Below are 225,786 nucleotides of genomic sequence, written 5' to 3' on the forward strand. Positions count from 1 at the left end.
AGGCCCATAAAGGGCCTCGCCGGCATCTTTCAGAAGTTTTGCGGTCATGCGGCTTCACCTTCGAATTCACGGGCCAGCTCGTCACGGAAGCCGACCAGATACCAGCCGGTCACATTGCTATTCGGCATAACGCCGTAGGCATGGACTTCGCCGTTACGCTTGATGACGACCTTGTCAGCAGTTTCGAGGATGCGAGCGCGGATTTGATTGTTGGTCATGATTTTCGGGCCTCCTTGCCCAGATCGGCGGGACAATTCCCTTCCGTTCATGTCCTAAATCTAGGACATTTATTTCCGGATTGCAAGAGGAATTTTCGATGAGCGATCAAAATCAGGGCCGCGCGCCCCAGGACAATTTGCGAGTGAAGCCTCTAAAGTGGCGCGAGGATCGGACAGCAATTGCGCTTGGCGCGAAGTGGATGGTCTGGCCCTACCCCGACCCACTGAATGACGGCCTTGGCAATTGGCTGTGGCAAGTCGTTGATGCGGCCCCACATGCGTCGGGACGGTTTCATAAATGGGACGCCTGCGCGCCTACGGCAATGCCATCGTCCCGCAAGTCGCGGCCGAAGTGATCGGCGCCTACATGGAGATCGCAGCATGACGAACCCTGAAACCCCCTCCCCCAAGAACAATTTGCGAGTGAAGCCTCTAAAGTGGCGCGAGGATCGGACAGCAATTGCGCTTGGCGCGAAGTGGATGGTCTGGCCCTACCCCGACCCACTGAATGACGGCCTTGGCAATTGGCTGTGGCAAGTCGTTGATGCGGCCCCACATGCGTCGGGACGGTTTCATCGCGAAGCCGAAGCCAAGGCAGCCGCGCAGGCTGACTTTGAGGCCCGCATCTTGTCCTGCCTCGCCACCACGGAGGGCTCCGATGCGTAGCTTGGATCATTGCCCGAATTGCAAACGCGAGTTTTATGCCCACGCGCAGGATGCCTACTGCGAAGAGTGCTGGCGCGCATGGTGCAAAAATGACGGGACGTTCGAAGAGCGCACCAAGCCCTGGGTCTCGTTGATCGAAACGCCGGCCCCCAAGAACATTCTGGTGGCGCCCAACCTTCACACACCGGAAGTCTCTGACCGAACGTGCGAAGTCCAACGGCGAAACCATCTGGTGGGTGCGGTGGGCTTGGTTCCAAATCACTTATTCGAGGTGGGTATGATGACCGACACACCCAAGACCAAAATGACGGACGTCGAGTGGAAAGCACAGCTCGATCAGGCCCGTGTATCCGGGTTCGCCGAAGGCATCGAGCGCGCGGCGAAGATTGCCGACGAGCACGCCGCTCATTTTGAAAAACAGGCAGCCACCACCTTATCGGATCGCTCGCATGATGCTTTTCTATTGGCGGCCGATGCCTGCGAGTTAACGGCGGACGCCATCCGCGCGATCATGGGAGGCTCCGAACCGTGAGCTTCCTACGTCAAGCAGCATCCAATGATGACACCAAAAGGCGAATTGGCGTCAAGATTTGCCAGTTCGCCAATGGTGAGTGCGATTGCGCTGGTCGTGAGAGGCTATGCGAAAGGGTCGAGGCCCTTGCCGCACTCGTCATTACGCTGGCGAAATCGGAGGGTTCGCGATGAGCATCGTTGTCTACCAGCGATCAGCTTCATACGAAGATATCGCGGCCGAGATGGATAGGCGCGGCCGGGTGATCGAGGATCTTGAGCAGCAGAATGCGGCGCTCAAGGACGCGCTCAAACTGTCCGACCCCGACCGCCGGCAGTGGTTCATATCGTTCTGCCTCAAGAAATTCGGGCACTTCAATCGCTTCGAAATTTGCCAGACGTTTGGGGTTTCGGCTCCGCAGGCGAGCCTCGACGTTCGCCGCTGGCTGGAGATCAACCCCGGCGGGGCGACCTACAACGCCAGCCGCAAGCGGTACGAGGCCAATCATGTCTAATGACTATACGCAAACACCAGCGCCCTTAAATAGGGCGGTGGTGCCATGAAGCACGATAATGACAACGGCCCTCGCCTTCTCGGCAGACGCGAGGCGGCGGCTTACTGCGGCATCGCGGAATCCACATTTTCTATGTGGGTGGCAACTATGAAGATGCCGCGGCCCATCGCTGGCACGCGGAAGTGGGACAAGCGGGCGATTGACTCTCGGCTTGACGAACTTAGCGGCCTGGGCACGAATGACAACGAAGATCCGTATGAGAAGTGGATGAGGGAAAATGCGGGTTCGGCTTAAGGGCTTGATGAAGGTCAAAAAGACCTTGGCCAGTGGAAAAACCATTTATTACTGCTACGCTTGGCGCGGCGGGCCAATGCTTAAGACAAAAAGCGGCGAGCCTATGCAGCCTGGCGACCCTATGCTGCCTCGCGCATATGCTGATGCGACAAAAGACAGGCAAGTCGACAAGTCAGAGACTATGAATGCTCTGATTACCGAGTATCGCGCATCAACTGACTTCTTGAACAAGGCTGAGAAGACCCGCCGAGAATACGATCGCTATCTCGATATGATCCGGGAAAAATTCGGAAAAGTTCCGATATTTGCAATCCAGGACAAAAGGCACCGTGGCGAGTTTAAGAAGTGGCGTGACAGCATGGCTGACCGGCCGCGCACCGCAGACTATGCGTGGACCACCCTCGCCCGCGTCTTGTCGCATGCAAAAGATAGCGGGCGAATATCAGTGAATGTTGCCGAGCGCGGCGGGCGGCTCTATTCAGCTGATCGCGCTGATAAAATCTGGACCGACGAGCTGATTGGGCGTCTTATCGCGGCCGCCAGCGTCGAAGTTCGCGCGGCGCTGATGATGGCGTTATGGACGGGTCAGCGAAAGGGCGATCTGCTTCGAACTCCATGGAGCGCCTACGACGGGCGCACACTGCGTTTCAAGCAATCCAAGACCGGCGCCAAGGTGGTCATCCCTGTCGGGCAACCGCTGAAGGAGATGCTTGATACGATGAAGAGGCGTTCACCTGTTATCTTGACGAATACGCGCGGGACGCCATGGACGCTGGACGGCTTCAGTTCATCGTGGAGTAAAGCGGTCGGCAAGGCAGAAATCGAAGGGCTAACCTTCCACGACCTACGCGGAACGGCCGTCACGCGCCTGGCCCTCGCCGGTTGCTCGAATGCACAGATCGCAGCAATCACGGGCCACAGCCTGCGTGACGTCGATGCGATTCTCGATGCTCACTATCTCGGCGGAAAGACTGAACTGGCTGAGCAAGCAATGGCAAAATTGGTGGACTTTCAAGATCGATTGAAATCAGATTGACTCAACCCACAATGGAGACGTACTGTATTGCGAGTTTGGCGGTAAGAGGAATTTCTTGGTTTGCAAACATATCATAACATATTGAAAATTTATGTTCGATTTAAGAGGCGGTTTGCACTTACATATTTTGAATAATTACATAAAATCCTGACTTTTAATCAGTAGGTCCAGGGTTCGAATCCCTGCGCTCTCACCAAAAAAATCAAAGACTTACAATCAAAATTGTATTATGAGTTAGCTTGAATATTTCGAGTCGCGGGATAAAAGCCGCGCGGGCCAGTTGAAGCAGTTTAACAGGGTGCTGGCGGACTGCGAATTGAAGTTTGACCGCGAAGGAAATCGCCGCTCCGCTTACAGCCTCCGGCTACCTATATCTGCCCGCGCCTGCTGGAAGACGCCGACATCTACCAGATTGCCAAAAACTGCCGGACGAGTGTGGAGATGATCGAAAAGCACTATGCCGTGCACCTTAAGAACACCATTGATGCCAGGGCCATCAATCTCCGGCGACGAAGGAGCCTACCCTTCATGAGTGAACAGAACCGCGCTGTAGCGGTTATTCCAATCTGCTTTCTTTAGCATGCAGCGCTGCAAGGTCTTCCTTGAGGCGTACCGCCATATCCATGCGTTCATGCAGGATGCTCGTGACACCGAGATCACCGTTTCCCAGTTCGCGGAAGAATACATAGTGGTGCTCGTACCGGCTGAAATAAGCTTCTCGCTTGATGTCGGCCGGGACCGCCATTTTTTGCGGGAGTCTCCGCCAAATCAGGCGACTCTCGCAAAGGCACTGCAAATGCGCATGCAGTCCCCGAATATAGGCGTCGGCCTGCGCCTCCCCCCAAGTCTCCGCGGTGTCATGCCAAATCCTGTCCTGCGCGGCGTCCGCGCGGGGATAAAAGCGATATCCCGCCATGGTCAGCGGCGCTTGTTACGACGGATGACGTCCTCAGCCGAGACGGTGACGAATTCACTGTCATCGGCGCGCATGGCGGGGGCTAGCTCCTTTTGCAAAGCCTCCCATGCCTCGTCGCGGCTTTGCAGGTCCCGGCGTATAAGCGCGCGGATGTATTCGCTGGCGTTCTCATATAGGCCATCGTCGCCAATCTGCTGCTGGATGTGATCTTGCAGCGCACCGCTGACCTTGACGTGAATGCTACCTGACGGCATCGGCGTACCCTTTCGTTCTACCCAGACTATGGGAAGCGTGACAAATATTGTCAATATTCATCACCTGATAGGGTTTCCGTGAACTATAGAATTGCGATCTAGCTCAGGGGCGATTGCGACCGCATCCTGCTTCATCAGTTCCTACCTTGAACCGGCACGGCAGGCATGTATCAATGCGTACAGCGCACCTAAGCATCGCCCCAATATGGTACGCATTGGGTGTCGGGCGATGCGTTGCACGGTTTTCCAACCAGCCACAAGACGGACTGGAAGAAAACCGGCAAGTGCGCCAGGGGCAAGCCCCTTGGAACCCCTTATGACATGCAGCCACAGAATGAACGGTTGTGCCGCCCGCGCAAGCGCTGGACCACCAGAATTTCGAATATTTATGGTTAATCGAGTATTAACGAATGTCCTCCACAACTCGATATAGGAAACGCTTAGGCGATTCCTTTCGAAACGGGAGGCACGCATGTTCAAGTTTCTTTCACGCCAGCGGGAAATGGAAATCGGATCGCTCGTCGTGCTTCCGCCGACCTTCGTCGATCTTGGCCGCATCGATCTTTCGCAACGCCGTGACGATGAAAAGCGTGTCGCCTTTACTCGCGACTACACGTCGGGCCGCGTCGTCAGCGAACCGGAGCCCTGGGTCTGCTGACGCGAGGGTTTATAACAGGCGCCTAATCGCCGATCACCGTCTTGCCCGGTTTCGTCAGGATGCTGGCCGAAGGCACCGTGGGGTCGTTTTCGCTGCGGTCGCGGTGGAGTGCCGCCCTGGCGAGCAGCATCAGCGTAACCGGCGTCGTGACGGTGACGAAGATACCGATAAGGATTTCGTGAAAGACCGGTCGCCCTTCCGTCACCGTGAAGAAGATCATCGAGGCCGTCAGGATACCGCCGGTGCCCCAGCTGGTGCCGAGCGTCGGCGCATGCAGGCGTTCATAGAACGACTTGAAGCGCAGGAAGCCGACGGTGCCGAGCAGCGACAGGCCGGCACCGAGCAGCAGGAAAAACGAGACGAGAAGGGCCGCCCACATCGGCAGTTCGTCTGGATAGCTCACTCGATCACCTCCCCGCGCATCAGGAATTTGGCCAGCGCCACCGTGGCCACGAAACCGAGAAGACCGATGATCAGCGCGGCTTCGAAGTAGATGGGGCTTCCAACGCGGATGCCGTAGGTGATGAGCAGCAGCATGGAATTGACGTAAAGCGTATCCAGCCCGAGAACGCGATCCTGTGCCCGCGGGCCGCGGAACATCCGCAGGCAGGCGAACGCCATGGCGACGGCGAGCAGCACCTGCGCGATGGCGATCGACCAGTAGAGAATGTCGGCGCTCATTCGAAAACCTCCATCAGCATGCGTTCGTAGCGATTCTTGATCAGTTCCAGCCATTCCTCCTCGTTCTTGAGGTCGAGGATATGGATGAGGAGCGTGCTCTCCGTCGAATTATATTCGAGCCAGGCGGTGCCCGGCGTGCTGGTCAGCAACACCGCCAGGATGGCAAGGCCCGTCGGGTTCGTCATCTCCAGGGGAATGGTCATGAAGCCGGGTTTGCGCCGGCCTTTGCGGTCGTTGAGGATCTGCGACGCCACCGACAGGTTCGAGAGAATGATGTCATAGAAGACCAGGGCCAGCAGCCGGGCAAACGAGCCGATCTTCTTCAGCTGCGGCTTGTCCGGCCGCAGCGATGCCATCGCCGCCGATGCCAGCAGCGCGATCACCGAACCGAGCACCAGATGCCCCAGGGAGAACCGGTTGAGCGATAGCCACATCAGCACCAGGGAGACGAACAGCAGCGGATAGGGAAGGATTGTCCTCATGGCTGCCCCCCTTCCTGTGGCTTGATCGGCTGTGCGCTCATGACGTCGTTCATATAGCTTTGCGGGACATGCAGGTTGCGGGCGGTCTCCTCGAGATAGGCCATCACCGAGCCGCCTTCGAGGGTCAGCATCACCGTGAGGAACAGCAGAAGGATCACCGGCGCCATTTCCATCACCAGCACCCGCGGCACGGTTCCCTCGATCGAGGCCCAGAAGGTGCGGATGCCGGCGCGCGTCATGGCGATCAGCGCCGACAATCCCGACAGAATGATGAGGGCGACCAGCCACCAGGCGGACGGGCGGATGGCAAGGTCGCTGCCGAGCCCGGCGGGATTGAACATCGACGACATCATGGCGAACTTGGCGATGAAGCCAGACAGCGGCGGCAGGCCCGCCAGCAGAATGCCGCACATGCCGAAGCAGATGCCGAGCGCCGCCAGCGTTCCGGGCATCGCCACGCCCACCTCGTCATCCTCCTCTTCCTCGTCGGCGTCGCCATAGGCTTCCATGGTGACGGCAAGAACGTTGGCGCCGGCATCCTGTCCTCTTTCGACCAGTTCGATGAGCAGGAAGAAAGCGGCAATCGTCAATGTCGAGCTGACCATATAAAACAGCGCGCCCGCGGTGACGCCGGTCGAGCCCCAGCCGACGGCGGCGAGCATCGTACCGGAGGAGACAAGAACGGAATAACCGGCAAGCCGGCCGAGCGCCTGGGACGCCACGACCCCGACGGCGCCGAACGCCATGGTGATCATGCCGCCATACAGCAGAACGTCGAAGCCGAAGCCTGCCGATTCCTGGGCCTGGTCACCGAACAGCAGCAGCGAAAGCCGCATTATGACGTAGACGCCGAGCTTGCTCATGACCGCGAAGATGGCCGCAACGGGAGCGGCAGCGGCGGTATAGGCCGGCGGCAGCCAGAAATTCAGCGGCCACATGCCGGCCTTGACCAGGAAAGCGACCCCCAGCACGGCGCAGCCGGCCTCCAGCAGGATGCGGTTTTCATGCGGCAGCTCGGGAATGCGTGCCGCGAGATCGGCCATGTTCAGCGTTCCGGTGATGCCGTAGATCAGGCTGACGCCGATCAGGAACAGCAATGCCGCCGCCAGGTTGACGGCGATGTAGTGCAGGCCCGCCTTGACGCGCGCCGGGCCGGAGCCGTGCAGCAGGAGCCCGTAGGAAGCCGCCAGCATCACTTCGAAGAAGACGAAGAGATTGAAGAGATCCCCCGTCAGGAAGGCGCCGTTCAGCCCCATCAGCAGCAGTTGGAACAACGTGTGGAAATGCGGCCCCGCCTTGTGCCAGCGCGCCAGAGAAAAGATCAGCGAGGCCAGCGCCAGAAGCGCGGTCAGCACCAGCATCATCGCCGACAGCCGGTCGGCGACGAGAACGATGCCGAAGGGCGCCGGCCAGTTGCCGAGCATGTAGACGGCGGTCACGGACGCGCCCGGCGCATGTACCGCGCTGACATAACGCATGATCTGCACGGCGACGACGAGCAGCGCCAGCGTCGACAGCACGCTGATCATCGACTTGGCGACACGGCGCTTTTCGTCGAGCAGCACCAGGATGGCGCCGACGACGAGCGGGATTAGAATAGGCGCGATGACCAGGTGTTCGGACCAAAAACTCATTTCGACTGCTCCCGCCCGTCGACATGGTCGGTGCCGGTCAGGCCGCGGGAGGCCAGCAGTACCACCAGGAACAGCGCCGTGGTGGCGAAACCGATGACGATCGCCGTCAGCACCAGGGCCTGCGGCACCGGATCGGTGAATCTTGCCGGATCGGCGATACCGCCCTCCGGCAGGATCGGCGGCGCGTGCCGCTTGATGCCACCAACGCCGAAAATGAACAGGTTGACGGCATAAGACAGCAGCGAAAGCCCGACGATCACCTGATAGGTGCGCGGGCGCAGGAGAAGCCAGACACCGGAGCCGGTCATCACGCCGATACCGATTGCGAGAACGAGTTCCATCACGCCTCCTCCGACTTGAGCGGTTCCGGCGAACGGACGCGGTAAACGCGGATCGACTGGTGGGCAAGTGCGATCAACATCAGAACGGTGGCGCCGACCACGAGTGCGAAGACGCCGAGATCAAAGAGCATCGCCGTCGCCAGCGGAACCTTGCCGATCAGCGGAATGTCGACATATTGCGCATACGTCGTCAGGAACGGCCGGCCGAACAGCCACGACCCCATGCCCGTAGCGGCGGCGGTCAGCAGGCCGGCGCCGATCCAGCGGACCGGCAGGATGCGCAGGCGGTCTTCCGCCCAGCGCGCGCCGCCGGCGAGATATTGCAGCAGGAAGGCGATCGCCATGGCGATGCCGGCGGCAAAACCGCCGCCCGGCAGATCATGGCCGCGGACGAACAGGAAGGCTGCGAAGGTGATGATGACCGGGAACAGCCACTGCATGATCACCGACGGCACCAGCAGGTAATCGCGCACGGTATCGCCCGGCGCGCGCTCGGGACGGGCATCGTCATAGGCATTCTGGATGCGCTGCTGCTCCGGCACCGCGACACTGTCGGCGGCCGGACGGAACCGGCGCAGCAGGGCAAAGACGGTCAGGGCGACGATGGCGAGCACGGTGATCTCGCCCATCGTGTCGAAGGCGCGGAAATCGACCAGGATGACATTGACGACATTGCGCCCGCCGCCTTCGGTATAGGCTTTTTCCAGGAAATAATTGGCAATGGCATCCGGCACCGGCAGCGTCATCACCGCATAGGAGAGCAGCGACATGCCGATACCGCAGGCGACCGCGATGGTGAGGTCGCGCAGGCGGCGGAGCCGGCCGGAGAAGTTGACGGTGTTGTCGATCTTCTCGTTGCGTTTCGGCAGCCAGCGCAGGCCGAGCAGGATGAGCACGGTGGTCACAACCTCGACCAGCAGCTGGGTGAGCGCCAGATCTGGGGCGGAAAGCCAGACAAAGGTCAGGCAGGTCATCAGCCCTGCCCCGCCGAGCATCGTCAGCGCCGCCACCCGATGATATTTCGCCTGATAGGCAGCGCCGAGGGCGGAGAAGATGCCGATCAGCCATATCATCGAGAAGACCAGGTCCGGCCGGGCGAAGGACAGCGGCCGCGGATGGAAGCCGCCGAAATACAGAGGCACGAAGGCGGCGACGAAACCCAGCGCCGTCAGAAGCCGCAATTGCGGCTGCAGCCGGCGGGTGCCGCTATAGGCTTCCAGCCAGCGAGCCCATTTCCACGAAACGGTAACGAGGATGCGCTCGAAGATGCGCTGTCCCTGCAGGTGACGAAAGAGCGGCGGTCCGTTTTCGCAGGTGGCAAGATAGCGGCGCAGCAAGAGGTATAGTAAAGTACCTGCGGCTAACGCCACGATACTCATGACCAGCGGCAGGTTGAAGCCGTGCCAGACCGCAAGGCTGTATTCCGGCGTTTCGGTGCCGAGCACGGCGGTGACGGCGGTGTGCAGGAACGGGCCGATGGACATGGCCGGAACCATGCCGACGATCAGGCACAGCAGCACCAGAAGCTCGATCGGCAGGCGCATCCAGTGCGGCGGCTCGTGCGGCTCGGCCTTCGGCAGATCGGTCGGCGGCGGGCCGAAGAAGACGGTGTGGATGAAGCGCAGCGAATAGGTGACGGCAAAGGCGCCGGCGATGGTCGCGATATAGGGCAAGGCCTTGTCGAGCATCGAATCCGCATGGGTTTCGACGGTTTCGGCAAAGAACATCTCTTTCGACAGGAAGCCGTTGAGCAGCGGCACGCCCGCCATGGCGGCGCTTGCGACCATGGCGAGCGTCGCGGTGATCGGCAGGAACCGGAAGAGCCCGCTCAGTCGCCGCATGTCACGCGTGCCGGTCTCATGGTCGATGATGCCGGCTGCCATGAACAGCGATGCCTTGAATGTCGCATGGTTCATCATGTGGAAGATCGCAGCCACCGCCGCCAGCGGACTGCCGAGGCTGAGCAGCGTGGTGATCAGCCCCAGATGGCTGATGGTCGAATAGGCAAGCAGGCCCTTCAGGTCCTGCTGGAAAATGGCGAAATAGGCGCCCAGCAGCAATGTCGCCGTGCCGGCGAGCCCGACCAGCCAGAACCATTCATAGGTGCCGGACAGCGCCGGCCAGAGCCGCACCAGCAGGAAGACGCCGGCCTTCACCATGGTCGCCGAATGCAGGTAGGCCGAAACCGGCGTCGGGGCCGCCATGGCGTTCGGCAGCCAGAAATGAAAGGGAAACTGCGCGCTCTTGGTCAGAGCCCCCATCAGCACCAGGATGAGCGCCGGCAGATAGAGCGGGTGGGCGCGGATCGCATCGCCCGCCGCCAGAACCTTGTCGAGATCGTAACCGCCGGCGATATGGCCGAGCAGCAGCAGGCCGACAAGGAGACAGAGGCCGCCCATGCCGGTGACCGTCAATGCCATGCGGGAACCGTCGCGAGCTGCGGCGTTCTGGTGCCAATAGCCGATCAGCAGGAAGGATACGATGCTCGTCAATTCCCAGAAGATCGCCAGCAGGATCAGGTTTCCCGACAGCGCGATCCCCAGCATCGCCCCCATGAAGGCGAGCAGGAAAGAGAAGAACCGCGGAACCGGGTCCTCCTTCGACATGTAGTAGTGGGCATAGACTGCCACCAGGAGACCGATGCCGGTGATCAGCATCGCAAACATCCAGGCAAACCCGTCCATCCGCAGGGTGAAGTTCAGATCGAGCGTCGGCAACCACTCGAACGATATGCGCACGACATTGCCGCCGGCAACCGACGGATAGAGGGCCGCGGTGATCACCAGGGCGGCCAGGGCGACCAGTCCCGCCAGGGACGCCGCGGCGGTGCGCGCTGCCGTCTTCAGCAACGCGGCGGCGAAGCTTCCAAGGAAGGGAAGCGTCAGGAGAAGAAGGAGAAGGTCCTCGTCGTTCATGTCGTTTTCGGCTTGCAGCTAAGGCTTCAGGAAAACACTGGAAGGGTCACAATTCCGTCCGGATCGGCAAAGGACGGCTTGCGGAACCCGACAGTTCCTTCCTGCAAGAAGACCGACGCATCACCGCCCCGGCCAGCGGACAGGCATGTCAGAAACGAGAAGCCGGCGGGCCGCGCGACAGCGACGACAATGGGAAATCAGCGACCCGAACGGCCGAAAGCCTGGCATTCGTTGCACCCGGTCCCAGATCGGCGGCGCCGGTCGTTGGCGGCACGAGCACGAAAAGCCGTTCCATCGCGACGGGAGCAATTACAAAAAGACGCTCGAAAGATGCAGCCGCGTCTCCCGACCCCACCTCGTCGGGCGCGGCAGCGCGCTCCAGCGCCATGCGCTCCGCACCGGCGGAAGCAGCGCCGTTCATGGACAATGTCACCAAAAGCACGGCAACGATAGCGGAAAGACAGGGTGAGCAGCGACGTTTTCCGAAAAAGGATGAAAACGCTCCGATCAATCGTGCCTCCGGCCTGCTTTGAATATCCTCGGGAATCGCGGCTTTTCCACCACTTTGAGCACTTTAAGGCATCCCATCCTCCGATGTCCACACGAAAAAGATGGAAATTGGTATTTTATTCTGGCGCCACAGCAGAAGCATGAGGAAGACGGCACAACGGAACACGGAAATGGTGATGGAGCGGTATTTTTTTCTATTTTGAAGGCTTTTTTGCTTCGGTCCCGAGGGTAAATCCCGGCATGCGGCCACACCAATTTGCCATGATCGGCGAGGATGATCCTTCCGGCTCTTGCGATCGAATGCAAGGCACAGGGAACAATCCTTGTCCAGGGACGTTTAGATGATCGCGAGGAAGAACCGGATATCCTGTCGGAGGGCACCATGAAAGCCATTATCGCAAGTTCGGCCTTATTGCTGGCAACCACACCTGCCTTGGCCGCTGATCTCGTCTACCAGGAGCCCATCGCTCCGGAAGTGATCGCAACGCCCGAGACCTTCAGTTGGAGCGGACCTTATATCGGTCTGCAGGGCGGCGGCAGTTGGCTTAGAGGCGATCTTGACGGTCCTGGATTCAATGACCGGGAACATTTCAATGGCGGCATCCTCGGCGGTTTCGTCGGCTATAACTATCTCCTCGACAACAATGTGGTTCTGGGTGCCGAAGGCGACCTGAACTACAACTGGAACGAAAAAGGTATCGGAGGTGGCGTCGATGCCGGAACGGATCTGAGTGGATCGGTGCGCGCCCGCGTCGGTTATGCGCTTGACAATGCATTGATCTATGCGACGGCCGGCTGGGCAGTCACTCGCGGCTACGCCGACGTGCCCGGCGCTGGCACGGATCGCGCCACGTTCAACGGCTATACGGTCGGCGCCGGCGTCGATTACGCCTTCACGCAAAAAGTCTTCGGACGCGCCGAATACCGCTTTAGCGACTATGGCGAAAAGAGCATTTCCGGCATCGACGTCGATCCGAAGCAGCATACGCTGATGATCGGTATCGGCGTGAAGTTCTAAAAATCGTTGCCTTCAGCCGTAGCACCACCCATTTATTCGCCATCCTCGGGCTTGTCCCGAGGATTCAGGCATGTTTGATTTATTCTTTATCGTCAATTGCTTGGCAGGCGACGGCAGATCCTCGGGACAAGCCCGAGGACGACGTTGGAGAGGGATCAGCCCATCCCCGAAAAACTCACTGCATCTCGAACGTCCCCGTCAGGGACGCCTGGCTGATGATATGCCGACGCGCTTCCCGCCACATCGCTTCCACTCCGGCAGCCGCCGTGACCGGCAGGCTCGGAACGTCCAGCGCCGCCAGCTTGAAGTGATAATGGTGGAGGCCGTGGCCGCGCGGCGGCTGCGGACCGTCATAACGGGCGTAACCGAAATCATTTTCGGAAAAATGCAGGCCGCCATGTTTCGCATCCATGCCAACCGGCAGGTCGCGCCAGTCGGCAGGAATGTCGAAGATGCCGCAGTGGCGGAACGTTCCGCTCGGCGCATCGGGGTCTTCGACGATCAGGGCAAAACTCTGCACATTGGGGGGCGCGCCTTGCCAGCGCAGGGGCGGAAGCAGGTTTTCTCCGGATCGCGCATATTTCTGGGGAATCTGGTCGCCCTCGGCAAAAGCCGTGCATACGAGGGTCAAGGTCATTCCATGCTCCTTTCTCCTGTCGTAAGTTCGATGAGCCCTCAAAAGCAACAGACTGTTGATCCTATGCGGGCCATCGATGGAAAACGCCCATGACGGCGGGAAGTTCCGCCGGAGGTCAGCTTTCCACCAGCAGATAGGGTTCCTTCGCCGGCTGCGTGACCGAGAAGACCGAAGGCCCGATCGCGTGGAAGAAGCGCCGGAAGATTTCGATGAAGATGCGCACGAAAAGCGGCTTGGCCGCGCCGTACATGTCGGCGACGATCAGGGTCGGCGGCGGCAGATCGTCGAGGATCGGCCGCCGCACGATGGCGGCGCCGTCCGACGTCGCCCGGCCGATCGGGCGCATGTTGAGCACCGACATGCCGAAGCCGGAGGCGACGGCGGAACGGACGGTCTCGTAGGAGCGGGTGTGAAAGCGCACCTCGGGGCGTTTGGCCAGCACGTCGAACAGGGTCAGCAGGTAGGTCGCCGTCTGCGGCATGTCGAGCAACACCAGCGGCCGGGTGGCGAGATCCGACAGCCAGACGGCATCGCGTCCGGCCAGCGGATCGTCGGCATGCAGCACGGCATGCGCCGGCACGCGGCAGATGCGGGTGACGCTGTCGGTGTGGATCGGGCCGATATCGTAGAGAATGGCCAGATCGATCAGGCCTTCCGCAAGCCAGGCCTGCAACTGCACCTGGTCGCCTTCGAGAAGATCGATTTCGACGTCGCCGACATTGTCGACGTAGCTGCGCAGCATCTCCGGCATGAACAGCGCGCCGAACGGCTCGAAGCAGCCGATCCGCAGCACCTTGGGAACCCGGTCGCTCAGATCGCCGATCGCCCGGTTGAATTCGTTGGCCGCCGACAGCATGACGCGCGCGGCACTGACGAAGCGTTCGCCCGCCGGGGTGATCTGCACGCCCCGCGCCGGACGGCGGTCGAAGATACGGGCGCCCATCTCGCCTTCCGCCAAAGCAATGGCCGCCAGGATCGAGGATTGCGAAATGTAGAGCGCCTTCGAGGCGGCCTGGACGCTGCCCAGCCGGGCGACCTCGCTGACATACCGGAGCTGACGAATGGTGAGGTTCATGGCACGCCAAAATTGTTACATAAAATAGAAAAAGTTCTTCTGAATAATACATTTTGTGAAACGAAAAGAAAGCGGCAGACTGCCCTCGTCAAATCAAATCCGCCGATAGAGCGGATGGTGAAGACAAGGGGTTCAAAAGCAGAATGTCGAAAACCAACCCACTTTCCGGGATCAATTCCCTGTGCCTTCTGGATGCCGCGGCGCTCGCCAAGGCGTTTGGCGCAGGCGACGTTTCGCCCGTCGAGGTCGCGACCGCGGTCATGGACCGGGCGGAAGACATCAATGCGTCGCTGAATGCCTTTACCTTCGTCGATCGCAAGGGCGCTCTCGAAGCTGCCGCCGCATCGGAGAAGCGCTGGCGGGCCGGCGAACCGCTTTCCGACGCCGACGGCGTTCCCACCACGCTCAAGGACATCGTCTGGGTCGACGGCTGGAGCGTTCGCTACGGCAGCAAAACGACGCCTGCCGAGCCTTATCGCGCCGATGCGCCCGCCGTCGAGCGGATGCGCGCTGCCGGCGCCGTGTTCATCGGCCAGACGACGACGCCGGAATTCGGTTGGAAAGCCGTTACCGACAGCACGCTGTGCGGCATCACCCGCAATCCTGTCGATCCCAGCAAGGGTTCCGGCGGCTCCTCCGGCGGTGCGGCGGTGGCGGCGGCGACCGGTGCAGGCGTCTTCCATCTCGGCACCGACGGCGGCGGCTCGATCCGCGTCCCGGCCTCCTTCTGCGGCATCGTCGGCCTGAAACCGACCTTCGGACGCGTACCCGCCTACCCGGCCAGTGCTTTCGGCACGGTTGCCCATCTCGGGCCGATGACGCGTAGCGCTGCGGATGCGAAAGCGATGCTGAAGATCATGTCCGGCCGCGACCTGCAGGACTGGGCACAGGGCGCCGGCCAGTTGGCACCGCTCGATGACGAGGCAGTGGATCTGTCCGGCCTGAAGATCGGTTACTGGTCAGAGCCGCCTGTCGGCGCGGTCGATGCCGACGTCAAGCGTATCGTCGATGCCCGCGTGGCGGAACTGCGGGCGGCGGGCGCCAGCGTCGAGCCGATCGTGCTGCCGGGCGAAAACCATCTCGATCTCTTCCACCATCACTGGTTCACCGGTGCTGCTGCGAGACTGGCGCTTGTTCCCGAAAGCGAGCGTGCCGGCATCGACCCGGGCTTCCTCGATATTGCCGCGCAAGGCGGCCGGATCGATGCCAAGGGCCTGATTGCCGCGCAGGTGCGCCGCTCCGAATTCGGCAGCGCCATGGACCGGCTGCTGGAGACGTACGACTTTGTCGTCTCGCCCGGCACGGCCATCCCGGCCTTCGAAGCCGGTCTCGAATTTCCCGCCGACGGCCGCTACCGACGCTGGACGGAATGGGCCGCCTTCAATTTTCCGATCAATCTCAGCCAGCAGCCGGCCTGTGTGATACCGTGCGGTGCGACGCCGGAAGGCCTGCCGGTGAGTTTCCAGATCATCGGAGCGCGTGGCGCCGATGCCCGCGTCCTTTCCGCCGCGGCGAGCCTGGAGGTGCTCTTCTCCAGGTAAGCACATGACTGACGCATGACGACTGACAACCAAGGATAAAAGGGGTACCGTTATGATGAAGAGACGTGCAATGCTACAGGGAGTGATCGGCGCGGGAGCCGCCGGTACACTTCTCGCCAACATCAACAGCACTGCCCGCGCGCAGGACACGACGCCGATCCCGGTCGGTTCGGCCTTGCCGATGTCGGGTTTTGCCGCGGCTGACGGCATCGAGTTCAAGAACGGCCTCGATCTCGCCGCCGAAGAAATCAACGCTGCCGGCGGCATTTTGGGTCGGCCGATCGAAATCCACGTCGAAGACACCAAGGAAATGGGCGCCGACATCGTCAGCCAGGCGATGCAGCGTCTCATCGACCGCTTTAGCACGCCGGTGCTGATGAACGGCTACAATGTCGGCACCAACATGATCGAGATGGACATTGCCGCCGACAATGACGTCATCATGATGCACTACAACACGCTGATTTCGCACAACGAAAAGTTCAAGACCGATCCCGATCGCTACTACGGCTGCTTCCAGGGCGACCCGCCGGAATATTGGTACGGCCCCGGCTGCCTCAACTTCCTGAAGACATTGTCGGAAGGCGACAAGTGGAAGGCGCCGAACAAGAAGATCGCCATCATTCCCTCGGCGAACGAATATTCGATCGTCATCGCCAACGCCATTCGCGACAAGGCGACGGAATACGGCTTCGAAATCAGCCTGTTCGAGACCGTACCCTTTCCGACCAACCAATGGGGACCGACGCTCGCCAAGCTGCGCCAGGATCCGCCGGCGGCAATCATCGTCACCCACTTCCTGCCGCAGGACCTTGCCCAGTTCATGGTGCAGTTCCTGGCGCAACCGATCAACAGCCTGGTCTACATGCAGTACGGCCCGTCGCTGCCGGCCTTCCGCGAAATCGGCGGCGAAGCCGTCAACGGCGTCATCTATTCGACGGTCGTCGGCTGCCTGCCGGACGATTTTTCCAAGCCGTTCCGCGAAGCCTACCGTGCCAAGTTCGGCCCGAATTCGGCCTATATCACCGGTTCGCAGACCTATGACGGCTTGTGGATGTGGGCGATTGCGGCAGCCATCGCCGGCGGCCCCAGCGAGCCGTTCAACAAGGAACAGACGCAGAAGGTGGCCGCCGCGCTGCGCCGCAACGTCTACCGCGGCGTCAACGGCACCTACCGCGCCGATCCGGCCGGCCAGTCGACCTATTGCTACCCGACGCAGGTCGCCGACCCGTCGCTCGGCATGCCGCACCAGTTCCTGCAGCACCAGGATTACAAGACCGACCCGAAGCTCATCGCCCCGGCGCTCTACGCCACCGACAGCTTCGTCCTGCCGCCGTGGTTCAAATAACCACGACGGATAACCATCATCGGTGAATGCGGGTGATGCGGGCCGGAGCTTTCGGCCCGCAGGCTCTCCGCATGAAGGAGCAGGTCATGAGCGACGATATGGGTCCCATGCTCGTATGCGAAAATGTCGTGAAGCGTTTCGGTTCGCTTGCGGCGGTGGATGGCGTATCGCTGTCGGTGAACCGGGGCGAGATCGTCGGGATCGGCGGCCCGAACGGCGCCGGCAAGACGACGTTCTTCGATGTCATCACCGGCATCATCCCGGCGACGGAGGGGCGCATGCGTTTCGGCGATACGGATATCGGCGGGCTTGGCGCCGACCGGATCTGCCAGCTCGGCATGGCGCGGACATTCCAGCTCAACGCCGCCTTCGACAGCCTGACGGTGCGCGAAAATGTCGACATCGCCGCCTATTTCGGCCGCGGCAAGCGGCGGATACCGGGTTTTCGCCTCGGCAACGAGGTGCGCGACCAGACGGAAGAGGCGCTCGCCTTCGTCGGCCTCTCCGCCAAGGCGGACGAGACGGTGGCACAATTGCCCGTCCTCGACCGCAAGCTGCTGATGATCGCCGGCGCGATCGCTACCAAGCCGCAGATTCTCTTTCTCGACGAGCCCGTCGGCGGCCTCAACGGCGACGAGATCGACCACATCATGGCGCTGGTGCTGAAGCTGCGCGACCAGGGCATGACGGTGGTGCTGATCGAGCACGTCATGCGTTTCCTGCTTGCGCTTTCGAGCCGGGTCATCATCATGCATCACGGCAAGGTGATCTTCGAGGGGCCGCCGAGCGCCGTTGCCGAGGACCAGACCGTTGTCGAGACCTATCTCGGCGAAGGCACGCAGAAACGACTGAAGAAGTATTTCGCGGAAGGGGAGACGCAACCATGACGGCTGCGACGTTACCGCCTGTCCTGAGCCTGAAGAATATCGTCTCCGGTTATGGCGGGCTCGATATCCTGAAAGGCATTTCGCTCGATGTCGGCGCCGGCGAATTCGTCACCGTCGTCGGTCCCAACGGGCATGGCAAATCGACCCTGCTGAAGACGATTTCCGGACTGGTGCCGCTGCGCGCCGGTTCGATCAGCATCGACGGCACCGAGGTCACCGGCAAGCCGCATACCGTCGCCGGCCTCGGCGTTGCGCATGTGCCGCAGGGCGACATGCTGTTTCCGGAAATGAGCGTGCTCGAAAATCTGCTGATGGGCGCCTATCTGGCACCGGGCAAGGCGGAAATCGACCGCCGGCTCGATGAGGTCTATACCCTGCTGCCGAAACTCTCCGACCGCCGCCACCAGATTGCCTCGACGCTGTCGGGCGGCGAGCGGCGCATGGCCGGCATCGGCCGCGGGCTGATGATGGGCGGGCGTATCCTGCTGATCGACGAGCCGTCGCTGGGGCTCGCGCCATTGATCATCGAACAGATCTACGGCGTCATCGCCGAACTGAGCAAGGCGGGCCGCACCATCCTGCTGGTGGAGGAAAACCCCGCCCGCGTCGAAGATCTCGCCGACAAGCTGCATCTTCTCGACGACGGCGCGATCGTCTGGTCCGGCCCGCCGGCCGACCTTCTCGCCCGCGAGGAACTGCTCGCAACCTATCTCGGAGGCTGACGGATGACGCTCGACATTCTCATGTCCATTCTCGTCGCCGGCATCACCACCGGCGCCCTCTACGCGCTTGCAACCGTCGGCCTCTCCCTCGTCTGGGGCTCGATGGGCATGCTCAACATGGCGCACGCGGCGATGCTGACCATGGGTGGATACGCCGCCTTCACGGTGTCGTCGGCGCTCGGCCTGCCCGTCATCGCCGGTTTTGCTGGAGCAATCGTCATCGGCATGATCGGCGGCAGCCTGCTTTACATGCTGATCGTCCGCAACCTGCTGAAGAATGACAAGTCGACCTTCGAATCCAACGTCATGATCGCCACCGTCGGCATCGGCATCGCGCTGGAGAACGCCATCCTGATGATCTATGGCGGACAGCCATTGAAGCAGCCGCTGTCGATCCCCGGCACGCTGATGCTCGGGCCGCTCGCCCTGCCCTACCAGAACATCGTCATCATCCTGACCGTCGTGGTGCTGATGGCCTTCATCGCGCTGCTGCTCAACCGCACCCGCATGGGCCGGGCGATCCGCGCCACGGCGCAGAACCGCGATGCGGCGCAGCTGATGGGTGTTGCCGTCAACCGCGTCTATTTCCAGGTCCTGGTACTGTCCGGCGGCCTTGCCGGCATCTGCGGCGTCATGGTGAGCTCGATCACCCAGCTGTCGCCTCCGCTCGGCAACGATCCCATGCTCAAGGCCTTCATCATGTGTGTCGTCGCCGGCCTCGGCAACCTGCCGGGCGCAGTCGCCGCCGCCTTCGGCCTCGCTTTGCTCGAAGCCTTCATCCAGTATGCTGCCGGTGCCCGCTGGGGTTTTCCGTCACTGCTCTTCGTCGTCATCGCCGTGCTGATCTGGCGCCCGTCCGGTCTGTTCGGCCGCGCCCAGATCCGCCGCCTGTGAGGGGAAACCATGTCGAACCAACCCGTTTCCCGCCCCAACAGCCCGACCGGCTCGGCAAAGACCGACCTGGCGATTACCGTCGTGCTGATCGCCATCGCCATCGCCCTGCCCTTCTTCGTCGATAGCCGCTACGTCATGGGCCAGATCGTGCTGGCACTGTTTTATGCGACCATCGCTTCGCAATGGAACCTGCTGTTCGGCTTCTCCGGCATCTTCTCGCTGGCGCAGATGGCGATTTTTGCCTTTGGCGGTTACGCCACGGCGATGATCTGCTTCTATTTCGGCTGGAACGTCTGGGCCGCCGTCGTTCCGGGCGCCGTCGGCGCGATGATCTTCTCGCTTGCCGTCGGGCTTGCCTGCCTGCGACTGACGGGCGTCTATGTGGCGCTGCTGACGCTTGCCATCGCCCAGACCATGTACCAGCTGATCGTCACCGACACCGAGTGTTTTACCATGGTCGGCTCGATCTGCCGGCAGTTCACCGGCGGCGCCGTGGGATTTGCCCGCTTCGGCGAACTCGGCACCCGCGCCCTGCTGAAAGGCCAGTGGCTGGTGGGCAACTACGCCATCGTCGCCACGCTGTTCGCGATCACGATGCTTTTTACCTATGCGATCATCAAGAGTCCCATCGGCCTCGCCTTCCGGGCGCTCAAGGATAATCCGGGTTATGCCGTCGCCCGCGGCGTCAACCGTTTTCAGGCGCAGCTGCTGGTCTTCGGCATCTCCGCCTTCTTTACCGGCCTTGCCGGCGGTTTTTACGCCGCGCATTTCCAAGCGATCGGTCCCGGCATCCTGTCGATGTCGCAGCTGATGTTCATCATCGCCGTGGTCGTCGTCGGTGGCGTCGGCACCTTCTGGGGTCCGCTGGTCGGCACCGTCATCCTCGTCGCAGCCGACGAACTGATGCGCGAAGCAGGTGAATTCCGCACCTTCGGCCTCGGCATCATCATCGCACTTTCCATCATCCTCATGCCGAAGGGGCTCGTCGGCCGCTTGGGCGACCTCGTCCGCTGGAGCCGCAAGCGCGGCCAGGCGGCCCACCGGGAAAAGCTTGCAGAAAGCCCGGCGCCAGCCGGAGAATAAACGTAGAGGGGTTCCATGTACGACACCATCATCATTGGCGCCGGCTCGGCCGGCTGCGTGCTCGCCAACCGCCTGAGCGCTGATCCCGACCGCAAGGTGCTGGTCCTCGAAGCCGGCCGCGCCGCGCCGATCGCCTCCGACATTCCGTCCGACTGGGTGACGATGTTCAACACCGGCGCCGACTGGGGATATTACACCGAACCGCAGGCCGGCTGCCGCGGCCGCCGTATCTTTTGGCCGCGCGGAAAAATGATCGGCGGATCGGGTGCGCTGAACGCGATGATCTATATCCGCGGACTGCCCTCCGACTACGACGCCTGGGAAGCGATGGGCAATCCGGGCTGGGGCTGGAAGGATGTCTTCCCGGTCTTCCTGCAGTCGGAAAACAATGCCGACATCAAGGACAGCCCCTATCACGGCAATGACGGGCTGCTGCACATCGGCAACGTGCCCTACATCGACAAATACGAGCAAATGTGGATCGAGGCGGCTAAGGCGGCCGGCTACGCGTACAATCCGGATTACAACGGCGAAAAGCAGGAAGGCGTCGGCCTCTTCCAGTTCACCATCAAGAACGGCGAACGCTGGGGCACCGGCAAGGCCTATCTGCGCCCGGCGCTGGAACGCCCCAACCTGACGCTGAAATCCGGCGTGCTGGTGACAGGCCTGATCATCGAGAATGGCCGCGCCAAGGGCGTCAAATACTTGGTCGATGGCGTGCCGGAAGTGGCTTATGCCGAGAGCGAGGTAGTGTTGTCTTCCGGCGCCGTTGGTTCGGCGCAGCTTTTGATGCTTTCCGGCGTCGGCCCGGCCGACGAGTTGAAGGAAGCCGGCGTCAAGCCGGTGCACGACCTGCCGGGTGTCGGCAAGGACCTGCAGGACCACCTCAACATCCCGATCAGCTTCTACACCAAGCAACCGATCGGCATCGGCGCCTGGACCGACGAGCTGATCTCCGAAAGTTTTGCCGAATGGCGCGACAAGCGCACCGGCATCCGCACCTCGCCCTGGGTTGCCTCCGGCGGTCATGTCTGCTCGCGTCCCGGCATCGAGCCCGACCTGCAGCTTTACGGCGCGATCAGCCCCCACCGCGACTATGCCCGCTTCCTCGGCGGCCAGGCCGGCGTCACCGGCCACTCGACGCTTCAGCGGCCGAACAGCCGCGGCGAGATCAAGCTACGCTCCGCCAACCCGATCGAATATCCGTCGATCGATCCGAAATATTTCGTCAGCGACCCTGACGGCACCGACCTTGCGACCATGGTCGCCGGCGTGCGCATCAACCGCGCCATCCTGCAGCAGTCGCCGATGAAGGAACTGATCGCCTACGAACTGTCGCCCAGCGCCGAATGCCAGACGGACGAGGAGATCGCCAACTACGTCCGCGGCCACATGACCACCCTCTACCATCCGTCGAGCACCTGCCGCATGGGCACCGACGCCAGGGCGGTGACCGATCCCGCGACATTGCAGGTGCACGGACTGGAAGGCCTGCGCATTGCCGACGCGTCCGTGATCCCGAAGATGGTATCCGGCAATCTCAACGCGCCGACGATCATGGTTGCCGAACGGGCCGCCCAGATGATCCTCGCCGGCTAGAACAATTCCAGGAAAACTGCGAAGCGGTTTTCCGCCCGGAATGCGCAAAACACAGAAAACCAGGCTCGGTAACTGTAATAATTAGGGAGGAAACGCCGTGAAGAAGACAGGCTGGAATTTCCACGAACTCTACCTCTGGCACGAGACCGGGCCGGCATCGATGTTTTTTGCCGCCGGCCTGACGGTCGAGCCGGGCGAGCACGCCGAAAACGCTTCCACCAAGCGGCGTTTCCGCAACCTGATGGAGGTCTCGGGTCTCGTCGACCAGCTGGTCAAGGTCAATTCCGTCGAGATCAGCGAAGACGATATCGCCCTCTTCCACAACCGCGATTATATTCGGCGGATCAAGGCGGAGAGTGACCATCGCGGCGGCGAGGCAAGCTTCCTGACGCCCTTCGGCCGCGGCAGCTACGAGATCGCCGTCCTGGCGGTCGGCGGCACGACGGCGCTGATGGACGGCGTCCTGAGCGGTACGATCGACAATGGTTACGCGCTGGTTCGCCCGCCGGGCCACCATGCCGAGGCCGAACAGGGCATGGGTTTCTGCCTGTTCGGCAACATTCCGATCGCCATCATGAAGAACCGGCAGAAACACAGGTTCGACCGCGTCGCCACGGTGGATTGGGACGTACACCACGGCAACGGCACGCAGGCGGCCTTCTATTCCGACCCGAGCGTGCTGACCATCTCGCTGCACCAGGAACGGCTCTATCCGCCGGATAGCGGCGACCGCGAGGAACGCGGCACGGGTGCCGGCGAAGGGTTCAACATCAACATCCCGCTGCCTGCCGGCAGCGGCCACGGCGCCTATATCGCCGCCTTCGAGCAGGTGGTGCTGCCGGCGCTTGTCCGCTACAAGCCGGATCTCATCGTCGTGCCCTCCGGTTTCGACGCCTCGGGCGCCGATCCGCTCGGCCGCATGATGCTGCACAGCGAAACCTACCGCGAGATGACGCGGATGCTGATGCAGGCAGCCGATACGCTTTGCGGCGGGCGGCTGGTGATGTCGCATGAAGGCGGTTATTCCGCAGCCTACGTTCCCTATTGCGGACTTGCCGTCATGGAAGAACTGTCGGGGATCAAGACCCCCATCGACGATCCTTTCCTGCCGATCTTCCAGGGCTATTACGGACAGCTCATTCAACCGCACCAGCAGGATGCGATCGCCAAGGCGGCGGCGCTGGTCGGGGCCATTCCCGCCTGACTTTGTTGGCACTCATAACGAAACGACAAAGACCGGGGCGGCTGATGCCGCCCCGGTCTTTTTTCAAGCAGACGCAATATCCGCGTTTCAGAAGCGGTAGGTGACGCCGGTTCCGATCAGCCAGGGGTTGAGCTTCGCCTTGCCGGACAGCGACGTGCCGTTGAGATCGACCTTCCACTTGGGCTCGAGGAAGAGCTTCTTCACGTCGAAGTTCACGCCCCAATGATCGTCGATCATGTAGTCGAAGCCGACCTGCAGGGCGCCGCCCAGCTTGTTCTCGACATCGAGATTGGAAAAGGCACCGGAACCGGACTGATTGTAGAAAAGCGTATAGTTCACGCCCGCACCGACATAGGGTTTGAAGGCGCCGAAATCGGTGAAATGATATTGCAGCGTCAATGTCGGCGGCAAAAGCCACGTCTTGCCCACCTTGCCGAGTCCGGCAATCGCCCCATCGGCCTTGACGTTTGCATAGGTCGTGCCGAGAATCAGTTCGGCGGCGATGTTGTCGGTGAAGAAGTAGGAAATATCGAGTTCCGGAACGACCGTGTTCGAATAGGAGAGATCCGACCCGGCTATGCCGTTCACAAACCCGGAATCTTCGGTGATGACGCCGAGGCCGCGCACGCGGATCTGCCAGGGGCTTTGGGCCGCCAGATCGGTTGCCGCTTCCGGCGGCGCCATGCGCTCTTCGAGGTCGGCGGCCAGGGCCTGGTTGCCAAGCAGCATCAGGCCGGCGGCAAGCATCGCTATCCTTGCCCGTTCCATCCTGTTTTTCGTCATTTCGTCTCTCCGTCAGTCAGACTCGTCTTTGCGGAGCGACTATGGGGCCGGCGGGAGACGTGCTTCTTTGCGCTAGATCAAACGATCCCGCCCAGGGAACGGCATTGAGGCGAGATTCGCGCAGATATTGACAATTGCTCAGTGAAAACAAGGAAAAACGGTAGCGGACGTCACGGCGAATCCGACTGTCGCCTTGCCGGGGACGGCGCGTTGGCGTCATCCGAAGCCTTGTCCGTGCCTTCCGGAGTCCAGGTTTCTTCTCCCAGCCTCTGGTCGCCGTTGAACGCCCAGCGGCCTTTCCAGCTCTTGTCCGGCTGCAGCACATATTCGACGATGCCCATCGAATCGCCGGTTCCGAAACCGACCACGAAGCGGCTATCCGCAGAGCCGGACGATTGCCCTTCTATGCCGACGCCGACAACCTGCGCGCCGGCGATATCCCATTTAACGGAATAGGCGGCACCGCTTTTGTTCACCTCGACCTGCCCCGTGTAATGGCTGCCGTCGGAGGGGTTCGTGCCGTTCACCGCATAAACGCCAGTGGGATCTGCGAGGGCCAAACCGGGCACGACGACAAACGCCAGGGAAAAAAGCGAGAGGGGACGAAAAAACACCGCTGTTGCACCTTTCGAACGATTTCCGGGAACATAGTTCAGCCGAGAAAGCCCATCCGATTGAAAATCGGAGGAAAATTACCAAGATTTCACTTTATCAGCGGCCATCGCCTATGTCACATCCGAATGAAACAAAAGGATGAACGAATGACGGCTGACAGCAACAACGAGGGCAAGAGCGTGGCGAAAGCGGAAACGCCGGATCTTGCCGCGATCCTCGGCAAGACACGCAAGAAGCGCGGCGGGGCTCGCTGGCTGGTGCGGTTTCTCGTCGTGTTGATCCTGATCGGCTGCGGTGCCGGGGCCTATTTCTATTTCGGGCAAAGCGGCGAGACCTATGCCTACACCACCCAGCCGGCGAAGAAGGGCGAGTTGACCGTCATCGTTACCGCCACCGGATCGGTGGAGCCGACGGAAAAGGTCGATATTTCCAGCGAGCAGTCCGGGACGGTCAGAAGCGTCTCGGTCGACTACAACAGCATCGTCAAGGCCGGCGATGTCCTGGCGGTTCTCGACACCAACAAGCTCGAAGCGGATGTGCAGAGCGCCCAGGCGAAACTCAACTCGTCGAAGGCGAACGTCCTCAAGGCGCAGGCCGACCTCGGATCGGCGCTGAACGGCCTGGAGCGCCTGAAATCGCTGGTGCAGAACAAGGTATCGACGCAACAGGACCTCGATGCCGCGCAGTTCAAATACGATGCCGCCGTTGCCACCACACAGATCAACGAGGCCGACGTGCTGGCGGCGGAAGCATCGCTGAAACTTGCAGAGGTCAACCTGTCGAAGGCGCGCATCGTCTCGCCCATCGACGGCATGGTGCTGACGCGCGCCGTCGATCCCGGCGCGACGGTGGCCGCATCGCTGCAGGCACCGGTGCTCTTCACCCTCGCCGGCGACCTGCGGCGGATGGAGTTGCAGGTGGATGTCGACGAGGCCGATGTCGGTCAGGTTGCCGTCGGCCAGAAGGCGACCTTCAGTGTCGACGCCTTTCCCAACAAGAAATTTCCGGCCGAGATCCAGAAGATCCGTTATGCTTCCGAGACGATTTCCAACGTCGTGACCTACATGGCGGTGCTGACCGTGCAGAACGACGAACTGCTGTTGCGGCCGGGCATGACGGCGACGGCGGATATCGTCGTCCAGTCCATCGCGGATACGGTGCTGATCCCGAATGCGGCGCTGCGATATTCGCCGCCGTCGGAAGGACGCTCGCGCGGCCTGCTGAGCCTGTTCCGCCCGCCGCGCATGCGGAATTTCTCGGCCCCGCCGCAGACGGGCGCAAAACGCAATGTCTGGGTGCTGCGCAACGGCCGCGCCCAATCGGTAGCCGTGGAAATCGGCGCCACGGACGGCCAGTTCACGCAGCTTGTTTCCGGCAGCCTTTCGGACGGCGACGAACTGATCACCGACGCGACGGCACTCGGCCGGTGAGCGGGAGGCTGGGATGACAACGCCGCCGCTGATCGAATTCCGCAAGGTTTCCAAGCTCTACGGCTCCGGGGAAGCGACGATCCGCGCCCTCGACCGGATCGACCTGTCCATCCGGCCCCAGGAATTCGTCGCCATCATGGGGCCGTCCGGATCAGGCAAGTCCACGGCTATGAACATCATCGGCTGTCTCGACGTGCCGACCGATGGCGACTACCTGTTCCAGGGCATCTCCACCAGCGGCTTCGACCGCACGCAGCTGACGCTGCTGCGGCGTCACATGCTCGGTTTCGTCTTTCAGGGTTTCAACCTGCTGCCGCGCACTTCCGCCATCGAGAATGTCGAACTGCCGCTGGTCTATCGCGGCATCGACACCAAGGAGCGGCGTAGCCGGGCTGCGGATGCGCTCGCCCGCGTCGGCCTCGCCGGGCGCGAACATCACACGGCCCAGCAGCTTTCCGGCGGCCAGCAGCAGCGCGTCGCCATCGCCCGCGCCATCGTCACCGATCCGGCCGTGCTTCTGGCCGACGAGCCGACCGGCAACCTCGACACCCGCACCAGCATCGAGATCATGGAGCTGATCACCGGCCTCAACCGCGACCGCGACATAACGGTCATCATGGTCACCCATGAAAACGATATAGCCGCCTATGCCAGGCGCGTGCTGCGCTTCGTCGACGGCCGTCTGGAATCCGATCGCATGAATAGCGAGGTCGCCGATGTTTCTTGAGACCGTAAAACTCGCGCTGCGCGCCATCAGCCGCAACCTGCTGCGCTCGTTCCTTACCGTGCTCGGCGTGGTGATCGGCGTTGCCGCCGTCATCGCCATGGTCACCATCGGCAACGGCACGACGGCGCAGGTGACGGCCGATATCTCCAAGCTCGGCACCAACATGCTGTTCGTCCGTCCCGGCCAGTTCGGCCCGCGGCGTGCCGCGACGGAACCGAAACGTTTTACCGAACGGGATGTCGATGCGATCCGCAGCCAGATCAACGGCCTCCGGGCGGTTTCGCCGGTCAGCCAGTCGACGGCGGTGATCATCTATGGCGGGCAGAACCATTCGAGCACGGTGGCGGGCGTCACCAACGACTATCTCATCGCCCAGAACTGGGAGCTTGCCAGCGGCCGCAGCTTCCTGGCCTCGGAGGAGCGCGGCGGCCAGACCGCCTGTATCCTCGGCGAAACCGTGCGGCAGGAGCTGTTCGGCGCGGCGCGCCCGGAAGGACAGCTCATCCGCGTCGGCAAACTGTCCTGCTCGGTCATCGGCGTGCTGGAGAAAAAGGGCCAGTCCGGCATGGGCAACGACCAGGACGACACGGTGCTCGTGCCCTTGCGCGTCTACCAGCGCCGGATCGGCGGCACGACGGATATCTCGACGATCATGCTGTCTGCCCGCGACGGCATCTCGACCGCCAAGGTGCAATCCGACGTCACGGCGCTGCTGCGCGAGCGCCGCAAGATCGGGCTCGGCCGCGAGGACGATTTCAACGTCAACGACATGACGCAGATGGCGGCGACGCTGACGGGCACCACCACGCTGCTGACCGGACTTCTGGGCGCCGTCGCTGCTGTCAGCCTGCTCGTCGGCGGAATCGGCATCATGAACATCATGCTGGTGTCGGTGACCGAGCGGACCCGTGAAATCGGCACGCGCCTGGCGATCGGCGCACTGGAGGGCCAGGTGCTGATGCAGTTCCTGGTCGAGGCTGTCACCCTGTCGATCTTCGGCGGTGTCGTCGGCATCCTGCTCGGCCTTGGCCTTGCCTATACCGTCGTTTCCTTCCTCGGCGTGCCGTTCGTCACCAGCCCGACGATCATCGCCGTCGCCTTTTTCTTCTCGGCCGCGATCGGCATGATCTTCGGTTATTTCCCGGCGCGCCGGGCAGCGCAGCTCAATCCGATCGAGGCGCTACGCCACGAATGACGGATCTCACTTGATCGAGTAGTCGTATTTGCCGGCGGTCCAGCGGACCGCCCGGAAACCGTCGGCAGTGGCGACCGGCTTGCTGAGGCGGGAGACGATCTCGCTCAGCGCCGCCCGGGCGTTCAAGGTCGCTTCGAGGCCCTGGTCGGCCGGCACCAGTTGCGAAAGATCGATGTCGTCGTTGATGACCAAAGCCACGAGGACGCTGTCGCCGCTTTCGCCGGCCTCGAAATCGAAGCCGTAATATTCGTCCGGAATGGTCAATGTCTGGTTCGGCGACAGCGGCGTGATTTTTTGCGCGACGGTGTTGGGGAAAATCTGCGTCGCCTCGCCCTTGGCGTTGACGTCGAGAAGCACGAGTTGCCCGCCGGACACGCTTTTTATCGCGATCTTGAAGACGTCGCCGGCATGCAGCGTCGTCCCCCGGTCTATGGAAACCGCCACCGAGCCGTTGTCATAGCCGCCCAGGATATCGCCGACCGACTGGACGGGATCGGCGGCGACATAGAACGGCTGCGGCGTCTGCAGCGTTTCGACCTTCTGGAGTTCCGGTTTTTGCTCCACGGCCGGCTTGGTATAACCGGCAAGCTCCGCCCCCAGCAATTGCGGCGAGGCTTCGATCTGCGGGTCGAGCGACTGGCAGTCCTTCTTCAGCTTGCAATATTCGCCGGATTTCAGTTTCAGGTACTGGAAGAGTTCCGAAACACTGGTGACGCCGTTGCCGTTGGCATCGGCCTCCCCCTTCACCAGCCCCGCGACGAAGGCGGCGGTGAAGACGCCGTGCCTCTCGTCCGGCGGCAGCCGGTCGTCGTCCCAGGCAACCTGATAGGGCGCGGCAGCACTCCAGGTGGTGAGCGATCCCTCGATCACCGCCTCCGGCTTGGTATCGACGGCAAGCTCGATCTTCAGGCCGCGCGTGGTCGGTTGGCTGTTGTCCTTCGAAGGCCGCGGCAGGTATCGCATGCCGGCAACATAATCATCGAGCGAGCCCTCCAGCGAGCGCGACAGGGTGCCGGAGTGGCAAGCATCGATGATCAGCGTCACCATGCGATCCTTCATCTTCTCGGTGAGCGCCTGGATGTCGTCGTCGCGAATGATGTTGGTCCAGTCGCTTTCACCGGGGGTGATGTCGTAAGTGGCAATCGCCTCGTCGAGCCCGTCCTCCTCGTCGCCATTGTCGTCCTTCACCTGCAAGCCGTGGCCGGAATAATAGAAGTAGACGCGGTCGCCCGGCTTTGTCCCGGCGACGAGCCATTCTTCGGCTGTGGCCAGCATCGCGCTGCGGGTCGCTTCCTTGTCCAGCAGGACCTTGATGGCTTCCGGCTTGAAGCCGAGCGTGCCGGTAAGAAGCGTCTTCATCGACACCACGTCGTTGACCGGACCATGCAGGAACATGCGTTCCGGCAGCTTTTCATATTCGCCGATGCCGATCAGCAAGGCCCTGTCTTCCGCGCGTGCGGCGAAAGAAGCCATCAGCACCGCGGTGAGGACGAACACGAAGCGGAATGGAAATCTGGGCATCACAGCTTTTCCCGGCTATAGAGCGGCTGGATGGAAATCTGTACGTCCTTGCCGTCGAAACGTTCCGGCAGTGCCTTCAAAAGATCGGAGGCGGAAACATTCGGCTTGTTCAACAGGGCGCTCAGTGCATCAATCGGCTCGTTGGTGGCGAGGACGATGAGGTGATCGGCACCGAAAGGCTTGACCACCTCAAGATCCGGCAGGCTGAACGGCTTGGTGTCCTCGCCGCCCGATTGCGCGTCGAGAAGCTGGGCTTCGCCGGTATTGGCAAGGTTGAAGACCAGAAGGTTCTTGTAGCTGGAACGGGGAGCATCGAACTTCATGCGATCGCCGGCCGCATAAATGTCCTTTGCCGGTGTCAGCGTTACTGTTCCGGGATTTTGCGCCGCCATCGCCTTCAGGAATTCCAGCAGGATGAATTTGTCGACCACCTGCTGCAGGCGGTCTTCACCGATCTTTTCGCCGGCGACATCGCCGTTCGGCGTGAAGAAAGTGCCGCTTGCCGCATCCCAGCGATAGGGTGCGGCACCGCCGTCCACGACGCGTTCGGGCCGAAAGCCGCTGCCTTCGACGGCAAGTGCGATCTGCGGTTTCCAGCCCTCTTCTTCGACGGGCACGGGTGTGGTCTCGGTGCTGGCGCCTGCCAGCCGAACCACCACTTCCTTCTCCGAGCGCGCCACGCCGGGCACGAAGTTCGGCACCTGCAGTGCTTCCGCCTGGCTCTTGATGGTGCTGAAGACGTAGTCCTCCAGTTCGACGCGGGTCAGGACGCCGTCATGGTTGCGGTCGGCCTTGCCTTCCAGCGAGCGGGCGAAACTCCAGCTCAGGGCGCCACGCGGCACGCCGTCGATGATGACTTCCGGCGTCGGCTGGCTCTCGAGCGAGGCGGCAAGCACCGTAACGCGCTTGAAACTGTCGTCGGAAATACCGGCGCCGGCGACCGATTCCTGGCTGGGATTGTCGATCTTGGCGGTAACGGCCGGCGCCAGCCGCGTCTTGCCAGACACCGCACGGCTCATGCCGCCGGAATGGCAGCTATCGAGGATGAAGAGGACCTGGATACCCTTCGCATCGGCCTCCATGAACCAGCTGTTCAATTCGTTGTCGATGATGCTTTCGCTGAAGGTTTCCTGCAGCCGCTCGACATTGAAGCCGGGCAGCACCAGAAATTCGTCCTTGCCGTCCGGTTCCGATCCTTCCACCAGTTCCGGCATCTGCGCGCCATGGCCGGCATAGGTAAAGATGATGGTATCGCCGGCCACGGAATTGGCAACGGCCCGCTCCCATGAAGCACGGATCGCATCCTTGCGCGCTTCGGCATCATAGAAAGTCGTGATGTTGGAGATACCGGCCTTTTTCAGCGCGTTGTCGATATCCTTGGCATCGTTGACGGCACCATTCAGCGATGTCGTGAATGGATAATTGTCGACTCCGATGACGATCGCCGTGGTTTCGGCCCAGGCACCGACCGGAAGAAACCAAGCCATTGCCGCCGCCGCAAGTACTTTGCGCATGCTATTTCTCCAGGTCGGCTTCCACGCGGCGTTGAAGCTGGTTCATCGTCTCTTCGTCGTATGCCGTGGGATCGTCGGGTTGGAACGGATCACTTTCCCCCCGGCCCTCGACCTTCAGCGTTCCGCTATAACCGGCCGCGGCGAGGTAACGGCTGAGAGTTTCGGCGCGTTGCACCGAAAGCCTGAGATTGCTCTGCTCCGAGCCGACCGGATCGGTATGTCCGATCAGCGTCACGGCTTTCGGCTTGGCCGATTTCAGGCACTCGGACAGGTCCTGCGCCGCCTTCTCGCCTTCCGGCGTGAAATCGGCCGTTCCGAAAACAAACCGTATCGGCGTCGTCTTCTTTTTCAGCGCTACGCCTCGATAGGCGATCTGGCAGCCGTTGCGCAGCAGGCTCACCATTTCCCGCACGGGAGCGGCCAGCTGCATTTCGGTCGCCAGCTTGTCCATGCGCCGGATGTAATCCTCATTCGGCGCCATCCAATCAGGCGTGAGCCGCGGGTTGTCGGCATCCACCAGCGCGGACTGATACCAGCGCGCCGCCTTGGCATACTCCTTGCGCTCGCGATAGACGTCGCCGAGCGCGTCCAGCACCTGCCAGGGGCCACCGAACCTATCGCGCAGCGCTTCGAGTTCGATAGTATGTTTTTCCAGACTGTCGCCGGTCGATACCGATGAGGAGATCCGGTTGAAGGCAAGCAGGGATACGAACCTGCCTGCCATCACCTTGTCTTCCGGCGCGCAGTTGACCGTCTGAAACGCGCCATAGGCTGCGCTTGCCGCCTGTTCGTCGTTGGCATTAAAGGCGTTGATGGCCGCCACCAGAGGCTCGCAGGCCACCGCCTCCACCAGCCCCGCGGCCATGAATGCCGTTACCCAAACAAGCTGTTTGCACGCTTTCATCCCGTGTCCCTCAGTTTGCCTTGATTTCGAACGTCACCATCTGCAGGCCGCTCGCACCGTTATCGGCCTTGGCCTGCTCGGCCAAATTGATCGCGATGCCGCGCGTGGTGGGCTGATGCGAGTCGGCCACCAGTTTCTTGGCCTTCTCCGCCGTCAGTTTCTGGTCGCCAAGGCCACCGACACGGCAGAAGGCAACCATGGTCTCGGCCGCCGCCGGCGTATCGAAGGTCAGGTTACCGGTGCCGGGCTGCGGTATCTGCCGCTTTTCGTCCGGATTGAGCGTCGTGTTGCCGATCATCACATCAGGAATGATTTCGACGTTTCCGCCTTCCTCGACATACAGCACCTGCAACTCGCACGCCTGGTTGGTCGAAAGCTCGAAGGAAAGCTTTTCGCCGACCTTGGCGGTGGTGGAAGGAACATGCAGGGCAAGCTTTACCTTGCTTTCCTGCTCTTTCTCTTCCTTGCGATACTCCGGTATCGCCGCTTCAACCGCCGCAGATGTGGCAGTCGCCGTTGTTGCCGCCGTGTCAGTTGTGGCTGTAGTCGTTGTCGTCGCCACGGTTTGCGTGGCCTCCGCCTTCGGAAGCGATTTCAGTCCCATCATCGGATCGAGGAGGAAGGCATACTGGTCTTCCAGTTCGACACGCGGAATGGTGCCGCCGGATTCGAGTGTCGCCATCCAGTCGATCACGACGCGCAGCAGCGCCGGATCGGAAATCCGCTTGGCGGCATCCTCGAAGTCCGTCGGGGTCAGGTCGAATTCCGCCGCCATCGCCTCGTAGTCGAGTTCGTCCTCGTAGAGGTCGGCGAAATAGGTCACCAGTTCGGCATTGCCCGGCGCCTGCATGCTCTGGGCCAGACCGTCCGGGGTCGGCTCGGTGACCTGGAGCGTCTTCAGCGCTGCGACGAAGCGTTCGCGGTCCTTGTTGTAGGCGTTATCCAGTTCTTCCTGCGGCACGTACATTTTCAGGAGCAGGTCACGCTGGTCGCGGTTGAACAGTGTCGAAACCTGGATGTGTTCGCGCAGCTGGTCGCGCTTCGACAGGATGCCGTTGGCATGGCAATCGAAGCAGGACCGGGCATTGATGATATCGACACCCTTGCCGATCGGTCGCTTGCGGAACGACACGATGCTGGTCGGGCCTACGTCGAGCTGCTTGCCCTCGGAGGTCGAGAGGTAATAACCCTGCAGGCCGTTCGGGAGCGAGAAGATCATTTCGCCGCCGTCGTGATGGAAGGATTCCAGACCGGTTTCGAGCGGTTCAAGTTCCTTCGGTCCATGCGGGAAGCGCTTCAGCACCTGTTTGCCGATATCGCCGCCGAAGTCATAGGACTTCCAGTAATAGCCGCCGAAGGGCATGTCATGCCGTTCCAGCATGCGGTTGTGGTCGGAAACGCCGGACGAACCATCGGCAAAGCCGGCACGGATGATGCGCAGATCGCGGATATTCTGGTCGACATCGATGTTGAAGCGTTTTTCCAGTTCACGGATGTCCGTCGGCAGCCGCATCAGGTGGTTGTAGATCTTCGGCCGTGCGGCGTTGCTCATGAACCAGTCGATGCGCATGATTGGCAGTGGCGTCGTCGTGCTCTTCGAAAGGGCCGCGAGCGACGGATCGCTGGCGGGATCGACGCCATAGAAATACTGCTTGATCAGGAAATCGTAGTCGTCCGCCTTCCAGTCGAGGTCGCGCAGGTCGACACGGACGAGCATGCCGTTGGTGCCGTCGACTTCCTTCGGGATGACGAGATTGGGGGCGTAGGACAGCGAATTGAGGAGCTTCTTGAAGCCGCCGGCCAGGATCGGCATGCGCTTCATGAAGGTGTTTTCCTCCTCGCAGCCCATCATGCCGTTATACTGGCTGCGATAGCTGAAATACCGCTGGAAAGGCCTGTCGCGCTCATCGAGCTTGGACACGTCCTTGAGGGCGGCCTCGACGAAACCGAGATAATTGAGCATCGGTCGCGAACGCGCCGGCTTGCTGGCAACGCTTTGTGCCGCAACCTGCTCGGTCAGCGAATTGATCCAGTCGCCGAGCGACTTGACCTCTTCGTCGCTGGGACGCTTGCCGAGCGGCATGCGGCCGCTGGTGACGCTGGTGAAGAGACGCGATTTCGACGCATCGCCGGGTGTGACGAAGGCGGCGTTCGTGGCAATCGACGACAGGTCGCCGGCGGGATAGCTGCCCTGCGAGCTTTCCCCGGGGCCATGGCAGTTGCGGCAATATTTGCCGATGAAGGCATCGGCGGCGGTCGCCAGGGCGGCATTGTCGCCGCTCAGCGCTGTGTCCGGCGTGCTTTCCTTGCACACGGCCTGGCTCGACGTCGCCACCGGCGCGGATTTGATTTCCCGGTCGGCGAGATAGGCATACATGGCGTTGCGGTCGTCTTCGCTCAGCGCCTTCATGCCTTCGGCCAGGCGATGCATGACCGGATCGGCGATCGGCGAACCGCCGAGCTTCTTGCCATCGTCGATGAATTGTTTGGTAAAGACCTCCGGCGAGGCAAGCCCGGCCATGCGCGCCTTGGTGATGTCGGGCGCCACCGCCCCCGTCAGCCCCTTCTCGCCCTCGAAGACGCGGTCCTTGTCGAGGCCGTAGGTGGTCGTGCGCGGCGTATGGCAATCGCCGCAGGCGCCGACGTTTTCGATCAGGTAGCGGCCGCGCTCCATCTGCGATTCGCCCGTCGGTTGGTAGGCCGCAACGGTGAAATGGCTGCGCTTCCAGAGCGTGATCGTCGTCTGGCGGCTGAACGGGAAGGCGATTTCATGTTCCTTGGACGCCGCGTCCGACTGCTGAAGCGTCTCGATATAGGCCTTGATGTCGAGGACGTCTTCCGGCTTCATGCCGCCATACGAGGTATAGGGCATTACCGGGTAGAGATTGTTGCCGTCCTTGTCGATGCCGTTCATGACGGCATTGAGAAAGGTCGCATTCGACCAGCCGCCGATGCCGTTCGGATGGGCGGAAATGTTCGGCGCGAAAAATTTGCCGATCGCGGTTTCCATTTCCAGGCCACCGGACAACAGCTTGGTGTTGTCGCCGGCACCGTGACAGGCGCCGCAGCCGGCAGCGTCGAACATGTATTTGCCGTTATCGACATTCGCCTTGTAGCCGCTGAAGGCGCTTTCTTCGAAAAGGTCGCGCGCTTCCGCCTGAGGAAGACAGAGCGTCATCGCCATCGCGATGACCAGCGGGCCAAGCGTGCATTTCGCGTATGCCATCCGTTCTACAGCGGATCTTGCTCCGAAAACCATGATCTGTCCCTCTCCATCCACATCCAGACACGCATTCACAATGCTTAACGGAACTCAAAGCGCTCGTATTCGACCCGCCTTGGTTTTTGTCCCATTTCTTTCAGGCCGGCCTCGATCGCCCGGCGCAGTTGCGGTGGCCCGCAGAACCACAGGTCGGCTTCACCCGGCTTGAAGGCGACGACGCCGGCGGCGAGTTTTGCGGCATCCATACGGCCACCGGTAGCCGAATCGTGCAACACGAAGGTGAAATTCGGCAATGTCTTCGCCTGGGCCTCGAAGGTTTCCACGCCGATCGCCTCGGAGCGGTCGCGCACGCAATAAACCATGTGGATATCCTGCCCCTCGTCGCCTTTCAGCTTCGAGGCCATGGCGAGAAACGGCGTGACGCCGATGCCGCCGGCAAGCCAGATCTGCTTCTTGCCGCCGCGCCGATGGTTAAAATGGCCGTAGCCGCCCTCAAGCCGCAAAATATCGCCGACGGCGATGTTTTCGCGCACCTTGTGGGTGAAATCGCCGAGCGCCTTGATGGCGAAACGCACCGTGCCATCCTCTTCCATGCCGGCGATGGTGAAGGGATGCGGCTCTCGCAGGCCCGCCTTGCTGGCCCGGAAGAATCCGAACTGGCCGGGCTTCGCCCTGAGCTTGCCGCCGGTGGGACAGGCCGTGATGATGGTGGCGCCGTCGTGACGCTCCACGTTCGTCACCTGGTAGCGCCTGGTTTTCACGAAGGCGAGAAACTGCGTGTAGACATAGCTGGCGATGCCGATCAGGGCGAAGATGTTGAGATATGTGGCGATCAGGGCCGTGCCGTCATAGGGACGCTTGATGAACATCTGATGGAACGCAACCATCAGGAACAGGATGCCGATCAGCCGATGCGTCCAGCGCCAGAAATGATAGGGCAGGCCGATCTTCGTCTTCGGAATGACCTTCACCAGACTCAACACCAGAAGAACGACAAAGCCGTAGAAGGCATATTCGCCGGCATTGAGGGCGATGGAATTGAGGCCGCTGGTCAGCGCCAGCCCCTTGAAATTCGGCGCAATGAAATAATGCACCAGAATCAGTCCCAGGACGGTCATGCCGATGGCGCGATGTACCCGATAGATCCGGTCGAGCCCGCCGAAAAGCTTTTCGATGAAAGGCGGACGGGCGGCAAGAAACTGGGCGATGGCCATCAATACGAAGGCCATCGACGATGCCAGAAGCGAGATCGTCGTTTCGGCATTGGTCTGGCTGACGGCCGGCACGGCAAGAATTGCCGCGACCAATGTCAGAATAATAACAAGAAAAACTCCCAGGCTCAAAGTCTCTCTCCGCATGAAACCATTGAAAGCGACATTGAGACTACAAGCCGGAAAGTTGGCGTCAATACCTTGGGAGACATCTTGCCCGGCTAAAATATGCGTCGCGGCCGGAGTTTAGACGAAACGGCGCGAATAGAGCCCGGAAAATCGGCCTGACGATCCGCAAGAGTTGCACGGCAACACATTTGCCGTCCCGACAAGGCTGGGCAGGCATGCCTTGGCCTCCCTGTCAAATGCGCAATTTTCAATTTTTCGGCTCGCGACAAGGCATCAACCACACTTCTGACGCAGCTCGACGTCTCTATGAGGAATACATTCCTATTTCACCCTGATATATCAGCAGATTTGCAATCAAAATCGAGCTGTGGCATTTTCTGATATATCACAACGGAGAATGAGATGCCCGACGCCGCCGGCTCGCTGAGCCACCTCGCCTATCTCAGCCTCGAAAACCTCATCGTGACGCTTCGGCTGAAGCCGGGAGCCCTGGTGACGGAAAAACAGTTGATCGACATGGCCGGCCAGGGCCGCACGCCGGTGCGGGAAGCGATCCAGAAGCTTGCCTGGCAGGGCCTGATCCTCGTGCGTCCCCGCGTCGGGCTGCAGATCGCCGAGATCCGGCCGGGCGACCATGCGCATATCGTCGCCATCCGGCGAAAGCTGGAGCCGATTGCTGCAGCACTCGTCGCCACGGGCGCCAACGACGATCAACGGACGGCGTTGCTGGCCTGCGCCCAGGAAATGACCGGGTGCGCCGTCACCGGCGACATCGGCAGCTTTCTCGCGGCCGACAAGGCCTTCGACGAAATCATGGAGGAATCCTGCTCCAATACCTTCCTGACCGCCGCACTGGCGCCGGTGCAGACGCATTTCCGCCGGATCTGGTATTCAAAGGCTTCGGTGGAACGGATGGACCAGTCGATTTCATTGCATGTCGGCGTCATCCGCGCCATCCAGCAGGGCAATGCCGAGGCAGCGGAGACGGCGATGCAGACGCTGATCAACCATGTCAGCCAGACATGAAAAAGGCGGCCCGCAGCCGCCTTTTCAAATTCTGCATCCAGCTTAGGAAAACCGTTAGCCGACGAAAGCACGCTCAATGACGAATTCGCTCGGTTTGTTGTTGGCGCCCTCTTGCATTCCGGCCTTCTCGAGCAATTCCTTGGTATCCTTGAGCATGGCCGCGGAACCGCAGATCATGCCGCGATCGATCTCGGGATTGAGCGGCGGAACGCCGAGATCGGAAAACAGCTTGCCGTTCTCGATCAGGTCGGTGATGCGGCCCTTGAACGGATAGTCCTCGCGGGTCACGGTCGAATAAAGGCGCAGCTTGTTGCCGACGATTTCGCTCAGCATGTCGTCGTTGCGGATTTCCTCGACGAGATCCTGGCCGTATTTCAGCTCGGCGACATCGCGGCAGGTGTGAGTGAGGATGACGTCCTCGAATTTTTCATAGGTTTCCGGATCGCGGATCAGGCTGGCGAAGGGTGCGATGCCGGTGCCGGTCGAAAACATGTAGAGCCGCTTGCCGGGCGTCAGCGCGTCGAGCACCAGCGTGCCCGTCGGCTTCTTGCGCATCAAAACGGTATCGCCCGGCTTGATCGCCTGCAGATGGGAGGTCAGCGGACCGTCCGGCACCTTGATCGAGAAAAATTCGAGTTCCTCGTCCCAGGCGGGGCTGGCGATCGAATAGGCGCGGTAGATCGGCTTGTCGCCGACCATCAGGCCGATCATCGCGAACTCGCCCGAACGGAAACGGAAACCAGCCGGCCGTGTCATGCGGAAGCGGAACAGCCGGTCGGTGTAATGCTGCACGCTGAGAACCGTCTCGGCAAAAACGCCGGCGGGGATGGAAGCTGCGAAATCTTCGGTCTTGGCGGGTGCGTTCATGTCGATCGGAAATCCTGAAAATCGTCTGCGGACGGCTTATTTCACGTGTAGGCTGATACTCTAACTTCGCCACCGAATAAAGGCAAAGCATGCCTTTGCCAGGCCCTGCGACGAAATATGCTTTTCATCCTCAAGTTTTCGGCGGCATCGGCGCCGCAAAGCGCCCTGCCCTGTTCAGGAGATGGTGCGCGACACCCGGCGCCAGCTGTAGGAGCCCGGATCGTCGGCCTTACGCACAGTCGGCTGGTAATGGTGCGGAATGCCCGGCAGCCGGTTTTCAGCAAGCCGCTTCAACGCCGTTGCGTTGGTCACTGCAAAACTGTCGATGCCGACACGCAGCATCAGCGGAACCTGGTCGATCAGAACGTCGCCGACCGCCCGCAACTCGTTGGCGTAGCCGAGCTGCTGGCGCAGCAGCGATGCATGGCTGAAGGCCCGTCCGTCGTTGAAGGCCGGGAAGGCGACCGCAACGATTTCCAGCCGATCGAGATAGGGCTCCAGCTTGCGAACATCGTCTGCCGGCTTGATCAGCACGCCGAGTCCGACATCGTTGCTTTCCTCGGCCCGGGCGATCAGCGCGTCCAGCGGCAGCAGCGGCTTCTGGTTCTCGGTGGCCTTGGTTTCTTCGGTTTCGATCACCCACGGATCGTTTTCGACAAAACCGGTTTCCTTCCAGATCTTCGTCATCGCCGTCCCCTTACGCCGCTTCCGCGGTCGAGCCGCCATAGAGCGCATCCTTGAACGGCTGCGGGCCGACGCGGCGATAGGCGGCGAGGAAGGTCTCGGCCTTGTCGAGACGCAGGCCGAGATAGGTATCGACAATGGTCTCGATCGCGTCCGTCACCTTGTTCGGCTCGAAACCGCGACCGATGATCTCGCCGATCGAGGTGTGTTCGTCGCCGGAACCGCCGAGCGTGATCTGATAGAGTTCCGCGCCCTTCTTCTCGACGCCGAGCAGGCCGATATGGCCGACATGGTGGTGGCCGCAGGCATTGATGCAGCCGGAAATCTTGATCTTCAACTCACCGATCTCCTCCTGACGCTCCGGCGAACCGAAGCGGCTGGAGATTTCCTGCGCCACCGGAATGGAGCGGGCATTGGCGAGCGCGCAATAGTCCAGCCCGGGACAGGCAATGATGTCGGTAATCAGGCCGGCATTGGCGGTTGCAAGACCATGGGCGACGAGCGCGCGGTAGACCGGCTCCAGATCGGCCAGCGCCACATGCGGCAGGATGAGGTTCTGCTCATGGCTGACGCGGATCTCGTCGAGAGCGTATTCTTCGGCGATATCGGCGACGGCATCCATCTGGCTGTCGGTCGCATCCCCCGGAATGCCGCCGATCGGCTTGAGCGAAATCGTCACCATGCCGTAGTCGGGGTTCTTGTGCGGCTGGACGTTCTGCTGCACCCAGCGGGCGAAATCCGGATCCGCCTTCTTCCAGCGGGCCAGGCTTTCCCAGCCTTCGGCGCGCTCGGCCAGGGCCGGCGGTGCGAAATAGGCGCTGATCGCCGCGACATCCGCCTCCGGCAGCTTCAGTTCCGTGTCGCGCAACTGGGCGAACTCGACTTCCACCTGGCGGGCAAGCTCTTCGGCGCCGGTTTCGTGCACGAGGATCTTGATGCGGGCCTTGTACTTGTTGTCGCGGCGGCCATGCAGGTTGTACACGCGCATGACGGCGGTCGTGTAGGACAACAGGTCCTCTTCCGGCAGGAACTCGCGGATCAGCTTGGCGACCATCGGCGTGCGGCCCTGACCGCCGCCGACATAGACGGCGAAACCGATCTCGCCCTTGTCGTTCTTCTTCAAGTGCAGGCCGATATCGTGGACCTGGATGGCGGCGCGGTCGCGCTCGGCGCCGGTGACGGCGATCTTGAACTTGCGCGGCAGGAACGAAAACTCCGGATGAACCGACGACCACTGCCGCAGGATTTCGGCATAGGGCCGCGGATCGGCGACTTCGTCGGCAGCGGCACCGGCGAAATGATCGGCGGTGACATTGCGAATGCAGTTGCCCGACGTCTGGATCGCATGCATCTCGACGCTGGCAAGCTCGGCCAGAACGTCCGACATGTCGGAGAGCTTCGGCCAGTTGAACTGCAGGTTCTGGCGGGTGGTGAAGTGGCCGTAACCGCGGTCGTAGGTGCGCGCGACATGGGCGAGCATGCGCATCTGCTTCGAATTCAGCGTGCCGTAGGGAATGGCGATGCGCAGCATGTAGGCGTGAAGCTGCAGGTAGACGCCGTTCATCAGGCGCAGCGGCTTGAACGCATCCTCGGAAAGCTCGCCGGACAGGCGCCGCTCCACCTGGTCACGGAACTGCGCGACGCGTTCGGCGACAAAAGCGTGGTCAAATTCGTCGTAACGATACATAACTTCCTCAGACTGCGATGAATTCGGGATCGGCGGGCGCATAACCCTTTGCATAGACCATCGTCGGCCCCTGGGCGCGGATGCGTTCGCGCAGGCGCAACGGCCAAAGGATACCCTCGGTTTCCTGGACCTCGACGACGTTCACGTCAACGACCTTGTTGTCGGCATAGGCTTTCTTGCCGATGTCCTCAAGCGCGGAAACGGCCTCTGCATGGCGGGCGACGAGGGCGTCCTGCAGCGATGTCGTCCATTCGCCGCCGGCATCCAGCCATACGGCAATGCCATCCGCCAGCCGGTTCGCCGTCAGAACCTTGTCCACCATGTCATTCCGCTCCTTGCATCTGTTTTTCGAACCGGATTCTGGCACGGACCAGTGGCTCCGACAATTCAAAATTGGCGCCGGCGACCGCATCGCCGATGATGACCATGACTGGCCCGCCGAGATCCTCGCGATGCTGCAGGTCTGGAAGATCGCGCAGGATGCCGTGCAGCAGCCTGCGGTCGGTCCGGCTGGCGTTTTCCACCACCGCCACGGTCGTTTCGGCCGGCAACCCGGCCAGCATCAGCCGTTCGGCGACCGAAGCCGCGACGGTGCGGCCCATGTAGACCGCAATCGTTGCGCCGGAGACCGCCAGGCTCGCCCAGTCCGGCAGGACGTCGCCGGTGAGATCATGACCGGTGGTGAAGACCAGCGACGAGGCGACGCCCCGCAATGTCAGCGGCAGTTCGAAATCGGCCGCGGCGGCGAAGGCGGAGGTGATGCCGGGCACCACCTCGTAACCGATGCCGGCGGCCCGCAATGCCGCCATCTCCTCGCCCGCCCGGCCGTAGACCAGCGGATCGCCTGATTTCAACCGCACGACACGCTTGCCGGCGCGGCCGAGTTCGACGAGCAGGTCGTTGATCTCGTCCTGCGACTTGCTGTGGCAGCCCTTGCGCTTGCCGACGGAAATGCGTTCGGCGTCGCGGCGGCCCATGTCGACGATCGCCTGCGGCACCAAGGCGTCGTAGACCAGGACATCGGCCTCCATCATCACGCGCTGGGCGCGCAGCGTCAGCAGATCCTCCGCCCCCGGCCCGGCGCCGACCAGCCAGACGCGGCCGGCAACACGCTCCGTCGACGACAGCAGGCGGTCCGCATGGGCAACGGCGCCTTCGTCGTCGCCCGAGGCAACCGCCGACGCGACGGCGCCGGAAAAGAAATGCCGCCAGAAGACCCGGCGCGTCACGCCGCGCGGCAACAGCCGGTCGACGGCGGCCCTGTAGTCGGTGGCAAGACGGGCAAGGCGCCCGAGCGAAGGAGACAACAGTTGATCGACCTGGGCGCGAATCATCTGCGCCAGAACCGGTCCGGCGCCCTCCGTGCCGATGGCGACCACCACCGGGGCGCGGTTGACGATCGCCGGCGTGAAGAAGTCGCAATGGTCCGGCTGGTCCACGGCATTCGCCGGAATTTTGAGTGCACGGGCGGTGGCGGCGATGCGGGCGTCGAGCGCCTGATCGCCGGTGGCGGCAAAAACGAGCGTCGCACCCGCGACCTGCCGGGCGTCGAATGGTGCTGCGATATACTCGATACCGTTCGTTTCGATGTAGGCGCGGAAGTCATGTTCCGGAGCATCGGCGAAGACGACGATGCGCGCCTGCGTATTGGCGAGCAGGCGCACCTTGGCAAAGGCCTCGTCGCCATTGCCGAAAACCGCGGCAACCTTTCCCGCAATGCGGAAAAAGGCCGGAAAAGCGGTAAGCCGTTCACTGCCCTCAGTCATCATGCCGTTCCGTTTCAGATTGCCCTGTTATCGTCGATCCGGGTAAAATATTGAAGAAACAGAAATTTACAGGGTCGCGTCCGAGCGTATTGTTTTGCTCGACAAAGGCGGATTTTGAGCAAAACTCCGCGTGCGGATGCGAAAGGAGTGCGGAGCGTTGCGTCTTGGTTGACACGGCGGATGATTTGCCCTTCTTGATCCGGGGAAGACCATCTTGCAGAGGAATGTGCCTTGCCCCCTCCCGTTCCCGCCGCCCGCCTGCTCAATGTCATGGAAACGGATATCCTGCCGCTCACCGAAAAAGGCGTGGCAGCCGGTAACAAGGTTTTCGGCGCCGCCATCCTGCGCAAGTCGGACCTGTCGCTCGTGGTTGCCGAAACCAACAACGAGCTGGAAAACCCGCTGTGGCATGGCGAGGTCCACACGCTGAAGCGCTTCTACGAGCGGCGCGAGCGGCCCGACACCCGGGATCTTGTGTTCTTTTCCACCCATGAGCCCTGCCCGATGTGCATGGCGGCGATCACCTGGGCGGGTTTCGACAATTTCTACTATTTCTTCAGCTATGAGGATTCCCGCGACAGCTTCGCCATTCCCCACGACCTGAAGATCCTCAAGGAGGTTTTCGGGCTGGAGCCCGGCGGCTATCGCAAGCGGAACGCCTTCTGGACTTGTTTTTCCGTCGGCGATCTGGTGGAGGCGGAAGAGGAAGCGGAGCGAAAATCGCTGAGGGTGCAGATGGCGCGCATCCGCACCGCCTACGATACGCTTTCGGCCACCTACCAGGCCTCGAAGGGCGACAACGACATCCCGCTCAACTGAACATCCAGACACGACGACAAACGGAGGCGCCCCCATGGAGGCATCGAAGGATATTTCGCGGCTGATCGACATCATGGCCGCCCTGCGCAATCCGCAAGGCGGCTGCCCCTGGGATATCGTTCAGACGTTCGAGACCATCAAGCCCTATACGATCGAGGAAGCCTATGAGGTTGCCGACGCCATCGAGCGCAACGACCTCGACGATCTCTGCGACGAACTCGGCGACCTGCTGCTTCAGGTGGTGTTCCATGCCCGCATGGCCGAAGAGGCCGGCGCCTTTGCCTTCGGGGACGTCGTCGAGGCGATAACCGCAAAAATGATCCGCCGCCATCCGCATGTCTTCGCCGTCTCCGGCGCCGAAACCGCCGACGACGTCAAGCTGCAATGGGACGACATCAAGCGCCAGGAAAAGGCGTTGCGCGCGGCGCGGCGCGCCAAAAGCGGTATCGTCGAGGATTTCAAGGCCGGTCATCTTGGTTCGGTGCAGCGCAGCTTTCCGGCGCTGACCGAGGCGCTGAAAATCCAGGAACGGGCTGCCAAGGTCGGCTTCGACTGGTCGGAGCCCGAACCGATCCTCGACAAGATCGAGGAAGAAATCGCCGAATTGCGGGAAGCCCTGAAGGAGGGGCGCAAGGACAAGGTGGCCGACGAACTCGGCGACCTCATCTTCGCCGTGGTCAATATCGGCCGCCACGTCAAGGCAGATCCGGAACAGGCGCTGCGCGGCACCAACACCAAATTCCGCCGCCGTTTCCACCATATCGAGACGGAACTCGCGGCCAACGGCGAAAACCTGGACGACGCGACACTCGAGCGGATGGAAGCGCTCTGGCAGGCGGCAAAACAGATAGAGCGGGCGCTGGGGTAAACCGCGATCGACCGGGCCTCGCCCGTCTCGCGGCAATACCGCCCGGCGAACTGAGTCTTGGCCGATGATGCCGCAGCGTGCTGGACCCGCCGGACTGCTCTGATAGTATGCAGCCTTTCCATCAAGGAAAGTTGCATGATCGTTCAAGCCTGCATCAACGGCGCCCGCCCGGTGGATTTCCACCCGCACCTTCCCCTGACGGCTGAAGCGATGGCGACGGACAGCGCGGCCTGCATCGCCGCCGGTGCCGCCGAATTGCACATCCATCCTCGCGGGCCGGATGGCCGGGAAAGTCTCAACGCTATCGACGAGACCATGGCGGCCGTGCGGCGCGCCTGCCCCGGCACGTTCATCGGCGTCTCCACCGGCGCCTGGATCGAAAACGATGTGCAACGGACGCGGCGCGCCATCGACGCCTGGAGGCAATTGCCGGACTACGCCTCCGTCAACCTCTCCGAACCGGACGCGCCGGCGGTGATGGACCTGCTGCGGAAGAAGGGCGTGGGCATCGAGGTCGGCCTGGCGACGGTCGGCGACGCACACCGTTTCGTCGGACTGCCCGATACGGACAAGGTTCTGCGCATCCTGATCGAGATCGATATCCAGAAACTGCATGCGGCCTATGACGTCGCCAAGGAGATAGCGGCGGTGCTGGACACGGCCGGTATCGGAAAATCCATCCTGCTTCACGGGGCAGACGAAACCGTCTGGCCGTTCGTCGAACGCGCCCGCAAGCGCGCCTGGTCGACGCGGGTTGGGCTCGAAGACGGCAAGCATCTTCCTGACGGCACCGTTGCCGCCGACAATGCCGCAATCGTCGCCGCAGCGGTGGCGATCTTTCGAGGGGGAATCATCAAAAAGCAGCAAGCAGCCATGGCGACCTGAATAGCGGGCGACCTGAAACATGGACCACCTGAACAGGGTGGCGGCAAGAAGCCGGGATGACGGGCGTCGAGCCCGCTACCGTTCCCAGCCTTCGCGCTCCGGCTTCGGGCCGTTGCCCAGCCGGCGGTCCAGTTCCAGCGCCTGCTGTTCCGAAAGACGGACGTCGAGGCTGACGGAGCCGTCCTCCAGGTCCTCGCGGCCGTCGACGATGGCGCTGTTGTAGAGCCATGGCAGGATGCTCAGCTTGTCGGCCGGCAGGACGATCGTCGTTTCGGTCATCACGCCGGATAGGCGGTGGGCGATATCGTCGAGCAGCGCATCGACGCCCTGCCCGCTCACTGCCGACAGCGCCACCGCATTCGGCTGCGTCTCTGCCCTGTGGGTCAACGCTTCGGCCGCCTCCGGCTCCAGCCGGTCGATCTTGTTCCAGACTTCGATCATGCGGTTTTCGCGATCTTTCTCGTCGATGCCGAGGTCGCTCAGGATTCGCAGGACATCGGCCGCCTGGGCGCCGTTGTCGGGATCGGACATGTCGCGAACATGCAGGACGATATCCGCTTCCAGCACCTCCTCCAGCGTGGCGCGGAAAGCGGCGACCAGATGCGTCGGCAGGTCTGAAATGAAACCGACGGTATCGGACAGGATGACGGTGCGGCCGTGCGGCAGCTTCATCCGCCGCAGCGTCGGGTCGAGCGTCGCAAACAGCATGTCCTCGGCCAGAACGCCGGCGCCGGTGATGCGGTTGAACAGCGTCGACTTGCCGGCATTGGTGTAGCCGACCAGCGCCACGATCGGATGCGGCACCTTGCGGCGCTTGGCGCGATGCAGCTGGCGGGTGCGCACCACCTGCTCCAGCTCACGCTCCAGCCGGACGATCCGCTCCTGCAACAGGCGTCGGTCGGCCTCGATCTGGGTCTCGCCCGGACCACCCATGAAACCGGCGCCACCGCGCTGGCGTTCAAGGTGGGTCCAGCTGCGGACCAGGCGGCCCTTCTGGTAATTGAGATGCGCCAGCTCGACCTGCAACGTGCCTTCCTTGGTGGAGGCGCGACGGCCGAAGATTTCCAGGATGAGGCCTGTGCGGTCGATGACCTTGGCGTTCCATTCCTTTTCGAGATTGCGCTGCTGCACCGGGGTCAGCGGATGATCGACGATCACCAGGCCGGCATCATGCTCGTCGAGCGCCGCCTTGATCTCTTCGATCTTGCCGGTGCCGAGCAAGGTCGCCGGGCGCGGCTGCGCCACGGAAACCACAAGTCCGAGCACCACGTCGAGATCGATCGCCTGCGCCAGACCTTTGGCTTCCTCCAGCCGGCTTTCGCTGGATCGAACGGGCGGTTGCGGCGCCGCTTCGCCGGCTCCGCCCCTTCCGCCGCGTCGCTCGGCTTTCAGGACGGGGACGATGACGACGGCGCGCATGTCATCCCGAAGTTTCTTGTCTTCCGGGATGATCGATTCGCTGGATGTATCGCGGTTTGTAATGTGGTTCTGTCCTGTCAGGATGCGGCTTCTTCGCTCTCGAACATCTGCATCGGCTGGCCGGGCATGATGGTCGAGATCGCGTGCTTGTAGACGAGCTGCGAGTGGCCGTCACGACGCAACAGAACGCAGAAGTTGTCGAAGGAGGTAACGACGCCTGTCAGTTTAACGCCGTTGATGAGAAATATCGTCAGTGAAATCTTTTGCTTGCGTACAGTATTGAGAAACAAGTCCTGCAAATTCTGAGAACGTTCCGCCATCGCGCCGCTTCTTTCTTTCGTTTTTTGCCGGTCCCGCTCGACCGGTTGGATATACCGAAATTGTCCCAAAGGGCGCGAAGCTGTTGCCGCACCCTGTCCCTCAAAGCCTAGGTATCAAATCGCAGTCTTTTCCGCAATGTCGAAAAAGGCCTCACGAATTTTCTGTGACATGCCGCCGGGATGGCCGTTGGCGATCGTCCGGCCGTCGATTTCGACGATCGGGAAGCAGATCGATGTCGCGGCGGTGATGAACACCTCGCGGGCGGCCAGCATCTCTTCGACGGAGAACGCCTCCTCGCGAATCGCGATACCCTTGGCGGCGGCGACATCCATCAGCGTGGTGCGGGTGATACCGCGCAGGATGCCGTGCTCGGCCGGTCGGGTTCGCAAGACACCGTCCCGATCGACGATCCAGACATTCGTCGCGGCCCCTTCCGTGACCATGCCGTTTTTATCGACGTAGATGGCTTCCTGGGCACCCGCTTCCTTGGCCTGCTGGCGTGCCAGCGCATTCGGCAGGAGACCGACGGTCTTGATATCGACGCGGTCCCAGCGGTTGTCGGGCAGCGTGATCGCCTTGATGCCGTTGGCATTCTTCTTGGCGACGATCGAGGGATCGGTGCTCTTGGCCGTCACCACCACCGTTGCCGGCGTGGCCTCGGGCGGGAAGACATGATCGCGCCGGGCAGCGCCCCGCGTGACCTGCAGGTAAAAAAGCCCGTTCCTGACCCGGTTGCGGCGCAACACTTCGCGGATCACCTGCGACAGAGCCATCCGGCTCATCGTCAGGGTGATTCTGATCTCGCCAAGCGAACGCTCCAGCCGGTCGAGATGCCGTGTCAGGTCGACGATGACACCGTGGCGCACCTCGCAGACTTCATAGACGCCATCGGCAAACTGGAAGCCGCGATCCTCGATATGGACCGCTGCATCCGAATGCGGCAGGTAGCGTCCGTTGACATAGGCAATTCTGGGCATGACGCCTCGACCTCGTTTCGTTCAAAAATACTGGATGGAGACCCGGAACAGCTGTTCGACATGGCGCACGGCGGCAAGCGTGGCGAACAGCACGACGCGGTCCCGCGCCTTGATCTTCATATCGCCGCTCGGCTGCAGCACCACGCCGTCGCGGTAGAGAGCGCCGATGCGTACGCCCTCGGGCAGGTCGAGTTCGCGAAACGTCTTGCCGACGAGTGGCGAGGTTTCCAGTGCCTCCGCCTCGATGACCTCCGCCCCGCCCTTCTGCACGCTGTAGACCGAACGGATGCGGCCCTTGCGGACATGCTGCAGCACGCGCGACACGGTCACGGCGCGTGGGTCGACATAGGCCTCGACGCCGATCGAGGTCGCCAGCGTCTGGAAGGACAGGTCGTTGAGCAGCACCAGGTTCGACTTGCAGCCAAGCTGCTTGGCCATCACGGCGCTCAGCATGTTCGACTGGTCGTCATTGGTGAGAGCGACGAGCAGGTCGGCATCCTGCACGCCCGCCTCCAGCAGGATCTTCTGGTCGAGAACGGAACCGTGGAGCACGATGGCGTTGCGCAGCTGGTCGGAGATCGCTTCGGCGCGGGCACGGCCGCGCTCGATGATCTTGATGCGGGTCCGCGGCTGTTTTTCCTCGATGGCATTGGCGACGTAATATCCGATGTTGCCGCCGCCGGCGATGACGATACGCTGCGCTTCCTTTTCCTCGTGACCGAAGAGATCCAGCGTCCGCTGGATATGGTCCTTCTTGCAGATGACATAAGCGAGGTCGCCGACGGCGAGCTGGTCCTGCGAACGCACGGCCTCGGCCTTGCCGTCGCGGAAGACGCCGACCACCGTCGCGACGAGGTCGGGAAAAAGCTGGCTCAGCTGCGCCAGCGGCGTGTTGACGACCGGGCAATCCTCCATGCACTCGATCGCCATCATGACGATATGGTCGTCGGCGAAGCGCACGATATCGTCGGCGCCCGGAAAAGCGATGCGGCGCAGCACCATCTTGCCGACCTCGATTTCCGGCGAGATGATGACGTCGATGGAGATGTGCTCGCGGCTGAAGAGATCGGCATATTCCGGCTTCAGGTAGTTCTGGGCGCGGATGCGGGCGATCTTGGTCGGCACGGAAAACAAGGCATGCGCCACCTCGCAGGCGACGATGTTGACCTCGTCGTGCAGCGTCACGGCGATGATCATGTCCGCCTGGTCGGCGCCCGCCTTGGCCAGCACATCGGGATGGGCGCCGTGGCCGACATAACCGCGCACGTCGAGCGTCTCGGTGACCGTGCCGATCAGCGCCTCGGACGTATCGATCATCGAGACGTCGTTGTCTTCCTGGGCAAGCCGCTCGGCGATGCCGAACCCCACCTGCCCTGCACCGCAAATGATGACCTTCATGCTGGCTGTTCCGATCGAGATGTCAGGCGGTGCCGGGGCTTATACCCCCAGGGACTTGAGCTTGCGGTGCAGCGCCGAGCGTTCCATGCCGACGAATTCCGCCGTGCGCGAAATATTGCCGCCGAAACGGTTGATCTGGGCGATCAGATAGTCGCGCTCGAACATTTCGCGGGCCTCGCGCAGCGGCAGCGTCATGATGTGGTAGTCGCCCTTGGTCGAGACCTTCGGCAGCATGTCGCCGAGATCGGTCGGCAGCATGTCGGCGGTGATGGCCGAATCCGGGCCGTCGGTGCGGGCGAGGATCATCAGCCGCTCGATATTGTTGCGCAGCTGGCGGATGTTGCCCGGCCAGTCATGGGCCTGCAGCACCGCCATGGCGTCGTCGCCGATCTTGCGGGCGCGGATGCCCGCCTGCTCGGAAATCTGCCGCATGAACATATCGACGAGGAACGGAATGTCCTCGCGCCGCTCGGCCAGCGCCGGCACGCGAACGGGCACGACGGCCAGGCGATGGTAGAGGTCTTCGCGGAAGGAACCTTCGGCGATCAGGCTTTCGAGGTTGTAGGCGGTGGAGGAAATCACCCGGACATCCACCTTCACACGTTTGGAGCCGCCGACGCGCTCAAACTGCTGATCGACCAGCACGCGCAAGATCTTGTTCTGGGTTTCGCGCGGCATTTCGCCGATTTCATCCAGATAGAGCATGCCGCGATGGGCCTCTTCCAAGGCACCGATCTTGCGCGCCTGACCGGGGCTGCCCTCGGTGCCGAACAGGGCGATCTCCATGCGGTCGGGCGTGATCGTCGCGGCGTTCAGGGCCACGAAGGGACCGCTGGCGCGGGCCGATTTCTTGTGCAGCATACGCGCCACCAGCTCCTTGCCGGAACCGGAGGGGCCGAGGATCATGATGCGGCTGTTGGTCGGCGCTGCCTTGTCGATCGTCTGGCGCAGCTGCGAGACGGCGACCGAGGTGCCGATCAGTTCGACGGCATCGCCCGTGCGTTTCTTCAGCTCGGTGACCTCACGCTTCAGCTTCGAGGTTTCGAGCGCCCGTTCGGCGATCAGGATCAGCCGGTCCGACTTGAAGGGTTTTTCGATGAAGTCGAAAGCGCCGCGGCGGATGGCCGAGACGGCGGTCTCGATGTTGCCGTGGCCGGAGATCATCACCACCGGCAGGTCCGGATGGCGGCTTTTGATCTCGTCCAGCAGCGACAGGCCGTCGAGCTTCGAACCCTGCATCCAGATGTCGAGGAAAACAAGCCGCGGCACGCGGTCGGAAATCGCCGCCAGCGCGCTGTCGCTGTCATAGGCGGTACGCGTTTCATGGCCCTCGTCGGAGAGGATGCCCGAAACGATCTCGCGAATATCTTCCTCGTCGTCGACGACCAGAATATCAGACGCCATATGCACTTTCCTTGCTATCTTCTGTCGCCAGGGCCGGCGGAATGTCGAGGCGCGGCAAAAGCACCCGGATCATCGCTCCCCTGCCATGGTCGAAATCGGCGGGCGCATCGTGCAGTTCGAGCTGCCCGCCATGTTCCTCGATAATCTTCTTGACGATGGCGAGGCCAAGGCCCGTGCCCTTGTCGCGCATCGTCATGTAGGGTTCAAGAATGCGATGCCGGTTTTCGACCGGCAGGCCCTTGCCGTTGTCGATGACATCGGCGGTGAAGCGATCCAGGGCCGGATCGAAATGGCAGCGCACCAGGATCTTGCGTTCGTCGCGCACCTCGTCGCTCGGAACCGCCTCGATCGCCTCCACGGCGTTCTTGATCAGGTTGCCGAAAGCCTGGCCCAGCATGCGTGCATCGAACATGCCTTCGAGCGGCTGGTCCCCGAGCTCGCGGATGAAACGGACGTGGGTGTTGCCCATCTCGCGCAGGAACACCGCGTCGCGCAGGATGTTGCGCAGGTCCGTCGGTTCCTTGGTTGGCTTCGGCATGCGGGCGAAGGCGGAGAACTCATCGACCATGCGGCCGATATCCTCCACCTGGCGGACGATGGTGTCGGTGCACTGGTCGAAGACACCACGGTCGACATCGGCGATCTGCTTGCCGAAACGGCGCTTGATGCGTTCGGCCGACAGCTGGATCGGCGTCAGCGGGTTCTTGATTTCGTGGGCGATGCGCCGGGCGACATCCGCCCAGGCGGTGGAGCGCTGCGCAATGACGAGATCGGTGATGTCGTCGAGGGTGATGACATAGGAATCCTTGGAATCGCGGGCTTCCTCGCGCGTCACCTGGACGCTCAGCGTCCGCTCCTTGCCGCTGCGCATCAGGTTGATCTGCTTGCGGAAATCGGTGCGGTAGCGCGAGGCTGCCTCGCTGAGCACATGGTCGATCTCCGGCGCCACCTCGGCGAGGTTCTTGCCGATAAGGTCATCCGCCGGCAGCGCCAGGAAAAGCTCGGCGGACGGATTGACGATGCTGATACGCCGGTCGTCCTCGACGCCGATGACGGCGGCGGTGACGCCCGACAGCACCGCCTCGATGAAACGGCGGCGATCGTCCACCTCGTCCTTGGCTTCGAGGATCTCGTCGCGCTGGCCGCGGATTTCCGAAATCATCTTGTTGAAGGTGCGCGACAGGCTGCCGACGTCGCCATCGGCGGCCCGCACCGGCACGATGACGTTGAGATTGCCGGTGGCGACGCTGTCGGCGGCGCCGATCAGCAGGCGGATCGGCCGGACGATACGGTCGGCGACAGCAATGGCGGTCCAGATGGCGGCCAGCAGGACGATGAGCGCGAAACCGAGATAAAGCACCGCGAAGGCGATCTGCAGCGAGGTGCGCGACGCCTCCATCGCCTTGTATTCGGCGGTGTTCTCTTCCATCATCCGCATGGCGGACATGACGCGCGGATCGACGGCGCGGATCGTGTAGAGGAAGGCGCCGGGAATGTCGTCCAGCTTCATGATGGCGCCGACGAGATTGGTGACACCCGGCGGAATGAGCGTCGGCTGGCCGGCGGCGGACGATTCCAGCGCGTCCTTGGGGATCGCCGGCAGCGGCTTCTCTGTCTCCACATCCGCCTGGACGATCGGAGAGCCGTCGGCGCGCACCAGGAAGGCGCCGAGCATGCCGCGGCCTTTGGCCTGGCGGGTCATGAGTTCGATGAAACCGTTTCGATCCAGGTTGAAGAGGGCGCGGTTGCGCTCCAGGTCGTTGGACATGGAGACCGTCTGGCCCTGCAGGTAGCTGGCGTTTTCCAGCATGTAGGCCTGCGCCACGTTCATCGAGGAACTGACGATCGATTGAGTGCGCAGCGAGAACCAGCGGTCGAGGCCGACATTCAGGGTGATGCTGGCGAAAATCGCCACCAGGATCGCCGGCGTGATCGCCACGATGGAGAAAAGCACGACGATGCGCACATGCAGGCGCGCTGCGGCGCGGCCACGTCGCCTCGCCTTCAGAAGCCTGCCGATCTCGCGGCCGATCAGCACCGCAAGACCCGCAACGAACAGCGAGTTCAGCACGGCGGAAGCGATGACGACATTGGTGGTCGGCGCAATCGGCGTCAGCCCGAGCAGCACGAACAGCGTCAGGACGGCGCAGACCAGCGCACCGCCGGCAAGACCGATGCCCGGCAGAGCGAAGGACGCGCGACGATCCTGCGCATTCGCGCCGGTCTCGTCATCCACCAAAGGCGTCATCATCCCCTCCGCCATTGCCTGCCACCGCTTGCGCCGCAGGCTCTTCAACCAGCGCACCAATATAACTGCAGCGCCCGACGCCACCATGGGAGGCTAAGGACGCCAGAACAACTTTCAGTCATCGACATGGCGCCGGGAACCGGCACCATGCGTGCCAACCGGAAATTGCAAACGATTGCAAGGCGGTAACGGCAAAAACTCCGGCCGCCATCCGAAAGTCGCGTCGCGACTTGTCCCCAATCGTTCGGAAAATCCCCGAGCCACATTCCGAAATACCCGGCCGGCGCCCCAAGGAAAACCGAACGCTCCGGCGAATGCGGAGCGGGACCCGGTCGATACCTGGAACAACCTGCTGCGTGACCTTTAAGCAACGCAATGTGGCGAAAATGCAACGCGGCTTCCGGCGATGTCAAGCCGTCCGCGAGCTGCGATAGACCGATACGCCCAGTTCGCGGATCTTTTTCCGCAAGGTATTGCGGTTGAGGCCAAGCAGGTCGGCGGCCTTGATCTGGTTGCCGCGGGTTGCGGTCAAGGCCGCGAGAATTAAGGGATATTCCATTTCGCTCAAAACCCGGTCGTACAATCCGGGCGGCGGCAGCTTGTCGCCGAAGGAGGAGAAGTAGACGCGCATGTTCTCCTCCACCGCCTGGGCGATGGTGACCGAGCCGGAACGGACGCCGGCCTTCTCGATCGGACTGTCCGGCACGTCGGAGCGCAGCTCCTGCTCGATGATCTCGCGGGTGATGACATCCTGCGGATAAAGCGCCATCAGCCGGCGGATGAGGTTTTCCAGCTCGCGCACGTTGCCTGGCCAGGCATAGGCCTTCATCAGTTCCAGTGCTTCGGTGTCGAAACGCTTGGTTCCGAGACCTTCTTTCTCCGCCTGCTGGATGAAATGGCGGACGAGATCGGGAATGTCCTCGGCACGGTCGCGCAGCGGTGGCAGGCGCAGCGGCACGACGTTGAGGCGGTAATAGAGATCCTCGCGGAACAGGCCCTGGTTGATCGACTGCTTCAGGTCCTTGTTGGTGGCGGCGACGATGCGCACGTCGGTGCGGATCGGCGTGCGGCCGCCGACGGTGGTGTATTCGCCCTGCTGCAGCACGCGCAGGAGCCGCGTCTGCGCGTCCATCGGCATGTCGCCGATTTCGTCGAGGAACAGCGTGCCGCCCTCGGCCTGTTCGAAGCGTCCGGTGGAGCGGGTCTGGGCGCCGGTGAAGGCGCCCTTCTCATGGCCGAACAGCTCCGATTCGATCAGGTCGCGCGGGATCGCCGCCATGTTGATGGCGACGAACGGGCCGTTGCGGCGCTTGCCGTAGTCGTGCAGCGCCCGGGCCACCAGTTCCTTGCCGGTGCCCGATTCGCCGGTGATCATCAGCGTCAGGTCCGTCTGCATCAAGCGCGCCAGCACGCGATAAATTTCCTGCATGGCGGCGGAGCGGCCGACCAACGGCATGCCGTCCTGCATGTCGTCGTCGAGCTTGGCCGGCTTGCGTTTCGGCTCGGACAGCGCCCGGCCGATGATGGCGATCAGTTCCGTCAGGTCGAAGGGTTTCGGCAGGTAGTCATAGGCGCCCTTTTCCGACGCCTTGATGGCGGTCATGAAGGTGTTCTGGGCGCTCATCACCAGCACCGGCAGTTCGGGCCTTGCCTTCTTGATGCGCGGCAGCAGGTCGAAGGCATTTTCGTCCGGCATCACCACGTCGGTGACCACCAGGTCGCCCTCGCCGGCGGAAATCCAGCGCCACAGCGTCGCAGCGTTGGATGTGATGCGCACATCGTATCCGGCGCGGCTAAGGGCCTGGTTCAGCACCGTCCGGATGGCTGCGTCGTCATCTGCGACAAGGATGGTGGCGGTCATCGGTTGTTTCCTGTGGCAATGGGAGGAGTATCGTCGAGCGTGGCGTCCTTGGAGACGGGCATCAGCACGCGGAATGTCGTTCGGTGATTCTGGCTGTCGCATTCGACGATGCCACCATGGCCGCCGATGATCTTGGCGACCAGCGCCAGGCCGAGACCGGAACCATTGGTCTTGGTGGTGATGAAGGGATCGAAGAGATGCGGCAGCAAGTCGCCGGGCACGCCGGGGCCGTTGTCATGGACGCAGAATTCCAGCGGCAGCGAAATCTTTTCCCGCGTTCCGGCGACCGAAAGCCGAATGCCGGGGCGATAAGCGGTCGTCAGCGTGATCTCGCCCTCGGGCCGGTCCCTGACGGCTTCGGCGGCGTTCTTGATCAGGTTGAGGAACACCTGCACCAGCTGGTCGCGATTGGCGAAGACCGGCGGCAATGACGGGTCGTAGTTCTCGCTGATCTTGATGTTGCGGGCGAAACCGGCCTTGGCCACCGCCTTCACATGGTCGAGCACCGAATGGATGTTGATCGGCTGGCGGTCGACGGGCCTCTCGTCGGAAAACACCTCCATGCGGTCGACCAGCGAGACAATCCGGTCGGTCTCGTCGCAGATCAGCCGCGTCAGCGTCCTGTCCTCGTCGCCGACGGAGGTTTCCAGAAGCTGGGCGGCGCCGCGGATGCCGGAAAGCGGGTTCTTGATCTCGTGCGCCAGCATCGAGGCAAGGCCGGTCACCGAGCGGGCGGCGGCGCGATGCGTCAGTTGCCGGTCGATCTTGTCGGCCATGGAGCGCTCCTGGAACACCACCACCACCGATCCCGGCTCGTTGGAGACCGGCGCGACATAGATATCCACCAGCTTGTCCTGCCCCAGGCGCGGCGAACTGAGATCGACACGATATTCGTTGACCGGCGCCCGGCGCTCGCGCACCTGGTCGATCAGCGCCAGCAGCGGGCTGCCGAAGGGAATGAAGGTCGAGATCCGGTATCGGGCGAGATGAGCGGCGCTGGCGCCGAAAAACGCCTCCGCCTCCCAGTTCGCGAAAGCGATCAGGCCGCTCTCGTTGACGAGGATCACCGGATGCTGGATGGAGTTGAGCACGGCCATCGCCAGCGCGTTGCCGCCGGCTTGGGCCGGGGTGTGGTTCGAATCGGAACTCATGCTGCCTCCCGTTCCGGTGCGCTGGCAAAGGACGTGTCGTTCAGCGCCTGTTGCAGCAGCCTCGCGACGGTCTCCGCCTCCTTGCCGGTCATGATCGCCACCTTGGCGTCGGCGGGCAGGCCGGGCGCAAAACGCTCCAGATACCAGCCGAGATGTTTTCTCGCATGCCTGATGGCAACGTGCTCGCCGTAGAACTCCAGCATGGCACGGTAATGCTCGACGGCGATGGCGGCGATCTCACCGCGGGCCGGAGCCGCATGGCCGGCGAGCCAGCCCGCATGCCATGGACGTCCCTGGCAGGCCCGGCCGACCATCACCGCATCGGCGCCGGAGCGGCGCAGGATTTCCAGCGCGTCTTCCGGCGTATCCACGTCGCCATTGGCGATCAGCGGAATGCGCACCGCGTCGCGCACGGCGCGGATGGCGTCCCAATCCGCCCTGCCCTCGTAAAACTGCATGCGGGTCCGGCCGTGTATGGTCACCAACTGGATGCCGGCCTCTTCGGCACGGCGAGCGATTTCGGGGGCGTTAAGGGAGTTTTCGTCCCAGCCGAGCCGCATCTTCAGCGTCACCGGCACGGAAACCGCCTTCACCGTCGCCTCGATCAGCGACAGGGCAAGATCCGGTTCGCGCATCAGCGCCGAGCCGGAATAACCGCCGGTCACCTTCTTGGCCGGGCAACCCATGTTGATGTCGACGATATCGGCACCGTTGTCGGCGGCGATACGCGCCGCTTCGCCCATCCAGTAGGCCTCGCGGCCTGCAAGCTGCACCACGTGCGGTTTCAGCCCCGCGCCTTTCAGCCGCGCCCAGGATTCCTGGGTGTTGCCGACCAGCTCGCGGCTCGCCACCATTTCCGTGACGACCAGGCCGGCGCCGTAGCGCCAGGCCAGTTGCCGGAACGGCAAGTCGGTGACGCCGGACATCGGAGCGAGGATGACGCGATTGCGCACCGGGACGGACCCGACTTCGAAAGGCGCAGCAAGAAAAGCGGATGTCAAATGGTCATCTTTCGGGCACATTTCATCGTTGCCCTATTTTTAGCCAGTAATAACGCACTTGCCAAGGGGGCACCGAGGCAACCGGTATTTTTTAGGCAAATGCTGGAAAAGACCAGGCGGAGCCTGTAGAGCTTGGGCGATAGCGTCCGTGTAAAGGAATTTGCCGAACAAATGCAATCCACCAGTGTGATGTCCATCGGAGTGGTGGTTGTTGCTGCCGGACGCGGCGAACGGGCCGGCTCTCCGCAAGAGGGGCCGAAACAATACCGGCCGATCGGCGGCAAGCCGGTGATCGCTCATACTTTGGACCAATTCGCCCGCTGGCCGGTCCCTGTGCGGATGTGCGTGGTCATCCATCCCGACGACGAAGCGCTTTTCCAGGACGCATTGCGATTCGTGGACGGACTGGACAATCTGCTTGTGGTGCATGGCGGCCCGTTGCGGCAGGAATCTGTGCTCAACGGGCTACGCGCGCTTCAAGGCACGGATGTGACACATGTAATGATCCATGATGCGGTGCGCCCGTTCATCGATCACGCCGTGCTCGACCGTGTCGTCTCAGCCTTCGAAAACGGCGCCGAGAGCGTGTTGCCCGCCGTTGCGGTGGCCGACACCCTGAAGCGCGGCTCGCCGGAAGGCTTTGTGGCCGAGACCGTGCCCCGCGCCGGCCTTTTTGGCGCCCAGACGCCGCAATCCTTCTCCTTTCCGCTCATCCTCGACGCGCACGAAAAGGCCGCCGCCGCCGGCCTGACGGCCTTCACCGACGATGCCGCGATCGCCGAATGGAACGGACACCGCGTGACCCTCGTCGAAGGGTCGCCCGACAACGTCAAGCTTACCGTGAAACGGGATATCGCCATGGCCGATGAAAAACTCTCCGCCAGCCAGCTTCCGGACGTCCGCACCGGCAACGGCTACGACGTGCACCAGCTGGAAGCGGGCGACGGTGTGACGCTCTGCGGCATCTTCATTCCGCACGACCAGAGACTCAAGGGGCATTCGGATGCGGATGTGGCCCTGCATGCCTTGACCGACGCGCTTCTCGCCACCTGCGGCGCCGGCGATATCGGCGACCATTTCCCGCCGTCGGATCCGCAATGGAAGGGTGCGGCATCGCGCATCTTCCTTGAACACGCTGCAAAGATCGTGCGCGAAAACGGCGGGACGATCATGAACGCCGACGTTTCGCTGATCGCAGAAGCGCCGAAGGTCGGGCCGCATCGCCTGGCGATGCGGGAGAAGCTTTCGGAGATTCTGGGCATCGACCTCGACCGCTGTTCGGTCAAGGCGACGACCAACGAAAAGATCGGTTTCATCGGCCGCCGCGAAGGCATCGCCGCCATCGCCACGGCGACCGTGGTCTATCGGAGGAGCGGGACATGAGCCTTTTCCCGGCTGATATCGAGGCACAAGCGGCTGAAATCGTCAAATGCTTCACGCAACGTCAGTTGATGGTCGCAACGGCAGAATCATGCACGGGAGGACTGATCGCCGGGGCGCTGACGGATATTGCCGGATCGTCGGCCGTCGTCGACCGGGGATTTGTGACCTACACCAACGAAGCCAAGCAGCAGATGCTCGGCGTCCGGCAGGACACGCTGGTGCAATTCGGCGCGGTATCGAAGGAAACGGCGCTGCAGATGGTTCACGGCGCGCTCTTCCGCTCGCGGGCAAGCGTTGCCGTTGCGGTCACCGGCATCGCCGGGCCGGGTGGCGGTTCGAAGGCAAAGCCGGTCGGCCTCGTCCATCTCGCTGCCAAATCGAGGAGCGGAGCATTGCTGCACCGGGAGATGCGTTATGGCGACATCGGCCGCAACGCCGTCCGGCTTGCAACAGTCAGAACGGCGCTCGACATGATCCTGTCGCTGTCGGGGGAGTAAAAGCGGGCGGTTTACGCCCTTCCCTTCAGTTCCTGTGTGTCAGTAGCCGCCGCCATCATCCGGCACACGAATGACATTGGGGCCGCGGACCGGTTCCTCGCCGTAGATCGCGTCTTCGCGGCGATCGCGGCGCGCACGCTCGCGACGGCGCTCCTCGAACGCATGCCGTTCGGCACGCTCACGGCGGCGCTCATAATATCGGTCGCGCTCGAAGGAGCGATCGACATAATAACCGCTATAACCGTCATAACTGCTGTAACTATATCCACGTTCGCCATCGACGCAGCCTGCCAGGGGCAGGCTGGCGAGCAGGATGATCGCCGGTATACTGAATGATCTCACGGGACTCTCTCACCAAAAGGCATTGTCTTCGACGAAGACGTGCAACGACATGACATTATTCGCCGCCGCCGCGATGTCCAAATGAAATCAGGCCGACGCCGCCGTTCCATAGATCGCATCCGCCCGCTTCTCGAAGGCTTCCGCGAACATGCGGAAGGCGCGGTCGAACATCGAACCCATCAACGCGCCCAGGATACGGCTCTTGAATTCGTAATCGATGAAGAAACGCACGTCGCAGCCGTTTGCGGCAGCCTCGAAGCGCCAGCGGTTGTCGAGATATTTGAACGGGCCGTCGATATATTTGACATCGATGATGCGCTCGTCCCTGTTGAGCAGCACCTGGGTGGTGAACGTCTCGCGGATCGCCTTGTAGCCGACCGTCATGTCCGCGACCAGCAACACCTTGCCATCGCGCTCCTTGCGGGAGCGAACGGACAGCGCCTCGCAGAGCGGCAGGAATTCGGGATAACGTTCGACATCGGCGACAAGATCGAACATCTTCTCGGGGGAATGCAGGACGGGACGCGTGGTTTCGAATTGAGGCATGGCCGAGAGCTAATGATCCTATACCATTCTTGCAAGTAGCCACGTGGTCGCTGCCCGGGATTTCAACACCAGAACCGGGACATCCGGTCCGTGACTCGCCAGGTTTTCCTCGATTTCCGGACTTTCCGTCTTCTCGAAATTCCAGATGTAGCGCAGGAATTCGAGGTCGATCTTTTCCGGACAGCCGTCCGCCATGTCCGGACGCGACCGTCCGTAAAAGCGCAGCCAGCGGGAGATGACGCCATAAAGCGACACCCGGCGCGGCGGGCGGAGCCAGAGGACAAGATCCGTGCGCGGCAGCCGCAACGCCAAGGTGCCGGGGCTGGTGCCGTCGATGATCCAACGTTGCCGTGCGACGACAGCCTCCAGCCGCGCCCGCGCTTCCGGTCGCGACCGCATCTGCCAGCCGGGCAACCAGAAGATTTCCCGGTCCATGGAGACATAAGGCAAATCAAGACGCGAAGAGAGTTTTTGCGATAGCGTGCTCTTGCCGCTGCCGGAGCAGCCGATCACCAGCACCCGTTCGGCGGTCTTCAGCCTGCCGGCCGCGTCGTCGATCGTGATCGAAGCAATCATCGCCATTCCCTTCCCGAAACGAAAAACCCCGCCATCGGGCGGACGGCGGGGCTTATAGGAAGATGGGAAAGATGTCTATTCCGCTGCGGCGAGAAGCTTCTTTTCGCGCGCTGCCCGCAGCCGGGCGAAGTCGTCGCCGGCGTGGTGCGAGGAACGGGTCAGCGGGCTCGACGCCACCATCAGGAAGCCCTTGGTATAGGCGACCGTCTCGTAGGACTTGAACTCGTCAGGCGTGACGAACCGTTCGACCTTGTGGTGCTTGCGGGTCGGCTGCAGATATTGGCCGATCGTCAGGAAATCGACGTCGGCGGTGCGCAGGTCGTCCATCAGCTGCAGCACTTCGTTGCGCTCCTCGCCGAGACCGACCATGATGCCGGACTTGGTGAACATCGTCGGGTCGAGTTCCTTCACCCGCTGCAACAGGCGGACGGAGTGGAAATAGCGCGCGCCCGGACGGACGGTCAGATAGTTGCCCGGAACGGTCTCCATGTTGTGGTTGAAGACGTCGGGCTTGGCGGCGACGACGCGCTCCAGCGCACCGGGCTTCTTCAGGAAGTCGGGCGTCAGGATTTCGATAGTCGTCAGTGGCGAAGCGGCACGGATCGCCCAGATCACCTTCTCGAAATGTTCGGCGCCGCCATCGGCGAGGTCGTCACGGTCGACGGAGGTGATGACGACGTGGGAAAGCCCCATCTCCCTCACCGCCTTGGCGACGTTTTCCGGTTCGGCCATATCCAGCGCATTCGGCTTGCCGGTGGCGACATTACAGAAGGCGCAGGCGCGGGTACAGATCTCGCCCATGATCATGAAGGTGGCGTGCTTCTTGTCCCAGCACTCGCCGATATTCGGGCAGCCCGCCTCCTCGCAGACGGTGACGAGCTTGTGCTCCTTCACGATCGAGCGGGTTTCGGCATAGCCTTTTGATGTCGGCGCCTTGACGCGGATCCACTCCGGCTTGCGCATCACTTCCGTATCGGGCCGATGGGCCTTTTCGGGGTGACGGACGCGCTTTTCCTCGGGATTGATCCTGTCGAGAATGGTGACCATGATCTTCCAACTTTCCGCCGCCCCATGCGGCACTGAGCCGGTCGTGAACCGCCCTGCTTTACCGGCGAACGAGCTTCACCAGGACTATCAGCAGGCACGCCCCGATAAATCCGGTGATGAAGTAGCCGAGCCTGCCGCCGGCGACCTCGATATGAAACTGCGCCAGGATCGCCGTCGCCACGACGGAGCCGACGATGCCGAGCAGGATATTGAGAAGCACGCCGTATCGCACGTCCAAGAGCTTGCCGGCAAGCCAGCCTGCCAGCCCGCCGATGATGATTGCCGCTATCCAGCCGACGCCTTCCATTTCCGCTCCCTCACGCAATCACTCTTGCGATCAACACCACGACGATGGCCCCGACAGTGGCATGAATGATCTGCACCACCAAGGCATTTTCTATTCCGAGCGAAATCCCCAGCGCCTGAAACAGAAAGCCGCCGACAAAGGCGCCGATGACACCACTCAACAGGCAGCGGATCAATCCGCCGCCGCCGACCACCAGACTGGCGAGAAACCCCGCCACCAGACCGATCAGCAGGAAGACGATCCAGGCTTGCGCTCCGACAGACATTGACATGACGATTTCCTTTCCGTTTTTCCACCCTCAGATAGAGAGCGGAGTGGAATAAAATCAAGCATTCAGCGCCCGGCCGTAGGCGTCGAGCACGCTTTCCTTCATCGTCTCGGAAATCGTCGGATGCGGGAAGATGGTGTGCATCAGTTCCTCTTCCGTCGTTTCCAGGTTCATGGCGACGACAAAACCCTGGATGAGTTCGGTCACCTCGGCGCCGACCATATGGGCGCCGAGCAATTCGCCGGTCTTCTTGTCGAAGATCGTCTTGACCAGGCCCTGGTCCTCGCCGAGCGCGATCGCCTTGCCGTTGGCGACGAAGGGGAAGCGGCCGACGCGAATGTCGCGGCCCTCGGCCTTCGCCTTGGCCTCGGTCAGGCCAACGGAGGCGACCTGCGGGTTGCAGTAGGTGCAGCCCGGGATCTTCGCCTTGTCCATCGGATGGACGTTCGGCAGGCCGGCGATCTTCTCGATGCAGATCACCGCCTCGTGCTCGGCCTTGTGGGCGAGCATCGGCGGGCCGGCGACGTCGCCGATCGCGTAGATGCCCGGCACGTTGGTCTTGCCGTAACCGTCGCTGGCGATGAAGCCGCGGTCGGTCTTGACGCCGACGGCCTCGAGGCCGATGTTTTCGACATTGGCCTGCACGCCGACGGCGGAGATCATCCGGTCGGCGGTGATGGTTTCCTTCGCGCCGTCCTTCTTCTCCACGGTGGCGGTGACGGAATTCGGCCCCTTCTCCACCTTGACGACCTTGGCGTCGAGCAAGATCTTCATGCCTTGCTTATCGAACTGCTTCTTGGCGAGCGCCGAAATCTCGGCATCTTCCACCGGCATCACCTGGCTCATCACCTCGACGACGGTCACGTCGACGCCCATGGTGCGGTAGAAGGAGGCGAATTCGATACCGATGGCGCCGGAGCCGACGACCAGCAACGACTTCGGCATCTCTTCCGGCTTCATCGCCTCGAAATAGGTCCAGATCAGCTTACCGTCCGGCTCCATGCCCGGCAGCGCCCGCGGGCGGGCGCCGGTGGCGATGACGATGTGCTTGGCAGTGTAGGTGCCCTCGCCCTTGGCGTTCTTCGGCAGCGGCGCCTGCGGTTGCTGGATGGGCTTGGTCGTCTTGCCGACGACGATTTCGCCCGGCTTGGTGATCTTCGCCTCGCCCCAGATGATATCGACCTTGTTCTTCTTGAACAGGAAGCCGACGCCGCCGTTCATGCGCTCGGCGATGCCGCGCGAACGGGCGACGATGGCCTTCAGGTCCGGCTTGATCGTGCCTTCCAGCGTCAGGCCGTAATTCTTGGCGTGCTGGGCGCTGTGCAGCACGTCCGCGGAGCGCAAGAGCGCCTTAGTCGGGATGCAGCCCCAGTTGGAGCAGATGCCGGCCAGATGCTCGCGTTCGACCACGGCCACCTTCATGCCGAGCTGCGCGGCCCGGATCGCCGCGATGTATCCGCCCGGGCCGGAGCCGATGATGATGACGTCGTAGTTCTCAGCCATGGTGTTTCTGCCTCCGTCTCAAGCCGCGTTGCGGGTCATCAGGACCCAGTCGTGCTTCTTGCTGTTGTCGTATAGCGGCATCGCCTCGCAGCGCGCCGCCTCTGCAAATCCCAGGCTCCCGTACAGCGCCTGGGCGGCGTCATTGTAACTCTCGGTGATCAGGCTGACCGGGCCGCCGCCGGAGCGGGCGATCTGATCGGCCATCAACTGCCGCCCGATGCCGTATCGCCGATGGCGGCGGTAGACGGCCAGGCTGTCCACGAACCAGTGCCCGGCAAGCGGCCGCTGCAGGACCAGCAGCGGCTCCAGCGCCGGATGGTCGGACGGCGCCGTCGCAACCGTCTCGTCCAGCCGGTAGCCGACCGCCAGGCCGGCGACGTCGCCGCCGATTTCGGCGATCACCGCATCCCGCCAGCCGCCCTGCTGCCGGTCGTCGCGCATGCGGGCGCGGCCGTGCTCCATCGCCGTCTCGCTTTCACCGCGCAACACGCCGCCATACCAGAGCCAGGTGGCGAAACTGTGCGAGGCGATGTCGATCAGCACCGCCAGTTCCGCCGCATCCCGCCGCTCCGCCGGACGGAGCACGACGGGCATGATCACAATCCCAGCATGACGCGCACGATCGGCTCCAGCCCCCGGCCGATGGCGCGGGTGTTTTCCGCATCGAGGTGCACGCCGTCGAGCGGCGTCGTTGCGGCTACCGATCCGGCATCGAAGAAACCGCAGCCGAGCTCGTCGGCAAGATCGCGGTAGAGCGTCGCGAGATGCGCGGACTCCTCGACACCGCCGGCAAACATCGCCGCAAAGGCGGCATTCGCCGTTTCGCAGATCGGCGGCGGCGAGACGATGAGGATTTCCGGCTGTTCGCTGCCGTCGAAGGACCAGGCGTGATGGCGCACCAGTTCCACCAGCCGCTGCACGCCCTGGGCCGCGCCGAAGGCCGTGCCGCAGAGCACCGGCTTCATGTCGTTGGCGCCGAGCAGGATGATCACCAGATCGATGGGATCGTGGCTGTGCAGGATCGTCGGCAGGATGCGCGCGCCATTGCGGTCGCAATCGGCGAGATGGTCGTCATAGGCGGTGGTGCGGCCGTTCAAGCCTTCCGCAATCACCGTGACGGAAGGGCCGAGCGCCTTGGCAAGCACGCTCGGCCAGCGATCCTCGTAGGCATGGCGGCCAAGCGTGGCCGCATCATACCCCCAGGTCAAGGAGTCGCCGTAGCACAGAACGGTTTTCATCCCGCACGCCTCCGTTCAAATGCTCAGACGAGCATACCCATCGGGTTCTCGATGTAGCCCTTGAACGCCTGCAGCAGTTCCGCGCCGAGCGCACCATCGACGCAGCGATGGTCGGTCGAGAGCGTCACGCTCATGACGGTGGCAATCGCCAGCGCGCCGTCCTTGACCACGGCCCGCTGTTCGCCGGCGCCGACGGCCAGGATGGTCGCGTGCGGCGGGTTGATAACGGCCGAGAAATGCTTGACGCCCATCATGCCCATGTTCGAGACCGACGAGGTGCCGCCCTGATATTCCTCGGGCTTCAACTTGCGTTCCTTGGCACGCTTGCCGAGGTCGCGCATCTCGTTGGAGATGGCCGACAGCGTCTTCAGCTCCGCCTTGCGGATGATCGGCGTGATCAGGCCGCCCGGGATCGACACGGCAACGCCGACATCGACATGCTTGTGCTTGACCATGGCGCTCTCCGTCCAGGAGACGTTGGCATCCGGCACGTCGCGCAGCGCCAGCGCCATGGCCTTGATGACCATGTCGTTGACCGACAGCTTGTAGGCCGGCGCGCTGTCCTTGCGGGGCGCGGCGTCGTTCAGCTGGGCACGCAGCGCCAGAAGCTTGTCGAGCTCGCAATCCACGGTGACGTAGAAATGCGGAATCGTCTGCTTCGATTCGACCAGGCGTTTGGCGATGGTCTTGCGCATGCCGTCATGCGGCACGAGCTCGTAGGAGCCCTGCTCGAACAGTTTCAGCACGGCATCGTCGGAGGCACCCTTCGGTGCAACTGCCGGGGCCGATGCCGCAACCTGCGTTGCCGAGGCCATGGTCGGCGTCGATTGCGCCGGAGCGGCTGCCTTGGCGCCATCGCCGGAAACCGCCTTTTCGATATCGCTCTTGACGACGCGGCCATGCGGGCCGGAACCGGCAACCGCCGACAGGTCGATGCCGGCTTCCTTAGCCAGACGGCGAGCAAGTGGCGAAGAGAACGTCCGCGACGCACCGGAAGAAGCCGATGCGGCAGGGGCCGCAACGGGTGCAGGCGCGGCGGCCGGTGCCGCCTGGACAACCGGTTCGCTCTTGGCAACGGCCGGTTCTTCAGCCTTGGCAGCAGCAGCCGGAGCAGACGATGCCGCACCGCTTGCGGCGGCCTTCACATCCTCGCCGTCAGCGGCGAGGATGGCGATCAGTGCGTTGACCTTGACGTTTTCCGTGCCGGCCGGGACGACGAGCTTGGCAACCACGCCTTCATCGACCGCTTCCACTTCCATCGTCGCCTTGTCGGTCTCGATCTCGGCGATGACATCGCCTGACTTGACCGTGTCGCCTTCCTTCACCAGCCACTTGGACAGGTTGCCCTCTTCCATCGTCGGCGAGAGGGCCGGCATCGTGATGTTGATCGGCATCGAAAAACCCTCCCTTATTTGTAGCAGACGGTCTTCACCGCCTCGACGACTTCACCGACATTCGGCAGCGCCAGCTTTTCGAGGTTGGCGGCGTAAGGCATCGGCACGTCCTTGCCGGCGATCGTCAGGATCGGCGCATCGAGGTAGTCGAAGGCCTGCTGCATGACGCGCGTGGCGATTTCCGTGCCGACCGACGACTGCGGATAACCTTCCTCGACGGTGACGAGGCGGCCGGTCTTCTTCACCGATTCGATCACCGTCGGCAGGTCCATCGGACGGATGGTGCGCAGGTCGATGATTTCGACGTCGATGCCGAGCTTGGCCAGCTCGTCGGCAGCCTTGACCGCATAGGTCATGCCGATGCCGAAGGAGACGATGGTGGCGTCCTTGCCAATCTTGTGGATGCGTGCCTTGCCGATCGGCAGGACGAAATCGTCAAGCTTCGGCACTTCGAAGCTGTGACCGTAGAGGATTTCGTTTTCGAGGAAGATGACCGGGTTCGGATCGCGGATAGCCGCCTTCAAGAGGCCCTTGGCGTCGGCTGCCGTGTAGGGCATGACGACCTTGAGGCCCGGAATGTGGCTGTACCAGGCAGCATAATCCTGGCTGTGTTGGGCGGCGACGCGGGCAGCCGCACCGTTCGGTCCGCGGAAGACGATCGGGGCGCCCATCTGGCCACCCGACATATAAAGCGTCTTGGCGGCGGAGTTGATGATCTGGTCGATCGCCTGCATGGCGAAGTTGAAGGTCATGAACTCGACGATCGGGCGCAGCCCGGCCATGGCCGCACCGACGCCGACGCCGGCAAAACCATGCTCGGTGATCGGCGTGTCGACGACGCGGCGCGCACCGAATTCCTGCAGCAACCCTTGGGTGATCTTGTAGGCACCCTGGTATTCGGCGACTTCTTCGCCCATGACGAAGACGTCGTCGTTGGCGCGCATTTCTTCTGCCATGGCGTCGCGCAGCGCTTCACGCACCGTCATCGTCACCATTTCCGTACCGGCCGGGATGGCCGGATCGGCAGGCGTTTCGCTCTTCGGCGCGGCCGGAACCGGAGCAGCCGCCTGCTTGGCAGGCTCTTCGGCGTTGGCCGCGGCAGGTGCAGCCTCTTCCGCCTTCGGCGCCGGCTTGGCGGAGCCGATATCGTCGGCGCTTTCGCCGTCCTGCAAAAGCACGGCAATCGCAGTATTGACCTTGACGGCCTCGGTGCCGGCAGCGATCAGCAGCTTGCCGATCACGCCTTCGTCGACGGCTTCCACTTCCATGGTCGCCTTGTCGGTCTCGATCTCGGCGATCACGTCACCGGAAGACACCTTGTCGCCTTCCTTCTTGAGCCATTTGGACAGCGTGCCCTCTTCCATCGTCGGGGAGAGCGCGGGCATCAGAATTTCGATGGGCATGGTCTTGCCTCCCGATCAGATGAGAATGTCGGTGTAGAGCTCGGATACATCCGGCTCCGGATCGGACTGGGCAAAATCGGCACTGTCGGCAACGATGTCGCGGACATCCTTGTCGATCGCCTTCAGATCGTCCTCGCTGGCCCAGCCCTTCTCGATCAGACGGGCACGCACCTGCTCGATCGGATCGTGCTCGGAGCGCATCTTCTGGACTTCGTCCTTGGAGCGATATTTCGCCGGGTCGGACATCGAGTGGCCGCGGTAGCGGTAGGTTTGCATTTCGAGGATGATCGGACCCTTGCCGGAACGGCAATGCTCCACCGCCTCGTCACCCGCTGCCTTCACGGCGCGGACATCCATGCCATCGACCTGGAAACCGGGGATGCCGATTGCCGAGCCGCGCTGCGAGAAATCGACGCCTGCCGAAGCGCGGGCGACCGAAGTGCCCATGGCGTAGCGGTTGTTCTCGATGATGTAGATGCAGGGCAGCTTCCACAGCGCCGCCATGTTGAAGCTCTCGTAAACCTGGCCCTGGTTGGCCGCGCCGTCGCCGAAATAGGCGAGCGAGACGTTGTCATTGCCACGATACCTGTTGGCAAAGGCAAGACCGGTGCCGAGCGACACCTGGGCGCCGACGATGCCGTGGCCGCCGTAAAAATTCTTCTCCTTGGAGAACATGTGCATGGAGCCACCCTTGCCCCGGGAATAACCGCCCCGGCGCCCGGTGAGCTCGGCCATGACACCGCGCGCAGTCATGCCGGTGGCCAGCATGTGGCCGTGGTCGCGGTAACCGGTGATGACCTGGTCGCCTTCCTTCAGCGCCATCTGCATGCCGACGACGACAGCTTCCTGACCGATGTAGAGGTGACAGAAGCCGCCGATGAAGCCCATGCCATAGAGCTGGCCGGCCTTTTCCTCGAAACGGCGGATGAGCAACATCTCACGATAGGCACCAAGTTCCTGATCGCGGTCGAATTCCGCAATCGTGCCACCCGTGAAATCTTTCTTGGCAGGCTTTGCCGTCGTCTTGCGGCCGGATACGGACGCGGATTTTCGCGGCGCCATTCATCCCTCCCTGATGTTTCGATTGCGTTTCAAGCGTGCACACACCATAGGCAAGTTTGCACGTCACAGCAATGCCAGAAATGCATGGCTAGCATTCTTGGTAAATACATGAATCTAAATAATTATTTCACATTAACCTAAGTTCGGTTAATTAGTATTCCGTGTTGAAAATGACGATTTCGTCGCTGCGCGACACATTCAGCGCATAGCGGGCTTTCTCGTCGAGAATGTCCTTCTCGAGAGAGCCGTCACTCATCAGGGAAACCTGCCGCTCGAGCGACTCACGCGCGGCTGTCAGCTTCTTCAGTTCGCCATCAAGCTCGACACGCTTGCGCTCGAACGCCTCCGTGGCGATCAGGCCGAAATCACCATGAACGGAATGATAGCTGAAGTAGGACACGAAAGCGACGGCGATCGCAGGCAGGATCAGGCGGCCGAACTTCCGTTTCTTATGATGTTTTGTCCACATTTATGCGAAGCTCTGGATACGCAGTACACTATGCGGAAAATTACCGCAGAGAGATTAACCGTCCGTTGACCGTGTTTGCGACCAGGAAAAGAAAAACCCGCAGCGGCGACGCTGCGGGTCCAGTGCAGGCGAAAATTGAGCTGATGGCTATCAGCCGCGCAGGATCGAGCGGCCGGCGTAGACGGCCTGCGGGCCAAGACCTTCCTCGATGCGGATCAGCTGGTTGTACTTGGCCAGGCGGTCGGAGCGCGACAGAGAGCCGGTCTTGATCTGGCCGCAGTTGGTGGCGACCGAAAGATCGGCGATGGTCGAATCCTCGGTCTCGCCGGAGCGGTGCGACATGACGGCGGTGTAGCCCGCCTTGTGGGCGGTTTCGACGGCGTCGAGCGTTTCCGACAGCGAGCCGATCTGGTTGACCTTCACGAGGATCGAGTTGGCGACGCCCATCTTGATGCCGTCGCGCAGGCGCGCCGAGTTGGTGACGAACAGGTCGTCGCCGACGAGCTGGCAGGACTTGCCGATCAGGTCGGTCAGCGTCTTCCAGCCTTCCCAATCGTCCTCGGCCATGCCGTCCTCTATGGAGATGATCGGGTACTTGCCGGCGAGTTCGGCGAGGTATTCCGCCATCGCGCCCGATTCGAGCGTACGGCCTTCGCCTTCCAGCACGTACTTGCCGTCCTTGAAAAATTCCGTCGAGGCGCAGTCGAGCGCCAGCATCATGTCGTCGCCCGGCGTGTAGCCGGCCTTCTCGATCGACTTCATGATGAAGTCGAGGGCATCGGGGGCGCTCTTCAGGCCCGGAGCGAAACCGCCTTCGTCGCCGACATTGGTGTTGTGGCCCTGTGCCGACAGTTCCTTCTTGAGGACGTGGAAGACTTCCGAACCCATGCGCACGGCATCGGCCAGCGTCTCGGCGCCGACCGGCATGATCATGAATTCCTGAAAATCGATCGGGTTGTCGGCATGCGCGCCGCCATTGATGATGTTCATCATCGGCACCGGCAGGACATGGGCATTCGGGCCGCCGACATACCGATAGAGCGGCAGGCCGGACGACTGGGCGGCGGCCTTGGCGATGGCAAGCGACACGCCGAGGATGGCGTTGGCGCCGAGGCGCGACTTGTTCGGCGTGCCGTCGAGCTCGATCATCAGCTTGTCGATCTGGATCTGGTTTTCGGCATCGAGGCCGCCGATGGCATCGAAGACCTCGGTGTTGACCGCATCGACCGCCTTTTCGACACCCTTGCCATGGTAGCGCTTGCCGCCGTCGCGCAGCTCGACCGCTTCATGCGCACCCGTGGACGCGCCCGACGGCACGGCCGCACGGCCCATGCTGCCATCTTCGAGATGAACGTCGACTTCGACCGTGGGGTTGCCACGGCTGTCGAGGATTTCGCGAGCGACGATATCGGTAATTGCCGTCATGGTTTTTTCCTGCCTGGTGGGTGATAAAATCGTTTGAAATGCTGTCTTAGACGATGTGACGCAAATTACAATGCTGCGGTTGCGCCACCGGGTAGCCTGTCGAAAATGCCTACTGCACCTTCATGTCAGTCCTTTGAACGCGAGGTACGGCGCGGCCTCTTCCTTTGGCGGATGGCGCCGTCAGGCCGATTTCGATACCGCATCGAAGGCCAGCAGCGTTTCGAGAAGCCGCGGCAGGTCGTCGAGCTTGATCATGTTCGGCCCGTCCGAGGGCGCGTTGTCGGGATCTTCATGCGTCTCGATGAATACGCCGGCGACACCGACGGCGACCGCCGCCCGCGCCAGCGTCTCGACGAACTCGCGCTGCCCGCCCGACGAGCCGCCCTGCCCGCCCGGCTGCTGCACCGAATGTGTTGCGTCGAACACCACCGGCGCGCCCATCGCTGCCATGATCGGCAGCGAGCGCATATCGGACACCAGGGTGTTGTAGCCGAAGGACGCGCCACGCTCGCACAGCAGGATATTGGCGTTGCCGCTGGCGTTCAGCTTGTTGAGGACGTTCTTCATGTCCCAGGGCGCCAGGAACTGGCCCTTCTTGACGTTGACGGCGCGGCCGGTCTTCGCCGCCGCCACCAGGAGATCCGTCTGCCGCGACAGGAAGGCCGGGATCTGCAGCACGTCGACCACCGGGGCCACCAGGGCGCAATGCTCTTCGGTGTGGACGTCGGTGATGACCGGAAAGCCGTATTCGCGTTTCAGGTCGGCAAACACGTCCAGCGCCTTTTCCAGGCCGATACCGCGCTCGGCGGAAAGAGAGGTGCGGTTCGCCTTGTCGAAGGAGGATTTGTAGACGAGGCCGAGGCCGAGCGTCCTGCAGATTTCCGTCAGCCGTCCGGCCACCATGAAGGCGTGGTCGCGGCTTTCCATCTGGCAGGGACCGGCGATCAGCGACAGCCGTGCGCTGTTGGAGAAGGTGACCTTGCCGTTGCCTTCACCGACGACGACGCTGGAATTGGTGGTTACTGCAGTCATGACATGTCCTCAAATACGAAAACGGCGCCCTGGCCCGGAGCCGGCGGTACGATCAACCTGTTGTGCCTGGCGGTGAATGCAACAGCACTGGCGCTCAGAACCCGATGCGCCGCATCGAGGTCACGAGTCCGGAAAACGACGGCCTGCCCGCGCAGCCCACGCGAATGGGTCGATGTCCGCAAGCCGAGGCACTCCTCCATGGCCTCGGGGTCGAGGACGGTCAGACGCACATTGGCGGCTTCGACGGAGAGCGCACCCTCCCCGCCATCGACCGGTTTTCCGGAGACGATAGAGGTCAGGAAGTCTCGGAAATCAGCCGGACCCGGCTCGGAAAACAGCAGTTCCGAAAGGCCTGACGCCCCGTTTCGATGCGCCTCCAGCGCCGAGCGGTCGGCAGGCAGCGGGTTCTTGCGCTCGCAGGTGAAAAAGGTGAAATCCGGCGAACGCAAATCGGCGGCAAAGGCCAGCAGGAAAGAAGCGGTCAGGCTCGCGCCGTCCGGCATCTTCACCGGCCGCGAAAAGGTCAGCATCGGCCCGCCGGACAGGCCGGCCTCGCGAAAAGCCCGGTCGTCTTCCTCGGCATCATTGCTCGCGAGCGCAATGCCGGAAAACCCTTCCGCGCCGCGCCGGAAGCGAAAGGCCTGATCGCGCGCCACGAACATATTGCCAGCCTTCGCCGCGGCCGCGCACTCGCCGGCATCGGCAACGGCAAGCGGCTCCAGATAGGTCTTGTCGGCGAGATAGACGCAGGCGTTTTCGGTGCCGAACGGATGGCGGGCGTCACTTGCGACGGTAAAGCCAAGTTCAGTGAGGCGCTGTCGGGCGAGGTCGAGGCCGGCGGTCGGCAAGACAAGATGATCCACCGCCCGCGGGCCGGATGCCGAAGCTGACATCAAGACGATCCTCCATTAAATGCGTGGATGCTGCTTTGCTCTTTTTGAACCCGGATTGCAAGCGCTCGCGAACAGCCGCCCGACATTGCCCGCACGGGCTTTTTCCTTGCGCAAGGGGGTGAAAATGCGAACTTATCCATCAAAATTGGGGTCTTGCGGAACACATCCCGAACAGATAGTGTCTGTTCTGGATTTGTTTCGCGATTCTGGGGATGAAAACGATGCTGACACGCAAGCAACAGGAACTTCTGCTTTTCATCCATGAACGCATGAAGGAATCGGGCGTGCCGCCGTCCTTCGACGAGATGAAGGATGCGCTTGAACTGGCATCGAAATCGGGCATCCACCGCCTGATCACCGCCCTGGAAGAACGCGGTTTCATCCGCCGCCTGCCGAACCGGGCGCGGGCGCTCGAAGTCATCAAGCTGCCGGAGGCCTATTCCCCTGCCCCGCAGCCGCGGCGCGGCTTTTCCCCGAGCGTCATCGAAGGCAGCCTCGGCAAGCCGCAGCCGGTTGCGGCAGCCCCTTCCAAGCCGGCCAAAACGACGGCCGACAGCAATCCTCACTCCGTTTCCGTGCCGGTGATGGGCCGCATCGCCGCCGGCGTGCCGATCTCGGCGATCCAGAACAACACGCATGAAATCGTCGTTCCGGCGGAAATGATCAGTTCCGGCCAGCATTATGCGCTTGAGGTCAAGGGCGACTCGATGATCGAGGCCGGCATTCTCGACGGCGACACGGTGATCATCCGCAACGTCAACAGCGCCACGCCCGGCGATATCGTCGTCGCGCTGGTGGACGACGAGGAGGCGACGCTGAAGCGCTTTCGCCGCAAGGGCGCCTCGATTGCGCTCGAAGCGGCCAACCCGGCTTACGAAACTCGCATCTTTTCCTCCGACCGTGTCAAGGTGCAGGGAAAGCTGGTCGGCCTCATCCGCCGCTATCACTGAGCGATCAATGCGGCGACCGGCGTCGGCAATGCCGTGTCGAATTCGCCGCTGCGCCAATCGTAGCTGCGATGGCGCATCCAGGGGCGTTCGGCATTTTTGAAGGCCGGTGCAAGGATGGGGTTTTCGGCCGGATTTTCCGGCAGGTTGATTTCCAGCGCGCCGGTGCGCCGTAGCGTCGTGGAGGTGATCAGCAGGGCACCGGAGCGGCAGGCATCGAAACGCAGCCGCGCCGGGACGATGACAAGCGTTGCCGCATCGCATGCGGCGCCGGCATAGGCAGGATCTTCGATCAGGGCAATCCTGCGCGCGCCGAGCCGCAGGACGCACCAAAGCTTGGCCGCGCAGGCAAAACGTCCCTCCTCGCTTTCCGCCAGCGCCTTGCCCATGGCCGCGTTCGCCTGTTTCACCTCCTCGGTCGTCAGACGTTTTCTTTTTTCATGCTTTTCCGCCGGTTTTGCGGTGGTTTCGAGCTGTTGCGGTCGCCTCGGCTCGCCGAGAGCAAGGGCACGTTGCCACTGGGCGAAAATAAAGTCGGGCGGCCGCTCGCGATTGACGCTCCATTGGCCGTCGAGGCGGACAGCCGCAAGGCGTCCATCCTCGGCGACAAGCAGATTTGCCGTGCCCTGGCGATCGCCGAGAACAGCAAAAAGAATGCCGGCCACGATCAGGATGCCGCCGAGATGGCGAAGGCGGGTCTGCAGCAGGGTCATCACCAGGAAGCCGGCGACCGACACGGGAAAGAAGGCTGGATGCAGGCGACCGAAGGCCAACTCCCCGCCCCAGCCCGCAACCATCCGGGCGATGGCGATCACCAGTTCCAGGCCCGCCCCCATGATCCGGAGCGGTACGGCGTCGAGTCCGAAAGGCATCAGCAACATGCCGATCAGGCCGGCCGGCATCACGATGAAGGAGATGACCGGCATGGCGGCAAGATTGGCAGCCAGGCCATAGGTCGCAAGCTTGTGAAAATGCTCGATCGAAAAGATCGCTGTCGCGAGGCCACCGATCAGCGAGGTGAAGAAAATGCCGCCGAAGAAACGAAACACCCAGACGGCCGCGCGCAGGCCGGGGATTGCCAGGGTCTGCTCGCTCGCCGGCCGCTCCTTCCACAGCGCATATCCCGCCACCAGCGCCAGCGTCGCCGCAAAGGACATCTGGAAACTCGCTCCCATCACTTCCGAGGGCGAAATGGCGATGATGACGATGGCCGATAGCGCGACATTGCGCAGGCTGATCGAGGGGCGGTCGAAAAACACCGCAATCAGCATGATGGCCATCATCAGGAAGGCCCGCTCGGCCGAAACGGCAAAACCGGATATGAGGTAATAGGCGAACGCCGTCACCAACGCCCCGAAGGCGGCAATCTTCTTCACCGGATAGGCCTGCGCAAAACCGGTGAAGACGCTGAGCGCGGCCCGCACGCCGACAAAAAAGATGCCGGCGGCAAGCGCCATGTTCAAACCCGAGATGGCGATGATATGCGCCAGTCCCGACAGGCGCAGCGCCTCCGTCGTTTCTCCGGATATCGCCCGCCGCTCGTCGGTGACGATGGCGGCGGCGAAGGCGCCGGCATCTCCCGGAACGATGCTGCGGATGCGATCGCCAATAGCACTTCTGGCGGCGTAGAGCGCCCGCTCCAGGCGTTGCAGGAGACCGCCCTCGCCGCCTTCGGCAACATGTGCGGGTTGCGGTGCCCCATAAAAATAGCCGACGGCGCCGATGCCGTCGTAATAGGCGGAAAAGGTGAAATCGTTGAGGCCGGGAAGCGCCGGCCCCGACGGCGGCGAAATCCGCACCCGTCCGCCGATGCCGGCACCGATGGCGATCGGCTCATGCCGGCTGCGGGCCAGCAGCGACACCCGATCCGGCGGGCGCTTGAGCGTCGGCTCCGCGGTCGTCGTCAGCCGGACGATGTAGCGCCAATGCCCCGCGCCGCTCGCTTCGCGCCGTTCGATGACGCCGCTGATCATGGTCGTCACAGGGCTGTCGAGCACGATCGTCGAGCGCCGCCACGTCTCCCATTGCGCCAGCAACATGCCGGCAAGCAGCAATGCGGCGGCCGCTGTGCCATAACGCGCCAGACCCTCTGAAAAACGACAGCGCCACGCCGCAACGAGAAAAACGGCAAAACCGGCGCCGACCGCCTGAACGGGCGGATCCACGGGCAGCGAAAACCAGATGACGGCCCCCGTCCCCAGGCACACGGCAGCGAAGAAGAACGCCCGCCCATGCCGCTCTTCCTCCGCCACCATGGCGCTGCATCGGCCCCGCCAGCACGACATGCCGAAAGAGGCAGGCGATGCCCGAGTCCGTTTTAGCGGAAGCGATACCTCCTGGTTACTCCTGAAAACCAACGGAAAATCCGCAGATTCCGCCATCGGCTCGTAAAGCCGTTCCTTCCTCAGGGAATCACCGTCTTCGTCATCGGTGCGTGGCATGGAACAGTCAGAACTGGTGTTTCGGTGGCAATCATCATGCAACCGAAGATAGGGTTTTGCAACCCATGTGATAGGCCTTCCATCTGGATTTATCGCTTCGCGAGCGGGGTTTTCCGGCCCCTGAACCGCGTTGAAAAAAAGCCGATATTGCAGCGCCCAAAAGTTGATCATGCGGCGCACAAAATGCCTATCGGATAGCTTGGCATTAACTTCCGTATCATATAGCTACAGTGATGGACGTTAAAACATGTGACGCTTTTGAGGCGCCACACCGCCAGTTCGGAGGACCAGCATGACGGATAAAAACGCTGCATTGACGCTCGGGGAAAAGTCGGTGGAACTACCGGTCAAGACCGGAACCATCGGGCCGAGCGTTCTCGACATCGGTGCGCTGTACAAGAACACCGGCTCGTTCACCTACGACCCAGGCTTCACCTCGACCGCGTCCTGTGAATCGAAGATCACCTATATCGACGGCGACGAAGGCATCCTGCTTCACCGCGGCTATCCCATCGAACAGCTTGCGGAACATGGCGACTTCCTGGAAGCCTGCTACCTGTTGCTTTACGGTGACCTGCCGACCGCGGCCCAGAAGAAGGACTTCGATCATCGCGTCACGCACCACACCATGGTGCACGAGCAGATGTCGCGCTTCTTCACCGGTTTCCGCCGCGATGCGCATCCGATGGCCGTCATGTGCGGCTGCGTCGGCGCTCTCTCCGCCTTCTATCACGATTCCACCGACATCACCGATCCGCATCAGCGCATGGTCGCCTCGCTGCGCATGATCGCCAAGATGCCGACGCTTGCCGCCATGGCCTACAAGTACCATATCGGCCAGCCCTTCGTTTACCCGAAGAACGACCTCGACTACGCATCGAACTTCCTGCGCATGTGCTTTGCCGTGCCGTGCGAAGACTATGTGGTGAACCCGGTTCTGGCGCGCGCCATGGACCGCATCTTCATCCTGCACGCCGATCACGAGCAGAACGCCTCGACCTCGACCGTTCGCCTTGCCGGCTCCTCCGGCGCCAACCCCTTCGCCTGCATCGCGGCCGGCATCGCCTGCCTCTGGGGCCCGGCACATGGCGGCGCCAACGAAGCGGCGCTGAACATGCTCACCGAAATCGGCACCGTCGACCGCATTCCGGAGTACATCGCCCGCGCCAAGGACAAGAACGACCCGTTCCGCCTGATGGGCTTTGGTCACCGCGTCTACAAGAACTACGACCCGCGCGCCAAGATCATGCAGAAGACGACGCATGAAGTGCTCGGCGAACTCGGCATCAAGGACGACCCGCTGCTCGAAGTCGCCATGGAACTGGAACGGATTGCCCTGACGGACAGCTACTTCGTCGAGAAGAAGCTTTACCCGAACATCGACTTCTACTCCGGCATCACGCTGAAGGCGCTGGGCTTCCCCACTACCATGTTCACCGTACTGTTCGCGCTTGCGCGCACCGTCGGCTGGATCGCCCAGTGGAACGAAATGATCGAGGATCCGCAGCAGCGCATCGGCCGTCCACGCCAGCTCTACATCGGCGAGCCGAAGCGCGACTACATCCCGGTTTCCAAGCGCTGATCTCTGCTTAAAGCCGATCCCAGACAGACAAAACCCTCGAAAGCAATTTCGAGGGTTTTTTCATGGGATGACGTCGTTCTGGAAGCACGACGAGAGCGCTCAAGCCCGCCCTTTTTCCTCCAGGAGCCGCAACACGATGCGTGCGCTCTCTTCGCCCGGCGAGCGGGCGGTGTGCAGGCGGTTCCAGACGCGCTCGAAACCCTGGCTCATCGCCTGCCGTTCCGGGGTCTGCGTCGAGAGACGTTCGATCCAGCGCGCCAGCCGGCCATGGCGGATGGTGTGGTCGACATATTCCGGCACGACCGGATAATCGGCGACAAGATTGGGCAGCGCCGCACTCCAGGTCGTAATCCGCCGCGTCATCAACCGCATCAGCCAGTCCAGCTTGTAGACGGACACGACCGGGACGCCGGCAAGGGCGAGTTCGAGCACCACCGTGCCGGAGGCCGCCAGGGCAGCATCGGCGACGGCAAAGGCCCGCCATTTATCCGCCGCCCCGACGAGGATCTCCGGCTGCACCGCCCATTCCACCGTCAATTCGCGAACGAGCCGTTCCTGGTGCGGCACGGTGGGTAACAGGAAATGCAGGTCGCTGTTGCGCTCCGCCAGAAGTTCGATGGTCTGCTTGAACACCGGCAAAAGGCTGCGGATCTCGCCGCCGCGCGATCCCGGCAGCAGCAGGACGGTGCGGCCATCGCCGGCAGACGGAACCGCACGCGCCGCCCTTGCCTGGCGCACACGCAGGAGATCCGGATCGGCGGTCAGGCGGTGCCCGACAAAACTCGTCGCCGGGCCGCCCAGCCGTTCCATCACCGCCGGCTCGAACGGCAGCAGGGCCAGCACATGGTCGACATAAGCGAGCATCTTGGTTGCCCGGTATTCCTTCCACGCCCAGACGCTCGGGCAGACATAGTTGACCACAGGAAGGTCGGGCAAGGCCCGTCGAACCTTCCTGGCGACGCGATGGGTAAAATCGGGGCTGTCGATGATGATCAGCACGTCGGGTTTTGCTTCGACGATGGCCTCCGCCGTCTCGCCGATGCGACGGATCAGGCTCGGCAAACGTGCCAGCACCTGGGTCAGCCCCATGATCGACAATTCGGAAAAATCAAAGAGCGACTCAAGCCCCTGCGCTTCCATCGCCTCGCCGCCGACGCCGACGATCTCGATCTCTTCCGGTGTCAGCTTTTTCAGCGCGGCCAGCAGATCGCCGCCGAGGAGATCGCCGGACACTTCCCCTGCAATTACGGCCACCTTCAAGACCATCTCACATCATCCGTCGGTTAGAGCATTTCCAACCGAAGCTCAATCGCTTCGGCGTCGGACAATGCGGCGAAAACAAAAGGATAGAGCATTTCCTGTAAACCCCTTTTCACAGGAAATGCTCTATCCCGCGGTCAATGCCGCAGACGAAAAGACCGGAGGCATCGGCTGCCGCGATCATTGCCTGGCGATCGAGCACCAACGCCCGCCCCGCCTCCACCGCGATACCGGCGAGACCGGCCTTGCGGGCATTGTCCACTGTGGACACACCGATCGACGGCAGGTCGGCGCGGACATCCTGTTGCGGTTTGCAAAGCTTGACCAGCACGCCCCTGCGCCGGGCGGAAATCCGCCCCTCTGCCCGCAAGGCAGCCACTCTTTCCAGCATGCGATCCGTGCCCTCGACACCTTCGAGCGCCACGACCCGGCCACCGACGCAGACGGCGCCCTGGCCGACATCCAGCGCTCCGAGCGCCATGGCGGCGCTGGCGGCCTTCTCGATATCCTTCATGTCGTCTTCGCCGGGCGCATGCTGGCCGAAGGGGCCTGTCTGCGCCAGGAGGTCGGGGGCGATTTCATGCGCGCCGATCACATGGCGCCCATCGGTCTCGATCAGCCCGATGACCATCTGCAGCACCGTATCGTCTCCCCCGGACAGCAGCGTCCGGATGACCCTGGGCACCTTGAGCAGATGTTTCCAGGTCGGCGTGATTTCCCGCCATTCCGGCCGGCGTGAAATGGCGCCGGAGAGCACGACACGATCGACGCCGCGGCTGCGCATCGCCGCGTCGAGGCCCTTCATGTCGCCGACGCCGATCAGGGCGCGCTCGAAACCTTCGAAATCGATGTCGGATTCATTCCTGATGGAAATGATCAGCGGATCTTCGCCGGCAAGGCGGGCCGCACCGGCCACATGCAGCGGCAGCATGCCGCTGCCGGCGATGATGGCCAGGCGCCCCTTCGGCTTTTGGCTGTCGCTTGCCACCGATCAGCCCTTGCTTCCCCTGTTGGGCGAAGACAGGGCACGGTCGCTTTCGACCGCGATGAAATCGAGAATTTCCATCGCTTCGGCGCAATCGACATATTCGTCGCGGATGGCCGCCGCATTCGCCCGGACCGAACCCTCGCCCTCGAAGATCTGCTTGTAGGCGCGCCGCACGACGTGGATGACCGACCGTTCGATACCGGCCCGCGACATGCCCACGACGTTCAGGCCGCCCAGAATGCCGGGATTGCCGTTCAGCATGCCGTAGGGAATGACATCGTAGCTGACGGCGGAGAGGCCACCGATGAAGGCCTGGCGGCCGATACGGGTGAACTGGTGGACGGCGCAGCCGCCGCCGAGAATGGCGCGGTCAGCAACATGCACATGGCCGGCCAGCATGACATTGTTGGACAGGATGATGTGATTGCCAAGCTGGCAATCATGCGCCACGTGCGAATTGGCCAGGAACAGGTTGTCGTTGCCGACCACCGTCTTGCCGCCGCCGCCGGAGGTGCCGGTGTTCATCGTCACGCCTTCGCGGATGGTGCAGCGTTCGCCGACCGACAGCGTCGTCTCTTCGCCGCCGTGGTGCACGCTCTGCGGATCGCCGCCGATGGCGGCGAACGGAAAGATGCGCGTTGCCTTGCCGATCGTGGTGCGGCCGGCGACGACGACATTGTTGAGCAGTTCGACGCCGTCACCCAGCGTGACATGCGGGCCGACATGGCAGAAGGGGCCGATGACGGCGTTCTCGCCGACGATGGCACCGTCTTCCACCACGGCAAGCGGATGAACGCGTGCGCTTGCGGCAATCTTGCTCATTCGGCGTCCCTACGCATCATCGCGCCGATATCCGCTTCGGCGACGAGGGCTCCATCCACCTTGGCATCGCAATGGAACTTCCAGATGTTGCCGCGCTGCTTCTGCTTGGTCACATGGAACTCGACGCGGTCGCCGGGCACGACCGGCTTGCGAAAACGGGCATTGTCGATGGTCATGAAATAGACGAGGTTGCCGGCCTGGCCCTGCTTGCGGGCACAGATGGCGCCGGCCGTCTGGGCCATGCCCTCGATCAGCAGTACGCCGGGCATGATCGGCTGGCCGGGAAAATGGCCGGTGAAGTGCGGCTCGTTGACCGTTACGTTCTTGATGCCGATCGCCGAATTGTCGCCGTCGATCTCGACGATCCTGTCCACCAGCAAGAATGGATAGCGGTGCGGCAAAAGGGTCATGATTTCAAGAATATCGGCGCTGGAAAGGGACGCCTTGCTCTCCTCGGTCACTGTGTGTCTCCAGTCTTTTTCGAACGGCTGTTGGCGCGTGCGGTCATTTCGGCGATATCGCGCAGGAAGTCTTTCATCGGCCGCGCCGGAACGCCGCCATAACGCTCGCCGGCCGGAACGTCGCCGACGACGCCGCTCATCGCCGCGATCTGCGCGCCGCTACCGATGGTGATGTGACCGTTGATGCCCGAGGCACCACCGATCATGACACCGTCGCCGATGCGGGTGCTGCCGGCAATGCCGACCTGGCTGACGATGCCGCAATGACGGCCGATGCGGACGTTGTGTCCGATCTGGACAAGGTTGTCGATCTTCGTGCCCTCGCCGATGACCGTATCGTCCATGGTGCCGCGATCGACCGTGGTGTTGGCGCCGATCTCGACGTGATCCTGGATGATGACGCGACCGATCTGCACGATCTTCAGCATGCCGCGTGGTCCCGGCGCATATCCGAAACCGTCCTGGCCGATGCGCGCACCGTTGTGAATGATCACCTCGTTGCCGAGATAGGCGCAGAGAATGCTGGCGCCGGCGGCAATCGAACAGTTCCGACCGATCTTGACCCCGGCACCGATGATCGCACCGGCACCGATGCGTGTGCCCGTGCCGATCGCGACATCGGCGCCGATGACCGCCATCGGCTCGACGATCACGCCGGGCTCGAGGTGGGCGGAGGGATCGACAAAAGCGGCCGGAGAAACATCGGGCTGCGAGGCCACGGTCGCCAGCGGCCGCATCGCGGACGGATACAGCAAGGCGCCCGCCATCGCGAATGCCGTGTGCGGCCGAGAGGACAACAGAACGGGAATGTGTGCGGGAATGATCGATTGCAACGCTTTGTCGCACAGGATGGCCGAGGCGTAACACGTCTCCAGCTCAATGCGGTTCTTGCGGGACAATATGTAACACAGCTCGCCTTCGCGCGCACGAGAAACCGGGGCCACGGCATGGATCAACCGTTTCCCCGTGCTTTCGTCAGCAAGCTCCGCCCCAAGATATTCGGCCAACGCAGCAAGCGTAACGCCTTCCCGGGGCGGGAAAAATTCATTCGATTCCATCAGCCGAGGCTCCAGAACGTTTCTGTTCGCAGTTCTGGACTGCTGATATCAGAACTGGTTGGAGATGCCAAACCGGAAGCGCTGTTCCTCGTCGTAGTCTTCCTTGAGCACGGGAACGGCGTAATCGAAGCGCAGCGGACCGAAGGGCGAAGCCCAGACGATGCTGGCACCGACCGACGCACGCAGCGAAGAGTCCGTACCGGCGACACCTTCGCCGAGCGTGTTGACCTTGTTGCCGTAGAGCGTGCCGGCGTCTGCGAAGAAGGCGCCGCGAACGCCGATATCCTGCGGGATACCCGGCATCGGGAAGCTTGCTTCGGCCGAAGCGGTGAAATAGGTCGTGCCGCCGAGCGGGTCGCCATTGGCCATGCGCGGGCCTATACCGCTGCTGTCGAAGCCGCGAACATCGCGACCGCCCAGCATGAACTGGTCGAAGATGTTCAGGTTGTCGCCAGTCGCCACAACGTGACCACCACCGACCGACAACGAACCGATGACATCGGCTTCGTCGGAGAGCGTCGTGTAATAACGGACCTTACCGTAGATCTTGTAGAACTCGGAATCGCCGCCAAGACCTGCGAATTCATGCGTCAACGTCGCATAGAAACCTTCGCGCGGAAGGGTCATGTCGTCGAGCGTGTTGTAGGTCAGCGTCTGCGAGATCGACGAGCGGGTCCACGGGCTGCCGTTGATCAGCGCTTCATACGGAGCGGACAGGTTGTCGCCGACGTTCCAGTCACCTTCGCCATCATATTCGAAGCGCTTGTAGTTATAGCGCAGCGTCGTCGACAGGTCTTCGGTGATCGGTGCGGTCACGCGCAGCGTGAAACCCGTTTCGGCGTAGTCGTAATACTTTTCGCTCGACGAGGAGTTGCGGAAGATATCGAAACCGGCAGCGAGGCGGTAACCGAGGAAATAGGGCTCGGTGAAGGCAACGCTGTAGTTGCGCGCATCGTCCTGACCGCCACCGGCAGCCACGCGGATGTACTGGCCACGGCCGAGGAAGTTCTTTTCTTCCACCGACGCTTCAAGAACGAAACCACCGTCGTTACCCGTCGCGTAACCGGCACCGATGCCGAATGCGCCCGTCGGCTGATCCTGTACATCAACGATGATCACGACGCGGTCAGAAGAACTTCCCGGCGCCGTCGAGATGTTGACGGCGGAGAAATAACCCAGCGCATCCAGGCGACGCTTGGCGCGGGTCACCATTTCCTGGTTGAAGGCGTCGCCTTCGCTCATATCGAACTCACGACGGATGACGTAGTCACGCGTGCGGGTGTTGCCGCGGATCTCGATACGCTCGACATAGGCGCGCTCGCCCTGGTCGACGAGATAATCGACGCCGATCGTGTTGTTTTCGAAGTTGCGGTTGCCGCGCGGCGTGACGCGGGCAAACGGATAACCGGCATTGGCAACACGCTTGGAAATTGCCTCCATCGTCTTCTGGACGTCGCGTGCATTGTAGGTATCGCCGCTGCGGGATTCGATCAGGCCCTGCAGGTCTTCGCTGTTGACGCCGTCAACGGTCGATTCGACATTGACCGAACCGAAATCGTAGCGGGCGCCCTCTTCGACCGTGAAGGTCAGCACATATTCATTGGTCTGCTCATCCAGCGTCGCATCGGAAGAAATGACGCGGAAATCGGCATAACCATGATTGAAGTAGAACTGGCGCAGCGCCTCTTCGTCGGCGCGCAGCTTGTCTTCGTTGTAAACGTCCTTGCGCGTCAAGAACGACAGGAAGTTCGAGCGCTTGGTGTTGATGACAGCCGACAGGCGACCGTTGCTGTAGGCCTGGTTGCCGACGAAATTGATGGCAGAAATCTTCGTCCGCTCACCTTCGTTGATCACGAAAGCGAGGTTGACGCGACCTTCGCCGACCGGAACCACCTGCGTGGTGACGTCGATATCGCTGCGGCCGATCCCGGCATAGGCGCTCTTGATCTGCTGGATGTCAGCCTCGATCAGGCCTTCGCTGTAAGGGCCCTGCGAACGGGTCTGGACGATCGTCGCGAGCTTGTCGTCCTTGATCTTGCGGTTGCCGTTGAAAACCACCTGGTTGATGAGCTGGTTTTCGGAAACGTTGACAACCAGGGTGCCTCCGGAAACGCTGATGCGGACGTCGGAGAAATAACCCGTGCCGTAAAGCTGTTTCACCGAAGCGTCGATATCCGCATTCGAGAAACTTTGGCCCGGCTGGATCGTCAGGTTGGAACGAACGGCGTCGGCACCGACACGGCTCGCACCCCGAACATCGATACGCTGAACGACAGCGGCGCGGGCAGACGTTGCAGAAGCCAGCGTGAGAACGCCCGTACCCGTCGCAACCATACCAGCAGACAGCGCAACCGCCGATACTGCGTTCAAAAATCTTGAACCAGCCTTCATTTCACTTATTACCCTTTTTCCGTTGTCCCTCACCGGTTTAACCCGACTCCAGCCACGTGTGTCGTTTTACCCGCTTTTCCCATACAAGCAAGGGAGGGCGTTAATTTCTGTTTACTTCATTTGGAAGCGTGGCCCAATCGCCACTGTTGCCTGCAAACAGCGTAAACAGTCAGTAAATTCCCATAGTTGTCCAGAACGACATTAACCAATCAAATTGCTAATATCATTCCAGGTGGCGAAGACCATCAGCGTCAGAACCATGGCCAGGCCGATACGGAAGGCAATCTCCTGCGCCATCGCACCGACCGGTTTTCCCCTCACGGCTTCTACCGCATAAAACATCAGATGGCCGCCATCAAGTACCGGAACCGGCATCAAATTCAACAGTCCAATAGAAACCGACAGCACAGCCGCCAGCTGAAGGACCGCGGAAAAACCTATCGTCGCCATCTGGCCGGAAGCTTGCGCCACGCGGATCGGCCCGCCAAGCTGGTCGGCATTCATGCGCCCGGTCAGGAGATTGCCGAGATAATCGAACGTGCCGGTGACGATATGCCAGCTCTGAACCGCACCCTCCCCCACCGCCTGCAGCGGCGTGAAGGTCTGGGTGCGAAAATTACCCGTCTCCTGGTTGGTGACGATGCCGATGATTCCAAGCTCGATCTTGTTGCCGAACTGATCGGTGATCTCGGTGCGCTTCGGCGTCATCGGCAGGTCGAGCTGCGTGCCGGCACGCTCCACGGTGACGACGATCGGGGTTTCCGGCCGAACGCCGACATAACGGCGCACGTCGTCGAAGGTGGTGACATGCGAACCGTCGATGGCCACGAGGAGATCGCCGGGCTGTACGCCGGCTTCCGCCGCGGCGCTGTTTTCCTTGACCTCGGCGACGACCGGATCGGCGACCTGCTTACCGTAAACACTGAAGAGAACGGCAAAGATTGCGATGGCGAGCAGGAAATTGGCGATCGGGCCGGCAGCCACCGTCGCCGCCCGCTTCCAGAGTTTTGCGGCCGGGAATGCGCGCGCACGATCCACGTCGCTCATCATCGCCAGCCGTTGCAGGTCCGGCTTGCTCGATGCGTCCTCGTCTCCGAAAAACTTGACGTAACCACCGAGAGGAATCGCCGAAATCTTCCAGCGGGTGCCGTGGGAATCGGTAAAGCCGACGAGTTCCGGGCCGAAACCGACGGAAAAGGCAACCACGCCGATGCCGGACCAGCGTCCGACGAGGTAGTGCCCCATCTCATGCACGAAGACGAGAAGCGACAGAACGAGGATGAACGGCACGATGTAGCCGATCAGGAACGCAAAAAATCCCGTCATCAATTTTCCTTCCGATCCGGCCGGCGCATCATAGTCCCAATCCCAGGAGAAAGGCGCCCACCGAGGTCAGGATGCCATTGTTGAGCATCGAATGCCATACGGCCAGCAGAAACGCTGCAAAACAAGCGAAAACAAGTCCGTCCACCCGATCCATCACGCCGCCATGGCCGGGAATGATCTTGCCTGAGTCCTTCACGCCGAAACGCCGCTTGATGAAGGATTCGAACAGATCGCCGATCTGGCTCGACACCGAAAGCAGGAAGGCCACGAACACGATCCAGAGGCCGGTGCCCGGAAAATGCGCGAAGGCGACCGCGGTGCCCGCGGCGACGCCCGACACCGTGCCGCCGATGGCGCCGGACCAGGTCTTGCCGGGCGAGATTCGCGGCGCCAGCTTCGGCCCCTTGAGCGCACGTCCGACAAAATAGGCGAGGATATCCGTCGCCCAGACGACGGCGAAGACGAACAGCATCGCCACCAGGCCGACGGCATCGTCAGCGCGGATGGCGGCAAGGGAAATGCCGGACAGCCCGGCATAAAACACGCCACCCGGCAGCCACCAGGTGCCGGACTTGCGCAGTCCGGCAAACAGCATGGCAGTGATGGTGAAGCCGCCAAGCAGCGGAATGGCGTAGTCTTCGGAACCGAACAGGATGTTGGCGGCAATCGAGGCGATAGCAAGCCAGCCCAGCGCGTTGCCGCGGAAATCCTGCGACGGCAGGCGGGTGATCGTCGACCACTCCGAATAGATCAGCAGCGCGATCAGCGCCGAAAGCGCCCGAAACGCCACGCCGCCGTACCAGGTGGCGGCCAGGACGACGATGGCAAGCACGATGCCCGAAACGATTCGCAGTCGCAGTTCCCGGCTCATCAGGAACCTGCCACGAGCGTCTTCGACAGTCCGCCAAATCGCCGGTCCCGTGCGGCGTATTTTTCCAGCGCCTTGAAAAACAGGTCGCGGTTGAAGTCCGGCCAGTATTCCGGAACGAACATCAGCTCCGAATAAGCTGCCTGCCAGAGAAGGAAATTCGACAGCCGCTCCTCGCCGCTGGTGCGGATGATCAGGTCGGGATCGGGAATGCCGGCGGTATCCAGGCGCGCATTGATCGCCTCCGCGTCGATATCTTCCGGCCGCATCCGGCCCGCCGCGACGTCAGCAGCCAGCCTGGCGGCAACGCGGGCGATCTCGTCGCGTGAGCCGTAGTTGAAGGCGATGACCAGCGTCAGCGCCGTGTTGGCGCGCGTCGTCTCTTCAGCCTCGAGCAGCAGCGGCAAAAGGTCGCCGCGCAGGTTCTCACGGTCGCCGATGATGCGGATTCGGACGTTCTCGCGATGAAGGTCGGCAAGATCGCGACGGATGAAGGTGCGCAAAAGCCCCATCAGGTCGGTGATCTCACTTTCCGGACGGCGCCAGTTCTCGGAAGAAAACGCAAACAAAGTCAGATATTTGATATGCGCGTCACCGGCGGCGCGCACGATGTCGCGAACCGATTCGACACCCTTGCGGTGCCCCATGGTGCGCGGCAGGCCGCGCTGTTTCGCCCAGCGGCCGTTCCCGTCCATAATGATAGCAACATGTTCGGGCACGGCCGAAAGGTGATGATCTGACATCGATGGTCCGGTTTCTCGCAACGGTAGGTGCAGGCAGGCAGACTTAGACCTGCATGATTTCCTTTTCCTTGTCGGCGAGCAAGCGGTCGACTTCGGAAATCGTCTCGTCGGTCATTTTCTGCACCTTTTCCGAAAGCGACCTGCTTTCGTCCTGGCCGATCACGCCGTCCTTTTCCGACTTTTTCAAGGTGTCCATGCCGTCGCGGCGCACGTTGCGAATCGCCACCTTGCCCTTTTCGGCATAGTCATGCGCAACCTTCACCAGCGAGCGGCGACGCTCCTCGTTGAGTTCCGGCAGGGGAATGCGCAGGTTCTGGCCGTCGATGATCGGGTTGAGGCCGAGGTTGGCTTCGCGAATCGCCCGATCGACAGCGCCGACCATCGACTTGTCCCAGATGGAAACGCCGAGCATGCGCGGCTCCGGAACGGTGATGTTGGCGACCTGGTTCAGCGGCACCCGCGAACCGTAGGCTTCCACCGTGACCGGATCGAGAACGTTGGCCGACGCCCGGCCGGTGCGGAGCGAGGCGATATCGCTCTTGAACGCGGTGATTGCGCCATCCATGCGGCGCTTCAATTCCTTGAGATCAACACCCTGGCTCATAATTTAACTCCCGTCTTCAGTGCGGCCGCCGGCAGGAAATGCCGGCTCCGCCTCTCTCAATTGTCCTTGACGATGGTCTTGCGGCCGCCGCCCGTCAAGATTTCCGCGAATCCACCCTTCTCATGGATGGAGAACACGATGATCGGAATGGAATTTTCGCGCGCCAGTGCCACCGCGGCCACGTCCATGACCGCAAGGCCGCGCGAAAGCACTTCGCTGTGGGTCAGGTGGTCGAATCGGGTCGCAGTCGGGTCCTTCTTCGGGTCGGCGGAATAGATGCCGTCCACCTGCGTTCCCTTGAAGATGGCCTCGGCGCCCATTTCGGCGGCGCGCAGCGCTGCGGCGGAATCGGTGGTGAAGAACGGATTGCCGGTGCCGCCGGCAAAGATCACCACACGACCGAGGCCGAGGTGATACAGCGTCGCACGCTGCGAGAAACTTTCGCAGATTTCCGGCATGGCGATGGCCGACAGCACCACGGTGTCGATGTTCAGCTTGCGCAGCGAGGTTGCGAGCGCCAGGGCGTTGATGACGGTCGCCAGCATGCCCATGTGGTCGCCGGTGACACGGTCGCCGCCCTTGGACGCCACCGCAACGCCGCGGAAGATATTGCCGCCACCGACGACGACGCCGACCTCGACGCCCATCTCGCGGGCTGCGGCGATATCGCCGGCGATGCGATCGGCCACGGCAACGTCGATGCCAAAACCCTGGCTTCCCATGAGGGCCTCACCCGACGCTTTGAGAAGAACGCGCTTGTACAACGGCTGGGGGGTCATTCGGGGCTCCTCGAAAGGCATGTCGTCTATTTCTGATGCCGGATACACGAAGGGCACCGCGTTGTCACGCGATGCCCAAAGCTTTTCATCGAATAAGCAAGCGATATCAGCCCTTGGCTGCAGCAGCCACTTCGGCGGCGAAGTCGGTCTCTTCCTTCTCGACGCCTTCGCCTAGCAGCAGGCGAGCCATGCCGGTCACTTCGATCGGCGCGCCGACAGCCTTTTCGGCTTCCTTCACGGCAGCGGCAACCGTCAGGTCCGGGTTGATGACGAAGGACTGCGACAGAAGGGCGACTTCTTCGAAGAACTTGCGCATGCGGCCGTCGACCATCTTCTCGATGATGTTGTCCGGCTTGCCCGAAGCGCGGGACTGCTCGATGAACACGTTGCGTTCGCGCTCGGCAACAGCCGGATCGACGTCTTCCGGACGCAGTGCCAGCGGGTTGGTCGCAGCGATGTGCATAGCGACCTGGCGGCCGATGGCGTTCAAGGCTTCCTTGTCGCCGGTCGACTTCAGCGCGACGAGAACGCCGAGCTTGCCGAGGCCGTCGGCAACCGAGTTATGGATGTAGGTGGCGACGACGCCGTCTTCGACCGACAGCGCGATCGAGCGGCGGAGAGCCATGTTTTCACCGATGGTGGCAACGGCATCCTTGATCGTGTCGGAAACCGACTTGCCGCTGGCCGGATAGGTAGCGGCGGAAACGGCGTCAACAGTACCATCGGTGGTCAGCGCAACCTGCGCGACGCCACGAACGAGGTCCTGGAACGCATCGTTGCGGGCAACGAAGTCGGTTTCGGAGTTGACTTCGACGACGACGGCCTTGGTGCCGTTGCCGGCAATGCTGATCAGGCCTTCGGCGGCGGTGCGGCCGGACTTCTTGTCGGCCTTGGCGATGCCCTTGGCGCGCAGCCAGTCGATGGCGGCTTCGATGTCACCATTGGTTTCAGCCAGCGCCTTTTTGCAGTCCATCATGCCTGCGCCGGTCTTTTCGCGCAGGTCCTTCACCATTGCTGCAGTTACGTTGCTCATTCTTAGCCTCTTGTCGGTTCGTTCGGGCGCCGCGTTCATTCAGGATCGAGCGAAGCTGCACCCGGTTTGGGAAACGAAATGTACCCGGAACTATGACAGCGTGATGAACAGGCATCACGGGCAGTCCCGGGGGTCGGATCGCCATGCGAAGGCGAAAATTCCATGCCCGGAAAACGGGCAAGGCCGCTCGTACCATCGGTCACAAACGGCCTTGTCCTGATATGTTCCCGGAAGGGGCGGAGTTTTGAGACCCCGCCTTCCCGCCTGATCAGGCGCCGGCTTCTGCTTCCAGCGCCGGCTCGATCGGAGCTTCGGCGGATGCGCCGATGTCGCGGCCGGATGCGCCCTGCTGACGGGCAATGCCGTCGATCGCAGCGCGGGAGATCAGGTCGCAGTAGAGAGCGATGGCGCGCGAAGCGTCGTCGTTGCCCGGGATTGCGTAGTCGATCAGGTCCGGATCGCAGTTCGAGTCGATGATCGCGACGACCGGGATGCCAAGACGCTTGGCTTCGTCGATGGCGATCTTTTCCTTGTTGGTGTCGATGATGAACATCAGGTCCGGAACGCCGCCCATGTCGCGGATACCGCCGAGGGCCTTATCAAGCTTCTCGCGTTCGCGCTCGAGGGTCAGGCGCTCCTTCTTGGAATAGCCGGAGCCTTCCGTGTTCAGAATCTCGTCGAGCTTGCGCAGACGGGCGATCGAGTTCGAGATGGTCTTCCAGTTGGTCATCATGCCGCCGAGCCAGCGGGAATTGACGTAGTACTGGGCCGAACGCTTGGCGGCATCGGCGATGATCTCGGATGCCTGGCGCTTGGTGCCGACGAACAGGACGCGGCCGCCGCGGGCAACGGTATCGCTGACGATCTGCAGGGCGCGCGACAGCATCGGGACGGTCTGAGCCAGGTCGATGATGTGGATGTTGTTACGATCGCCGAAGATGTACGGCTTCATCTTCGGGTTCCAGCGATGGGTCTGGTGGCCGAAGTGAACACCAGCTTCCAGAAGCTGGCGCATGCTGAAATCAGGCAATGCCATGCCTTTTTCTCCTTTTCCGGTTGAACCTCCGCGGGGCGAACAGCCTCCTCTTCGAGGAAGCCACCGGCGGAACAGCCCGGATTTCTCCCGGACGATCCCATGCCCCACGTGTGGAATGCCGGTGCCCATACAGGCGATTTGGCGGAATTGCAAGGCTTTTGGGTAAAAAACCATGAACGAGGCGAGGCTTCCGACGCCTACGTCGGGAGCGTCTCAGGCACCGCGCCTAGTGGCATTCCCCCGGACCGAGCAGTTCCAGCTTCGACAGCCGGCCCGTCAGCACGAAATCGCCGTAATCCATGGTGAGATCGCGGGTGATGCCGTTCTCGTAGAGCTTGAAGGACATGCGATAGATCGGCAGCGAATCGCCGGTGCTGGTGTCGTTGAAATAGGCGATCGTCACCGGCCAGAAAGGCGACTTGGCGAATTCGCCGGCCTTGGCTGCATCGGCATCGTCCGCCTTCGGCGTGTCCTGCTTGCCGACCACGGTCGTGGTCAACAGCGTCTTGTCGCCATTGTCGCTGCCGTCGAAGACACGGGCCTCGAAGAAGGTCGGGCCCTTGCGGGCGTTTTCGATCACGTCCAGCATGTGGGCGGTCGGGAATCGCCCGTCGGCCAGTTCGACCTCGCGCTTGTCGGGCTGGTTCAGTTCGACCTTCAGCTTGTCCTCTTCGTCTTCGGCCGCACCGCTGACCTGCTTGTCGAGCTGTTCGTCGGTAAAAGTCTTTGTTTCGAACCGGAACTTGCCGCCCTTCAGGTCCTCGAAGGTCGTGGTCTGCTGGTCGGTGAGCCGGGTGTCCTCGCCGGTGTCGATCGAGGTGACGAAGCGGAAATTCGTGGTGTAGCCGGCACATTCCGAGCCGAGGAATTCATAGACCATGCGGCCGTACATGCCGGAAATACCCGACCGCTCCGAGGCGTCCTTGAGCTGCAGGTCATAGACGGCCCGATGCGGGATAAGGCTGCCGGCGGCGGCCTGTGCGCTGGCAGCCGTTGCGCCCAAGGTGCCGAAAGCGGCGATGGCCACAGTGGCGAAGCTCGTCCGGAACATGCATTATCTCCTGTTGGACTCGGCAGCGATGATATAAGAACGCTTTCGACCGAAACGAGGCATTCCCGCCTTGCATGCAGGATTTTTAGCCATTTTACAACAAAACGGGAGACGAAATTGTCGGACGCCATCGAAAGCCGCCTGAAGGAACTCGGCATCACCCTGCCGCAAGCCGCCGCGCCCGCCGCAAACTACGTGCCCTACACGATCAGCGGCAACCTGCTGTATCTCTCCGGCCAGTTGCCGATCGAGGGCGGCAAGATCGCCGTCAGCGGTCTCCTGGGGCAGGACGTCGACGTCGCGGCCGGCAGCCGGGCCGCCGAACTGTGCGCCATCAACATCCTGGCGCAGGCGAAAGCGGCGCTCGGCGGCGATCTCGGCCGGATCGTGCGCATTCTCAAGCTCAACGGCTTCGTCGCCTCCGTGCCGACGTTCACGGAACAGCACCTCGTCATCAACGGCGCATCGAACCTGCTTGCCAACGTGCTCGGCGATGCCGGCAAGCATGCCCGCGCCGCCGTCGGCATGGCGGCCCTGCCCCTGAACGCCGCCGTCGAGATCGATGCCGTCATCGAGATCGCGCCATGAGCGATGCCTCCTGGATCATCGAGCGGCCGGTGGCGCATCGCGGCTACCACGACATGAACCACCAGGTCTGGGAAAACACCCTCTCGGCCTTTTCCCGCGCCATCGAGGCGGGTTTTGCCATCGAATGCGACCTGCAATATGTCTCCGACGGCGTTCCGGTGGTCTTTCATGACGACGACATGGAACGCCTCTGCAACATCAAGGGAGACGTGCGCGCCCGCACCAGCGGCGAACTCGGCCTGATGACCATCGGCGGCACCAGGGACCGGATCCCGACGCTGCAGAAACTGCTCGACCTGTGCCAGGGCAAGGTTCCGCTGATCATCGAGCTCAAGGGCCGCGAAGGCGACGACGAAGGTTTCGTCGAAAGCGTGCTGGAGATTCTCGAAGGCTACAAGGGCAAAGTGGCCTTGATGAGCTTCGACCACTGGTTCCTGAAGGAGCTGAAGGCGCTGAATTGTCCCTACCCGATCGGTCTGACCGCCTGGGGCAACGACCCGGAACAGTTCTTCGTTCACGAAGAAGCGATGCATCTCGGGCTTGATTTCATCTCCTATGCGCACGACCATCTGCCGAATGCCTTCATTACGGCGCAAAGGCAGCGTGGTATTCCCGTCATCACCTGGACGGTGCGCGACGAGGAGGCCGTCAAGCGCACCTTCCGCTACGCCGACCAGATGACCTTCGAAGGCTTCGACCCACGCGAAAGCCCTGCCCTGACCGCATGAAGACCGCCTATACGATCCGTATCGAAAACTCGTTCAAATCCATCCTGCCGGAGCGCTGGTCCAGGCTCTCCGGCACGCTTTCGGCGAACGGATCGTACAATCCGTTCCTGTCGCATGCCTTCCTGTCCTCGCTGGAAGAATCCGGCTCGGCGAGTGCCAAGAGCGGCTGGATGGGGCACCATCTTTTGCTGGAAAGCGACGACGGTACGCTGATCGGCGCGGTCCCCTGTTATCTCAAGAACCACAGCCAGGGCGAATATGTCTTCGACCAGGGCTGGGCCGACGCCTTCGAACGGGCCGGCGGCCATTATTATCCGAAGCTGCAGGCGTCCATACCTTTCACCCCCGCCACCGGGCCGCGCCTGCTGGTCGCCGGCGGCGAGGATGAGGCGATGATCAGGGCGGGCCTTGCCGGCGGACTGAAAGAAGTGACGCGCCAGCTCGGCGTGTCCTCCGCCCATGTCACCTTCGTGCCCGAGGGCGAGGTGCCGTTCTTCGAAGACGAAGGCTACCTGCACCGCACCGACCAGCAATTCCACTTCATCAATGACGGGTACGCCAATCACGAGGCCTTCCTGGAAACGCTGTCGTCGCGCAAGCGCAAGGAGCTGCGCAAGGAGCGGCGGGCGGCGCTGGAGGGCGGCATCTCCATCGACTGGCTGACCGGCAAGGATCTGACGGAAGACATCTGGGACCAGTTCTTCGCCTTCTACATGGATACGGGCAGCCGCAAATGGGGCCGGCCCTATCTCAACCGGCTGTTCTATTCGCTGATCGGCGAACGGATGGCCGACGACATCCTGCTGGTGATGGCCAAGCGCAACGGCAAATACATTGCCGGCGCCATCAACTTCATCGGCGCCGATACGCTGTACGGCCGCCACTGGGGCTGCATCGAGGACCACCCGTTCCTGCATTTCGAAGTCTGTTATCACCAGGCAATCGATTTTGCGCTGGAGAAGAAGCTGGCCCGCGTCGAGGCCGGGGCGCAGGGCGAACACAAGCTCGCACGCGGCTATCTGCCGGTGACCACGCATTCCATGCATCACATTGCCCATCCGGGCTTGCGCCGGGCGATCGACGACTATCTGCAGCGGGAACGTCGCGAGGTCGAGGCAATCGGCGACATGCTCACGGAGCATGCTCCCTTCCGCAAGGGCGAACGCCAGCAGGACTGACCGCACAGACAAGACATTCAAGGAGAGGATTTCATGAGCGCTTACGACACCAACAACATCTTCGCCAAAATCCTGCGCGGAGAAATTCCGTCGACGCGGGTCTACGAGGACGCCGATACGGTCGCCTTCATGGACGTCATGCCGCAGGCGCCGGGCCATGTGCTGGTCATTCCGAAAGCGGGCTCCCGCAACATCCTCGATGCCGATCCGGCGGTTCTCGCCAAGACCATCCCGGTGGTGCAGAAAATTGCCGTGGCGGTAAAGGAGGCCTTCGAGGCCGATGGTGTCTATGTCGCGCAGTTCAACGAGCCGGCGGCCGGCCAGACGGTTTTCCATTTGCATTTCCATGTCATTCCCCGGCACGAAAGCAGCCCGCTGAAGCCGCATTCCGGCAAAATGGAAGACCCGGCCGTGCTGGCCGCCAATGCCGAGAAGATCCGCCAGGCCTTGTGATCGCAACACGACCGAGAGAGGTGATCGGCCGTCACAGGCCGATCGCGTAAAGCCCTGCTGCAAGAAGAACCAGCGAAACCCCAACGCCGACGGCCACCCTCTGCCCCGAGACGAGAAACGCCGCAAAGCCGAGGCCGGCAGCGCCGAGCCGCATCCACAGCGGCGATGCCTCCAGCGCGCCGGTAGGGAAGACGACGAGCTTGGCGGTCACCGCCATGACCAGCGCCGTCGCCACCGAGCGCACCCAATAAAACGCCTCGGAATCCTCCCGCAGCCGGTTTCCGGCCAGCACGCCGAGCCAGCGCCAGAAATCGGTCGCAAGCCAGCCGGCAACCGCGATGAAGACATAGGGCCACAGGTCCTGCATCACGCTTCGCCCTCCCCGGCCGCGGCCAGACGCTTGCGCCTGACGACATAGCGGTCGAACAGATAGGCCAGCGTGCCGCCGCCGATTCCGACATAGAGGATATCGAATTCAGGCTCGATCAGCGCAAACAACGGCCCGCCGACGATACCGACGACAAAGGCGATGCGCACCACCGAATGCCGCGCCGTCGCCCAGATCGAGGCGATGAAATAGACCGGCGTCAGGAAAAACAGGACGCCTGCCATCAGCGGCGGAAAGGCGGAAACGGCGCCGTAGGACAGGAAGACGATCAGCGTGTTGACCAACGCCAGCGTCATGCCGAAACCGGCGAAATAGGCGACACGCGCCGGGCGCGGCACCTGATGGATATTCTGGCTGGTAAAGACCCAGGCGGTGATGGCGATGAAATGCGATAACAGCAGCAGCAGCCAGACCGGCGTGCCCTTGCTGCGCATTTCCGGGACGATCGAGGCAACCATCGGCATCATCCGTACCGAAGACAGCGTCACCGCCAGAAAACAGGCGGCCAGGCTGGCGCCGCCGGTCATCATGCCGATCAGGATCATCTTTGCCGGCAAGGCCCAGACAATGAAGGTCATGAACACCGCCTCGCTGCGCGGAATGCCCGATTCCAGCGCAAAAGCGCTGAACCCGACGAAAGAAGTCATGAGGATGAGCGACGGAAGGGAAAAAAGCCCGCGCATGCCGGCCAAAAACCAGTAGAGGCGCGTCTTCGATTTATCTGAAACCATTGGGCGGAACCGACAAAACAATTCCAGCATGAGTGCGCAACGGTTTTGCTGGAATTGCATAAGAATGAAATGTTTTGGAAACAAAAAAAACCGGGCGCGTTTTCGGCCCGGCATCGCGGCTGCCAGAACGGCAGCTTATTTCTTCTTCGGCACCTTCGGAACCGTGCTGCCTTTGCGGCGGCCTTCCTCTTTGGGCTCACGCTCCAGTTCGGCAACCGCATCCGACGTCACGTCGGCCGACTTGGCAATTGCCGTAGCGGCAGGTCCGCCGCCCTTTGCCCGGGCCTTGGAAACCTTGGCCTTCGGCGCCTCGGCCTCGTCGCCATCGGTCTCGAGCACCTCAGCTTCCGGCTTCGGCTTGACCGGCGCGCTGTCGGGAATGGAGTCGAGCACCAGGCCCGTCTTGCCATCCTCCAGCGGTCCGATCGTCACCTTGACGACGCCGCCCTTGCGCAGCTTGCCGAAGAGAATCTCGTTGGCAAGCGGCTTCTTGATGTGCTCCTGGATGACGCGGGACAGCGGCCGCGCGCCCATCTTCTCGTCATATCCCCGTTCGGCGAGCCAGGAAATCGCATCTTCGTGCACGTCGAAGGTGACGTTGCGTTCGGAGAGCTGCGATTCCAGCTGCATGATGAACTTCTGCACGACCTGGTGGATAACCTTGGTCGGCAGCGGCGCAAACGCGATGGTGGCATCGAGACGGTTGCGGAATTCCGGCGTGAACAGCCTGTTCAGCGCCTCGGTATCCTCACCCGTCCGCTTCGACGAACCGAAGCCGATGGCGGCCTTGGCCATTTCGGATGCGCCGGCATTGGTCGTCATGATCAGGATGACGTTACGGAAGTCGATCTTCTTGCCGTTGTGGTCGGTCAGCGAACCATGGTCCATGACCTGCAGCAGGATGTTGAAGATATCCGGATGCGCCTTCTCGATCTCGTCAAGCAGCACGACGCTGTGCGGATGCTGGTCGACGCCGTCGGTCAACAGGCCGCCCTGGTCGAAGCCGACATAGCCGGGAGGTGCGCCGAGCAGCCGCGAGACCGTGTGGCGTTCCATATATTCCGACATGTCGAAGCGCAGCAGTTCCACACCCAGCGACGAGGCAAGCTGCTTGGCGACTTCCGTCTTGCCGACGCCGGTGGGGCCGGAGAAGACGTAGCAGCCTATCGGCTTGTTCGGCTCGCGCAGGCCGGCACGGGCGAGCTTGATCGAGGTCGCCAGCGCCTCGATGGCGGCATCCTGGCCGTAGACCACCGAGCGCAAATCCTTCTCCAGGTTGGCGAGAACCATCTCGTCATCCTTGGACACGGTTTTGGGCGGAATGCGCGCCATCGTCGCGATGGTCGCCTCGATTTCCTTTTCGGTGATCAGCTTGCGGCGCTTGGAGACCGGCAGCAGCATCTGCGCGGCGCCGGTCTCGTCGATCACGTCGATCGCCTTGTCCGGCAGCTTGCGGTCAGAGATGTAGCGGGCCGAGAGCTCGACGGCGGACTTGATCGCCTCGTTCGAGTACCGCAGCTTGTGGTATTCCTCGAAATAGGGTTTCAGGCCCTTCATGATCTCGATGGCATCCTCGACCGTCGGCTCGTTGACGTCGATCTTCTGGAAGCGGCGGACGAGAGCCCGGTCCTTTTCGAAGAACTGCCGGTATTCCTTGTAGGTGGTCGAGCCGATGCAACGGATCGCACCGGAGGAAAGCGCCGGCTTCAGCAGGTTCGAGGCATCCATGGCGCCGCCCGACGTCGCACCCGCACCGATGACGGTGTGGATTTCGTCGATGAACAGCACGGCGCCGGGATATTCCTCCAGCTCCTTGACCACCTGCTTCAGGCGCTCTTCGAAATCACCGCGATAGCGGGTGCCGGCGAGCAGCGTGCCCATGTCGAGCGAGAAGATCGTCGCGTCCTGCAACGCCTCCGGCACCTTCTTCTCGACGATGCGCTTGGCGAGGCCCTCGGCGATGGCCGTCTTGCCGACGCCGGGATCGCCGACATAGAGCGGATTGTTCTTCGAGCGGCGGCACAGCACCTGGATGGTGCGGTTGACCTCGGCGTGACGGCCGATCAGCGGATCGATCTTGCCGTTCTTGGCCTTCTCGTTGAGGTTGACGCAGTAGGCCTTCAAGGCGTCCTGCTGTTTCTTGGAGCCGCCGTCCTCCTGCTCGCCGCGGGTCTGCTTGCTTTCGGCCTCGCCTTCCTCGACTCCGCGCGGCGCGCGCGCCTGGCTGGCGCCGGGACGCTTGCCGATTCCATGGGAAATGAAATTGACGGCGTCGTAGCGCGTCATCTCCTGCTCCTGCAGGAAATAGGCGGCATGGCTTTCCCGTTCGGCGAAGATGGCGACCAGCACGTTGGCGCCGGTCACTTCCTCGCGTCCGGAAGACTGGACATGGATCACCGCACGCTGGATGACGCGCTGGAACCCGGAGGTCGGTTTGGAATCTTCGTCGTAACCGGTCACCAGGTTCGACAATTCGTTGTCGACGTAGTCGGTGACGGTCTTGCGAAGCATATCGAGATTGACATTGCACGCACCCATGACCGCGGCGGCATCGCCGTCGTCGATCAGCGCCAGGAGCAGGTGCTCGAGCGTCGCATATTCGTGATGCCGCTCGTTGGCATAAGTCAGTGCCTGGTGCAGCGCCTTCTCAAGATTCGGCGAAAATGTTGGCACGATCAGATCCTCACTTCTTTTCCATAACACATTGCAGCGGATGCTGATGCTGTCGGGCAAAGTCCATAACCTGACTCACCTTCGTTTCAGCCACTTCGTAGGTAAACACACCACATTCGCCCACGCCGTGATTATGAACATGAAGCATGATGCGGGTCGCGGCTTCCAGGTCCTTCTGAAAAAAACGCTCAAGGATATGAATGACAAATTCCATGGGCGTGTAATCGTCGTTCAGAAGCAATACACGATACAAATTCGGTTTCTTGGTTTTCGGTTTGGTACGCGTAATAACGGAGGTGCCGCGATTGGCGTTATCCCCGTCCTTGTCTGAATCCTGTTGCATCCGGATCGGCTTAGCGATCATCTTTCTTCATTCCCAAAACGTGGCGGCTCATGCTTCAGGGGCATCGCAAGCCAAACATCCGTGACCATAATTTAGGTCTTTGTTTGGGGATTTTAAGCCCCCTGTCCAACACTGCAACGGGAATTCGCCTTTACCGCTGCAGTAATCTTCACATTTCTGACATGCCAAACGGGTGCCGGGCTTTCGTCACGAAAAAGGCCGGCCGCCCCGCGGGGGGCGACCGGCCTCTATCCGTTCAAGAATTCCTGGCGGGTGCTCAGGCAGCCGGCGTCAGGGCCGTCGAAGCGCGCGAAAGCGGTGCCTCGTAGGGCTTGTAGGCGGCCTTGGCCAGATCGACGTACATTTCGTTGAGCTTGGTCGCCTCGGCAACGAACCCTTCGTAGGCAGCCTTGACGAAATTGGTCTGCAACTCGAAAGCGGTTTCGACGCTCTTCACGCCGGCAAGGGCCTCGACGTGAGCGACGGTATCCTGGAAGGACTTCTTGGTGTATTCGGCGGATTCAGCGGCAATAGCCTGAAAACCCTTGGCAACTTCCGAATAGCCCTTCAACATGGTGTCTGCGGCTTCCTTGCTCTTCTTGCTGGCTTCATCAAAGTTGAACATAGCCCGTCCCTTTTGGTTGGTTGATCCTCAAGATATACGTGCAATGCACAAGATAAGTCAAGGAATTTGTGCGCCGCATGAAAATCATAGATTGCATTAACGTCACGATTGACGTCTGCGGCCTCTCCATCGCCCGAAAGGAGGATTTCCTCCTTTATTTTAAAAAAAACAGCCCTCTTTTTTACCAATTGAACAAACTAACATCAAAAATCGTCTGCCCATGTGCATTCGCTCAGAGAATTTGTCATTTGGCAAAAATGGATCGTCGGCCGCAACCGGTGTTTCCACCCTCGGGAAAGATAACGATATACAACCATAAATAAATGTTTTCCGCCTGTTCCACCGACTGCATTTCGCACATGCAGCAACACGGGAAGCAAGGCATCGCCATGGTTTTCAAGGTTTTACGGAGAGCTTTTGAGGGGCTTTCGCATACTTGCCCGGGGCAAGCGAACAACGACGGGCAGAGGCCTCGCCGATGGCGGTCCAGTCCTGAACATGTGGCCGGACAAGACGGCAAAGCCGGCGAGGCAAGGCCCGCCGGCTTGGATATCGTTACTCAAAGATCGTCTTCGAGAATAGCCATCGAGAAGCTGTAGGAGAGATCGCCGTCCTCGTCGTCGCGGAAGATCACGCCGAGAAACTCGTCGCCGATATAGACTTCGGCAGAATCGTTCTTGCGCGGCCGCGCCTTGACGACGATGGCGGGATTGAGCGTGCGCTTGAAATACGCGTCGAGTTTCTTGATTTCGTCCGGCTTCACAATTGTCTCCGTCAGCAGTTATCGGGTTGCGCCGCTTGTTGCATGGGAAAAGACGCAGTGTAAAGGCCCGGCAACAATGCTCAATCGATCATAAACGGGATTATGGCCACGCCCGTTCCCTGGCACGATGGGAGCATTTCCGCTTTTCCCCCAAACGCGAAACGCTTCCATTGTCTTGATTTTACGCAATTGCGGGCGCCAAAACGCAAAGCTACCCGAAAGCCGTCGCCGAGCGGAGGCCGGCGACGGGATAGGATCAGTCGATCGCGTTGATCAGCTGGTCCATGGCGCGGGACGGCTCGGAACAGCCCGCCTCGCCGACGACGCGCGCCGGCACGCCGGCCACCGTGGTCTTCGGCGGCACCGCTTTCAGAACCACCGAACCGGCCGCGACACGCGAGCAATGGCCGATCTCGATGTTGCCGAGGATCTTGGCACCGGCACCGATCAGCACGCCGTTGGCGATTTTCGGATGGCGGTCGCTGCCTTCCTTGCCGGTGCCGCCGAGCGTGACGCCGTGCAGGATCGACACGTTGTCGCCGATCACCGCCGTCTCGCCGACCACAAGACCCGTCGCATGATCGAGGAAGATGCCCTTGCCGATCCGCGCGGCCGGGTTGATGTCCGTCTGGAAGACGCTGGAGGCACGGCTCTGCAGATAGAGCGCGAAATCGCGCCGTCCGTGGTTGAGGAGCCAATGTGCCAGCCGATGCGTCTGGATGGCATGGAAACCCTTGAAATAAAGCACCGGCTCGAGGAAGCGCAGGCATGCGGGGTCACGGTCGTACACCGCCTGGATATCGACGCGCAGGATATTGCCCCATTCCGGCCAGTCGGCCAGCATCTCTTCGAAAGCCTGGCGAAGAAGGCTCGCCTGGACCTCCGAATTGCCGAGGCGTTCGCAGATCCGGTAGATGACGCAATCTTCGAGCGAGCGATGGTTCAATACGGTCGAGTAAAAGAACGCCGCGAGGATGGGATCCTGTTCGGCGGCGCTGCGCGCTTCCTGGCGCATGCTGTCCCAGATGGGATCCATCGTCTTGACATGTTCGCTCAGGCGAACTTCAGTTTTCGCGACCATATTCGGTCTCCTCATTACCCGTCGGTCGCCATTATATACGACAAATGGCAAACAAAACCAGATGGGGGTCCACGGAAGAAATCCACTGCCTCAGGCGGCAGCGATTTCAGCATAAAAATCCAGCGCCGCCTTCTTGAACACCCGGTCGCCCACCGCCAGCATGTGATCGCGATTGGGGATATCCAGCGCCCGCGCATCGCGCATCAGCGCCGCCAGCGCCTGAGGCGAGCCGGCGATATCATCCTTGGTGCCGACGGCGATCAGAGCCGGGACGTCGACGCGGCCGATCTCCTCGGCGCTGATCGGATCACGCGAGGTGCGGATGCAGGCGGCCAGCGCCAGCCGGTCGCTTTTGGTCTGGTCGGCAAAGGCGCGGAACATCTTTCCACGCTCATGGGTAACGTCCTCTATGGAGGAGGCCAGCAACGCGTCGGCGATCGGGTCCCAGTCACCGACGCCGTCGATCAAACCGATGCCCAGACCGCCGAAGATGAGCGAACGCACGCGGTGCGGATGCCCCAGCGCCAGGAAAGCGGAAATGCGCGCACCCATCGAATATCCCATGACATGGGCGTCCGGCAGGCCGAGATGATCGAGCAAGGCGGCGGCATCCGACGCCATCAGCGGCACGTGATAAGCTTCCGGGTCATGCGGCTTGTCGCTTTTTCCATGACCGCGGTTGTCGATGGCGATCACCCGATATCCGGCATCGCCCAGCGTCTTGAGCCAGCCCGGATAAACCCAGTTGACGCTGGCGCTGGAGGCGAAACCATGGATCAGCAGCACCGGTTCGCCGGCGGCATCGCCCTCGTCGAAATAGGCCAGCCGCAGCCCGTCATGCATGAAGTAGGAAAAATCGGGGGGATCGAGATTCATCGACAGGTCCTTTTTTTTGCAGCGACCATAAGAGATCGGCACGCCGCGGTGAACCCTGCCTGGCCGAAACTTCTGTGTTTTCCGCGACACTTCGCATCTACACATTTGAAACGAAGGCATATAATGTCCGCCGCAAACAGACGCATTGGAGAATGACATGGCAGCCGGACACGCAATCCCGCATTTTCAGAACGACGGCGGACATCGGATGATCGAGATCGGCGTCAAGGAATTCATGTGCACCGGCGCTTCCATTCCCTACGATCACCCGCATATCTTCATCGACATGGGCGACGAGACCGAAAAGGTCTGTTCCTATTGCTCGACGCTTTTTCGCTACAATCCGTCGCTGAAGGCATCCGAGACCAACCCGCCGGGCTGCATCTTCCACGTCAAGGCCGCGTGACGGCCGGCAATCATGCCCGTCGGTAACGTCGCAATCGTCGGGGCCGGCATCGCCGGCTTGACGGCGGCCCTGTCTTTTGCCCGCAAAGGCATTTCCTCGACCGTCATCGAGCAGGCGCCGGAACTGACGGAAGTCGGCGCCGGCCTGCAGGTGTCGCCGAATGCCTCGCGAATCCTCGCGGAGCTTGGCGTTCTCGCCTCCCTCGAAGCGATCTGGATGGAACCGGACATCATCGAGTTGCGATCCGGCACCAGTCTGCGCCGGCTTGCGGCCGTTCCCAGCGGCCGGAGCGCCCGGCAGCGCTGGGGCGCGCCTTATGGCCTTCTGCACCGGTCGAGCCTGCAACAGGCCCTGCTCTCTGCGGCGCAGGACCAGCCGCTCTGCCGCCTCGTGCTCGGGAAACGGCTGGATGTTGCCGACAGGCGAGCGATTGCGGACATCGCCGGCACGGAGCCGGATCTTGTCGTCGGCGCCGACGGCGTGCGCTCCGTCATCCGCAGCCTCGTGCCCGGCGCGCCGCAGGCACGGTTTTCCGGCAACGTCGCATGGCGCATCACCGTACCGGACGCGCAGACACCGGATTTCATCGGCCGGAAAAACGTCACCGCCTTCCTCGGCTCCTCCTCGCACCTCGTCTGTTATCCCCTGAGGGAGGCAGGCTGCATCAACCTCGTCGCCATCGTTTCCAAAGCCGATCCGGAGGCCGATGGCCGCGGCAGGACATTGAAGCATGCCTTCAGCCGCTGGCATCCGGCCATCCAACGCCTGCTTTCCGACGTCACGGCACCGACATTCTGGCCACTCTACGAAGCCGGGCCCGGCAATTGGCAGGATGGGGCGAAAACCGTGCTGATCGGCGATGCCGCCCATGCAATGATGCCGTTTGCGGCCCAGGGCGCGGCGATGGCGATCGAGGATGCCTTCGAACTGGCCGGACGGGTTGCCCGCATACCACTGGGCGCAGCACTGGCGGATTTCGAAACCCGTCGCCGCCAGCGCGCCGAGCAGGTGCGCAGGCGCGGCGCCTTCAACAAGTTCGCCTACCATGCACGCGGTCCGGTGCGGCTTGCACGCGACCTCGTGCTCGGCCTGCGTCCGCCGCAAGCGCTTGCGGCGGATCTGGACTGGCTCTACGGCTACCGCGCCGAAGACTGATCAGACGGCTGCGGCGGCCGCAAAACCGGCATCGAGATCCTTCTTGAGATCGGCGACGTCTTCGAGGCCGATCTGCAGCCGCAGGACCGGCCCTTCGGCCGGCGCCTTGCAGATGCGGCGATCGCCGAGGCCGACATGCACGGCAAGGCTTTCATACCCGCCCCAGGAATAACCAAGGCCGAAGTAGCGAAGGGCGTCGAGGAAGGCATGCGCCTTCGGCTTGAACTTTTCGGGGCTATCCGCCGCCAGCACGAAGGAGAAGATGCCGCTGGACCCCTTGAAATCGCGCTTCCAGAGATCGTGCCCCGGGAAACTCGGCAAGGCCGGATGCAGCACGCGGGCGACATCCTCCCTGCCCTCCAGCCACGATGCCACGGCAAGCGCGCTTTCCTGGTGCCGGGCAAGACGGACGCCCATCGTCCGCAAGCCGCGCATGACCTGGTAGGAATCGTCGGGCGATCCGCAGATGCCGAGCGTGCCGTGCGTTTCCAGCAGTTGCGGCCAGGTCGCGGCATTGGCCGAAACGGTTCCGAGCAGAACGTCGGAATGCCCCGCCGGATATTTCGTCGCTGCATGGATCGAGACATCGACGCCGAAATCCAGCGGCTTGAAATAGACCGGGGTCGCCCAGGTGTTGTCCATCGTCACGACCGCGCCGTGCCGGTGCGCCACCGCCGAGATCGCCGCAATATCCTGCATCTCGAAGGTGTTGGAGCCGGGTGCTTCGGTATGCACCAGCCTGGTGTTCGGCTTGATCAGCGTCTCGATGCCCGCGCCGATCGCCGGATCGTAATAATCGACGGAAATACCTAAGCGTTTCAGCATGGTATCGCAGAAATGCCGGGTCGGAAAATAGACCGAATCGACGATCAGCGCATGGTCGCCGGCAGACAGGAAGGCCAGGAACGGCACGGTGACGGCAGTCAGTCCGGATGGAACGAGAACCGTTCCCGCCGAGCCTTCCAGCTCGTTGATCGCATCGCAGAGTGCGTCGGTGGTCGGCGTGCCGCGGGTGCCGTAGGTATATTTCTGGTCCCTCGTTTCCATCGTCCGGGCATTGGGGAACAGCACGGTGGAGGCGTGGACGACCGGAGGATTGACGAAACCGTGAAAATCGTGCGGCGACGGACCGAGATGGGCAAGCCGCGTGTTCACGCCGGCTTCGTCTTTGGAATTGTCGTGTGATGTCATGGATGGATCTGCTTATGATACGGACGGAAACCGCCAGTCTTCGCCAAGCCGGAGACAATGGTCAACCCCTCAATCTCCATCGTTTCATCCGCAGCGCTTCGGGTGTTGCGCCTGCCGCAACGGCAGAATTTTATGCAGCCGGCTGCCCGGATCGGGCGGTTCTGCCTGTTTTTCCGGCCCTTATCGGTAAAAATGAGCTTTCAAAATTGAATTTCGAACGCGACACTTGACCCTAGGCCTATTTGCGACTGTGATAGCAACACTCGCACCGGGAGGTCAGCGAGAAATGTGAGGCATCGAAAGCCGGCTTGTCCGCGCATGCGTTCACGATGACAAAAACAACAGAAAAAAGGTTGGGAAAAATGAATTACAAGCTTCTGTCGGCGGCAATTGGCGCAGCGGTGGTGGCTCTAAGCGCTTCGGGCGCGTCCGCAGCCAAACTCGACGACGTCAAGGCGAAGGGATTCGTTCAGTGCGGCGTCAACGGCGCCGGTCTTCTCGGTTTTGCGTCGCAGGATAGCAGCGGCAACTGGTCGGGCCTCGACATCGACTACTGCAAGGCCGTGGCGGCCGCCGTTTTCGGTGATGTGACCAAGGTAAAATACACGCCGCTTTCCGCCAAGGACCGCTTTCCGGCGCTGCAGTCCGGTGAAATCGACCTTCTGGCGCGCAACACCACCTGGACGATCAGCCGCGATACGCAACTCGGCTTCAACTTCCGCACCGTCAACTATTACGACGGCCAGGGCTTCATGGCCCGCAAGGAACTCGGCGTGAAATCGGCGCTCGAGCTGTCCGGCGCTTCGGTCTGCGTCCAAAGCGGTACGACCACGGAGCTCAACCTTGCCGACTACTTCAAAGCCAACAAGATGGAATACAAGTTGACCGTCTTCGAAAAGCAGGAAGAAGTCGACCAGGCCTATGACGCCGGCAAGTGCGACGTCTACACCACCGACCAGTCCGGCCTCTATGCCATCCGCCTGACGCTGTCGAAGCCGGACGATCACATGATCCTGCCGGAAATCATCTCGAAGGAGCCGCTCGGGCCGGCCGTTCGCCAGGGCGACGACCAGTGGTTCGACATCGTCAGCTGGGCGCACTATGCCATGGTTTCAGCTGAAGAATTCGGCATCACCCAGGCAAACGTCGATGAGATGAAGACCTCGGAAAACCCGGATATCAAGCGCTTCCTCGGCACGGAAGAAGGCTCGACGATCGGCAAGGACCTCGGCCTCGACAACAACTGGGCCTACAACATCGTCAAGCAGGTGGGCAACTACGGCGAATCCTTCGAGCGCAATGTCGGTACCGGCAGCCCGCTGAAGATCGAGCGTGGCCTCAATGCGCTTTGGACCAAGGACGGCCTGCAGTATTCGCCGCCGATCCGCTAATTCCTCGACTTTCGGGGAGGCGGTTCGCCGCCTCCCCTCGGCTGACAATAAAAAAACGCCCGCAAAACAAGGGCGAAAACAGCACCAGGGGAAAACATGGCAATGATGCAGGACAAGCTCGCGCATTCGCGGGCGCCGGCGGCTTCACCTCTCTACGACCCGAAAGTGCGTGGTGTCTTTTACCAGGTACTGACGATCATCGGGCTCGTGGCCTTTTTCTACGTCATCTACTCGAACACCGTCGACAATCTCAGGCGCGCCAACATCTCGTCGGGCTTCGGCTTCCTTCAGGGACGCGCCGGCTTCGACCTCGGGCAGTCTCTGATCGAATATTCCAGCGACCACAGCTATTTGCGGGCGCTGGAAGTCGGCTTCATCAACACGCTGCTGGTTGCGTTCGTCGGCATCGTGCTCGCCACCGTCATCGGGCTGATCATCGGCATCGGGCGCCTTTCCAGCAACTGGCTGATCGCCAAGCTGTGCACCGTCTATGTCGAGATTTTCCGCAACATCCCGCCGCTGCTGGTGATCTTTTTCTGGTATGTCGGCGTCATCAACGTCCTGCCGCAGGTTCGCGCCTCGATCGAATTGCCTTTGGACGTGTTCCTCAACAATCGCGGCGTCTTCTTTCCCAAGCCGATCTTCGGCGAAGGTTTTCTGTTCGTCGTCTTGGCGTTCGTGGTGGCGGTCGTGCTGTCCGTCATGCACATGCGCTGGGTGTCTGCACGGCAGATGGCGACCGGCAAGCGTTTTCCGGTTTTGCCGGTGGTTCTGGCCCTGGTGATCATCCTGCCGCTCATCGCCTTCGTGCTGGAAGGACGACCGCTCAGCTTCGACGTGCCGACCGCCGGCAAATTCAACCTGACCGGCGGAGGCACCATCGGCCCGGAATTCATGTCGCTGCTTTTGGCGCTGTCCTTCTACACCGCCTCCTTCATCGCCGAAATCGTCCGCGCCGGCATCAGGGGTGTCGCCCACGGCCAGAGCGAGGCCGCACATGCCCTCGGCGTGCGCCCTGGCCTGACGACGCGGCTGATCGTCCTGCCGCAAGCGCTTCGAATCATCATTCCGCCGCTGACCAGCCAGTATCTCAATCTCATCAAGAACTCGTCGCTGGCCGTCGCCATCGGTTATGCGGACCTCGTCGCCGTCGGCGGCACGATCCTCAACCAGACTGGCCATTCGATCGAGATCGTCGCCATCTGGATGGTCGTCTACGTCACGATCAGCCTGCTGACCTCGCTGTTCATGAACTGGTTCAACGCCAAGATGGCACTTGTGGAGCGCTGAGCCGATGGCAGACACATTCAACACTCCTTCCCTCTTCGTCCGGGGAAAAATGCTCGGCCCCGAACGGGCGCCGCTGCAGACCACCGGCGTCGTCGGCTGGCTCCGCCGCAATCTCTTCGGTTCGGTAACGGACGCGATCCTGACGGCTTTCGGGATCATCATCCTGGCGCTGCTGGTTCCGCCGATCGTCGAATGGCTGTTCGTCAACGCCGTCTGGCTGGGCAACGACCGCTCCGTCTGCGCCACGCTGGGACAGGGCGGCATCCAGCCCGACGAATGGAGCGGCGCCTGCTGGGCCTATGTCGGCGCCTATTTCAAGCAGTTCATGTTCGGCACCTACCCGATCGACCTGCGCTGGCGACCGACGCTGGTGGGCATCCTTTTCGTCGCCCTGCTGACACCGCTGCTGATCCCCAGGGTCCCCCACAAGGGATGGAACGCGCTGGCGCTGTTCGCGGTCTTTCCGATCGTCGCAGCCGTGCTTCTGCTCGGCGGCGTCTTCGGGCTGGAGCATGTCGAGACCGCCAGCTGGGGCGGCCTGATGGTGACGCTGATCATCTCCTTCGTCGGCATCGGCGTTTCGCTGCCGCTCGGTATCCTGCTGGCGCTTGGCCGCCGTTCGCAGATGCCGGTGATCAAGATGCTCTGTATCGCCTTCATCGAGCTGATCCGCGGCGTGCCGCTGATCACGGTGCTGTTCATGGCAAGCGTCATGCTGCCGCTGTTCCTGCCAGCCGGCTGGACGGTGGACAAGCTTCTGCGCGCGCTGGTCGGCGTGTCGATCTTCGCCTCCGCCTACATGGCGGAAGTCATCCGCGGCGGCCTGCAGGCCGTTCCCAAAGGGCAATATGAAGGCGCCGATTCGCTCGGCCTCAGCTATTGGCAGAAGATGCGGCTGGTGGTGATGCCACAGGCGATCAAGCTGGTCATCCCGGGCATTGTCAACACCTTCATCGGCATGTTCAAGGATACGTCCCTTGTGTCGATCATCAGCATGTACGATCTTCTCGGCAACGTCCGCAAAAGCTTCTCGGATCCCACCTGGGCCTCGCCCGTGACGCCGATGACCGGACTTGTTTTTGCGGGATTCGTTTTCTGGCTTTTCTGCTTCGGAATGTCCCGCTATTCAAGTTTCGTGGAACGACGTCTCGATACCGGTCACAAACGATAAAAATTCTCAAGGGGTATAGACTTTATGGCTGAGGCACTCACCAAGAAACTGACGGTTTCCGCGACCGATGTCGCTGTCCAGATCAGCAACATGAACAAGTGGTACGGCGACTTCCATGTGCTGCGCGACATCGACCTGAAGGTCATGAAGGGCGAACGCATCGTCATCGCCGGCCCGTCGGGCTCCGGCAAGTCGACGATGATCCGCTGCATCAACCGGCTGGAGGAACATCAGTCCGGAAATATCGTCGTCGATGGCATCGAGTTGACCAACGACCTGAAGAAGATCGACGAAGTGCGCCGCGAAGTCGGCATGGTGTTCCAGCACTTCAACCTCTTCCCGCACCTGACCATCCTGGAAAACTGCACGCTGGCGCCGATCTGGGTTCGCAAGATGCCGAAGAAGGAAGCCGAAGAAGTGGCGATGCACTATCTGAAGCGCGTCAAGATCCCGGAACAGGCCAACAAGTACCCCGGCCAACTCTCCGGCGGCCAGCAGCAGCGCGTGGCGATCGCCCGCTCGCTGTGCATGAAGCCGAAGATCATGCTCTTCGACGAACCGACCTCGGCGCTCGATCCGGAAATGGTCAAGGAAGTGCTCGACACCATGGTGAGCCTGGCCGAAGAAGGCATGACCATGCTCTGCGTCACCCACGAAATGGGCTTCGCCCGCCAGGTCGCCAACCGCGTCATCTTCATGGACCAGGGCCAGATCGTCGAACAGAATTCGCCGGCCGAATTCTTCGACAACCCGCAGCACGAGCGCACCAAGCTCTTCCTCAGCCAGATCCTGCACTAGGCAGGCACGGCCTGCGAACGGCAACGGTCGTCCGCAGGCCTCTTCGGCGATATCCCGAAGGGATGCGACAAAGGGGTGTACAAACACGATTTTAGCAGTTGCGATGCCGGGGGGAACCGTGTATCTCCCCGTCATTGCCGGCACGGAGTGTAGCGCAGTCTGGTAGCGCATCTGGTTTGGGACCAGAGGGTCGGGAGTTCGAATCTCTCCACTCCGACCACTTCAGGTGGTTGATGCCGTCATATAATCACCGTTTGTAAATCTTCCGAATTTCCGCTTTGCGACAGCAATGGGGGACAAATCGCTTGACCTGCCACCGGCACGGGAATCGCCGAGGACTGGGAGAAAGCCGGCATTGGAAACAGGGCGGGAAAACTTGAGGCGTTCTTAACGTCTTCCCGTCATTGTGGATTGATAAACTCCGCCGACACCGTTATTTGTCCCATAGGATTCGACTTGGGGCTGTACAGGCCAAGGGGAGAATCGTTCCGCTTCGGCAAGCTGCGGCTCGTCCGCCACGCCTGCCGGCGGGAATATGGTGACACGACTTTGGAGCATGGTGCCAATGCCTGCGAAGATTTATCGTCCTGCAAAAACCGCAATGCAGTCCGGCAAGGCGAAGACGCATCTCTGGGTGCTGGAATTCGATCAGGACCAGCCGCGCACGATCGATCCGATCATGGGCTATACCTCCTCCGGCGATATGCGCCAGCAAGTGAAGCTGACCTTCGAATCGCAGGAACAGGCGGAAGCCTATGCCCAGCGCAACGGGATCGAATACCGCGTGATCCTGCCGAAGGAAGCAACACGCAAGGCCGTTTCCTACTCGGACAACTTCAAGTTCAACCGCACGCAGCCCTGGACCCACTGAGGCTGCCCGACAATACCGCGGAAGGTGGCGTCTTCGTCACCCTCCGCAGCTACAATCAGATCGCAAAGGCGATTCGGTCCCTTAGCTCAGCTGGATAGAGCACCTGCCTTCTAAGCAGGTTGTCGCAGGTTCGAATCCTGCAGGGATCGCCACTCCCCCGAAAAATCCAATCAGTTGACGTTTCCGATCTGGCGGCTGGAGACCCTGTCTCCTTCGTGGATGCCGAGTGCCGCGGCGGTGCCGCCGTTCAACTCCAGCACATACATCACCGAACCGTTGGAGGAGATGATGTCCTCGGAATACGGCACGGCATTATGATGGATGCGGTGGATCGAACCGTTCTTGCCGATGAACAGCATGTCGAGCGGCAGGTCGGTGTTTTTCATCCACATCATCACCGGCCGGCTTTCGCCGAAATCGAAGAGCATGCCGGCATCCCGCCCCATGCTCTTGCGAAACATCAGGCCCCGCTCACGCTGGGCCGGCGTAACCGCAAGATCCACGGTGAATTGATGCTTGCGCCCCCCGGTCGAGGTGATCGTCAATAGCTCCGAAGAAAACTTGACCTCATCGGCAAAAGACGAGGTGGCAGCGAGCAACGACAAAAAAAGCGCCAGCACGGCGCTTTTCAAATATCCGGCAAAAGAAGCCATCGGCATCAGTGCGAACGCGTCGACGGATTGGGCATGTCCGGATGGATTTCCGCCGCCATCAGACCCTTGTCGCCGTCGCCGAAACGCACCAGCACAGTCTGTCCCGGACGAAGCTCCGTCAGGCCGAAACGACGCAGGGTTTCCATGTGGACGAAAATGTCCTCGGTGCCTTCGCCGCGCGTCAGGAAACCAAATCCCTTGGTGCGATTGAACCATTTTACCAGCGCCCGCTCGAGGCCGCTCGTCGGCGTAACCTGCACATGCGTGCGCACCGGCGGCATCTGCGAAGGATGCACGGCCGTCGATTGATCCATCGACAGGATCCGGAACGCCTGATAACCCCGGTCGCGCTTCTGAACCAGAGCAACGATGCGGGTTCCCTCCAAAATCGTCTGATAGCCGTCGCGGCGCAGGCAGGTCACATGCAGAAGAACATCCTGCATGCCGTTATCTGGAATGATGAAGCCAAATCCCTTGGCAACGTCAAACCACTTCACGACTCCCGTCACTTCGATCAGCTCAACAGGTTCGCTCGAAAGCTCTTCGAAAAATGCGACGCCCTTCGACGAAATCTTGTCCACCATATTCTGCCAGCCCCTCGAACACGCGTCACTTCGTTACGGTTAACTGATTCTTGACGAACAGATTAACATCGTGGCGATGCATCAGCGCAAGTCCTAGTTTTCATTTTACCCAAATCGATTTTTAGCTGCGAAGGCTTGCTTGAAGCTGATTTCAAGCCAAATATCTGGCCGCAATGACAAAAGGAGAATAGTCGGATGCGCTACCTTCACACGATGGTGCGAGTGAAAGATCTCGAAGCCTCGCTGCATTTCTATACCAAGCTCTTCGGCCTCACGGAAATCCGCCGCATCGAGAACGAAAAGGGCCGCTTCACCCTGGTTTTCCTCGCCGCCAGTGACGATCTGGACGCTGCCCGCGCCAACCTCGCCCCCTGCGTCGAACTCACCTACAACTGGGATACGGAAGACTATACCGGCGGCCGCAATTTTGGCCATCTGGCCTATGAGGTCGACGATATCTACGGTTTCTGCCAGCACCTCATGGATAATGGCGTGACGATCAACCGGCCGCCGCGCGACGGCCATATGGCCTTTGTCCGCTCGCCGGACGGCATTTCCATCGAGATCCTGCAGAAGGGCGCGAACCTGGCGCCGGCGGAGCCCTGGGCTTCGATGCAGAACACCGGCAGCTGGTAAAAATCGCAGCCACGCGGCAGGCGCCCGCTTGCCGCGTGAAAGCTTAGCGCAAGTCACGCATGTTTTAAGTCCTTCGATTTTGGCAATACCGGGTGCCGGCAAGTCTCATGCGCCATTCCGGTACGGTCGCATCCACATGATTGTGGAGCGGCCGCGCGAACGAAGGAAATATGTCTTGTTTTTGTGCACGAAGCAGGAATTGCCGCGGAAACGCCATGGCTTCGGCCCGGCGCTCATGGTCTCCGTCTTCGCCCTGTCGCTGGCGGGCTGTGTATCGTCCCCCTCGGGATCGCTGACGGCCGATGGCGGCGATCTGATTACCAACAGCACCAAGACAACCGGGCAGAAAAAGCAGAAGCTGCACGCCACGCAACAGGTCGAATCCACGACCGATGAGGCGGCGCTGCCGCCGATCGACGGCGAGACCGACCTCAATTCGCCCTCCCCCGAAATGCAAGCCGATGCGGCAACACAGACACCTGCCGACATCGGCGGTCTGACGATGCAGTCGACGGGAATCAATGCGAGCCGCTCCAGCATTTTTTCGACACGCACGGCGCAACCCGTCGATACCGGCGAAACGATGTCGGACGTGCCGGCCTATGCGCCGACATCGGGGGTAAACCCCGCCTTCAACAGTGTCTACAGCCGCTCCCCGGCAACGGACGCGCAGCCGGTAGCAGAAGCCTCGGACAAGGTTTCCGATGCCCGTAACAAGGGCAAGAAGGAGAAGATGGCCGCCGGTGACAAGCCGATCAACGCGCTGGCCTTCCGCAACAACGACTATATCGGCGCCGACGACCTGCCGCTGTCCATGGCCGCCAGCTTCTACGCCTCCAAAGATCTTTATACGCCCGGCGACGAGAATGACGACAAGCCAGCGGGCCTGATGAAGCTCGCTTCGCTGTCCGGCCTGGCGCGTGCGGCGGCCCACGGGCTGAAGATCCAGAATGGCGGCGTCAAGGTCGGCTGCTTCAAACCGGAACTGGTGGGCCTGATCAAGGCGGCGGAACGGCATTTCGGCCGCACCGCCGTGGTGACCTCGGGCTACCGCGACGTGGCGCACAATCGCCGCGTCGGCGGCGTCGAAGGCTCCATGCATCTGAGCTGCAATGCCGCCGACATGCAGATCGATGGCGTGTCGAAGTGGGATCTCGCCGCCTTCCTGCGCTCGCAGCCCGGCCGCGGCGGCGTCGGCACCTATTGCCACACAGCATCCGTGCATATCGACACCGGCAGGACCCGCGACTGGAACTGGCGCTGCGGCCGCCGGGAAGCCTGAATCCATCTGGCAGCCGCAATCTCCCCCTCCTCGCAAACGGCCTGCGCATAACGGGTCGTTTTGTCATGAAGGTCGCCCGGGCCAATTTCCGGGTGCCGGCAAAGCCGTGCGGCGTGATCGGCATCACCCCTGCAAATCGATCCCGCCGTCATTTTTCCGTGGATAAGCCCTTGTTTTTAAGCGTTTATCAACAGATTTTTCAGATGCGCCAGCGACTGTCATTTTTTTGAAAAAAATCGAATTTCCGGCTTGCGCGATTTTTATGTCCTGACTATAAGGGCGCCACAGCACGCGCCCTTCGTCTATCGGTTAGGACGTCAGATTTTCATTCTGAAAAGAGGGGTTCGACTCCCCTAGGGCGTGCCACTTTCCCTTACGAAAACAAGATCTACGACAGAACGCCTCAGGTGTTTTGACAGGTTGCCTGCACCATCCTCAGATGGCGAGGGCGGCATCGAGAACGCGGATCTGCACGCGCCTCGTTCCCTGCCAGAAATCGGCGCTGAGCGTGCCGGCGACATGGATCTGCCGGCCGCGGGAATTCAGGAGCATGTCGCCCAGGGCGGTTCCCCCCGCTCTGAACGCGATGCCTTCCAGCCGGGCACGATCCGCCGCCTCCAGCGTCACCTTGATATGCGAGGCGCCGACCAGGCGCGAATCCGCCAAGCGGTGCATGGGGACGGCGAAAATCGGCTGCGGGTGGCCGGATCCGTAGGGACCGGCCGTTTCCAGCTGGTCGATCAGCTCGAGAGTGGCACCGGAAGCGCCGAGCGCGCCGTCGATCTTCAATGACTGGTTGGAGACGAGCGAGGCGACCCCCTTCTGGGCACGTTCTTCGAAGAAGGTCCGCAGCCGGCCAAGATTGCCGCGCTCCACCGTCAGCCCCGCCGCCATGGCGTGACCGCCACCCTTCACCAGCAATCCCTCGTCCAGTGCCCCACGCACCATCCTGCCGAGATCGAAGCCGCTGATCGAGCGGCCGGAGCCGGTGCCCTTGCCCGACGGGTCGAAGGCGATGGCGAAGGCGGGACGGCGGAATTTTTCCTTGAGCCGCGCCGCCAGCAGGCCGACGATGCCGGGATGCCAGCCTTCGCGCGCGGTGACGATCACCGAGGCGCTCGAACCGTCGCCATATTCGGCAGCGGCCTCGGCTTCCGCCTCTGCCAGCATCGCCGCTTCCATCGCCTGGCGTTCGCGGTTGAGGTCATCCAGCTGCGCGGCAATGGTTTCCGCCTGGGAATTGTCGTCGAGCGTCAGCAGCCGGCTTCCCAGCGCCGCATTGCCGATTCGTCCGCCGGCATTGATGCGCGGGCCGATCAGAAAACCGAGATGATAGGGTGTCACCGGCCCGCCCAGCCCCGCCTTGCGGAACAGTGCGGCCAGGCCGGCATTGCCCATATGCCGCGCCGCCAGCAGTCCCTTGACCACATAAGCGCGGTTCAGCTCCTTCAGCGGCACGACGTCGCAGACCGTCGCCAGCGCCACCAGGTCGAGCCAGGCGAGAAGATCAAGGGTGCGGGCGCGCGGATCGCCGCCTTCGCGCAGGACTTTTGCCGTGGCGACCAGAACGAGGAAGACGACGCCGGCGGCGCAGAGATGCCCCTGCCCCGACAGATCGTCCTCGCGATTCGGATTGACCAGCGCATGGCAGGCCGGCATGTCGTGCGACATCTGGTGATGATCGATGACGACGACGTCGATGCCGCGCCTGGCCGCGGCGGCGAGCGCGTCGTTGCTGGTCGAGCCGCAATCAACGGTGACGATCAGTTCGGCGCCCTCGTCGATCAGGTGATCGATGGCGGCGGGATTGGGGCCATACCCTTCGAAAATGCGGTCCGGAATATAGATCGTCGCCTCTATACCGAAATGACCGAGGAAACGCGACATCAGGGCTGAGGATGCCGCCCCGTCGACGTCGTAGTCGCCAAAAATCGCCACCTTTTCGGCGGACCGGACCGCCCGCGCCAGGCGTTCCGCCGCCTTGCCGCAATCCGCCAGCGTCATCGGGTCGGGCATCAGGGTGCGGATGGTCGGATCGAGGAAAGCCATGGCCTCGTCGACGCCGACGCCGCGGCCGGCAAGCACCCGCGCCGTCAGGTCCGGCAGCCCGTGGACCTGGGCGATCGCCAGCGCCCGGTTCTGCCCCGCCTGGTCAAGGCGGGACACCCAGCGCTGGCCGGAGACCGAGTTTTCGACGCCAAGAAAGGCGCGCGGGACGGGATCGGGCGAAAGATCGGCCATTATGGCTCCTCGTTTGATGTCGTCGCGCCGTCGTTCGGCATGGCCCGAACGAACCGTCCTTGCCGGCGGATGGTCAGGCCGTCTTCGGCCGCTCGATGCGGATGACCTGCGGTTCGCCGATCAGATACCCTTCTCCCTTGATGGCGGCAACGGCCTTGCGGACCGCATCCTCCATCGTCGCATGGGTGACGAGGATGATCGTCTTCGGCTCGGCGGCCTCGACATGGTGTTTCGGCCGTTGGACGATCGATTCCAGCGAGATACGGTTTTCGGCCATGCGGGCGGCGATGCTGGCGAACACGCCGGCGCGGTCCTCTACCGTCATGCGGATGAAATAACCGCCTTCGTGGCTCTGGATCTGCGCCCGCTGGTAAGGTGCGAGTTTTGCGGCAGGACGGCCGAGCGCCGGTACCTGCTGGGCACCCGGGCGGCTCTTGGCGATGTCGGCGATATCGCCGAGCACGGCGGAGGCCGTGGCATTGCCGCCGGCGCCAGGGCCGACCATCAGGAGTTCGCCGAGGATATCGGCCTCGATCGCCACCGCATTGGTGACACCATCGACCTGGGCGATGACCGAATCGAGCGGCACCATCGTCGGATGGACGCGCTGTTCGATGCCACTTTCGGTGCGCTGGGCGACGCCGAGCAGCTTGATGCGGTAGCCGAGATCGGCGGCCGCATGGATGTCCTCGATGGAGATGTTGGTGATGCCTTCGAGATAGATGTCATCGGCGGCGATCTCGCTGCCGAAGGCGAGCGTCGTCAGGATGGCGAGCTTGTGGGCGGTGTCGTTACCTTCGATGTCGAAGGCCGGATCGGCTTCGGCATACCCCAGCCGCTGCGCTTCCTTGAGGCAATCGGCGAAGGACAGGCCTTCCTTCTCCATCTTGGTGAGGATGTAATTGCAGGTGCCGTTCATGATGCCATAGATGCGCGAGACGGTGTTGCCCGTCAGCGATTCACGCAGCGCCTTGATGACCGGAATGCCGCCTGCGACGGCCGCTTCGAAGTTCAGCAGCGCGCCCTTTTCTTCCGCCAGCGCAGCCAGCGCCACGCCGTGGCGGGCAAGCAGCGCCTTGTTGGCGGTGACGACATGCAGACCGCGCGACAGGGCCGCCCTCACTGCGTTGTCGGCCGGATCTCCGGCGCCACCCATCAGTTCGACGAAAACGTCGATATCGGCCTTGGCAGCCAGCTCGATCGGATCGTCGTACCAGGTGATATCAGTAAGGTCGATGCCCCGGTCCCGCGTGCGGTCACGGGCGCTGACGGCCGTGATCGTAATCGGCCGGCCGCAGGTAACAGCCAGCTTTTCGCTGCGATCCTGAAGGATGCGCGCCAGGGAAGCACCGACGGTGCCCAGGCCCGCAATGCCGATTTTAAGGGCATCTGACATAAATTTTTTCCTGATTTGCTTTGGATGGAAGAAGCGGCCGCGGGCGCGGCCGCCTTGGTCAACGATGCGCGTTCAGCGAAATGACGTTGTGCATCGTATTTTCGGCCGTCGACAGGAAGCGCTTGAGATTGCGCGCCGCCTGCCGGATGCGGTGTTCGTTCTCGACCAGCGCGATGCGGACATATTCGTCGCCCTGCTCGCCGAAGCCGATGCCCGGCGCCACCGCGATGTCGGCCTTCTCGACCAGGAGCTTGGAGAACTCCAGCGAGCCGAGGTGGCGGAATTTTTCGGGGATTTTTGCCCAGGCGAACATGGTCGCGGCCGGCGGCGGCACGTCGAAACCGGCCTTGCCGAAGGCATCGACCAGCACGTCGCGGCGGCGGCGGTAAACGTTGCGGACCTCGGCGATATCGGAACCGTCGCCGTTCAGCGCGTGGGTCGCCGCCACCTGGATCGGCGTGAAGGCGCCGTAATCGAGATAGGACTTCACCCGCGTCAGCGCCGCGATCAACCGTTCGTTGCCGACGGCGAAACCCATGCGCCAGCCGGGCATAGAAAAGGTCTTCGACATCGAGGTGAACTCGACGGCGACGTCCATCGCGCCAGGCACTTCCAGCACCGATGGCGGCGGCGCGTCGTCATCGAAATAGATCTCGGAATAGGCAAGGTCGGAGAGCACGATGATGTCGTGCTTTTTCGCAAAGGCGATGACGTCTTTGTAAAAATCCAGCGAGGCGACGAAGGCGGTCGGATTGGACGGATAGTTAAGGATCAGCGCCAGCGGCTTCGGGATCGAGTGTTTTACGGCACGCTCGAGCGGCGGGAAGAAGCTGTCGTCCGGCTCGACCGACATGGAACGGATCACGCCGCCGGCCATCAGGAAGCCGAAGGCATGGATCGGATAGGTGGGGTTCGGGCACAGGATGACGTCGCCCGGCGCGGTGATCGCCTGCGCCATGTTGGCGAAGCCCTCCTTCGAGCCGAGCGTGGCGACAACCTGGGTTTCCGGATTGAGCTTCACGCCGAAGCGGCGGGCATAATAGGCAGCTTGCGCGCGGCGCAGGCCGGGAATGCCCTTGGAAGAGGAATAACGGTGGGTGCGCGGGTCCTGCACGACTTCGCAGAGCTTGTCGACGATCGCCTTGGGGGTCGGAAGATCCGGGTTTCCCATGCCGAGATCGATGATGTCGGCCCCGCCCGCTCGCGCGCTCGCCTTCAAACGGTTGACCTGTTCGAAGACATATGGCGGCAGACGCCGGACTTTGTGGAATTCTTCCATCTTTCACCCCATGGAAAGCGCAGTTTTTGCCTGCGTGCGAGTTCATCCTGTTCGAAGGTCCCGGCCACGAACTCCAGTGCGCCGGAAAGACATGCATGCTATGAAGTTGCGGTATTTCTTAGGCGTCTGGCGGCGGCTTTCTGCCGCCAATCGACCGGTGAAACCGACCCGCCCCTTGCGAAAAGGCTTTGCGGCCAAAACGGCGGAAAGGCAAGCCTTAATTGGCGATCTCGGCCTGCGCCTGCGCACCATGTTCCGCAGCCAGCTTGCGCATTTCGGCGACACGCCGCTGATATTCGGCTTCGCTGATGGCGCCCGAGCGGCGCGCATGTCCGAGAGAGGCCAGCCGTTGCTGCATCGTCGTCGCCTCGTCGTCGCTCATCTGCGCATTCGCGGCGGTGAGCGGATCGGAAAAACTCGGATAGGCGCCGGTGTTGCGCGGAGCGGTCTCGCGTTGCAGCGAGGCGCCATCGGCCGTCACGGTCACGACGGGCTGGGCCTGGGTCGGCGGCAACGGCTGAGTCGAGCAACCGGCCGCAGTGGCGGCAGCCGCGATCGCCGCGCCGAGAATCGCCGTTCGTGCCGTTTGCCGGATAATGACCATGTGCCCGCCTCGAAAATCACCAAATGCTGCCGCATCGACGCGGACAGTTAATTTTACTGCCGCCCCAATGCAAGCCACATGAATTCGCTTCGCTGGCTCTTGTATTGAATTTCGTGCAGAATGTACAAAAGAAAACAATAAAGAGTGCGCCGGAGGGAAATGCGTGACCGACGACACCCAGCAGTCCAGAGACAACGGCGCCTTCGCGGGCTTCGATCCGGAAACCGTAAAACCCTACGTCGTCAAGGATCCCGAGGCGATGGCGCTGAATTTCGCCCGGACGCTGGAAAACCTCGGCAAGGCGGCCTCGGCCTGGCTCGAGCCGCGCGAACGCGGCGAGATCCAGGACCCGGCAACAGATCCGATGGCCGACATGGTCAAGACCATGTCGAAGGTGACGGAATACTGGCTTTCCGACCCGCGCCGGACATTCGAGGCACAGACCCAGCTTCTCTCCAGCTATTTCGGCATCTGGTCGCGCACGCTGAGCAAGATGAACGGCGAGGCCGTGCCGCCGGAGGATGAGGCGATCAAGAAGGAAAAGCGTTTCGCCGACCAGGACTGGCAGCGCAATCCCTTCTTCGATTTCCTGCGGCAAGCCTATTTCGTCACCGCCGGCTGGGCCGAAAAGATGGTGGCGGAGGCCGAAGGCCTCGATCCGCATACGCGCCACAAAGCGGCCTTCTATACCAAACAGATCACGGCCGCCCTGTCGCCGGCCAATTTCGTCGCCACCAATCCGGAACTCTACCGCGAGACGGTGGCGACCAGCGGCGCCAATCTCGTCAAGGGCATGGCGATGCTGGCCGAAGACATCAAGGCCGGTGGCGGCGACCTGAAAATGCGCCAGACCGACGCGACGAAATTTGCCGTCGGCACCAACATGGCGCTGACGCCGGGCAAGGTGGTCGCCCAGGACGACGTCTGCCAGATCATCCAGTACGATGCCGCCACCGACACGGTGCTGAAACGGCCGTTGCTGATCTGCCCGCCGTGGATCAACAAGTTCTACATCCTCGACCTCAACCCGCAAAAATCCTTCATCAAGTGGTGCGTCGAACAGGGCCATACGGTGTTCGTGATTTCCTGGGTCAATCCCGACGAGCGCCACCGCGACAAGGACTGGTCGTCCTATGCCCGCGAAGGCATCGACTTCGCACTCGACACGATCGAGAAGGCGACCGGCGAGAAGGAAGTCAATGCCATCGGCTATTGCGTCGGCGGTACGCTGCTTGCGGCGACGCTGGCCCTGCACGCCAAGGAGAAGAACAAGCGCATCAAGACGGCGACGCTGTTCACCACGCAGGTGGACTTCACCCATGCCGGCGACCTGAAAGTCTTCGTCGACGAGGAGCAACTGGCGGCGCTGGAAGAGCAGATGCAGGCGACCGGCTATCTCAAGGGCTCGAAGATGGCCACCGCCTTCAACATGTTGCGCGCCTCGGAGCTGATCTGGCCCTACATGGTCAACAACTACCTCAAGGGCCAGGCGCCGATGCCCTTCGACCTGCTCTACTGGAATTCCGATTCCACCCGCATGGCGGCGGCGAACCATTCCTTCTACCTGCGCAACTGCTACCTCACCAATGCGCTCGCCAAGGGCGAGATGGTGCTGGACGACCAGGCCCTGTCCTTGAAGGACGTCAAGATCCCGATCTACAACCTCGCCACCCGCGAGGACCACATCGCCCCGCCGAAATCGGTGTTTCTGGGCAGCCAGCTGTTCGGCGGGCCGGTGGACTTCGTCCTTTCCGGCTCCGGCCATATCGCCGGCGTCGTCAATCCGCCCGACAAGCACAAATACCAGTTCTGGACCGGCGCTAAGCCGAAAGGCGAATACGAGGACTGGACGAAGGACGCACAGGAAACCGCCGGCTCCTGGTGGCCACACTGGCACGGCTGGATCGAGGCGCACAACGACAAGCGGGTGCCGGCCCGTAAACCGGGGGGCACGGCACTCAACGCCATCGAAAACGCCCCCGGCTCCTACGTGCTGGAACGGTCCTGATTGCTCGCCGCCCCATGATCTTCGATCCGCCCCTCGTTCCCGCCACGCTGGTGCAGCGCTACAAGCGTTTCCTTTTCGACGCGATCCTCGACAGCGGCGAAGCGATCACCGGCTCCTGCCCGAACACCGGCTCGATGCGCGGCCTGACGAGGCCCGGCTCCCGCATCTGGATGTCGGAGCATGAGAGCAAGACGCGCAAATACCGCCACATGTTCGAGATGATCGAGGTGGGGGACTTGCCGGTCGGGATCAATACCGGACTGCCGAACCGGCTGGCGGAAGAAGCGATCCGCGCCGGCCTCGTCGGCGATCTCGGCAGCTACGACGAGATTGCGCGCGAAAAGAAATATGGCCGCGGCTCGCGCATCGACATCCTCCTGTCTTCGCCAGGTCGCGCCGCCGCTTACGTCGAGGTGAAGAACGTCCATTTTTCCCGCGTGCCGAAACTTGCCGAATTCCCTGATACGGCCACCAAACGTGGCACCAAGCATCTGGAGGAACTCGGCGACATGGTCGAGGCCGGCCATCGGGCGGTGATGCTCTACCTGGTGCAGCGGCAGGATTGCGAGATGTTGCGCATCTGCGCCGATCTCGACCCGGTCTATGCGCTGGCCTTCCGCCGCGCCGTCCAGCGTGGCGTCGAGGCCTATGCGGTCAAATGCCGGGTGACACCCTTCGAAATTCGCCCTTGCGGATTGATCCCGATAGACGAACCCGGCATAGCTGCATTATGAACGACGGGTAACAGCATTTCCGAAAGCAGTATGATGGTAACCTATATCGAGGCGCTCTCCGCGCCGATGAAGAACACCGGCGCGATCCGCCTCTACGGGCAGGACGGCTTCGACGGCATGCGCAAGGCGAGCCAGCTGACGGCGCGCTGCCTCGATGCGCTGGTGGACATCGTCAAGCCGGGCGTGACGACCGATGCGATCGACCGATTCGTGCTGCAATACGGCCTCGACCATGGCGCCCTGCCCGCGACGCTGAATTACCGCGGTTACACAAAATCCTCCTGCACCTCGATCAACCATGTGGTCTGTCACGGCATTCCCGACAACAAGCCGCTGAAGGAAGGCGACATCGTCAATATCGACGTCACCTTCGTGCTCGACGGCTGGCATGGTGATTCCAGTCGCATGTATCCGGTCGGCGAAATCAAGCGCTCGGCCGAGCGCCTGCTGGAAGTGACCTACGAATGCCTGATGCGCGGCATTGCCGCCGTCAGGCCCGGCGCCCGCACCGGTTCCATCGGCGAGGCGATCCAGGCCTATGCCGAGGCCGAGCGTTGTTCGGTTGTGCGCGACTTCTGCGGCCACGGTATCGGCCGGCTGTTTCACGATTCGCCGAACATCCTGCATTACGGCCGCGCCAACGAAGGCCCGGAACTGCGCGAAGGCATGATCTTCACCATCGAGCCGATGATCAATCTCGGCCGCCCGCACGTTAAGGTGCTTTCGGACGGCTGGACGGCGGTTACCCGCGACCGGTCGCTCTCGGCGCAATACGAGCATGCCGTCGGTGTCACCGCGACGGGCTGCGAGATCTTCACCCTGTCGCCCGCCGGTCTCGACCGGCCCGGCCTGCCATCACGGTAAAACCCATGACAAAGCTCCCGGCCGGTTCGACAGAAGACAATTCCGCTTTTGCCGCCGACCTTTTCAAGGGCGCAAACGACGATGACGTCGGCATGGACGAGCGTGCCTTTTTCGCCGAGCAGGCGGCAAAGCCGCCGATGCTGAACAAGGCGTCGAAACTGCCGGATACCGACAAGGACGCGCACTACCACGGCCACCGGGAGAGGCTGCGCACGCGTTTCCGCGAACAGGGCGACACCGCGCTTGCCGATTACGAAATCCTCGAACTCCTGCTCTTCCGGCTGATCCCCCGGCGTGACACCAAACCGGTGGCAAAGGCGCTGCTCGACCGGTTCGGCACGCTTGCCGGTGTTTTCGGCGCACCGGCGGCCCTGCTCCAGGAAGTCAAGGGCGTCGGGGAAGCCGTGGCACTCGACCTGAAGCTCATCTCCGCCGTCGCCCATCGCTCTTTGAAGAGCGACCTGCGCGGCCGGCAGGTTCTGTCCTCCTGGTCGTCGGTCATCGATTATTGCCACGCGGCCATGGCGCACGAACCGCGTGAACAATTCCGCATTCTCTTCCTCGACAAGCGCAACACGCTGATCGCCGACGAGATCCAGGGCAAGGGCACCGTCGACCATACGCCGGTCTATCCGCGCGAAGTGGTGAAACGCGCCCTGGAACTGTCGGCTACAGCCTTGATTTTAGTGCATAATCACCCTTCCGGGGACCCAACCCCGTCGCGTGCCGATATCGACATGACGCAGTTGATCATCTCGACGGCCAAGCCGCTCGGCATCACCGTGCACGACCACATCATCATCGGCAAGGACGGTCATGCCAGCCTCAAGGGGCTGAGACTGATCTGATTGAAAACGGGTTAGCTGCCAATTTTCACCCGTAAACGCCGCAAACAGCCGCTAACGAAACGGTTATATTGATCTGTTAATCATGTTCGGCGCACGCTTGATGCAGTGCAATATGATTCTTTTCTCCGGGGCTTTTCATGATTAAATACGATCTCATCGTCGTCGGCAGCGGACCGGCAGGGCGCCGGGCTGCGATCCAGGCGGCCAAACTGGGCAAGAAGGTGCTCGTGATTGAACAGGGCAAGCGGGTCGGCGGCGTTTCCGTCCACACCGGCACGATCCCGTCGAAGACGCTGCGCGAAACCGCCCTCAATCTTTCCGGCTGGCGTGAGCGCGGCTTTTACGGCCGCGCCTACCGCGTCAAGCAGGAAATCAGCGCCGAAGACCTGCGCCGCCGCCTGCTGATCACCCTGGACCATGAAGTCGAGGTGCTTGAACACCAGTTTGCCCGCAACCGGGTGCAAAGCATTCGCGGCAAGGCCAAGTTCGTTACGCCGGACACGCTGTCGATCGAGAAGGATGACGGTGAAATCGTTCACGTTGTCGGCACCAGCATCCTGCTCGCCGTCGGCACGAAGCCGTTCCGGCCGGACTACATGCCGTTCGACGGCAAGACGGTGCTCGACAGCGACGATTTGCTGGAAATCGAAGAACTGCCACGCTCGATGGTGGTCATCGGCGCCGGCGTCATCGGTATCGAATATGCGACGATTTTCAGCGCTCTCGACACGCAGGTGACGCTGATCGATCCGAAATCGACGATGCTCGACTTCATCGACAAGGAAATCGTCGAGGATTTCGCCTATCAGTTGCGCGATCGCAACATGAAGCTGCATCTCGGCCAGAAGGCCGACAAGGTCGAGAAGCTGCCCGATGGCAAGGTATCGGTGCTGCTCGACAGCGGCCGGAGAATCGTCAGCGACATGCTACTTTTCGCCGCCGGACGCATGGGCGCAACCGATACGCTGAACCTCGCCGCCGCCGGCTTGGAAGCCGACAACCGCGGACGTCTTTCCGTCAATCCGGAAACTTTCCAGACCTCGGTGCCGCACATCTTCGCCGCCGGCGACGTCGTCGGTTTCCCGAGCCTCGCCTCGACGTCGATGGAACAGGGCCGTATTGCCGCCCGGGTCGCCGTCGGCGCCATCGCCAAGGAGCCGCAGAAATATTTCCCCTACGGCATCTATGCCGTGCCGGAAATCTCCACCTGCGGCCTGACCGAAGAAGAGGTGAAGCAGCGCGGCATCGGCTACGAATGCGGTGTCGCCCGCTTTCGCGAAACCTCGCGCGGCCATATCATGGGTCTCGATAGCGGTCTCCTGAAGCTGATCTTCTCGTTGAAGACGCGCCGTCTTCTGGGCGTGCACATCGTCGGCGAAGGCGCAACGGAACTGGTGCATATCGGCCAGGCCGTTCTGAACCTCAAGGGTACCGTCGAATATTTCGTCGAGAACACCTTCAACTATCCGACGCTGGCCGAAGCCTACAAGATCGCCGGCCTCGACGCCTGGAACCGCATGGGCGAGATCAAGCACGAGGAATGACGGGCGACGCTCGTTCCCTCACCCGTCGCGCCATGCAAGTTTCTCCATGCCGGCCCTCCGGCATGGCCTCGCTCTCCCTGAGACCGTTTATAGTAAGGTTGACGAAGTAGTTTCATCGTTCATTTTTATTGAACGGTTTGTCAACCGCGCTTCTCACGCACTCGTTACGCCATGTTATCGGCGGTCGATTGTTTCGGTCATGGTCCTTCGCTAGCGTCCGGTTCAAAGCAACCCGGCCGAGCGATCGAGAACCATGCTGCAACAGATATTTCTGACGACCATCGTCCTTCCCCTCGTTCTTGGCGTGCTGCTTTCCATTGCCGGCAACGGACATTCTTTGGCTCGGCTCGCCTTTACTGCATTGGCTATCCCGGTGGCCGCAGCGCTCGTCAGCATGGCGATCGAAGGCGTGCCGCCGCTGCCGCCCGTCGCCGCCAAGCAGAAATTTCCGCTGCTCTTGATCGGCGCCGGCATCGTCTTCGCCCTCCTTCCCTTCGTGCTGAAGCAGGGTTTCGGCAGACTGGTGGCGATCATCCTTGCCGTCATCTCGCTTGCCATTCCGGCCTGGTGGCTCGGCCGCAACGTGCTTGCCGTCAATCCGGTCAAGGCAACGACAGTGGCAATCGTGCTGGTGATCCTGTCGGCGCTGTTGGCGCTGTTTTCTGCAAACCGCAACGGCCAGACGCGGCAATCCGCTGCCGCTGCCCTTCCGGCAGCCCTTCTGTGGACGGCGATCGCCTCGGCGCTGGCGGCGATTTTCGGCGGTTATATCGGCATGGCACAGATGAACGGCGGCCTGGCGGCCCTCTTCGGCGGATGGCTGCTGGTCCGCTACGTCTCCTACCTGCGCGGCGCCGACGATGCTTTCGCGTTGACCGGAATGGCGGCCTTCGCGGCGATCTGGACGGCAGCCCTGTCGCTGGCGATGACGGTGCTTTTCGCGCCGAGCGCCGCACCGGCAGCACTCGTCCTCGCAGCCCTGCCGCTGGCCGTCGCCTATGCGCTGCAGGCCCGGGGCGTCGACCTGAGCGGCCAGCCCCGCTTCCTGCGGCCGCTGGTTTCCGGCGTCATCACCGCTATTCCGGCCGTCTGCGCCATTCTGATTGCGGCCCTGCTCCAGGCATGAGGCCGCCCGTCGTCCGGGTTTTCCCGGCAACCACAGCCCCAAAGGGCATATGATAGGAGAAACTGATGAAACTTTCGGGCCTTATTGCCGCCGTCGCCGGCGTTCTCATGGCTGGTTCGGCTTTCGCCGCCGATGCCTATGACATCGACCCGGCCCATGCCTGGGTTGGTTTCAAGACCAATCATGCCGGCTGGGCGCATGCCCATGGCGCCTTCAAGACCGTCTCCGGCAGCATTTCCTTCGACAAGGAAGACGTAACGAAGAGCAGCGTCGAGATCACCATCGATGCCTCCAGCATCGACACAAACGACGACAAGCGCAACACGCATCTGAAGAGCCCCGACTTCCTCAACGCCGAGGAATTCCCGCAGATCACCTTCAAGAGCACGGCAATCGAAAAAACCGGCGACAAGACCGCCAAGGTCACTGGCGACCTCACTTTGCTGGGCACCTCCAAGCCGGTTACCCTCGACGTGACCTGGAACGGCGAGTCGCCGCTGCCATGGGATGCCAACACCATCAAGACCGGTTTCTCCGCTACCGGCTCCTTCAACGGCGTCGACTTCGGCATCACCAAGATGGCCGATTTCGGCCTTGGCCCGGACATCGCCCTCGATATCGACGTCGAAGCGGTCAAGAAGTAAGCATTTCCGCAGATACAATAGGCAGGCGGCCGGATCTGACGATCCGGCCGCTTTCTTTTGCGCACAAAAAACCCCGCCGGCGGCGGGGCTGATCGTTTGGCCAGGAGCGCCATCCGGAGATGGCGCCGCCAGCTTTGATTATTCGGCGCTGTCGTCGGCCTTCTTCTTCGAAGCGGCCTTCTTCTTCGGAGCAGCGGCTTCTTCGCCTTCTGCAGTCTCGGCCTTGGCAGCCTTCTTCTTCGGCGCAGCCTTCTTTTCGTCAGCCTTTTCCGAGCCTTCGGCTTCGTCGTCGGCCAAGAGCTCTTCCTTCGTTACCTTCTTGTCGGTGACGTCGATTTCCGAGAGCAGGTGATCTACGACCTTTTCTTCAAACAGCGGTGCGCGCAGCGAAGCGGAAGCGCCCGGCGTCTTGCGGAAGAAATCGAGGATTTCCTTTTCCTGGCCCGGGAACTGGCGAAGCTGCTCATAAAGAGCGCGCTGCATTTCTTCGTCGCTCACCTGGATGCCGGCCTTCTCGCCGATTTCCGAGAGAACGAGGCCGAGGCGAACGCGGCGCTCGGCAAGCTTGCGATATTCTTCGCGCGCCTTTTCTTCGGTGGTGTCTTCGTCTTCGAAGGTCTTGCCGGACTGGGCGAGATCGGTGTTGATCTGGCGCCAGATGTTGTCGAACTCGGCGTCGACCAGACGGCCGGGGGTTTCGAACTGGTAGACTTCGTCGAGCTGGTCGAGGATCTGGCGCTTCACCTTCTGGCGGGCCACGGACGAATACTGGCTTTCGATCTGGCCGCGAACGACTTCCTTCAGGCGGTCGGCGGATTCGATGCCGAGCTTGGAAGCCAGGTCGTCATTGATCTCGACGGCGCCGGGAGCGGCAACTTCCTTGACGGTGATGTCGAAGGTGGCTTCCTTGCCGGCGAGGTTTGCAGCCGGATATTCGGTCGGGAAGGTGACGGTGATGACCTTCTCGTCACCGGCCTTCAGGCCGACGAGCTGCTCTTCGAAGCCCGGAATGAAACGGTTCGAGCCGAGAACCAGCTGGGCATCTTCGTCCTTGCCGCCGTCGAACGGAACGCCGTCGACCTTGCCGAGGTAATCCATCGTGACGCGGTCGCCATCGGCGGCCTCGCCGTTCTTCTCTTCGTAGGAGCGGGCGCTCTCGGCGATCTTCAGGATCTGCTCGTTGACTTCTTCATCGGCGATCTCGACGACTTCGCGCGTGACCTTGATGCCGGCGGTCGACTGGATCTCGATCGGCGGGATGACTTCGTAAGACAGGGTGAATTCGAAATCGGCCTGAGCGGACAGGATCTTGTCGGCTTCTGCTTCATCTTCGGTCATCTTGACGTCGGGCTGCGTCGCGGACTTTTCACCGCGCTCGGACAGGATCGACGTCGGCTGGTCGCGGACGATCTCGTTGACGAGTTCGGCCATGATCGACTTGCCGTACATCTTCTTGAGATGCGAGACCGGCACCTTGCCCGGACGGAAACCGTTGATACGGATCTTGTCCTTGGCTTCCGCCAGACGCTCGTTCATGCGAGCTTCCATGTCCTTGGCCGGAATGACCACCTTGATTTCGCGCTTCAGCCCTTCAGCGAGCGTTTCGATAACCTGCATCTTCTTACCTTCATTTCATGGCGGCCGTGCCCTGACAGCCGTTGGTTTCGACGAGCACGACGCCGGAATTCAATTCCCGGACGTGGCTTTAAAATGCAATCCATTGGCATTTTGACGAGCAAAATGGCGCAGTGGTCCCAAGCAAACGTGAGGTAGCCTCTCCCCCGCCGCTGCGGCAGTCTTGGTGCGGGTAGAGAGACTTGAACTCCCACGCCTTGCGGCACCAGAACCTAAATCTGGCGTGTCTACCAATTTCACCATACCCGCGTTCCTGAACCGCATGACACTGCTGGCGCATGAGGCCGTCCGGAGCGCGGCGTCTCTATATCACCCGTTCGCCCCGGCGCAAAGGAAAAATGAAGCTTGGATGACGGTGAAAAAGCCTCTTTTTTGGCCTGCCGCCTCAATAAAGAGGCTCGTCATAGACCGGCTTGCCATCCATCAGCAGACTACGGATCTGCGCCTTGCCGCCGGACGACACGCGGGCGGCAATCGTCAGCGCTTGCTCGTTGCGGGCCTGCTCAAGCGCCTTGCCCTCGCCTTCCGGCACATAAAAGCGCTCGATGCCATACTGCACCTGAAGACCGCTATCGGAGTACGGCGGATAGAACTGGAACGGCAATGTCTTCAGCACGACGTTTCCGTCCGTCGGCTCCAGGCGCTCGAAGGACGCTTCCCTGACGGTCCAGAATTCGTCCGCTCCCTTGGCAAGCCTCACCCAGAGTACAGCCTTTTCAGCCTCTTTCGGTTGCTGTCCGACGATGGCCGAGGCGGGAACGACGGACGCCTCGTAGTTGAGGACGACATAATCGCCGCGCAGCAGGTCTCGCGGATCGACCGGAGCGGTCTTCAGGAGAATTTCGGTGCCGGACCGGAGGATCGCCGCACGGCTGCCGATGATGTAGCCGAGGATACCGGTCTGCAGCACGCAGACGGCAAGTGCTGCAAGAAGAATGCGGAAAAACCGGGTCATGCCTTCACCTCCGCCGCCCTGCCGGCAAGGCGTTTTTCAAGCTGGATGACGGCCCAGGCCGTAAAGCCGACCACCAGGCCCGAGACGAGGAAGAGACCGGAGGTGCCGATGATCGAACCGACGGTCATCGACGAGAGATACAGAATCTCGCCGGCAAAGACGATGTAGCCGAGATACCGGACGACACCATTGTCCCGCCCGCACACCGCAATCGACGTGACGGCGGCGATCATCGTCAGCACGCCCACCACCAGGCGGCCCATCGATTCGTCATATTCGATGTGCAGCAGGCCAAGGCCGATCATGCACAACAGGCAGGTGTAGAAGGCGGGCGCCGCGCCGGCGCGTTTTGCTGCCGGATGGATTGGCGACTGCGACAGGCCCGCCAGCAGGAAACCGACGGCGCCGACAATGGCGAGCAGGATGGCGGTCGGCACGCTGTCATGGCTGAAATAATACCAGACCAGCCAGGCCAGCATCAGCAGGTAGGCGAGATGGCGCACCTTCTCGGCCTTCGTGTAATAGACAAGCGCCATGACCACCAGCGCCATGGCCGGCACGACAAGCGCCGGCAGCAGGTTCCAGTCGAAGTCGAAATCGCTGCCGAGTGAGATGAAATAACCCCAGGCGAGAAAGCCGGTGATCGCCGTGAGCGCGCCGGAGCGGAACGCAACGGCCGAAAACGCCGCCGCCGCGAACCAGGCCGTCATCATGTCTGAGGCATCGCCGGACAGGTGGTACATCTGGCCGATCAGCGACATGGCGCCGCCGAAGGTCATCGTGCCCATGATCAGGCTGGCCGCCGCCAGACCCTTTCGACCGCGCGCGAGAAGAAGCGCTGCCGCGCCGTGAAAGACCCAGATCAGCCCGACGAGCGTGCCGACGCGCACGAGACGCGGAATGGCCTCCCAGTTCGAGGCAACCAGCATCAGGATCGCCGCCGAGATCAGCACTGCAGCCAGGATCACCAGGAACTGGCCGACGCTGAAACTCGACTCCCGCGAATCCAGTTCCTTGAGCAGGCTGTCGGCGACAGGACGCGCGATCAACCCCTTCTCGACCCAGAGCCCGAGATCCCTCTCCAACCTGCCACGATACATTCCGACCCTCCGCACGCCGCACCGGCGCCTTTCCTCAGAACGCGCCACGCAGGCTTTATATTCGCCGATCGCACCGCTGTCGCCATGGCGGACGAGCGAAACCGCAAACGCCAAACAAGCCATGCATTCCACGCATGACTTCCATGTGCATATTGCGCTGCACAAAACGGGGTAAAACAGCCTATGGTTCTTGTGTCGAGCGGCAGCGGAAAGAGCCATGACGGCTCTGTCATCTGTGGACCCGGGGCCCTTTCCGGAAACAGCAGGACGCTGCTTCGACAAACAAGACTTTGACAGCGACAATTGTCGCGAAACGGCTTCGGAGCAGCGCACTCCTCCTCCCAGCGCTTCTCCGATCGGACTGACGGCACTCCTCCTCCCAGTCGTCAGTCACATCAAACACGCCCACCGGACCTCCTCCCCCGGTGGGCGTTGTTGTTGTTACCCCCGCCCCGGCGCCCTCGCCTCACTGCCTCCTCCCCAGCCGTCCCATGCCCCCGTCAGGACTTAACCGCGCCTTAACCAGTGTGGCGGAAGTGGTGACGAATGCTTACAAAATGGTCAGCAAAAAGGCGGAAAACCCGCCTTGAAATGCATAAGGCGCATAGGTGGCATGTGGCATTGGCTCTTTTGGTTTTTTGCGCCGCAACATATATTCCTCTCATCGAATTGAACGGCGCCGAAGGGCAGCCGGCAACACTGAGGAAAAGGGGTAAGACCATGAACATCGCACGCAGCTTCAATTCCTGGCGCAAGTATCGTCAGACCGTTACCGAACTCGACCGCATGAGCAACCGCGAACTGCACGACCTCGGTATCGACCGTTCCGACATCCGCCGCGTTGCCCGTCAGGCCGTCGGCTTCTGATTACTGCTCCACCGGCCCTGCCGGAACGGAGTTCGAAAAACGCCCCTGGCAACCGCCTGGGGCGTTTTCGTTTGCGCAATTGTTAATCGGCATTCACCGTTGCGGCGCAAATAAGATGCCCATTTTCCGGCCCTTGGCGAATTCTTGGACATTGCACTGCACAAATGCATAGCAGTCGCTCGTTTTTTGCACTGCACATTTTTGTTTTACAAGCGTATAAAGTGGTCAATCGCTGATGCGGACAACACCGCAAGAGCAATCCAACAAGCTTAGAGGAAACCACCATGAACCCGCTTCGTATCGCCAAGAACTGGATCTCCTACCGCCGCACGCTCGCCGAACTCGGCAACCTGTCCAACCAGGCTCTGACCGACATCGGCATCACCCGCTACGACATCCGCAATATCGCTTCCCGTTCGTTCCGCTAATCGCGGATGCTGATTTCGGGAATGCCCAAAACGGCGCCATGTTGGCGCCGTTTTCGTTTTTGGCCTTCGGTAATCGCCGAGCGGCAGTCTCGACGGCAAGTCCCGGTCGCCGGCCGGCCACGGCTGATTTTACCCGGAACAATTCCCTCGCCTCGGTGTTTTGCCCCCGTTCTCTCGACAGGATGAAAAGAGTGAAACGAGGAGAAAGACAATGAAGAAGGTAATTTTGGCGAGCGCCGTCGTTGCGCTCGGTGCGTTCGCGACGGCAGCCCACGCAGATGACGGCGCCGTCAACGGTGCGGCAGGCGGTGCGGTCACCGGCGCCATTGTCGGCGGCCCTGTCGGCGCTGCGGTCGGCGGCGTCGCCGGCGCCGTGATTGGCTCGGCCATCGACCCGCCGCCGGAACGCGTCGTCACCTATGTGGAAAAACAGCCGGCGCAGCAGTCCATCGTCGTCGAGCAGCCCGTGGTGGTCGGCCACGTCATCCCGCAGGATGTGGTGCTGACCCCGGTGCCCGAGGACCCGCGCTACGCCTATACGATCGTCAACGAACAGCGGGTCATCGTCGATCCGCAGACCTACACCGTGGTGCAGGTGCTGCAATAAGCGATTTTTCGCTTCGGAAGGCGCCGTGCATGGCGCCTTCCCTGCCAACGGCAGCCGGCAAAGCCGGCGCCGTTTTCACCTTGTGGTGATTGGAACCGGCGGGACGGCGTGATAAGCAGCCGCCATGACAAATGCATCATCCTATTCCCCCATCCACATCATCGGCGGCGGCCTCGCCGGCTCGGAAGCAGCCTGGCAGATCGCCGAAGCCGGCATCTCCGTCATCCTGCATGAGATGCGCGGCGTGCGCGGCACCGATGCCCACAAGACCGAAGACCTCGCCGAACTCGTCTGCTCCAACTCCTTCCGGTCCGACGACGCCACCAGCAATGCGGTCGGTGTCATCCATGCGGAGATGCGGCTGGCGAATTCGCTGATCATGGCCTGCGCCGACAAGCATCAGGTTCCGGCCGGCGGTGCGCTGGCGGTGGATCGCGACGGGTTTTCGGCGGCCGTGACGGCAGCGATCGAAAACCATCCGCTGATCGAGGTCAGCCGCGAGGAAATCCGCGGCCTGCCGCCGAAGGAATGGGATCTGTCGATCGTCGCCACCGGGCCGCTGACCTCGCCGGACCTGGCTGCGGCCATCCAGGCCGAAACCGGCGCCGATGCCTTGGCCTTCTTCGATGCCATCGCCCCGATCGTGCATCGCGACAGCATCAACATGGATATCTGCTGGTACCAGTCGCGCTACGACAAGGTCGGCCCCGGCGGTACGGGCCGGGATTACATCAATTGCCCGTTGGACGAAACGCAATATCATGCCTTCATCGATGCGCTGATCGCCGGCGATACGGTCGGCTTCAAGGAATGGGAAGGCACGCCCTATTTCGACGGTTGCCTGCCGATCGAGGTGATGGCCGAACGCGGCCGCGAAACCCTGCGCCACGGGCCGATGAAACCGATGGGCCTGACCAATTCCCATAATCCGACGGTCAAGGCCTATGCCGTCGTGCAGCTGCGCCAGGACAATGCGCTCGGCACGCTCTACAATATGGTCGGCTTCCAGACGAAGCTGAAATACGGTGCCCAGGCCGATATTTTCCGGATGATCCCCGGCTTGGAAAACGCCGAGTTCGCCCGTCTCGGCGGCCTGCACCGCAACACCTACATCAACTCCCCGACCCTGCTCGACCGGTCGCTGACGCTGAAGACGCGGCCCGGCCTGCGGTTCGCCGGCCAGATCACCGGCTGCGAAGGTTATGTGGAAAGCGCCAGCATCGGCCTGCTTGCCGGCCGGTTTGCCGCTGCGGAGCGCAAAGGCGAAACCATCCCCCTGCCGCCGGCCACGACCGCTCTCGGTTCGCTGCTCGGCCATATCACTGGCGGGCACTTGGTGAGCGACGAAGAGCCCGGGAAACGTTCGTTCCAGCCGATGAACATCAATTTCGGGCTGTTTCCCGAGCTGGAACCCGGCTCGATCGTCAAGCCGGACGGCGTCAAGCGGTTCCGTGGCAAGGACAAGACGATCATGAAGCGTCAGTTGATCTCGAAGCGGGCGCTGGCCGATTGCGCCCGCTGGCTTGGAAAGGCCTGACGCCGGTCAGTGCTGCGCCGATGGCCGGGCAAGATCGATCTTGTCGGCCATCGCCACCAGGTTGCCAAGCAGCCACAAGGAAACTTCGGCGGCATCCTCAGCGGAAGCGAATTCGAACTGGCCGCTATGCACCGGCGTTTCGGTGAACTCGATGATCAGGCCCTTGCCGCTTGCCGTGGGGCGAACGCGCGCCATTCCCGGCTCGATCAAATGGCAGGAATAATGGCCGCGCATGTTGCGCATGAAGCCGGCCTTGTTGTCGTGCAGGCGGACGAAAACGGTGTTGCCGTCTTTCGTCGTATGCAGGTCGCGGATGGCTTCGTTCGGGAAAGCGCGCCCGAATTCCATGATCGCCAGCCCCATATCGTGCAGATTGTCCTCGGAGGTCTGCTTTGTCATCCGTGTGGTCACGAATGCAAAGACCACGACGAGCACGACAACCACTCCCCAAGCCACCAGACCCAAATCGCATCTCCTTGCAAGCCGGCGGCACAGGCGCCGCTCTCGGCTGTCTGATAACCGTTGAAGCTTGCGCGGATGTGATGGCTGCATGTGCCGCGCCGGAAATCCACCGCCAAACCCCACGCGAGCCGGGATTTCATCATACTTCGACCATAAATTGGAATTGAGCAGCTAGAATCGTTGCCGGAAAGCCGCCCGCATCAGCCGCAACTGTCTCAGCCATTGTGGTGCCTGCAGTGAACGGTCGAACAGCGATGCGCCAGCGCGTTGCGCCTTGCGCAGGACCGGTTCCGCCAAAGCCACAGGCAGGAAGGCCGGAAATGTCGAGCGCGAAAGGCTCGCGGCCCGGCGGGCCTTGGCGAGGTGATCGAGCCCCAGCCCGGCAAAGGCGTCGATGGCAGCAGCCACGCGCGCTTTGTCCTCACCCGCCAGAAACGCTGCAGGGTCGAGACCTGTGGCGGCCAGCAGATCGAGGGGAACATAGGTCTGGCCGCGCCGACGGTGCAGCGGCATGAGCAGCAGCAGGCCGGCGATCGCCTGCGCCACGCCCGCATGTCCGGCCGCCTCGGCCGATTGTGCCGCGGCGTCGGCATCGAGCACCAGGCTTGCCAACTGGATCAGCGCCGACGCCGTCTCGCCGGCATAGCCTTCGAGCGCGGTGCGGTCCTCCATGGGGTCGTCATAGAGGTCGAAGATGCGCGCTTCCGTCATTGCCACGAAGGTTGCGCGCGGCAGGCGGTAGCGCTCGATCGTCGTCAGAAGGGCTGCCGCGAGCGGATTGGCTTCGCTGGAGCCGTGCGCCTGCCCTTCGAGCAGGTCGCGCCAATATTGCAGCCGCACCTCGCCCGGAAGCGGCTCGTGCACCAGATCGCGGATGCGGGCAAGTTCGGCGGAGAAGGCGTAGATCGCCGCGAGCGGGCCGCGCCTGTCCTCCGGCGACAGCAGGCAGGCGAGATAGCGGTCGCGATCCGTGTCGCGCAACGTCGCCAGGCAGATATCGAAATTGGCTTGTTCGGACACGCTCAAGCGACTGCCTTGCCGGATCAGACCGCGATCAGCGCGGCAGCGACCGCACGCGCTTCGGAGAGCATGATGTTGAATGTCCGCACCGCAGCCCCGGTGCTCATCGGATCGGGCGCAATACCGCGCGCCTTGAGTGCTGTTTTCAGCGCCGGCGGCAGAAGCCGCAGGTTGGTCCCGGTTCCGACCAGCAGAACCTCGATGTCAGACGCCTCGTCGAGAATTCGCTGGAAGTGATCGACCGTCAATGGCGTGTCGACGGCCATGTCCCAGCCATGGATGCCGGAAGGAAGGCAAAGGATAGACCCGCGATGCGACATGTCGGCGAAGCGGAAGCCGCCATTGCCGTAACTGTCGATCGGCGCGCGGCCGGGAAAATGCGCCGCGCGGATTTCTATGCCCTTTGCCATGAAACCTTACCTGCCCGCTGCAAAACCAGCGGTCCTTATTCCTTGCCGCCTTCGGTCTTGACCGGCTCGCCCTTGACGCGAACTTCGCCTATGAAGGCGCGGACGACGCGGATGCGCACGCCTTCGGCGACCTCGACTTCAACTTCCCGCTCGTCGATGACCTTGGTGACCTTGCCGACGATGCCGCCGGCCACGACCTGGTCGCCGCGACGGATGCTCTTCAGTGTCTCTTCGCGCTTCTTGGCCTGGGCGCGCTGCGGACGGATCAGCAGGAAGTACCAGACGACCATCAGCGGTACGAAGAGGAACAGCATTTCCAGGCCCGAGCCGAAAGCGGAAGGCGCTGCGCCGGTTGTCGATTGGGCGAATGCCTCGGTGATGAACATGAAAAACTCCTTGAAACTTCTGGAACGACCGGGCTCTGGGCCATCTTTCGTCGGGTGGCCGGAATATAGTTGCGCACCGGGCGAATGCAACAAAAACAGCCGGCGACAGTACCGATTTCCCGCCTCTTAACCTTTTCGACCCGCAAACGCCATGCTACCCGGCTGCGAATTGCCGGGATAAGCCCCGGGGAAACGGTAAATATCGAAGGAAGAGCACCATGGGCCAAAAGAAGTACGACGCTCTGATCGCTGAAATCCGCCGTCTCACCGATGCCGTCGAGCGGCTTGCAGGGCCGGCGGCGGTCGAAAATGACTGGGCGGTCGCCGATTGCTTCGTCTGGGCGCCGACGCGCCAGCATTTGCAGCCGATTGCGCGCCCCAATCGTGTCGCCCTGTCGCTGATCCGCGGCGTCGACCATGTCCGCGATATCCTGCACGAGAACACCAGCCGGTTCGCCGAAGGTTTCCCCGCCAACAACGTGCTGCTCTGGGGCGCCCGCGGCATGGGCAAGTCTTCGCTGGTCAAGGCGGTGCACGAGGATGTCAGGCGCGAAAGCGGCGTATCGCTAAAACTGGTCGAAGTGCATCGCGAGGACATTTCCAGCCTGCCTGTGCTGCTCGACATGCTGAAGGGCGTCGATCACCGCGTCATCGTCTTCTGCGACGACCTGTCCTTCGATCACGACGATACGGCCTACAAGTCGCTGAAGGCGGCGCTGGATGGCGGCGTTGAGGGCCGGCCGGACAACGTTCTGTTCTACGCCACCTCCAACCGTCGCCACCTGCTGCCACGCCACATGATGGAAAACGAGCAATCGACCGCGATCAACCCGTCGGAAGCGGTGGAGGAAAAGGTGTCGCTGTCGGATCGCTTCGGCCTCTGGCTCGGCTTCCACAAATGCAGCCAGGACGACTACCTCAAGATGATCGACGGTTATGCCGCCCACTTCAACCTCGACATGGATCCGGAAAAGCTGAAGGCCGAAGCGCTGGAATGGGCGACCACCCGCGGCGGCCGCTCGGGCCGCGTTGCCTGGCAGTATATCCAGGATCTTGCCGGGCGCATGCGTGTCCGGATCGGCTGAACGAATGTGAAACGACAAACCCCGCCATCATGACGGGGTTTGAGTATCCTGTAAAATGCGAACCGAAAGCCGGTCCTATTCGAGGAACGTCATCGGGTTGACCGGCGTGGCGTTCTTGCGGACCTCGAAATGCACCTTCGGCGACTTGGCGTTGCCGCTCATGCCCGAGGTCGCCAGTTCCTGACCGCGCGTCACCTTCTGGCCGCGTGCGACGTTGAGCGCGTCGGCATGGCCGTAGACGGTCACCGTGCCGTCGTCATGGCGGACCAGGACGGTGTTGCCGAGTTCCTTCAGGCCGTTGCCGGCATAGATGACCACGCCGTTTTCGGCGGCCTTGATCGGTGTGCCCTCCGGAACGGAGATATCGATACCGTCGTTGCGGTTGCCCTCGACATTGGCGCCGTAACCGGCGACCACCGCACCGCGCACCGGCCAGCGATACTTGCCGATGCCGGTCGTCTCGGGTGCAGCCTCGGTGACGTCGCTCTTCTTCTCGACGTCGGCGACGGTCTGCTTCGAGATCGGGGCCTTGTATTCCTCGGGCTGTTTGCCGGTCGAGGCGGTCTCCACCTTCTTGGTGTCGCCTTTCTTCGTCTCCTTGCCGGTCGGGATCGACGCGGTCTTGACGTCGTCGGCATTGCCGGTGCCGGCCGGAACCTTCAGCGTCTGGCCGATGCGCAGCGACGCGGTGTTCATGCCGTTTGCGGCCTTGAGTTCCTGAACGGAAACGCCGGTCGCCTTGGCGATCTTGGCGAGCGAGTCGCCGGGCTTGACGACATAGGCGTCCGTTGCGGCAGTTGCCGCCTTGTCGCCCTTCTTCTTGCCGCCATCGGCCGGCGTCAGCTTGCCGTTCGCGGCGTCGGCGGTTGTCTGGGACTTGTCGCGGCTCGACGACGTGGTCGGCAGCACGGCAACCTGGTCCGGCGTCTTTTCCGGAATGGGGATCTTCTTGTCGGAGGCAAGGTCCGCGGTCTCCGCCGTTTCCTTGGCAACGCTGCGCGGCTTGCCATAGGTCGGAATGACGATCTTCTGACCGGGAACGACGGCGGACGCATTCTTCAGGCCGTTCGCCTGCAGAATTTCCTTCTCCGGTACACCGTACCGCTTCGACAGGGTCGCGACGGACTCGCCCGGCTTCAGCTTGACGCTGGGTGCATTGAAGGTGGTCCAGCCGCCCCTGGATGTCGTGCCGGTCGTCAGCGGATCGGGCGTGGTCTTTTCCGTCGTATCCTTCTTCGAGGTGGGAAACGGCTGCGCCAGCGCCACGTCGCGTTCGGACTTGGTGGTTTTGCCGACGGTCGGATCGGCAAGCTCGGAGCGCTGGACCTCGACGGGGGTCGTCGCCATGCGCGCACCGGAACCGTTTGCCGTGGCCGTGCTGATCGGATCGTAGGAAACCTGGCGTTTTTCGGGGAACGGCTGGTTCAGTGCCTCGTCGCGTGTCGACAGCGGCTCGCGCCGCGTATTGACGCCCTGCGCCACATCCTGGGACGGGATCGGAGCTTCGCCATTCAAACCGGTAATGGGACGACGCGGAATCGAGTTCGTCGTGATGTTGTCGGACTTGGAAAACAGTCCGCCGAAACGCGAAACATCGGAACTGCAACCACTGACCGCGCTGGCCAGCAATGCCGCGGCAAGAACACGTATGGCAGACTTTCCGATACTCGGCGATACACTGTGACGCATGAAAACGACCTACTCAATACGCGACTGATACAGGTCTTATTAAAGCGCGTTAGTGTTACCACGCAGTTAAGAGCGCCGGTCGAAACGCCCTGTTTTGACAAATTGATAACCATGCGCAATCTGGAGGATTGCTAAAACGCCTCGAAATCCCGGTACTTGCGGCAGTTTTCTCACAAGATCGAGGCGAGTTTGGGGACGATCGGCATATAAGGGACCTCGAACAGGTCGTCGCGCTCGAAACGGCTGCCGACACGCGTCAGCCGCACCATACGACAGCTGTCTTCCGATGCTATCAGCGGCGCGATCATCGATCCGCCGGAAACGAGCTGTTCGACATAGAAGCGCGGCATGGCAGGAAAGGCGGTGGTAACCAGGATGCGGTCGAAGGTTCCCTCGCCCTGCAGGCCAACGCTGCCATCCGCCTGGCGGACGATGACGTTGCGCAGCGACAAGGCATCCAGGCGCTGCTGCGCGTCGTTGACCAGCGTCTTGTAGCGATCGATGCTCAGGACCCGTTCGACGATGCGGCCCATGACGGCGGCGGTAAAACCGCTGCCCGTTCCCACTTCCAGAACACGATGGCCCGGCTTCAGCTTGAGCCGGTCGAGCAGGCGCACCGCCATGTCGGCGCCCTCCATGAACGAGCCGCAGGGGATCGGCAGCGTCCGGCTGGAATAGGCGCTGCCGGCAAACTCCGGCGGCACGAACTGCGAGCGCGGCGTCTGCTCGACCGCCGTCAACAGATCGATATCCGAAATGCCTTCGGCACGCAGCCGCAGCACCAGGGCGGCAAAACCCTCCCGTTCTGCGACTCGCGCCGTCACCCCGCAACTCCGGAACCAAGCGCCTCGGCAAGCCGGTCCTGAACGGCGTAGTCCGTCAGGTCGAGCTTGAGCGGCGTCACCGAGATCTTGTTGTTCTTCACCGCAGCCACGTCCGTGCCATCGCGGAAATTGCCGACCCGCTCACCGAAACGCAGCCAGTAATAGGGGAAACCCCGGCCGTCGGCGCGCTCTTCCACCGTCAGGGCGAAATCGGTCTTGCCCTGCGATGTCACGGCAATGCCCTGGATCTCCTCCGGCTTGCAGTTGGGGAAGTTCAGGTTGAGGAAGGTGCCGTCGGGCAATTCCGTATCCATGACCTGGCCCAGCAGTTTTGGGGCAAAGGTCTCGGCAATCTCCCACGGCACGATACGGCGGCCATCGGCATAGATCGCCGCCTGGCTGAGCGCGATCGAACGGACGCCCTGCAGCGTGCCTTCGATCGCCGCGGCGATGGTGCCCGAATAGGTGACGTCGTCGGCGAGGTTGGAGCCGGAATTCACACCCGAGAGAATGAGGTCCGGCTTGCCGCCGAGCACTTCGCGCAGCGCCATGATGACGCAATCGGTCGGCGTTCCCCGCAGCGCATAATGCTTGTCGGAGATTTTTCGCAACCGCAGCGGTTCGGAGAGCGTCAGCGAATGGGCAAGCCCGCTCTGGTCGGTCTCCGGCGCGACGATCCAGACATCGTCGGAAATGGTCCGGGCGATGCGCTCCAGCACCGCCAGGCCCTCGGCATGGATGCCGTCGTCATTCGTCAGCAGAATCCGCATCGTGTCCTCGTCGCCGCGTTCAGGCCCGTTCGATCTTCGTCAGTCCGCCCATATAGGGCAGCAGCACATCCGGCACCGAGACGGAGCCGTCCTCGTTCTGATAGTTTTCCATGACCGCGATCAGCGCCCGGCCGACGGCGATGCCGGAGCCGTTCAGCGTGTGCACGAACTTCGTGGCCTTGTCGTCCTTGCCGCGGTAGCGGGCATTCATGCGCCGCGCCTGGAAGTCGCCGCAAACCGAGCAGGAGGAGATTTCCCGGTAGGTATCCTGCCCCGGCAGCCACACTTCGATATCGTAGGTCTTGCGGGCGCCAAAACCCATGTCGCCGGTGCACAGCGTCATGGTGCGGAAATGCAGGCCAAGCAGCTTCAGCACCTTTTCGGCGCATTCCGTCATGCGTTCATGTTCGGCAATCGAGCTTTCCGCGTCGGTGATCGACACGAGTTCGCATTTCCAGAACTGGTGCTGGCGCAGCATGCCGCGCGTATCGCGACCGGCCGAACCGGCCTCCGAACGGAAGGACGGCGTCAGTGCCGTAAAGCGCAGCGGCAGCTTGTCCTGTTCGAGGATTTCGCCGGATACGAGGTTGGTCAGCGTCACCTCGGCGGTAGGGATCAGCCAGCGGCCATCCGTGGTCTTGAACAGATCTTCGGAAAATTTCGGCAGTTGGCCGGTGCCGTACATGGCTTCGTCGCGCACCATCAGCGGCGAACTGACCTCGGTATAACCGTGCTCGCGCGTGTGCAGGTCGAGCATGAACTGGCCGAGTGCCCGTTCGAGACGCGCCAGCGGACCGGTCAGAACCGTGAACCGGGCACCCGAAAGCTTGGCCGCGCGGTCGAAATCCATGAAGCCCAGAGCTTCGCCGATTTCGTAATGTTCCTTGGCCGGATGGTTCCAGCCCGGCTTCTGACCGATGACATGTTTGACGACGTTGTCGTGCTCGTCCTTGCCGACCGGGACATCGTCGAGCGGGATGTTGGGAAGGCGCGACAGGACGTCGGTCAACTCGGCGCTGATCAGCCGTTCCTCTTCCTCCGCCGCCGGCAGCGAGGTCTTCATCTCGGCCACTTCGGCCTTGAGCTTTTCGGCCAGTTCGGAATTCTTCTGCGCCATGGCCGCGCCGATTTCCTTGGAGGCCGTATTGCGGCGGGCCTGCATGTCCTGCAGGCGCTGGATCACGGCGCGACGTTTTTCGTCCAGCGCGATCAGGCTCTCCGATTGCGCATCCGCGCCGCGCTTCTTCAGCGCGGCGTCAAAAGCCTCGGCATTGTCGCGGATCCATTTAATATCGTGCATCGTCGTCCCGGGTCGTTGAATTCACGCATACCGGACCGAGGTGTGACCAGACCCTGTGCCGGCGAAACCGCCGTCATCAGAAGCACCGGCGGTGCGACAACGGCATGAGCCGGCGTCAGGCGTCGCCGGCGTTGACAACGTCGGAGGATCGGTCGTCACCGGCGACCTCACGGGCCCGGTTGCGCTCGATGACTCGCGCCGCATAGATGGAAATCTCGTAGAGAAGGATGGCCGGCAGTGCAAGGCCGATCTGGGACATCGGATCGGGCGGCGTCAAAACGGCCGCGACGATGAAGGCGATGACGATCGCGTATTTGCGTTTTCCGGCCAGCCCGTCGGCGGTGACGAAACCGACGCGGGCGAGAAGCGTGGTCACCACCGGCAACTGGAAGACCAGGCCGAAGGAAAACACCAGCGTCATGATCAGGCTCAGATATTCCGACACCTTCGGCATCAGCGAGATCGCCACCTCGCCCTCAGCCGGCGCCTGCTGCATGGCGAGGAAGAACCACATCACCATCGGCGTGAAGAAGAAGTAGACGAGCGCGCCGCCGAGAAGGAAAAGCAGCGGCGAGGCGATCAGGAACGGCAGGAACGCCGCCCGCTCGTTCTTGTAGAGGCCGGGTGCCACGAACTTGTAGATCTGCGCCGCGATCACCGGGAAAGCGATCACCATGGCGCCGAACATCGCTACCTTCACCTGGGTGAAGAAGAATTCCTGCGGCGCGGTGTAGATCAGTTCCGATTTGGCAACATCGAGCCCTGCCCAGATCACCGCCCATTTGTAGGGAATGACCAGATAGTTGAAGAGCTGCTTGGCGAAGGCGAAACAGACGATGAAGGCGATGAAAAAGGCCCCCAACGCCCAGATCAACCGTCGGCGCAACTCGACGAGATGTTCGATCAGCGGCTGCGGCTTGTCGTCGATATCGTTGGTCATGCCGCTCCGTCCTTCTTGTCTGCCGCAACGGCCGGCTCGGACACCGGCGAAGTTCCCGCGGCGGCAGGCTTGTCGGTCGAAGCGACATCAATCGATATCGCCGTAGCCGGACCATTGTCCGCCGCAGCAGCGGCAGATGCGGAAGCAGCTGCGGTATCGACGGTGGATGCAGGAGAAACGACCGGGGGCTGCGCCAGCGCCGTATCGATGTCCGGCAATGTCACAGTCCCGGAAGCGGCTTCCGCCGCCGCTGTCGCTGTCGCTGTCGCCTTCGTTTCCGAAACAGCCGGCGTTTCGACGGTCGCGGCGCGCTGAAGGTCGGCCTTGATCTCGTTGGCTGTCTGGCGCAGAGGATTGATAGCATCGCGGATGCTATTCATCGGGTTGAGCTTCTGCGCATCCCCGATGGTCTTGCGGACATCGTCGAGTTCCGCCTCTTTCAAGGCTTCGTCGAACTGCGAGCGGAATTCGCCCGCCATCGCCCGCAATCGTGTCGTCATCTTGCCGAACGCGCGCAGCATCGGCGGCAAATCTTTGGGACCGACCACAACGATCAGAACGACCGCTATGACCAGAAGCTCGGTCCAGCCAACATCCAACATCACTCAGGCTCCAGAAGTCATTGCGGCTGATCAGCAGCCGCGCCAGACCGGGCGTTACGACTTGCTTTCATCAGCCTTGTGATCGACCGTCTTCGCTTGATCGCGAGCTTCTTCGTCGGTCATGCCCTTCTTGAAGTTCTTGATGCCCTTGGCGACATCGCCCATCAGCTCCGGAATCTTGCCGCGGCCGAACAATAGCAGGACGATCGCCAGAACGATCAGCCAGTGCCACATGCTGAAAGAACCCATAACTCGTTACTCCCTGTTTTCACGTCGTATCGATGTAAGACGTTTACACATTTTTTTCAAACACCAAATGCCCGCAGCCTTAATGCGCCGGCCGGAATGCGTAAACGCGGTGGATATCTCGTCACGGATACGGTCGCGCGCCGACGTCTTTACGGTAACGCTCTGTCCTGCGCGGTTCTACCCCGTCAGATCCCATCCTAGCAACGATATCGGCCAGTATTGTGTCCATGGAACAAGCGGCAAAGACGGAAAGCTATTCGTCCCCCGGCCCGCCCGGAGGCAACAGGCCAAGCTCTTCGAGATCCATCTGCGTGATCGGATCCTCGTCCTCGGCAAAATCATCCTGCGTCAGGGGCACGGGAATGTTGAAGCCCGGCGGGATGCGACCGGAAAGCAGCCCTGCCCCCTTGAGCTCTTCGAGACCCGGCAGGTCACGCACGTCCTCGAGGCCGAAATGATCGAGGAAATCGCGGGTCGTGCCGAGGGTGACCGGCCGCCCCGGCGTCCGCCGCCGGCCGCGAAACCGTACCCAGCCAGCCTCCATCAGCACGTCCAGCGTGCCCCGCGAGGTCTGGACGCCGCGAATATCCTCGATTTCCGCCCGCGTCACCGGCTGGTGATAGGCGATGATCGCCAAAACCTCCAGCGCCGCCCGGGAAAGCTTGCGAAACTCGGTGTCGTCGGCCCGGATGAAGAAGGACAGATCCGGGGCGGTGCGAAACGCCCAATAATCGCCCACCTGGACGAGATTGACGCCCCGCAAGGCATAAAAAGCCTTTAGCCGGCCCAGGATCGCCCTGATATCGACGCCCTTGGCGACCCTTTCGGCAATGAAACTTTCGGAAACGGGCTGCGCCGAGGCAAAAATCAGGGCTTCGGCGATGCGCTCCGCCTCAGCCGCATGGCGCTCCGCGGCATTGGCCTCTTGCTCTTCCGCCTCGGGCGGCGCAAGGCCGGTGGTGTCCTCACCCAGATCGCTCACGCCTCACTCCCGTTCCGCGCCGCTATCGCGCTTCTGGCCGCGGCGCATGTAGAGCGGTTCGAATGCGCCGTCCTGGCGGATCTCCAGTTCCCCCTCGCGCACCATTTCCAGCGATGCGGCGAAAGCGGAGGCGATCGCCGTGGCGCGGTCGCGGGGCGAAGAAAGATAGCGCAGGAGGTAATGGTCGAGGGCCATCCAGCCGTCCGTCTCGCCGATCATCCGCGACAAGATATCGCGGGCCTCGGCAAGCGACCAAACCTGCCGTTTCTCGATGGTCACCGCCGTGACGGCGTGACGCTGGCGCAAGGCGGCATAGGCCGTCAGCAGGTCGTAGAGATTGGCCTCGTAGGCCGATTGCCGCATATCCGGGATATGCTCCGGCGCTCCGCGCGGAAAAACGTCGCGGCCCAGCCGGCTGCGGTTCACCAGCTGCGTGGCGGCGTTGCGCATCGCCTCCAGCCGCTTCAAGCGGAAGGCGAGTGTCGCGGCCATTTCTTCGCCGGACGGACCATCGTCTTTCGCCTGCTGCGGGATCAGCAACCGCGACTTGAGATAGGCGAGCCAGGCGGCCATGACCAGGTAGTCGGCGGCAAGCTCGATGCGGATCCGCCGGGCGCTTTCGACGTACTGCAGATATTGTTCGGCCAGCGCCAGCACGGAAATGCGCGACAGGTCGACCCGCTGGTTGCGGGCGAGATGCAGCAGCAGGTCGAGCGGGCCTTCGAAACCGGCGACATCGATCACCAGCCCCTGCTCACCGGTGGCGCGTTCGGCCGCCCCCTCCTGCCAGAGGCTGTCCATCGGCGCACCGGCTGCCCGCTCCTTGCCTCTCTTCTTACTCACGCCGCAGAACTCCCGAACATCCGGCCGTTCAAACTCCAGCCGTCAAACTATCGCGAAGAGCGCCTCGAATTCGGCCCGGACTGCCGTCTCGTCCAGCCCGTCGGTGTTTCCGAATGCCGCTTCCACTGCCTTGGCCCGCGCAAGCGACGCGCCCGCCAACGGCGGGACGTTGGCGACGACCTGCCTCATTTCATCCATCGCGCCGTTGCAATGCAAGACAATATCGCAGCCGCCGGCGACAATATTGGCGGCCCGTTCGCCGATCGTGCCTTTCAGCGCGTTCATCGAGGTGTCGTCCGACATCAGCAGCCCCCGGAAGCCGATATGGCCGCGGATGATCTCGTCGATGACGATCCTGGAGGTGGTCGCCGGATGGTCGGGGTCGATGGCGGTATAGACGACATGGCAGGTCATCGCCATCAACTCGTCCTTCAGCGCCACGAAGGGCGCGAAATCATGCGCTTCCAGTTCCGCCCGGCTCGCACCGACGACAGGCAGTTCATGGTGCGAATCGGCCATGCCACGGCCATGGCCGGGCATGTGTTTCATCACCGGCAGGACGCCGCCGGCCTTCAACCCTTCGGAAGCCGCCTGCCCCATCTCCGTCACCGTCACCGGCTCGAAACCGTAGGCGCGGTTGCCGATGACGTTGCTGCTGCCCTCGACGGGCACGTCGAGCACCGGCAGGCAATCGACGTTGATGCCGAAACGCAGGAGATCGAAGGCATGCAGGCGCGACATCAGCCAGGCGGCGCGCAGGCCCGCGTCCCTGTCCTGCCGGTAAAGGTCGCCCAGCGCCTGCCCGGAGGGATAATGCGGCACGACTGGCGGACGGATACGCTGGACGCGACCGCCCTCCTGGTCGATCAGCACCGGCGCGTCGCTGCCGACGCTGTCGCGCAGGGCGGCGACAAGGTCGGTGATCTGCGCCGCTTCGGAAACATTGCGCCCGAACAGGATGAAGCCCCAGGGCTGCTCGTCACGATAGAAGGCGATTTCGTCCGGCGTCAGCGTCAGGCCGCTGCAGCCGAGAATCATGGCTTTCGATTGGCTCATTTTTCTACTCTGCGGAATGGAAATCGGGACGGTCTCTACAAACAGGAACGGCGGGCCAGCCCGCCGTTCGTCTTGTTGCAATGCGCCGATGGTTACTTCGAGATCAGGCAGGTACCGCCAGCGGCGCGATATTTGACGCAGAGCGCCGCCGCATCGTCCTTCGAGCCGACCGGAATGCGGACACGGTAGAACGTGCCCTTGCCCGCCACCTCGACCTTCTTGATATCGACGCCGCGGCCACCAATGACGCTGCCGAACTTCGACGACAGGCTGGCATAGGATTTCTTCGCTTCCGCTTCGGAAGGCAGCGAGGCGATCTGCATCACATAGGAACCGGGCTGCAGGCTGGCGACCTGCGTCTGCTTGCCGGTATCGGTTGCGGCGGCGGCTTCTTTCGTCGTATCGCGCAGGTTGCCCTGATCGGTCACCGTGCCGACGATGTTGACCGGCTGATCCACCGGACGGCTTTCCGGGATCGGCGCCTTGTCGTCGACCTTCGTGTCTTCGACCTTGGTGGTCTTCACCACCCGCACCGGCGGATCGGCCAGGCTATCGGTGGCAGCATCTTCCTGGCCGGCTGTCGCAGCGGCGCCCTGCGTCGTCTCGACCGGCGTCTGCGTGACCGGCTTGATTTTGTCGAGATTGAGATCGGCGCTGCGGGTGGTCCCGGTCGGTTCGGCCAGAACGGAGCGTTCGGCGGTTTCGGTCGCAGCCGCGGTGGTCGTCTCTTCCGCGATCGTCTCGCGCGGCACCAACGTGCCGTCCGACTTGACGATCATCGTCCGCACCTTGCGCGGCGAAACGCCGGCCGTCGCGTCCGTCTCGGCAGTCGTGTCCGTGGCCGTCTCGTTGCCGAGAAGCCGGGCATCCTCGGTTTCACCGACGGGCGTCGGGTTCACGTCGTCGCTATCCTCGGCGCCTTCCAGCGGCAATGTTTCCGGGATCAGCGTCCGCTGCACCACATCGATCGGCTCCTCCTTGGAGGAAAGCAGCGAGTCCTGCTTCGGATCTGCCGTGACATTGCCGGCGACGCGGTCGTAGACCGCCTTGTCTTGGTTGGGAACGGTCACGCCGCCGCGGTTCTCCGGAACGACCTTGATCGGTTCCTTGTCGGCAACGATGACGCGCGGCCCGGTCGTGGCCGTCGACGTTTCACCGCCACCCGACAGGTAAAGATAGGCGCCGGCGCCGACCGCCGTGCCGCAGACCAGCAGCAGAGCCAGGCTGAGAACCAGACCGCGTGACAGGCCGCGGCGCGGACCGCGCTCGACATAACCGCCATTCGGTCCCAGCGTCATCTTGGCAACACCGGCATCGTCTTCGGCCGGCTGTGTCATCGTTCGGCGGAAATCCTCTTCCAGAGCCCGCTCGAATTCGTCGAATTCGTCGAACGACGCCTTGACCGGGTCCGGGTTGGCGTCGTTGGGGGCGGCGGCCCAGGCCGGATTGGCAAAACCGCCGTCATTGACCGGAACGCTCTTTGCCGACACCGCCGGCGCATGGCCGATCGGCTGGAACAGATTGGCCATCTCGGCATCGATATCGATGTCGTATTCCGGCGGGTGAACGACCTTCTCCTCCGGTTCGACGACCGGCAGCGAGGGCACATCCATATCCGCGATCGCTTCGGGAATATCGTCCGCATCGGCAATCTGCGAAGGATCGAACGGCAGGACGGTTTCACTCTCCGGCTCGATACGCGGCTCGGCACGGCGGGCCACCGGCTGCCGCATCGGCGTCTCGGACAGATCGGTGATCTTGGTAGTCACCCGGAACGGTATGGCCGGTTCGGCCGCGCGGCTGCGGGTTTCCGGCTGCCTGATTTCGGCGACGGGCTTGACCTCTTGGGCAGGCGCCTGCACGGCCGGCGCCAACGGCTCCGGATCGTCAAAACTCAGATCGGCGAGATCGAAATCGATGTCATCAAAATCGAAATCGAATTTCTGGTCGGAGAACGGATCGTCGAAAGCCGGCTCGGCCCGCTTTTCCGAAACCGAAAAATTGTCCGTTTCCGGCGCGCGCAGGGTGGCGACCGGTTCGGGCCGGCTCTCTTCGGACTGGTCCCGCTTGTCGGCACTCCTGGCCTCGGCCCGATCCTCGCTGCCGAACAACGGCGAAAGGCGCTGGTTGGGAACGGGGTAACGGGCGACATCGGCCAGCAGGTCGTCAGCATCGAACGGCTCGGCACGCCTTGCCGAAGCTATTTGCGGCACCTCGACGGCTTCCGTGGTCGGCGATGCTGCCCAATTGTCCTGCGGCGCGCGCTCAGCCGCCAGATCGGAATCAAAGGCAAAATCAAATGCCGGGTCTGCGGAAGAACCGGGTTGGTCGAACGCCGGCTCGATCGCCCCGGTAAAATCCGGTTCGGCAACGACGTGCGCCGGCGCTTCGTCGGCGAGCCTGTCGAACTCGACGGTGGGCATCTCCGCCGCCATCATGTCCAGGGCATCGCCGCCGGCAGCTTCGTCGACACCCGACGGACGCGAATCCAGGCGCGGCTCGGCGCGATAATTGCTGCGCTGAACGCTGAAATTGGTCACAGGAAGATGGGGCCGCGATTGCGCCTTAACCTGGAATGCGGGCTCGGGTTCGATCGTCGGGACCGCACTCTCGATCGCCATTTCCAGTTCCTGGGTGAGATCGAAATGCTCGTCGGCGCTGTCGAAAACCGGATCGACCGGCTCGGCCCGCGAAAAAGCCGGTTCGACGGCCGAGGTCACCGGCTCTTCGGTCACAAATACCGGCGGAGCATCGCTGGCGGGCCACGAAAAATCCGTGTCCTGCGGATTTTCATCGCGGATATCGGAAATGACGGCCGGCTGCTCGAAAGCCTGGGCATGGTCGCTGACAACAGCGACTTCAGCCGCGACGGCAGCAATCGGCGCGGCAGAAACCGCCACCGGCTCCGGTGCATCGAACGGCTCGGCATCGGCAAACATCGACGCGAATTCGCTGTCGTCGACCAGATCGCCGTCAGGGCTGCTTTCGAAAGAATGAGATTCCGGCGCCTCGAAAACGGGTTCCGTCCGTGCAACGGCCTCGTAAACAGCCGGAGACACGCTCTCGGCAACCGCCTCGGCGGCTTCGGTTACGACCGGCTCCGGCGCAACATCTTCGACCGTCGCCTGCCGTTCGTCCACGGCGACATATGCCTCGCCGGCAACGGCCACGGGCTCCCGGCGGGGAGCCTCGTAACGCTCGAATTCACGGGTCAGTTCATCCTCGAGGTTGAAGAGCGGATGCTGGGGTTGTTCAACCGCCCGCTCCGGCGCCGCTTCCGTCACCGCCGCCACGGGCGACGGGACGGCGGTGACGCGCGAATCGCGCTTCTGGTCGTTTGCAGCAACCGGCTTCGGCTCGAAGCCAACGATACGGGCGAGTTCTGCGAGCGGATCATCCTCCGCAAAGAACTCCAGGCTATTGCCCCCGCTACGCGCGAATTGTTTTTCTGCCATACGCTCCACTCACCACCGACAAAAACTGATTGCCAGCGCATTGTGGGGAAATGGTGACGTCTAACGCATTTCTTCCGGTGCAGCAGTCCCGGTTATACCAAGACCGGACTTCAGAACCGAAGCGACGGCACTCACCAACCCAAGTCTGGCAATGCTCAATTCTCTGTTCTTATCGTTAACAAATCGTAATTCCGGAGAATCCTTACCTTTATTCCAGTGCGCATGGAAGGAGCTGGCCAGATCGTAGAGGTAAAAAGCGATGCGGTGCGGCTCCTGGGCGTTGGCCGCAGCCTCGACGACGCGCGGATATTCGGCGAGCTTGGCGACAAGCTGCAACTCGTTGGCATCGGTGATCTTGCCGGCGACGGCACCGGCGAAATCGATCGATTGAAGATCGAGATCGGGGAAGGCTTCCTTCGCCTGGCGGAAGATCGACGAGCAGCGGGCATGCGCATACTGCACGTAGAAGACGGGATTGTCCTTCGACTGCTCGGTCACCTTGGCGAAATCGAAGTCGAGCGGCTCGGAGCTCTTGCGATAGAGCATCATGAACCGCACCGCATCGCGGCCGACCTCGTCGACCACCTCACGCAACGTGACGAAGTCACCCGAACGTTTGGACATCTTCACCGGCTCACCGTTGCGGTAGAGCTTGACGAGCTGGCACAGCAGGACGGTGAGCTTCGACTTGCCTTCGGAAATCGCCCGCGCGACGGCCTCCAACCGCTTGACGTAACCGCCATGGTCGGCGCCGAGCACATAGATCATCTCGCTGAAACCGCGGTCGTACTTGTCCTTGAAGTAGGCGACGTCGGCGGCGAAATAGGTGTAGCTGCCGTCCGACTTGATCAGCGGCCGGTCGATATCGTCGCCGACTTCGGTGGAGCGGAACAGCGTCTGCTCGCGGTCCTCCCAATCCTCCGGCAGTTGTCCCTTCGGCGGCGGGAGCACGCCCTTGTAGACGTGGCCCTTGAAGGTCAGGTCGTTGATCGCGGTGCGGATCGGGGTCGCGCCGTTGGCATGCAGCGTGCGTTCGGAGAAGAAGACATCGTGCTCGACGTTCAGCGCCTTCAGGTCCTCGCGGATCATGGCCATCATTGCGGTTATCGTCCGGTCCTTGACCAGCGGCATCCAGTCGTCTTCGGCCATGCCGCGCAGCTTCGTGCCGAACTCTTCGGCCAATGCCTTGCCGACCGGCACGAGATAATCGCCGGGATACAGGCCGGACGGGATCTCGCCGATGTTCTCGCCCAATGCCTCCCGATACCGCAGGAACACCGAGCGAGCGAGCACGTCGACCTGCGAACCGGCATCGTTGATGTAATATTCCTTGACGACACCGTAGCCGGCGAAAGCCAGCAGGTTCGCCAGCGCATCGCCGACGACCGCACCGCGGCAGTGCCCGACATGCATCGGCCCGGTCGGATTGGCCGAGACATATTCGACATTGACCTTGTGGCCGTTGCCGACCGTCGAGCGACCGTAATCGAGACCGCTGGCGATCATCGCCGACAGGACACGCTGCCAGTAGCCGACGCCGAGGCGGATGTTGATGAAGCCGGGACCGGCCACCGAAACCTCGGAGACGTCGCCGTCCTCCTTCAACCTGTCGGCAATGATTTCGGCGAGTGCCCGCGGGTTGGTGCCGAGCGGCTTCGCCAGCACCATCGCCGCATTGGTGGCGACGTCACCATGGCTCGCATCGCGCGGCGCTTCGACCGTAATGCGTCCGAAATCGAGATCCGATCGCTTTTCCTTGACGATATCAATCGCTTCAAGGGCGTTTTTAATTCTGTTCTCGAAATCGGTGAAAAGGTTCATAGCGTCATCCACGGGAAAAAAGAACGCAGGTCGCCGAAAACCGGCGCGCCTGTCGTGCCCGCTGCCTAGCGCAAATCGGGTGTATGGTCAAACAACCGGCCGTGAGTCTTCAACGCATAGGTGTCGGTCATGCCGGCGAGATAATCGCCGACATGGCGCGCCCGCGCCGCTTCGCCAAGCTGCGGAATGCAGTCCACCCAATAATGCCCCTGCATCAAGCCGGGGTCGGCCATGTAGGCATGGAACAGGTCGGTGACGATGGCGGCGGCGCTGGCGCGGATGCGCATGATCTCCGGGTGGCGGTAGATGCGCTTGAACAGCATCGCCTTGATCAGCCGGTCGGTTTCCGCCATGCTTTCGGAAAAGGTGGCGATGACCCGGTCGGCCCGGCGGATGTCGGTGGCGCTCTGCGGCCGCAGTTCGCGCAGCCGCTCCTGCGAAACGCTGATCACGTCCTCGACCATGCGGGTGATCTGGCGGCGCATGATCTCGTGGGTAAAACGGCTTGCCTCCAGGTGCGGATAGCGGTCGCGGACTTCGCGCATCAGGCCGGCCAGGAAAGGAATGTCTTCCAGCATCTCGAAGGTCAGGTAACCGGAGCGCAGCCCGTCGTCGATATCGTGGGTGTTGTAGGCGATATCGTCGGCAATCGCCGCCACCTGGGCTTCGAGGCTGGCGAAGCTGCGCAGCTCCAGATCATGGATCTCGCAATAATCGAGGATCGGCTGCGGCACAGGGCCACGGGTGCCCTCGCCGTCCGGCGTCAGCAACGGACCATTGTGCTTGACCAGGCCCTCCAGCGTCTCCCAGGTCAGGTTCAGGCCGTCGAATTCGGCATACCGGCGCTCGAGCTTGGTGACGATGCGCAGCGACTGGGCATTGTGGTCGAAGCCTCCGAACCGTTCGAGAACCTCGTGGAGCGCATCCTCGCCGGTATGGCCGAAGGGCGTGTGGCCAAAATCGTGCACGAGCGCCACGCCTTCGGCGAGATCCTCGTCCAGCTTCAGGGCACGCGCCAGGGCGCGGGCGATCTGCGCCACCTCGATCGTATGCGTCAGCCGCGTGCGGTAATGGTCGCCGTCCGGGCCGATGAAAACCTGCGTCTTGTGCTTCAGCCGCCGGAAGGCCGTAGTATGGACGATGCGGTCCCGGTCGCGCTGGAATTCCGACCGGGTCGGGCTCGACGATTCAGGATAAAGTCGCCCTCGCGTCGTCCAGGGGTCCGCGGCATAGATTGCCCGTTCGCCACTTCCGAAGCCCAGTGCATGCCTGTCGATCGTCATCGTCTTTCCTGTCCCGGCGCCAAGCCATTGACGTCCGCATTGCGCATTCATACCTATAGACCGGTATGCCAGCAAACCACGCCATCCGCGCGACAGGGCACTTACGGGCAAACGCCGGTGTCTTTCGAAGCGGAATCATTATAGTTCAGTGGTTTAAGCATACCATAGCGAAGTTGGATCTATTATCTCTCCGGAACTTGACCCCGGCAGGAGGCAGAAAATGAACCCAGACACCGTCACGCTTTCCGATTCCGCGGCAAAACGAATCGCCAAGATCCTCAGCTCCGAAGCCGGCAAGACCGCGATGCGCGTCTCCGTCGAAGGTGGTGGCTGTTCCGGATTTTCCTACAAGTTCGATCTCGTCGATGCCCAGGAGGACGACGATGTCGTCGTCGAGAAGGGGGACGCGACCGTGCTGATCGACAAGCTGTCGCTGATCTACATGCTCGGCTCGGAAATCGACTTCGTCGACAATCTCCTCGGCCAGTCGTTCCAGATCAACAACCCGAACGCCGTCGCCAGTTGCGGATGCGGGACGAGCTTCTCCATCTGACATCGGCCATCGATCGATTTTGCATGCGGCCGGGGCGATTGTCCCGGCCCTTTTGTTGCATGCATGCTGGCAAAAGCCGCGCCATCGGCTAAAAGGGTTTTACCCGACATGAAGAGGCCAGCATGAAAATCGCCACCTGGAACATCAACGGCGTCAAAGCCCGTATCGACAACCTCCGGGACTGGTTGAAGGCCTCCAATCCCGACATCGCCTGCCTGCAGGAAATCAAATCCGTCGACGAATCCTTTCCGCGCATGGAAATCGAGGAGCTCGGCTACCATGTCGAGACCCACGGCCAGAAGGGCTTCAACGGCGTCGCCCTGCTATCGAAGATCCGCCCCGATGAGGTCAATCGCGGCCTGCCGGGCGATAATCTCGACGAGCAGTCGCGTTTCATCGAAGGCGTCTTTTCCGTCAATGGCGGCGTCGTCCGCGTCGTCTCGCTCTACCTGCCGAACGGCAATCCGCCGGACGATCCGGTGAAATACCCCTACAAGCTCGCCTGGATGGAACGACTGCAGCATTTCGCCGAGCAGCGCCTGACGCTGGAGGAACCGCTGATTCTCGCCGGCGACTACAACGTCATTCCCGAGCCGCATGACTGCCACGATCCGCGTGTCTGGGCCGGCGATGCGCTTTTCCTGCCGCAGACCCGGCAGGCCTTCCGGCGTTTCGAAAACATCGGACTGACCGATGCCGTCAGGGCGACCACGGACGCCACGAAACTTTATACATTCTGGGATTACCAGGCCGGCGCCTGGCAGAAGAACAACGGCATCCGCATCGACCATCTGATGCTATCGCCGGAAGCCGCCATCAAGTTGCGCTCGACGGCGATCGAAAAACATGTGCGGGCCTGGGAAAAACCGTCCGACCACGTGCCGGTGATCGGCATCTTCGATTTCTGAGGCTGGCGATCAGCCTCAGTCGCCCATCTCGACGCTCTGGGCGCGGGCAATCGCAACGCGCCGGTCTTCTTCATTGGCGATGGAGAAGGCTTCTTCCTGCAGGGACTGCATCCAGCCGCAGTCCTGCGGGTGACACTTGTCGAGCGCCGCCGTCATGAAGGCGAGGCCACGGGCCGACTGGCCCTCCTGGAAGAGAATGTTGCCGAAGACGGCCATGGCGCCGGCATGGCCGTTCTTGCGCGCCGCGTTCAGCCATTTCTTCGCCTGCTGGACGTTGGCCTTGCCGCCCTCGCCGTTCAGGATCATCTTTGCAAGCTGGAACTGCGCCTCCGCGACACCGAAAGCGGATGCCGCCTGGAAATAAAGCTGGCGCGCCTGCGACAGATCGACCTTCACCGGGCTGCCGGGAATGCCATGCTGATAGTAGGTGGCCAGCGACAGCAGCGCGTTGACGAAGAAACCGGTATCCTCGGAGCCCGGCTCCACGCCCTGGCTGGCGATCTCGCTATAGATCTTGAAGGCCTCGAAATCGTTCTGGGTAACGCCATCGCCATCGGCGTACATGTTGGCGAGCGCCCAGCGCGATCCGGTGTGCCCCTTCTCTGCGGCATAACGGTAAGCTTCGACGGCTTCTTCCTTCTGACCGTTCTTGTAGGCCTTGAAGCCGAATTTGAACAGGTCGAAAGGACCCGAGTCCTTGGTGACGCCCGCCTTGATGTCAAAGGCGAAAGCGTGTCCGCCGACGCCGCTGGCCAGCGTCAGCGAAAGACCAAGAAGAAATGCTTTTACGGATCGATACTCAGAAGTCAGCATAGCGGTGCAGTTTCTTTCGCTTCCCGCAACGCCGCGATGATGCCGATACACGCATCACCTGGCCGTCGGGTGTATATCCGCAAGGCCGAAAGGGAAAAGCCCACGCCACGGCGCGTCACGCGACGGCCGGCAGCGACGGGATTTCCTCCCACCTTGGTTGTCGTTCTTTCGCCAGCCGCAGCCAGGCTGCGTGCCGCCGGTTCCTTGTTTTTATGACGATAACGCGCATTTCCGGCGAGACTGGGGCCGGCAAACCGGGCCCTCCTGTCGGCGACGAATAAACTGTCCTGCTGCTGCGTCATGCCTGTATCCGAAAAGGCTGCCATGTGAGCGAAAAGGGTCGAAGAGGCTGCGGCAAATGGCCAAAAGGCGAAGGATTCGCCCCTGTCATTTCCCCAGCGCTGGTCGAAACCACATTCGTTCATCTGTTTTGATATGCGCCCATTCCGGTTGTTCTGCCGTTTACCGCTGCGCCCAGTTTGTGGCGGGAAATGGACAGATTTGGCCCGCAGCCACCATAGCGAAACTCTTCAAAAAAAGTGTTGCGGAATCATCACAATTGAAAAAAGCAGCCGCGCGCCTGCGACGGCCTCTTGAAGATCGAAACCGGAAAACCAGCGGCGCGCGTGCAAAAAACAAAATCAGAACTTGACGAGATAGGAGGTCGTCACGCCGACCGCCCAATTGCCATCCGACGTCGCGTCGAACGAACCGCCCTTGGCGAGGCTCTGGGTGGTGCCGGTCATGTAGGACAGCCCGGCGCCAACGCGAAAGGCACCCGGACCGGCCTTGATCTGCGTTCCGGTGCTGACGGTCCAGGTGTCGCTCATCAGGTCCGCGCCGGTGCCGACGCCGCGGTCCCAGGTGAGGCCGATCGTGCCCGCGACGCGGTCGGTAAAGGCATGGGCGATGCCGCCCTCGATGGTCCAGCCGTCGCGGAAGTTGAAGTTCTTCTGCTGCGGACCGATGCCGGCGATGGTGTAGTTCAGCTGCGGCAGGACGCTCCAGTCCATCCATTTGACCGAACCATAAGCCAGCCAGCCCTCGGCGATACCGGTTTCAAGGCTGACCTCCAGGGATTTCGGCAGGCTGCCGCCGCCGGTGACCGGCGCCGTGAAGCCGGGCGGCAGGCGGAAGAAGGCCGCGCCGATATCCGAAACGGCGAAATAGCCATCGCCCTTATGCTCCACTTCGGAACGATAGAGCACCTGCGCCCGGAAAGCATATTCGGGAATTTCGTAAGCCGCACCCAGTCGGTAGCCGAACGCGCTGTCGTCTTCGAGGTGCAGCTTGCCGAGCGTGGTCGGCTCGTCGTAATCGAAGGTCTGCAGGAACACGCCGCCGATCAGGTAGGCATTGCCCCTGCCCGCCGCAAATTTGCCGGCACAGGTCGCGCCATATTCATGCGTCAGGAATTTCGAGTTGATCGTCGCATTCCGGGTTGCCGCTAGATCGGCCGCCTGCGCCTGGTCGCCAAACGTCGCGGAGGCGCCGAAGGGCTGCGCGTAGGTCGCGGCGCAGGAGAAGGAATCGTAGAGGCGGATCTTCGCGGCAAAGCTCGGGACAAAATAATTGTTGGAGAAAGGGCTGTCATGGGCCGGCGCGCCGGCGATGGTGTCGTATCGGCTGGAAGGCGCGACATAAGTCACACCGCTGCGCACGGCCACCGACGCGTCTTCGTACAGAATATCGGTATCCGCCGTGCCACGCGAAAAGCCGCCGGCCAATGCCGGCACGGATGCCCCTGAGACCAGCACCACGAGAGCGCCCCTGAGAAAAGCGTTCGATGCCATTTGTATCCCCCACTCATGCAAATGCGTATTAACAGCGACCCTAAAGAGATCGTCGGCCCGTGCAACCAGCCGCCGGCCGCGCCGCCGTGACCATCCCGCCCGGTGTCCCGTCGCAGCACAGAGTTTCTTCTCAAAAACCTGCCCGCAATGGATTTCTATTCGCTGAATTCAAGAAGTGTGCTGCAGAACCGGTAAAAAATTCCTTACCACTGTTTGCATGTCACTTTGCGGGCACAGTCGGCTTTTCTCTCCGGCGAACAGGTCATCAACAGGGCGGAACAGGAAATTTCCCGTTAGGCGGGTTCTCCTGCGCAAGCACCTGTTAACATTTGCGAATCAGGACAAAGAAAAACCGCGGGCCATGACGACCCGCGGTTTTTTGCATTCAAGACCGCTGGCGGCAGAAAATCTAGCTCGCTTCCGCAACACGCTGGGCAGCAATGACCAGACTTGCCTTCTGGGCCTCCAGTTCGACCAGACGTTCGCGTTCGGCTTCGACCACCGCCGGGTCGGCATTGGCGACGAATTTTTCGTTCGAAAGCTTGCCCATGATGCGGCCGATCTCCTGGTCGACCTTGGCGGTGGCCTTGTCGAGACGCGCCTTTTCGGCCGCCAGGTCGATCAGGCTGCCGAGCGGCAGGCAGGCGGTCGCCTCGCCGACGACGATCTGGGCCGACCCCTTCGGCGCCGTATCCGCCGTCGAAATGGTCTCGACGCGCGAGAGACGCTTGATGGCGGCATCGTGTCGCTCCAGGCGGGCGCGGGTGATCTCGTTGGCGGCGACGACGACCAGCGGTGCGGTCGCCGACGGCGGCACGTTCATTTCCGAGCGAACCGAACGAATGCCGGACACCAGGTCGATAAGCCAGTTGATCTCGTCGGCCGCCGTATCGTCGGCATACGAAGGCGCCGGCCACTCGGCATGGCAGAGCAGCGACGGACGTTCGACGCCCTCGCCGGCCGTATGCGCCCACAGTTCTTCCGTCATGAACGGCATGAAGGGATGCAGAAGCTTGTAGATCTCGTCGAGAACGTAGGCGACGCAGGACTGCGCCTCTTCCTTGGCACCGGCATCCTCGCCGCCGAAGACCGGCTTCAGCAATTCGAGGTACCAGTCGCAGAACTGGTTCCAGACGAAACGGTACAGGCTACCGGCGGCCTCGTTGAACCGATAGCTTTCGATCGCCTCGGTCACGTCCCGCTGCGTGCGCGCCAGCTCGGTCAGGATCCAGCGGTTGATGGTCAGCGAGGCGGCCTCCGGCACGAAACGCGGATTGCGCTTGACGCCGTTCATCTCGGCAAACCGCGTGGCGTTCCAGAGCTTGGTGCCGAAATTGCGGTAGCCGGCGATGCGGGCCGGATCGAGCTTCACGTCGCGCCCCTGCGCCGCCATGATGGCCAGCGTAAAGCGCAGCGCGTCTGCACCATATTCGTCGATCAATTCCAGGGGATCGATGACGTTGCCCTTCGACTTCGACATTTTCTGGCCGGCCTTGTCGCGGACCAGCGCATGGACATAGACCGTGTGGAACGGCTCGACCGGGTTGCCCTCCTCGTCCTTCATGAAATGCAGGCCCATCATCATCATGCGGGCGACCCAGAAGAAAATGATATCGAAGCCGGTGACGAGCACGCTCGTCGGATAATAGCGCTCCAGTTCCGGCGTCTGCTCCGGCCAGCCGAGCGTCGAGAACGGCCACAGGGCGGACGAGAACCAGGTATCGAGAACGTCTTCGTCGCGCGTCAGGATGGCGCCCGGCTCGAAATTCTCGAGCTTTTCCTGCACCCAGGCCTTCCAGGGACCTTCATGGGCGAGATAATGCTGGACAGCGGCATCGAGCGCTTCTTCCTCGGTCTTCTCGACGAAGCACTGGCCGTCCGGGCCATACCAGGCCGGGATCTGGTGACCCCACCAGAGCTGGCGCGAGATGCACCACGGCTCAATGTTTTCCATCCATTCGAAGTAGGTTTTCTCCCAGTTTTTCGGGACAAAGTTCGTACGGCCCTCGCGAACGCTTTCGATCGCGGGCTTTGCCAGCGTCTTGGCGTCAGCGAACCACTGGTCGGTCAGCATCGGTTCGATCACGACGCCGGAGCGGTCGCCGAACGGCTGCATGATCTTCTTCTTCTCGACGTAAGGCACGGCATTGCCTTCGGCATCGAGCGTGGTAACAGCAAGCCCCTCGGCGTTGATCGCGTCGACGATACGCTTGCGCGCCTCATATCGGTCGAGGCCGCGATATTCGTCGGGAACGAGGTTGATGTCGTCGACTTCCGACTCGCTCGGCAGCGCGCCGGTCCTGGCGATCTCCAGCGCCTGCGCGGCGTAAAACGCATAGGGCTCGCCGTCGTCGCGCATCTGCGCCCTGGTGTCCATCAGGCGATACAGCGGAATGTTGTTGCGCTTGGCGACCTGGTAGTCGTTGAAATCGTGGGCGCCGGTGATCTTGACCGCGCCGGAACCGAAAGTCGGGTCCGGATATTCGTCGGTGATGATCGGGATCAAACGCCGATGTTCCTTCGGACCGACCGGGATTTCGCAGAGCTTGCCGACGATTGCGGCATAACGCTCGTCCGAGGGGTGAACGGCGACCGCGCCGTCGCCCAGCATCGTCTCGGGACGGGTCGTGGCAATCGAGATGTAGTTGCGCTCCTCCTGGAGAACGACGTTACCGTCCGCATCCTTCTCGACATAGGTATAGGTCTCGCCGTCGGCCAGCGGGTACTTGAAATGCCACATGTGGCCGTCGGCTTCCTTGTTCTCCACCTCGAGGTCGGAGATCGCGGTTTCGAACTTCGGGTCCCAGTTGACCAGCCGCTTGCCGCGGTAGATCAGCCCTTCCTTGTAGAGCGAGACAAAGACTTCCAGGACGGCCTGCGACAGGCCCTCGTCCATTGTGAAGCGCTCGCGAGACCAGTCGCAGGAGGCACCGAGGCGCTTCAACTGGTTGAAGATCAGGCCGCCGGACTCTCCCTTCCACTCCCACACCTTGTCGATGAAGGCTTCGCGGCCCATCTCGCGCCGGCCGGGCAGCTTTTCGGCGGCGAGCTTGCGTTCGACGACCATCTGCGTCGCAATGCCGGCATGGTCCATGCCCGGCTGCCACAGCACGTCCTTGCCGCGCATACGCTCGAAACGGACCATGATGTCCTGCAGCGTATTGTTGAGCGCATGGCCCATATGCAGCGAGCCGGTCACGTTCGGTGGCGGGATGACGATGGTAAAGCTCTCCGCACCCGGCCTGGCATTGGCGCCGGCGCGAAATGCATCCGCTTCATCCCATTTCTGCGCGATCTTGGGTTCGACGGCGACGGAATCGTAGGTTTTGTCGAGCATTTTCTGGCCAACTTCGATGTTTGATGATGTCAGGTTCTAAATAGGATGGCTCTCGCGGAGTCAATGACAAAGCCGCCCCGGAGACCGGAGCGGCTCTTCAAACACAAGAGCGTCGCGGTTCGGCTCAGCGGCGATGGCCGCGCGCCACGCGCTCGATCTCTTCACGCACCAGCCGCTCGACGAGCGTCGGCAGGTTGTCGTCAAGCCATTCCTGCAGCATCGGCCGCAGCATGTCCTCGGCAATCTCGTCGAAAGACCGGCGCGCGCCGCTGTCGAACGCCGCAGCCAGTTCGCCGAACGAGCGGGCCACCATGTCGCCGGCAACGCTGGAAAGCAACGCCTTGCTTTCCGTTTCCGGCTGCTCCGGCAGGTCGACCTCAGCATGGTCGCGAACCGGTTGCGCCTCGGGCACCGAACGGGCTGACGCCGTTTCATTGCCCGTCGGCGCCGCCGTGCGCGAAATCGGCTGCACGACCCGGCTCAGGGCCGCGATCGGCTCCTCTTCGGAAAAATTCTGTTCGTTGCTGTAAGCGGTGATCGGCTTCGGCATGCTCAGCCGCGGTTCGTTGGCGGCTGTCAATTGCGGCGGCTGCCGCAGTTCCACCGGACGGGTCGCGGAGACGGCACGGGGAGCCGGCGCGGCTTCCGGCCGCGGCTCCTGCACATCGCGCTGGACGCCGCCACGTTCCGAAGCGGCGCGCACACGGGCAGCGACGTCGGCGAGCGACATTGCCTTTCTCTCTTCGATCACCCGGAGATTCTCCCTTTCGACGGGACGCACCTGCGGCACATCTTCACGCGCGAAGGCGGCTTGCGAAACCGCATCCTCATCGGCGCGCATGTCGTCCTCGAAGGAAGGAATGACGCCGTTGTCGTTGTCGATGGTCAGTTGGATCTCCTCTTCCGACTCATCCTCTTCGGCATAGACCGGAGGAAGGGAACTGGAGATCGTCTTGCCGGCACCCGGCTCGTTGCTTTCGATGATCCGGCGAATGGATGCCAGAATTTCTTCCATGGACGGTTCACGCGCTACATTTGGCTGAGCCATTTTCATCCCCGTATAAGGTAAGACAGCAACGGAACCGATGACATCGCTTCCGAATCATCGTCAGTCTAGGATACTCGGAAGGCAAAAAAAATCACTGCGAATCAACATTCGCGGATGATACACAGTTTTGTTAAGGCTTTGGAAACGATGGCGGCCGGCAAAACCAAACAGGATTGCAAAACCTCAACGGCCATCCACCGTCCGCAATCCGAACCACTTGTCCTTGACCGCCTCGTAATGTTCTTCCGGGCGATATTCGGCAACCTGCAAACCCTGATCACGAATTGTCAGGCGCCCCGTCGCGGCGATGACCGAATAGCTGGCGACGACGCTGTTGTATTGCGAGGCAACCAGGCTTTCGCGGGCGTTGAGCACGTTCTGCTGCGAGGTCAGCACGTCGAGCGTCGTTGAGGTTCCGACGTTGCGTTCCTCGATGACGCCGTTCAAGGCGAGCTGCGCGGCGGCAAGCTGCTTCTTGTTCGCCGCGATCGCCGCCTTGGCGGCTTCCATCTGCGCATAGGCGGCAACCACGGACTGCTGCACGTCGGCGCGGGCGGAATCGACGAGGATGCGACGCTGACCCAGTTGTTCCTTCGCCTGGCGGATCTGGCCGTATTCGGCGCCGCCCTGGTAGATCGGTACGGTGATCTGCGCCGTCACCGAGCCGGTGTTGTAATCGGGGTTGAGCGCCGAAGGCGCCTCGCTGGTGGTCAGCCGCTGCACGGATCCGCGGATGACGACGCCGGGCAACAGCACGCCTTCGGCCGTCTTGACCTGGTATCCCGCCGCATCCACGGCATGCAAGGCCGCGAGGACGGTCGGGTTTTCGCGAATCGCAATCGCAACGGCATTGTCCAGACCGCCCGGCATCGCCTTCGATGCCGGCGACGGCTGCTTGATGCCTTCCGGCATGACGCCGACGATCTGCACATAGGTCGCCTCGGCGATCTTCAATTGCGAAATCGCCTGCGCGAGAATCGCTTCAGACGCCGCCAGCTGGGCTTCGGCCTGAGCGACATCCGTGCTCGTGCCCTCGCCCACTTCAAGGCGCGCATTCGCCGCCTTCACCTGCTCGCGCAAAAACGACAGGTTCTGCTGGCGGATGACGACGATCTGCTGGTCGCGGGCGACGTTCGAATAAGCCTGGGCAGCGGCCAGCAATGTCTGGATCTCGTTGGCCTTCACCGTTTCGCGCGATGAAAGAACGGATGATTCCGCCTGGCGAACCCGGTTCAGCGTCTGGAACCCGTCGAAGATTCTTTGCGTGATCGAGATACCGACCGATGCCGTATTATACTGGTAGCCGTCTTTGCCAGTGCTGATGTCCCGAACTCCGATGGCCGTAAGGCTGGAGGTTGCTTCGATCTGGGGCCGAAACCCGGCCTTGGCGATCGTGACATTCTCGTCGGTTGCCCTCAGCGCGGCACGGGCGGCATTCAGATCCGGGTTGTTGGCATAAGCCTTGGCCATTGCCCCGAAAATCGTCTCGGCCGAAGCGGCATGCGGTGCCAGCATCAGGGCGGCGACGGCGGAAGCGAGAATAGCTTTACGGATGATGGGCACGGCCTTACTCCACACTGAACAAAGGTCTGAACTGAAAAACATCGCTCAGCTTGCCGCCCTTTTCGGGCGACCCAGACCAATTTGCGCAATGCTTCAGGCTCAACATAGCCAAGTTATTCACAGGTATCACAACTTGCCGTCCCGATTCGAGCCATGTTGGCATGTAGATCCGCCGGCGCAATCATGTTGGCAACAGTTCTCGGCTGCTTGCCGCCAGAAACAACCGCGTCGTTGCGCGACGGCAACAAACAATCGACATTGTGGCAAAATCGAGGTCAACGGCGGCACAAATATGGTGGCTTCGGCAGGGCCGTCAGAAAACGAATTCTGCCGCCTTGCGGAAGCCCGGCAGCGGCTTGACGGAGAGATTGAAGAAAACGGACTCGGCGTAGGCGCCCCTCTCCCGGGCTATGACCTTGGCATGCGACGCATTGCCGTATCCCTCGACCAAAACGAGGCGGCCGCCGTCGCGCACCTGCGACAGCAATGCTTCCGGAACGCGCTCTACGGCACCATTGATGAAGATCAGGTCATAAGGTGCTTCATTGACATAACCAGCCTCCAGATCGCCGGTCACCACGGCGACGTTGTCGCAGCCGAGCGTCGAAAGCCGCGCGGTCGCTTCGGCGGCAAGCGTCGCATCGCTCTCCAGCGAGACCACCGAGCCGGCAACCTGGGACAGGATCGCCGAGGCATAACCGGTGCCACAGCCGACTTCGAGCACGAGGTCGTTCTTGGTGATCGCCGCGAGCTGCAGAAGCTTTGCCATCGGCGAGGCTTCCATCAGATACCGGCCGGGCGCGATTTCGATGTCGGTGTCGATATAGGCGAGCGGCTTGAGCTTTTCGGGCACGAAAGCTTCGCGCGGGACGGTGAGGAACGCAGACAAGATCGAGTGCGAGGTGACGTCCGTGGTCCGGATCTGGTTGTCGACCATTTTTGTGCGTGCTGCTTCGAAGTCCATCATTGTCCTGTCACCCCTCGGAAATCCGGGTTGCCTCGTCATATCCGTCTCTTACTTCCCGGCGGAGAAGCTTTCAAGACGCAGGCGCGAGCCGACGGCTTTATTCTCCCGCGGGAAATCCGGTGATCATGGCTGAAAAAGCGGGATTCGGGAGATGAAAAGAAAACGCCCGTTATTGGATTTCTCAACAATAACAGGCGTTTATCTTTTAATTGGCTCCCCGGGCCGGATTCGAACCGGCGACCTGTCGATTAACAGTCGAATGCTCTACCGCTGAGCTACCAGGGAATGTACCGCTTGCCGCGGTGTGAGTGGGCTTCTACAAATGCTTTTCCGATTTGCCAAGCGGTTTTTTCAAAAAAATGACAGGCAGCTTGTTTATTTTTGCTTCTGCCCCCATGTCCCTGTGGAGAACCAGGTCCGCAGAAGGGAAAATCATTGGCTCGATCGACCGAGGAAACAAGCCGATTTGGCATCGATCACAAGACGGGCAAGCTGGCGATCGGGCGCTGGCGCATAACCATGCCGCAGTCGCGGGCTGCACGCATCGGCATCGGCGCCGGACTGATCGTCGGCGGCTGTCTTGGTTTTCTGCCGATCCTCGGTTTCTGGATGATCCCACTCGGCGCCCTTGTCTTGTCACACGACCTTCCTTTTGCGCGGCGGCTGCGCCGGCGCTGGTCCGTACGATGGGCCAAGCGCAGGCAGAAGCGGGATTCCCCGACAAAACAGGACGCAGAACCGGCAGCGGAACATTCCGACGTACATTTGCGAAATCGCCTCTTGCGCTAAACCTCGATTCGTTCTAAACGCCCGTCACCACACGCTTTTAATAGTTCGGATGGCCTCGTGGCGGAGTGGTGACGCAGAGGACTGCAAATCCTTGCACCCGAGTTCGATTCTCGGCGAGGCCTCCATTAAATTCCCAAGTGTTTTCAGATACATACGAGCCATAACGCAGGCGCTTGGGAAATTTTCATGTTGCACCTTGTTGCGTATCAGTTCCCTTGAATTTCAGGCATTTCCACAGGGCCACGGCAAATCCATGCAACATGGAATGCAACATGTCGCGCCTGCCCTCGCCCCGCTATGACCGCCTAACTGCGCCTGGTTTTCTCCGGTACGTGCCCCCGTATTCTCATCGCCATGCCAACTTCTTTCTCTGATTGAGCCATCGCGTCCATGGTGCCGATGCAGCGATGGACAGCCGCGATTCGATCGATTTGCCAAGCCCATATGAGCGGTGGATTGATCTGGGAGAAAAGGGCAGTTGGCCGCCAGTCTTTGTGATCGGCCTGAAGGATCCATTCTGCCGGCATCCCGACGACACGCTTCAGGTGGACCGGCCCGGCGCCCTCCGGCTGCATGCCCGGGTGAAAATGAACTGCGACGAGGTCACCGACGGCAACCGGCTCGAGGCGGCTGAACACCAGGCGGTCGCCGGATCTGATCAGCGGCATCATGCAATCACCATCGGCGATGCAGGCATAGACATCCGGCAGCAGGCCGGGGTTGATGATCGACATGCGTTCTCCTTCCGCCAGCAAGGGTGTGCTGGCCGGTGCGCGGCGTTGAGTTCGATGGGAGTTTGCTTTCGCCTTGGAACGGCCGTTCTAGGTCAGGCCAGGATGGCTGCGAGTGCGGTTGCGGCCCGGCCGATGGCGGCGCCATCGTCAGCGCCGGGATAATCGAGCTCATATGCCAAGGCGACACGAGCCTTGAAACCGGCCTCCTTCTTGCCGGTCACCTCCAGTTCGGCGGCGCGATCGGCAAGGCATTCCGCTTCGCGCTGGAGGAAATGCAGGATGCCGCAGAGATAGTCCCCGGCTGCCTCACCTTCACCTCTGTTCAGCAGCGGTGTGGCGGTATAGGCGCCGGCAACCTTCATCAGCGTCCGGACGGCGTCATAGGCGGCGTGCACGGTGGCAGCGTCATTCATCTCCATGATGCTGGAGGGCAGGTGCGATCTCAACATGACTTCCTCCTCAGCTATCCTGGCAGAGCTGCTGCAGGACCATGACATCGCGGACCTTGATGTCGGCGACGACATAAGCAAGGACCACCTCTTCGAACTCGGCTCGTGTCATGATCCGTTCGGTCGAGTAAGCGGGGTTGTCACTCTTCAGCAGCACTTTACCACCGAGGATGTTCTGGACGCGCAGCAGGGTGCCGCGGCCACCTGGTACCAGGTCGAAGAGATAGATCCCCTCGCAGCAATAGGTTTGAACCGGCATCAGCAAGACATAGTCGCGGCGCTCGCTGAGCCCGGGCTCCATGTGGTCACCCTCAACGGGATGGATGCGGAACCGATTGGAAAATACCTTGTCGGTGGAAGGAACGGGGAAAAGGTTGGTCATCGTCTATACCTCCAGGCTGATCGGAACAGGGCACTGCTTAACCGTCACCGCGACCGTCAGGGTCGCGTTGCAGTTATGATTTTGTGTATGGAACCAAAATTGATTTGTACGTTAACCATGAACCGCAATTTGCTTGTGGTCAACATGAATTTGTGTACAGTACCAAAATAAATAGCGTGGAGCCCAAATGCCAATTACTGGATTTCAAATACGTGCAGCCCGGTCGCTCATCGGCATGGAGCAGATCGCGTTAGCCGAAAAAGCAGGAGTGAGTGCGAACACTATCCGCAACATGGAGGCATTCGGCGCCGAACGTGTGAAGGTGCGCACCGACACCCTTGATGCTGTTGTCGATGCCTTGAATAGCGCCGGCGTGATCATCGTTGATGAGGGTCAGAGTCACGGCGGACCTGGCGTGAGGCTGAAAACATGACATCTCCAAGGCGCCCTGCTGTGATTCCGCCTGGAAGCTGGCCACCTCGAATGATGGCAGAGCTCGCCGCTGGTTACTGCGGTGAGAAGACAGTCGAGGATTTTCTTTCTCGCGTCGGGACAACTTATCCATCACCGCGGATAGTTGAAAATTCCCGTCGAAAATTTTGGTATCGTGACGATCTCGATCGGGCGATGGGCATAGCTGAAGCTTTTCAACAGCCGGAAGGAATGGGCGAACGCTTCGTGCGGAAGATTGCCGAGCGCAAAGCAGAACGAGAAGCTCAACAGGCGGCCGCCGCTGATCGTAGAAAAACGATCGCAGGGGCAAAAGCCGCTCGAAGCGTGGCAAGAAATGCTGGACGAAGGGCGAAATCGGCGGAGGAGTAGAATGCAGATTGACATCGGCCAAACCAAATCCGGCAAGACGATCGCGCTTCCCCTCGCCCGGGCCAACCGGCATGGGCTGATCACCGGCAGTACCGGGATGGGAAAGACGACCTCGCTCCAGCGCATGGCTGAGGAATTCTCCGCCGCCGGCGTCCCTGTCTTTGCCGCCGACGTCAAGGGTGACCTGTCGGGCGTCGCGGCCACCGGCGATGCAGAAAGCCCGCTGGCGGCCCGCTGTGGGGCACTGGGACGGCAGTTCACCGCCAGCGCGTTCCCCGTCCAGTTCTGGGACCTGTTCGGCCATGACGGTCTCCCAATTCGCACCTCCGTGCATGCCATGGGGCCGGAGCTGCTGGGCAGGATGCTCAGGCTCAATGAAACCCAGCAAGGCGCCCTGTCCGTTCTGTTCAAGCGATGCGAGGACAACGCCGATTTCAAGCTGACCTTGGACGATCTCCGCTGGGCGCTGGACGACCTCATGGAAAACCGGGAGGATGTCTCCAAACGGTATGGCCACATCACGGCAGCATCCATTGCAACGATCCAGCGTAATCTCCTCGCCTTGGAAGTCCAGGGTGGCGGTCACCTCTTCGGCGAACCGCCTTTCGACATCACGGATCTGATCAGAACTGGCCCCGACGGCCGCGGCATCATCAATCTTCTCGCCGCCGACCAACTCATGGAGTGCCCGAAGCTCTATGCCGTCTTCCTGCTCTGGCTGCTGACTGAGCTCTTCCGTGTTCTCCCCGAAGCCGGAGACCTGGACAAGCCGAAGCTCGTCTTCTTCTTCGACGAGGCCCATCTCCTATTCACGGATGCGCCGAAGGAATTGGTCCAGCAGGTCGAGAGGCTGGTCCGCTTGGTCCGGTCAAAGGGCGTCGGCGTCTATTTCGTCACCCAGTCCCCGGCCGACATCCCGGATACCGTGCTGGCCCAGCTTGGCAGCCGGATCCAGCATGCGCTGCGCGCCTATACGCCGAAGGATCAGCGGATGGTGAAGGCCGCCGCCCAGGCCTTCCGCGAGAACCGTGGTATCGACGTCAAAGCTGAGATCACCGCGCTGGCCGTCGGCGAGGCCCTGATTTCAGTTTTGGACGAGACCGGGATACCGACGAAGGTGGAGAAGGTCGATATCCTTCCCCCGGCTGGGCAGGTCGGACCGATCTCGGCGATCGAGCGCAGGGCGATCATGGAGGCATCCGCGCTGCGCAAGAAGTATGCCTATGACCTCCCCGAGGGCGAGGCATCGACGGTATTCGCGAACAGGATGCGCCGAGACCGAGGTTTGCCTGAAGTGGTGAAGACTGGCGACTGGCAGCCTGGCGATTTCCGACAGTTTGTCCCGTCGTTCGTTCCCGAGGCGCCCGCCGGCCCGAGCCGGCTTGATCACCTAACCGGAGTCCTCGTTTCGGGACTTATCGCCGCCGGTGGTTTGACCTATCTGACTTGGCTTGTTGGGTAATACGCGCCTCACCTGGCAATATGGCCAGGACCGGTATCTCAGAAGCAGGCGCTCTTACCAATATGGCAACCTGTGACCAAGATCTTTCCGCATTGATAGACGATCTCCGAACAGTTCCAATCGATCTTACATTAGACGTACCAGAAACCGTTTTGAATAGCTGGCGCCACGCCGGCTACGTTCTCGGCGCTCTCGGAAAAGCTTGCAAGCACCGCTGCTTTGTCCATGCTGCCGCTGTCGATCTGACCGCTCCAATATTGAAGCCCGGCGCTCTCACCTTCGCGGCCAAGGACGTTATGGTATAGTCTCGCAACGAAGTTTGCGTTTGAGAAATCTTGTCCAAACTCTGGTGAGCCGACAAAACCTTTGCTTACGTCGTAAAGGCTTAGCCCTGCATCCATTTGTCGGATCCAGTAGCCCAGCCCAGGTGGATCTGGTACACGGTCAAAGGCCGCCTGATAAATACGATATGCTTGCCCGGCTATACCGTTGATATCGAGAGCAAGGGTGAAGTCTGGAAAAGCGATTCGCTCAATGTTCAAGAGCAAATCCGTTCCATCTTGGCCCATTCTATGCGCGACACTCAGGGCACCAGTGTCCTGGTATTGCAGATCGTAGTTAAAAGCGCTGTCGGCATAGATTGCGAAATCAATCCCATCGCCGCCGTCAATATTGTCATCACCCCCGTTGCCACGCAGGCGATCATCACCACCATGTCCGTTGATCGCCTCCCCAGCGGCACCTCCCTCATAACTGTCACCCAAGTTACTACCATCCCAGCCTCCAGGCGGAGTGGTATCGTTCGCCGGGCCATAGATAAACTGAACACCCGCAACGTCACCCATTGCTAAGGACGAGATGTAGACGATCGGGTTCATGATCAGGCTTTGATCATCAATATGATCCAGCCCAATCGCGTGACCAATTTCATGCATCGCTAAGCCAAGGAAAGTCTCAGAGGATATATTTGCAGTTTTTAGGGGATCAAAGCGTATCTCTGACGTAATCTCAAAGATGCCATTAACGGTATAAGCTGTATGAACTTGCTGGGCGAAGTGAGAGGGCACGTCGATTTCATCCCATCCAAGCCTGATGTCAGATGCCGCGCTGTCAGCGACTTGTACAAAGTCGATATCCGCAACATTTTCCCACGCCTGAAAAGCTTGAACGATCAAATCCTGGTAATAGGGTTGGGAAATTATCGTATCGAATGCAAAGAAAGCGCCGACGGTTGTGGCAAAGCTCCAAGTAACCTGACCTCCACTCGTTCCCCACTCTTGGGATCCGAACTTGAAGTCTCTGAGTACATATCCATTTGCCATAGCCAAACCCAGTTCTGCTGAGAGATTTTTTCCACACTTATTGCCGTTTCAAAGATAGACAACATAATAAATTACGTCTAGCTAACTTATGAAATTCACCACGTAAGAATTGGGGATCAATCGGCATTTCGGCCCAAGATGGGTTTATATCTGTGATGCAGATCTTCCCTGGGTGTGAAATCTGCTGAATACCGCCGATGACGGTCAGATAAGCGGTCACATACGATAAGGTCTGTAATATGTACGGACTTTTCACGTGACGAGGGAGATTGTCGGGCAAGTTTCCCCGGCGTCCTTATGTTGAGCGGAGCCGGTTCGCATTTGTCGATCCTAAACGTGGCAGTCGAACCGAGACGAAGTGACCGGTTCAGGAACGGTCAGAGCTAAGGTTGCTCGCCATCCGACTTGAAACCGTGCGTCGTCACCGATATGGCTCGCACGCCACACCATCACCGTCGGCATCGAGTTCCGGCCGATAGTTCGCGTCACCTCGACGAATCGGGGCGATGCCCAGCGCCCGCGCGGCTTGGCAGCCGGTAAGATTCCCCGTGCGGCTCGTGAATGATGAAGGTGTGCTGGCGGCCAGACCGCTCCCAAGGAACATCCGCCCGTAGAGCACGGCACTGCCGGCGAACACCAGCGCCAAGATCGTAATCCACGCCTTTATGCCGGAGCCCTGGCGACGATAGCGCCGGCGACCCGGTTTCGGGAATTTATGTGTGGCGTAGCTCATGGTCGGATGATCGCCGATGAGACTTAACCGATCCCGATATCAGTCGATAAAATGCGATCTATCGGCAAGATCAATCATCCGCCGGCGACACGCTGAGACGCGATCGCCATGATCGCGGCGTCAGCCTCCTCTGTTGACCAACCGGCACGCCCGGTTGCTCAGCGCGATCATGACGTCCGAAAGCTCGCCGGCCGCGAGCTTTTGCTCATCCTCGGTTCCGGCGTTGATGTGGTCCATGTACGCCGGCTCGATCGCATTTCGGCAATCGGCGGCGCGTTCCGGATAGGCGCCGTGGTGGCGGGGGCCGGGAATGTCTTTCAATTCGGTCATAATCTTCTCCTTCGACAAGGAGATAGTGCGGCTGGGCAACCGGACTAGCTCGCACCGAATACAGGTGCGCAGCGGAAATCAGAACTCGTCGCACCCCTCGGTAATTTGCTGCCGCAGTGCCGGACACTCCTTGGTCAGTTGTTTGATAGCCGCGGAAGACCCAGACAGGGAGATCGTTCGGGAATCCGAGAGCTTCTTAAGATCGACTTCACTGGCAACGACCATCGATTTCCCGGCCTGTTCCACCGTCATCTTGTAGCCATCGCTTTCAAAATTCAGGCTAACGAACTTTCCGCTCAAAAACACGATCGACGTCGAACGCTGCATTTCTGCAATTTCGCTATCGCAATATGCTGCGATCCTCTCGAAAAATCCGGCGGGATTTTTTTGATAAACGAACGCCCCACCAACAGAAAAGGGCTTCTTAAACATCGTCATCACCCCACCGTCTGGCTGGGCGGGATCATTAACGATGCCAGAGGTCATTCTGTGTGACACGACAAAGCTGCCTTGATCGCCGACGCAGGCGATACCGAGAGCAGCATCTCCGACTTCGACGTAAGCTGATCGGCCCAAGACTGGATGATCTCCATAGGTCCAGCGGCCTTCTTGCTTGGACGATGCCTTCGGCTGCTCCTCAGCTCCGCCCCCTTCGCAAAGTCTTTCGACGCATTCAGGATATTTTGCACTCTCCGTGCCGTAGTTTGCCTGGCACTGCCAGATGCACCGCTGCAACTCCATGGGGTCTTCCTCCGCGAAGACCGGGAGCGAAAGGAGCGAAAAGCAGAGAGTTCCGATTGCGGTCGAGCGCATGACATTTCTCCAAGGCATCAGACGTACCAGATCCCATCGGCAATCGCCGGGGCGACGCCAGCCACGTTTTCCGTGCTTTCCGCAAAACCCGCGAGAAGATGCGCCCGGCTGTATCCAGCCTCCAATTGACCGACCCAATAGGCAATGCCACCGCTATCGCCTTCCCGGCCCAGAACGTTGTCATAAAGACGGTCAACGAATTCTCGGTTGTTCGGGTTCGTCCCGTAAAGGCCATTGAATTCCGCAGAAGACATAAACCCGGCGGCGACGTCATCAAGCGTGGCGCCGGCGTCCATGGCCTTGATCCAATAGGAAAGGCCGGCAGTATCTGGCGTGCGATCAAAGGCTGCTTGATAAATCCGGTAAGCTTGGCCAGCGTGCCCGGCAACGTCGAAAGCTAAGGTGCCGTCGCTGAACTGCAAGCGTTCGACGTCATACAGATAGTCGGCTCCTGATGGCCCGGTAACGGAGATAGAGCGTCCCGCATGCTGGATTCCGTAGCTTTCGCGGACGGCGTCAAAAACAGCGGTATCGAGTCCTTCACCGCCGTCGATGTAATCGTCTCCCGCGCCGCCGTTCAGAATGTCATTGCCCGCATAGCCTTTAATGCGGTCGTTGCCTTGTTCGCCAAAGACAGTATCCCGACCGTCGTTGCCGAGTATCCAATCATTTCCTTCGCCGGCATAGATCCGGGTATCGATGTAGGAAAAACGCACCGAACTCAGATCGAGGATGTCATCACCCAATCCAAGGAAGAAACGGTCGATATTGTACAGTGACTGCTTTGAAAGGGATAAGTGACCGAGGAAAATGAGGTCGTTCGAGTTGGTGCCGGTAAGCGAACTGAACTGATCCAGCCGCCCCCAGTCGTCCAGATTAAATAATCCGGAGACGTCGTATGTCAAAACCTCTTCCGGGTCAGCTGGACTGCCAAGGTCATGCAATATCCTGTTCCTGACTTCACCTGTCCACTGCAAGTCCATGCTCACTCCCGAATGTTAACTTTCCCACAATTCACTCAACGCGCGAAACCTTCGATAGGCTAGACGGTCCTAGCCTCAGTAATTCATGATGCCGCACGCACCTACGATCTGAAGAGCGACCAACGGATTGCCTTGAACAATTCCTGCCATTAGATCATGCGAATATTGCAACTGATAGATGTTGGGATAAACGGCGCTGCCCAAGCGTGCCAAACACCCGCATCCAGCCTCGCCGTGAATTGGCCTACATGTGCTGATGAAAACGGCCTCGCCACCTGAACTGCTGACCTTATTTGACCTGATGATACTCGCAATATTCTCGAGTATTATGTCCGCGCCCTCGCAGTTCAAAGCACGGGCCGACAAGTTGCCGGCGGAAAAAGCCGTTATACCTTGCGCCTGCGAGCCCATCATTTTTCCAAGGTCGTCATTTCCCCACTGATTGCCTACCATCGCTCTCTGAGCGACCGCATAGGCAAACGACTGCGCTTCAGCGAGATCATCGTCATTCAGATTTCCGCGGCTGCAGGTCGACAAAAGCTCGTAGGCAACACCTCCTGTAAAGAGATAGCTTACGTCCGAAAACTCAAACGGCTGGCCGCCTGATATCCGCGCCGCGTGTTGCTCATAGCCAGATGCTCTCAGTACCGGTTTGCGGCTTGAAGCGATTGCGCCATCCGCCACTGGCTGCTCCGCTACGACCACTTCCTGCTTCGGCGGCTCTTTAAGCACCGCTTTCACACCGCCAAGGAATTCCGAGGTTTGCGAACTGTCGATAAGGACTGCTCGATAGTAGTCCGTTCGCAAATACTGGCCACAGTCAACGTGGATGTTTTGTTTTGGGAAAGGTGCATCGCCCCAAATATCTTTACATCGCGGATCACCTCGCTCACCAAAGGCATCGCTTTTCGTCCAGCTTGGTCCCCAGATCATCCCTTCCTTTGCGCCCAGATCAACGCCTTTTCCATGAGCAGAAATGATTTGTTGAGACATCGAAGGTTTTGAGGCGGTATCGATCTGCCTGTAGATCGCTGCGATCCCCGGCTTGCCGGCAGTGTAGAGCTCAATTCTCTCGCGTTTGCCGCCTGACAGATCAACATCATACGCTGCGACGAGTTCAAGCTTCCGCTTCAACTCGTCCTCACATTCTGCAACGAGCGCGCCGCCCCTTTCTGCCAGGTCTTCACAGGGGGTTAATGAACCAAAGTTTTTACCGGTGTAGTATTTTGTCTCGGTGAGTGTGGCACCGGAGTAAAAAGTCTTGATGTGCTCGATCGCATCTGAAGCTTCCATTCCAAGCTCGACAGATGATAGCTGGAGATCCGCGGCAGATGTTGCGGAAGCGGAGATCATCAAAAGAAAAGGCGCCGTCAAGCCGATTACCGCGAGGTACATAGCCGATCGCTTGAACGGGTTTTTTCCTCTGCTGCATCGAGAAATTGGCATTTGACCCTCCAATATTTTCCGAACAGTAGTCAGGGGTTGAGGGCTTGGCAATTACAAGAAATGAGAGTTCCTGTTGATCTCCGATCTTGAGGCGATGAAGATGAAGAAGATTGCCTGTTGAACAATTTGTCGCGCCCGGGATGCACGGGAAAATCCCGTGATTGGCCGAAAACAGTAATGTTCCCATTGTGTTGCAATACGGGGCCGGCCACGCCTTCTGCCTATTAAGTGGTAACAAGTGGGTGTCGAGGCCTGCTCGACACCGGTGCACCGGCCGTCGGCCAGCAGACGATGTGCTCCATCTTCGCCGCCGGCATCCGGTCTGGCGGGACGAGACCCTCGGGACGGGCTTGCGCCGCGGTCGCGCCGGTGTCAGATGGCGCTGACATCGCTCCATCGCCGCCACAGGTAGGTGATGCGCCTGCTTGACAATGCGGAATGGTCGTTGTGGTCGGATCGAGAAATCGCCAAGCAATGCAGGGTCGGGTACACCTTGGTGGCCAAGATGTGGGTAGATCTCGCCCCGTCTAATACTGCCCGCGCGGGCAGTATACAGCGGAAATTCAAGCATCCTAAGACGGGTAAACCGACAACGATGAAAACCAAGGCGATCAACAACGATCGCCGCAGCAAGGCCACAGCAACACGGGAACAGCCTGCAAAGACGGAGCCGCCGGCGCATTCTCCCGTGAACGGGACGCCGATGAAACGTCAACCTCTTTCCCGAGGAAAGAAGTGTCGAGGTGAGCGTATTTCACAATCTAGCGGTCTTGTCGTGGGGGGCCTTGACGAGAAACCTCCAACACTCTTGGCAGTTTGCCCGCCGCGACCAGATCGGCAATGAGGACCTGATCACCGGCACGGCGGTAGCGCCCTGAACTGGCCCGGCGACGAAAGTGAAATCGTCTCGACCTTGACCGGTGCAATACACCGGATAATCCGGTCTTCTCGAGCCCCCACAGTGGCGGGTCCGGCCCTACCTCCCTGTCCACCTCCCTGCGCAATACCAATTCCCTGGCATATCGGTCCGCAGATCGGTTGATGCACGACAACAGCACAGTGGCATCGGCTATGGCAGGCCCGCCCATGGCCGCCTTGCCCATAGGCCAGTATACCGCCCCCTTGCCTGCCTGCGCCTCCCGGCGCCTACCGAGCCGCAGCGCCACCATGTCTTGGCCACCCCAGGTCCGCACAGCAAGCCGTGGGGACGTGCAAGTTCCGGATGATGTGCGGCATGTAACGCTCGCTCCACGCCCGCCCTGGGGCGGCCCTGTGGCAAAGCGAAGATTTTAGGGACCGTACCAAGGGGCAACGGCCTGCGAGGCGCAGCATCGCCGTCTGTCGGGCAAATTTGTTTTCGGAGGGGGAGGTCATCTCCCCTTGTCGCGTTCACGGTCAGGAGGTGACCGGTGCCTGGCTCAAAACCCCGAAAATCAGGCATTTTGGGGCAATATTCACTGTTTGTTCCCGCTGGGCTCTGATAGTCTGAAATCCTTAAATTCAGCTACAGAGGAGCTGCAGAGATGCCCGAAAACACCATGGATCAGACCGAGCCGCAGGCGCCGGTTGCTGCCTACATCGAAAACCCTGCTGCCCGGGAAAAGCTGGTCTCGCTGCAGTGGCCGGTACGATTCGGAGAAACCCTTGTCACCGAGATCCGGGTGCGCCGGATCACCGGCAAAGAGGTCCAAGACTTCTTCGCCAGGCTGAAGGACGGCGGATCCTTGATGCCGCCGACGGTGGACTGCCCGATCGAGGTCTGGGATGCCCTAGATGCCGATGACCAGGCGGAGGTCGACCGGGAGGCAGCAGATTTTTTTCCCCGCGCTCTGAAGGTATTGCTCGCATCGTCCCTGCCGGCTGGAGGGGCTACGCCGCCATCGTCGCCTGCACCCTGAAGACGCCAATCGGCGAAGTCATGAACATGGAATGGTGCGAGTTGCTGGGCTGGTACTGCGAGGCGGTGAACATCCAGATGGCTCGAGCTCGGTTTGATGTCGCACTGGCGACAGGAAGGCGGATTTGAAATGGCGAGGACATTCATCGGCGAGCTTCTCCTCCGGCTGAAGGATGAGGCATCGGGGCAGGCAAAGGGATCGGCAGATCGGATCACAGGCAGCATGGATGCTATCCAGCGCGCCGCGGCGCGGCTGAATTCGGCGCCGTGGGGCGGCCGGTTTCAGAGCCAGATCGACAAAATGGGAGCGTCGGCCCGAGAGCTCGATACCTTGCGCAATTCCTGGGAGCGGCTGCAAGCGGCTTTCAAGCAGAAGAACCTTTCGGGCGCCTTGCGGGGTGCTGAAATAAGCCGCTGGCAGCTTGGGGCACTCAGCCATCTTCGGGAGATGGCGGCCGCGGCAAAGGCTGCTGAAGACCACACCGGGCGTCTGCGCGATCGCATCAACGAACTCAAAAGATTGGGTTTGTACGCCCTCGGTAGCGGCTCCGCCATTTACTTCGGTGGCCAGGCCATCCGTGAAGGTACCGTTGCCGCCTCGGAATGGCAGCGTGAGAAGTTCAGGCAGGAGATGGGCAATATCCCTGAGGGCGAAAAGGATCAGATCATCGCCAAGGCGGAGGAACTCGGCGGGCAATATCCTTCGGTCTCGATCACAGAGATAGCAGAGCTCGCCCGAAACGCCCGAAACATGATGGGATCGGTTGAGGCCGGGCTGGAAATCTTGCCGGATCTCGTCAAGGGCATGGTGACCCTGCAGAGCGCGAAGGGCACGGATGTTGCCGTCGGTGAGCTTCAGAACCTTCTCCGGGGCATCGACAATGCGGGCAAGAACAGCGGTGGCGAACTCGGTATCAGAAATACCCGCGAAATCATTGCGGGGTTGATCCGGGCCGCGCAGGTCGAAGGCGCGGATCTTGACGTCGGCAAGCTCTTCCAGTTCGCCCGGCGCGGCAAGATCGCCGTGCCCGGCTTGTCGACCGAGTTTCTCGCCGGCAAGGCGCCAGCGTTCATGCAGGATATGACCGCTGAGGGTTTCGGCGCAGCGCTCTCCTCGGCCTATCAGGCTTTCGTCATCGGCTCGAATGCCGTTGCCTCGAAGAAGAACATTGCGGAACAGGAGCGCATCGGTATCCGGAGAGGAGGTGACCTCGTCGGCGCCGATACCTTTGGACGAGATCCTGACGAATGGGTGAAGCAGGTTCTGATACCGGCCCTGAAGAACGACGGCGTCGACATGAGCAATGAGACCGACGTCGCCCAGGCCGTCGCCAAGCTTTCGAGAAACACCAATGCTACTGGTCTCATCACCAGGATCATAACTCAGCAGGAGCAGGTCAACCGCCTGTTCGAACAGTACAGCAACGCCATGGGACCGGATGCCGCTGACGAAGCCCGGTTTAAAGATCCGTTCGTCGGCGCCACGGGGTTCGTGACCTCGCTTCGCAACCTCGCCGCCGCCGTTGGTGACGATATCCTGCCCACCGCCACGGCGGGTATGAATTCGATGACGGATGCCATCAACAAATTCCAGCAGTTGTGGCGCGATGGTGACCCGATGGCAAAGGCAGGGATCGCTGGCAGTGCGGCCATGGCTGGTTACGGCAGCTGGAAGCTTCTGGCTGGCTTGTGGTCGCTGGGAACCGCTGGCCCCGCTCTCAACGCCGCGGCGGTATCGCTCGAGGCTGCTGCCGTCAGCCTGGCTGCTGGTGGCAAGGTCGGTGCTGCTGGAACCGTAGCAGCCGGTGCAGCGAGCACCACGGCCGGCGGAGGGGCACTCGCCGCCGTGGCATCATCGCCGACGTTCTGGACTGCGGTAGCCGCACTCTCCGCCATCATCGGTGTTGGCCTCGTCGGACGGGATGCGACGAAGGAGAGCAAGAAGCCGCCCTACAAATACTATCCCCAAGGACCGGAGCAGGACCGGGACAATTGGCAACGGCAGTTTGGTCAGGTTGCTTTCGAGGGCGGCCGTCACCGCGTCGGGCTCGGTGCCGGGCCGGCGCCGTCCGACAGCATCCAGGCCGCGGTCGACCAGGCCGAAAACGCCGGCTCACAGATCCAGCAGGCCCTTTCGGTAACCGCCACGCCGGCCGTCGACACATCCGCATTGCAAGAAGCAGTTCGGCTTGCCCAGCAGTTTGTGGCCACGATGAAGGCGGCTGCGACAGTGGCAGCCAATGCGGCTGACAACGTGCCTCGCACCGGCTCCAGCTCTGTCAGCCGGCAGATGAACCGCAACTTTACTGACCACGGGACATTCTGAAATGGGTATCGTTTCTACTTCTTATCAGGTCATCGTCGCCGGCCAGGATGTTACATCCCGGTTCGAGCCGCGCCTTTTATCAATTAAGATCACGCGCGCCGCAGACAACGCCGCGGATGAATGCTCGATCGAACTGGCAGACCCTTATGGTGACATCGTCCTGCCTCAGGACCGGGCGCCGGTGATGATCAACATCAACGGCGACCAAGCCTTCATGGGCTTCGTGTCCGACGTCGACTACAGCTTCAGCAAAGGGGATGGCCGAAGAATGAGTGTCGGTGCTTCCAGTGTCGACTTGGGCAGCAAGGTCAAGGAACCGTTCTTGAAGCACAAGGACGACGCCAGCCTCGCCGACGTCGCCTCGGAGTTCGGCGGCCGGGCCGGGCTGCAGGTTTCCGTGGCCGGGTCGATAAAGTCGATCCAGCGGCCGTACTGGCTGGCCCAGAATGAGAGTTTCATGTCCTGGGGGCAGCGGATCGCCAACGAGGTCGGCGCATCCTTCAAGATCATCGGCAACCGCTGCTATATGGTCGCGATCAACGAGGGGATCTCGGTATCTGGTCAGACTTTGACGCCGATCGCCGTGACCTACGGGGTCAACCTGATCAGCGGCAACATTGCCCCGATCATCTCCCGGCCGAAGTTCAAAAACGTCGAGATTTCCTACTTCGACGTGAAGAAAGGGCAGCGGATGAAGGTCGATGTCCCGACAGGAGTCGACGATGTTTCCAGTGCGCTCCGCACCGTGATCACCGCGTCGGACGAGGCGCAGGCCAAACAGCAAGCCACGACACAGGGGAAAAAATCGGACCGTGAAAAAGGTGGCGGTTCCGTCACCATCCTCGGTAACGTCTTTGCTGAACCGGAAGCGCTCTGCAATCTCTCCGGCATCCGCCCGGGGATCGACGGCTCCTATCGCATCGCGTCCGTCGAGCATTCTTTGACCAAGGCTGCCGGGTTTGAGACCACGTTGAACCTGAAACAGCCATCCGGCGGCGCCGGCGTAGATACGCGCGGGACACGTCCTTCTGGTTCCCCCGCCGGACCATCACCACAAATTGCACCCCCAGCACCGTAACCGAGGTAATAGCTGTCAATACCTTTCCTAAGGCAATTGTGGATAACGGGGATATTCGTCACTATATAGGAAATCTCGTGACGGCGAGTCGCTTCGCCGCCCAATTCTACCACATACAGGGAGGTATTCATGAAGTATCATAATCCGCTCCCTACCGGAGCGTCCAAGCGAGCTGTTTCTGACTTTGCTGAAGAAGTCGCCGACGAAGTAAATTATCAGCCTGGGATGCCGATCGAGCATCTTGTGGCTGATCTCAACGGGTACATATCCTACCGGAACGCTGTGGGCGATAAGCCGGAATCCATCCTAATTGAGCCGGATCGTTCATTCGAAATTTTCCTGCCAACAATGACATCAATGGCGAGGAACCGTTTCACAATCGCGCATGAACTAGGCCATCTATTTTTGCATTTCCCTCTCGTCAGTGAAGAGTTTCCCGGCGATGGGATGAGGGCTTACCGTTGGATCGAAGGAAACGACCAACGTTGTGAATGGGAAGCAAACTGGTTTGCGGCTGCATTCACCATGCCCGAGGCTATGTTCCGCAAAATCGTGGATGAGGAAGGGATTGACGCCGCGGCCCGTTTTTTCGGTGTCAGTGGTCAGGCCGCCAGGGTCAGAGCGAAAGGCCTTGAGGGTACTTGAGCACACCAAATTACCGAGTGCGATTGTTTTTGACCGTGGACCTAGTTGGCTCCACGGCTTTTAAGATGGCGCATCAGCAACACAAGCCTGATCCAGCGAATCCACACCCCCACTGGGTTCATGAGTTTCGACAATTTTACAGGCAATTTCCTGAAACGCTTCGCGGCCGTTATCGGCAGGCAACGAATGTGCAGGGTGATCCTAATGCCGAGCCACCCGGTTGTCCGAAAATCTGGAAGACGATAGGCGATGAGATATTGTTCTGTTGCCGCGTAGAATCGGTGCAGCACATAGCTTGTTGCGTCCAGGCCTTTCTTGCAGCACTGGACGAATATGGAAGCCAGCTCGATGGCAATGTAGCCTTGGATGTAAAGGGCTCGGGCTGGCTGGCCGCCTTCCCTTCCGAAAATATCAGTATTGAGGTGTTGAGCGGCAATGCAAACACCCCTACAGAATCTGACGAGCCCGATGAGGATTTTGAGAAGTCCGCGGACGATCAGCCTAGCAAGTTCGATTTTCTCGGAACCGGCATTGATACTGGTTTTCGCATCTCCAAGAATGCCACATCAGATCGTTTCACAGCGTCAGTCGGTTTGGCATACCACCTTTCAAAAGCAGCCACCCTGCATCTCTTCAACGGCGTTTTCGAATATCATGGGCGTGAGAGTTTCAAGGGTGTGAACCGAGATCAGCCATATCCGGTCGTGACGATAGTTTCGGAGCGCAACGAAAAAAAGCGTGAAATGAGGGACAGAGAACGGCTTGTTCTTCGCCAGGAAAGCGCGCCCCCACTCGCCTTGTTTGATTTCCTCAAGGCCTTTATGGAACACGAAAACATAGACCCACCGACGCTTCCTCTTCGTACTGGTGACAGCGCTCCAAATCCCCCTCCTTCCTATCAACGTTATCTTGAGGGCTTGCAATCACAGCGAAAAGAGAGCGCGAAACGTGACGCAGGAATGGTCAAAGCTGCCGAGATAGCCGACGACACCAATGTCCCTATCCCTAATACCGTCCGAGCCTTCCTCAAAGGTGAAGTAAAAAAGTCGCCTCATGAAGAGCCGACAAATGTCATGCAAAGCAAGAAGGTGCATCGCCGTGGCCGTGGTCGGTTGGTACGTCGAAAACTGAGAGATCAGGATCGTGACTGACCGCTCAACCGTGCTTATCGTCAAGCACGGCGTCATAAAGTCTGTCACCAATCACACAATCCGCGACTCGCTTCAGTAAAGCTTCTGGCGTGATGCCCCTTTTACTCGCTTCTCTGATCAGCAATTTTTTCCGATAGGTATCGAGCTTCACCACATAGCCACTTTTCGATTCCTGCATTGGAAGGCGCCATCGGCGGATCATTGCCCGGATAGTTTCCTGGCTGGTCCCGTCCGCCAGGAGTTTTGACACCTCACCGGATGTCTTGTGGTTTCCAAGCCAAAACCCGATGTGTGCAGCTTTTCCGTTCGTCCACCTTTCCACTAGACGATAGCCCTTGAAACGCTCGGTGTGGTGACGCTTTACATTCGCCATCTTGTTGCGCGGTCGGGAGAATTTATGCTTGGCATCGGTCATAGAGCATCCTCGAGGCAAAGAATAAGGGCGCCCCAGACAGGCGCCCGAATTGGAGACATTTGATTTGGTCAACCGATCGCCTGCTCGACGCTTTCGAGTTCCGGCCACGGCACGGGCAGCCCAGCCAATCTGGCGATCGAGTTTTCTGACAGCCGTGTCGATCCAAGTTCAATCGTTGCGGCACGCTGACGCAGCCGATTGGAGAACATCGACTGCAGCGCCGTTGCCGTGTCCAGAGGTGGTTCCGGCACCTCCCGTCCGATCCAGTCGGGCTGCTGGACCCTTGGGTTTACCAGCCGGACCAGGATGCCCATATACCCGAACCTGTTATCGTACGTCACGTCGAACAATTCGGGCAGCTCTGCCGCTACGAGCTCCGCGACAAGTGCGGCCATGCCTTCCCGCCTGGACGCCAAGTCAGCACGTCCCTCCGGCCGCTCCGATGGGCGCTTTGTGCTATGCGTTGGCCACAAACCATCGTCATCGGCAAGCTCAGCGCCGACGGACCGAATAAGCCGGGCCAGCGTCGCGGCCGCCTTTTTCAATTCCGGGGCCTTGGCATCGATCGAATCGGCGGCGCGGTTCAGCCTGGTTACTTCGGCATTGCGGCTCTCACGTTCACGAGCCGAGGTCAGGCGGGCCTGGGCATCGATGATCTGCTGGTCAATCTCACCAAGGAGGTCGGCATGATCGGCCGCTTCAGTGGCAAGACGCCGGATTGTTGCCGTCACCTTCTCGACATCGCCGTCCTCACTGGACAGGGATTCGCGCCGAAGTTCCTTGGCTTCCTCGAGCGCCTGCATCGTTTCGGAGCGCTGCCGCTCCTCATCGGTTTTGCGCTTCTCAAGCGTAATCAATTCCCGCTCGATCTCTGCAACGCCATCGCGTTTCTTAAAGGGATTTTTCATGGTCCTGATCTCCTTATTTTCAGGCGAAACGGTTTGCTTGCGCGATTGCCGCCGCCCAAGCGTCTGATGTCGTCTTCGGTTTCCGCTGCTCCAGGTCCTCGGCACTGGCACCGCCGTTCGTGGTGGCAACGGCCTTTTGCCAGCCGGCGGCGGCGGCCTCGGCACTGATGCGGCCCGGCTCTGGTCGACTGGCAGTTCCGCTTATCGGCGCCGTGGCCATGCCGCCGGCGATGGCTGCCAGAATGGTCAGAGCATCCCGGTGCGAAACGGTGGTTTCAAATGCCAGAATGTGAATCAGTCCCGGCATGCTTTTGGCGTATTGGCAGGTAAGAATGCTCTGGCAGCGTTCGGTCTCCTGGGCGGCGGCCGCGGCGACGATGCCGGCGTGGCTTGCAGCTTGAATGCTCATTGTCGGTTCCTTTCTGGACGGCCAAGCCGCTCCCTTGTTCCGGATCATCCCGGCGATAACGGCCTCGAATTGGCCGACGTCATCGGCCATCCCAGCGGCGACCGCCTTGGCGCCCACTTTCATGCCGCCGCCGCCGAAGTTGCGGGTGACGGTGTCCACGCTGACGCCGCGATGCTTTGCGACGGCAGCCACGAAAACTCCGGCGAGGTCGTCAACAAGGGTCTGGATCTGGGCGCGGCCTCTGTCGCTGCTCGGATCCGGCCGCTTGCCCGGCGACTGTGACGAGACGAATTCCATGGTGCGCACACCGCGGCGGCGGTCGGCTTCCGACCGATCAGGAAGACCGAGAACGACGCCGATCGAACCGAGCATCGCGGCATCCGAGATCACCACCCGGGAGGCCGCTGAGGCGATCCAATAGCCGCCGCTGGCGGCCATGCCGCTGACAAACGCGGTGATCGGCTTCTTCGACCTGGCGGCATAGATGGCGCTGGCGAGCTCGTCACAGCCGTTGGCCTCGCCGCCAGGACTATCGACATAGAGCGCGATGGAGTGGATGCCCTTGTCATCCAAAGCCACCTGCAGATCCCGGCGCACCATCTCGTAGGACGTCGCTCCCGACATCGAAACGAACAGATTTGCCTTTTTGAAAAGCGGTCCCTCGATGCGAATGATGGCAACACCGTCGCGCTCGGTGGCACGTTCGGCCCGAGACAGTGAGGCAGACCGATAGGCTTCCAGCGCCTGCGGGCTGACCTCGTTCGACCGCTCTGCGATCGACAAAAGTTCACGAGCTTTTTCCGGTGGCATCGCCCATCCGCTTGAGCCGATGTAGTCAGTGAACATGTTCGCTACCCTCGTGTGTCGGGGTGGCGGCCAAGGGCAAGACCAACCCACAATCCCTGGCCAGGGCCTCGAAAATGCTGTCGCACTCGCAAGGTCCGACCCCCGTTTCGAATGCGAGAACGTTGGCGACGCTGCGAAACTGAACGCCGCCTGGCGAGGTCAAGATTGACCGGATCCGGTCGACCTCAGACAGATTGTTCATCGTTTGTTCCTTTCGCAAATGCAGCCGGGTCGATGCCTTCCACCACCCGTAGGATTTCGGTAACCGCGGCGTCCCTTATGTGGCCGACGGCGAGGTCGTAGATCGGTTGAGGCATCTGCATCTTGGAGAGATCGACCTCGGCCGCAGCAATGAGATAGCCGAGCTCACTCTTCACGACGTTGACGGGGGTGAGGCTCCTGACCGCATGCTCCGCGATGAGATTGCCAATCGTCCGGCCGATCTTTCGGGCCTCCGTCACGGCGACTTGCTTCGCCTGGTCGACAGTGACGACCTGCTCTTGTCGGCGGATCCGGGGAACTCTCACAACTGGATCTCCCGCAACAAGTCATCGACATCGCCGCTATCGAAAACGCCGCTGATCGGACGGCCGGAGCGCAGCAGTTTTTCCGCCGCGGACCTCAAGACAAATTCGTTGACGCTTCGTCCTTCCCGATTTGCTGCATCGAAGAGATTTTCGCGGAACCCTTCGGTAACTCGCCCTCCGCGGAGCATGAGATTAACGCTTCGATCATCCGCCATTTTGGCCACTCCTTCTTGCGTCTTGAGGGAGTAAATCAGACGCTTGGCGGCCTGGCGATTGGTCACGAGTGGTCGCGTTTCCCCAGTTTCTCCTTCCGTTCCCGCGCCTGCAGATGGCTGATGCCCAGATGGTCGAAATATCTTTGTACCCGCGGATGATCCCTCCTGTTCGCGCGCAACAGCTCCAGCGCGACCATGTCGCCGGAAATCACCATTTCGAACGCTGGACCGCTGATTTGAAGCGGCGCAGATCGACCTGTCTGCCGAGCGATGGCGTGCATTTTGCACAGGCGCCGAACGGCCTTATGATCGAGGTCGGCACGAAACATGGCTTCCTTGACGCTGATGATATCGTCAGGCTCCATCAGGATCGGCCAAAGGCTATCACCGCCGCGGATCTCCGGCATCTCTTCAGCAGAAAAGAGCGACGACATTCTCAGCCTCCGTTCAAGGTCATCGACGCGAGCGCCACGGTTGCAGCAACGGCAACGACGACTGCGGCGGCAGCAATGCCGACGAGCTGCCGGGTCGTGGGCCGCTTGGACAATGCCCGCTTGATCTCCCCAAACTCGGCTCTGAGGGTCCGTAGGTCGTCCATTCTAAACCCTCCCAGCTTGCCGAAAGACCGCGGAACTGAAACCGCGATTCGCTCGTTGATGCGCCAAACCGGAGGAGATGACATGACGAGATTTTTCGACAGCACGACGATTGACGAAGTCGATGATTGCGCGGCGGTCGCGGAGCTTGCTCACCCCGATTGCGCCGATGTGTTGGTGGCCCGGGGTCAAAACGAAACCGACGCGTTCGCCCGTGACTATGCCGCCGACCGACAGGTCGTCCCTTACGCCGTCGGCTTGGTGTGATCTCCGATGATCGACGGATTTGAAGCAATCGTTTTGAGCCATCAGGTCGATGGCCGGTATTGCACGATCAATTCGGCCCGCACAGCTGCCGTCTACTTGCGGCGGAATTGGCCGGCGAAACGTGGGCCGGCCCATAAAACTGCACTGCGGACCTGCCTTGATGCGCTCAACCGCAAGGAACACCCGGATGCTGCCCGGGCCGCGTTCTTGGCCGCCCTGCGAGAAGCGGGAATTGGGCTTAGATAACTCGGCCCCAAGAACTTTGCCCAAGGAGAGAGGCTTGTGTGTCATGCTACACCTCGCAACGCTCTATCCAAGGCTTCTTCCCACGGGATCAATGGATCAGCGTTAAATGCCTGACGCATACGGTCATCAAGATCGTCCGGCAGTTTCACAGCTTCCGCGTATTTCTTGGCATCCCTTTCAAGCTTGGCAATGTCTGCCGCGAGATGGTGTAATCCGATGACCCGCCGAGCATGTTGCTCGACCACGGCGGCTGGAGGGATTACCTTTTCCACGCCATGCGCCTGCAGCTCTGTTTCGAGCCATTGAACAAACAGGTCCGACGACATTGCGTTCAACTCAATGCGCTGGCCACCGAGCAGGAATTCTATCTCATCTCGGCTGGCGCCGTGTTGACCAAGCCGGTAAGCGGTCTGTGACTTGTCTCCTTTGAACGCTTGAGGCTCTGCATCCAAACCCATGGACCGGGCTTGACGCAGCTTGAGACCGATACGATGGACATCCGGCGTGCTGCTAAAGCGGTACCGGGCTCCGTCGCGCCCAAGTGTTCCGAAGATGTCAAGGCCGCTGATATCGAGATCATGGGCAACGAGGATCTTCAGGCCCGACGACGATAGGCGATCAACCATCACTCGCGCAGCCACAACACTCATGCCCTTCGTCGACATGATCGCCAGGTCGAAACGTTCAGCGATACGCGCCGCCCGAAGCAGTGGTTCGAACCCCTCTTTTTCGATGAATAACGCGGCGCCGTACCGGTCCCCTGGCCCAGCCGTGGAATGAAAGCCGGCTGACGTGGCGATCAGTCCGGCGGATTCGTTTCGCGACTTACGCTGAAGGTATTGACGGACCTGGAGTGTCCCAAGAGGCAGACTGTGGTCGGTGTGTGGTTCGACCATGTGACCACGGGCGTCATAAACGACGTCCCAGTCTGCAGTTAGATGGGGATTCTCATCCAGGAATGCAGGAAGCAAATTCTGAGTGAAGTAGGCATCATTCAGCTTTCCGTTGCCAGTGCGTTCCAAAATGTAGCCGCGGGCCGCATACATCACCTGACGAGCGTTCGCCGGCAGTGTGCCGTTGGCGCTCGCTTTCAGATAAGCCTCCTCCATGATCTCGAAAGCGGCATCCTTGATCGAGACGCCCCGCGATTTCGGCCGATGAGAACGACGAAGCGAAGATCCCACGGACTCGGCAAGTCCAGCCTTGAATGGAAAGAGATCAGGGGTTTTCCCATCGCTGATCAGCGCGATAGAGGGAGTTGTGATGGCGATCGTGATGTCATAATCGCCCTTTGGTACCGTTCCAATGGAGATGTAACCCATACCACATCCGCTGATGTAGGAGGAACCGCCGACGTGAACAGATACGTGCGCGACAGCAGGCGTGCGGTTGACAAGCAGAAGGACACTGTTCCCCGTCCCACGATTTTTCTGCTCGAAGCTCCAGACCTGGACGATTGCCGGTACCGTTGCGCCGGCAACTCTGGCGTCAATCCGCTCGACCTTGTAAGCGCCACCGAAGGTGTCTTCGGGAATTGGAATTAGCTTTGGCATCGCCGGCGCCAGCTTCTTGAGTAAGTCGAGCGTGAGCCCGCTCGCCGGGCCATCGGGGTCGATGTCACGCTGGCCGCCTTCGGGTTGACCTTGCTCAACTCCCTTATCGGCGGCGTGACGCAAGTCGACGCCGAACAGGCTTGCCAAATCCTGAGCGGTTCCCCGCGCTGCGTCAATCAGCTCAGCGAACGCCAAATCAGAATACCAGTCTGGATGTGTCAACATGGGTTTTGCCGCTGCGCCGGCGAGGCGAATGGCGATATCACCCCACATGGTAGCAGCGGGATCCCTTGGCAGCGCGGGTCCGAATTTGATCGTAATGCGCGTCCCGTTGTTCAACTCGCTGGCGGTGCGTGCTGTGACCACGGTTTCGCCGGTAGTTCGGTCAAATGACAACTCTTGGCGTGCGCCGCGGCTCTCAACGACGAGGAAACCACCGCTTGCAAAGGCGGCGCCGGCGACGACACGGTTACCGTTCCCGACCATGCCGCGTGTCGGACGGCGGACCAACTTCGATGACATCATCGGCCGCGTCACCGAAAACATCATAGCCACCTTCGCGGGGTCAATGCCGGGACCATCGTCTTGAATAACGAAGGTGTCATCATCGATTGTGGTTAGCGTGACGGTGGGTGCAGCATCGAGACCATTATCCGCCAATTCCTTTAACGCCATACGGCGGAGAAGATGCTTAGGAGCGCCGGCCTTCTGGCTGAGCCGGTCGGGATGGAGATAAAGGCTGGCATCGGTCCGGACAAACTGGATTTCCGCCGCCTGTTTTTTCCGAGCTCTTTCCCGACGTTTCCGTTCTCGTGCCAGATCCCGCGCTGATGTCACGCTGGCCTCGCCGGTATTGACCTTGCTCAGATCATTGTCGGATTTCGTGACATTGTCGCTCTTCACGGAGAGTTTCCTTCAGCAGGTTCGAAAACGTGGGGGAGGATGCTGTGGATGCGCTGGAGGGCCTTGGCCTCCTCACGTTGGGCGAATTTCGCAACAACGCGATGCATCTCAGTGTTGATGCGCCGCGTCGTATCAACGCCGATTTCGTAGAATCGATCACGTAGATCGATCATCTCTCGCCGATCACCCGCAGCGATGACGAGTGACCGACACAACCTCTTTTTCAGATATGCCCTCCAGTGCGTCACCATTTCGTCAGCGTTGTAGGTCTTTGGCATGACCCAGGACACACGGTAGAGATGGAAGAGTTCGTCACATGAAACGTGGTCCCATCCCCCGCCTTGACTCGCAAATTTTTCAAGGTGCTCAGCTAAAGTGCAGTCATACGGACCGAATGGCTCATTGAAGGCCAGAACCCACTGACCCGGCTTGATGTCGACAAGGGGCGTCATGCTGCACCTCGCTTCAGCGGCACAAGCTCTCCACTCTTCGGTTTCGGAGGCCACGGTTCGGCTGCGATCTTGGTGATGATCGCCGGCATGATGTCGATGACCTCCGCCGTCGGGCGTTTTGCTGCCCAATCGAAAAGACTCAGCTGTTCGGGCTTCATGCTGCACCTCGCGTCTCAAGGATTCCTTCAAGATCGTAGTGAGAAAGGTTGCCGGCCATCATTTGCTTCAAGCAGGTGTCCATCTTGGATGCAGGGACACCCATCCGTGCGAGGAAAGCCCGGCCTTCCGCGGCTGAAGATGGAACTGGGTAAGGCGTAAACATCGCCTCGCGCGTATTCGTACCCCCTTTTTCCTTTTCAGCAGCAGAGCCATCTGGTTTTGGCTGTGCCTGTGGGTCTGAATATGAATGTGATTGTGGTTGTGGTTGTGGTTGTGGTTGTGGATGCTTAGGCCCGGCTTTTTCCGGGCTTAAGCCCGGCTTATAGCCCGGCTTTTCATTTGCACGGGGGCGACCGCCTCTCTTGCCTGCTTCTGACCGCTTCCGGTGGGTCTCTTCAGCCTCTCCGCGGAGGGCCTCGAGGCGAGGGTGACGCCAGCCATCCTCAAAGAGTGACCACAGAGCATCCCGTACGATCGCCCACCGTTCGGCTCCGCATTTGGCAATTCGCGCCAGCCGCTCGTCGTCGCATGGCAACCGTCCATGCTGCCAGAGATGCATCTTGAGCAAGGCATAGGCACCGTACTCTTCGGCGTTCAAGTGAGAGGTTTCGGCGAGTTCGTCACCGACGTAAACCGGCATCCAGGGAAGATGTGTCAACCGAATGTCCCCCTCGCCGTCTTGAAATCTCTTGCGAGCTTGAGGGCCTGTGTCGCCTCCAGCGCGGTGAGCCCCTGCTCCCTCAACCAGACAACAGGATTGGCTGGAGCCTCGGCCAAATCGGCATAGACTTGCGCCGCGGCCACAACGCTCGGTGAATATCGTTGTGATAGGTCGGCGAACGCGGGCACGCCGCCGCCGGCGGCCGGGGCTGATTTGCTCGGCATGATTGTTCTCCAAATTGTCAGATGGTCGAGATTGCGGCCTACCGTGGCCGCGACATGATCGGCTTAAGCAGCGTCACCCATGAAGAATCGGATGAGCTGGTTGCGCTCAGCCACCCATCGGCCACCAACCTTTTTTGCCGGGAGCTCGCCATTATCGAGCATGTGGAAAGTCGAACGCGGCGATCGGCCAATAAGTTTAGCTATCTCTGCGGCTCCCCAGACAAGCTCAAGCGAGCTGTCAGGCATCTGGTCCTTTGTCATTTTAAGGCATCCCTTGTTAATACCCACTGGATATTACATAGCCAAAGGATATGATTGACGTCAAATGAAATTATATCCATTGGATATGTTTCAATGGGAATTGGGCGCGATGACTGTCAATCGAACGAATTCAGATCAGTTTCAGCTGAGATTGCCGCCGGGGCTGAGAGAGCGAGTAAAGGTATATGCTGAACGGCACGGACGCAGCATGAACGCAGAGATCGTTAGAATCTTAGAGCGCGAATTTCCCGAGCCTCTTCCTATTTCTGAAAGGCTTGCGGCGCTATTCGAAGTCCTCGACGTTCTGAAAAGTGGTGCCACCGATGGAAACATCGATCAACTTGTCACAGGTGTGGAAGAGACTGTGGAAGATCTTCTGCAGGGACGCATTTCCGGTATCGATCCCGCTGCAAAGAAGCAGCTGCAAACCAAGTGGCAGGAATATCTGGCCGAACAAGCCAAAGAAGCGGCGTCTTCGATGAACCTTGATATCGAAGAAGAGCACGCATTCAATGCGAGCGGAACCACTGGCAAGTATGTGGAAACACATGATCTTGACGACGACGAGGATCCGCGAAAATGAGTGTCCGCAAGCGCACATGGGTCACGCCTAGGGGTGTTGAAAAGTCAGCCTGGGTCGTTGACTACAGCGACACCGCGGGTAAACGCCGGCTAAAATCCTTCGCAAGGAAGAAGGAGGCAGACCAGTTCGCCGCTACCGCCTCCGTGGAGGTCAGGGAAGGCGTTCACGTCGCGGACAGCGCCAGTGTCACGATTGAGAAGGCCGGCACTCTCTGGGTAACGTCGGGCGAAAGCGCAGGCCTTGAGCGATCGACGGTCAACCAGCGCAAGAGCCACCTCGAACATCACATCGTACCGCTGATCGGCCAAATGCTTCTTTCACGCGTCACGGTCCCGGCGATCCGCGATTTTGAGGACAAGCTTCGCAAGGAGGGACGCTCACCCGCCATGGTGAAGAAGATCATCACCTCCCTCGGCTCCATTCTTTCCGACGCATGCGAGCGCGGTCTTGCTATGCGCAATCCGGTTCGGGATATCCGATCGAGTCGTAAGGGTCGCGACCGCCGCCAGGAGAAGCGCCAGAAGGGGCGTATCGAGGTCGGGATAGACATTCCTACCCGCGAGGAGATCAAAGCGCTCGTAGGCGCTCTCACGGACCATTGGCGCCCTCTCCTCGTCACGGCGATCTTCACCGGCATGCGCTCGTCCGAGCTGCGCGGTCTTCGCTGGCAGGATATCAACTTCAAGCGCGGCGAGATCAGCGTCAGCCAGCGCGCCGATCAATTTAAGGAAATCGGTCCTACCAAGTCGGAAGCAGGCAACCGGACTATTCCGGTCCCTCCCCTGGTCATCAATGTGCTGAAAGAGTATCGGCTGAAACAGCCGAACGGGACGGCTCTTGTTTTCGCCAACCCCGATGGCGAGCCACGCTCGCACACGAACATCGTGAATAAAGGGCTAATCCCTACGATGATCCGCGCCGGCGTAACGACTTTGACGGGTAAGGATGCAGAAGGCAACCCGATCGTCGAGGCGAAATATACCGGCCTGCATGCCCTGCGCCATTTCTATGCGAGCTGGCTGATCAACCGAAAGGAAGACGGCGGGCTCGGTCTGCCGGCTAAAATGGTGCAAGAACGGCTCGGCCATGCCTCTATCGTGATGACTATGGACGTCTACGGCCACCTCTTCCCGCGCAGCGACGACGGGACAGAACTAGCACAGGCCGCGAACATTTTGCTCAACTGACTGCAACATGTCTGCGACACACGGGCAAAAAGCACAATCTTTTCAAAGCTGGGAAAGAGACTGCAAATCCTTGCACCCGAGTTCGATTCTCGGCGAGGCCTCCAATTTCCTTTCATAGTATAATAGAGAGCAGGACGGGACGAAGCCCGCGGGCGTCGATCCGTGACCAGTTCTCAAGCCGTCCATGGATGGATTTCTGCCGTGTTCTCTGGCTTTCGGCTCGTCCGCGATAGAGCGGCAGGCTTTTTCTTGCCTCGTGCCCGTTCCGGCGCCTGCCGGCACCCTTAACCAAAATCGTAGGCAGTCTCCGCGGGAAATGACGATTGTCCATTTACATTAGTATTATAATATGATTTTTCTTTCCCGGCTGCACAGTGCAGCATCTGTGGGAGGAAATCATGAAATTTGTAAACGCACTCGCGAGTGCCACGGTTCTGGCTGCCTGCTTTCTGTCGCCGGTCAATGCGGCGGACCTGACGGTCGGCTTTTCGCAGATCGGTTCGGAATCCGGCTGGCGCGCGGCGGAAACGACGCTGACCAAGCAGCAGGCCGAGAAGCGCGGCATCGACCTGAAATTCGCCGACGCCCAGCAGAAGCAGGAAAACCAGATCAAGGCGCTCCGCTCCTTCATCGCCCAGGGCGTCGACGCCATCTTGGTCGCTCCGGTCGTCGCGACCGGCTGGGACGAAGTGTTGCAGGAAGCCAAGGATGCCGAAATCCCCGTCATCCTGCTGGACCGCACGGTCGATTCGAAAGACGACCTCTACATGACCGCCGTCACCTCCGATCTCGTCCATGAAGGCAATGTCGCCGGCAAGTGGCTGGTCGACACCGTCGCCGGCAAGCCGTGCAACGTCGTCGAACTGCAGGGTACGACCGGCTCCTCGCCGGCCATCGACCGCAAGAAGGGTTTTGAGGAAGCGCTTGCCGGCAAGGACAACCTGAAGATCATCCGCAGCCAGACCGGCGACTTCACCCGCACCAAGGGCAAGGAAGTCATGGAAAGCTTCCTGAAGGCGGAAGACGGCGGCAAGAACATCTGCGCCCTCTATGCCCACAACGACGACATGGCCGTCGGCGCCATCCAGGCGATCAAGGAAGCCGGCCTGAAGCCGGGCACCGATATCCTCGTCGTCTCGATCGACGCCGTTCCGGATATCTTCCAGGCGATGGCCGCCGGCGAAGCCAATGCCACCGTCGAACTGACGCCGAACATGGCCGGCCCGGCCTTCGACGCGCTGGAAGCCTTCCGCAAGGACGGCACGCTGCCGAAGAAGTGGATCCAGACCGAATCCAAGCTCTACACCCAGGCAGACGACCCGAAGAAGGTCTATGAGGAAAAGAAGGGTCTCGGCTACTAAGACCGGAGCCGCACTTGCGGGACCGTGCCGCTTGAGGCACGGTCCCCATTCCCAAAGAGACGGCGGGACGAACGGCAGCGCGCCACAAGCGAATGCCGCCCGTCGGCTGATGCCACCTTCTCGAAGAGACGACATCGCATGCAGGCGGACCCGGACATCATCCTTGCCGCCACCGGGATTTGCAAAAGCTTTCCGGGCGCAAGGGCACTCGACACCATCGATTTCACACTGCGGCGCGGCGAGGTGCATGCGCTCCTCGGCGAAAACGGCGCGGGAAAATCCACCCTCATCAAATGCCTGACCGGCGCCTATCACCGCGACGAAGGCACGATCCTGCTCGACAACAGCGCAGTCGATCCGCGCAACACGCTGGATGCCCAGAACATGGGCATCGGCACGGTCTACCAGGAGGTCAACCTCCTTCCCAACCTGACCATTGCGGAAAACATCTATCTCAACCGCCAGCCCCGGCGCTTCGGCTTCACCGCGACGGGCGTCATGAACCGCATGGCGGCGGATCTCCTGTCGCAATACGGGCTGGATCTGGATGTCACGGCAGCGCTCGGCAGCTGTTCCGTCGCCGTGCAGCAGGTCGTCGCCATCGCCCGCGCCGTCGATCTGTCCGGCAAGGTGCTGATTCTCGACGAGCCGACCGCCAGCCTCGACGCCCAGGAAGTCGAGATGCTGTTCCGCATCGTGCGCCAGTTGAAGGCGCGCGGGCTCGGCATCGTCTTCATCACCCATTTCCTCGAACAGGTCTATGCCGTCTCCGACCGCATCACCGTGCTGCGCAACGGCCGGCTCGTCGGCGTGCGCGACACGGCTGCGCTGCCGCGCAAGGACCTGGTGGCGATGATGCTCGGCCGCGAACTCGAAACCGAGGTCGAAGCCGGCGCCAAGCGTAACGACGCCGCCGGCAAGGTGCGCTACCGTTTCTCCGGCTATGGCAAGGGCGGCAAGATCGAGCCCTTTGACATGGAGGTGCGCGAAGGCGAGGTGATCGGTATCGCCGGCCTGCTCGGCTCCGGCCGCACGGAAACGGCGGAAGTGCTCTTCGGCGCCGTGCGCGCCGACAAGGGCACGGCAGAAATCGACGGCCAGGCCGTGACGCTCAATTCACCGCGGGCGGCGATCCGGCATGGCTTCGGCTTCTGCCCGGAAGACCGCAAGATCGACGGCATCGTCGGCGACCTCTCGGTGCGCGAAAACATCGTGCTGGCGCTGCAGGCCCGACGCGGCTGGTCGCGGCCCCTTTCCCGCGCGGAGCAGGACCGGCTGGCCGATCGCTACATCAAGGCGCTCGACATCCGCACCAGCGACCGGGAAAAACCGATCCGTCTGCTTTCCGGCGGCAACCAGCAGAAGGCTATCCTCGGGCGCTGGCTGGCCACCGATCCAAACTTCATGATCCTCGACGAGCCGACCCGCGGCATCGACGTCGGAGCGCATGCGGAAATCATCCGGCTGATCGAGGAATTGTGCGCCAAGGGCATGTCGCTCGTCGTCATTTCTTCGGAGCTGGAAGAGCTGGTGGTCTACAGCAGCCGCGTCGTCGTGCTGCGCGACCGCCGTCACGTCGCCGAGCTGTCGGGAGACGAGATCACCACCAGCCATATCGTCAACGCCATCGCTTCGGCCGAAAGCCCCGCATCATGATCCGCACCGTCCAACAGCTCGCCTTGCGGCTGCTGCCGCAGGTCATCGCCCTCGCCATCGTGCTGGCCATGATCGCTGCCGTCTTTCCGGGCTTCTTCTCCTTCTCCTTCCAGAACGGCCGGCTCTACGGCAGCATCATCGACATTCTCAATCGCGGTGCACCCGTGGCGCTGCTCGCCATCGGCATGACGGTGGTGATCGCCACCAAGGGCATCGACCTGTCGGTCGGCGCCGTCATGGCGATCTGCGGCGCCGTCGCCGCCGCTTCCGCCACCCATGGCAATCCGCTGGTCGTCACCCTGGCGCTGGCGCTGGCCACCGGCATCGTCTGCGGCATCTGGAACGGCTTTCTCGTCGCCGTGCTCGACATCCAGCCGATCATCGCGACACTTGTCCTGATGGTCGCCGGACGCGGCATCGCCCAGCTGGTGACCGAAGGCGCCATCCTGACCTTCAACGACGAAGGCCTGATCTTCATCGGCGGCGGCGCCTTCGGCGGCCTGCCGATGCCGGTGGTGATCTGGATCGTCTTCGGCATCGCCATCACCGCGCTGGTACGCCGCACGGCGCTCGGCATGCTGATCGAGGCGATCGGCATCAACAGGCGCGCCAGCACGCTCTCCGGCATCCAGACGCCGGTGCTGCTGATCGCCGCCTATACGCTGTCGGGCCTCTGCGCCGCCATCGCCGGCGTCATCGCCGCCGCCGACATTCGCGGTGCCGATGCCAACAATGCCGGTCTGTGGCTGGAACTCGACGCCATCCTTGCCGTGGTCGTCGGCGGTACCTCGCTGCTCGGCGGACGCTTCAGCATCGCCGCATCGCTGCTCGGCGCCATGATCATCCAGGCGATCAACACCGGCATCCTGCTGTCCGGCTTCCCGCCGGAGTTCAACCTGATCATCAAGGCGGTGATCATCGTCGTCATCCTGGTCGTCCAGTCGCCGAAAATCCGGACGATCTCGTCCTTTTTCGCCCGTCCGGCCCGGCAAAACGGCGGGGAGCGCTGAGACCCATGAAACCGAAATACCTGCCGCTCGCCGCCACCATCGCGATCTTCATTCTCGCCTATGCCGTCTGCGCCCTGCAATATCCGGCCATGCTGTCGACCCGTGTCGTCGGCAACCTGCTGACCGACAACGCCTTCCTCGGCATTGCCGCCGTCGGCATGACCTTCGTGATCCTGTCCGGCGGCATAGACCTGTCGATCGGTTCGGTGATCGCCTTCACCGGCGTCTTCCTTGCCGTCGTGCTCGAACATACCAGCATTCATCCGCTCGCCGCCTTCGTGCTGGTGCTGGCGATCACCACGGTGTTCGGCATGATCATGGGCGCCATCATCCACTATCTGGAAATGCCGCCCTTCATCGTGACGCTGGCCGGCATGTTTTTGGCGCGCGGCATGGCCTTCGTGCTGTCGATCGACAGCATTCCGATCAAGCACCCTTTCTACGCCACGATGAAGAGCTTTTATTACAAGCTTCCCGGCGGTGGCCGCATCACCCTCATCGGCGGCCTGATGCTGCTGGTGTTCATCGCCGGCATGGTGCTGGCCCACCGTACGCGTTTCGGCACCAATGTCTATGCGCTCGGCGGCGGCACGCAGACGTCACGGCTGATGGGCGTGCCGGTTGCCCGCACGACGATTTTGATCTATGCCCTCTCCGGTTTTCTGGCAGGACTCTCCGGAATTGTTTTCTCGCTCTACACATCGGCAGGCTATTCGCTCGCCGCGGTGGGGGTGGAACTCGATGCCATCGCAGCCGTGGTGATCGGCGGAACGCTGCTCACCGGCGGAGCCGGTTTCGTTGGCGGCACGCTGGTCGGATTGTTGATCCAGGGATTGATACAGACCTACATCACCTTCGATGGATCGCTGTCGAGCTGGTGGACAAAGATACTGATTGGCCTGCTGCTTTTTGTTTTCATCCTGATGCAGAAACTCATTCTGTATCTGTCGCGGAAAAAGGCGGGGTAACATACAGGGGGGCGTGCAGTGCAGAGGGGGATTCTCGACACGGTGATCAGCGGCGCCAGGGCGCGCAACAGTCATGCGCAGGTGGTGCATGCCCTTGGCCGCTCGATCATCGCCGGCCGGTATCCCGTCGGATCGACGCTCCCCGGCGACGCCGAACTCGCCGCCCTGTTCGGCGTCTCGCGCACCGTGCTGCGCGAAACCATGAAGACACTGGCCGCCAAGGGACTGATCGTCGCCCGCGCCCGCATCGGCACGCGCGTCACGCCGCTGCCGCAGTGGAACCTCTTCGACAAGGACGTGCTCAACTGGTATTTCGATGTCGGCGTCACCGAGGAATTCATGCTGCATATCAGCGAGATCCGCATGGCCTTCGAGCCGCATGCGGCAGCGCTGACGGCGCGGCAGGCCTCGTCGCAGGACATCGCCAGGATCATGGCGCTGGCGCAGGCGATGGACGATCCGCAGCACGATGCCGAAACGCTGGCCTTCGCCGACCTGAAATTCCACCTCGCCATCCTCGACGCCTGCGGCAATCCGTTCATGCGCAACGTCGGCAGCCTGATCGAAGCGGCCCTCACGGGCGTCTTCAAGCTCAGTTCGCCGGCCGCAGATCAATCCAGCATTCACGATGTCGCCCAGGCACACATCCGCATCGTCGATGCCATCGCCGCGCATGACGAGCAGGCTGCGCGTGAAGCCATGGAAAACGTCATCCGCGTCGGCCGCGACCGGGTGGTCGCGGCGCTGGAGGAGAAGCAGGGCGCGCCGCAGACCTGACGCAAGTGTTGCGCCGCTATCGTTGTGGACGGGACAAGCCTACTCGTCCCCGTCGTCCAGAACGCGCCAGGCCGCACCCTCCAGGTCTTCATACTGGCCGCTCAGCAGCGACCAGACGAAGGCTGCCAAGCCCAGCCCACCGAGAAAGAGCGCGATGGGGATGAGATACAGGAGCATGTTCATGCCGTTCTCCTTGTCCCGGCCAGAACCGGGCGAACCTGTCTCTGCGGCATGGCCGGCTCGCTGCGGCGATTGAGACGCAACGCATTGGCGACGACGATCAGAGATGACGTCGACATGGCGACGGCGGCGATCAGCGGCGTCGCGTAGCCGGCAATGGCGATCGGCACGGCTATGACGTTGTAGCCGATGGCAAGGGCGAAATTCTGCCGAATCAATCGCCCTGCCCGCCGCGAAATATCGATCGCCATCGGCACGGCGTCGAGACCGTCATGCATGAAGACGAGATCGGCCGCCTGGCGTCCGACATCGGCAGCCGTCGCCGGCGCCATCGAGACATAGGCCGCCGACAGTGCCGGGGCGTCGTTGATGCCGTCGCCGACCATCAACACCCGCCGCCCGGCCGACTGCAGCTTTTCGCACGCCTCCACCTTTTCCTTTGGATTGAGCTCGGCAAACCACAAGGGAATGTCGAGCCTGCGGGCGGTCTCCTCCACCACCGCAATACGGTCGCCCGAAAGCACGGTGGTGGCAAAGCCTTGCTTGTCCAGCGCACGGATTGCCGCCGACGCGTTCGGCCGCAGCATGTCCTCGAAGTAGAACCGGGCAAGCATCACGCCATCCCGCGACAGCACCACTTCCGAAGCGGCGCGCCTGGGTTCGTCTCCGACCGGTTCCCCGGGGCAGGCAAAGCCGTGGCGGCCGAGGCGATAAATGCCTTCCGGTGTTGCCGCCTCCAGCCCCTCGCCGGGCTTTTCGGTCACCGCCTCGAAGCCGAGCGCCGGCGTTGCGGCATGCTCGGCCAGCGTCCGCGACAGCGGATGCAGCGAATGCGATGCCAGTGCCGTGGCGATCGCCCAGTCGCGGTCGTCGGCGTCCACGGCCTCGGTCAGGCGCGGCCGTCCCATCGTCAGCGTCCCGGTCTTGTCGAAGGCGACGCTGTCGATTTCTGCCAGCCGCTCGATCGCCGAGCCGTCCTTGACCATGATGCCGTGCTTGAACAGCCGGCCGGAGGCCACGACCTGCACCACAGGAACGGCCAGCCCCAGTGCGCAGGGGCAGGTGATGATCAGCACGGCGACGGCGACCAGCATCGCGTGTTTCCAGTCTCCGTCCAGAAAACCCCAGCCGAGAAAGCAGGCGAGCGCCAGAGCGTGGACGACCGGAGAATAATAGCCGGCGGCGCGATCGGCGATGCGGCGGTATTTCGCCCGGCTGCCTTCCGCCGCCTCCATCATGCCGATGATCTCCGACAGCAGCGAATCCTTCGCCGTCGCCGTCGCGGCGATCACCAGCGAACCGGTGAGGTTGAGGCCGCCCGACTTCAGTTCGTCGCCGGCGCCGACAGGCAAAGGCACGCTTTCGCCGGTGACGATCGACAGGTCGACATCGCTGACACCGCTGACGATTTCGGCATCGACGGGAATGCGCTCCCCGGCGGCTAGCGCGATCCGGTCGCCGACCTTGATCTCGTCGACAGGCACATAACGGCGTGAACCGTCCGCATCGACGACGAGCGCGCCGCGCGGCGCCAGGCGGGCAAGGCCGGTGATCGCCGCCCGCGCCCGGTCACGCATGATATGGTCCAGCGTGCGGCCGATCAGAAGGAAGAAGAGCAGCGAGACGGTCGCATCGAACCAGGCGTGTTCGCCGTGATTGATCGTTTCCCAGAGCGAGATCGTGTAGGACAGGATCACCGCGAGCGAGATCGGCACGTCCATGTTGGTGCGCCCGTGCTTCAGCGCATTCCAGGCCGACAGGAAGAAGAATCGCCCGGCATAGATCAGCGCCGGCGCCGCGATCAGCGCCGAGATCCAGTGGAACATGTCGCGCGTCGCCGCATCGGCGCCCGACCAGACGGAGACCGACAGCAGCATGATGTTGGCGGCCGCAAAACCGGAGATGCCGACGGCAACCAGCAGCTTGTTGCGCAGCGTATCGCTTTCATCCAGCGCGCCGGCGGTGAAAAGATGCGTGCGGTATCCGGTCGCCGCGATCGCCTTGAGGATATCGACGGGATCGGCGGGCTTGCCGCCGATTTCTTCCGCCCAAACGCAGCTCACCCGCCTGGTGGTGAGGTTGACGCGGGCGCTGCGAACGAGCGGCAGGCGCAGCACCGCCGCCTCGACGGTCGAAATGCAGGCGCCGCAAAACATGTCGGGCACGCTGAGATCGAGCTGGCGCAGGCCGTTGCCCAGAGGCTTGCTGGCCAGCCAGACCTCCTCCCCGGAAGGAACGCGGTCCGGGCCGAGCGCCAGCACGCCTTCGGTATCGACGGCGCAGCAGGTCACAACGCGCCCTCCCCGACATAGAAGCGAAACGCCTCGTGCATGATGGTTTCTTCGCCGCGCTTCGAGACGATTTCGGCAATCCATTCGCCGACAGGAACGTCGTAGGCCTTCTCGAAACGGCCCTCGCCTGCCTTGGCCAACTCCGTCGCAAAATCCTGATGGTCGCCGACGGGCCGCTTGAAATGCACGGTCACCGAATCGGCTGCCGCCGGCGAGCCGTCGCGGTTGCGCAGATCGTATTCGATCACGCCGCCGCGCACCGAAATCTTGCCGGCGATGCCGCTTGCCGCCATCGCCCGCATCGCCGCCGCCCGGCCGTTGAACTGCTGGCTGGCGACATAGGTGTTTTCGACAATCAGGCCGCTCCAGCTTGTTGTCGCATACCAGGCCATCAGCATGTTGACGCCGATGACCACGCCGAAGAAGGCGAGCATGATCGCCAGCATGTGGCGCCCGGTAAATCCCTTGCCGGCCGGATTGTTTGGAATGGCGTTCATTTCGTCTCTCCCGGCCCGTTGAAGGCTGCCGTGTAGGTTACGTGTTCCTGCTCCTGCAGGTCGTCTGCGATGAAGAGGAATTCATTGACCGGCTGGTCGGTGTCCTTCCAGGTGACGAACACCTTGAGGCTTTTCGCGCTGTCGGGATCGGCCGGAATATCGAAGCTGCGGCCATCGGCGCCGGCAAGTTCCGGTATTTTCATGGTGGCGCCGGGCAGGCCCTCGAGCGTCAGGCGGATGGTGCGCGGACGCGGCACCATGTTGAGGATACGCACGGTGTAGCCGTTGCGGATCGAACCGTCCGATTCCATGACGAATTGCGGATTGCGATCGTGCAGCACGTTGAGTTCCAGCCGCTGCCGCATGCCGAGATGCACCACCATGGCGATGCCGACCGCCGCCCAGATCAGCGCATAAAAGACGACTCGCGGCCGCAGGATGATGCGCCAGTCGAAATGCCGTACCTCCGGCACGAAGCTGCCGTTCGCATCGCGCACCGCCTGCGGCCGTATTTCGGTCTTGCCGCCATCGGTGGCGAGCGCCATGTTGGAGGCATATTCGCTCAGCGTCGCATAAGCGATGAGGCCACGCGGCTTGCCGATCTTGTCCATCACTCCGTCACAGGCATCGATGCACAGCGCACAGGTGATGCATTCGAGTTGCTGGCCCTCGCGGATGTCGATACCCATGGGACAGACTGCAACGCAGGCATTGCAATCGACGCAGTCGCCGACCGGCCGGCCTTCTGCAACGGCCTTCTTGGCATGGCGCGAACGCGGCTCGCCGCGCCAGTCGTTGTAGGTGACGACCAGCGAGTTTTCATCCAGCATGGCCGCCTGGATACGCGGCCAGGGACACATGTAGGTACAGACCTGCTCGCGCATCAGTCCGCCGAGCACATAGGTCGTCGCCGTCAGCGTCGCCACGGTCGCGTAGGCCACCGGCAGGGCATCGCCGCGGAGGAACGACGCGGCAAGCGTCGGCGCGTCGGCGAAATAGAAGATCCAGGCACCGCCGGTGGCGACGCCGATCAGCAGCCAGATCGCGTGCTTGGCGACGCGCTTGCCGAACTTGGAAAAGCTCATGGGCGCGGCGTCGAGCTTGATGCGCGCATTGCGGTCGCCTTCGATCGCTCGTTCCACGACGAGAAACAGATCGACCCAGACGGTCTGAGGACAGGTATAGCCGCACCAGGCACGGCCAACGGCGGTCGTCACCAGGAACAGCCCGAATCCCGCCATCACCAGCAGCCCGGCGACGTAGAAGAATTCCTGCGGCCAGATCTCGATGAAGAAGAAATAGAAGCGGCGGCCGCCCAGATCGAGGAGGATAGCCTGGTCGGGCGCATGCGGGCCACGATCCCAGCGCACCCAGGGCAGCAGGTAATAAATGCCGAGCGTGATCGCCATGATGATCCACTTGAAGCGACGGAACCGCCCTTCCGCCCGCTTCGGGTGGATTTTCTTGCGTGATGCGTAGAGCGGCTGGCGTGGCTGCTTCGGTGAATTGACGGGCTTGACGTCGATCCGTTCGACGGACGGTTCGTTGTGGTCGATGCCGGGAGCAGTGTAGAGATTCATGGGACCCATCCTTTGTCCCCTATTTCGCACCGCCGACGTTTCGTGCCCTTGACTTAAATCAAGTGCGGCGCCATGCCGCGCATATCCTTCGGCGCCCACCTCGCCCCATCCTGCTGGCGAAAACCCGCAAAAGACATTGTCTTCACGCCAAACGGCAGATCGTCATGGGTCTGCACAAGCTGGAAAAAGAACTGACGGACGACCTTTTGTCGCGGATCGATTCCATTTCGGCCCGCACCCATAATTCACGCGCCGAAGTGGTGGTGGAAACGCTGAAGGATCATCTGCCCGCCGAGCCGGCCACCGACCGGAAGGCGATCGAGAGACGCCGGCCTTCCTGAACGAGATGTTCGAGCAGGCTCCGCGCTGTTCGTCCAACCTGTCCGATGCTGAAATCATGCAACAGGTCCGAGAGTCATGTGGTGATGAATAACGGCCGGGGCATTCGCGCCCCGGCCGGTATGCAGATCCGTCGGTTGTCGGAAGAGGGTTAGCCTACTCGCCGCCACCGAGCGAATGGACGAAGATCGCCAGCTGCTTCACCGTCGTATCGCCCAGGCGCGCCGTCCAGGCCGGCATGACGCCGTGCCTCGGGGTGGAGATCTGGCGGATGATCGCCTCCTCGCTCTTGCCCTTCAGCCAGATGGCGTCGGCGAGATTGGGCGCGCCCATCTCGCGGTTACCCTTGGCGTCTTCGCCGTGGCAGCTGGCGCAATTGTCGACGAAGAGCTGCTTGCCGGCTTCGACCAGCGCCGGGTTGGAGGGCGTGCCCGTCAGGCTGACGACATAGGCTGCTGTCTCGCGGATCTGTTCCGGCTCCAGCACGCCGGCAAAAGCCGGCATTTCCGAAAAATGCGTGTCCGCATCGGAATCGTCGCGAATACCATGGGCAATCGTATGGTAGATCGCGTCGAGATTGCCGCCCCAGAGCCAGTCGTCGTCGTTGAGGTTCGGGAAGCCGGGGCCGCCGGCCGCACCCGAGCCGTGACAGGTGCTGCAGTTCACCTTGAAGGCGGATGCACCGCCGGCGATGGCAAACGTCCTCAGCGTCGGATCGGCATCGATTTCCGTCACGGGCTTGGCAGCGATCTGCTCCAGGAACGTGGTCTGCAACGTCGCGGCGCTATCGACCTCGGCAGTGAATTCCGCACGGCTCGAATATCCCAGCCAGCCCTTCGTCGTGTCGGTGATCAGCGGGATCGAGGGATAGGCGATCGCATAACCGACCGCCCAGAGAATGGTGGCGTAGAAGGTCCACACCCACCAGCGCGGCATCGGGTTGTTCAGCTCGCGGATGCCGTCCCATTCGTGGCCGGTTGTCTCGACGCCGCTGAGTTCGTCAACATGTTTGTCAGCCATTCTCAGTCATCCTTCAAAGGTATGTCGGCGGCGTCCTGGGCGCCCTTACGGGCACCCGGACGAAGCGTGAAAAGCACCGTTGCGACAAAAAACAGCGCCATGGCGAGCAGGCCCCAGCTGTCGGCGAAGTGGCGCATCGCGGTATAGGTTTCCATCGAATGTCCTCCTCAGCGGTAACCGGTTGCGTCGTCGTAAGTGGAGAAATCGACCAGCGTGCCGAGCATCTGCAGATAGGCGACGAGCGCGTCCATCTCCGTCAGCCGCTTCGGATCGCCGTCGAAATCGCCGATCTTGGCCTTGGGATAACGCTCCAGCAGTCCTGCCGTATCGGCATCCGGATCGGCCTGTGCCCTGATGTCGGCATCGGCATTGGCGAACATATCGTCGGAGTACGGCACGCCGACCGCCCGGTTGGCCTTGAGCTCGGCGGACGCATCGTTGATCTCGAGTTGCGTCTCCTTGAGGAAGGCATAGGCCGGCATCACCGATTCCGGCACCACGTCCTGCGGCCGGATCAGGTGTTGTACGTGCCACTCGTTGGAGTAGCGACCGCCCACACGGGCGAGATCCGGCCCGGTGCGCTTCGATCCCCACTGGAACGGATGGTCGTACATGGATTCCGCCGCCAGCGAGTAGTGGCCGTAACGTTCCACCTCGTCGCGGAACGGCCGAATCATCTGGCTGTGGCAGACGTAGCAGCCCTCGCGGATGTAGATGTTGCGACCGGCGAGTTCGAGCGGCGAGTAGGGCCGCATGCCCTCCACCTTCTCGATGGTGTTCTGCAGGTAGAAGAGCGGCGCGATTTCGACGATGCCGCCAATGGACACCACCAGCAGCGAGCCCACCAGGAGAAGCGTCGCGTTGCGCTCGAGGATTTGATGTTTGTCGAGGATGGACATGGATGTCTCCTTATTCGGCAGGCTGTGCGAGGGCGGCGCCCGGCATTGGTGCTTCGTCGCGCTGGTAGCCGAGGATCGTCATGGTGACGTTCCATGCCATGACCAGCCCACCCGCGAGGAACAGGGCACCGCCGACCGCACGCAGCAGGTAGTACGGGAACATGGCAGCGACGGTTTCGGCGAAGGAATAGACCAGGAAGCCCTGGCTGTCGTATTCGCGCCACATCAGGCCCTGCTGGATGCCTGCGACCCACATGACGGCGGCGTAGACGACGATGCCGAGCGTGGCGAGCCAGAAGTGCCAGTTGACCATGCGCAGGCTGTAGAGCCGCTCGCGACCCCAGAGCTTCGGCGTCAGGTGGTAGATTGCGCCGAAGGTGACCATGCCGACCCAGCCGAGCGCGCCGGAATGCACGTGACCGATGGTCCAGTCGGTGTAGTGGCTGAGCGAGTTGACGGCCTTGATCGACATCATCGGGCCTTCGAAGGTCGACATGCCGTAGAAGGCGATGGCCATGATCATCATGCGGATGATCGGATCGGTGCGGATCTTGTCCCAGGCGCCCGAAAGCGTCATCAGGCCGTTGATCATGCCGCCCCAGGAGGGCATCCACAGCATCACCGAGAAGACCATGCCGAGCGTCTGCGCCCAGTCGGGCAGCGCGGTATAGTGAAGATGGTGCGGGCCGGCCCAGATATACATAAAGATCAGCGCCCAGAAGTGAATGATCGACAGGCGGTAGGAATAGACCGGACGATTGGCCTGCTTCGGCACGAAGTAGTACATCATGCCGAGGAAGCCGGCGGTGAGGAAGAAACCGACGGCGTTATGGCCGTACCACCATTGCGTCAGCGCATCCTGCACGCCCGAAAACAGCGAATAGCTGCGCGAGCCGAGGAACGATACCGGCACCGCCAGATTGTTGACGACGTGCAGCATGGCAATGGTGACGATGAAGGCCAGATAGAACCAGTTGGCCACGTAGATGTGTGGTTCCTTGCGCTTCAGGATCGTGCCCAGGAAGGCGATGAGATAAGCGACCCAGACAATGGTTAGCCAGATATCGACATACCACTCCGGCTCCGCATATTCGCGGCTCTGGGTGATACCGAGCAGGTAGCCGGTGGCTGCCATGACGATGAAGAGCTGGTAACCCCAGAAGACGAACCAGCCGAGGCTGCCGCCGAAGAGGCGTGCCCGACAGGTGCGCTGCACAACATAAAACGACGTGGCGATCAGCGCGTTGCCGCCGAAGGCGAAGACGACGGCGGACGTGTGCAACGGCCGCATGCGTCCGAAGTTGAAATAGGGCGCGATGTTCAGCTCGGGATAGGCGAGCTGCAAGGCGATCACCACCCCGACCAGGAAACCGACGACGCCCCAGAAGACCGTGGCGATGACGCCGTAGCGGACGACGTCGTCGAAATATTCGGACGGCGGGTGCTGGGGAAGGGTCTTGCCCGCCGGAGAGAACTTGACCCGCCCCAGCATAACGATCGCACTGCCGAGCAATACGAAGAAAAGCACCCACATGTGGGCGGAAAACAGGCTGTCGTGCGCCATGCCGGCGCCAAGAAGTGCCAGAAAGGCTGCGACAGCCAAGCTTATGGTTGAAAACGTATAATTCATTGATATCGCCCCCGAAGCGAGATGAGCGGGTCCGTGGTGAAACAGACCCCCGGTAATCTCTGCTGACATGCGGGAAGCGTCAGAGCCTTGACCTAGATCAAGAGCGGGATGGTTGGCGGAAAAGCCCGTCGTTTATATTGTTCGGAAGGGATAAGGAGGGTTGCTTGCCGATGCCGCAGCGGCAGGGTTTTCGCATATGCACGACGTCGCCTCGCCTTCTCCCGGCAGGGAAAAGATGGCCCGAAGGGTCGAATGAGGAGATATGCGATGGCGCTTGCAGCGCCGCCTCATCCCGCTGCCGCGACCTTCTCGCCACTGGGAGAAGGAGGCAGGCATCACCCCCATTCCGCATGCCAAAGCACTGCCGCAGGCCGAGAGAGACAGGAGAAGAGGCGGCCGGCGAATCGCCGGCGGGCTCAGTCGAGAAGTTCGCGCAGCCGCACCGCCAGTTCGCGGGCGCTATAGGGTTTTTTGAGCCAGCTTCCGGACTGCGCCAGTTCGCGCCCGGCAATCGTCGGCTCGGCGTAGCCCGACGTGAACAGGATTCTGATCGCCGGCTTCAGCTGCCGCACATGGTTGGCAAGCTCGTCGCCTGTCATGCCGCCCGGCATGACGATATCGGTAAACAGGAGCGCGATATCCGGATGGTCGCGAAGCCGGTCGAGCGCCGCGGCGCCGTTTTCCGCCTCGACCACGCCGTAGCCGAGCTCGGTCAGCCGCGCCACGGCGACACGGCGCACGCGGGCATCGTCCTCGACGACTAGGATTTCTTCCGAACCGCCCGGCATGCTGGCGCGCAGCGTCGATTGCGGCTCCGCCGCGATGGCGGCCGCATCGGCCTTCTGCGCAGCCGGCAGAAAGATACGCACGCTGGTGCCCTGCCCCACCTCGCTGTACAGCTGCACATGGCCGCCGGATTGCCGGGCAAAACCGTACACCATGCTCAGTCCCAGGCCGGTACCCGAGCCGACGCCCTTGGTGGTGAAGAACGGCTCGAAGGCCCTTTGCTTCACCTCCTCCGTCATGCCGTTGCCGGTGTCCGTGACGGAAATCATCACGTAGTCGCCGGTGCGAACCTGCGGATACATCTGGGCGTAATCGGCATCCAGCCGCGTGCCGGTGATTTCCACCGCCAGCCTGCCGCCGCGCGGCATGGCATCCCTGGCGTTGAGCACCAGGTTCAGGAGCGCGTTCTGCAATTGCGACGCATCGACCAGCGCCTCGTTGGCGGCACCGGCGATGATCGTGCGGAATTCGATCGCCTCGCCCAGGGAGCGACGCAGCAGGTCGGAAAACCCGGAAACGAGCTGGCCGACATCGACCAGCTTCGGATTGAGCGGCTGGCGCCGGCCGAAGGCGAGCAGCTGGCCCGTGAGCTTCGCACCGTCCTCGGCGGCGCTTTGCGCTTCCAGAAGCAGGGGCCGGAGCTTTTCGTCGCGCAGCTTCATCTCGATCATTTCGAGGTTGCCGCTGATGACGGTGAGCAGGTTGTTGAAATCATGCGCCAGCCCGCCGGTCAGCTGGCCGATCGCCTCCATCTTCTGCGACTGGCGCAGCTCTTCCTCGATCTTGTGGCGGCTCGTCAGGTCGCGGATGAAGCCGGTGAAGATGCGCTTGCCGCTGGCGATCGCCTCGCCGACAGAAAGCTCCATGGGAAAATGCGAGCCGTCCTTGCGCTGCCCGGTCACCACCCGGCCGTAACCGATGATTCGCCGCTCGCCGGTCTGCAGATAGCGGGAAATATAGCCGTCATGCGCCTCCTGGTCCGGCGACGGCATGAGCATGCGGACGTTTTTGCCGCACACTTCCGCGGCGCTGTAGCCGAACAGTCGTTCCGCCGCGGCACTGAAGGAAGAAATCGTTCCGACGTCGTCGATCACCACCATCGATTCGGGCACGGTGTCGAGGATGGAGCGAAGATGCGCCTCTCTCTCCGCCAGATCGTTTTGCGCTCTTTTCATGTCGGTCACGTCGTTGTTGGTCTGAATGATCACCGGTTCCGAATCGGCAGAGGGCTGGGTCAGAACCCAGCGGCTGGCAACGAAGACGATCTTCCCGTCCTTGCTGCGATGAACCACCTCGCCTTGCCAGGAGCCAAATTTGCGAACCTCTTCGCGAATTTGGTCCAGCGGCATGGGAAAGGTCGTCGCCAGCAATTCATGGACGACCTTGCCGACCGCCTCCTGTCGCGACCAGCCGTAAAGCTGCTCACTACCGGCCGTCCAGCGACTGATGACGCCGGAAAGGCCATGAAAAATCAGGTTTGCCTCATCGAGAAGGCGGGCAATTTCGTCAAGGTCCGCCTTCGTGGTGAGTTTGGTCTTCGTCGCGTCGTTCATTCTACCTTCGATACTGGCAGTCTCAGTGGTGCTGCCGCGCCCAGCAAGCGACCATATTGCGCTCGCCGGCGTATTCATCGTCATCTCCGCAGAGCTGCGCAAGGGCTGCCTGCCGGATAATGCGCACGACATGGCGGCCGGAGATCGACAGGATGCCCTTGTTGGCCAGCTTGGTCAGCGTCCGCGACACGGTTTCGATCGTCAGGCCGAGATAGTCGGCAACGTCCAGCCGTGTCATCGGCAGTTCGAGCATGGCGCCGATCGCACCGTTCGCCGCAGCCCGGCGCATCTCCGCGCGCAGGAAGGTACAGAGCCGCTCTTCGGCATTCTTGCGCGACAGCAGCACCATCTGGTCCTGCTGGGCGGCCAGTTCATCGCACATCCGCGCAAACATTTCCGGCCCCAGTTCCGGCGTGCGCACCAGTTCCTGCTCCAGCGTCTTGCGGGAAACCCTTTGAACACAGGCGTCGCCGATCGCATCGGCGCTGTTGAGATAGACATCCTTGAGGGAGACGCCGATGATGTCGCCGGCATGCAGGAAACGGGTGATCACGCGCCGGCCGTCCGAGATGATCTTGAAAATCCTGATCGTGCCCGAGATCACCCGGAACAGATGCCTGGCGGCATCACCTTCGAAGAACAGCGCCTGGCCGGCGGAAAGCTGCTCGACGGGCTGGCGGACGAACAGATCACTCAGACTCGTCGGCTGGACACCGAGCGCAACGCCGTCGCGATTGTCCACGACCAGATGAATCGAGCGTGCCTGCAACATGATGTATCTCCGCGTTTTCGATGCGGATAATTGACAATACGCAGGTGACACGCGAATGAGCCGCATGTTAGACACGGTGCGATCGTGTAACAGTTTGTAACAAACCGGTTTCCGGCCGGTCCGCCAGGTTCGAATATGTCCGTTTCCTCCCGCCACGAGGCCCATCTTCTTGTGGTCGATGACGATCCGCGGATCCGTCAGCTGCTCACCACGTATTTTCTGGACGAAGGTTATGCCGTGACAGGCGCCGCGAACGGAGCGGAGATGCGCGATCATCTCCGCCAGCGGAACTTCGACATCATCCTTCTCGACCTGGTGCTGCCCGGCGGACAGGACGGACTCGATCTCGCCCGCGAGATCCGGGCGCAATCCGACGTGCCGATCATGATGCTGACCGGCCGCGACGATGTCGTCGACAGGATCGTCGGCCTGGAAGTGGGCGCCGACGATTACATCGCCAAACCCTTTCACCTGCGCGAGGTGCATGCGCGGCTGAAATCGATCCTGCGCCGCCGCAAGCCTGCCGCTCACCAGCCCGAGCCGCAGACGGAGGAAACCATCGGCTTCGAGGATTGGAAACTCAATCTCGTTCGTCGCCGGCTTCTCGACCCCGAGGGCAACGAGGTGGAACTCAGCACGGGCGAATTCGACATGCTAGTGGCATTCCTGCGCCATGCCGGCCGCGTCCTGACCCGCGAGGTGCTGATGGACATGACGCGCGGACGCAATCTGGAAGCCTTCGACCGGACGATCGACGCGCAGATCGTCCGGCTGCGCCGCAAGATCGAAACCGACCCGAAACGGCCGCAATTCATCAAGGCCGTCCGCGGCGTCGGCTACGTCTTCACCGGAAGGCTGGACTGACGGCGTTCAAACCCGGCCCGGGCGTCACGAAGCCCGCGACTGTAGGCGGCTTTCGATCAGGAGGCCGCTTTCGTCGAGGATCGGATGGGCGACGGAGACGATATGGGCGTTGATACGCTTCAGGTCGCGCAGGATATCGAGATGCAGCGAACTGGTCTGGAAGCTTTCCGGCTTGTCGTCCCTGAGACGCTGCAGATGCCGCTCGGATGAAATCTTCTCCAGCCGGCGAACTTCCACCTTCACCTCCATCAGCCGCTTCGCCAGGGTGAAATCGCGGGTGACGAAAATCGTCTGGGCGATGCGCAGGTTCTCGGTGGTGAGGTTGAACAGGCCAAGCAGTTCCTCGAACCCGTCTTCCGAAAAGCGCAGACCCTTGCTGATCTTCTTGCTCACCTCTTCCGACAGGCCCTTTTCGATGATGTCGCCGATGTGCTCCAGATTGATGGCATAATCGATGATGACGATGGAACGGCGGCTGTGTTCCTCGTCCAGGCTGCGGCGTCCGAGGCTGGAGAGATAGACCTTCACCTCCTGCTGCAGCCGGTCCACCTGCTTTTCCAACGTCGGGATGTCCTTGAGCCGCGTCAGGTCGTTCTTCTGGAACGCGTCGGCGGCGTTGGTGAGCATGCGCTCGATCAGGTCGCCGACACCCAGAACTTCGCGTGTCGCGCTCGTCAGGGCGACGACCGGCGTGGCGAGTTCATCCTTGTCGAGGAAACGCGGCCCATCCGGCTCGGCGTCCTTGTCGGGAATCAACCGCAGCATGGCCACCGAGAGCAGCCGCGAGAACGGCAGGGCGACGACGGCCAGCACGATGTTGAAGATCAGGTGCGCATCGACCGGCAGGTGTGCCACGGACAGAGGCAGTGACGCCAGCAACCGGCCTTCGTAGGCGGCGAAGGGCAGGACGAGCGCACAGCCGAGCGCCCGGACCAGCAGGTTGCCGACCATCAGCCGGCGCACGGCCGGCGCGCTCGAGAGCGTCGCCAGCACCGGGGAAACGGCACCGCCCAGATTGGCGCCGAGCACCAGCGCGATGACGAGGCCCGGCGACAAAACGCCGGTTGCGGCGATGGACAGGATGAGCACGACCATCGCCAGGCTCGACGACGAAGCGCAGGCAATGCCGGCCGACAGCAGCAAGGCGACCGGCCAGGCATCTTCCAGCAGGCGGATGAAGGCGACGAGCGCCGCCGATTCGCGCATCGGCTCGGTGGCCATGCCCAGCAGATGCAGGGAAAGCAGCATCAGGCCGATGCCGATCAGCGCGTTGCCGACACCCTGCCGTGGCGAGGAGCCGCTGCGGAAGAGAACGAAACCGGTGATCACCAGAAGCGGCGACAGCCATTCGATGCCGGTCGCCACGATCCAGGCGGTGATCGCCGTGCCGACATTGGCGCCGAGCAGCACCACCTGCGCCATGCGCGGCTCGATCAGCCGCCGCTCGACGAAGGAGGAGGCTATCAACGCCGTTGCCGTCGAACTCTGCAGGGCAAGCGTCGCCAGCAGGCCGGAAACGAAGGAGCGGAAGCTTCCCCTCGTCCCCCGCGCCAAACCGGTCCTCAAACGCAAGCCGAAAGCCTGCGTGACGCCGTCCTTCACCTGACGCAAGCCGAACAGAAGCAGGGCAACCGCTCCGAACAGATTGATCATGACGATCGCAGATGTCATGGCTTGCTCCTCCTGGATCGTTTGGCTGTGGAGATCGCGCTATTCGCGCGACTCATGAAAGCTTTTGAGTTTACAGCGGTTCCTTTCGCGGTGTTTGTCTTTTATGACAGTTTTATGACACTTTCAGCGACATCGAGGAAGTCCCACATGCTCTCACTGTTCCGGAAACTGCTGCCCCGCGAGGACCGCTTCTTCGATATGTTCGAGCAGCATTCACGCACGGTGGTCGGCGCTGCCGAGGCATTGAACGCGCTGCTTTCCGGCAACGACATCGACGGCAACTGCAAACGCATCGTCGCCCTCGAAAACGAGGCAGACGACATCACCCGCGACGTGCTGCTTGCCGTGCGCCGCAGCTTCATCACTCCGTTCGACCGCGGCGACATCAAGGACCTGATCCAGTCGATGGACGACGCCATCGACATGATGCACAAGACGGTAAAAACCATCCGCCTCTACCAGCAGACCAGCTTCGACCCCGGAATGCAAGAGATGGGCAAGGCCGTCGTCGAAGCCGCCCATCTCGTTGCCGAGGCGATACCGCTGCTCAACAAGGTCGGCGCCAACGCCCAGCGGCTTTCGAGCATCGCCGAGGAGGTCACCCGCGTCGAGGGCCGTTCCGACGATCTCTACGACCGCGGCCTGCGCGACCTCTTCCAGCGCCACGGCGTGGCGGGCAACGCCATGGCCTACATGATCGGCAGCGAAATCTACGGCGAACTGGAAAAGGTCGTCGATCGCTTCGAGGACGTCGCCAACGAAATCAGCGGCATCGTGATCGAGAACGTCTGATGGAAGCCTCCCTTGCCTTTCCGCTGCTCGCGGGCCTGATCGGCATCGCGCTGTTCTTCGATTTCCTCAACGGCCTGCATGATGCGGCGAATTCCATCGCCACCATCGTTTCCACCCGCGTGCTGCGGCCGCAATATGCCGTCGCCTGGGCCGCCTTCTTCAATTTCATCGCCTTCATGTTCTTCGGCCTGCATGTCGCCGAAACGCTGGGCACCGGCATCATCGATCCCCACATCGTTTCGCCGCAGGTGATTTTTGCAGCCCTGATGGGCGCCATCCTGTGGAACATCATCACCTGGGTCTTCGGCATCCCCTCCAGTTCCTCGCATGCGCTGATCGGCGGCCTGGTCGGCGCCGGGCTTGCCAAGGTGGGGTTTTCATCGATCGTCTGGGGCGGCCTTTTGAAAACCGGGGCAGCGATCTTCATGTCGCCGGCCATCGGTTTCTTCCTGGCGCTGGTGCTGGTGCTGGCCGTCTCGTGGATCTTCGTGCGGCAGACACCGTTTGCCGTCGATCGCACCTTCCGCATCATGCAGTTCGTCTCCGCCTCGCTCTATTCCCTCGGCCACGGCGGCAACGACGCGCAGAAGACCATGGGCATCATCGCCGTGCTCCTGTTTTCGCAGGGCTATCTCGGCGAGAGCTTTTACGTGCCGTTCTGGGTGGTCATCACCTGCCAGTCGGCCATGGCGCTGGGCACGCTGTTCGGCGGCTGGCGCATCGTCCATACGATGGGGTCGAAGATCACCCGGCTCAACCCGATGCAGGGGTTTTGCGCCGAGACCGGCGGGGCGCTGACGCTGTTCGGCGCCACCTGGCTCGGCATCCCGGTCTCGACCACCCACACCATCACCGGCGCGATCATCGGCGTCGGCGCGGCACGCCGCGTCACCGCCGTTCGCTGGGGCCTGGCCGGCAACATCGTCGTCGCCTGGGTCGTCACCCTGCCCGCCGCCGCCATGATTTCCGCCGGCTTTTATTTCGTCGCCGGGTTTTTTGGCTGAAAACCGGACAGATGGACGGCCTTGCGGCGCATGATTGCTCCCGGGCCGTTTCGCCGCAGACCTCGCAGACCTTTTCCTCCGCCGGAAATGCCCTAGATCTCAACTATCCTTTGAATAAAAATGAAAGGAAGCCGAGATGACTCCGAAGCAGATCCGCGGGGCAGCCTATACGTTTGAACAGTTCATGGAAAAATACGGATTGACCGCAGAAGAAGCCCAGATGCTCTTTGCAAAATTCGGTCCATCCAGCGTCGATCTCGACATCCTGATGCGCGCCAAGGGCAGGACGCCGGAAACGACGACGGTAGCGGCTTGATATGCCGGCCTCGCCTGCCGGCCGCTTCTCCGGCAGGCGCCATGTTTTATGGCCGATTTAAAAAATCAATAAAACTCATCGCCGTTGTTTAATTTGTTTGGAACAATTTTACCAAGCTGGCGTTACCTTGTGACATTCCGGGTGAAGACTTGTTTTTATGGGGCTTTTCATGAAGCATGTGGAAGCGGAGCAGGTGCAAAAATCCGGCCTGCAGGAAGTTTTGAGCGTCAGGGATTTCGCCAGGCGCCACCGTCTCAAAAAAGATGAAGAGGAGCGCCTCGTCACCCTGTTCGGCGGGTTTGCGACGCGGGCCGAACTTCTCTCCAATGCCCGCCGCAGCGCGGTTTTCCGCTGATCCAGTCCAGGCAAGGCAAGTGTCTTAACCGCTTGCACTTGCCGAACCGATCCTAAATGGTCGATCGCCGCCCTGGCAGCGGGGTTTTCGGATCGTCCCTCCCCTCGCTCCGGCAACCGGAGCATCGTCCCATCATGATCCGGGGTCTTTCATTGTCCGCGCAGGTTTCCTCCGCCGTCCTCCTGTGGTTTCGCAAGGATCTCAGGCTCGACGACAATCTTGCCCTCGTCTCGGCGACACGCGCCGGCCAGCCGGTGGTTCCGGTCTATATATGGGATGCCGACGACCGGCAGGCGGGCTCGCTCGGATCGGCGCAGGACTGGTGGCTGCATCACTCCCTCGCCGCGCTCGACGACCGGCTGCGCGCGCTCGGCAGCCGACTGGTGATCCGCAAGGGTAAAGCACTGCCGCAACTGCAAGACCTCTGCCGGCAGACGGGCGCCCGGAAAATCATCTGCAACCACCGCCGCGATCCGCCGGCTGCTTCCATCGACCGCGCAGTCTCGGCGGCACTTGCCGAAGACGGCATCGAGACGGAGAGCCACGCCGGCCAGCTGCTGCACGATCCGGCCCGGCTGCTGACGGGAAGCGGCGGACCTTACCGCGTCTATACGCCGTTCTGGAAAACGCTGGAGCGCTGCGGCGAACCGCGCGAACCGGTCGACGCGCCCGAGAGCCTCGAAGCGCCGTCCTCCTGGCCCGATTCCGAAACGCTGAAGAGCCTTGGCCTTCTGCCGCAAAAGCCCGACTGGGCATCGGCCTTTCCCGAGGTCTGGACACCTGGGGAAGCCGCTGCCCTCGAAAAGCTCGAAACTTTCCTGGAGGACGGGCTCGACGGCTACGAAACAGGCCGCGATTTCCCGGCAAGGCCAGCAACATCCCTTCTGTCGCCGCATCTCGCAATGGGTGAAATATCGCCCTATCGCATCTGGCACGCTACGCGTGGGCGAAACGTTTCCGGCGGCGATCTGGTGCGCTTCCGCAAGGAGCTTGCCTGGCGGGAGTTCTGTTACCACCTGCTTTTCCACTTCCCCAACCTCGCCGACAAGAACTGGAACAGCCGCTTCGACCATCTCCGCTGGCATGGCGATGAAACAGCCTTCCGCCGCTGGACCGAAGGCAAAACCGGCTATCCGATCGTCGATGCCGGCATGCGCCAGCTCTGGCGCCACGGCTTCATGCACAACCGCGTGCGGATGATCGCCGCCTCCTTCCTCGTCAAGGACCTGATGATCGACTGGCGCGAGGGCGAACGCTGGTTTCGCGAGACGCTGGTCGATGCCGATCGGGCCTCCAACAGCGCCAACTGGCAATGGGTCGCCGGCACCGGCGCCGATGCCTCGCCGTTCTTCCGCATCTTCAATCCGATCCTGCAAGGTGAGAAATTCGATCCCGAAGGCACCTATGTGCGGCAATTCGTGCCCGAACTCGCCGGATTGGACGACAAATATATCCACCGCCCGTTCGAGGCGCCCGCCAAGGCATTGGAAAAGGCCGGCATCGCCCTGGGGGAAACTTATCCCCAGCCGATCGTCGACCATGGCAAGGCGCGAACGGCGGCACTTGCCGCCTACGGTGCGCTCAAGGACCAGTCCTGACGAGACCGGCGCCGATTTTTCCTCTTGGCATTTTGCCGAAAACCGTCAGGAAAAAAATTTCCACGGATTGCCTTTCATCGGCTGGAAGCTGCGCTATCCTTTCAGGAAGATACCCTTCGGAAGAAGATCCGCCGGGGCATGCCGGAAAGCGATGCCAGAACCCGTTGCCGGCGTTGAGATTTTCGGCTGGCAAGCCTGTGCGCTTACCGTCGGCGTTCGTCGGCAGGCATAGAATTTGTGAATAAGGGAGGCTGGATGGTTCCACGCCCTCTTTCCCGGACAAAACAGCAAGCCGGATGCGATTCTTCGTTTGTCGATGCGGAAAACCGAGGTTAAGTTAGGCGAAATTGTGTCCGGGATATGGCGGCACCAAGGCATTGCGCCCTCATAGCCCGGTCATGCACAGGCGATGATTGCTGGAGACCGTTCAATGATGAACACGCCCGTCTGGGATATGCTTTTCAGGAATGCCGAGCACCTTTCGGCGGAAAATATTTCACGCGCCCTCAAAGGCCTGCCGGCGAAGGCGCAGATCATCCTGCGCGGGCTGGCCCATCTCGAATACGGATCGCTCGCCCTCAACCTGCCTGACGGCCGCAGCCTGCTGGTCAAGGGCAAGAAGCAGGGACCGGCTGCCGCCATCCGCCTCAACAACTGGAACCTGCCGCAACGGGCGCTCACCGGCGGAACCATCGGCGTCGCCGAAAGCTACATGGACGGCGACTGGGACAGCCCGGATGCCGGGGCCTTCATGGAACTGTTCCTTGTCAACGACAAGGTCGGCTCGAACATTCCCAACGGCGCCCGCGGCATATTGCGACTGGTCGAACGTTTCCGCCACTGGCGCAACGCCAACACCAAAACCGGTTCGAAACGCAACATTTCCGCCCATTACGACCTTGGCAACGATTTCTACAAGGAATGGCTCGATCCGACGATGACCTATTCCTCGGCGATCTATTCGACCGGTGCCAACGACCTGCGCTCGGCACAGACGGCAAAATACCGCGCGCTGGCGGAGGCCGCCGGCATCCGTTCCGGCGACCATGTGCTGGAAATCGGCTGCGGCTGGGGCGGTTTCGCCGAATTCGCCGCGTCGGAGATCGGCTGCAAGGTAACCGGGCTGACCATCAGCCGCGAACAACTGAAATACGCGCAGGAGCGTATCGCACGCGCCGGCCTGTCGGAGAAGGTCGATCTGAAATTCCAGGATTATCGCGATGAGACCGGCCTCTACGACCGCATCGTCTCGATCGAGATGTTCGAGGCCGTCGGCGAAAAATACTGGCCGACCTATTTTGGCAAGCTGAAGCAATGTTTGAAACCCGGCGGCAAGGCGGGGCTGCAGATCATCACCATCAAGCCGGAATCCTACCAGGAATACCGCGACAATCCCGATTTCATCCAGCGCTACGTCTTCCCCGGCGGCATGCTGCCGACACCGGACCACCTGGCCGAACTGGGCCGCAAGGCGGATCTGGCGCTGACCAGGGATTTCGGCTTCGGCCTCGATTACGCCCGCACGCTCGGAGAATGGCGCGAACGCTTCTGGTCGGTCTGGGACCGGCTGAAGCCGCTTGGCTTCGACGAACGTTTCCGCCGGCTCTGGGAGTTCTATTTCTATTATTGCGAAGCCGGATTCCGCGCCCGCAACATCGATGTGCGGCAGGTGGTTTTCACCAAGGCCTAACCCGTTCCGGACCGTGCGGAGCCGGTCTTTGTCGTTACAGACCAAGCAGCAAAGGATGGGTCCGATGCCGAAAACGCCAGAGAGACACGTCACAGTCACACCGCAAATCTGGCAGGCCCTTCGCGCCTGTGTCGAAAGCGGCGAGTTTGCCACCGTCGAGGACGCGCTCGAAGACGCCGTGCGGCTTTGGCAGCACAGACGCATGCAGGAGACGCGGGAGGCCGACAGCATCGGCCGGCGCCTGCGCACCTCGATGGAGGATACCCGGCCAAGCCTTTCCGAGAAGGAGGCGGACCGGGAGATGCACCACTTCATCGAAAACCGCAAGAATGCCGTCCGGCACGGGCCGCACTGAAGAGACCGCCGATCACAACCGGCACTCCCGCGCTCTGCATGGACGTTCGATGAAAGGCCAGCGCCCAGCAGGCCGATCACGCGAGCGTGACGGGCAACTGGAAGCCGGATTCGGCAGTTCAAGACAAATTTTGCCGCGGGTCGTCGCTCAGCGAAACAGAATTTCTTGCCATCGCGTCCTTGTGAACCGAAAAGACGGCACCTATTCTTATCGTCAAACGAAAAGGCACGACCACATGGCGTTTCATCCCTCCGTTCTGGAAGCAATCGGCAACACGCCGCTGATCCGTCTCAAGGGAGCCTCCGAAGCCACCGGCTGCACCATTCTCGGCAAGGCCGAATTCCTCAACCCCGGCCAGTCGGTCAAGGATCGCGCCGCCCTCTTCATCATCCGCGACGCCGAAAAGAAGGGCCTGCTGAAGCCCGGCGGCGTCATCGTCGAGGGTACGGCCGGCAATACCGGCATCGGCCTGACGCTCGTCGCCAAGGCGCTCGGTTATCGCACCGTCATCGTCATCCCGGAAACCCAGAGCCAGGAAAAGAAGGACGCGTTGCGTCTTCTCGGCGCCGAGCTGGTCGAAGTTCCCGCAGTTCCCTACAAGAACCCCAACAATTACGTGAAGGTATCCGGCCGGCTTGCCGAACAGCTCGCGAAGACCGAGCCCAACGGCGCCATCTGGGCCAACCAGTTCGACAACGTCGCCAACCGCCAGGCCCATATCGATACCACGGCGCCGGAAATCTGGAAGGATACCGACGGCAAGATCGACGGTTTCGTCTGCGCCGTCGGCTCGGGCGGCACGCTGGCCGGCGTCGCGGCCGGCCTGCGCGGCTTTTCCGACAAGGTGAAGATCGGCATCGCCGATCCGGACGGTGCCGCCCTCTACGAATTCTACAGGAACGGCCAGCTGAAGAGCGAAGGTTCGTCGATCACCGAAGGCATCGGCCAGGGCCGCATCACCGCCAACCTGGACGGCTTTACGCCGGACTTCGCCTACAACATTCCCGATTCCGAAGCACTGCCACTGATTTTCGACCTCACCGAAAAGGAAGGTCTCTGCCTCGGCGGCTCGACCGGCATCAACATTGCCGGCGCCATCCGGCTTGCCCGCGACCTCGGTCCGGGCCATACGATCGTCACCATCCTTTGCGATTATGGCAATCGTTACCAATCGAAGCTTTTCAACCCCGACTTCCTGACCTCCAAGGGCCTGCCCATTCCGGCCTGGATGGCTAGGACACCGGATATTTCCGTCCCCTACGAAGCCGCATAAGTGATCCCATGCCCGTCAATGCCCTGTTTCGAGATGATTTTTACCTGTCGACCTGCGAAGCGGTGGTAACGGCCGTCCATGAGGACGGCGGCATAGAACTGGACCAGACCTGCTTTTATGCCACCTCCGGCGGCCAGCCGGGCGACACCGGATTTCTCGAACGGGCCGACGGCTCGAAGATCGCGCTCGGACAGACGAAGACCGGCGCGACCAAAGACATCATCCTCCACGTGCCGCTCGAAGGCGAAGCAGCACCGCTCGTCGGTGAAAAGCTGGTGCTGCACATCGACTGGCCGCGCCGCTACAAGCTGATGCGCATGCACACCGCCTGCCACCTCTTGTCCGTGGTCTGCCCCTACCCGATCACCGGCGCTGCCGTGGGCGAGGATGAAAGCCGCGTCGACATCGACATGGGCGAAGTCGCTGACAAGGATGCGGTGACGGCGAAGATGATGGAACTGGTCAACCAGAACCACCCGGTCTACCTGCAATGGATCACCGACGAGGAACTGGCCGCCAATCCCGGCATCGTCAAGTCGAAGAACGTTCGCCCGCCCGTCGGGCTCGGCCGTGTCAGCCTTGTCTGCATCGGCGAAAATTCTGCCATCGACAGCCAGCCCTGCGGTGGCACGCATGTCTCCGAAACCCAGGAGGTCGGAGCGATCTACATCTCGAAGATCGAGAAAAAGGGCAAGGAGAACCGCCGGTTCCGCATCCGTTTCGGAACGCCCGGCGACAACGCCTGATAGACGAGGAGAATCCCATGAGCGAGACCAAGAGCCGTTTCGTCGTTTCGGCCGACTGGCTGCAGGCGGAACTCGGCAGCCCGGACCTGCGTGTCCTCGACGCCTCCTTCTATTTGCCGGCGCAGAACCGCAACGCCGATGCCGAATATGCCGCCGGCCACATTCCGGGCGCCCTCCGTTTCGATCAGGACAAGATCGCCGATCATTCCTCGCCCCTGGCGCACACCGTGCCTTCGCCGCAGGAATTTGCCGCCGAAGTCGGCAAGCTCGGCATCCGCGAGACGGATCGCATCGTCGTCTACGATGGCCCTGGCATCTTTGCCGCGCCGCGCGTCTGGTGGCTGTTCCGCACAATGGGAGCGAAAAACGTCTTCGTGCTCGACGGCGGCCTCGACGGCTGGAAGGCCGAGGGCCGGCCGCTGGAGACCGATGTCCCCAAGCCCGCGCCGGTCACCTTTGCGGTGAATTTTAATGCCGACCGCGTCGTTTCCTTCGAAGCCATGGAGGAAATCGTCGCCGAAGGCACGATGCAGGTCGCCGATGCCCGCAGCGCCGGCCGCTTTGCCGGCACTGAACCCGAGCCCCGCGCCGGCATGCGCTCCGGCCATATGCCCGGCGCCAAAAACCTTCCCTCCGGCGTCTTTTCCGACAAGGGGCATTTCAAGTCGCTGCCGGAATTGCGCCGGACGATTACGGACGCCGGCATCGACCTGTCGAAACCGGTCGTCACCACTTGCGGTTCCGGCATCACCGCTGCCATCATCACGCTGGCGCTCGAATCGCTCGATCATGCCGACAACAAGCTCTATGACGGCTCCTGGTCCGAATGGGGCAGCCGGGAGGATACCGCCGTGGTGACGGGTAAGGAATGACATGGCTGCCAAGAAGCCTGTAGCGCTCCCGGTTCACATCACCCGCCTGGAAATGACGGCGCCGCCGAAGGCTAGCCTGCCGGTGCCCGTCAATATCCAGACCGCGATCATGCGCACGCCGGATATCCCGCTCGCCTTCTATCGCTATCTCTACCGTCAGGTGGGAGCCCGATGGCATTGGGTCGACCGGCTGCGAATGAGCGACGAAGAACTGGCGGCCGCCATCCACTCCCAGGCCAACAGCATCACCGTGCTTTACGTCAACGGAGCGCCGGCCGGCTTTTTCGAATTGCTCAATAGCGACGAGCACACCGTCGAATTGATCCATTTCGGCCTGATGGAGCATGCGCTCGGGCTCGGCATCGGCAAGTGGTTCCTGCTGCAGGCGCTGTATTCTGCCTGGCAGGCCAATCCGAAGAAGGTGGTGACCACCACCAACAATCTCGACCATCCGCGCGCCCTGCAACTCTACCAGATGTTCGGCTTCTCGCCGGTCTCTACCAGCAGCGGCAGCATCCTGCCATTGAGCGATGCCGAACTTCTTGCATTCGCCCGACAAATGTAAACGGCGGTTTACCTTCATGGCCGGCGCATGAATGGGTGGTTCATCGGCTCTTCAGCTTCGGCATGCGAAATTGCAACCCTCAGCAGATAGAGAGGGACCGACATCATGAACCGCCGCTTCTTCCTCACCGGGCTTGCCGCCCTCGCCGTCGCGCCCGGGATTTCTTTTGCCCAGGAAACCCCGTCCGAAGACGCGATCATCCGCCGTCTCGATGCAGCGCCGAGCCGCCGCGTACGGCCGGACGAACGGGTCACCATCCGCGAATTCAAGCACCGCCGCGAACTGCGCGACCGCGCGCCGTCGATCGACATCCAGTCGATCAATTTCGAGTTCGGCTCGTCGCAGATCGCCCGCTCGGAATATCGCAAGGTGCGCATCATCGCCAACGCCCTGCAGCGCATCACCCGCCGGCGTCGCGGCGCCCGCTTCCTGATCGAAGGCCATACCGATGCCGTCGGTTCGGCCGCCTCCAACCAGGTGCTTTCCGAGGACCGGGCCGAAGCGCTGAAATGGGTTCTGGTCGAAGAGTTCGGCATCCCCGAACGCGCGCTGGAAACCGTCGGTTACGGCGAGGAATACCTGCTGGTGCCGACCGAGCGCGAGGAATGGCGCAACCGCCGTGTCACGCTACGCCGCATCGACGAATTCCTTCGGTAAGTTCAGACAACGCTATCGGGGTCTGCAAGGCGGCTCTTCGAAAGGTTCGAAGAGCCGCTGTCGATTCCCGGCAATGCGGCGTCAGACCCGCAACCCAAACCCTTGCATCAGCCGTCGCGTCGAAAAATCCGGATTTCCCGAGGTGAAGACGGCGAGATCGAAACCGTCGGGGTGTTCGGCGTTGTCGATGAGCGGCACCTTGCGGCGCGCCTGCCGGGCGATGGCTTCGGCGGGGTCCAGCCAGTCGACCGGCCAGGGCGCGAGGCGGCGGAAGACATTGGCCATGAACGGATAATGGGTGCAGGCGAGCACGACGATATCGGTCTTGCGGCCATCGCTGTCCAGAAAGCACGGCTCGATTTCGGAGAGCACATCGCCGTCGGCGACCGCCTCGCCGCGAATATAGGCTTCCGCCATGCGCGCGAGATTTTGGGAGCCAACAAGGCGCACATGGCACTGCGTGGCGAAGGACTGGATAAGGTCGCGGGTGTAGGCACGCTTGACGGTGCCCGGTGTGGCGAGCACCGAGACCAGACCGGAGCGGGTGCGTTCGGCCGCGGGCTTGATCGCCGGCACCGTGCCGACAAAGGTCATCTCGGGAAAGGCGGCGCGCAGATCGGAGCCGACCAGCGTGAAGGCGGTGTTGCAGGCGATGATGCAGATTTCCGGATCGTGCTCCTCCAGGAGCCTGGCAAAAAGGTCGAGGATATGGGCGCGCAACGCGTCCTCCTCCCAGCCGCCATAGGGAAAGCCGGCATCGTCGGCGACGTAGACGAAGCTGCGCTCCGGCATCAGCACCCGCGCCTCACGCAGCACCGTCAATCCGCCGATGCCGGAATCGAAGACGAGAACGGGTTTCGGTTCAAGCGTCTTCGTGGCCGTCGTCACCATCCTTGTCCCCTGCCTGCGGCGCCCCCGCTCCGCGCGGCGATTGCCGCGAAAACCGGTCGAGCGACGAGATCACGCCGCGAAAGATATTGATTTCCTGGGCGGTGAAAGCCCGCCGGGAGAGAGCGGCCCGCAAGTTGTCGATCATTTTCGGCTTTTTGGCGGCGGGGCGGAAATAGCCGCGCGCATCCAGCGCCTCCTCGACGTGGTCGAAAAGGCCGAACAGCTCGTCCTTGCGGGCAGGACGCTGCTCGACCGGCTGGAACGGCGTTTCGCCGAGGTCCTCCATGCCGGACTTCATCCATTCATAGGACATCAGCAGCACCGCCTGGGCGATGTTCAGCGAGGCGAAGGCGGGATTGACCGGAAATGTGACGATCTCGTCGGCCAGCGCCACTTCCTCATTGGTCAGACCCCAGCGTTCGCGGCCGAACAGGATGCCGGTCTTTTCGCCGGAGACATACCGTTGCCGCAGCGTCGTGACAGCGACGACCGGCGCGCGCACCGGCTTGAAACCGTAACGCTCCCGCGCCGTGGTGGCATAGACGAAATTCAGGTCGGCGATCGCCGCCTCCAGCGTCTCGAACACCGTGACGCCGTCGATGACGTGGTCGGCCTTGGAGGCGGCGGAGCGCGCCTTCTCGCTCGGCCAGCCGTCGCGCGGATTGACGAGGCGCAATTCCGACAGGCCGAAATTCGCCATGGCGCGTGCCACCATGCCGATGTTTTCGCCGAGTTGCGGTTCGACGAGAACGATCGCCGGCCCGCCGGTCAGAAGTTCGCGTTCGCTGTTGGTGCCTGCCATTGGCCAAAAATTCCTTGAGATCGCGTAGATATGCCGCAATATCGCCCTCACGCGCGCTCGGCAAGCCTTACCTCTCGGGATGCATCCGATCCAGCGAGGCGTTCAGCATCTCGATGCCGAGCCTCGACCCCTGATGCGACAGCGGCAGATGCCGCCCGCCCGCCGCCGGCGCCTTGCGTTTGATGAAGAAGCTTGTCGTTCCCTTGGCGGCGACCCGCTCCAGGGAAAGGAGCGTTGCCGCGATCGCCGGCTGAACAGCCATCCGCTCCCCCTCGCCGGCAAAAGCGAAACGGCTGGAAAAGACGCGCGCCCAGTAGGTCGAGGCCATGAGGATTGCCAGCGTCTGGCGAATATGGCCCGGCCGGGTGACGATCTGCCAGGAAACGCCGAGCGGCCGGGCGGCGGTCGCCACATCGCGGTAGGCAGCATCGAGTTTTTTCGACAGGCCGATCAGGTCTGCGCCGGTGGGGCCGGTGGTGCTGGTGTCGAGCAGCTGGCGCAGCGTGTCGAACCATTTGTTCAGTGCCGTATCGAGCGCCGATTGCGTGCGGGTCGGCAACACCAGGAAAGCGACGCCGGCACCGGCCAGGGTACCGATCACCGTTTCCTCCAGCCGCAACCGCAGCAGATCCAATGTCAGCGCCCCCGTCAGGCCGTAGACGAGGCAGATGACGATCGAGACGAAAAAGGTCATCGCCGTATAGGAGACCTGCAGCCAGTAGAATGCCAGGAAAACGCAGAGGATGGCGAACAGGACGGCAGGCACCGGGAAACCGGAGAGCACGGTGGCGAGCAGCATGCCGCAGGCGATGCCGAGCAGCGTGCCGCCGGACCGTTGTGCTGCCTTGATCGCCGTATCGCCGCGTGAATTGGTGTTGGTGAAGACGAGAAAGGCCGAAAGCACCGCCCAGAACCAGCGATCGCGCGACAGCATCAGCCCGAAGACCATGGCAATTCCCGAAGCAAGCGTCATCTGCAACGCCGTGCGCAAGGCGGGGTTGCGCAGCGACCATTCCGGCTTCGCCGCTGCCGGCGCAGGCATCGTTTCCGGCTGCGCAAGCCCGTGGAAATCACTGGCCTCGATTGCCGCCATCGTCGTGACCGCGGCCGCCCGCGCAGCCTGCAGCCAGAGCAGCGCGCGAACCGTCTCGGCCAGCCGTTCGTCCTTCTCCTCGATCGCCGCCTCCCATTCGATAGCCTGTTCGTCGTGGCCGAGAAGGGCTTGCAGCAGGACCGGGCGCGGCAGCCCCTGCCGGCTCAGCACGATGGCGCTTTCGGCGGCAAGATGCAGGTCAAACAGCCGCAGGCCGATGTCGGCCGCCGGATCGTCCTCTTCCGGCAAAGCTCCGGTGCGGCTGACGGGCACCAATCCATCGGCCATCAGCACCGCCTCCTTCAGGCGTTCCTCCAGCCGGTTCAGTTCGGCGCGATCCTCCGCCGTCCATTCGCCCTTCTCGGCGATGGCAAGCAGGGCCGCGACGATACGATCCACCCGGCCGAGCACGCTCACCATGGCGCGCAGGAAATCGCGGCGCCAGTCGTCCGGCAGGAGATGGATGCGGACGATGTGCGCCGTTGCCGCAGCCGTCACCGCACCGAGCGCCACGGAAGGAATGTCGGCTATCGCCGGATGCAGATAGGCACCGATGAAATAGGACATGAAGGCGAACATGCCGACAGCCGCCCAGCGCGTTCCGAACGCCCTGAGCAGCGACGCGGCGAAAATGATGGCGAGGAAGGCGACATCCGAAACCAGGCGCCACG

The 225,786-nt window shown here is 61.6% G+C and carries 229 protein-coding genes and 6 tRNA genes (1 of these 235 only partly in view); 90 read left to right on the forward strand and 145 right to left on the reverse strand.

Annotation, left to right across the window (positions count from 1 at the left end; genetic code table 11):
* Positions 1-44 precede the first annotated feature (44 nt).
* Positions 45-218, reverse strand: coding sequence for a hypothetical protein (locus DEM27_RS34010; RefSeq protein WP_165823392.1), 174 nt, complete (start codon positions 216-218; stop codon positions 45-47).
* Between the two features lie 381 nt (positions 219-599).
* On the opposite strand from DEM27_RS34010, the gene DEM27_RS14510 reads away from it, so the two are divergent.
* From DEM27_RS14510 to DEM27_RS14530, 4 genes are all read left to right on the forward strand, one after another.
* Complete coding sequence (locus tag DEM27_RS14510) at positions 600-884, forward strand: hypothetical protein (protein WP_109458981.1); 285 nt, start codon at positions 600-602, stop codon at positions 882-884.
* On the forward strand, positions 877-1,416 hold the full coding sequence (locus DEM27_RS14515; protein WP_109458982.1) for a hypothetical protein: 540 nt from the start codon (positions 877-879) through the stop codon (positions 1,414-1,416). Before DEM27_RS14510 ends, DEM27_RS14515 begins: the two co-directional genes overlap by 8 nt.
* 169 nt (positions 1,417-1,585) lie before the next feature.
* The gene (locus tag DEM27_RS14520) at positions 1,586-1,909 is read left to right on the forward strand and encodes a BrxR family helix-turn-helix transcriptional regulator (RefSeq protein WP_109458983.1); all 324 of its coding nucleotides are present in this window, start codon (positions 1,586-1,588) and stop codon (positions 1,907-1,909) included.
* A gap of 301 nt (positions 1,910-2,210) precedes the next feature.
* Positions 2,211-3,239 (forward strand): tyrosine-type recombinase/integrase, encoded by a 1,029-nt coding sequence (locus DEM27_RS14530; protein ID WP_245445847.1) that lies wholly within the window; start codon positions 2,211-2,213, stop codon positions 3,237-3,239.
* Positions 3,240-3,795: 556 nt separating this feature from the next.
* On the opposite strand, the gene DEM27_RS14540 is transcribed toward DEM27_RS14530, so the two are convergent.
* Together DEM27_RS14540 and DEM27_RS14545 are read right to left on the reverse strand one after the other, a co-directional pair.
* The gene (locus tag DEM27_RS14540; protein WP_109458986.1) at positions 3,796-4,155 is read right to left on the reverse strand and encodes a type II toxin-antitoxin system RelE/ParE family toxin; all 360 of its coding nucleotides are present in this window, start codon (positions 4,153-4,155) and stop codon (positions 3,796-3,798) included.
* Between the two features lie 2 nt (positions 4,156-4,157).
* Positions 4,158-4,409 carry a ribbon-helix-helix domain-containing protein gene (locus tag DEM27_RS14545; protein ID WP_109458987.1) on the reverse strand — a complete coding sequence of 84 codons (252 nt, stop codon included), beginning with the start codon at positions 4,407-4,409 and terminating at the stop codon, positions 4,158-4,160.
* Positions 4,410-4,881: 472 nt separating this feature from the next.
* On the opposite strand from DEM27_RS14545, the gene DEM27_RS14550 reads away from it, so the two are divergent.
* Positions 4,882-5,067, forward strand: a complete 186-nt coding sequence (locus tag DEM27_RS14550; protein ID WP_109458988.1) for a hypothetical protein — start codon at positions 4,882-4,884, stop codon at positions 5,065-5,067.
* Positions 5,068-5,089: 22 nt separating this feature from the next.
* On the opposite strand, the gene mnhG is transcribed toward DEM27_RS14550, so the two are convergent.
* From mnhG to DEM27_RS14585, 7 genes are all read right to left on the reverse strand, one after another.
* A complete protein-coding gene (mnhG, locus tag DEM27_RS14555) occupies positions 5,090-5,446 on the reverse strand; it encodes a monovalent cation/H(+) antiporter subunit G (RefSeq protein ID WP_109459271.1) in 357 nt (118 codons plus the stop codon).
* 20 nt (positions 5,447-5,466) lie between these two features.
* A complete protein-coding gene (locus DEM27_RS14560) occupies positions 5,467-5,748 on the reverse strand; it encodes a K+/H+ antiporter subunit F (protein WP_109458989.1) in 282 nt (93 codons plus the stop codon).
* The gene (locus DEM27_RS14565; RefSeq protein WP_109458990.1) at positions 5,745-6,230 is read right to left on the reverse strand and encodes a Na+/H+ antiporter subunit E; all 486 of its coding nucleotides are present in this window, start codon (positions 6,228-6,230) and stop codon (positions 5,745-5,747) included. Before DEM27_RS14565 ends, DEM27_RS14560 begins: the two co-directional genes overlap by 4 nt.
* A complete protein-coding gene (locus tag DEM27_RS14570; RefSeq protein WP_109458991.1) occupies positions 6,227-7,864 on the reverse strand; it encodes a monovalent cation/H+ antiporter subunit D in 1,638 nt (545 codons plus the stop codon). The genes DEM27_RS14565 and DEM27_RS14570 overlap by 4 nt, the downstream gene beginning before the upstream one ends.
* On the reverse strand, positions 7,861-8,205 hold the full coding sequence (locus tag DEM27_RS14575) for a Na+/H+ antiporter subunit C (protein ID WP_109458992.1): 345 nt from the start codon (positions 8,203-8,205) through the stop codon (positions 7,861-7,863). Before DEM27_RS14575 ends, DEM27_RS14570 begins: the two co-directional genes overlap by 4 nt.
* Positions 8,205-11,120, reverse strand: coding sequence for a monovalent cation/H+ antiporter subunit A (locus DEM27_RS14580; RefSeq protein WP_109458993.1), 2,916 nt, complete (start codon positions 11,118-11,120; stop codon positions 8,205-8,207). The genes DEM27_RS14575 and DEM27_RS14580 overlap by 1 nt, the downstream gene beginning before the upstream one ends.
* 148 nt (positions 11,121-11,268) lie before the next feature.
* Positions 11,269-11,541: a hypothetical protein gene (locus DEM27_RS14585; RefSeq protein ID WP_109458994.1), complete on the reverse strand. Its 273-nt coding sequence runs from the start codon at positions 11,539-11,541 to the stop codon at positions 11,269-11,271.
* A 471-nt stretch (positions 11,542-12,012) separates the two neighbouring features.
* On the opposite strand from DEM27_RS14585, the gene DEM27_RS14590 reads away from it, so the two are divergent.
* Complete coding sequence (locus DEM27_RS14590; protein ID WP_109459272.1) at positions 12,013-12,648, forward strand: outer membrane protein; 636 nt, start codon at positions 12,013-12,015, stop codon at positions 12,646-12,648.
* 175 nt (positions 12,649-12,823) lie between these two features.
* On the opposite strand, the gene DEM27_RS14595 is transcribed toward DEM27_RS14590, so the two are convergent.
* Both DEM27_RS14595 and DEM27_RS14600 read right to left on the reverse strand, forming a co-directional pair.
* On the reverse strand, positions 12,824-13,285 hold the full coding sequence (locus DEM27_RS14595; RefSeq protein ID WP_109458995.1) for a YbhB/YbcL family Raf kinase inhibitor-like protein: 462 nt from the start codon (positions 13,283-13,285) through the stop codon (positions 12,824-12,826).
* A 115-nt stretch (positions 13,286-13,400) separates the two neighbouring features.
* On the reverse strand, positions 13,401-14,360 hold the full coding sequence (locus DEM27_RS14600) for a LysR family transcriptional regulator (protein ID WP_109458996.1): 960 nt from the start codon (positions 14,358-14,360) through the stop codon (positions 13,401-13,403).
* A gap of 143 nt (positions 14,361-14,503) precedes the next feature.
* On the opposite strand from DEM27_RS14600, the gene DEM27_RS14605 reads away from it, so the two are divergent.
* From DEM27_RS14605 to DEM27_RS14640, 8 genes are all read left to right on the forward strand, one after another.
* Positions 14,504-15,901 carry an amidase gene (locus DEM27_RS14605; protein WP_109458997.1) on the forward strand — a complete coding sequence of 466 codons (1,398 nt, stop codon included), beginning with the start codon at positions 14,504-14,506 and terminating at the stop codon, positions 15,899-15,901.
* Positions 15,902-15,971: 70 nt separating this feature from the next.
* Complete coding sequence (locus tag DEM27_RS14610) at positions 15,972-17,249, forward strand: ABC transporter substrate-binding protein (protein ID WP_245445849.1); 1,278 nt, start codon at positions 15,972-15,974, stop codon at positions 17,247-17,249.
* A gap of 86 nt (positions 17,250-17,335) precedes the next feature.
* The gene (locus DEM27_RS14615) at positions 17,336-18,136 is read left to right on the forward strand and encodes an ABC transporter ATP-binding protein (protein ID WP_109459273.1); all 801 of its coding nucleotides are present in this window, start codon (positions 17,336-17,338) and stop codon (positions 18,134-18,136) included.
* Positions 18,133-18,858 carry an ABC transporter ATP-binding protein gene (locus DEM27_RS14620; RefSeq protein ID WP_109458999.1) on the forward strand — a complete coding sequence of 242 codons (726 nt, stop codon included), beginning with the start codon at positions 18,133-18,135 and terminating at the stop codon, positions 18,856-18,858. Before DEM27_RS14615 ends, DEM27_RS14620 begins: the two co-directional genes overlap by 4 nt.
* A gap of 3 nt (positions 18,859-18,861) precedes the next feature.
* The gene (locus DEM27_RS14625; protein ID WP_109459000.1) at positions 18,862-19,752 is read left to right on the forward strand and encodes a branched-chain amino acid ABC transporter permease; all 891 of its coding nucleotides are present in this window, start codon (positions 18,862-18,864) and stop codon (positions 19,750-19,752) included.
* A gap of 9 nt (positions 19,753-19,761) precedes the next feature.
* Positions 19,762-20,835 carry a branched-chain amino acid ABC transporter permease gene (locus tag DEM27_RS14630; RefSeq protein ID WP_109459001.1) on the forward strand — a complete coding sequence of 358 codons (1,074 nt, stop codon included), beginning with the start codon at positions 19,762-19,764 and terminating at the stop codon, positions 20,833-20,835.
* A 15-nt stretch (positions 20,836-20,850) separates the two neighbouring features.
* A complete protein-coding gene (locus tag DEM27_RS14635) occupies positions 20,851-22,434 on the forward strand; it encodes a GMC family oxidoreductase (RefSeq protein WP_109459002.1) in 1,584 nt (527 codons plus the stop codon).
* Between the two features lie 97 nt (positions 22,435-22,531).
* Positions 22,532-23,638: a class II histone deacetylase gene (locus DEM27_RS14640; RefSeq protein ID WP_245445851.1), complete on the forward strand. Its 1,107-nt coding sequence runs from the start codon at positions 22,532-22,534 to the stop codon at positions 23,636-23,638.
* Positions 23,639-23,725: 87 nt separating this feature from the next.
* On the opposite strand, the gene DEM27_RS14645 is transcribed toward DEM27_RS14640, so the two are convergent.
* Positions 23,726-24,421: an OmpW/AlkL family protein gene (locus tag DEM27_RS14645; protein WP_109459003.1), complete on the reverse strand. Its 696-nt coding sequence runs from the start codon at positions 24,419-24,421 to the stop codon at positions 23,726-23,728.
* 170 nt (positions 24,422-24,591) lie between these two features.
* On the reverse strand, positions 24,592-24,948 hold the full coding sequence (locus tag DEM27_RS14650) for a hypothetical protein (protein ID WP_128755509.1): 357 nt from the start codon (positions 24,946-24,948) through the stop codon (positions 24,592-24,594).
* Between the two features lie 234 nt (positions 24,949-25,182).
* Here DEM27_RS14650 and DEM27_RS14655 point away from each other — a divergent pair, with 234 nt between their 5' ends.
* Genes DEM27_RS14655 through DEM27_RS14665 form a run of 3 tightly spaced genes read left to right on the forward strand, consistent with a single transcriptional unit; the run spans position 25,183 to position 28,388 of the window.
* Positions 25,183-26,466: an efflux RND transporter periplasmic adaptor subunit gene (locus DEM27_RS14655; RefSeq protein ID WP_109459005.1), complete on the forward strand. Its 1,284-nt coding sequence runs from the start codon at positions 25,183-25,185 to the stop codon at positions 26,464-26,466.
* Between the two features lie 13 nt (positions 26,467-26,479).
* The gene (locus tag DEM27_RS14660) at positions 26,480-27,193 is read left to right on the forward strand and encodes an ABC transporter ATP-binding protein (RefSeq protein ID WP_109459006.1); all 714 of its coding nucleotides are present in this window, start codon (positions 26,480-26,482) and stop codon (positions 27,191-27,193) included.
* The gene (locus DEM27_RS14665) at positions 27,183-28,388 is read left to right on the forward strand and encodes an ABC transporter permease (protein ID WP_109459007.1); all 1,206 of its coding nucleotides are present in this window, start codon (positions 27,183-27,185) and stop codon (positions 28,386-28,388) included. Before DEM27_RS14660 ends, DEM27_RS14665 begins: the two co-directional genes overlap by 11 nt.
* A 6-nt stretch (positions 28,389-28,394) precedes the next feature.
* Here DEM27_RS14665 and DEM27_RS14670 read toward each other — a convergent pair whose 3' ends face one another.
* From DEM27_RS14670 to DEM27_RS14690, 5 genes are all read right to left on the reverse strand, one after another.
* On the reverse strand, positions 28,395-29,909 hold the full coding sequence (locus tag DEM27_RS14670) for a caspase family protein (protein ID WP_109459008.1): 1,515 nt from the start codon (positions 29,907-29,909) through the stop codon (positions 28,395-28,397).
* A complete protein-coding gene (locus DEM27_RS14675; RefSeq protein ID WP_109459009.1) occupies positions 29,909-31,423 on the reverse strand; it encodes a caspase family protein in 1,515 nt (504 codons plus the stop codon). Before DEM27_RS14675 ends, DEM27_RS14670 begins: the two co-directional genes overlap by 1 nt.
* Position 31,424: 1 nt before the next feature.
* Positions 31,425-32,327 (reverse strand): OmpA family protein, encoded by a 903-nt coding sequence (locus tag DEM27_RS14680; protein ID WP_109459010.1) that lies wholly within the window; start codon positions 32,325-32,327, stop codon positions 31,425-31,427.
* Positions 32,328-32,337: 10 nt separating this feature from the next.
* On the reverse strand, positions 32,338-35,553 hold the full coding sequence (locus DEM27_RS14685) for a c-type cytochrome (protein ID WP_165823437.1): 3,216 nt from the start codon (positions 35,551-35,553) through the stop codon (positions 32,338-32,340).
* A gap of 77 nt (positions 35,554-35,630) precedes the next feature.
* Positions 35,631-36,893 (reverse strand): ferredoxin reductase family protein, encoded by a 1,263-nt coding sequence (locus DEM27_RS14690; RefSeq protein ID WP_245445853.1) that lies wholly within the window; start codon positions 36,891-36,893, stop codon positions 35,631-35,633.
* A 399-nt stretch (positions 36,894-37,292) separates the two neighbouring features.
* Here DEM27_RS14690 and DEM27_RS14695 point away from each other — a divergent pair, with 399 nt between their 5' ends.
* Positions 37,293-37,916, forward strand: coding sequence for a GntR family transcriptional regulator (locus DEM27_RS14695; RefSeq protein ID WP_109459013.1), 624 nt, complete (start codon positions 37,293-37,295; stop codon positions 37,914-37,916).
* 54 nt (positions 37,917-37,970) lie between these two features.
* Here the strand turns inward: DEM27_RS14695 and DEM27_RS14700 are convergent, their stop codons facing one another.
* The 5 genes from DEM27_RS14700 to cysG all read right to left on the reverse strand — a co-directional run bounded on the left by DEM27_RS14700 (position 37,971) and on the right by cysG (position 42,920).
* Entirely contained in the window at positions 37,971-38,783 is an 813-nt protein-coding gene (locus DEM27_RS14700) for a ferredoxin--NADP reductase (RefSeq protein ID WP_109459014.1), read from the reverse strand.
* 174 nt (positions 38,784-38,957) lie between these two features.
* A complete protein-coding gene (locus DEM27_RS14705) occupies positions 38,958-39,470 on the reverse strand; it encodes a DUF934 domain-containing protein (protein ID WP_109459015.1) in 513 nt (170 codons plus the stop codon).
* Between the two features lie 10 nt (positions 39,471-39,480).
* Positions 39,481-41,154: a nitrite/sulfite reductase gene (locus tag DEM27_RS14710; protein WP_109459016.1), complete on the reverse strand. Its 1,674-nt coding sequence runs from the start codon at positions 41,152-41,154 to the stop codon at positions 39,481-39,483.
* A gap of 7 nt (positions 41,155-41,161) precedes the next feature.
* Positions 41,162-41,476, reverse strand: a complete 315-nt coding sequence (locus tag DEM27_RS14715; RefSeq protein ID WP_109459017.1) for a DUF2849 domain-containing protein — start codon at positions 41,474-41,476, stop codon at positions 41,162-41,164.
* A 1-nt stretch (position 41,477) separates the two neighbouring features.
* Positions 41,478-42,920: a siroheme synthase CysG gene (gene cysG / locus DEM27_RS14720; protein WP_109459275.1), complete on the reverse strand. Its 1,443-nt coding sequence runs from the start codon at positions 42,918-42,920 to the stop codon at positions 41,478-41,480.
* 270 nt (positions 42,921-43,190) lie between these two features.
* On the opposite strand from cysG, the gene DEM27_RS14725 reads away from it, so the two are divergent.
* From DEM27_RS14725 to DEM27_RS14735, 3 genes are all read left to right on the forward strand, one after another.
* Positions 43,191-43,739 carry a nucleoside deaminase gene (locus DEM27_RS14725; RefSeq protein ID WP_109459276.1) on the forward strand — a complete coding sequence of 183 codons (549 nt, stop codon included), beginning with the start codon at positions 43,191-43,193 and terminating at the stop codon, positions 43,737-43,739.
* 34 nt (positions 43,740-43,773) lie between these two features.
* Positions 43,774-44,607 (forward strand): nucleoside triphosphate pyrophosphohydrolase, encoded by an 834-nt coding sequence (mazG, locus tag DEM27_RS14730; protein ID WP_109459018.1) that lies wholly within the window; start codon positions 43,774-43,776, stop codon positions 44,605-44,607.
* A 135-nt stretch (positions 44,608-44,742) separates the two neighbouring features.
* Entirely contained in the window at positions 44,743-45,492 is a 750-nt protein-coding gene (locus DEM27_RS14735) for a 3-keto-5-aminohexanoate cleavage protein (protein ID WP_109459019.1), read from the forward strand.
* Between the two features lie 75 nt (positions 45,493-45,567).
* Here DEM27_RS14735 and hflX read toward each other — a convergent pair whose 3' ends face one another.
* The 9 genes from hflX to dusB all read right to left on the reverse strand — a co-directional run bounded on the left by hflX (position 45,568) and on the right by dusB (position 57,293).
* Complete coding sequence (hflX, locus tag DEM27_RS14740) at positions 45,568-46,911, reverse strand: GTPase HflX (protein ID WP_165823438.1); 1,344 nt, start codon at positions 46,909-46,911, stop codon at positions 45,568-45,570.
* A 77-nt stretch (positions 46,912-46,988) separates the two neighbouring features.
* Positions 46,989-47,231, reverse strand: coding sequence for an RNA chaperone Hfq (hfq, locus tag DEM27_RS14745; RefSeq protein ID WP_003539403.1), 243 nt, complete (start codon positions 47,229-47,231; stop codon positions 46,989-46,991).
* A 114-nt stretch (positions 47,232-47,345) separates the two neighbouring features.
* The gene (locus DEM27_RS14750; protein WP_109459021.1) at positions 47,346-48,209 is read right to left on the reverse strand and encodes a D-amino-acid transaminase; all 864 of its coding nucleotides are present in this window, start codon (positions 48,207-48,209) and stop codon (positions 47,346-47,348) included.
* 21 nt (positions 48,210-48,230) lie between these two features.
* On the reverse strand, positions 48,231-49,607 hold the full coding sequence (gene trkA / locus DEM27_RS14755; protein ID WP_109459022.1) for a Trk system potassium transporter TrkA: 1,377 nt from the start codon (positions 49,605-49,607) through the stop codon (positions 48,231-48,233).
* Between the two features lie 39 nt (positions 49,608-49,646).
* Positions 49,647-51,011: a nitrogen assimilation response regulator NtrX gene (gene ntrX / locus DEM27_RS14760; RefSeq protein ID WP_109459023.1), complete on the reverse strand. Its 1,365-nt coding sequence runs from the start codon at positions 51,009-51,011 to the stop codon at positions 49,647-49,649.
* On the reverse strand, positions 51,001-53,259 hold the full coding sequence (locus DEM27_RS14765; RefSeq protein ID WP_420028826.1) for a sensor histidine kinase NtrY-like: 2,259 nt from the start codon (positions 53,257-53,259) through the stop codon (positions 51,001-51,003). Before DEM27_RS14765 ends, ntrX begins: the two co-directional genes overlap by 11 nt.
* A gap of 409 nt (positions 53,260-53,668) precedes the next feature.
* Complete coding sequence (ntrC, locus tag DEM27_RS14770; RefSeq protein ID WP_109459025.1) at positions 53,669-55,120, reverse strand: nitrogen regulation protein NR(I); 1,452 nt, start codon at positions 55,118-55,120, stop codon at positions 53,669-53,671.
* Positions 55,117-56,271, reverse strand: coding sequence for a two-component system sensor histidine kinase NtrB (locus tag DEM27_RS14775; protein ID WP_109459026.1), 1,155 nt, complete (start codon positions 56,269-56,271; stop codon positions 55,117-55,119). The genes ntrC and DEM27_RS14775 overlap by 4 nt, the downstream gene beginning before the upstream one ends.
* Positions 56,268-57,293, reverse strand: coding sequence for a tRNA dihydrouridine synthase DusB (dusB, locus tag DEM27_RS14780; RefSeq protein ID WP_109459027.1), 1,026 nt, complete (start codon positions 57,291-57,293; stop codon positions 56,268-56,270). The genes DEM27_RS14775 and dusB overlap by 4 nt, the downstream gene beginning before the upstream one ends.
* Before the next feature lie 150 nt (positions 57,294-57,443).
* On the opposite strand from dusB, the gene DEM27_RS14785 reads away from it, so the two are divergent.
* Both DEM27_RS14785 and DEM27_RS14790 read left to right on the forward strand, forming a co-directional pair.
* Positions 57,444-58,655: a bifunctional 2-C-methyl-D-erythritol 4-phosphate cytidylyltransferase/2-C-methyl-D-erythritol 2,4-cyclodiphosphate synthase gene (locus DEM27_RS14785; RefSeq protein WP_109459277.1), complete on the forward strand. Its 1,212-nt coding sequence runs from the start codon at positions 57,444-57,446 to the stop codon at positions 58,653-58,655.
* Positions 58,652-59,152, forward strand: a complete 501-nt coding sequence (locus tag DEM27_RS14790; RefSeq protein WP_109459028.1) for a CinA family protein — start codon at positions 58,652-58,654, stop codon at positions 59,150-59,152. The genes DEM27_RS14785 and DEM27_RS14790 overlap by 4 nt, the downstream gene beginning before the upstream one ends.
* Before the next feature lie 39 nt (positions 59,153-59,191).
* On the opposite strand, the gene DEM27_RS14795 is transcribed toward DEM27_RS14790, so the two are convergent.
* From DEM27_RS14795 to DEM27_RS14870, 16 genes are all read right to left on the reverse strand, one after another.
* Positions 59,192-59,494, reverse strand: a complete 303-nt coding sequence (locus DEM27_RS14795; protein ID WP_109459029.1) for a hypothetical protein — start codon at positions 59,492-59,494, stop codon at positions 59,192-59,194.
* Positions 59,495-59,581: 87 nt separating this feature from the next.
* Positions 59,582-60,040 (reverse strand): type II toxin-antitoxin system RatA family toxin, encoded by a 459-nt coding sequence (locus DEM27_RS14800; RefSeq protein ID WP_109459030.1) that lies wholly within the window; start codon positions 60,038-60,040, stop codon positions 59,582-59,584.
* Positions 60,041-60,058: 18 nt separating this feature from the next.
* The gene (locus tag DEM27_RS14805) at positions 60,059-60,616 is read right to left on the reverse strand and encodes a P-loop NTPase family protein (RefSeq protein ID WP_109459278.1); all 558 of its coding nucleotides are present in this window, start codon (positions 60,614-60,616) and stop codon (positions 60,059-60,061) included.
* A gap of 75 nt (positions 60,617-60,691) precedes the next feature.
* Positions 60,692-61,663 carry a lipoyl synthase gene (gene lipA, locus DEM27_RS14810; RefSeq protein WP_109459031.1) on the reverse strand — a complete coding sequence of 324 codons (972 nt, stop codon included), beginning with the start codon at positions 61,661-61,663 and terminating at the stop codon, positions 60,692-60,694.
* A gap of 58 nt (positions 61,664-61,721) precedes the next feature.
* Positions 61,722-61,970, reverse strand: a complete 249-nt coding sequence (locus DEM27_RS14815; RefSeq protein WP_109459032.1) for a GlsB/YeaQ/YmgE family stress response membrane protein — start codon at positions 61,968-61,970, stop codon at positions 61,722-61,724.
* Between the two features lie 10 nt (positions 61,971-61,980).
* Positions 61,981-62,235: a GlsB/YeaQ/YmgE family stress response membrane protein gene (locus DEM27_RS14820; RefSeq protein WP_109459033.1), complete on the reverse strand. Its 255-nt coding sequence runs from the start codon at positions 62,233-62,235 to the stop codon at positions 61,981-61,983.
* 60 nt (positions 62,236-62,295) lie between these two features.
* Complete coding sequence (lpdA, locus tag DEM27_RS14825; RefSeq protein WP_109459034.1) at positions 62,296-63,741, reverse strand: dihydrolipoyl dehydrogenase; 1,446 nt, start codon at positions 63,739-63,741, stop codon at positions 62,296-62,298.
* Between the two features lie 18 nt (positions 63,742-63,759).
* Positions 63,760-64,335, reverse strand: a complete 576-nt coding sequence (locus DEM27_RS14830) for a GNAT family N-acetyltransferase (protein WP_109459035.1) — start codon at positions 64,333-64,335, stop codon at positions 63,760-63,762.
* Positions 64,336-64,337: 2 nt separating this feature from the next.
* Complete coding sequence (locus DEM27_RS14835) at positions 64,338-64,979, reverse strand: SGNH/GDSL hydrolase family protein (protein WP_109459036.1); 642 nt, start codon at positions 64,977-64,979, stop codon at positions 64,338-64,340.
* Positions 64,980-65,002: 23 nt separating this feature from the next.
* Positions 65,003-66,373 (reverse strand): pyruvate dehydrogenase complex dihydrolipoamide acetyltransferase, encoded by a 1,371-nt coding sequence (locus DEM27_RS14840; protein WP_109459037.1) that lies wholly within the window; start codon positions 66,371-66,373, stop codon positions 65,003-65,005.
* Positions 66,374-66,387: 14 nt separating this feature from the next.
* Positions 66,388-67,776 carry a pyruvate dehydrogenase complex E1 component subunit beta gene (locus DEM27_RS14845; protein WP_109459038.1) on the reverse strand — a complete coding sequence of 463 codons (1,389 nt, stop codon included), beginning with the start codon at positions 67,774-67,776 and terminating at the stop codon, positions 66,388-66,390.
* A gap of 15 nt (positions 67,777-67,791) precedes the next feature.
* Positions 67,792-68,838 carry a pyruvate dehydrogenase (acetyl-transferring) E1 component subunit alpha gene (pdhA, locus tag DEM27_RS14850; protein ID WP_109459039.1) on the reverse strand — a complete coding sequence of 349 codons (1,047 nt, stop codon included), beginning with the start codon at positions 68,836-68,838 and terminating at the stop codon, positions 67,792-67,794.
* Positions 68,839-68,989: 151 nt separating this feature from the next.
* Positions 68,990-69,307 carry an FtsB family cell division protein gene (locus tag DEM27_RS14855; RefSeq protein ID WP_109459040.1) on the reverse strand — a complete coding sequence of 106 codons (318 nt, stop codon included), beginning with the start codon at positions 69,305-69,307 and terminating at the stop codon, positions 68,990-68,992.
* A gap of 150 nt (positions 69,308-69,457) precedes the next feature.
* A complete protein-coding gene (gene eno / locus DEM27_RS14860) occupies positions 69,458-70,732 on the reverse strand; it encodes a phosphopyruvate hydratase (RefSeq protein WP_109459041.1) in 1,275 nt (424 codons plus the stop codon).
* Between the two features lie 180 nt (positions 70,733-70,912).
* Positions 70,913-71,764 (reverse strand): 3-deoxy-8-phosphooctulonate synthase, encoded by an 852-nt coding sequence (gene kdsA / locus DEM27_RS14865; protein ID WP_109459042.1) that lies wholly within the window; start codon positions 71,762-71,764, stop codon positions 70,913-70,915.
* On the reverse strand, positions 71,761-72,657 hold the full coding sequence (locus DEM27_RS14870) for a VOC family protein (RefSeq protein ID WP_109459043.1): 897 nt from the start codon (positions 72,655-72,657) through the stop codon (positions 71,761-71,763). Before DEM27_RS14870 ends, kdsA begins: the two co-directional genes overlap by 4 nt.
* A gap of 221 nt (positions 72,658-72,878) precedes the next feature.
* Between DEM27_RS14870 and lexA the strand changes: the two genes are divergently transcribed.
* The gene (lexA, locus tag DEM27_RS14875; RefSeq protein ID WP_109459044.1) at positions 72,879-73,607 is read left to right on the forward strand and encodes a transcriptional repressor LexA; all 729 of its coding nucleotides are present in this window, start codon (positions 72,879-72,881) and stop codon (positions 73,605-73,607) included.
* Here the strand turns inward: lexA and DEM27_RS14880 are convergent.
* Positions 73,601-75,859 carry a ComEC/Rec2 family competence protein gene (locus DEM27_RS14880; protein ID WP_109459045.1) on the reverse strand — a complete coding sequence of 753 codons (2,259 nt, stop codon included), beginning with the start codon at positions 75,857-75,859 and terminating at the stop codon, positions 73,601-73,603. The genes lexA and DEM27_RS14880 overlap by 7 nt on opposite strands.
* A gap of 478 nt (positions 75,860-76,337) precedes the next feature.
* Between DEM27_RS14880 and gltA the strand changes: the two genes are divergently transcribed.
* Positions 76,338-77,627 (forward strand): citrate synthase, encoded by a 1,290-nt coding sequence (gltA, locus tag DEM27_RS14885; RefSeq protein ID WP_109459046.1) that lies wholly within the window; start codon positions 76,338-76,340, stop codon positions 77,625-77,627.
* A 99-nt stretch (positions 77,628-77,726) separates the two neighbouring features.
* On the opposite strand, the gene lpxB is transcribed toward gltA, so the two are convergent.
* The 14 genes from lpxB to DEM27_RS14955 form a co-directional block, all read right to left on the reverse strand.
* Positions 77,727-78,893, reverse strand: a complete 1,167-nt coding sequence (gene lpxB / locus DEM27_RS14890; RefSeq protein WP_109459047.1) for a lipid-A-disaccharide synthase — start codon at positions 78,891-78,893, stop codon at positions 77,727-77,729.
* A 106-nt stretch (positions 78,894-78,999) separates the two neighbouring features.
* Complete coding sequence (locus DEM27_RS14895) at positions 79,000-79,875, reverse strand: LpxI family protein (protein ID WP_109459048.1); 876 nt, start codon at positions 79,873-79,875, stop codon at positions 79,000-79,002.
* 3 nt (positions 79,876-79,878) lie between these two features.
* Positions 79,879-80,697 carry an acyl-ACP--UDP-N-acetylglucosamine O-acyltransferase gene (gene lpxA, locus DEM27_RS14900; protein WP_109459049.1) on the reverse strand — a complete coding sequence of 273 codons (819 nt, stop codon included), beginning with the start codon at positions 80,695-80,697 and terminating at the stop codon, positions 79,879-79,881.
* Complete coding sequence (fabZ, locus tag DEM27_RS14905) at positions 80,694-81,158, reverse strand: 3-hydroxyacyl-ACP dehydratase FabZ (RefSeq protein ID WP_109459050.1); 465 nt, start codon at positions 81,156-81,158, stop codon at positions 80,694-80,696. Before fabZ ends, lpxA begins: the two co-directional genes overlap by 4 nt.
* Entirely contained in the window at positions 81,155-82,216 is a 1,062-nt protein-coding gene (lpxD, locus tag DEM27_RS14910) for a UDP-3-O-(3-hydroxymyristoyl)glucosamine N-acyltransferase (protein ID WP_109459051.1), read from the reverse strand. The genes fabZ and lpxD overlap by 4 nt, the downstream gene beginning before the upstream one ends.
* 48 nt (positions 82,217-82,264) lie before the next feature.
* Positions 82,265-84,607 carry an outer membrane protein assembly factor BamA gene (gene bamA, locus DEM27_RS14915; protein ID WP_109459052.1) on the reverse strand — a complete coding sequence of 781 codons (2,343 nt, stop codon included), beginning with the start codon at positions 84,605-84,607 and terminating at the stop codon, positions 82,265-82,267.
* A 201-nt stretch (positions 84,608-84,808) separates the two neighbouring features.
* Positions 84,809-85,933 (reverse strand): RIP metalloprotease RseP, encoded by a 1,125-nt coding sequence (gene rseP / locus DEM27_RS14920; RefSeq protein WP_109459053.1) that lies wholly within the window; start codon positions 85,931-85,933, stop codon positions 84,809-84,811.
* 28 nt (positions 85,934-85,961) lie between these two features.
* Complete coding sequence (locus DEM27_RS14925; protein ID WP_109459054.1) at positions 85,962-86,804, reverse strand: phosphatidate cytidylyltransferase; 843 nt, start codon at positions 86,802-86,804, stop codon at positions 85,962-85,964.
* On the reverse strand, positions 86,804-87,544 hold the full coding sequence (locus DEM27_RS14930; RefSeq protein ID WP_109459055.1) for an isoprenyl transferase: 741 nt from the start codon (positions 87,542-87,544) through the stop codon (positions 86,804-86,806). The genes DEM27_RS14925 and DEM27_RS14930 overlap by 1 nt, the downstream gene beginning before the upstream one ends.
* 43 nt (positions 87,545-87,587) lie before the next feature.
* Entirely contained in the window at positions 87,588-88,148 is a 561-nt protein-coding gene (gene frr, locus DEM27_RS14935) for a ribosome recycling factor (RefSeq protein ID WP_109459056.1), read from the reverse strand.
* 56 nt (positions 88,149-88,204) lie between these two features.
* Positions 88,205-88,927, reverse strand: coding sequence for a UMP kinase (pyrH, locus tag DEM27_RS14940; protein ID WP_109459057.1), 723 nt, complete (start codon positions 88,925-88,927; stop codon positions 88,205-88,207).
* Positions 88,928-89,033: 106 nt separating this feature from the next.
* Positions 89,034-89,960 carry a translation elongation factor Ts gene (gene tsf, locus DEM27_RS14945; RefSeq protein ID WP_109459058.1) on the reverse strand — a complete coding sequence of 309 codons (927 nt, stop codon included), beginning with the start codon at positions 89,958-89,960 and terminating at the stop codon, positions 89,034-89,036.
* Positions 89,961-90,228: 268 nt separating this feature from the next.
* Positions 90,229-90,996, reverse strand: coding sequence for a 30S ribosomal protein S2 (gene rpsB / locus DEM27_RS14950; RefSeq protein WP_109459059.1), 768 nt, complete (start codon positions 90,994-90,996; stop codon positions 90,229-90,231).
* Between the two features lie 226 nt (positions 90,997-91,222).
* Entirely contained in the window at positions 91,223-92,047 is an 825-nt protein-coding gene (locus DEM27_RS14955) for a cell envelope integrity EipB family protein (RefSeq protein WP_109459060.1), read from the reverse strand.
* A 117-nt stretch (positions 92,048-92,164) separates the two neighbouring features.
* On the opposite strand from DEM27_RS14955, the gene DEM27_RS14960 reads away from it, so the two are divergent.
* The 4 genes from DEM27_RS14960 to DEM27_RS14975 are packed head-to-tail and all read left to right on the forward strand — an operon-like array spanning position 92,165 to position 94,994.
* Positions 92,165-92,635, forward strand: coding sequence for a RidA family protein (locus DEM27_RS14960; RefSeq protein WP_109459061.1), 471 nt, complete (start codon positions 92,165-92,167; stop codon positions 92,633-92,635).
* A complete protein-coding gene (locus tag DEM27_RS14965) occupies positions 92,632-93,363 on the forward strand; it encodes a glycerophosphodiester phosphodiesterase (protein WP_109459062.1) in 732 nt (243 codons plus the stop codon). The genes DEM27_RS14960 and DEM27_RS14965 overlap by 4 nt, the downstream gene beginning before the upstream one ends.
* Positions 93,360-94,541 (forward strand): GNAT family N-acetyltransferase, encoded by a 1,182-nt coding sequence (locus DEM27_RS14970; protein ID WP_109459063.1) that lies wholly within the window; start codon positions 93,360-93,362, stop codon positions 94,539-94,541. The genes DEM27_RS14965 and DEM27_RS14970 overlap by 4 nt, the downstream gene beginning before the upstream one ends.
* A 33-nt stretch (positions 94,542-94,574) precedes the next feature.
* Positions 94,575-94,994 carry an HIT family protein gene (locus DEM27_RS14975; RefSeq protein ID WP_109459064.1) on the forward strand — a complete coding sequence of 140 codons (420 nt, stop codon included), beginning with the start codon at positions 94,575-94,577 and terminating at the stop codon, positions 94,992-94,994.
* Positions 94,995-95,025: 31 nt separating this feature from the next.
* Here DEM27_RS14975 and DEM27_RS14980 read toward each other — a convergent pair whose 3' ends face one another.
* From DEM27_RS14980 to DEM27_RS15015, 8 genes are all read right to left on the reverse strand, one after another.
* Positions 95,026-95,361, reverse strand: coding sequence for an AzlD domain-containing protein (locus DEM27_RS14980; RefSeq protein WP_109459065.1), 336 nt, complete (start codon positions 95,359-95,361; stop codon positions 95,026-95,028).
* Positions 95,361-96,113, reverse strand: a complete 753-nt coding sequence (locus DEM27_RS14985) for an AzlC family ABC transporter permease (protein ID WP_109459066.1) — start codon at positions 96,111-96,113, stop codon at positions 95,361-95,363. The genes DEM27_RS14980 and DEM27_RS14985 overlap by 1 nt, the downstream gene beginning before the upstream one ends.
* 135 nt (positions 96,114-96,248) lie before the next feature.
* Positions 96,249-98,786, reverse strand: a complete 2,538-nt coding sequence (clpA, locus tag DEM27_RS14990; protein ID WP_109459067.1) for an ATP-dependent Clp protease ATP-binding subunit ClpA — start codon at positions 98,784-98,786, stop codon at positions 96,249-96,251.
* A 10-nt stretch (positions 98,787-98,796) separates the two neighbouring features.
* On the reverse strand, positions 98,797-99,150 hold the full coding sequence (gene clpS / locus DEM27_RS14995) for an ATP-dependent Clp protease adapter ClpS (protein WP_109459068.1): 354 nt from the start codon (positions 99,148-99,150) through the stop codon (positions 98,797-98,799).
* Positions 99,151-99,406: 256 nt separating this feature from the next.
* Positions 99,407-99,754 carry a phasin family protein gene (locus tag DEM27_RS15000; RefSeq protein ID WP_109459069.1) on the reverse strand — a complete coding sequence of 116 codons (348 nt, stop codon included), beginning with the start codon at positions 99,752-99,754 and terminating at the stop codon, positions 99,407-99,409.
* Between the two features lie 559 nt (positions 99,755-100,313).
* Positions 100,314-100,517, reverse strand: coding sequence for a DUF3126 family protein (locus DEM27_RS15005; protein ID WP_109459070.1), 204 nt, complete (start codon positions 100,515-100,517; stop codon positions 100,314-100,316).
* 256 nt (positions 100,518-100,773) lie between these two features.
* On the reverse strand, positions 100,774-101,598 hold the full coding sequence (cysE, locus tag DEM27_RS15010; RefSeq protein ID WP_109459071.1) for a serine O-acetyltransferase: 825 nt from the start codon (positions 101,596-101,598) through the stop codon (positions 100,774-100,776).
* A gap of 90 nt (positions 101,599-101,688) precedes the next feature.
* On the reverse strand, positions 101,689-102,474 hold the full coding sequence (locus DEM27_RS15015) for an alpha/beta fold hydrolase (protein ID WP_109459072.1): 786 nt from the start codon (positions 102,472-102,474) through the stop codon (positions 101,689-101,691).
* Between the two features lie 157 nt (positions 102,475-102,631).
* Between DEM27_RS15015 and DEM27_RS15020 the strand changes: the two genes are divergently transcribed.
* Together DEM27_RS15020 and DEM27_RS15025 are read left to right on the forward strand one after the other, a co-directional pair.
* On the forward strand, positions 102,632-102,880 hold the full coding sequence (locus DEM27_RS15020; protein WP_109459073.1) for a zinc-finger domain-containing protein: 249 nt from the start codon (positions 102,632-102,634) through the stop codon (positions 102,878-102,880).
* A gap of 12 nt (positions 102,881-102,892) precedes the next feature.
* Positions 102,893-104,035, forward strand: coding sequence for an FAD-dependent monooxygenase (locus DEM27_RS15025; RefSeq protein ID WP_109459074.1), 1,143 nt, complete (start codon positions 102,893-102,895; stop codon positions 104,033-104,035).
* Here DEM27_RS15025 and DEM27_RS15030 read toward each other — a convergent pair whose 3' ends face one another.
* Positions 104,036-105,226 carry a cystathionine beta-lyase gene (locus DEM27_RS15030; protein WP_109459075.1) on the reverse strand — a complete coding sequence of 397 codons (1,191 nt, stop codon included), beginning with the start codon at positions 105,224-105,226 and terminating at the stop codon, positions 104,036-104,038.
* Between DEM27_RS15030 and DEM27_RS33595 the strand changes: the two genes are divergently transcribed.
* The 8 genes from DEM27_RS33595 (at position 105,220) to DEM27_RS15065 (ending at position 110,899) form a co-directional block, all read left to right on the forward strand.
* On the forward strand, positions 105,220-105,456 hold the full coding sequence (locus DEM27_RS33595) for a hypothetical protein (RefSeq protein ID WP_128755510.1): 237 nt from the start codon (positions 105,220-105,222) through the stop codon (positions 105,454-105,456). The genes DEM27_RS15030 and DEM27_RS33595 overlap by 7 nt on opposite strands.
* Positions 105,457-105,588: 132 nt before the next feature.
* Positions 105,589-106,617, forward strand: coding sequence for an amino acid ABC transporter substrate-binding protein (locus DEM27_RS15035; RefSeq protein ID WP_109459076.1), 1,029 nt, complete (start codon positions 105,589-105,591; stop codon positions 106,615-106,617).
* Between the two features lie 96 nt (positions 106,618-106,713).
* A complete protein-coding gene (locus tag DEM27_RS15040; protein ID WP_109459077.1) occupies positions 106,714-107,907 on the forward strand; it encodes an amino acid ABC transporter permease in 1,194 nt (397 codons plus the stop codon).
* Positions 107,908-107,911: 4 nt separating this feature from the next.
* Positions 107,912-109,078, forward strand: coding sequence for an amino acid ABC transporter permease (locus tag DEM27_RS15045; protein WP_420028827.1), 1,167 nt, complete (start codon positions 107,912-107,914; stop codon positions 109,076-109,078).
* A 24-nt stretch (positions 109,079-109,102) separates the two neighbouring features.
* Positions 109,103-109,876 carry an amino acid ABC transporter ATP-binding protein gene (locus tag DEM27_RS15050; RefSeq protein WP_109459079.1) on the forward strand — a complete coding sequence of 258 codons (774 nt, stop codon included), beginning with the start codon at positions 109,103-109,105 and terminating at the stop codon, positions 109,874-109,876.
* 143 nt (positions 109,877-110,019) lie between these two features.
* Positions 110,020-110,096, forward strand: a tRNA-Pro gene (locus tag DEM27_RS15055).
* 345 nt (positions 110,097-110,441) lie between these two features.
* Positions 110,442-110,747: an ETC complex I subunit gene (locus DEM27_RS15060; RefSeq protein WP_109459080.1), complete on the forward strand. Its 306-nt coding sequence runs from the start codon at positions 110,442-110,444 to the stop codon at positions 110,745-110,747.
* A 75-nt stretch (positions 110,748-110,822) separates the two neighbouring features.
* Positions 110,823-110,899 (forward strand) — tRNA-Arg (locus DEM27_RS15065).
* A gap of 18 nt (positions 110,900-110,917) precedes the next feature.
* Here DEM27_RS15065 and DEM27_RS15070 read toward each other — a convergent pair.
* The gene (locus tag DEM27_RS15070) at positions 110,918-111,400 is read right to left on the reverse strand and encodes a DUF192 domain-containing protein (RefSeq protein ID WP_109459279.1); all 483 of its coding nucleotides are present in this window, start codon (positions 111,398-111,400) and stop codon (positions 110,918-110,920) included.
* 5 nt (positions 111,401-111,405) lie between these two features.
* On the reverse strand, positions 111,406-111,984 hold the full coding sequence (locus tag DEM27_RS15075; RefSeq protein WP_109459081.1) for a cold-shock protein: 579 nt from the start codon (positions 111,982-111,984) through the stop codon (positions 111,406-111,408).
* 195 nt (positions 111,985-112,179) lie between these two features.
* Here DEM27_RS15075 and DEM27_RS15080 point away from each other — a divergent pair, with 195 nt between their 5' ends.
* Together DEM27_RS15080 and DEM27_RS15085 are read left to right on the forward strand one after the other, a co-directional pair.
* Positions 112,180-112,620, forward strand: a complete 441-nt coding sequence (locus DEM27_RS15080) for a VOC family protein (protein ID WP_109459082.1) — start codon at positions 112,180-112,182, stop codon at positions 112,618-112,620.
* 175 nt (positions 112,621-112,795) lie between these two features.
* Complete coding sequence (locus tag DEM27_RS15085) at positions 112,796-113,902, forward strand: YcbK family protein (RefSeq protein WP_165823441.1); 1,107 nt, start codon at positions 112,796-112,798, stop codon at positions 113,900-113,902.
* A gap of 123 nt (positions 113,903-114,025) precedes the next feature.
* Here the strand turns inward: DEM27_RS15085 and DEM27_RS34015 are convergent, their stop codons facing one another.
* Positions 114,026-114,193, reverse strand: coding sequence for a hypothetical protein (locus DEM27_RS34015; protein ID WP_165823442.1), 168 nt, complete (start codon positions 114,191-114,193; stop codon positions 114,026-114,028).
* Between DEM27_RS34015 and DEM27_RS15090 the strand changes: the two genes are divergently transcribed.
* Positions 114,194-114,268, forward strand: a tRNA-Glu gene (locus DEM27_RS15090). It abuts the gene before it with no gap.
* A 69-nt stretch (positions 114,269-114,337) separates the two neighbouring features.
* Here DEM27_RS15090 and recJ read toward each other — a convergent pair.
* From recJ to DEM27_RS15110, 4 genes are all read right to left on the reverse strand, one after another.
* Positions 114,338-116,143 (reverse strand): single-stranded-DNA-specific exonuclease RecJ, encoded by a 1,806-nt coding sequence (gene recJ / locus DEM27_RS15095; RefSeq protein WP_109459084.1) that lies wholly within the window; start codon positions 116,141-116,143, stop codon positions 114,338-114,340.
* Positions 116,144-116,216: 73 nt separating this feature from the next.
* A complete protein-coding gene (locus tag DEM27_RS15100; protein ID WP_109459085.1) occupies positions 116,217-117,539 on the reverse strand; it encodes a homoserine dehydrogenase in 1,323 nt (440 codons plus the stop codon).
* Between the two features lie 58 nt (positions 117,540-117,597).
* Complete coding sequence (locus tag DEM27_RS15105) at positions 117,598-118,818, reverse strand: LL-diaminopimelate aminotransferase (protein ID WP_109459086.1); 1,221 nt, start codon at positions 118,816-118,818, stop codon at positions 117,598-117,600.
* 217 nt (positions 118,819-119,035) lie between these two features.
* Positions 119,036-119,422 carry a hypothetical protein gene (locus DEM27_RS15110; RefSeq protein ID WP_109459087.1) on the reverse strand — a complete coding sequence of 129 codons (387 nt, stop codon included), beginning with the start codon at positions 119,420-119,422 and terminating at the stop codon, positions 119,036-119,038.
* Positions 119,423-119,585: 163 nt separating this feature from the next.
* Between DEM27_RS15110 and DEM27_RS15115 the strand changes: the two genes are divergently transcribed.
* From DEM27_RS15115 to DEM27_RS15145, 7 genes are all read left to right on the forward strand, one after another.
* Complete coding sequence (locus DEM27_RS15115) at positions 119,586-121,430, forward strand: PHA/PHB synthase family protein (RefSeq protein WP_245445855.1); 1,845 nt, start codon at positions 119,586-119,588, stop codon at positions 121,428-121,430.
* 14 nt (positions 121,431-121,444) lie between these two features.
* The gene (gene sfsA, locus DEM27_RS15120; RefSeq protein WP_109459088.1) at positions 121,445-122,164 is read left to right on the forward strand and encodes a DNA/RNA nuclease SfsA; all 720 of its coding nucleotides are present in this window, start codon (positions 121,445-121,447) and stop codon (positions 122,162-122,164) included.
* Positions 122,165-122,197: 33 nt separating this feature from the next.
* Positions 122,198-123,028 carry a type I methionyl aminopeptidase gene (map, locus tag DEM27_RS15125; protein ID WP_165823456.1) on the forward strand — a complete coding sequence of 277 codons (831 nt, stop codon included), beginning with the start codon at positions 122,198-122,200 and terminating at the stop codon, positions 123,026-123,028.
* Positions 123,029-123,033: 5 nt separating this feature from the next.
* Complete coding sequence (radC, locus tag DEM27_RS15130) at positions 123,034-123,876, forward strand: RadC family protein (RefSeq protein ID WP_109459090.1); 843 nt, start codon at positions 123,034-123,036, stop codon at positions 123,874-123,876.
* Between the two features lie 137 nt (positions 123,877-124,013).
* On the forward strand, positions 124,014-125,420 hold the full coding sequence (gene sthA, locus DEM27_RS15135) for a Si-specific NAD(P)(+) transhydrogenase (RefSeq protein WP_109459091.1): 1,407 nt from the start codon (positions 124,014-124,016) through the stop codon (positions 125,418-125,420).
* Positions 125,421-125,673: 253 nt separating this feature from the next.
* Positions 125,674-126,546, forward strand: a complete 873-nt coding sequence (locus DEM27_RS15140; protein ID WP_109459092.1) for a hypothetical protein — start codon at positions 125,674-125,676, stop codon at positions 126,544-126,546.
* Positions 126,547-126,611: 65 nt separating this feature from the next.
* Entirely contained in the window at positions 126,612-127,190 is a 579-nt protein-coding gene (locus tag DEM27_RS15145; protein ID WP_109459093.1) for a YceI family protein, read from the forward strand.
* A 138-nt stretch (positions 127,191-127,328) separates the two neighbouring features.
* Here DEM27_RS15145 and tig read toward each other — a convergent pair whose 3' ends face one another.
* The 4 genes from tig to DEM27_RS15165 form a co-directional block, all read right to left on the reverse strand.
* Positions 127,329-128,807 (reverse strand): trigger factor, encoded by a 1,479-nt coding sequence (tig, locus tag DEM27_RS15150; RefSeq protein WP_109459094.1) that lies wholly within the window; start codon positions 128,805-128,807, stop codon positions 127,329-127,331.
* Between the two features lie 182 nt (positions 128,808-128,989).
* Positions 128,990-129,074: transfer RNA gene (locus tag DEM27_RS15155), tRNA-Leu, on the reverse strand.
* Positions 129,075-129,210: 136 nt separating this feature from the next.
* On the reverse strand, positions 129,211-129,780 hold the full coding sequence (locus DEM27_RS15160) for a GDYXXLXY domain-containing protein (protein WP_109459095.1): 570 nt from the start codon (positions 129,778-129,780) through the stop codon (positions 129,211-129,213).
* Positions 129,777-130,880: a DUF2157 domain-containing protein gene (locus DEM27_RS15165; RefSeq protein ID WP_109459281.1), complete on the reverse strand. Its 1,104-nt coding sequence runs from the start codon at positions 130,878-130,880 to the stop codon at positions 129,777-129,779. Before DEM27_RS15165 ends, DEM27_RS15160 begins: the two co-directional genes overlap by 4 nt.
* 720 nt (positions 130,881-131,600) lie before the next feature.
* Between DEM27_RS15165 and DEM27_RS15170 the strand changes: the two genes are divergently transcribed.
* The 4 genes from DEM27_RS15170 to trmFO all read left to right on the forward strand — a co-directional run bounded on the left by DEM27_RS15170 (position 131,601) and on the right by trmFO (position 134,319).
* The gene (locus DEM27_RS15170) at positions 131,601-131,747 is read left to right on the forward strand and encodes a DUF1127 domain-containing protein (protein ID WP_109459096.1); all 147 of its coding nucleotides are present in this window, start codon (positions 131,601-131,603) and stop codon (positions 131,745-131,747) included.
* A 284-nt stretch (positions 131,748-132,031) separates the two neighbouring features.
* Entirely contained in the window at positions 132,032-132,175 is a 144-nt protein-coding gene (locus DEM27_RS15175) for a DUF1127 domain-containing protein (protein ID WP_109459097.1), read from the forward strand.
* A 211-nt stretch (positions 132,176-132,386) separates the two neighbouring features.
* Complete coding sequence (locus tag DEM27_RS15180; protein WP_109459098.1) at positions 132,387-132,782, forward strand: DUF1236 domain-containing protein; 396 nt, start codon at positions 132,387-132,389, stop codon at positions 132,780-132,782.
* A gap of 124 nt (positions 132,783-132,906) precedes the next feature.
* The gene (gene trmFO / locus DEM27_RS15185) at positions 132,907-134,319 is read left to right on the forward strand and encodes a methylenetetrahydrofolate--tRNA-(uracil(54)-C(5))-methyltransferase (FADH(2)-oxidizing) TrmFO (protein WP_109459099.1); all 1,413 of its coding nucleotides are present in this window, start codon (positions 132,907-132,909) and stop codon (positions 134,317-134,319) included.
* A gap of 6 nt (positions 134,320-134,325) precedes the next feature.
* Here the strand turns inward: trmFO and DEM27_RS15190 are convergent, their stop codons facing one another.
* The 4 genes from DEM27_RS15190 to yajC form a co-directional block, all read right to left on the reverse strand.
* Complete coding sequence (locus tag DEM27_RS15190; RefSeq protein ID WP_109459100.1) at positions 134,326-134,784, reverse strand: hypothetical protein; 459 nt, start codon at positions 134,782-134,784, stop codon at positions 134,326-134,328.
* Positions 134,785-134,952: 168 nt separating this feature from the next.
* Positions 134,953-135,807: a phytoene/squalene synthase family protein gene (locus DEM27_RS15195; RefSeq protein ID WP_109459101.1), complete on the reverse strand. Its 855-nt coding sequence runs from the start codon at positions 135,805-135,807 to the stop codon at positions 134,953-134,955.
* Positions 135,808-135,824: 17 nt separating this feature from the next.
* Positions 135,825-136,211: an Mth938-like domain-containing protein gene (locus DEM27_RS15200; protein WP_109459102.1), complete on the reverse strand. Its 387-nt coding sequence runs from the start codon at positions 136,209-136,211 to the stop codon at positions 135,825-135,827.
* A gap of 35 nt (positions 136,212-136,246) precedes the next feature.
* Positions 136,247-136,597 (reverse strand): preprotein translocase subunit YajC, encoded by a 351-nt coding sequence (gene yajC, locus DEM27_RS15205; RefSeq protein ID WP_109459103.1) that lies wholly within the window; start codon positions 136,595-136,597, stop codon positions 136,247-136,249.
* 218 nt (positions 136,598-136,815) lie between these two features.
* On the opposite strand from yajC, the gene DEM27_RS15210 reads away from it, so the two are divergent.
* Positions 136,816-137,682: an ATP-binding protein gene (locus DEM27_RS15210; RefSeq protein ID WP_109459104.1), complete on the forward strand. Its 867-nt coding sequence runs from the start codon at positions 136,816-136,818 to the stop codon at positions 137,680-137,682.
* 75 nt (positions 137,683-137,757) lie between these two features.
* Here the strand turns inward: DEM27_RS15210 and DEM27_RS15215 are convergent, their stop codons facing one another.
* The 13 genes from DEM27_RS15215 to DEM27_RS15275 all read right to left on the reverse strand — a co-directional run bounded on the left by DEM27_RS15215 (position 137,758) and on the right by DEM27_RS15275 (position 153,496).
* Positions 137,758-139,371, reverse strand: coding sequence for a peptidoglycan DD-metalloendopeptidase family protein (locus tag DEM27_RS15215; protein WP_109459105.1), 1,614 nt, complete (start codon positions 139,369-139,371; stop codon positions 137,758-137,760).
* 170 nt (positions 139,372-139,541) lie between these two features.
* Positions 139,542-140,195, reverse strand: a complete 654-nt coding sequence (locus DEM27_RS15220; protein ID WP_109459106.1) for a protein-L-isoaspartate(D-aspartate) O-methyltransferase — start codon at positions 140,193-140,195, stop codon at positions 139,542-139,544.
* Positions 140,192-140,965: a 5'/3'-nucleotidase SurE gene (gene surE, locus DEM27_RS15225; protein ID WP_109459107.1), complete on the reverse strand. Its 774-nt coding sequence runs from the start codon at positions 140,963-140,965 to the stop codon at positions 140,192-140,194. The genes DEM27_RS15220 and surE overlap by 4 nt, the downstream gene beginning before the upstream one ends.
* Before the next feature lie 19 nt (positions 140,966-140,984).
* Positions 140,985-142,265 (reverse strand): serine--tRNA ligase, encoded by a 1,281-nt coding sequence (gene serS, locus DEM27_RS15230; protein ID WP_109459108.1) that lies wholly within the window; start codon positions 142,263-142,265, stop codon positions 140,985-140,987.
* A gap of 115 nt (positions 142,266-142,380) precedes the next feature.
* Complete coding sequence (tatC, locus tag DEM27_RS15235) at positions 142,381-143,205, reverse strand: twin-arginine translocase subunit TatC (protein ID WP_109459109.1); 825 nt, start codon at positions 143,203-143,205, stop codon at positions 142,381-142,383.
* Entirely contained in the window at positions 143,202-143,807 is a 606-nt protein-coding gene (gene tatB, locus DEM27_RS15240; protein ID WP_109459110.1) for a Sec-independent protein translocase protein TatB, read from the reverse strand. Before tatB ends, tatC begins: the two co-directional genes overlap by 4 nt.
* 54 nt (positions 143,808-143,861) lie before the next feature.
* Positions 143,862-144,056, reverse strand: a complete 195-nt coding sequence (locus tag DEM27_RS15245) for a twin-arginine translocase TatA/TatE family subunit (RefSeq protein WP_109459111.1) — start codon at positions 144,054-144,056, stop codon at positions 143,862-143,864.
* A gap of 253 nt (positions 144,057-144,309) precedes the next feature.
* On the reverse strand, positions 144,310-144,939 hold the full coding sequence (gene scpB / locus DEM27_RS15250; protein WP_245445881.1) for an SMC-Scp complex subunit ScpB: 630 nt from the start codon (positions 144,937-144,939) through the stop codon (positions 144,310-144,312).
* Positions 144,940-145,041: 102 nt separating this feature from the next.
* On the reverse strand, positions 145,042-145,839 hold the full coding sequence (locus DEM27_RS15255) for a segregation and condensation protein A (protein ID WP_420028828.1): 798 nt from the start codon (positions 145,837-145,839) through the stop codon (positions 145,042-145,044).
* A gap of 84 nt (positions 145,840-145,923) precedes the next feature.
* A complete protein-coding gene (gene nagZ, locus DEM27_RS15260; protein WP_109459114.1) occupies positions 145,924-146,937 on the reverse strand; it encodes a beta-N-acetylhexosaminidase in 1,014 nt (337 codons plus the stop codon).
* Between the two features lie 92 nt (positions 146,938-147,029).
* Positions 147,030-150,392 (reverse strand): SPOR domain-containing protein, encoded by a 3,363-nt coding sequence (locus tag DEM27_RS15265; RefSeq protein WP_109459115.1) that lies wholly within the window; start codon positions 150,390-150,392, stop codon positions 147,030-147,032.
* Positions 150,393-150,452: 60 nt separating this feature from the next.
* A complete protein-coding gene (gene argS / locus DEM27_RS15270) occupies positions 150,453-152,213 on the reverse strand; it encodes an arginine--tRNA ligase (protein ID WP_109459116.1) in 1,761 nt (586 codons plus the stop codon).
* Between the two features lie 65 nt (positions 152,214-152,278).
* A complete protein-coding gene (locus tag DEM27_RS15275) occupies positions 152,279-153,496 on the reverse strand; it encodes a deoxyguanosinetriphosphate triphosphohydrolase (RefSeq protein ID WP_109459117.1) in 1,218 nt (405 codons plus the stop codon).
* Positions 153,497-153,716: 220 nt separating this feature from the next.
* Here DEM27_RS15275 and erpA point away from each other — a divergent pair, with 220 nt between their 5' ends.
* Complete coding sequence (gene erpA, locus DEM27_RS15280) at positions 153,717-154,049, forward strand: iron-sulfur cluster insertion protein ErpA (RefSeq protein ID WP_109459118.1); 333 nt, start codon at positions 153,717-153,719, stop codon at positions 154,047-154,049.
* 122 nt (positions 154,050-154,171) lie between these two features.
* Positions 154,172-154,957: an exodeoxyribonuclease III gene (gene xth / locus DEM27_RS15285; RefSeq protein WP_109459119.1), complete on the forward strand. Its 786-nt coding sequence runs from the start codon at positions 154,172-154,174 to the stop codon at positions 154,955-154,957.
* Between the two features lie 15 nt (positions 154,958-154,972).
* Here the strand turns inward: xth and exoR are convergent, their stop codons facing one another.
* From exoR to DEM27_RS15320, 8 genes are all read right to left on the reverse strand, one after another.
* Positions 154,973-155,770 (reverse strand): exopolysaccharide production regulator ExoR, encoded by a 798-nt coding sequence (exoR, locus tag DEM27_RS15290; RefSeq protein WP_109459120.1) that lies wholly within the window; start codon positions 155,768-155,770, stop codon positions 154,973-154,975.
* On the reverse strand, positions 155,764-156,072 hold the full coding sequence (locus DEM27_RS33600) for a hypothetical protein (protein WP_128755511.1): 309 nt from the start codon (positions 156,070-156,072) through the stop codon (positions 155,764-155,766). The genes exoR and DEM27_RS33600 overlap by 7 nt, the downstream gene beginning before the upstream one ends.
* A 339-nt stretch (positions 156,073-156,411) precedes the next feature.
* Positions 156,412-157,563: an OmpP1/FadL family transporter gene (locus DEM27_RS15295; protein ID WP_109459121.1), complete on the reverse strand. Its 1,152-nt coding sequence runs from the start codon at positions 157,561-157,563 to the stop codon at positions 156,412-156,414.
* Positions 157,564-157,972: 409 nt separating this feature from the next.
* Positions 157,973-160,900 (reverse strand): valine--tRNA ligase, encoded by a 2,928-nt coding sequence (locus tag DEM27_RS15300; protein WP_109459122.1) that lies wholly within the window; start codon positions 160,898-160,900, stop codon positions 157,973-157,975.
* A 124-nt stretch (positions 160,901-161,024) separates the two neighbouring features.
* On the reverse strand, positions 161,025-161,948 hold the full coding sequence (locus DEM27_RS15305) for a PopZ family protein (protein WP_109459123.1): 924 nt from the start codon (positions 161,946-161,948) through the stop codon (positions 161,025-161,027).
* 183 nt (positions 161,949-162,131) lie between these two features.
* The gene (locus DEM27_RS15310; RefSeq protein ID WP_109459124.1) at positions 162,132-163,553 is read right to left on the reverse strand and encodes a TolC family outer membrane protein; all 1,422 of its coding nucleotides are present in this window, start codon (positions 163,551-163,553) and stop codon (positions 162,132-162,134) included.
* Between the two features lie 271 nt (positions 163,554-163,824).
* Positions 163,825-164,475, reverse strand: a complete 651-nt coding sequence (locus tag DEM27_RS15315; protein ID WP_109459282.1) for a protein-L-isoaspartate O-methyltransferase family protein — start codon at positions 164,473-164,475, stop codon at positions 163,825-163,827.
* A gap of 213 nt (positions 164,476-164,688) precedes the next feature.
* Positions 164,689-164,763, reverse strand: a tRNA-Asn gene (locus DEM27_RS15320).
* A 234-nt stretch (positions 164,764-164,997) separates the two neighbouring features.
* Between DEM27_RS15320 and DEM27_RS15325 the strand changes: the two genes are divergently transcribed.
* The gene (locus tag DEM27_RS15325; RefSeq protein ID WP_245445883.1) at positions 164,998-165,267 is read left to right on the forward strand and encodes a hypothetical protein; all 270 of its coding nucleotides are present in this window, start codon (positions 164,998-165,000) and stop codon (positions 165,265-165,267) included.
* A gap of 51 nt (positions 165,268-165,318) precedes the next feature.
* A tRNA-Cys gene (locus DEM27_RS15330) sits at positions 165,319-165,392 on the forward strand.
* Between the two features lie 180 nt (positions 165,393-165,572).
* Here the strand turns inward: DEM27_RS15330 and DEM27_RS15335 are convergent.
* The 3 genes from DEM27_RS15335 to DEM27_RS15345 form a co-directional block, all read right to left on the reverse strand.
* Positions 165,573-166,001, reverse strand: coding sequence for a S24 family peptidase (locus DEM27_RS15335; protein ID WP_109459125.1), 429 nt, complete (start codon positions 165,999-166,001; stop codon positions 165,573-165,575).
* A 92-nt stretch (positions 166,002-166,093) separates the two neighbouring features.
* A complete protein-coding gene (locus DEM27_RS15340) occupies positions 166,094-166,450 on the reverse strand; it encodes a hypothetical protein (protein WP_109459126.1) in 357 nt (118 codons plus the stop codon).
* Between the two features lie 10 nt (positions 166,451-166,460).
* Positions 166,461-166,832 carry a S24 family peptidase gene (locus DEM27_RS15345; protein ID WP_109459127.1) on the reverse strand — a complete coding sequence of 124 codons (372 nt, stop codon included), beginning with the start codon at positions 166,830-166,832 and terminating at the stop codon, positions 166,461-166,463.
* Between the two features lie 187 nt (positions 166,833-167,019).
* Here DEM27_RS15345 and DEM27_RS15350 point away from each other — a divergent pair, with 187 nt between their 5' ends.
* Genes DEM27_RS15350 through DEM27_RS15360 form a run of 3 tightly spaced genes read left to right on the forward strand, consistent with a single transcriptional unit; the run spans position 167,020 to position 169,116 of the window.
* Positions 167,020-167,265 (forward strand): helix-turn-helix domain-containing protein, encoded by a 246-nt coding sequence (locus tag DEM27_RS15350; RefSeq protein ID WP_109459128.1) that lies wholly within the window; start codon positions 167,020-167,022, stop codon positions 167,263-167,265.
* A gap of 50 nt (positions 167,266-167,315) precedes the next feature.
* Positions 167,316-167,654: a hypothetical protein gene (locus tag DEM27_RS34605; RefSeq protein ID WP_245445857.1), complete on the forward strand. Its 339-nt coding sequence runs from the start codon at positions 167,316-167,318 to the stop codon at positions 167,652-167,654.
* A gap of 1 nt (position 167,655) precedes the next feature.
* Complete coding sequence (locus tag DEM27_RS15360; protein WP_165823443.1) at positions 167,656-169,116, forward strand: helicase HerA-like domain-containing protein; 1,461 nt, start codon at positions 167,656-167,658, stop codon at positions 169,114-169,116.
* A gap of 131 nt (positions 169,117-169,247) precedes the next feature.
* On the opposite strand, the gene DEM27_RS15365 is transcribed toward DEM27_RS15360, so the two are convergent.
* The 6 genes from DEM27_RS15365 to DEM27_RS15390 form a co-directional block, all read right to left on the reverse strand.
* On the reverse strand, positions 169,248-170,438 hold the full coding sequence (locus tag DEM27_RS15365) for a DUF4214 domain-containing protein (RefSeq protein ID WP_109459130.1): 1,191 nt from the start codon (positions 170,436-170,438) through the stop codon (positions 169,248-169,250).
* Between the two features lie 421 nt (positions 170,439-170,859).
* Positions 170,860-171,171, reverse strand: a complete 312-nt coding sequence (locus tag DEM27_RS34610) for an excalibur calcium-binding domain-containing protein (protein WP_109459131.1) — start codon at positions 171,169-171,171, stop codon at positions 170,860-170,862.
* A gap of 120 nt (positions 171,172-171,291) precedes the next feature.
* Positions 171,292-171,501 (reverse strand): hypothetical protein, encoded by a 210-nt coding sequence (locus DEM27_RS15375; protein ID WP_109459132.1) that lies wholly within the window; start codon positions 171,499-171,501, stop codon positions 171,292-171,294.
* A gap of 78 nt (positions 171,502-171,579) precedes the next feature.
* The gene (locus DEM27_RS15380; protein ID WP_109459133.1) at positions 171,580-172,314 is read right to left on the reverse strand and encodes a hypothetical protein; all 735 of its coding nucleotides are present in this window, start codon (positions 172,312-172,314) and stop codon (positions 171,580-171,582) included.
* Between the two features lie 17 nt (positions 172,315-172,331).
* Positions 172,332-173,297 carry a DUF4214 domain-containing protein gene (locus tag DEM27_RS15385; RefSeq protein ID WP_109459134.1) on the reverse strand — a complete coding sequence of 322 codons (966 nt, stop codon included), beginning with the start codon at positions 173,295-173,297 and terminating at the stop codon, positions 172,332-172,334.
* A 75-nt stretch (positions 173,298-173,372) separates the two neighbouring features.
* Complete coding sequence (locus DEM27_RS15390; protein WP_128755512.1) at positions 173,373-174,743, reverse strand: hypothetical protein; 1,371 nt, start codon at positions 174,741-174,743, stop codon at positions 173,373-173,375.
* Between the two features lie 1,523 nt (positions 174,744-176,266).
* Here DEM27_RS15390 and DEM27_RS15395 point away from each other — a divergent pair.
* The 5 genes from DEM27_RS15395 (at position 176,267) to DEM27_RS33605 (ending at position 181,840) form a co-directional block, all read left to right on the forward strand.
* Positions 176,267-176,641 (forward strand): hypothetical protein, encoded by a 375-nt coding sequence (locus DEM27_RS15395; RefSeq protein WP_109459136.1) that lies wholly within the window; start codon positions 176,267-176,269, stop codon positions 176,639-176,641.
* 129 nt (positions 176,642-176,770) lie between these two features.
* On the forward strand, positions 176,771-178,966 hold the full coding sequence (locus tag DEM27_RS15405) for a hypothetical protein (protein WP_109459138.1): 2,196 nt from the start codon (positions 176,771-176,773) through the stop codon (positions 178,964-178,966).
* A 1-nt stretch (position 178,967) separates the two neighbouring features.
* The gene (locus DEM27_RS15410) at positions 178,968-180,044 is read left to right on the forward strand and encodes a phage late control D family protein (protein WP_109459139.1); all 1,077 of its coding nucleotides are present in this window, start codon (positions 178,968-178,970) and stop codon (positions 180,042-180,044) included.
* A 129-nt stretch (positions 180,045-180,173) separates the two neighbouring features.
* Positions 180,174-180,689 carry an ImmA/IrrE family metallo-endopeptidase gene (locus DEM27_RS15415; RefSeq protein WP_109459140.1) on the forward strand — a complete coding sequence of 172 codons (516 nt, stop codon included), beginning with the start codon at positions 180,174-180,176 and terminating at the stop codon, positions 180,687-180,689.
* 65 nt (positions 180,690-180,754) lie between these two features.
* A complete protein-coding gene (locus tag DEM27_RS33605; RefSeq protein WP_128755513.1) occupies positions 180,755-181,840 on the forward strand; it encodes a hypothetical protein in 1,086 nt (361 codons plus the stop codon).
* A 4-nt stretch (positions 181,841-181,844) separates the two neighbouring features.
* On the opposite strand, the gene DEM27_RS15430 is transcribed toward DEM27_RS33605, so the two are convergent.
* The 7 genes from DEM27_RS15430 to DEM27_RS34020 all read right to left on the reverse strand — a co-directional run bounded on the left by DEM27_RS15430 (position 181,845) and on the right by DEM27_RS34020 (position 185,758).
* Positions 181,845-182,255: a hypothetical protein gene (locus DEM27_RS15430; RefSeq protein WP_109459143.1), complete on the reverse strand. Its 411-nt coding sequence runs from the start codon at positions 182,253-182,255 to the stop codon at positions 181,845-181,847.
* A gap of 68 nt (positions 182,256-182,323) precedes the next feature.
* A complete protein-coding gene (locus DEM27_RS15435; protein ID WP_109459144.1) occupies positions 182,324-183,163 on the reverse strand; it encodes a hypothetical protein in 840 nt (279 codons plus the stop codon).
* A 19-nt stretch (positions 183,164-183,182) separates the two neighbouring features.
* Positions 183,183-184,355 carry a S49 family peptidase gene (locus DEM27_RS15440; protein WP_165823444.1) on the reverse strand — a complete coding sequence of 391 codons (1,173 nt, stop codon included), beginning with the start codon at positions 184,353-184,355 and terminating at the stop codon, positions 183,183-183,185.
* A 248-nt stretch (positions 184,356-184,603) separates the two neighbouring features.
* The gene (locus DEM27_RS15450) at positions 184,604-184,879 is read right to left on the reverse strand and encodes a hypothetical protein (protein ID WP_128755515.1); all 276 of its coding nucleotides are present in this window, start codon (positions 184,877-184,879) and stop codon (positions 184,604-184,606) included.
* A 62-nt stretch (positions 184,880-184,941) separates the two neighbouring features.
* Positions 184,942-185,226, reverse strand: coding sequence for a hypothetical protein (locus DEM27_RS15455; protein ID WP_245445859.1), 285 nt, complete (start codon positions 185,224-185,226; stop codon positions 184,942-184,944).
* Entirely contained in the window at positions 185,223-185,594 is a 372-nt protein-coding gene (locus DEM27_RS15460) for a hypothetical protein (RefSeq protein WP_245445861.1), read from the reverse strand. Before DEM27_RS15460 ends, DEM27_RS15455 begins: the two co-directional genes overlap by 4 nt.
* Positions 185,595-185,596: 2 nt before the next feature.
* A complete protein-coding gene (locus DEM27_RS34020) occupies positions 185,597-185,758 on the reverse strand; it encodes a hypothetical protein (RefSeq protein ID WP_165823445.1) in 162 nt (53 codons plus the stop codon).
* A gap of 82 nt (positions 185,759-185,840) precedes the next feature.
* On the opposite strand from DEM27_RS34020, the gene DEM27_RS15465 reads away from it, so the two are divergent.
* A complete protein-coding gene (locus tag DEM27_RS15465; protein WP_109459148.1) occupies positions 185,841-186,023 on the forward strand; it encodes a hypothetical protein in 183 nt (60 codons plus the stop codon).
* Positions 186,024-186,029: 6 nt separating this feature from the next.
* A complete protein-coding gene (locus tag DEM27_RS35200; RefSeq protein WP_109459149.1) occupies positions 186,030-186,269 on the forward strand; it encodes a DUF982 domain-containing protein in 240 nt (79 codons plus the stop codon).
* Between the two features lie 41 nt (positions 186,270-186,310).
* Here the strand turns inward: DEM27_RS35200 and DEM27_RS15475 are convergent, their stop codons facing one another.
* Genes DEM27_RS15475 through DEM27_RS15490 form a run of 5 tightly spaced genes read right to left on the reverse strand, consistent with a single transcriptional unit; the run spans position 186,311 to position 190,221 of the window.
* Complete coding sequence (locus DEM27_RS15475) at positions 186,311-188,725, reverse strand: ATP-binding protein (RefSeq protein ID WP_109459150.1); 2,415 nt, start codon at positions 188,723-188,725, stop codon at positions 186,311-186,313.
* Positions 188,722-189,177, reverse strand: a complete 456-nt coding sequence (locus DEM27_RS15480; protein ID WP_109459151.1) for a hypothetical protein — start codon at positions 189,175-189,177, stop codon at positions 188,722-188,724. The genes DEM27_RS15475 and DEM27_RS15480 overlap by 4 nt, the downstream gene beginning before the upstream one ends.
* A complete protein-coding gene (locus tag DEM27_RS34025) occupies positions 189,174-189,335 on the reverse strand; it encodes a hypothetical protein (RefSeq protein ID WP_165823446.1) in 162 nt (53 codons plus the stop codon). The genes DEM27_RS15480 and DEM27_RS34025 overlap by 4 nt, the downstream gene beginning before the upstream one ends.
* Positions 189,332-189,994, reverse strand: a complete 663-nt coding sequence (locus tag DEM27_RS15485) for a YdaU family protein (protein ID WP_128755516.1) — start codon at positions 189,992-189,994, stop codon at positions 189,332-189,334. Before DEM27_RS15485 ends, DEM27_RS34025 begins: the two co-directional genes overlap by 4 nt.
* Entirely contained in the window at positions 189,991-190,221 is a 231-nt protein-coding gene (locus DEM27_RS15490; protein ID WP_109459153.1) for a hypothetical protein, read from the reverse strand. The genes DEM27_RS15485 and DEM27_RS15490 overlap by 4 nt, the downstream gene beginning before the upstream one ends.
* A 21-nt stretch (positions 190,222-190,242) precedes the next feature.
* Here DEM27_RS15490 and DEM27_RS35205 point away from each other — a divergent pair, with 21 nt between their 5' ends.
* The 8 genes from DEM27_RS35205 (at position 190,243) to DEM27_RS15530 (ending at position 198,024) form a co-directional block, all read left to right on the forward strand.
* Positions 190,243-190,536, forward strand: a complete 294-nt coding sequence (locus tag DEM27_RS35205) for a hypothetical protein (RefSeq protein WP_165823447.1) — start codon at positions 190,243-190,245, stop codon at positions 190,534-190,536.
* A gap of 55 nt (positions 190,537-190,591) precedes the next feature.
* A complete protein-coding gene (locus tag DEM27_RS15500) occupies positions 190,592-191,065 on the forward strand; it encodes an Arc family DNA-binding protein (RefSeq protein ID WP_280954520.1) in 474 nt (157 codons plus the stop codon).
* Positions 191,062-192,252, forward strand: a complete 1,191-nt coding sequence (locus DEM27_RS15505) for a tyrosine-type recombinase/integrase (RefSeq protein WP_109459155.1) — start codon at positions 191,062-191,064, stop codon at positions 192,250-192,252. The genes DEM27_RS15500 and DEM27_RS15505 overlap by 4 nt, the downstream gene beginning before the upstream one ends.
* A 398-nt stretch (positions 192,253-192,650) precedes the next feature.
* Positions 192,651-193,613: a galactofuranose ABC transporter, galactofuranose-binding protein YtfQ gene (gene ytfQ / locus DEM27_RS15510; protein WP_109459156.1), complete on the forward strand. Its 963-nt coding sequence runs from the start codon at positions 192,651-192,653 to the stop codon at positions 193,611-193,613.
* A gap of 138 nt (positions 193,614-193,751) precedes the next feature.
* Complete coding sequence (ytfR, locus tag DEM27_RS15515; protein ID WP_109459157.1) at positions 193,752-195,269, forward strand: galactofuranose ABC transporter, ATP-binding protein YtfR; 1,518 nt, start codon at positions 193,752-193,754, stop codon at positions 195,267-195,269.
* Positions 195,266-196,279 (forward strand): ABC transporter permease, encoded by a 1,014-nt coding sequence (locus DEM27_RS15520; protein ID WP_109459158.1) that lies wholly within the window; start codon positions 195,266-195,268, stop codon positions 196,277-196,279. The genes ytfR and DEM27_RS15520 overlap by 4 nt, the downstream gene beginning before the upstream one ends.
* Before the next feature lie 5 nt (positions 196,280-196,284).
* Positions 196,285-197,247: a galactofuranose ABC transporter, permease protein YjfF gene (gene yjfF / locus DEM27_RS15525; RefSeq protein WP_109459159.1), complete on the forward strand. Its 963-nt coding sequence runs from the start codon at positions 196,285-196,287 to the stop codon at positions 197,245-197,247.
* 18 nt (positions 197,248-197,265) lie between these two features.
* A complete protein-coding gene (locus DEM27_RS15530) occupies positions 197,266-198,024 on the forward strand; it encodes a FadR/GntR family transcriptional regulator (protein ID WP_109459160.1) in 759 nt (252 codons plus the stop codon).
* A 39-nt stretch (positions 198,025-198,063) separates the two neighbouring features.
* Here the strand turns inward: DEM27_RS15530 and ccoS are convergent, their stop codons facing one another.
* The 4 genes from ccoS to ccoG are packed head-to-tail and all read right to left on the reverse strand — an operon-like array spanning position 198,064 to position 202,572.
* Entirely contained in the window at positions 198,064-198,207 is a 144-nt protein-coding gene (gene ccoS / locus DEM27_RS15535; protein ID WP_109459161.1) for a cbb3-type cytochrome oxidase assembly protein CcoS, read from the reverse strand.
* Positions 198,204-200,495 carry a cation-translocating P-type ATPase gene (locus DEM27_RS15540; protein WP_109459162.1) on the reverse strand — a complete coding sequence of 764 codons (2,292 nt, stop codon included), beginning with the start codon at positions 200,493-200,495 and terminating at the stop codon, positions 198,204-198,206. Before DEM27_RS15540 ends, ccoS begins: the two co-directional genes overlap by 4 nt.
* The gene (locus DEM27_RS15545; protein ID WP_109459163.1) at positions 200,492-200,992 is read right to left on the reverse strand and encodes a FixH family protein; all 501 of its coding nucleotides are present in this window, start codon (positions 200,990-200,992) and stop codon (positions 200,492-200,494) included. The genes DEM27_RS15540 and DEM27_RS15545 overlap by 4 nt, the downstream gene beginning before the upstream one ends.
* The gene (ccoG, locus tag DEM27_RS15550; RefSeq protein WP_109459164.1) at positions 200,989-202,572 is read right to left on the reverse strand and encodes a cytochrome c oxidase accessory protein CcoG; all 1,584 of its coding nucleotides are present in this window, start codon (positions 202,570-202,572) and stop codon (positions 200,989-200,991) included. Before ccoG ends, DEM27_RS15545 begins: the two co-directional genes overlap by 4 nt.
* A gap of 164 nt (positions 202,573-202,736) precedes the next feature.
* Between ccoG and DEM27_RS34035 the strand changes: the two genes are divergently transcribed.
* On the forward strand, positions 202,737-202,913 hold the full coding sequence (locus DEM27_RS34035) for a hypothetical protein (protein ID WP_165823448.1): 177 nt from the start codon (positions 202,737-202,739) through the stop codon (positions 202,911-202,913).
* A gap of 154 nt (positions 202,914-203,067) precedes the next feature.
* Here DEM27_RS34035 and ccoP read toward each other — a convergent pair whose 3' ends face one another.
* From ccoP to DEM27_RS15580, 6 genes are all read right to left on the reverse strand, one after another.
* Complete coding sequence (ccoP, locus tag DEM27_RS15555; protein ID WP_109459165.1) at positions 203,068-203,931, reverse strand: cytochrome-c oxidase, cbb3-type subunit III; 864 nt, start codon at positions 203,929-203,931, stop codon at positions 203,068-203,070.
* A 2-nt stretch (positions 203,932-203,933) separates the two neighbouring features.
* A complete protein-coding gene (locus DEM27_RS15560) occupies positions 203,934-204,086 on the reverse strand; it encodes a cbb3-type cytochrome c oxidase subunit 3 (RefSeq protein WP_109459166.1) in 153 nt (50 codons plus the stop codon).
* 12 nt (positions 204,087-204,098) lie between these two features.
* Entirely contained in the window at positions 204,099-204,830 is a 732-nt protein-coding gene (gene ccoO, locus DEM27_RS15565; protein WP_109459167.1) for a cytochrome-c oxidase, cbb3-type subunit II, read from the reverse strand.
* A 10-nt stretch (positions 204,831-204,840) separates the two neighbouring features.
* Positions 204,841-206,460: a cytochrome-c oxidase, cbb3-type subunit I gene (gene ccoN / locus DEM27_RS15570; RefSeq protein WP_109459168.1), complete on the reverse strand. Its 1,620-nt coding sequence runs from the start codon at positions 206,458-206,460 to the stop codon at positions 204,841-204,843.
* A gap of 416 nt (positions 206,461-206,876) precedes the next feature.
* Entirely contained in the window at positions 206,877-208,799 is a 1,923-nt protein-coding gene (locus DEM27_RS15575; RefSeq protein ID WP_109459169.1) for a hybrid sensor histidine kinase/response regulator, read from the reverse strand.
* 22 nt (positions 208,800-208,821) lie between these two features.
* Positions 208,822-209,571 carry a helix-turn-helix domain-containing protein gene (locus tag DEM27_RS15580; protein WP_109459170.1) on the reverse strand — a complete coding sequence of 250 codons (750 nt, stop codon included), beginning with the start codon at positions 209,569-209,571 and terminating at the stop codon, positions 208,822-208,824.
* 135 nt (positions 209,572-209,706) lie between these two features.
* Here DEM27_RS15580 and DEM27_RS15585 point away from each other — a divergent pair, with 135 nt between their 5' ends.
* Entirely contained in the window at positions 209,707-210,435 is a 729-nt protein-coding gene (locus DEM27_RS15585; protein ID WP_109459171.1) for a response regulator, read from the forward strand.
* Positions 210,436-210,459: 24 nt separating this feature from the next.
* On the opposite strand, the gene DEM27_RS15590 is transcribed toward DEM27_RS15585, so the two are convergent.
* The gene (locus DEM27_RS15590) at positions 210,460-212,106 is read right to left on the reverse strand and encodes a Na/Pi cotransporter family protein (protein ID WP_109459172.1); all 1,647 of its coding nucleotides are present in this window, start codon (positions 212,104-212,106) and stop codon (positions 210,460-210,462) included.
* A gap of 147 nt (positions 212,107-212,253) precedes the next feature.
* On the opposite strand from DEM27_RS15590, the gene DEM27_RS15595 reads away from it, so the two are divergent.
* The 5 genes from DEM27_RS15595 to DEM27_RS15615 all read left to right on the forward strand — a co-directional run bounded on the left by DEM27_RS15595 (position 212,254) and on the right by DEM27_RS15615 (position 216,171).
* On the forward strand, positions 212,254-212,898 hold the full coding sequence (locus DEM27_RS15595; protein WP_109459173.1) for a DUF47 domain-containing protein: 645 nt from the start codon (positions 212,254-212,256) through the stop codon (positions 212,896-212,898).
* Positions 212,898-213,902 carry an inorganic phosphate transporter gene (locus DEM27_RS15600; protein WP_109459174.1) on the forward strand — a complete coding sequence of 335 codons (1,005 nt, stop codon included), beginning with the start codon at positions 212,898-212,900 and terminating at the stop codon, positions 213,900-213,902. The genes DEM27_RS15595 and DEM27_RS15600 overlap by 1 nt, the downstream gene beginning before the upstream one ends.
* A 136-nt stretch (positions 213,903-214,038) precedes the next feature.
* Positions 214,039-214,218 carry a hypothetical protein gene (locus DEM27_RS15605; protein ID WP_109459175.1) on the forward strand — a complete coding sequence of 60 codons (180 nt, stop codon included), beginning with the start codon at positions 214,039-214,041 and terminating at the stop codon, positions 214,216-214,218.
* Positions 214,219-214,387: 169 nt separating this feature from the next.
* A complete protein-coding gene (locus DEM27_RS15610; protein ID WP_109459286.1) occupies positions 214,388-214,573 on the forward strand; it encodes a hypothetical protein in 186 nt (61 codons plus the stop codon).
* 134 nt (positions 214,574-214,707) lie between these two features.
* Complete coding sequence (locus tag DEM27_RS15615) at positions 214,708-216,171, forward strand: cryptochrome/photolyase family protein (protein WP_109459176.1); 1,464 nt, start codon at positions 214,708-214,710, stop codon at positions 216,169-216,171.
* Here DEM27_RS15615 and DEM27_RS33610 read toward each other — a convergent pair.
* Positions 216,155-216,436, reverse strand: coding sequence for a hypothetical protein (locus tag DEM27_RS33610; protein WP_128755517.1), 282 nt, complete (start codon positions 216,434-216,436; stop codon positions 216,155-216,157). The two genes, DEM27_RS15615 and DEM27_RS33610, sit on opposite strands and share 17 nt — an antisense overlap.
* 165 nt (positions 216,437-216,601) lie before the next feature.
* Here DEM27_RS33610 and DEM27_RS15620 point away from each other — a divergent pair, with 165 nt between their 5' ends.
* From DEM27_RS15620 to DEM27_RS15650, 7 genes are all read left to right on the forward strand, one after another.
* Positions 216,602-217,861, forward strand: a complete 1,260-nt coding sequence (locus DEM27_RS15620; protein ID WP_109459177.1) for an SAM-dependent methyltransferase — start codon at positions 216,602-216,604, stop codon at positions 217,859-217,861.
* A gap of 64 nt (positions 217,862-217,925) precedes the next feature.
* Positions 217,926-218,216 (forward strand): type II toxin-antitoxin system ParD family antitoxin, encoded by a 291-nt coding sequence (locus DEM27_RS15625; RefSeq protein WP_128755518.1) that lies wholly within the window; start codon positions 217,926-217,928, stop codon positions 218,214-218,216.
* A gap of 235 nt (positions 218,217-218,451) precedes the next feature.
* A complete protein-coding gene (locus DEM27_RS15630; RefSeq protein ID WP_109459179.1) occupies positions 218,452-219,489 on the forward strand; it encodes a cysteine synthase A in 1,038 nt (345 codons plus the stop codon).
* An 8-nt stretch (positions 219,490-219,497) separates the two neighbouring features.
* The gene (locus tag DEM27_RS15635; RefSeq protein ID WP_109459180.1) at positions 219,498-220,235 is read left to right on the forward strand and encodes an alanyl-tRNA editing protein; all 738 of its coding nucleotides are present in this window, start codon (positions 219,498-219,500) and stop codon (positions 220,233-220,235) included.
* A 17-nt stretch (positions 220,236-220,252) separates the two neighbouring features.
* A complete protein-coding gene (gene sseA, locus DEM27_RS15640; protein ID WP_109459181.1) occupies positions 220,253-221,107 on the forward strand; it encodes a 3-mercaptopyruvate sulfurtransferase in 855 nt (284 codons plus the stop codon).
* Between the two features lies 1 nt (position 221,108).
* Entirely contained in the window at positions 221,109-221,672 is a 564-nt protein-coding gene (locus DEM27_RS15645) for a GNAT family N-acetyltransferase (RefSeq protein ID WP_109459182.1), read from the forward strand.
* A gap of 102 nt (positions 221,673-221,774) precedes the next feature.
* Entirely contained in the window at positions 221,775-222,329 is a 555-nt protein-coding gene (locus DEM27_RS15650) for an OmpA family protein (RefSeq protein WP_420028829.1), read from the forward strand.
* A gap of 81 nt (positions 222,330-222,410) precedes the next feature.
* Here DEM27_RS15650 and murI read toward each other — a convergent pair whose 3' ends face one another.
* The 3 genes from murI to DEM27_RS15665 form a co-directional block, all read right to left on the reverse strand.
* Positions 222,411-223,220 carry a glutamate racemase gene (gene murI / locus DEM27_RS15655; RefSeq protein ID WP_109459184.1) on the reverse strand — a complete coding sequence of 270 codons (810 nt, stop codon included), beginning with the start codon at positions 223,218-223,220 and terminating at the stop codon, positions 222,411-222,413.
* On the reverse strand, positions 223,192-224,022 hold the full coding sequence (locus DEM27_RS15660; RefSeq protein WP_109459185.1) for an RNA methyltransferase: 831 nt from the start codon (positions 224,020-224,022) through the stop codon (positions 223,192-223,194). Before DEM27_RS15660 ends, murI begins: the two co-directional genes overlap by 29 nt.
* Before the next feature lie 67 nt (positions 224,023-224,089).
* Positions 224,090-225,786: the 3' portion of an FUSC family protein gene (locus tag DEM27_RS15665; RefSeq protein ID WP_109459186.1), read on the reverse strand. The gene runs 319 nt beyond the window's last position; only the last 1,697 of its 2,016 coding nucleotides appear in the window; its start codon lies off the right edge, out of view; the stop codon is at positions 224,090-224,092.

Source organism: Rhizobium album (assembly GCF_003122325.1).
In the GTDB taxonomy this organism is placed as follows: domain Bacteria; phylum Pseudomonadota; class Alphaproteobacteria; order Rhizobiales; family Rhizobiaceae; genus Metarhizobium; species Metarhizobium album.

Bases quoted from the DNA above. Each gene is read 5' to 3' on its own strand.
- DEM27_RS15180 (WP_109459098.1), top strand. From the start codon at position 132,387: ATGAAGAAGGTAATTTTGGCGAGCGCCGTCGTTGCGCTCGGTGCGTTC.
- DEM27_RS15630 (WP_109459179.1), top strand. From the start codon at position 218,452: ATGGCGTTTCATCCCTCCGTTCTGGAAGCAATCGGCAACACGCCGCTG.
- DEM27_RS15025 (WP_109459074.1), top strand. From the start codon at position 102,893: ATGCCCGTCGGTAACGTCGCAATCGTCGGGGCCGGCATCGCCGGCTTG.
- pyrH (WP_109459057.1), bottom strand. From the start codon at position 88,927: ATGACCCCCCAGCCGTTGTACAAGCGCGTTCTTCTCAAAGCGTCGGGT.
- DEM27_RS15480 (WP_109459151.1), bottom strand. From the start codon at position 189,177: ATGACGCCCCTTGTCGACATCAAGCCGGGTCAGTGGGTTCTGGCCTTC.
- DEM27_RS15410 (WP_109459139.1), top strand. From the start codon at position 178,968: ATGGGTATCGTTTCTACTTCTTATCAGGTCATCGTCGCCGGCCAGGAT.
- DEM27_RS14635 (WP_109459002.1), top strand. From the start codon at position 20,851: ATGTACGACACCATCATCATTGGCGCCGGCTCGGCCGGCTGCGTGCTC.
- yajC (WP_109459103.1), bottom strand. From the start codon at position 136,597: ATGTTCATCACCGAGGCATTCGCCCAATCGACAACCGGCGCAGCGCCT.
- DEM27_RS15350 (WP_109459128.1), top strand. From the start codon at position 167,020: ATGCCAATTACTGGATTTCAAATACGTGCAGCCCGGTCGCTCATCGGC.
- DEM27_RS14710 (WP_109459016.1), bottom strand. From the start codon at position 41,154: ATGTATCGTTACGACGAATTTGACCACGCTTTTGTCGCCGAACGCGTC.
- DEM27_RS14655 (WP_109459005.1), top strand. From the start codon at position 25,183: ATGACGGCTGACAGCAACAACGAGGGCAAGAGCGTGGCGAAAGCGGAA.
- murI (WP_109459184.1), bottom strand. From the start codon at position 223,220: ATGGTGACGACGGCCACGAAGACGCTTGAACCGAAACCCGTTCTCGTC.
- DEM27_RS14985 (WP_109459066.1), bottom strand. From the start codon at position 96,113: ATGGTTTCAGATAAATCGAAGACGCGCCTCTACTGGTTTTTGGCCGGC.
- DEM27_RS15580 (WP_109459170.1), bottom strand. From the start codon at position 209,571: ATGTTGCAGGCACGCTCGATTCATCTGGTCGTGGACAATCGCGACGGC.
- DEM27_RS34010 (WP_165823392.1), bottom strand. From the start codon at position 218: ATGACCAACAATCAAATCCGCGCTCGCATCCTCGAAACTGCTGACAAG.
- lpxB (WP_109459047.1), bottom strand. From the start codon at position 78,893: ATGGTCTTGAAGGTGGCCGTAATTGCAGGGGAAGTGTCCGGCGATCTC.
- DEM27_RS14840 (WP_109459037.1), bottom strand. From the start codon at position 66,373: ATGCCGATCAACATCACGATGCCGGCCCTCTCGCCGACGATGGAAGAG.
- cysG (WP_109459275.1), bottom strand. From the start codon at position 42,920: ATGACTGAGGGCAGTGAACGGCTTACCGCTTTTCCGGCCTTTTTCCGC.
- DEM27_RS14775 (WP_109459026.1), bottom strand. From the start codon at position 56,271: ATGAGTTCCGATTCGAACCACACCCCGGCCCAAGCCGGCGGCAACGCG.
- DEM27_RS15430 (WP_109459143.1), bottom strand. From the start codon at position 182,255: ATGACCGATGCCAAGCATAAATTCTCCCGACCGCGCAACAAGATGGCG.
- DEM27_RS14620 (WP_109458999.1), top strand. From the start codon at position 18,133: ATGACGGCTGCGACGTTACCGCCTGTCCTGAGCCTGAAGAATATCGTC.
- DEM27_RS14560 (WP_109458989.1), bottom strand. From the start codon at position 5,748: ATGAGCGCCGACATTCTCTACTGGTCGATCGCCATCGCGCAGGTGCTG.
- cysE (WP_109459071.1), bottom strand. From the start codon at position 101,598: ATGGTCGCGAAAACTGAAGTTCGCCTGAGCGAACATGTCAAGACGATG.
- DEM27_RS14855 (WP_109459040.1), bottom strand. From the start codon at position 69,307: ATGTGGACAAAACATCATAAGAAACGGAAGTTCGGCCGCCTGATCCTG.
- DEM27_RS14685 (WP_165823437.1), bottom strand. From the start codon at position 35,553: ATGGCATACGCGAAATGCACGCTTGGCCCGCTGGTCATCGCGATGGCG.
- DEM27_RS15200 (WP_109459102.1), bottom strand. From the start codon at position 136,211: ATGGCAAAGGGCATAGAAATCCGCGCGGCGCATTTTCCCGGCCGCGCG.
- DEM27_RS15295 (WP_109459121.1), bottom strand. From the start codon at position 157,563: ATGGCATCGAACGCTTTTCTCAGGGGCGCTCTCGTGGTGCTGGTCTCA.
- DEM27_RS15140 (WP_109459092.1), top strand. From the start codon at position 125,674: ATGCTGCAACAGATATTTCTGACGACCATCGTCCTTCCCCTCGTTCTT.
- tsf (WP_109459058.1), bottom strand. From the start codon at position 89,960: ATGAGCAACGTAACTGCAGCAATGGTGAAGGACCTGCGCGAAAAGACC.
- DEM27_RS15255 (WP_420028828.1), bottom strand. From the start codon at position 145,839: ATGGACAGCCTCTGGCAGGAGGGGGCGGCCGAACGCGCCACCGGTGAG.
- DEM27_RS15380 (WP_109459133.1), bottom strand. From the start codon at position 172,314: ATGCGCTCGACCGCAATCGGAACTCTCTGCTTTTCGCTCCTTTCGCTC.
- DEM27_RS15585 (WP_109459171.1), top strand. From the start codon at position 209,707: ATGTCCGTTTCCTCCCGCCACGAGGCCCATCTTCTTGTGGTCGATGAC.
- ccoN (WP_109459168.1), bottom strand. From the start codon at position 206,460: ATGAATTATACGTTTTCAACCATAAGCTTGGCTGTCGCAGCCTTTCTG.
- DEM27_RS14830 (WP_109459035.1), bottom strand. From the start codon at position 64,335: ATGCCCGTCGTGCTCCGTCCGGCGGAGCGGCGGGATGCGGCGGAACTG.
- DEM27_RS14545 (WP_109458987.1), bottom strand. From the start codon at position 4,409: ATGCCGTCAGGTAGCATTCACGTCAAGGTCAGCGGTGCGCTGCAAGAT.
- DEM27_RS14515 (WP_109458982.1), top strand. From the start codon at position 877: ATGCGTAGCTTGGATCATTGCCCGAATTGCAAACGCGAGTTTTATGCC.
- ccoO (WP_109459167.1), bottom strand. From the start codon at position 204,830: ATGTCCATCCTCGACAAACATCAAATCCTCGAGCGCAACGCGACGCTT.
- DEM27_RS14735 (WP_109459019.1), top strand. From the start codon at position 44,743: ATGATCGTTCAAGCCTGCATCAACGGCGCCCGCCCGGTGGATTTCCAC.
- DEM27_RS14520 (WP_109458983.1), top strand. From the start codon at position 1,586: ATGAGCATCGTTGTCTACCAGCGATCAGCTTCATACGAAGATATCGCG.
- radC (WP_109459090.1), top strand. From the start codon at position 123,034: ATGACAAAGCTCCCGGCCGGTTCGACAGAAGACAATTCCGCTTTTGCC.
- DEM27_RS14975 (WP_109459064.1), top strand. From the start codon at position 94,575: ATGAGCGCTTACGACACCAACAACATCTTCGCCAAAATCCTGCGCGGA.
- yjfF (WP_109459159.1), top strand. From the start codon at position 196,285: ATGAAACCGAAATACCTGCCGCTCGCCGCCACCATCGCGATCTTCATT.
- xth (WP_109459119.1), top strand. From the start codon at position 154,172: ATGAAAATCGCCACCTGGAACATCAACGGCGTCAAAGCCCGTATCGAC.
- DEM27_RS15595 (WP_109459173.1), top strand. From the start codon at position 212,254: ATGCTCTCACTGTTCCGGAAACTGCTGCCCCGCGAGGACCGCTTCTTC.
- bamA (WP_109459052.1), bottom strand. From the start codon at position 84,607: ATGAAGGCTGGTTCAAGATTTTTGAACGCAGTATCGGCGGTTGCGCTG.
- DEM27_RS15305 (WP_109459123.1), bottom strand. From the start codon at position 161,948: ATGGCTCAGCCAAATGTAGCGCGTGAACCGTCCATGGAAGAAATTCTG.
- DEM27_RS15315 (WP_109459282.1), bottom strand. From the start codon at position 164,475: ATGGACTTCGAAGCAGCACGCACAAAAATGGTCGACAACCAGATCCGG.
- DEM27_RS15505 (WP_109459155.1), top strand. From the start codon at position 191,062: ATGAGTGTCCGCAAGCGCACATGGGTCACGCCTAGGGGTGTTGAAAAG.
- DEM27_RS14930 (WP_109459055.1), bottom strand. From the start codon at position 87,544: ATGTCAGATCATCACCTTTCGGCCGTGCCCGAACATGTTGCTATCATT.
- DEM27_RS15080 (WP_109459082.1), top strand. From the start codon at position 112,180: ATGCGCTACCTTCACACGATGGTGCGAGTGAAAGATCTCGAAGCCTCG.
- map (WP_165823456.1), top strand. From the start codon at position 122,198: ATGGTAACCTATATCGAGGCGCTCTCCGCGCCGATGAAGAACACCGGC.
- DEM27_RS14600 (WP_109458996.1), bottom strand. From the start codon at position 14,360: ATGAACCTCACCATTCGTCAGCTCCGGTATGTCAGCGAGGTCGCCCGG.
- lpdA (WP_109459034.1), bottom strand. From the start codon at position 63,741: ATGGCTGAGAACTACGACGTCATCATCATCGGCTCCGGCCCGGGCGGA.
- DEM27_RS15365 (WP_109459130.1), bottom strand. From the start codon at position 170,438: ATGGCAAATGGATATGTACTCAGAGACTTCAAGTTCGGATCCCAAGAG.
- DEM27_RS15520 (WP_109459158.1), top strand. From the start codon at position 195,266: ATGATCCGCACCGTCCAACAGCTCGCCTTGCGGCTGCTGCCGCAGGTC.
- DEM27_RS14680 (WP_109459010.1), bottom strand. From the start codon at position 32,327: ATGAAAGCGTGCAAACAGCTTGTTTGGGTAACGGCATTCATGGCCGCG.
- dusB (WP_109459027.1), bottom strand. From the start codon at position 57,293: ATGTGCCCGAAAGATGACCATTTGACATCCGCTTTTCTTGCTGCGCCT.
- DEM27_RS14590 (WP_109459272.1), top strand. From the start codon at position 12,013: ATGAAAGCCATTATCGCAAGTTCGGCCTTATTGCTGGCAACCACACCT.
- DEM27_RS15275 (WP_109459117.1), bottom strand. From the start codon at position 153,496: ATGACGATCGACAGGCATGCACTGGGCTTCGGAAGTGGCGAACGGGCA.
- DEM27_RS14550 (WP_109458988.1), top strand. From the start codon at position 4,882: ATGTTCAAGTTTCTTTCACGCCAGCGGGAAATGGAAATCGGATCGCTC.
- eno (WP_109459041.1), bottom strand. From the start codon at position 70,732: ATGACGGCAATTACCGATATCGTCGCTCGCGAAATCCTCGACAGCCGT.
- DEM27_RS15340 (WP_109459126.1), bottom strand. From the start codon at position 166,450: ATGTTGAGATCGCACCTGCCCTCCAGCATCATGGAGATGAATGACGCT.
- DEM27_RS15030 (WP_109459075.1), bottom strand. From the start codon at position 105,226: ATGACATCACACGACAATTCCAAAGACGAAGCCGGCGTGAACACGCGG.
- DEM27_RS15110 (WP_109459087.1), bottom strand. From the start codon at position 119,422: ATGGTCATTATCCGGCAAACGGCACGAACGGCGATTCTCGGCGCGGCG.
- DEM27_RS14675 (WP_109459009.1), bottom strand. From the start codon at position 31,423: ATGCGCAAAGTACTTGCGGCGGCGGCAATGGCTTGGTTTCTTCCGGTC.
- DEM27_RS15375 (WP_109459132.1), bottom strand. From the start codon at position 171,501: ATGACCGAATTGAAAGACATTCCCGGCCCCCGCCACCACGGCGCCTAT.
- ntrX (WP_109459023.1), bottom strand. From the start codon at position 51,011: ATGGCGTCTGATATTCTGGTCGTCGACGACGAGGAAGATATTCGCGAG.
- DEM27_RS15465 (WP_109459148.1), top strand. From the start codon at position 185,841: ATGACGAGATTTTTCGACAGCACGACGATTGACGAAGTCGATGATTGC.
- DEM27_RS14715 (WP_109459017.1), bottom strand. From the start codon at position 41,476: ATGGTGGACAAGGTTCTGACGGCGAACCGGCTGGCGGATGGCATTGCC.
- DEM27_RS15460 (WP_245445861.1), bottom strand. From the start codon at position 185,594: ATGTCGTCGCTCTTTTCTGCTGAAGAGATGCCGGAGATCCGCGGCGGT.
- ccoS (WP_109459161.1), bottom strand. From the start codon at position 198,207: ATGAACATGCTCCTGTATCTCATCCCCATCGCGCTCTTTCTCGGTGGG.
- DEM27_RS14785 (WP_109459277.1), top strand. From the start codon at position 57,444: ATGCAATCCACCAGTGTGATGTCCATCGGAGTGGTGGTTGTTGCTGCC.
- DEM27_RS15070 (WP_109459279.1), bottom strand. From the start codon at position 111,400: ATGGCTTCTTTTGCCGGATATTTGAAAAGCGCCGTGCTGGCGCTTTTT.
- DEM27_RS15390 (WP_128755512.1), bottom strand. From the start codon at position 174,743: ATGCCAATTTCTCGATGCAGCAGAGGAAAAAACCCGTTCAAGCGATCG.
- DEM27_RS14725 (WP_109459276.1), top strand. From the start codon at position 43,191: ATGGAAACGGATATCCTGCCGCTCACCGAAAAAGGCGTGGCAGCCGGT.
- DEM27_RS14955 (WP_109459060.1), bottom strand. From the start codon at position 92,047: ATGTTCCGGACGAGCTTCGCCACTGTGGCCATCGCCGCTTTCGGCACC.
- hfq (WP_003539403.1), bottom strand. From the start codon at position 47,231: ATGGCGGAACGTTCTCAGAATTTGCAGGACTTGTTTCTCAATACTGTA.
- DEM27_RS15210 (WP_109459104.1), top strand. From the start codon at position 136,816: ATGGGCCAAAAGAAGTACGACGCTCTGATCGCTGAAATCCGCCGTCTC.
- surE (WP_109459107.1), bottom strand. From the start codon at position 140,965: ATGCGGATTCTGCTGACGAATGACGACGGCATCCATGCCGAGGGCCTG.
- DEM27_RS15165 (WP_109459281.1), bottom strand. From the start codon at position 130,880: ATGTATCGTGGCAGGTTGGAGAGGGATCTCGGGCTCTGGGTCGAGAAG.
- DEM27_RS15545 (WP_109459163.1), bottom strand. From the start codon at position 200,992: ATGAACGCCATTCCAAACAATCCGGCCGGCAAGGGATTTACCGGGCGC.
- DEM27_RS15560 (WP_109459166.1), bottom strand. From the start codon at position 204,086: ATGGAAACCTATACCGCGATGCGCCACTTCGCCGACAGCTGGGGCCTG.
- DEM27_RS15300 (WP_109459122.1), bottom strand. From the start codon at position 160,900: ATGCTCGACAAAACCTACGATTCCGTCGCCGTCGAACCCAAGATCGCG.
- DEM27_RS14790 (WP_109459028.1), top strand. From the start codon at position 58,652: ATGAGCCTTTTCCCGGCTGATATCGAGGCACAAGCGGCTGAAATCGTC.
- DEM27_RS14575 (WP_109458992.1), bottom strand. From the start codon at position 8,205: ATGGAACTCGTTCTCGCAATCGGTATCGGCGTGATGACCGGCTCCGGT.
- DEM27_RS15035 (WP_109459076.1), top strand. From the start codon at position 105,589: ATGAATTACAAGCTTCTGTCGGCGGCAATTGGCGCAGCGGTGGTGGCT.
- DEM27_RS14510 (WP_109458981.1), top strand. From the start codon at position 600: ATGACGAACCCTGAAACCCCCTCCCCCAAGAACAATTTGCGAGTGAAG.
- sfsA (WP_109459088.1), top strand. From the start codon at position 121,445: ATGATCTTCGATCCGCCCCTCGTTCCCGCCACGCTGGTGCAGCGCTAC.
- DEM27_RS15325 (WP_245445883.1), top strand. From the start codon at position 164,998: ATGCCGCAGTCGCGGGCTGCACGCATCGGCATCGGCGCCGGACTGATC.
- serS (WP_109459108.1), bottom strand. From the start codon at position 142,265: ATGCACGATATTAAATGGATCCGCGACAATGCCGAGGCTTTTGACGCC.
- DEM27_RS14540 (WP_109458986.1), bottom strand. From the start codon at position 4,155: ATGGCGGGATATCGCTTTTATCCCCGCGCGGACGCCGCGCAGGACAGG.
- DEM27_RS15040 (WP_109459077.1), top strand. From the start codon at position 106,714: ATGGCAATGATGCAGGACAAGCTCGCGCATTCGCGGGCGCCGGCGGCT.
- DEM27_RS14570 (WP_109458991.1), bottom strand. From the start codon at position 7,864: ATGAGTTTTTGGTCCGAACACCTGGTCATCGCGCCTATTCTAATCCCG.
- DEM27_RS34605 (WP_245445857.1), top strand. From the start codon at position 167,316: ATGATGGCAGAGCTCGCCGCTGGTTACTGCGGTGAGAAGACAGTCGAG.
- DEM27_RS15265 (WP_109459115.1), bottom strand. From the start codon at position 150,392: ATGGCAGAAAAACAATTCGCGCGTAGCGGGGGCAATAGCCTGGAGTTC.
- DEM27_RS34025 (WP_165823446.1), bottom strand. From the start codon at position 189,335: ATGAAGCCCGAACAGCTGAGTCTTTTCGATTGGGCAGCAAAACGCCCG.
- ntrC (WP_109459025.1), bottom strand. From the start codon at position 55,120: ATGACCGCCACCATCCTTGTCGCAGATGACGACGCAGCCATCCGGACG.
- DEM27_RS14750 (WP_109459021.1), bottom strand. From the start codon at position 48,209: ATGCCCAGAATTGCCTATGTCAACGGACGCTACCTGCCGCATTCGGAT.
- DEM27_RS15610 (WP_109459286.1), top strand. From the start codon at position 214,388: ATGAAGCATGTGGAAGCGGAGCAGGTGCAAAAATCCGGCCTGCAGGAA.
- trmFO (WP_109459099.1), top strand. From the start codon at position 132,907: ATGACAAATGCATCATCCTATTCCCCCATCCACATCATCGGCGGCGGC.
- DEM27_RS15245 (WP_109459111.1), bottom strand. From the start codon at position 144,056: ATGGGTTCTTTCAGCATGTGGCACTGGCTGATCGTTCTGGCGATCGTC.
- lexA (WP_109459044.1), top strand. From the start codon at position 72,879: ATGCTGACACGCAAGCAACAGGAACTTCTGCTTTTCATCCATGAACGC.
- DEM27_RS15215 (WP_109459105.1), bottom strand. From the start codon at position 139,371: ATGCGTCACAGTGTATCGCCGAGTATCGGAAAGTCTGCCATACGTGTT.
- recJ (WP_109459084.1), bottom strand. From the start codon at position 116,143: ATGGCCGATCTTTCGCCCGATCCCGTCCCGCGCGCCTTTCTTGGCGTC.
- DEM27_RS14965 (WP_109459062.1), top strand. From the start codon at position 92,632: ATGAGCGATGCCTCCTGGATCATCGAGCGGCCGGTGGCGCATCGCGGC.
- DEM27_RS15045 (WP_420028827.1), top strand. From the start codon at position 107,912: ATGGCAGACACATTCAACACTCCTTCCCTCTTCGTCCGGGGAAAAATG.
- DEM27_RS14880 (WP_109459045.1), bottom strand. From the start codon at position 75,859: ATGGTGGCGGAGGAAGAGCGGCATGGGCGGGCGTTCTTCTTCGCTGCC.
- DEM27_RS14625 (WP_109459000.1), top strand. From the start codon at position 18,862: ATGACGCTCGACATTCTCATGTCCATTCTCGTCGCCGGCATCACCACC.
- DEM27_RS14530 (WP_245445847.1), top strand. From the start codon at position 2,211: ATGAAGGTCAAAAAGACCTTGGCCAGTGGAAAAACCATTTATTACTGC.
- DEM27_RS15000 (WP_109459069.1), bottom strand. From the start codon at position 99,754: ATGTTCAACTTTGATGAAGCCAGCAAGAAGAGCAAGGAAGCCGCAGAC.
- ccoG (WP_109459164.1), bottom strand. From the start codon at position 202,572: ATGAATCTCTACACTGCTCCCGGCATCGACCACAACGAACCGTCCGTC.
- ccoP (WP_109459165.1), bottom strand. From the start codon at position 203,931: ATGGCTGACAAACATGTTGACGAACTCAGCGGCGTCGAGACAACCGGC.
- DEM27_RS34610 (WP_109459131.1), bottom strand. From the start codon at position 171,171: ATGAGCTACGCCACACATAAATTCCCGAAACCGGGTCGCCGGCGCTAT.
- DEM27_RS15620 (WP_109459177.1), top strand. From the start codon at position 216,602: ATGATGAACACGCCCGTCTGGGATATGCTTTTCAGGAATGCCGAGCAC.
- DEM27_RS15360 (WP_165823443.1), top strand. From the start codon at position 167,656: ATGCAGATTGACATCGGCCAAACCAAATCCGGCAAGACGATCGCGCTT.
- DEM27_RS15105 (WP_109459086.1), bottom strand. From the start codon at position 118,818: ATGGAAGAATTCCACAAAGTCCGGCGTCTGCCGCCATATGTCTTCGAA.
- pdhA (WP_109459039.1), bottom strand. From the start codon at position 68,838: ATGGCGCCGCGAAAATCCGCGTCCGTATCCGGCCGCAAGACGACGGCA.
- rpsB (WP_109459059.1), bottom strand. From the start codon at position 90,996: ATGGCATTGCCTGATTTCAGCATGCGCCAGCTTCTGGAAGCTGGTGTT.
- mnhG (WP_109459271.1), bottom strand. From the start codon at position 5,446: ATGTGGGCGGCCCTTCTCGTCTCGTTTTTCCTGCTGCTCGGTGCCGGC.
- DEM27_RS15405 (WP_109459138.1), top strand. From the start codon at position 176,771: ATGGCGAGGACATTCATCGGCGAGCTTCTCCTCCGGCTGAAGGATGAG.
- sseA (WP_109459181.1), top strand. From the start codon at position 220,253: ATGAGCGAGACCAAGAGCCGTTTCGTCGTTTCGGCCGACTGGCTGCAG.
- DEM27_RS15395 (WP_109459136.1), top strand. From the start codon at position 176,267: ATGCCCGAAAACACCATGGATCAGACCGAGCCGCAGGCGCCGGTTGCT.
- DEM27_RS14665 (WP_109459007.1), top strand. From the start codon at position 27,183: ATGTTTCTTGAGACCGTAAAACTCGCGCTGCGCGCCATCAGCCGCAAC.
- DEM27_RS15435 (WP_109459144.1), bottom strand. From the start codon at position 183,163: ATGAAAAATCCCTTTAAGAAACGCGATGGCGTTGCAGAGATCGAGCGG.
- DEM27_RS15345 (WP_109459127.1), bottom strand. From the start codon at position 166,832: ATGACCAACCTTTTCCCCGTTCCTTCCACCGACAAGGTATTTTCCAAT.
- DEM27_RS14645 (WP_109459003.1), bottom strand. From the start codon at position 24,421: ATGACGAAAAACAGGATGGAACGGGCAAGGATAGCGATGCTTGCCGCC.
- tig (WP_109459094.1), bottom strand. From the start codon at position 128,807: ATGCAGGTTATCGAAACGCTCGCTGAAGGGCTGAAGCGCGAAATCAAG.
- DEM27_RS14820 (WP_109459033.1), bottom strand. From the start codon at position 62,235: ATGTCTGTCGGAGCGCAAGCCTGGATCGTCTTCCTGCTGATCGGTCTG.
- DEM27_RS35200 (WP_109459149.1), top strand. From the start codon at position 186,030: ATGATCGACGGATTTGAAGCAATCGTTTTGAGCCATCAGGTCGATGGC.
- DEM27_RS14595 (WP_109458995.1), bottom strand. From the start codon at position 13,285: ATGACCTTGACCCTCGTATGCACGGCTTTTGCCGAGGGCGACCAGATT.
- DEM27_RS15100 (WP_109459085.1), bottom strand. From the start codon at position 117,539: ATGTCAGATGCCCTTAAAATCGGCATTGCGGGCCTGGGCACCGTCGGT.
- DEM27_RS15310 (WP_109459124.1), bottom strand. From the start codon at position 163,553: ATGTTTTTCAGTTCAGACCTTTGTTCAGTGTGGAGTAAGGCCGTGCCC.
- DEM27_RS14585 (WP_109458994.1), bottom strand. From the start codon at position 11,541: ATGAACGGCGCTGCTTCCGCCGGTGCGGAGCGCATGGCGCTGGAGCGC.
- DEM27_RS14565 (WP_109458990.1), bottom strand. From the start codon at position 6,230: ATGAGGACAATCCTTCCCTATCCGCTGCTGTTCGTCTCCCTGGTGCTG.
- DEM27_RS14870 (WP_109459043.1), bottom strand. From the start codon at position 72,657: ATGTCAGCTTCGGCATCCGGCCCGCGGGCGGTGGATCATCTTGTCTTG.
- DEM27_RS14705 (WP_109459015.1), bottom strand. From the start codon at position 39,470: ATGACGAAGATCTGGAAGGAAACCGGTTTTGTCGAAAACGATCCGTGG.
- DEM27_RS33605 (WP_128755513.1), top strand. From the start codon at position 180,755: ATGGCGCATCAGCAACACAAGCCTGATCCAGCGAATCCACACCCCCAC.
- DEM27_RS14630 (WP_109459001.1), top strand. From the start codon at position 19,762: ATGTCGAACCAACCCGTTTCCCGCCCCAACAGCCCGACCGGCTCGGCA.
- DEM27_RS14670 (WP_109459008.1), bottom strand. From the start codon at position 29,909: ATGCCCAGATTTCCATTCCGCTTCGTGTTCGTCCTCACCGCGGTGCTG.
- DEM27_RS15600 (WP_109459174.1), top strand. From the start codon at position 212,898: ATGGAAGCCTCCCTTGCCTTTCCGCTGCTCGCGGGCCTGATCGGCATC.
- DEM27_RS14845 (WP_109459038.1), bottom strand. From the start codon at position 67,776: ATGCCCATCGAAATTCTGATGCCCGCGCTCTCCCCGACGATGGAAGAG.
- tatB (WP_109459110.1), bottom strand. From the start codon at position 143,807: ATGTTGGATGTTGGCTGGACCGAGCTTCTGGTCATAGCGGTCGTTCTG.
- nagZ (WP_109459114.1), bottom strand. From the start codon at position 146,937: ATGAGCCAATCGAAAGCCATGATTCTCGGCTGCAGCGGCCTGACGCTG.
- DEM27_RS14925 (WP_109459054.1), bottom strand. From the start codon at position 86,804: ATGAGCCGGGAACTGCGACTGCGAATCGTTTCGGGCATCGTGCTTGCC.
- clpS (WP_109459068.1), bottom strand. From the start codon at position 99,150: ATGATCGCTAAGCCGATCCGGATGCAACAGGATTCAGACAAGGACGGG.
- DEM27_RS33600 (WP_128755511.1), bottom strand. From the start codon at position 156,072: ATGACGCAGCAGCAGGACAGTTTATTCGTCGCCGACAGGAGGGCCCGG.
- DEM27_RS15500 (WP_280954520.1), top strand. From the start codon at position 190,592: ATGACTGTCAATCGAACGAATTCAGATCAGTTTCAGCTGAGATTGCCG.
- DEM27_RS15335 (WP_109459125.1), bottom strand. From the start codon at position 166,001: ATGTCGATCATCAACCCCGGCCTGCTGCCGGATGTCTATGCCTGCATC.
- DEM27_RS14700 (WP_109459014.1), bottom strand. From the start codon at position 38,783: ATGAACGCACCCGCCAAGACCGAAGATTTCGCAGCTTCCATCCCCGCC.
- DEM27_RS15175 (WP_109459097.1), top strand. From the start codon at position 132,032: ATGAACCCGCTTCGTATCGCCAAGAACTGGATCTCCTACCGCCGCACG.
- DEM27_RS15635 (WP_109459180.1), top strand. From the start codon at position 219,498: ATGCCCGTCAATGCCCTGTTTCGAGATGATTTTTACCTGTCGACCTGC.
- DEM27_RS15615 (WP_109459176.1), top strand. From the start codon at position 214,708: ATGATCCGGGGTCTTTCATTGTCCGCGCAGGTTTCCTCCGCCGTCCTC.
- DEM27_RS14970 (WP_109459063.1), top strand. From the start codon at position 93,360: ATGAAGACCGCCTATACGATCCGTATCGAAAACTCGTTCAAATCCATC.
- trkA (WP_109459022.1), bottom strand. From the start codon at position 49,607: ATGAAGGTCATCATTTGCGGTGCAGGGCAGGTGGGGTTCGGCATCGCC.
- rseP (WP_109459053.1), bottom strand. From the start codon at position 85,933: ATGACGGGATTTTTTGCGTTCCTGATCGGCTACATCGTGCCGTTCATC.
- DEM27_RS14580 (WP_109458993.1), bottom strand. From the start codon at position 11,120: ATGAACGACGAGGACCTTCTCCTTCTTCTCCTGACGCTTCCCTTCCTT.
- DEM27_RS15015 (WP_109459072.1), bottom strand. From the start codon at position 102,474: ATGAATCTCGATCCCCCCGATTTTTCCTACTTCATGCATGACGGGCTG.
- DEM27_RS14695 (WP_109459013.1), top strand. From the start codon at position 37,293: ATGCCCGACGCCGCCGGCTCGCTGAGCCACCTCGCCTATCTCAGCCTC.
- ytfQ (WP_109459156.1), top strand. From the start codon at position 192,651: ATGAAATTTGTAAACGCACTCGCGAGTGCCACGGTTCTGGCTGCCTGC.
- DEM27_RS15605 (WP_109459175.1), top strand. From the start codon at position 214,039: ATGACTCCGAAGCAGATCCGCGGGGCAGCCTATACGTTTGAACAGTTC.
- tatC (WP_109459109.1), bottom strand. From the start codon at position 143,205: ATGACCAACGATATCGACGACAAGCCGCAGCCGCTGATCGAACATCTC.
- DEM27_RS14800 (WP_109459030.1), bottom strand. From the start codon at position 60,040: ATGCCTCAATTCGAAACCACGCGTCCCGTCCTGCATTCCCCCGAGAAG.
- DEM27_RS15645 (WP_109459182.1), top strand. From the start codon at position 221,109: ATGGCTGCCAAGAAGCCTGTAGCGCTCCCGGTTCACATCACCCGCCTG.
- kdsA (WP_109459042.1), bottom strand. From the start codon at position 71,764: ATGACTGCAGTAACCACCAATTCCAGCGTCGTCGTCGGTGAAGGCAAC.
- hflX (WP_165823438.1), bottom strand. From the start codon at position 46,911: ATGCGCGCCGTCGTCATCGTCCCCGTCCTGAAAGCCGAGCGACGCGGC.
- DEM27_RS15060 (WP_109459080.1), top strand. From the start codon at position 110,442: ATGCCTGCGAAGATTTATCGTCCTGCAAAAACCGCAATGCAGTCCGGC.
- lpxD (WP_109459051.1), bottom strand. From the start codon at position 82,216: ATGGAATCGAATGAATTTTTCCCGCCCCGGGAAGGCGTTACGCTTGCT.
- frr (WP_109459056.1), bottom strand. From the start codon at position 88,148: ATGAGCCAGGGTGTTGATCTCAAGGAATTGAAGCGCCGCATGGATGGC.
- lipA (WP_109459031.1), bottom strand. From the start codon at position 61,663: ATGGTCACCATTCTCGACAGGATCAATCCCGAGGAAAAGCGCGTCCGT.
- mazG (WP_109459018.1), top strand. From the start codon at position 43,774: ATGGAGGCATCGAAGGATATTTCGCGGCTGATCGACATCATGGCCGCC.
- sthA (WP_109459091.1), top strand. From the start codon at position 124,014: ATGATTAAATACGATCTCATCGTCGTCGGCAGCGGACCGGCAGGGCGC.
- DEM27_RS14805 (WP_109459278.1), bottom strand. From the start codon at position 60,616: ATGATTGCTTCGATCACGATCGACGACGCGGCCGGCAGGCTGAAGACC.
- DEM27_RS34035 (WP_165823448.1), top strand. From the start codon at position 202,737: ATGGGTCTGCACAAGCTGGAAAAAGAACTGACGGACGACCTTTTGTCG.
- DEM27_RS15660 (WP_109459185.1), bottom strand. From the start codon at position 224,022: ATGGCAGGCACCAACAGCGAACGCGAACTTCTGACCGGCGGGCCGGCG.
- DEM27_RS15385 (WP_109459134.1), bottom strand. From the start codon at position 173,297: ATGGACTTGCAGTGGACAGGTGAAGTCAGGAACAGGATATTGCATGAC.
- DEM27_RS14835 (WP_109459036.1), bottom strand. From the start codon at position 64,979: ATGAAAACCGTTCTGTGCTACGGCGACTCCTTGACCTGGGGGTATGAT.
- DEM27_RS14610 (WP_245445849.1), top strand. From the start codon at position 15,972: ATGCTACAGGGAGTGATCGGCGCGGGAGCCGCCGGTACACTTCTCGCC.
- lpxA (WP_109459049.1), bottom strand. From the start codon at position 80,697: ATGAGCAAGATTGCCGCAAGCGCACGCGTTCATCCGCTTGCCGTGGTG.
- DEM27_RS15160 (WP_109459095.1), bottom strand. From the start codon at position 129,780: ATGACCCGGTTTTTCCGCATTCTTCTTGCAGCACTTGCCGTCTGCGTG.
- exoR (WP_109459120.1), bottom strand. From the start codon at position 155,770: ATGCTGACTTCTGAGTATCGATCCGTAAAAGCATTTCTTCTTGGTCTT.
- DEM27_RS15415 (WP_109459140.1), top strand. From the start codon at position 180,174: ATGAAGTATCATAATCCGCTCCCTACCGGAGCGTCCAAGCGAGCTGTT.
- gltA (WP_109459046.1), top strand. From the start codon at position 76,338: ATGACGGATAAAAACGCTGCATTGACGCTCGGGGAAAAGTCGGTGGAA.
- DEM27_RS14605 (WP_109458997.1), top strand. From the start codon at position 14,504: ATGTCGAAAACCAACCCACTTTCCGGGATCAATTCCCTGTGCCTTCTG.
- DEM27_RS14980 (WP_109459065.1), bottom strand. From the start codon at position 95,361: ATGCAGGACCTGTGGCCCTATGTCTTCATCGCGGTTGCCGGCTGGCTT.
- DEM27_RS35205 (WP_165823447.1), top strand. From the start codon at position 190,243: ATGGTCGAGATTGCGGCCTACCGTGGCCGCGACATGATCGGCTTAAGC.
- DEM27_RS14660 (WP_109459006.1), top strand. From the start codon at position 26,480: ATGACAACGCCGCCGCTGATCGAATTCCGCAAGGTTTCCAAGCTCTAC.
- DEM27_RS34020 (WP_165823445.1), bottom strand. From the start codon at position 185,758: ATGGACGACCTACGGACCCTCAGAGCCGAGTTTGGGGAGATCAAGCGG.
- argS (WP_109459116.1), bottom strand. From the start codon at position 152,213: ATGAACCTTTTCACCGATTTCGAGAACAGAATTAAAAACGCCCTTGAA.
- DEM27_RS15575 (WP_109459169.1), bottom strand. From the start codon at position 208,799: ATGAACGACGCGACGAAGACCAAACTCACCACGAAGGCGGACCTTGAC.
- DEM27_RS15625 (WP_128755518.1), top strand. From the start codon at position 217,926: ATGCCGAAAACGCCAGAGAGACACGTCACAGTCACACCGCAAATCTGG.
- DEM27_RS14815 (WP_109459032.1), bottom strand. From the start codon at position 61,970: ATGGAAGGCGTCGGCTGGATAGCGGCAATCATCATCGGCGGGCTGGCA.
- ytfR (WP_109459157.1), top strand. From the start codon at position 193,752: ATGCAGGCGGACCCGGACATCATCCTTGCCGCCACCGGGATTTGCAAA.
- DEM27_RS15145 (WP_109459093.1), top strand. From the start codon at position 126,612: ATGAAACTTTCGGGCCTTATTGCCGCCGTCGCCGGCGTTCTCATGGCT.
- DEM27_RS15075 (WP_109459081.1), bottom strand. From the start codon at position 111,984: ATGGTGGACAAGATTTCGTCGAAGGGCGTCGCATTTTTCGAAGAGCTT.
- DEM27_RS14765 (WP_420028826.1), bottom strand. From the start codon at position 53,259: ATGACGCCTTTGGTGGATGACGAGACCGGCGCGAATGCGCAGGATCGT.
- DEM27_RS14615 (WP_109459273.1), top strand. From the start codon at position 17,336: ATGAGCGACGATATGGGTCCCATGCTCGTATGCGAAAATGTCGTGAAG.
- DEM27_RS15170 (WP_109459096.1), top strand. From the start codon at position 131,601: ATGAACATCGCACGCAGCTTCAATTCCTGGCGCAAGTATCGTCAGACC.
- erpA (WP_109459118.1), top strand. From the start codon at position 153,717: ATGAACCCAGACACCGTCACGCTTTCCGATTCCGCGGCAAAACGAATC.
- DEM27_RS33595 (WP_128755510.1), top strand. From the start codon at position 105,220: ATGTCATGGATGGATCTGCTTATGATACGGACGGAAACCGCCAGTCTT.
- DEM27_RS15050 (WP_109459079.1), top strand. From the start codon at position 109,103: ATGGCTGAGGCACTCACCAAGAAACTGACGGTTTCCGCGACCGATGTC.
- DEM27_RS15490 (WP_109459153.1), bottom strand. From the start codon at position 190,221: ATGCCGAGCAAATCAGCCCCGGCCGCCGGCGGCGGCGTGCCCGCGTTC.
- DEM27_RS15020 (WP_109459073.1), top strand. From the start codon at position 102,632: ATGGCAGCCGGACACGCAATCCCGCATTTTCAGAACGACGGCGGACAT.
- DEM27_RS15590 (WP_109459172.1), bottom strand. From the start codon at position 212,106: ATGACATCTGCGATCGTCATGATCAATCTGTTCGGAGCGGTTGCCCTG.